The following is a 230,686-nucleotide window of genomic DNA, read 5'->3' on the forward strand; positions in this document are numbered from 1 at the left end:
GCTGCGGTGCGTTGCTAATCAGCCAAGCCGTGACAAGCAACGCACCGCAGCGGCGGACCGCTACAAAACACAGACTACAAACCACAAACTAACAATCCCGCAACGCCGACCTGACCAGGTATGTGGCGGCTACATCGTTGCTGGTGAATAACCGCATGAACCAGTCTTCGCGCAGGCCTACCCGGCGTACAATGGCTGCTTCGGATAAACCTTGTGCGGCCCCGGCCAACGATTGGTCGACGAGGCGCTGGAGATGATCGATCTTTCGCTGAACAGCGGCTTTACCACCTTTCAGTACGGGTTTATGACCGCAGAAAAGCGTATCGAAATCAAGGGTCATTACGTGTCGGGCGGTTTCGATCTGTTGGTAGATGTTTTCGCCCCGCCTGAAAATGCGCAGGTTGCCCACGTAAAAATCACCCGCAAACAGCCAGCCCTCGTTGGGTTCGAGCAAGACGTGATGATCGGCTGAATGGCCTAATGTTGGTATAGGAATAAACCGGTGACGATCGGTCTCAAACGGTTCGGGGAACGTACCCAGCACGGTAACGCCCACCGCCGCTGAGCAGGGGGCAATGGGGCCAAACCAGTAGTGTTCGTAAGGAAGTAATCGGTATGGTTCCTGAATCAGTTGGGCCGTAAGCGGGCCGCAACGCACCGGGCATTGATGCGCACGGGCCAGCGGAGCCGCATTGGCAGCATGATCTTCGTGGAAATGCGTCAGCGCAATTTGCCGGATTGGGTACGTTTCGTAAGTCTGGATTACCTCCCGCTGTGTGTGCCGCGATCCGGTATCGATTAGCAGTCCATCTACATAATAGGTCCAGACCGGAACGGGCCTTGGCCACGGCAACCGCGCATAGCCAAACTGATGCCCGTCAACGGGGCCATGACGGAGGGTATTGGTAACGAGAGTAGCCAGCTGGAGACTAATTTAGGATCTGAATAACCGCGTATCAAACGTGTAAGGTCGATTATCGGTGATTTGAACTTCCGACATTCGGGGATGCATGGGATTTATCAGAAGATTAAAATCACCCTCTACAACGGCTGATGGTACTTTCAAGACTAGAAATTGATTATCGTAGATCCACTTATCGATCAGTTGCTTCACCATCAGAGGGGGATTCAAGCCATTCCATCCCTTGGGAAGCCTGTCGAGGGGAAGCGTTTGTATTGAATCTTCGGGCAAACTAAGCGTAAGCATCCGGTAGTTATCGGGCACAAAGGCCAACGGCGTATGCACCAATACTTCCAGCGTTGCCAGCGCTCTGGAACTAGCTGTGTAGACAACCGCTGTTCCTATGCTATTCCAACGCCCACCCACTCGGCGGGCACCTTCACCAGATAAGTCATTAGCCCGCCGGGCGCTTGCTAATCGATAAACGTTCATCAGGCCAACACACCATAATCTATCCGAACTAACTCGTCTTCAATAGCCCGAAAGCCATACAGACTATCCAGGAGATCGATCGGTTTTTTACCGTCGAAAACAGGATTGGGATACTGCATCCAGTTTCTGAATTTTTCAGCTTGTCCAAATACCTCTTCACCCTTTTGATAGAGTGACGTCAGTTGCAAAGCTCGTTCGGTCACATCTTGCGGCAAGAGCTTGGTAGCCGTGTATCGTTGCCAGGTACGTTCCGATATATGCAGCGCAGCAAGCATTACCGGATTACTTATCGACAAAGCTTCTGATAGCTGTATAACCACCTGTTTGGGAATCCCTTGCCTGCTTAAATCGACCAATTCGAGCATGGAATACGCTGCTAGATTAGTTTTCTGGTCGAAATGACTATTGATCAATGGCGTGCTCATAAACGTATAACCGGCAGTTGTCGTAAATATAACGACAACTGTCGTAAAAAAGTTGATGCTATGCCTTCCAGCCGTTTACAGCGTCTTCTCCAGTATAATGGTCAGTCCGCGTTTGCCGGGTTGAGTACCCACGATCTGGAAATCGTGACGGAGATTTAGTATCAGCATATCGCGCCACTGATTGTAGGTATGCGTTCTGACAGTATGGTAGCCTCGAGCCCGGCATACCTCGTGTTGCAGTCGCATCAGTTCGCCGGCCACACCCTGCCCCCGATATGCCGGATCGACTCCGCCCAGCCAACTGTAGAATGTGGTGGTTGGTTGCCCATCCGGTTGCCAGGCATACCCAAGCTTACAACCTATTACCTGGTTATCATCGATGGCCAGCAAGGTCTGAAAATCAAGGTACGTTGCCGTTTTCTGCATTAGGTCAGCCCGCCACTCTTCCCGCGATTGATTGACGAAGATTCGGGTGAGCAGGTCAAGTAGTTGATGCAGAATGAGCTCTGGTAATACGCCAGCAAAGGTGTGATAGGTAATGGCCATTGTGAACTAGAGATACGTTTATAGTTCAGCCAGCAAATAAGTAGCGATGCTGAAGTAAACGCCGATGCCGATGAGGTCGTTGGCGGTGGTGATGAACGGGCCGGAGGCAACAGCCGGGTTAATGCCAATACGGTCGAGCAGGAGGGGAGTAATGGTGCCCATGAACGAGGCCAGCATCACCACGCTCAGCAGCGACAGACTCACCACCGGAAACAGGCGTGGTTCACCGATTAATAACGTATAGCAACCAGCCATGAGGCCTACCACCGCGCCGTTGACCAGGGCCAGCACCAGCGTGCGCAGTAGCCGTTGCCCCAGCGAATAAGTGAGCCCGGACGTATCGGAAAGGCTCTGTACAATCAGCGAGGCAGTCTGAATGCCCACGTTACCGCCCGTTGACCCGATAATAGGAATGAACGCGGCCAGCGCGGCCACTTTGCCCAGTTCACTCTGAAACCCGTTAATTACTGTAGCCGCCATCAGGCTACCCGCCGCACCGGCTACCAGCCAGGGTAACTGCGCTTTGGCACGTACCCAGAGCGTATCATCTTCTTCAACCTCGCCCGATAAACCCGAAATGGCCTGAATGTCGTCTTCGGCCTGTTCGGTGATCACGTCGACTACGTCATCGATGGTGATGAGTCCTAATAACCGGCCCTGCACATTGACAACGGGAATAGCGTCGAGGTCATATTTCTGCATGATCTCGGCTACTTCGTCAACAGGCCGGTAGGTTTCAACCGATACTACATCCTGCTCGTATAGATCGGCGATTTTGGTGTATTTCCGGGCCAGTACCAGCTTTTTCAGCGATACAAAACCAAGCAGAATACCCGCATCGTCGACTACATAAACGGAGTACACTTTCTCCACGTCTTCGGCCTGCTGCCGAATCTCTTCGATGCACTGGTTGACGTTGGTGTTGACATTGACCTTGATTAACTCTTTCTGCATCAGGCCGCCCGCTACGTCTTCGTCGTAGTGGAGCAGGTCGATAATGAATCGGGCCTGTTCACGGTCTTCAAGCAGACCAATTACCTCTTCACGTACCTGAATAGATTGCTCGTTAAGCAAATCCACGGCATCATCGGAATCCATTTCTTCAACGAACGGGGCCAGGTCAACCGCCGTAAACGACCCGATAAACTTGTCGCGGATCGAATCGTCGAGGTTAGCGATGATTTCGGCACCAACACCCCGGTCGAGCAGATTCAGCAGGTAACGGGCCGATTCGGTGTCGAGTTCGTAGAGAATACCCGAAATATCGGCCGGATATAACTCTTCCATCTCAGCGCGAAGCATGTCATCGTCGCTGGTCTCAATGGCCGTCTGAATCCGGTCGAGATAGTCTTTGGTTAGTTCAAAAGTCACGGCGTAGTGTTGTAACACCGAAGCTCCAGCTTCGGTAATGGTAAACCAGCCAATGACTACCGAAGCTGGAGCTTCGGTGCTACTACGCCACCCGCTCAGCGGTTTAAGTAAACAAACGGCCTATTTATTGTAAAGCTTCCTGCCAACGGGTTAACCCGCGTTTCCGGTTACCTGTTCCGATAGGTAGAGTAATAGAATGGCGGGAGTCACAAAAAAGCCCGTCAGCAACTACGCTAACGGGCTTTCACAAAAAGTCAGGTACGTTATGCCTTCTTTTTCTTGCCTTTCATGGCAGGAACGGCAACCGGCATTTTCGACTGGTATTCGGTTACGCCTTTGGCAATAGCGTCTTTGAAAAACGAGAACGAGGCATCGCCCGACGTTTCGCCCATAGTCAGGGCTTTCTGAGCTAGTGGCATAGCATCGGCATATTTGCCCATTTTGGCCAGAATCTGTGATTTCAACCACAGGTTGCGGTACGTTTCCTTGGCAGCAATGGCTTTGTCGACGTATGATAGTGACTGTTCCAGATTACGGCCTTTGGTGAGGTTGTAGCTGGCGGCAGCGGTCAGCGTGTTCACGTCATCGGGCTTTTCGGCAACGGCTTTGTCGACCGAGGCGGCGGCGTTAGCCGAAGTGTTCACCATCAGGTTCGTCGACGCTTTCATATCGGCCCACATAATGTCCATGTTAGCGCTGCTGTCGGTAACACTGCTGAAACCAATGGTGAACGTCTCTGCTTTGTCGCCAGTTTTGGTCGCCGTCATGGGTACGCGCAACACATCAGCATCCTGCTTGTAACTCTGCTCGGTTACGGCCATATCTTTCGTGAAAATCAGGGTCCATTCTGCCGCCGTGGTTGGAATAGACAGAATCGCGTATGAGCCGGCGGGCAGCGTTTTGCCATTCACCATCACATCGGTAGTGGTGGTAAAGGCGGTGGCTCCGTTGGCTCCGGTACGCCATACCTTGCCGGCTGGTACAAATTCACCGGTAAACGGGGTACGTCCTTTCAGGCTGGGGCGCGAATATTTCACGGTCACGTCGGTAACGCCGATCGTTTGCATCACCGTAGCGGCGGGACTTGGCGACGGCGTTCTGATCTGAGCAGTAGCTAGTTGGGCTACCAGCACAAGGCCAATGGCCGAAAGCATCATTTTTTTCATGGTACAGAGTGTGTTTGGTCTGTTAGTTTCGCCACGAAATTAGCTGGAAAAAATGGAAGTCGGTGGTAACACCGCCGATGATGCAACCCATGACTGACTTATTGACCCTGCTTCGGCAACATAAACCGGCTGATGCCAACGAAGCCGACATGACGGCCCGAACCATTGCTTTTGTGGAAGCGAACCCCAATCACCTGGAACGGTCATTGCTGATCGGCCACATCACCGGTTCGGCCTGGATTACCTCGCCCGACGAATCGCAGGTGGTCTTGATCCATCACCGTAAACTCGACCGGTGGTTCCAGCCTGGTGGTCATGCCGACGGTAACCCGGATATTGTTGAGGTGTCGCGGCAGGAGGCGGGAGAAGAAACTGAACTACCCGATCTGACGCTGGCAAGCCCGTCTATTTTCGACGTGGATATACACACCATACCCGCCCGTGGCGAGGTACCGGAGCATTTGCACTACGACATTAGATTCCAATGGAATTCTAATAAGGAAATAAAATTTGGTGAAAACCGCGAAGTGAAAGAAATACGATGGGTAACAATGGCCGAAGCCGAACGTTTGTGTGACTCTGAATCAATCAGCAGAATGGTCAGAAAGGCTAAAATTGGGGGCTGAAACAGAGGGGTTTATCGTCTTGTTCTATAGTTAATCAAGTGCAGTAAGTTTGTAACAACAAAACCACAGAACAACATGAAAACGCTAACCACACTCCTGATGGGCTTTGGCCTGTTAGCCTATAGCTTGCCTGCCGATGCGCAGGTGAACGAGAAAACCCGGAAAGATCACACCTATTCGACCCACAACTACAAGCATCCGAACAAAGCGGCGGCGGCACGTACCTGGGAAGAGAAAGAAGGTGTATCGGTGCAGGCTCCGTTGCCGCAGGATACCCGGTTGTCGAACTATAAAAATCAGCGCCCCGGCCAACCACCCGTTGGCGGCGTAACCGTTCCGCACACGCCCGATGAGAATTTGGCCAACCGGAATTATAAAATGCAGAAGCCATCGATCAGTGCAGACGAGAACGGATCTGTTGCCCGGAAACGCGCCCGGAAAGGTGCTGACACCACCGGTACATCGACTGGTAATTAACCGGAACTTCGCAGAAGGAGCCACCACAGGGTGGCTTTTTTTGTTTATACCCTAACTAGTTTAAAATCAAAAGGTATGAATCGCTTACAAGCAAAACGGGTCGTCATTACAGGCGGCTCAGGAGGTATTGGATCGGCGGCAGCCCAAACGTTTTTGAACGAAGGAGCCAGCGTATTGCTCGTCGATTTAGACGAGGCTACCCTGAAAGAAACGGCCGAGCGGCTGGTTGGCCGGGTTTTCTATTGCCAGGCCGATGTGTCGAAAGCCGACGACGTGCAACGGTATGTCGAGGTAGCGAAAGAGAAGCTGGGCGGTATCGATGTGTTTTTCAACAACGCGGGCATTGAAGGGAAAGTGATGCCTCTGACCGAGTACCCGGAAGACCTGTTCCGTAAAGTGATGGACGTAAACGTGCTGGGCGTTTGGCTGGGCATGAAATACGTAATGCCGGTTATGCAGGAGCATGGCGGCGGTAGCATTATTATCACCTCGTCGGTAGCTGGTTTGGGTGGTACGCCCAATGTGGTGGCCTACGTGACGAGCAAACACGCTACGGTTGGCCTCATGAAAGTGGCCGCGCTGGAAGGAGCCGCCCACAACATCCGCGTGAATACTGTGCACCCCTCACCGGTGGATAACCGGATGATGCGGTCGCTGGAAGAAGGTTTTGCCCCAGGACAGGGAACCGCCGCACACAAGCAATTTGCCGACGCTATTCCGCTGAAACGCTACGCCAAAGAAGAAGACGTAGTGAATCTGGTGTTGTTCCTGGCCTCCGACGAAGCCACGTTCATCACCGGTGCCCAGTATACCGTCGACGGCGGCATGGCGGCGATGTAAAGGGATTTTGGACTGGGGATATCGGATTTCGGATATTAGATCGGTCCACCGATGCGGTTGAATTTTTGCTGACGCCGCTGGCTGGCGCGAGCATTTGCTCGTGTCTTTCATGTCGCAAGCATTCGCTTGCACAGCGCGAAAGCGCAATTTGGTAGAGCAAAAAATGTATCCAGCTACCGTATTGCGCTTTCGCGCTGTACAAGCGAATGCTTGCGACATGATAGGCACGAGCAAATGCTCGCGCCAGCCAGCGGCGTCAGCGGGCGTCAGCAAAAATCCGAAATCCGATACCCCCAATCCGACATCCCAAAACGCTGTACTTTTACGGGCAAATCAACGTGCTCTTCCTTTGCCTGCTACCCTGCTTATTATCGATGACGAAGCCCGGCTTCGTGGTTTGCTGGCCCGGATTTTAAGCCTTGAAGGCTACACCGTGCTGGAAGCCGAAAATGCCCGCGCCGGCTTGAAAACGCTGGAGCGGGAAGAGGTGCATCTGGTGCTAAGCGACGTGAAACTGCCCGATAAGAACGGTATTGAACTCACGGCGCAGATCAAACAACTGTACCCCGCCACCGAAGTCATTGTGCTCACCGCCTACGGCACCATTGCCGATGGGGTGACGGCCATTAAAAACGGCGCGTTCGACTACATCACCAAAGGCGACGACAACGACCGGATCATTCCGCTGGTGAGCCGGGCGGTGGAGAAAGCGCAGTTGCAGTTCCGGGTACGAAAGCTGGAGGCGCAAATTAACGAACGCACCGATTTTGCGAAGATCGTAGGTACGTCCAGCGCCATTAAGCAAGCTATTTCGCTGGCGCAACGCGTGGCCGTGACCGACACTACCGTGTTGCTAACGGGTGAGACCGGCACGGGTAAAGAGGTTTTTGCACAGGCTATTCACGGGGCTAGTCCGCGCCGTTCAGGTACGTTCGTGGCGATTAACTGCGGGGCGCTGGGCAAGGATATTCTGGAAAGTGAGCTGTTTGGCCACCGCGCGGGGGCGTTTACCGGGGCCAGCCGCGATCAGAAAGGGTTGTTTGCCGAAGCCCACAAAGGCACGATTTTTCTGGACGAAATTGGCGAAATGCCGCTCGACCTACAGGCCAAACTCCTGCGCGTACTCGAAACCCACGAGTTTCTGCGCGTGGGCGATACCAAACCCACGAAAACCGATGTGCGGGTGATTGCTGCCACCAACCGGAGTCTGGAACAGGAAGCCAGCGCCGGTCATTTTCGCCTCGATCTCTACTACCGCCTCTCGGTGTTCACCATTGAGTTGCCGCCTCTCCGCGACCGTCCGCAGGACATTGCCGAACTCGCCGCTCAATTTGCGCGGCAGGTAGGCACCAAGATTGGCAAGCGCGAGGTACGGCTTAGCCCCTCCTTTGTGCAGAAACTTCAGCAACACACCTGGAAGGGCAATATCCGCGAGTTAAAAAACGTGATTGAGCGCGCCGTGATCCTCTCAGACACCGCTGAACTAACACCCGACACCTTGCCTTTCGACCTGCAAACGGGCGGGGCATCGGCCAACGCAGGTACGTTCGATCTGGCTACTGTTGAGAAACAACATATCAGGTACGTTCTACGCCACACCAACGGCCAGAAACCCGAAGCCGCCCGCCTCCTCGGCATCGGCCTGACAACCCTGTACCGGAAGATACAGGAGTACGGACTTGATGGGTAGCTTGCATCTGAATAGTCCTTAAAACAACGAACTGAAAAACAACGATGTCAATAACAAGAGAGGCCGAGTTAATTGGCATGCAGAAGGCAAGTGAAGCCGTTGCGCTCACGCTGAAAGAGATGCGGAACTACGCCCAGCCGGGCATGACCACTAAAGAATTAGACGACTACGGCGGGAAACTCCTGAATGAGCTGGGCGCTAAATCAGCTCCCTACGTGACGTATGGTTTTCCGGGATGGACGTGCATCAGCGTAAACAACGAATTTTGCCACGGTATACCTTCCGACAAACGCGTATTGAACGAAGGCGATCTGATCAACATCGACGTGTCGGCAGAGCTGGACGGTTTTTGGTCAGATAATGGTGGGTCGTTTGTAGTAGGCAACGATATAAATCAGCACCAGAAGCTCATCGAGGCGTCGAAGCAGATTTTGTATAGAGCCATTCATTCGATAAAAGGCGGCGTGCGTATTGCGGATATCGGCGCGTTGATTGAAACCGAAGCGAAGAAACGAGGCTACCGGGTCATTAAAAACCTGACCGGCCACGGCGTAGGCAGAAGCCTGCACGAAGAACCCAACGAAATAGCCAATTTCAGAGATCGGTCGAATTTGGGCAGGTTCCGGAAAAACTCGGTCGTGGCTGTTGAGACGTTCATTTCCACGACCTCTACCTATGCCGAAACGTTGAAAGACGGATGGACAATGGTCGGTAACAAAGGTGGTTTCATGGCCCAACACGAGCATACCATTGTGGTCACCGACGGTAAACCGATTATACTGACGGCTATGAATGACATTTGGAATTAAAGTAACCAAACGCTTACAAGATAAACCGAGCACTTTAGGCCCATGTCTACCACGAAGTCATTGTCAACCGCATTGCTTGGCGAACTGCTCAGTACCCTACAAGCCCGTTTCGAGAAAAACGCTAGCCGCCATGAGGGGCTGGAATGGGCACCAATACAGGCGAAGCTGACGGCAAACCCCGACAAACTGTGGTCGCTTTACGAAATGGAGCGCACCGGCGGCGAACCGGACGTGATTGGCTATGACAAGCAGACGGGCGAATACCTGTTTTGCGATTGCTCAGCCGAAAGCCCTCTAGGCCGCCGAAGCACGTGTTACGACCTCGCTGGACTGGAATCAAGAAAAGACAACCGACCCGAACACAACGCAATTGACATGGCCGCGAACATGGGCATCGACCTGTTGGATGAAGACCAATACCGTGCCCTGCAACGCCTGGGTACGTTCGATGCCAAAACGTCTAGTTGGCTAAGCACCCCGGCCGCCATCAGAAAGCTGGGCGGTGCCCTCTTCGCCGATTTCCGTTACGGTCAAGTCTTCGTATACCACAACGGTGCCCAGTCGTACTACGCCGCCCGAGGGTTCCGGGGTTTACTGAAGGTCTGACCGATTGTATAAAGCAGTAACTGTGTATATTTAGGAATCGATGTTGATTGTCGAGCGAGTGAGAAGTGTAAAAATATTTGTGAGTAAGCCGTTAGTGATTAATGACAACGAAAGAAAATATATTATCGATCTTGAAAAATAGTAAGCCCGTTTTGTCGGCATATGGCGTGTCTACAATTGGTCTTTTTGGCTCGTATATCAGAAATGAGCAAACCCCTAAAAGTGATATAGACTTATTGATTGATTTTGATCCTGAGCAAGAGAATTTCGATAATTTTATGGCTGTTTATGATGTTTTCGAAAAGCTATTCAAAAATGAAAAAATTGAGGTAGTCACAAAGAAAGGGTTAAGCAAATACATCGGGCCAAAGATTCTAAACGACGTCATCTATGTATAAGGAGCCTATTGAGTTTCTAAAACATATTGCTGACGAATGCGAGTATCTACTTTCCGTAAGCGCTGATTTATCCAAGGATACGTTTTTGGAAGATGAAACGTTAAAACGCGCTGTTGTCAGAAGTCTGGAAATTATTGGTGAGGCCACAAAAAAGATACCCGTTGATTTTAAATTAAAGTGGAGCTTCATTCAGTGGAAAAATATGGCCGGTATGCGAGATAGGCTCATTCACGACTATATTGGTGTAAACTATTCGATTGTCTGGGATGTGCTGAAAAATAAAATACCAGAACTGTCCTCCCAAATTCATGAAGTACTTAATAAAGAACAAGCGTAACCGTGGTTGCTGAAGTAGTTGTTATCCATCCACTTCACCCTTCCCTTTCACGCGTCGTAAACGGATGGAATTGACGGGGTTGACGACAAGGGGGACTTGCTCGGTGGCTACGTTTTGGGTGTCTAGGCCGTAGGCGCGTTCGTCGGCTAGGCTTAGGCGTTTCAGGCCGAAATAGCCGTTCATCACGAAGGTATCGAGGCTGTCGAGGTCGTTCTCGTAGGAGAGGAAGCGATTGATGACCACAAACCGGAAATCGCCGATCGAATCGGGGTGGGTTTTCAGGGTTCGGTATTTTGGTTTCAGGTTAATCTCGTGGCAACGTACCAATTCTTCCACTACTTTCCGGAACAACAGGTTGATGCGTGGTTGCACCCGGAAACCTAGTCTGAAGGTGATGCGCACCACGTCTTCCGGCTCCAGAATGTCAACCGTGTACTCGGTTGTAAACGGTTCGTCGACCAACTCCACGTGGATGAGCCAATACACGTCGGCGCGCTTGGGCATACCGCCGAGAATAGAGTCGAGAATCTGTTCTTCAATTTGTTGGGGTTGGGGCGAAGCCGTCAGGTATACCAGATTGGTGGCGTATTTGGGTACGTTGGTGTCGCTGCTCAGTTGCCGTAACAGGGGCAGGTGATCGCGCAGGCTGATGAACTGGGTAAGGCGGCGTTTGATGCGGCTGCCGTTGTGCCAAACTAGCATGATTGTTAGCATGATTGCCCCCAGCAACAGCGATACCCAGCCGCCATGCGTGAATTTCCGCAGGTTGGCAATCAGGAAGCCGCCTTCGATGAAGAAGTAAATCAGTAGCAGTCCCACCACAATCAGGCCGTTGACCCGCTTTTTGGCGTAGAGGTACATGCCCAGCAACACGGTCGTGGTCAGCATGGTCAGGTTCACCGATAGCCCGAACGCCGCCTCCATGTTTTTCGACTCGCGGAAGTAGAGCACCACCACGAAACAGCCCGTCATCAGCAGCCAGTTAAACGCCGGGATGTAGACCTGTCCGCGCGCGTTGGAGGGGAAAACGATCCGCATTTTGGGCAGCAACGTCAGTCGGAACGCCTCGGATACGAGCGTAAATGTGCCACTGATGAGCGCCTGCGAGGCAATGATAGTGGCCAGCGTGGCAATGCCGATGCTGGGCAGCATGAACCAGTCGGGCACTAGGCCGAAGAACGAGTTCAACGTACCCAGCGGTTTTCCCATATGGTCGAGCAGCCACGCCGCCTGACCCAGGTAGCAGAGAATAAGGCAGATTTTGACGTAGAACCACGACACCTGCACGTTCCGCCGTCCCACGTGACCCATGTCAGAATAGAGTGCTTCGGCCCCGGTAGAGCACAGGAAAACGCCACCCAACAGCCAGAATCCGTCGGGGTAATTCACGATCATGTCGTAGGCATAGGCGGGGTTGAGCGCCCGAAGCACAGCCGGATTTTTGGCTAGTTGCACCGCGCCCATCAGGCCAATCATGGTGAACCAGATGGTCATGATGGGACCAAAAGCTTTGCCCAGCTTGTCGGTGCCTATCTGTTGTGCGGCAAACAGCAGGAAGATGATGGCTAGCACAATAGGCACCGTGGGTAGGTCGGGATAAAGCGGTAATAGTCCTTCGATGGCCGACGATACCGAGATGGGGGGCGTAATGATGCTGTCGGCGATCAGGAAGCTACCGCCCGCAATGGCTGGAAACAGCAGCCATTTTCCGTACCGCCGGATGAGCGTATAGAGCGAAAAAATGCCGCCTTCCCCGTTGTTGTCAGCCCTGAGGGTGAGCAGTACGTATTTGAGCGTAGTCTGGAAGGTGAGTGTCCAGAAAATGGCCGATACGCCGCCCAGCGCCAGGGTTTCATCAACGACCCGGTCTTCAATAATAGCGCGGTAGGTATACAGCGGCGACGTGCCGATATCGCCGAAAACGATACCAACGGCTACCAGCAGGCCGGCCGCCGTCATTTTGTCAATGGTGTGGTTGGAGTGTGAGCTCAAGAGGGGTATTTATTTGGGGTTGGGTACGTTGGAGTTTTTGCTGGATTTGCTTTGCGAGCTAGGTTGCTTTCGCGCGTCCCTTCGACGGGCTCAGGGTGACAATCCCACTCAAGATCGTCATTCACTGGCTGGATGTGTATTGTCACCCTGAGCCTGTCGAAGGGCCTAGCTCGCGAAGCATCTACACATTCCGCTTACCCGAATATCGTGCCAATGCGGAAATAACCGCAATTAATGGTTTTAGGCACCGATTTTTTTCCAAAATGGTAAACCTGCCTTTCCAAAATGAAAAAACAGGGCGTGTAGAATTGAGCTTCTGATAATTTTATGTTAAAATAAATTATTGATAATGAGTTAGTTATCGCTGTGAAGCGATTGTGTTGGCAAGACTGGGCCTCTTTTTGGCATACCCTGACCGTAATCAAACAAATCAACCGTCCTCATGGGCACAACCTTGCTTCTGCTTCTCTCGGCGTTCCTCTGTTTCGCCATTTTCTACAAAGCCATCGAATGGTTTGAAAAAGTCTAGCCATGCTCACCATCCTGTTCATCATCTCACTTCTGGTCTTCGCCTACATGCTGTATGTGCTGATCCGACCGGAGAAATTTTAAGAAATGTCATTACGCTGCGCTGTCATTAAGTGGTCATTGGTGGTCATTTATTGTTTTTCAACGAATGACCATTACTGACAACAAATGACTACTTAATGACGGCGTAACCTAATGACAATTAATGACAATCAATCTATATGAATACTGAATTACTTGGCGTTCTGGCAACGTACCTGATTACTCTGCTGCTGGCTATTCCGCTTGGAAAGGTCGTCGGCAAGATTTTCAGGGGCGAACCCAACGCCCTTGATTTCATGGCTCCGATCGAACGCTTCATCTTCCGAATTGGGGGTGTCGACGCTAAACGGGACATGACCTGGAAAGAGAACCTGGTGGCCCTGTTGACCATCAACGCCGTCTGGTTCGTCTATGCCTTTATGATGCTCCTGTCGCAGGCGGGGCTGCCGCTGAACCCCGATGGTAACCCGTCGATGACTCCGGATCTGGCCTTTAATACGGCCATCAGCTTCATGGTTAACTGCGATTTGCAGCACTACTCGGGCGAATCCGGGCTAACGTACCTGACTCAGCTTGGGGTAATTAACTTCCTGATGTTTGTATCGGCGGCGACGGGTATTGCCGCGCTGGTGCTGGTGGTGCGGGCGTTCCTGCCCGAAAAAACCAATCTGTCGGGCAACTTCTACGTGTATTTTACGAAAGCGATTACCCGATTACTGTTGCCTGCGTCGTTCATTGTGGCGCTGATTCTGGCGTTCAACGGAACGCCTGCCAGCTTCGACGGCAAAGACCAGTTCATCTCGATGGAGGGCGATACCGTCAACGTGTCGCGCGGACCGGCGGCGGGGCTGATTGGTATCAAACACCTGGGCACCAACGGCGGTGGGTATTTTGGCGTTAACTCGGCTCACCCGCTCGAAAATCCGAACTACCTGACCAACATGGCCGAGCTGATTGCGCAGGTAATGCTGCCAATCATTATGCTCTTCGCGCTGGGCTACATGATCAACCGCAAACGGTTTTCGTGGATCGTATTCGGCGTGATGACCAGCGGTTTTCTGCTGCTCGTGATCCCGACGTTGATTACCGAATTTCACGGCAACCCGGCCATTGCGCAACTCGGCGTGATGCAGCCAACAGGGGCCATGGAAGGCAAAGAAGTCCGGTTTGGGCCGCTTTCCTCGGCGTACTGGAGCATCGTCACCACGATCATATCGACGGGGTCGGTCAACTCCATGCACGATTCGTCGATGGCCTTATCGGGTACTATGCAACTGCTGGGTATGATGACCAACGCCTTCTACGGCGGTTGCGGTGTCGGCTTCCTGAACTACTACTACTACCTGATCATCGCTGTCTTTATCTCGGGGCTGATGGTAGGCCGTACGCCGGAGTTGTTCGGCCGTAAAGTAGAAGCGCGGGAGATCAAGATTGCCTCGATGGTGGCCCTGCTCAGTACGTTGCTAGTGAAAGGCGGTGTAGCCATTGCGGCCTGGATCACGGTCAACTACCCTAATGCGGATTGGGCGGTGAAACCGTCGGCCTGGCTGAACAACCCCGGTTATCATGGTTTCACGGAGATGCTGTACGAGTTCACCTCGGCCAACGCCAACAACGGTTCGGGCTTCGAAGGGCTGGGCGACAATAACGTTTTCTGGAACGTCAGCACGGGCATTGTCCTGATCTTCGGGCGGTTCATTCCGATCATTGGTCCGGTAACCATTGCCGGTCTGCTGGCCGACAAGAAGTTCGTACCCCAAAGCGCAGGTACGTTGCCTACTGATACACCAACGTTTGGTCTGATGACCTTCGCCGTTATCATCATCATCACGGCTCTGTCGTTCTTCCCCGCCCTGGCGCTGGGACCGCTGGCGGAGTATTTCAGCTTGAAGTAAGTTGAGTGGAAATGAAGGTGAGGACTTTCTGTAGCGTCATCGGCTCTGAAGCGACTACGTTTTCTTCCGAACCCTGGTGCTGGTGATGTGGTGACGTGGGAAGAGAAACCGGATGTGCGTTGTCCCAGCGGTGAATGAGTTGATGGTCGGCCGTTTGCCATTGATAAGCGTAGTCGATCCGATCTAACAGAATGACATAATTCTCCCGAATGTGCAAAACGGATTGGTCAACAAATGTAATCCGACCACGTACCTGAGTAAGGTCTGGCCGTTCAATGGGATCAAGCGCTGTAGAAGCTAGTATAATGTGGCTAAATGGGTACAGGTTGTGGGTCATACAGTGAGGCGCATAAGTCGCTTTTCAACGCCCCGTAGTACAGCAAGCTCAGCACGCCAATCCATGATGTCGTCTTCTCGTTCGAAAAGACCGAACTGTGTGAGTTCATTGAAGCGTCTAAAGAAATCGTCGTAACCCATACTGTACTTCGTTTCAAACACTTCAATCCGTTCCAGACACACTTTGAGCTCACGCAATAGCTCTTCCCGTGCCTTTTTAATGGCATAGTCAGTACTGGACGTGTACCCCATCTCATGGAAAATCTGCTCTATGGAAACCTGCTCAACCGTCATAACAAAACCTTTTTTTAAAGATAACAAAAATGGCAACCCAAAATTCGTCAACTAGCCGCAACACCTCTCTGTTCCAATCCGACTTGGTGGGGGCGGCCATAAAACAATCATTCACGAAACTGAATCCGGCTGATCTGATCAAGAATCCGGTGATGTTTACGGTCGAAATCGGCACGCTGATCATGCTGGCCGTGACGATCTATATCGCCATCTCGGGCGATACAACCCAGGGCACATTGGTCTACAACAGCGTGATTACAATCATTCTGCTGCTCACGGTACTGTTTGCCAACTTCGCCGAGGCGATCGCCGAAGCACGGGGTAAAGCCCAGGCTGAATCGCTGCGGAAAACCCGGCAGGAAACGCCCGCGAAGAAAATAAGCGGTGGGCAAAGAGCAGGGGGCAGGGAAGAAATAACGGTTATTTCGTCGGCTCAACTTCAAAAAGGCGATGTGTTTCTTTGCGAACCCGGCGATATTATCCCCTCTGATGGCGAGATCATCGAAGGGCTTGCCACCATCGACGAATCGGCCATCACGGGCGAATCAGCCCCGGTGATTCGGGAAGCGGGCGGTGATAAATCGTCGGTTACGGGTGGGACTAAGGTGCTGTCTGATAAGATCAAAGTGCGGGTGACTACCCAGCCCGGTGAGTCGTTTCTTGATAAGATGATTGCGCTGGTTGAAGGGGCTTCGCGGCAGAAAACACCCAACGAAATCGCCTTGACAATTTTGCTGGCGGGCTTCACGCTCATCTTCATCATCGTTTGTGTGGCCCTAAAACCTTTCGCCGATTACGCCAACACGCCCATCACCGTAGCCGCGTTGATTTCGCTGTTTGTCTGCCTTATTCCAACAACCATTGGTGGGCTACTATCGGCCATCGGTATTGCGGGGATGGACCGCGCCCTGCGGGCCAACGTTATTGCCAAGTCGGGCCGGGCGGTCGAAACGGCGGGTGACATCGACGTGCTGTTGCTCGACAAAACGGGTACGATCACAATCGGTAACCGGAAAGCCACCCACTTCTACGCGGCACCAGGCATCGATCAGGCTGAGATGATTCGGGCGTCGGCACTGAGTTCGCTGGCCGATGAAACGCCCGAAGGGAAGTCGATTGTGGAACTGGCCGGGAGCGATGTAACGCGGAACCTGAGCACGACCGGGTCAACGATGATCAAGTTCACGGCCGAAACGCGCTCGTCGGGGATCGATATGCCCGATGCCGCACGGGATGGTGGCTCGCTACGCATTCGTAAAGGTGCCGTTGATTCGATTCGGAACATCGTGACGAAGGCGGGTAATCAGTTTCCGAACGAAACGGACGCGAAGGCCAAAGAGATTGCTGGCAATGGCGGTACGCCGCTGGTAGTAACCGAAAATGAGCGGGTAATGGGTGTCGTGGAATTGCAGGACATCATCAAACCTGGTATTGCCGAACGCTTTGACCGGCTGCGTAAAATGGGCGTGAAAACGGTGATGGTCACCGGCGATAACCCACTGACAGCCCGATTTATTGCCGGGAAAGCAGGCGTTGATGATTTCATTGCCGAAGCCAAGCCGGAAGATAAGATGCAGTACATCCGCAACGAGCAAACCGGTGGTAAACTGGTGGCAATGATGGGCGACGGGACCAACGATGCGCCCGCGCTGGCGCAAGCCGACGTAGGGGTGGCAATGAACTCGGGTACGCAGGCCGCCAAAGAAGCCGGTAATATGGTCGATCTGGATAATGACCCGACCAAGCTGATCGAAGTGGTTGAGATCGGAAAGCAACTCCTTATTACGCGGGGTACGTTGACGACCTTCTCCATTGCCAACGACGTCGCCAAATATTTCGCCATTGTGCCTGCACTGTTTGTCGGCAGCATTCCGGCCCTGCAGGCCATCAACGTCATGAAACTGCACAGTCCCGAATCGGCGATTTTGTCGGCCGTGATCTTCAACGCGATCATCATTCCGATGCTGATTCCGCTGGCCCTTCGCGGGGTTGAATACAAGCCCATCGGTGCGTCGGCGCTGCTTCGCCGCAACCTGTTTATCTACGGCTTCGGCGGTCTGGTAGCGCCCTTCATCGGGATTAAGCTACTCGATTTAGTCGTGGGGCTATTTGTTTAAACTGTCATTAATCGTCATCCGCTTTACGTCATTTATTGTCATTAATAGCCATTGATTGCCTGCGATAAATGACAAAGAATGACTATTCAATGACGCGAAGCGAATGACATTTCTCTTATGAAAAATCACATATCTCCAGCCATCCGGTTAACGGTGGCTATGCTTATTCTGCTCTCCGTTATTTATCCACTTGTGGTGGCAGGCATCGCTAAACTGGCTCCGGGCGGCGGGGCTGGCGAAACCGTCACGGTGAACGGTAAAGTAGTTGGCTACGCCCGAATTGGGCAGCAGTTTACCGAAGACCGGTATTTCAACTCGCGCCCGTCGGCGGTCGATTATAACGCGGCTGGTTCGGCTGGCTCGAACAAAGGACCGTCGAACCCCGACTACCTGAAAACGGTTCAGGCCCGAATTGATACGTTTCTGGTGCATAATCCGGGCGTACAGAAGTCGGATATTCCGGCTGAACTTGTTACGGCTTCCGGTTCGGGGCTTGATCCGGACCTGTCGCCAGCCGCTGCTAAAATCCAGGTACGTCGCATTGCTAACGTGCGCGGTCTGGCTGCTGACCGTCTGAATCAACTGGTTGATGAACATACCAAAGGCCCGCTACTGGGCTTGTTTGGGCCTTCGACGGTTAATGTACTGGCACTGAATGTGGCGCTGGATGAATTAGAATGAAAGTTGGGTTAAGGTTGCTTTCGCCTGGCCCTTCGACAAGCTCAGGGTGACAACTCACTCAAGCAAGTGCATGACAACCTTGGGTGAGAGTGTCACCCTGAGCCTGTCGAAGGGCCTAGAGCGCGAAGCCATTCACCATTGCCACTCTTAGAATCAGTAAAATTTCAGTTCGAGTACAACAAAACAACGGCCTTATAAACAGGCCACTATCATGAAAAAAAAGACACTTTTCTCAACAACAATTGCTGTGGCGCTGGCAGCAACGTACCTGGATAGCTACGCCCAAACCACCGACACTACGGCCACATCAGCTCCCACACAAGCCCAAACGCAAGCCTCACCTAATTCAGGACTAACCGTTTCCGGGTACGTTGAAGCCTATTACTCGCACGATTTTACGGCTCTAAAAACGGCGCAGGAGCGTCCCGGATTCTTGTATAATCACAAGCGTAACCGGGAAGTGAACATCAATCTGGCGTTTTTGAAAGCGGCTTACACCAGTGACCGGATTCGGGGTAATCTGGCCTTGCAGGTAGGTAACTACGCGCAGTACAACTACGCCGCTGAACAGACCCTGGTGCAGAACATCTTTGAAGCCAATGCCGGGGTGAAGCTGTCGAAAAACCGCGACCTGTGGCTCGATGCGGGTGTTTTTTCGTCGCACATAGGCTTTGAAAGCGCCATCTCGAAAGACTGCTGGACGCTGACCCGTAGCCTGCTGGCCGAAAACTCGCCCTACTATCTGTCGGGCGCTAAAGTGACCTACAACACGCCAAACGGAAAATGGACCGTGCTGGGGTCGGTGCTCAACGGCTGGCAGCGCGTGAAAAAACTCGATGGCTACAGCGGTCCATCGATCAGCACACAGGTGCAGTACCGCCCATCCTCGAATCTGACGCTCAACTGGAGCAGTTTCGTTGGCGCCGACCGGCCCGACTCGCTGAAGCAGGGGCGATTCTTTAACAACTTCTACGCCGTTATTAACCCCGCTGGGCGATTTGGCGTGATCCTGGGCTTTGATATCGGGGCCGATCGGAAACCAGTTGTGCGCACCGGATCGGATACGCGGGTCGATGGTGGAGGCAGCTACGTCTGGTATTCGCCCGTGGTAATTGCCCGGTACAAAACGTCGGATAAAAGCTACGTAAATGGCCGCGTGGAATATTACAATGACCCCAATGGGGTCATCATCAGCACAGGTACGTTGAATGGCTTCAAAACCGTCGGGTATTCGCTGGGGTATGATTACGCTATGTTGCCGAATGCACTGTTTCGTGTCGAAGGGAAAGTGTATGACAGTAAGGACCCAATTTTTGAAGGCAAAACCAATGCAAGCCGGATGAATAGCTCATTGACAACAAGTTTGGCTGTTAGTTTTTAGGCTCGGTTTCGCCGGATTTTATCCGGTGCAATGGATGCGCTGCCAATGAGAATATCTCTTGTGAGAGCTGTGCCTTTTATCCCCTGCGGAGTATCCATTGCACCGAATGAAATCCGGTGTAACAGAAACAAACCCCCTCATGAATCCAAACGACCAAAACGCTAATCGTTTTTTGACCCTCATTCGCCAATCAAGGCGGGGTAAGTTCAAGGTGTATATCGGCATGAGCGCGGGCGTGGGTAAGTCGTACCGGATGTTGCAGGAGGCGCACAGCCTGTTGCGAAGTGGCGTCGACGTGAAGATTGGCTTTGTCGAAACGCATCGACGGGCCGAAACAGAGGCGCTGGTAGCTGGTCTTCCGGCCATTCCCCGGCGTACGCTGTTTTACAAAGGCCGCCAACTCGAAGAGATGGACGTGCAGGCCATTATCAACGCGCATCCCGAACTGGTGATCGTGGATGAACTGGCGCACACGAACATTCCTGGCTCGAAAAACGAAAAACGCTGGCAGGACGTCATCGACATTCTCGACGCGGGCATCAACGTGATTTCGGCGGTCAATATCCAGCATATCGAAAGCCTGTTCGACGAGGTACACGCCATAACGGGCATCGACGTAAAGGAACGTGTTCCTGACCGGGTATTGCAAATTGCCGATGAAGTAGTGAACATCGACCTGACCGCCGACGAGCTAATTGCCCGACTGAAAGAAGGGAAAATCTACGATCCGGCTAAGGTGCAAATGGCACTGGCCAACTTCTTTCAACCCGACAAAATACTGCAACTGCGTGAATTGGCCCTGAAAGAAGTAGCAGGGCAGGTAGAGCGGAAAGTAGACATGAGCATGCCATTGTCGGGAAACGCGCGGCATGAACGGTTCATGGCGTCGATCAGCAGCAACCCGGACATTGCCCGTCGCGTGATCCGCAAAACAGCCCGGCTGGCGAGTTACTACAATTCGCGCTGGTACGTGCTCTATGTACAAACCCCCGCTGAAAGCCCGGACCGAATTAATCTGGCTGTGCAGCGGCACCTGATCAATAACCTGAAATTGGCCACCGAACTGGGTGCCGAAGTGATTCAGTCGAAGGGAAAGAACATCGTAGATTGCATCATGGAAGAAGTGGAAACCAGAAAAGTAACGACGGTTTGTATTGGTAAACCGCACCTGAACCTGATCCAGATTATTCTTAGAACCAACGCTTTCAACCGCCTCCTAAACAAACTATCCGACTCCGACGTCGATCTGATCATCTTATCTTAAATGGTACCGCAGCGGCGGACCGTACGGATTCTTTTAATTGAGTACGCGGATTGAAGGGATTTAAAACGATAAACCGCGGCGGCGGACCGTGCAGATTCTTGGATTTAAATGGATTTGCTCTGCTTCAATCTAAAGATCCGCTTACATCCAAAATCCGTGTAGATTCTTTTAAATCCGCGAACCAACTTAAAAGAATCCGCGCCAATCGTTTTTAATCCCTTTAATCCGCGTACTATTCCCCATGAACCTCCAATCCAAAATATCCCTCGCGCTGGCTTTTATGTTCGCTATTATTCTGCTGATGGGCGGGTTGGGAGCCTATTACCTGAATCAACTGGCCAACGATTCGCAAGCGATTTTGCAGGACAACTATGTGTCATTTGAGTATTCGAGTCGAATGCAACGCGCCTTGTCCCGGCTGCCTGCGCCCGATGCCATGGGTGATTTTGACCGAAACTTGAAAAAGCAGGAGGCCAACATCACCGAAGTTGGTGAGGCCGAAGCGACAACTACGCTACGCCGCGAGTTTGACCAGTTAAAAAAGGGAAATGCTGATTCGGCGGCGAAGCAACGGATGCAACAAACGCTGTTTCAACTGGACGATATCAACGGGCAGGCCATGGTGCGTAAAAACAACGTAGCAAAACAAACCGCCGACGATGCACTGGTCTGGCTGGCCGTAGTGGGTACGGCCTGCTTCCTGATCGTGCTATCGTTCACCATCAATTTCCCCGCCTACATTGCCCGCCCCCTCCGCGAATTGACGCAGGGCATTAAACAGGTAACGAATCGAAATTTCGAAGAACGATTGCATGTACAGTCGAGCGACGAGTTTGGCGAACTGGCCCGGTCGTTTAACCGCATGGCTGAGAAACTCGACGAGTACGAACACTCGAATCTGGCCCGAATCCTGTTCGAGAAAAAACGCATCGATACACTGATTCAGGTCATGTCTGACGGCATTGTCGGTCTCGACCAAAACCGGTATATCCTCTTTGTGAATCAGGTAGCCAGCCGGTTACTAGGGCTGAGCGAATCGGAATTGCTGGGGAAATACGCGCCCGATATAGCAGCGACTAATGATCTGATGCGGACGCTCATTCAGGATGTAATGCCGCCGCAACAACGTACCCAGGAAATGGGCGAGGCTAGTTTGCTGAAAATCTACGATGGCGACAAGGAGAACTATTTCTCCCGCCAGACCCAACCGGTCGATATTACCCGAACTGGCGACGAACAAGCCGTGCGGGCTGGGCACGTGATTGTGCTGCGAAACGTGACTTCGTACAAAGAGCTCGATCTGGCGAAGACGAACTTCATTGCCACAGTATCGCACGAGCTGAAAACGCCTATTTCGAGCATAAAAATGAGTCTGAAACTGCTAGATGATCAACGGATTGGTGCGTTGAATGACGAGCAGAAAGAGCTGGTGACGAACGTACGCGATGACGCCGACCGCTTGCTGGCCATTACGGGCGAGTTACTGAACATGGCGCAGGTGGAGTCGGGGCAGATTCAATTGAATCTACAGCCGGTAGCCCCCGCTGATATCATTAGCTATGCCGTGAATGCGCTGCGGGTATCGGCAACTCAGCGACAGATCGAGCTACATATTGATTTGCCAGCCGCGTTGCCATCCGTACGAACCGATCCTGATAAAGCGTCGTGGGTGCTGGTCAATTTCTTGTCGAATGCCGTTCGTCACTCGCCCGACGAAAGCCGGATCGAGGTGTCGGCGCGGGTACTTAAACAGGGCGTTGAATTCCGGGTACGTGATCACGGAGCAGGCATCCGGCCCGAGCACCGCGACCGGGTGTTCGACCGATATTTTAAAGCGCCGGGATCGAATGGGCAGGCCAGCGGTACGGGATTAGGTCTGGCTATTTCGAGCGAATTCATCCACAGTATGAATGGTCAGATTGGGCTGGACACGACCGTTACCGATGGGGCCGCGTTCTGGTTTACGTTGCCGACCGATTAAGAGCCACGAATGTAAAATGTACAAGTCAGCCTACGGCCTCTGAGGCTGGGCGGGCGTTTTGTAGACGTAATACGCTCCACTGTGCGACGGCTGATCGAACGAGGCTACTTTGGTGTATGGGAGCTGTTCGTGCGTGATCAGATACGTGTAGCGGCCAGTCGCAAAATCGGCAAACGACGTTTTCTGGTCTACGAAGTAGTTGACGAAGCCCGCGTTGGGCGAAAAATAAGACAGATCGACGTAGGTGTTTGGCGGTGTGTATTGCGCCTGAACCTGCCGCTGTAGTACGGCTAGCCGGTCGTCTTCGGCCAGCGACGTGTGCAACGCTATCGGAATCGTTGTGCTGATTTTGCCACCAAATTGCCGGTCGTATTTCACCTGAGTCAACGTCTGATCTTCGATAGCCCGTAACTCACGTAATAACGCTTTCTGACTTCGGGGCGTTACATTATCGAAATCGGCTTCAATCAAAACAGGTGTGTTAGCGGGAAGTTTTTTCAGGAAATCGGCCACCTGCCAGAAGGTAGATGGGCGCAACAGATCCGCTTCGAGCAGTATGCTTTCAGCAATTTGAGAAACCGCTAACAGCGTTGCCAATCCGTAAAGTGTCCAGCGCTGTTTTGTTACCTGATACAACCCATAGCCGGCATAGGCCAGTAGAAAAAGGCCCATTGTGCGCAATGGAAGGGTGTGGGTGATGTAGATGGTCGACGAGTGGAAAATTGAAATCGTTAAGAGTAGCAGATTGCCAATCAGGAGGGCGGCAACACCTTTGTGGGGGTACCACCGCCAGAAGGCCAACGCCCCGATGGGTAATAGCACCAGTTGCCAAACTGTGGGGGCGGGCAATACCATGCTGATTATGTAGTCCCAGTTGAAAAACGAGGTTTGCGTACCGCTCACTTTCATCAGCATGCCTCCTGCAAAAGCTTTAAGCAACACAAAGGTGTCGGTCCATAGAAAGGGCATGGTCAACAGCATGAAGACCAGCAACGTACCCACCAAACTCAGCGCCCGTTGCCAGCTCCAGCCCATCCGCAGCAGCAGGCCACCCAACAGAAACGGGAAGGTGAACACAAACAGGAGCCGATGACTGATCAGCAGGGCAATTAACAGAAGCACGGTAGCCGGTAGCCGCCACGACCGAGCCGGAAATTCACCGAACAGAATCAACAAACTGGCTACGGCAAATAGGGCGTAGGCCAATCCTTCGGGACGAATAACCGGGGTGCTGGTCAGAATGTCGTAGTGCAAACAAAGAACAACGATAAGCGGAAGCTGCAACACCGGCGGCAATAACGAAGAGTTCGCCCTGTGAATGATGCGCACGCACCAGACCAGTAGACCGCCAACCAATAGAATTTGCACCAGCCTTCCTGCCACAATCAGCGGAACCCGGTCGAGCAGATAGACATATGCTGTTTTGTCAACGACCTCGAACACACCTACTGCCGATAAACCACCCGACGCAGCTGCGCCAACCAGGTTGATTGCGCATTGCCCCAGCGCCAGTAGGTAAAACACGAGTACCATTGGAATGCCGGGCCAGTCGAGGCAACGGGGCGTGGCTCCGTAGAGCATAAACACGCCCGAATCGGCAATAAATTGTTCGTCGGTAGTGAAGTAACCCCGGTCGGGTGGTTGAACAAAGCTAATCCAGAGGGTAAAGCCAATGGCCAGACCAACAACAAGGTAGCTCCACCAACTAGAAGGCAGTGAATCTGTTGATACCGACAAACGGGAAGAAGGAGGCGAAGAGAGCATTGCGGCGGTTAATGACTAAAATCACCGCAAACTTACCGCTTCTAGCGTCTCAACAGGCGCAATGTTCGCGTGTGGTTTGGTATTGAAACCGATAATAGATATATACCGGATTCTAAATCAGGCGATTGTAATGCTATTATCCCGCTGTTGCCGTTCGCATAGGTGCGCTGAAAAACAGTGCGACCGGCCAGATCGGTCAGCCGGATCGTAATGGGATGGGCTAACTCGTCATCGGCCAGTGTGATGGTAAGCTGATCGGTATCGGTGAATGGGTTCGGAAAAACAGATAGCGTTTCCTGGGCGTTAGCCAGCACAGAAGCCCGCTCGAAATTGGGAATGCCGTAACCATACTGCACATCGGGACGAGTTACCTGCGAGCCCGACTGCCGAAGCAGGTTACGTACCTGCGTAGCCGATAAATCGGGATGCGCCTGCCAGAAGCCCGTAGCCAGTGCCGCCACCAGTGGCCCCGAAAATGACGTGCCGTTCCCGCCAGAGATGCTGCCGACCGACGTACCCAGCGTGGTACCCTGCCCCAGCGCCACCAGATCCGGTTTCAGCCGGCCATCGGGCGTGGGGCCTACCGAACTGAACCGAGCCAATACGCTATTGCGGTCAATGGCGCCAATGCTCAGCACACCGGGCGAATCGGCGGGGGCGCCAACGTATCGCCACGCGCTGTTGCCCTCGTTGCCAGCTGAATTGACCACGACCATACCGGCTTCGGCTGCCCAGGTAGCCGCCCGGCTTACCAGTGTCTTGTTACCCGTGAGGTCGGCGTAGGTGTGGTTGTCGGCGGGATTGTCGAAGGTAGTGTAGCCCAATGACGAGTTGATAACATCGACCCCAATGCTATCGGCATATTCGGCACCGAACAGCCAGTAGGCTTCTTCAACGGGGTTTTCGGTAGCGGCCACCTCTGTTCTGAGCAGTACATAACTGGCTTTAAAGGCCGGGCCATACAGTTGATTAGGAGCCTCGGCTGCCATGACCGACAGCACATTCAAACCGTGCTCATCATCGTCGTACACGTCGGTTTCCCGATCGGGAAAATCGTAGGTGGCCAGCACGCGGTTCTCGGCGAAAAGGGAATTCAGAAAAGGGACCTGATTGGCCCGCCGGAAGCCCGCATCGAGTACCGCCACCAGTTTATTTTCGCCACGAAAGCCTTGGTCGTGCATTTTATCGACGCCCATTTGCCGCAACTGAAAGTCGGCGAGTCCGTAGGCGGGCACTTCCATTTGGCCAAATTTCTGCTCGCGTTGAGTGGTAGCAAGCTGTGAATCGCTGGAGGCCAGTCGGGCGTTGTTTAGTACTCGTCCGGTTTCCAGACCCTGCACGAATGAAAGCGCCAACAAGGCCGTTAGTTGCGAAGCCGTAGCCTCAACCAGTGCCGCATTCAGCCAGCGCGACGTATACAGCACCTTCGCACCCGCCTGTCGAAGTCCCTGCACGTAGGTTGCCGACACAGGCAGATCCCGCTCTGTGATGGCAATACGCTGTTTAAGACGCCTTTCTACTGATCGGGGCGAAAGAAACTGCTGAGGCTGATCGGTACGGAACGACGTACCTGCTTTGTCGCGGAATAGTAGTAGGTACTGACCAATGCGCTGTGCCTGAGCTGTACTGACAGCGCCAAACGAAGCAAAGCAAAAAAGCAAAAAAGCCACAACACGCAGTTGGGCCGTAGTATTATTCTGTACCATAGCTCGCCACCCGAACGTACCTGCGAACGCCAAAGTCGATCTGTGCTTTTCCTACGCAGGACGGGCTCGATGAGCAAAACTGGAGTTGCACGGTTTCTTTATATACAAGCCCAACCTGACGGGCATACACTTCTGTTCGCTTGTCTTGAGAAACGAGTGTTGAATCGTTTTGTTGCACCACCGTTACCGTTTCGGCAAATGTCTGTGAGCCAACCGAATAAGACTGGTTGGTCTGCTTTAATTCATAGGTGTCTTCGGCCAGTTGATTAAACTCGTTACCATTCCAGCGCATACGGTCGACGGGGGGAAAAACGAGTTTCACAAAGTCGGCCCCGTTTTCGGTACGAATGGCGCGGCGAGTATCGATCCGTGCCGTCCAGACCGAGTCGGGCTGCCAGGTGGCCTGTGCGTTGGCACGGCGAAAGCGATGCAGCCGAAAAGCGGGTTGCCCCGTTACGTCGGTGTAGCTGTTCCCCACCGTTTCTTTGAGTTGATAGGTGCTGATAACGGGGGCGGTGGTGAGCGAAAAACGTTGCTCGGTAACGTCATAAATGACAAAGTGCCCCGTTGTCAGTGGTATATAATCGAGGCTGGATTTGACAGGCGAGGTCTCCGGTGACGCACAGGAAAGCAACAACAGCCAGCAACAGAAAACAGTCAGGGTAGAAAGACAAGGCATGAATGGTGGGGCAAAAGGTCAAGCACAAAGTTCACCCATCGCGTTTCAATTAGCAACCCATGTAAGCTTCAACCGCTGGTGAACTTACCTTGTCACTTTACAAGTCCGTTACATTTGTCTTAGTTTTACCAAATAGAAAATCACAAGGATCAATAAGTCAGTAAGTATGCAAAGAGCAGTCAAATTAGAAGAGATAGATGCGGCAGTTAACCGATTTGAACCGGTTACGCCTGATCATCCTTTCTACGTCAATTTTGATAACCTGCGCGGAGACTTCCAGGAGCGAGATGTGGTGCGTATATTGAATGTAACGAAGGTCGACCAATCATATAAATTCAACTACCGAACTAATCAAGCTAACAAAACACTGCTGTTCCTGGCCGGTATGCGCGGATCAGGCAAGACGTCGGAGTTGGCCAAGTATGCAAAGGAGCTTCACTCGCCGGATTGCTTTTTTGTTGTTACCTGCAACGTGGATGCTGAATTGGACTTGGATAAAGTTCAGTATATGGATATCCTCGTTTTTCAGTTGGAAAAACTCCTCAAAGAAGCTCAAAAGATAAATTTGAGTATTAGTGATAGTATTCTCGAAAGCATGAATGTATGGTTTCAGGAACGGGTGATTGAAATTAACCGGAGTCTGAAAGCTGATGGCAGCGCCGAACTGGAAGTTGGTGGCAGTGATGAGACGCCATTTTCAGTAAGCGGTCTGCTAGGTAAGCTGTTAGGGGTCACGGCTAAGCTGAAAGTAGGCTTGTCGGGCAGTAGTGAACGGGCTACAGCGATTCGTACTACGTTGAAAGATCGTTTCTCTGATTTTGCCGTGAAATTCAATACGTTCATTGAGCAGGTCAATGAGCAACTGCGCCGCGAGGGCCAGGGGCAGGAGATACTCTTTATCGTGGATGGGCTGGAAAAGACGATGACCGCCGAAACCCGACGTGCTATCATTATGGACGAGTCGAACCGGATTCGACAAATCAGGGCCAATACGATTTTTACGTTGCCGATTGAATTGATGAAAGAAGCCCAGCGGATTCAGCAATTCACCGAGATCATAACGTTCCCTTTCGTGAAAATCATAGACCGGGATGGGCAACCGGTAAAGGCGGCTATCAAACGGTTTGAAGAGTTTGTGTGCAAACGGATTGACGAGACGCTTTTCGATTCGATGGAGACAATCCATCTGGCGATTGCTTATAGTGGCGGGTCACCCCGGCAATTACTGCGAATCATTGAACAGGCTGCCTGGCGGGCCGACACAGAAGCCGGGAAAATCACGCTGACTGATATGACTCAGGCGATCGATAAATTAAGCAACGCTACTGCCCGCTACATAGAACCAGAGGAATATGTACAATTGAAAGAACTCAACGCCAGCTTACAAGTAGGACGTGCGATTGGATTCAACAGCCTGATTCAAAACCTGCTGGAAAAAGAAATCATTTTCGAGTATAATGATGGCTCCTACAAGCGGGTAAACCCATTAGTGGAGCGGTCAATCTTTTATCGCCAGTACGTACTTGATGGGCCTGATGGAAGATGAGTTTGCTTCAGATTTACGCGTATTGACCAATGCGCTCCGGCACGACGGCTTCCGCTTTATTCTGATCGGGCATAATCGGAAAAGCATCTACACCGATATTGCCACGTACCTGCGCAACGCTTTCCCTGACCGGTCAGTTAACGAACTCGCCTTACGCGGCAAAAGCTATCGCGCCATTATCGACAGCATTCAGGCTGTGCAACGGGGCATCCTGCTGATTCCTGACTTCGATTGGCTGTTTCGGGAAGAAAATAACGAGCTACGTGTTGCGTTCAACCAACGCCGCGATTCGCTGGCCCGGTTGCCCATTGCCTTGATCTGCTTTATTGAGCCCGGTAGCTATATAAACGTACCCAACAAAATTCCCGATTGGTGGTCGCTACGATCAATGGAACTGGATTTCTACCGTGAATCCTCCGATACCACACTGGAACCTCTCGAATCTGCTCAGGAATCATCATCGTTGGGTGGACAAACGAAAGGCGAAAAAGAAGATGAAATTGAGCGTCTGCTGCAACAGGTAGCCAATACTGATCCAGAAAACCAACAGCTTTTAGGGGTGTTGTATAACCAGATAGGTAAGTTGTATTATGAACTGGCCATATACGAAACAGCCTTAACGTACTTGGAGCAGAGTCTTGCAATCCAGCAGGCTATTGGGGATCGAAGTGGGGAAGGCACTACGCTCAATAACATTAGCCAGATTTTTAGTGTGCGTGGGGACTTTGAGAAAGCGCTAACGTACCTAGAGCAGAGTCTGGCCATCCGGCAAGCCGTTGGCGATCGTAGTGGGGAAGGCACTACGCTCAACAACATCAGCCAGATCTATAATGCGCGGGGGGACTTTGAGAAAGCGCTGACGTACCTAGAGCAGAGTCTGGCTATCCGGCAGGCCGTTGGCGATCGTAGTGGGGAAGGTGTTACGCTCAACAACATCAGCCTAATCTATATGGCACGTGGAGGCTATGAGAAAGCGTTGCCGTACCTAGAGCAGAGTCTGGCCATCCGGCAAGCTATTGGGGATCGCAGGGGGGAAGGTGTTACGCTCAACAATATCAGCCAGATCTATAATGCGCGGGGGGACTTTGAGAAAGCGCTGACGTACCTAGAGCAGAGTCTGGCTATCCGGCAAGCTATTGGGGATCGTAGTGGGGAGGGTGCTACGCTCAACAACATGGGAGTGATTTATTTCCGGCACTTGCCTGATATAAACAAAGCAGTTTATTGTTTTACAAAGGCTCACCAACTTTTTATTGAACTTAATTCACCTAATGTTAAAATAACACTTGGATACCTACATGAGATAATCGAAGAGATTGGCGATGTCCGGTATAGAGAAATTTTGCAGCAGATAGGCAACGTACCTACACCAGATCGTTCTTGAATGCGTATGCGACCATACCGGCGGTGTTTTTGGTGCCGGTTTTCTCCAGAATCCTGAGGGGATGCCAAAATCCAGCAATTTTCTTGCTTCCTGTATCACGTACCCATCGGCCCCGTTCTCAAACCCGGTTACGTCAGCTTTGATGTCCACAATACGTCAACAGTCTTTTCACCAAGGCTGGCAAGTCCGAAGGTTGTTACTACAAACGCCTGCAACATCAATATTTATCCCTTTTTCTCCCTGCCATTCGTCACAAAAAGTTGTCTGTAGACCGTGTAGGCCGTAGATTGTGCTGCTTTTTGGTGCGTTTGCCCAACAAATCATTACAATACGCTCTATATGAATAGAAGAGACTTCATCAATTTATCTGGACTGGGCGTGGGGGGGCTGATGGTCGGTAGTGTACCCGTTTTCGGGAATACCGTATCCATCGACCGGCTGCTGGAACCCGGTATCGACGTAGCGGCCAAGAAACGGCTGGCCGACGTGGCCCTTAACACGGCCAAAAGTCGGGGAGCGTCGTATACCGATGTTCGCATTGGCCGCTACCTGCAACAGTATGTGTTCACCCGCGAAAAGCAGGTGCAGAACATCAGCAACGCTGAATCATTCGGGGTGGGTATTCGGGTTATTGCCAACGGTACCTGGGGCTTCTCCGCTACCAGCGATGTAACGCCCGAAGGCATTGCCAAATGTGCCGAAACAGCGGTAGCGATAGCCAAAGCCAACTCGAAAATTCAGACCGAGCCGGTGGTGCTGGCACCGCAGAAAGGAGTAGGGGAGGTGTCGTGGAAAACGCCGCTGACCAAAAACGCCTTCGAGATTCCGGTCAAGGAAAAGATTGATCTGCTGATGAAGACAAACAACGCCGCGCTCGATAACGGAGCTGGTTTTGTGACGTCGAACCTGTTCATGATCAACGAGCAAAAGTATTTCGCCTCTACCGACGGATCATACATCGATCAGGACATTCACCGAATCTGGCCCACTTTCACGGTAACTGCCGTAGACCGCGCCGCCGGTAAGTTCAAAACCCGCGATGCGTTCAGCTCGCCCATGGGCATGGGCTACGAATACCTCGACGGACTGGCGTCGGAAAAAATTGCTGGCCCCAACGGGTTGGTCGGCTATCGTAACTCCTACGATATGGTGGAAGACGTGACGCTGGCGGCCAAACAGGCGAAGCAAAAAATGACCGCCAAAAGCGTATCGGCTGGTAAATACGATCTGGTGCTCGATCCAAATCACCTCGGCCTCACCATTCATGAATCGGTGGGTCACCCGCTGGAGCTTGACCGTGTACTGGGCTACGAAGCTAATTACGCAGGTACGTCCTTCGCCACGCTCGATAAGTGGAAAACCAAGTCGTTCAAATACGGCAGTGATCTGGTCAATATAGTCGCTGACAAACAGCAGCCGCATACCCTGGGTACGGTAGGCTACGATGATGAAGGTGTACCCGCCAAAGAATGGGATCTGATCAAAAACGGAGTGCTGGTAAATTACCAGGCTATTCGCGATCAGGTGGCTATTCTGGGCGGTACGGAATCGAACGGTTGCTGCTACGCCGACAACTGGGATTCTGTGCAGTTTCAGCGGATGCCGAACGTATCACTGAAGGCTGGTACCGAAAAACGCTCGGTGCTCGATATGATCAAAGGCGTCGATAAAGGCATTTACATCATCGGTCGTGGTTCATATTCTATTGACCAGCAACGGTATAACTTCCAGTTTGGTGGTCAGTTGTTCTACGAAATCAAGAACGGCGAAATCGTGGGGATGCTCGACGATGTGGCTTATCAGGCCAATACGCAGGAGTTCTGGAACTCCTGCGCGCAGCTTTGCGACAAAGACGATTATCGCACGTTCGGCTCGTTTTTCGACGGAAAAGGGCAGCCCTCGCAGGTCAGCGCCGTTTCGCACGGCAGCCCTACTACCCGTTTCAATGGCGTAAACGTGATCAATACCGGACGGAAAATTTAAACGTACCCCACCCCAACCCCTCCCCGTTAGGGAGGGGCTCTATGCTCGGCTATTAAGCGAAGCAGTAGCCCCTCCCTAACGGGGAGGGGTTGGGGTGGGGTTGCTACTAATCACTCAGTTTCAATCAACAACGCATGGCTATTTTAAGCAAAGAAGAAGCAAAGAAGATCATCGACAAGGTGTTGAGCTACGCCAAGGCCGACGAAACGGCGGTGACCATTTCGGGTGGCCGCACAGGCAACATCCGGTATGCCCGTAACTCGGTGTCGACCAGTGGAGAGAGTAACAACCTGTCGCTGGCGGTAACGTCGGTGTTTGGCAAACGGTCGGGCACGGCTACCATCAACGAATTTGATGACGCCTCGCTCGAAAAAACAGTCCGTCGCGCCGAAGAGATTGCCCGGCTGGCGCCTGAAAACCCAGAGTATATGCCTATGCTGGGGCCGCAGACGTACCTGACCACGAATCCCTATTCGGAAAACACGGCCAAAATCGACCCTGAATTCCGCGCCAAAGCCGCATTCGACAGCCTTGACCCCTGCCGCAAAAAGAACCTGACAGCCGCTGGTTATCTGGAAGATTCAACCGGTTTTTCGGCTATTGGCAACAGCAAAGGACTGGTAGCGTATAACCGATCGACGTCGGTCGATTTCACCATCACCGTTCGTACGGCCGATGGTCTGGGTTCTGGCTACGCCATTCGTGACGTAACCGACGTGTCGAAACTTAGTACCAAAGACGCCACTGAAATTGCGATGCAGAAAGCCCTGGCTTCGGTAACGGCCAAAGCCCTGGAACCGGGTAAATACACCGTCATTCTGGAGCCCGCCGCCGCCGTTGATCTGTTGCAAAACATGATGGGCAGCATGGATGCCCGGAATGCCGACGAAGGCCGTAGTTTCCTGAGCAAAAAAGGAGGCGGCACCCGGTTGGGCGAAAAACTATTCGACGAGCGCGTAACGATTTACTCGGATCCTACCAACCCCGAAATTCCAACATCGGCTTTTGGCGGTGGTGGCGGTGGCCGTTTCGGTGGTGGTGCCGATGGTCGTCCGCAGGAGAAAATAACCTGGATTGACAAGGGAGTGGTCAAGAATATGTACTACTCTCGTTTCTGGGCTGATAAAAAGGGCGTCAAGGCCGTGCCCTCGCCGGGTGCGTTTATCATGGCGGGCGGTACGCAATCGCTGGCCGAGTTGATTCGGGGTACCGAAAAAGGTATTCTGGTGACGCGCCTGTGGTACATCCGCGCGGTTGATCCACAAACGTTGCTCTACACGGGCCTCACCCGCGACGGGACGTTCTACATCGAGAATGGTCAGATCAAATTCCCGGTGAAAAATTTCCGCTTCAACGAAAGTCCGGTTATCATGCTGAACAACCTCGAAGCGATGGGCAAGCCGGTCCGCATCAGTGGTAACCTGGTGCCACCGCTCAAAATCCGTGACTTCACGTTTAGCAGTCTGTCAGACGCGGTATAGTTGCTGACGCATAGGTAGAGACGCAAAATCTTGCGTCTCTACGCCGGTTCAAACTGATGTCTATACCGCTGAGCATATGCACTGTCAGAACCGATCTCAACTTACACTGTCAACTATCAAACCAATGAACCGCCGCGATTTTAACCAATTACTAGGCATGAGCGCCGCTGGCATACTGATGCCAACGCTGCCTGCTTTTTCGCACTCCGTATCTCCGGAGGAACTGGTCGACAATTATATCGACGTAAGTACTAAAAAACGGCTGGCCGATGCTGGGCTGAATGCGGCTAAAGCCATGGGCGCCACCTATTCTGATGTGCGCATTGGCCGGTACCTGAATCAGTTTGTGCTCACCCGGGAAGATAAGGTGCAGGGCATCGTCAACACGGTGTCGTATGGCGTAGGTATTCGGGTGATCGTTAACGGATGCTGGGGCTTTGCGGCTGTGGCTAATCCAAAAGACGAAGAAACCGTTGCCAAATGTGCTGCCACGGCCGTATCGATCGCCAAAGCAAATTCCCGCCTGCTGACCGAGCCGGTACAATTGGCTCCGCAGAAAGGCTACGGCGAGGTAAGCTGGAAAGCGCCCATCAAGCAAAATGCCTTTGAAGTGCCCATCAAAGACAAAGTCGATCTGCTACTGTCGGCCAATGCGGCAGCCATGAAAAACGGAGCCAACTTCGTCAACTCGGTGCTGTTTATGGTGAACGAGCAGAAGTATTTTGCCTCGACCGACGGCACCTATTCCGATCAGGATATTCACCGGATCGGGCCGAGTTTTACGGTGACTGCCGTTGATTCGCAAAGCGGCAAATTTGCTACCCGCAACTCGCTGAGTTCGCCCATGGGCATGGGTTACGACTACCTGCAAACCAACCCGAGCGACAAAGTTGGTGGCGTAACAACCCGTTACAACAAGGGCTACGACATGATGGAAGATATCACGTCGGCGGCTAAACAGGCCAAAGAAAAGCTGAACGCCAAGTCGGTGGAAGCGGGTAAGTACGACCTTGTGCTCGACCCATCTCACCTTTGGCTGACTATCCACGAATCGGTAGGTCACCCGCTGGAACTGGACCGTGTATTGGGCTACGAAGCCAACTACGCAGGTACGTCCTTTGCCACGCTGGAAAAACTGCAATCGAAGAATTTTGCCTATGGTAGCAAGGAGGTAAACCTGGTAGCCGACAAAATGCAGGTTGGTTCGCTGGGTGCCGTGGGCTATGATGATGAGGGTGTTGGTACCAAGAAGTGGGATCTGGTGCGCGATGGCATTTTGGTGAATTACCAGGCTATTCGCGATCAGGCGCACATCATTGGCGAGAAAGAATCGCACGGTTGCTGCTACGCCGATAACTGGAGTTCAGTGCAATTCCAGCGAATGCCGAACGTATCGCTCGAGGCGGGTAAAACACCGCTGTCGGTGCAGAACATGATCAAAGACGTGAAGAAGGGCGTATACATCATTGGTGACGGTTCATTCTCGATCGATCAGCAGCGATACAACTTCCAGTTTGGCGGTCAGCTGTTCTACGAAATCAAGAACGGCGAAATTGCCGGTATGCTGAAAGACGTGGCGTATCAGGCCAATACCCGCGAATTCTGGAACTCCTGCTCGGCCGTTTGCGATCAAAGCGATTACCGCCTGGGTGGCGCTTTCAACGATGGGAAAGGACAACCGTCGCAATCAAGTGCCGTTTCGCATGGTAGCGCCACCGCCCGTTTCAACGGTGTCAACGTGATCAACACGGCGAGAAAAATCTAAAAATCAGTTTACCGTTTGCCGTTTGCTGTTTACCGTTGCTCCGCTATTGAGTAGCAAAACAGTAAACGGCAAACTCTAAACTCTAAACTGATTTCATGGAATCACTTTTCGATTTTGATTCGCCCAAGGGTGGGGCATCGGCTGTTGTGTCGCTATGTGGCGGAGCACTGACGCCGATTGAATCGATGAGCGTTGACGAATTCAAGTTGGCGGCCGACGAGGTATATCGTCAGGTACGTCGGCAGGCATTTAGCGTTGACTTGCCCGTTATTGTCAAGGTAGATGGCCACATTGTACCGGAATTTGCAGATGGACGTTTAGAAATCGTAGCCTGATGCAACCCTTCTTCTATCTCATTGCCGGGCCGCCTGGTGTTGGTAAATCGACGGTTTCGGTTCACTACGTACCCAGAGGAATTGAACTGATCAATGCCGATCAAATTGCCCAACAGCTTTTGCTGGAACAGATTCCGGTTGAAGCAGCTCAGCAAATGGCCCACGACGAAGCGCAACGACGCATTCAACGGCATCTGCGACATCGAACATCGTTTGCGGTAGAAACAACGCTGCACGATATAGAAACCTGGCAGTTTTATCTGGCTGTTCAACAGGCTGGTTATCAGTTCCGGTTACTGTTTTTAGGGGTCGATGACTTGCCAATGCTCTACCTGCGCGTGCGTAATCGACAGCTGCAAGGCGGTCTTTCCATCGGAGAAGATGCTATTCGCGGCCGGTATGTGGCTGGTTTTTCGGTCCTTGACCACTTCTTCAATGAACCCGATTCGATCACGCTTATAGACACGGCAAACCGGCCGGAAATCGTGTATCAGCGAGTGGATGGCATACGTGTTCGTCAATGGCCACTACTACCTGCCTGGGTTTCTACACACCTGACCGTTCATGTGAAAAGTGATGCAACGGTAGGATTTTAAGTCGCATCTTTCGACGGGGAAAGTGTACAACACTCATTCACTACGTACCCAGTTCTATTTCTACTAAAAAACCAATGAACCGCCGACACTTCAATCAACTTTTAGGCCTGTCAGCCGCTGGCATTCTGTTGCCCAATGTATCCTCATTCGGTCGATCGGTCGATCCGAGTGTGCTCCTTGAAAGCGGCCTCGATGTGGCCGTTAAAAAACGCCTTGCCGATGCCGCGCTGAATGCTGCCAAATCGAAAGGAGCCTCGTATACCGATGTGCGTATTGGTCGCTATTTGCGGCAGTTTGTTGTTACGCGCGAAGACAAAGTGCAGAATATCGTCAATACCGAAAGCTACGGCGTAGGCGTCCGCGTTATCGCCGATGGCTGTTGGGGTTTCTCGGCGCTAGTCGATGCCCGTAACGAAACCGACGTAGCCCGCGCTGCCGAAGAGGCCGTTGCCATTGCCAAAGCCAATGCCCGCCTGATGAAAAAGCCGGTAGAACTGGCTCCTCAAAAAGGATACGGCGAGGTAGAGTGGAAGGCGCCGATCAAGAAAAATGCGTTCGAGGTGCCTATTCAGGAAAAAGTGGATCTGCTGTTGGGAGTAAACGCGGCGGCCATGAAAAATGGGGCCAACTACGTGAACTCGGTGCTGTTCATGGTGAACGAGCAGAAGTATTTTGCCTCGACCGATGGCACCTACGCCGATCAGGATGTGCACCGCATCTGGCCTATTTTCAACGTAACCTGCATCGACCCCAAATCAGGCAAATTCGAGACACGCGATGCCTTGAGTTCACCCATGGGAATGGGCTACGAATACCTGCAGGTTAACCCGTCGGACAAAGTAACGGGCATTACCACGCGCTACAACAAGGGCTACGATATGCTCGAAGATGTGACGGCGGCGGCGCAGCAGGCAAAGCAAAAACTATCGGCCAAGTCGGTAGAAGCGGGCAAATATGACCTTGTGCTCGATCCTTCTCACCTGTGGCTAACGATTCACGAATCGGTGGGTCATCCGCTTGAACTGGACCGCGTGTTGGGCTACGAAGCCAATTTTGCAGGTACGTCCTTCGCTACGCTCGACAAATGGCAGTCGAAAAACTTCCAGTACGGCAGCAAACAGGTTAATTTCTTCGCCGACAAGCAACAGCCCGGTTCACTGGGCGCGGTGGGTTACGATGACGAAGGCGTGGCTACTAAGAAGTGGGATCTGGTGAAGGATGGTGTGCTGGTGAATTACCAGGCCATTCGTGATCAGGCGGCGATTATTGGCGAAAAAGAATCGCACGGTTGCTGCTACGCCGACTCGTGGGGAACGGTGCAGTTTCAGCGGATGCCCAACGTATCGCTGGCTGCGGGCAAGACACCGTTGTCAGTAGAGGACATGATCAAAGACGTGAAGAAAGGCATCTACATCGTGGGCGACGGCTCATTCTCGATCGATCAGCAACGGTACAACTTCCAGTTTGGCGGTCAGCTGTATTACGAAATCAAAGACGGTCAGATTGCCGGGATGCTGAAAGATGTGGCCTACCAGTCGAACACGCAGGAATTCTGGAACTCATGCACGGCCATCTGCGACGAACGCGACTACCGCCTCGGCGGGTCTTTCTTCGACGGCAAAGGGCAGCCTTCGCAGGTCAGCGCCGTCTCGCACGGCAGCGCCACTACCCGCTTCAACGGCGTCAATGTGATCAATACAGCAAGGAAAATATAAGAAACGTCATTAGCTGCGCGTCATTGATTGTCATTAGGTAGTCATTCTTAGTAAATAATTAGGGGTGACTACCTAATGACAATCAATGACGCGCAGCTAATGACCACTTAATGACATTTATAAATGGCAACAATCTTAACTGAAGCGGAGGCTAAGGCCCTGCTGACCAAAGTGCTGAGCTACTCGAAAGCCGACGAGTGCGAAGTGAACCTGTCGGGCGAGAAGCGGGGAAACATCCGCTACGCCCGTAACGAAGTATCGACGAGTGGGGCCAAAGCCAACCAGAATCTGGTGGTGCAATCGTCGTTTGGCAAGAAAGTTGGTACGGCTTCGATCGATACCTTCGATGACGCCTCGCTCGAGAAGGTGGTTCGTCGGGCCGAAGAACTGGCTAAACTGGCCCCCGAAAATCCGGAGCATGTAGGTGTTTTGGGGCCGCAGACGTACCTGAAAAGCAGCGGTTTCTTTGCCAGTACTGCCAACCTGTCGCCCGATGCCCGGGCCGAGGCCGTGGCTAAAAGTTTGGAACTTACCCGCGCCGCCAAACTGACCGCCGCCGGATTCATGGAGGATTATCACGGGTATCAGGCCATGATGAACTCAAAAGGCCTGTTTGCCTACTATCCCGACACGAATGTCAATTTCTCGCTGACCGTGCGGACCGATGATGGTAAAGGGTCTGGGTACGTTATCCGGGGTTTCAGCGACGTGAATAAGCTCGACACGGCCGCCGCCACCCGCATTGCCATGCAGAAAGCCACAGCCTCGGCGTCGGCCAAAGCGCTGGAACCGGGCAAGTATACCGTTATTCTGGAACCTACTGCGGCTGCTGTTCTGCTGGAAAACGTTTTCTTCGCCATGGACGCCCGCTCAGCCGATGAAGGACGCAGTTTTCTGAGCAAGCCCGGTGGCAAGACCAAACTAGGTGAAAAAATCGTTGACCCGCGCGTTACCATCTATTCTGATCCGACCAACGCTGAACTTCCCGCTTCTCCCTGGGCAGGCGATGGGCAGGCGCAGCAAAAGCTGAACTGGATCGAGAAAGGCGTAGTGAAAAACATGGCCTATTCGCGGTTCTGGGCACAGAAGAAAGGGAAAGCGCCTGTGCCATTCCCGAATAACATAATCATGGCGGGTGGTACTGCTTCGCTCGAAGACATGATAAAGAGCACGCAACGCGGTATTCTGGTGACGAAGCTGTGGTACATTCGCCCGGTAGATCCGCAAACGCTGCTGCTCACCGGCCTCACCCGCGACGGGACATTTTACATCGAGAATGGTAAGATCAAGCATGCCGTGAAGAACTTCCGCTTCAACGAAAGTCCAATCATCATGCTGAATAATCTCGAGACACTGGGTAAGCCCGAGCGTGTTGTCAGCACCGAATCAGATTCAAACTACCTGATTCCACCGATGAAAATCCGCGAGTTCACCTTCAGCAGTTTATCCGACGCGGTGTAGAGGAAGATACGCGGAGATGTGTCGTGTCGCTTCGCGCTATAGGCCCTTCGACTCCGGCGGCGGACCGTTCCGCTCAGGGTGACGTCAATCATCTCTATGTTCAGGCTAACATCTGGATGTGTCTTGTCACCCTGAGCGGAACGGTCCGCCGCCGCGGTCGAAGGGCCTACAGCGCGAAGCATTTTTTGACTATTTGTGAGACACTCAGGTGTTATAACAAACTGTTAATTTAGTGCCATGATCACTAACCGCGTTGCTGATTTACTGGAAGCGCCTGATGCCCGACTAGTTATTGAGCGTGTTCTGGCTATTCTGGATGATGAGACACAACGTCGCCGTGCGTTTCGCGAATGGCTGACAGATGATGTAAAGGCTGAGTTTATCAACGGCGAGGTAATTATGCACTCGCCGGTACGTCGCCGCCATTTAGATGCGTCGAAGTTTCTTGAGAATCTACTTCAGAACTACGTTTTACTGAACGATCTGGGGGCTGTTGATTCTGAAAAGGCGCTGGTTAGTCTGACGCGGAATGACTATGAACCGGATATCTGCTTTTGGAATAAGGAAATAGCCAGCACGTTCGACGACGAAACAATGATGCACCCGGCACCCGACCTGATCGTTGAAATCTTGTCGAGAAGCACAACTAGTCGGGATCGGGGCATAAAATTCGAAGACTATGCGGCGCATGGCGTTCGTGAATATTGGATTATAGACCCGGTGCGTAAATCGCTGGAACAGTACCAACTCGATGAGGCTACGATGGCATTCGCTTCGGCGGCGACGCTGTTTGTGGGCGATACACTTGAGGCGCTGACGATCCCCGGATTTCGTATTCCGATAAAAGCCATTTTTGATCAGCAAGCTAACCTGGAAACGTTACAGCAACTGATGAAAACAGATCACCTGTAAGGATAAAGACTAGATCAGTATAGTGAAAAGGGCAAACTTCGGTTTGCCTTTTTTGTGCTACTGTTCTGATAAAACAGGCAAAACCGGTGCATTTGGCCGCTTTACGGCTCAAACTATAATCTGAGCCGTCTCAAATTAATGATGAGGCGAGCGGGGGAGGGGCACCGGCCACCTTTGACCCATCAATCAGCGCACCGATTGTTCAACGCCGAACACTGTGCCGCCGATGATCCGACCAATGGCTCGCTTACTCTACGTCGCTCTCCTTTTCTGCGCTGTACTGGCTTCCGCTACAGCCCAATCCATTACGGGTTCTGTTCAGAATGCCGGTAATACCCCCGCCTCATTTGCCGCCCTGAAATTGCTTCGCGCTGCTGACTCTGTCTTCGTAAAGGGTACGGTAGCCGATGAAGCGGGCCGTTTCACGTTTAGCAACGTACCTGAAGGAAGCTACCGGGTGCAGGCTTCGTTTGTGGGCATGGTCAACGCTAATAGCAAAACGGTGGTGGTTCAGGCCAACCAGACAACGTACCTGGAACCCATGACACTACAGGCATCGGCGCAAACGCTGAGTGCGGTGACGGTTCGGGCCAGTAAACCATACGTAGAGCAACAGGCCGATAAGACCGTGTTGAACGTGGCGGCCAACGCTACGGCGCAGGGCAAAACGGCTTATGAACTCCTGCAGCAGGCCCCCGGCGTAGTTATTGACCCAAACGACAACTTACGCATGGCGGGCAAGCAGGGCGTAAACGTGTTCATCGACGGAAAACCAACGAATCTGTCATCGGCTGATCTGGCCAATCTGCTTCAGGCTACGCCTGCCGCCAACATCGCCACGGTTGAACTGATCTCGAACCCCTCGGCGCGGTACGATGCGCAGGGCGGCGCGGGTATCATCAACATCAAATTCCGGCGCGATAAAAGTCTGGGCTTAAACGGAAACGCCTCGGCGGGTTATAGCCAAAGTGATCATTACCGGGCCAATGCCGCCGTTGATCTGAACTTCCGCGCCAAACAACTGAACCTCTACGGTAACCTGTCGGGCAGCGATAATTTTCAGAACACCAACGTAAGCATTAACCGGTATTTGAGTGGCGCGCGATTCATTCAGCGCGGGTTCGATTCAGACGGAACACAGGCGCTGATCTACAAAGCCGGAGCCGACTATACCATCGGGACGCGCCACACCCTTGGCCTGATTGTATCTGGAAACACGGCTAATAACCAGTTTGGTACCTACACCACGACCAACATCTTCGGTCAGCGCGCCACACCCGACTCGAGCCTGACCAACCGGGTCGACAGTCCGAGTCAGAATAACCGGATCAATACGGCGATCAATTATCAGTATACCGACACGCTGGGCCTGAATCTGTACGTAGATGCTGACTATACCCAATTTGGCAACAACGCGCCAAGCCGCATCAGCAGCGACTACACCAACGCCGCTGGTCAGCCCCTGTTCAGCCGCCAAAACCGATTCGACGCTACCACCGATATCACAATCCTGACTTTCAGGGCTGATTTGACGAAAGAGTGGAAAAACAACCGCCGGCCCGACGCGTCGGTAACACTGGAAACAGGATTCAAACATACCGACGTAGATACCGACAATGATCTGCTGGCCTTTACCGGTTTTGAAAACCCCGGAGTGCCGGCCCAACCCGACGTGAACCGGACCAACCGCTTCACCTACCGCGAAATCGTGACGGCGGCCTATGCCTCTCTGAATCGGAAAACGGGTAAACTGACGATGGAGGCTGGGCTTCGGGCCGAAAACTCGACGGTGCAGGGCCGGTCTACCGACTTGCTCAATCGCAGTATCGACCGACCCGACACAACGTACCTGAATCTGTTTCCTACGGCGTATGTGCAGTATCAGGTAGCGAAAAACGGACAGCTTTCGGTGAATTACGGTCGGCGCATTGGTCGGCCAAATTATCAGGACATGAACCCGTTTGTGTACCAGATCGATCCATACACGAGTCAGCGCGGTAATCCGTTTCTTCGGCCATCCTACACGCACAACGCCGAACTGAGCTACACCTACAAATGGGCGATGACGCTGAAAATAGCGTACAGTGCAACAAGCGATTTTTCGACCGACGTCATTCGGCAGGAAGGGCTGACGGGCTATCAGACCGTGGCCAATGTAGGTAAGGCCAATGTATTGAACGTGTCGCTGAATACGCCCCTGCCCATCACCAAATGGTGGAACGGCTATCTGTATGCCGGAGCAACCTGGAACCGGTATCAGGGCGAAATTACCCCTGGACAATCGTTTGACCAGCGCGCCTTTGCTTTCGAGGGCTACATGCAGCACTCGTTTACGCTCTCGAAAGTATGGGAAGCGCAGGTGTCGGGCTTCTGGAATGCACCGAATCGGCAAACGATCTACCAGATTGGCGGCCTGGGGGCACTGAATCTGAGTGTTCAGAAAAAAGTGATGCAGAGCCGTGGTCGGCTTACGCTTGGCGTCGATGATCTGCTAAATACGATGCGGTGGAAACAGTCGGGCGAATTTGGCGGAGGCGCTCAGTTCGACATCTACCGCAAGTGGGAAAGTCGCCGAGCCACGATCCGGTTCAGCTACCGATTTGGCAACAACGAGGTAAAAGGGGCCCGCGGGCGGAAAGACAACACCGGTGCCGAACGCATCAAAACGAAGGGTAATCTGTAATCGGGATTTACTTGATTGTTGATATCTGATTGACTATTAGAACGTTAAAATTGATTCTAACTATGAAAATGCTTCGATCACTTACCTGCCTTGGCCTGCTGCTGGCTACAGCCACCTTTGCCCAAACTACCGAAAAGGTGACGCTTAAACTGAAAAATAACGGGCTGCTTCCCCGCGAATTCAAATTTCTGGAACGCCATCCCGACACAAAAGAGCCCAACGTCTTTACGGCCTATATCCTGCCCGGTCAGTCGTATACGGTTAAGTTAAAAGTAGGTACGTCGCTGGCGCAGGTAAGCCAGAAAGAGATCAACGCCACCATGCAGGGACAGAACGTACCTGGCAAACCGCTGCTGGTGGTGAAGTCAGACAATGACGGAAAGACCATCCAGTTGATCGATAAATAGTAGCCGATACACGGGTCTGTAAAGCTCAGGTTATAATCTGAGCCGTCTCATATTCTTTTTGAGGCGAACCGAAGGCCACCAATCTATCACCTTTGATCCAGTCAAACGCACAAACACAATCACCGTGAAATTATTCATTGCTTTCGCATTCACCACCTGCCTCGTAGCGGGTACCACCAATACCACGATTGCCCAAACGCCTAACGTACCCACGTTGGCAACTGCCGCAACTGTAGTGAGCAACGTCGCCACCGACCGTGTTACGTTTATGCTGAAAAACACGCTCGGCTATCACCGTATGTTCCGGGTCGAAGGGCCGGGTATTGCGTATGGCTTTACTATGAACAAGCGCGAAACCGTTCCCTGCAACTGGCCGGTTGGGTCGAAACTTTATTTTAGCAACGATGGCGAAACCACCAAAGGACTGATTCTGACCGTATCGGCCGCCGACGCTGGAACAACCCTGACAACGGGTAATGAGACAACCGACAAAACGCGGGATGACAAACCAGCCTTAGAGGCAACCGTAGATAAGATCACGTTTGTGTTACACAGCACAAGCCTGATTCCCCGGAAAGTGACGCTGATTAGTTATGAACCTGGTGCAACGGGTAATGGCACAACTGGCTTTATGATCGGCCCCAAAGGCAACAAGCGGTTCTCGTTTCCCGCTGGCACCAAACTCTACATTGCCAACAGCGATCAGGTCGACGTGGTGATGAGCGGCAAACGTATCGACGCAGGTAAGCCGTTTATGGTCGTGAAGAGAGAGGATAGTGGAAAGGTGATTGATTTGCAGTAATTATGCCGACAGTACATTCTCATTCATTCATACACGATACATCCTATCATGCGACTTTTTCACGTGATTGCCTTTTTATTGATTATACAGGTCCTTTCGGCCCAAAAACGATTCACCGCCCAGCAACTTCAGTCTGATTTTATTATCCTCGAAAAAGCCTATAAATCTCTGCATCCAGGCCTCTATAAATACGCGGATTCAGCCACCGTTAACCGCTATTTTGCCGACTGCCGAAATACGCTGAGCAACGATCAGACACTGCCGGCCACGTACCTGGCCATCATGAAACTGACTGCTCAGCTACAATGCGGCCATTCGTACCCCAACTTCTACAATCAGGAAGGTGATGTGAAGGCGATGTTCGAGCAGAAAAACTGTCTGCCATTTCAGTTCAGGTTAGTGGATAACCGGCTGATCGTGACCCGAAGTGCGGCTGACAACGTACCCGTCGGCTCCGACATTCGTACGATCAATGGCGTGCCCGTTAAAACCATCATTCAGACAATGTTGCCGCTGGTTCGGGCTGATGGGAACAACGACGGAAAACGACTGAAACTGCTGGAAATCAGTGGCCAGCGATACGAGTATTTCGACGTACTTCTCCCGTTGCTATTCCCCGGCAACGTACCTGACTTTACGCTGACCATGACTAATCCGGGCAGTAAGAAGAACGTTACCACTCGGGTCGATGCGCTGAAACACACAGACCGGGATGCACTGATTACCGCCAAATACACACTGCCAAAACGGGTGCCGGGGCGTTTCAATTGGCTCGATACTGAAACCGCCGTTTTGCAGATCAATACGTTTGCCAATTGGGACAACACATTTGATTTCAGCACATTCTACGACGCGGCGGTTAAGGACTTTAACCAGAAAAACGGGCAGAACCTCATCATCGATATTCGCCAGAACGAAGGCGGCGATTCCAAAATGGGGCATCAACTCATTCGGCACCTGATCACAAGCCCCATCGAGATCAACGAGCAGCAGGACTGTTGGGCTTATGTCAGCATCGACTCAACCCTAAGTCCGTATATTGATAATCAGTGGGCTTACTCGTATCGGTACCGTAACACCGCCGATTTCGATCGGTTACCGAGTGGGCAATATCGGGCAAAAAAGGGGAGTGGTGCCCGCCGGATAGAGCCGCATCCGAATCACCTCACGGGCCGGGTTTTTCTGCTGACGAGTGCTACCAACAGTTCGGCAGCCTGGCAATTTGTCACGGCGATGAAGGAACACAAACTGGCAACGTTGGTGGGGCAGACAACGGGTGGCAACCAGAAAGGAATCACGGCGGGAGCGTTATTTTTTATGAAGTTGCCTAATACCGGCATTGAGGTAGACGTGCCGTTGATTGGTATGAATTATGCCGAAGCGGCCAAACGACCCAACGCCGGTTTAGCCCCCGATGTGTACGTTAGGCCAACGGTAGACGCCCTGATGCAGGGAACGGACCAGGAAATTGATCAGGTAAAAACGCTGATAGCCCGCAAAAAATAAGTCTAATACGCTAACCGTAACTGTCTGGTAAATCTCCCTGGATATTCATTATGACGTTCTATTTTTCGGTGTATTCAACGCCGCTGCTGTTTGGCTTCATACAGGGTTGGCTATATGCTATTCTGCTGTTGGTCAGGGGGTACCGCGAAGAGCGGCTATCGGATAAACTATTGGCGGGGGTACTTGTGGCCCTGTGCTTCGAGATTTGGGTGTATATGCTCGGCTTTGGCGGCATCGAGATCCTGTGGCGGCAAATGGAGTTTTTTCCCCGCGATTTGGGCTATCTGCTGGGGCCGCTGATTTATTTCTACCTGAAGAGTCAGTTCGATTCTACCTTTCGATTTCGGCTCCGTGATGGCTGGCATGCGTTGCCGTTTGTTATTCACTGGGTGTATCATGTCACAGTGTTTGCCCAGGGGGCGGCTTTTGTACAGCAGTGGGAAACCAACGTACATAACCCGCTTCAGATTGGTAACATCGAATTTATCGTGCTACTCGCACAGCAATACCTCTATCTGTACCTGTCTTTTCAACTGTACCGGGGCTATCGACAATGGATCAAGCACCAATTTTCGGAAACCGATACCATCAGCTTTCGCTGGTATCGTAATTTCCTGATAGCCCTGGTTGTTACCGCCTCATTTAGCCTGATCGTCACGCTCGTTGATATATGGCTCGATCTTTCTTTCTGGCAGGATTGGTGGGGAAATTTGGCCGGCGTCGTGCTGATTTATTACGTGGGCATCGAAGGCTATGCGCAGGCACAGTTGTCTAAGAAATTGACATTCAGGCCTGAAAAGGTGGCGAATGAACTGGTTGACAACGTACCCCGAGTGGATGCTCCTGCACTAGCCCCACTAGTTGTTGAATCGGGGAACGTACCTGATCGTGAACAGATAGCTGAAGTGGGCCGAACAGATGAAGCGGTCAAACCAACGCTCACACTGACCGATTTGCCCGAACGGATATCGGCGTTGTTAGCCTACATGGCAGATGAGAAACCGTATCTCGAACCCGACTTAGCCCTTCCCGATCTGGCCCGCCGGATGCACACCAACCCCGTCATACTTTCGCAGGTGATCAACGTAGGGGCGGGCAAGAACTTTAACGATTTTGTGAATGCATATCGCGTCGATGAGTTCAAGCGGCAAGTACGTGACCCAGCCAATGCGCACCTGAGTTTTCTGGGCCTCGCACTCGATTGTGGTTTCAACTCAAAAGCCACGTTCAACCGCGCCTTCAAGAAGTTTACGGGTACGTCGCCCAAAGAGTATACCGAGGCATAGGCTAAAAACGAAGAAAGCCCGTCGGCATGATGCTGACGGGCTTTCTGTGATAGTTATGGGTAAAACCATGAAAGGGGGCTAAAAGTTTCAGCCTTTGAACATAGTCTGATAATTTTTCGGAAAATTTTCGATGCTGCATCAAGTCGGCCAAACAGCTGCTTTGTTTTGGTCACCGGTCTAAAAAAAGGGGGGGAGCTTGAAAGCGCATTTACGCGATTGGTTGACCAAACCAAGCAGCAACTTCAATGAGTAAATAGTGCTCTCTGATGCGGCTAAGACAAAACGAAAAAAGCCCGTCGGCGTGATGCTGACGGGCTTTCTGTGATAGTTATGGGTAAAACCACAGCAGAAGGCAAAAGGTTTCACGGCTTGAAAATAGTCCGATAATTTTTCGAAATAGTTTTCTATTTCTGCGCTTTCACCCAGGCTTGCTTCTGGCAGTTGGGGCAGGTAATGTCCTGATCGGGTTGCATGGGTTGCGTATGACCACATTCCGTACAGGCATAGTTGGCGGCCGTCAGGATGTGTTTTGTGTAGTCGGCAAGGGCTTTAGGTAAAATGGGTAAGCCCGGTTTAATCTGATCGTCGGGTTGCTTGTACAGGCTTAGCTGACCGTTGGGCTCCAAGATGGCAATCCGAACTTCCCCCAATTGCTCGATACCTGCCTGCCGAAGATCAACAAAAAGCTCGTCTTTACCCAGGTCTTCATCGTTGAAATTATGGGTCAGAATACGTCCATCTTCGATGACATAGACAGGTACGCCTTCCAGTTTATTGCGAACAAGTTTGTTACGATCGCTGAGGCGGGTGATGAACTTGTAACAAATCATGACCACTACGAAGACGGTAATCGCCGCTGCAAGAGGTACGTCATCGTAAAACATGGGGTCGCCCGCAGCCGAGCCGAGGCCAATCAGCAAGACCAGTTCGTAGACAGACAATTGGCGTACCTCCCGTTTGCCCGAAACAGTCAGCGCCGTGAGAATAACCACAAACATGACTACGGTACGCAGAGCCACTTCGCCCAGGTACGTTGGCGGGTAATCGTGCAGCCACATTCGTTGCCAATCGAAGGGCGAGACAGGTTCTTTCATGAAAAACGTTGAGCTAGTTCCCCGATCAGATTAGCCGAGCCGGGACATAAACAAAAAAGCCTGTCGGCGTATGCTGACAGGCTTTATGCGATAGTTAAGGGTAAAACGATGTTAGTACCCGAAAAGTTGCACTATTTGAAAATAGTCTGATAATTTTTCAGAAAACTTTCGTTTAGCAAAATGATTCCGGCACTAACTTGTTCCTGGTGGTTGCTTATGCGGTAATAAATCCCTCAACATCCGGTAATTGCTTTAGTGATAAGTACTTGTTCAGACTTGCCCGGTTCGTATTTTTCCGGCCAATTCTGTTTTTATGACCCACTCGCTACCCGTTGGCAGCCGTTTCAGACAGTCTTTCTCTGTGTTCGGTCTGCTGTTTCTGTTTTTTGTCTCTGGCTTCGCGGCCCTGTTGTATCAAATTATCTGGCAACGGCTACTGGTGTTCTACACTGGTTCAGACACGGTTAGCGTCAGCCTGATTGTAACCGCTTTCATGACCGGGCTCGGTATTGGTTATCTGGCGGGCGGACGGTTGGCCGATCGGTCATCGGCATTGGCCAACCTGCGTTATTTTGTAGGGGCCGAACTGGGCATTATGTTGTTTGCCCTCTGCAGTAAGTACATTCTCTACGACCTGCTCTACGCTTCGGTACCGTCGCTGGGCAACGTACCTCTGCTACTTTACGCGGTCATTTTTGGCGTGCTGGTGGTGCCTACTTTTCTGATGGGTATGTCGCTACCGGTGTTGTCGCGGGCATTCCGGTTTGGCGACATGGGCGAACAGGCCCGGTACATCAGCCTGCTTTACTTCGTGAATACGCTGGGTGCGGCCTTCGGAGCACTGGTGACGGGCTTTGTGCTGGTTCGACAAATGGGCTACGACCATGCTCTTTGGGTGGGCGCTGCCTGTAACGGGCTTTGTGTAGTGTCGGCCTTACTGCTGGCGCGTTGGCAAACACATTCCGTTGCCGATACTGTGCAAACGGAGGAAGTTGCCGCCAGTCCGTTGTCATTTACGCCCGCATTAACCGCCTGGTCGGTACAATATGCGTTGTCGGGTTTCGCGGCGCTATCGCTTGAACTGATCTGGTTTCGCATTCTGGAAACGCTCATCAAATCGGTGTCGGTTACGTTTGCCGTGTTACTGGCCATTTACCTGGGGTCTATGGCTATTGGAACAGCCGTTGGCACGTACCTGTGCAGACCGGCGGCTGGCCGAACACAGGCCTGGCGCGAGCGGGCTTTTCTGATAGCGCAGGTGGTACTCTACGGATATACGGCGGTATCGATGGCGTTGTTTATTAGCTTCATCAATCGGGTGCCCGCCCTGAATTTTCTGTGGGATTATTTTGGCAGCTACGAGCCGACGATTGGCTGGCAGATCAGCCTCTACATCTACGGCGCTGTTCCATTGTTTTTGTTGTTCGTGCCTACGTTTCTGATGGGCCTCAGCTTTTCTCTGTCGCAATCGCTTATTCAAACGGCTTATAGCGAGGTGGGGCGCAAAGTGGGCTGGTTACAGTTTATCAACATTGTGGGATCGGCGTTGGGGGCCTGGGCTACCACCTGGATCGGCTTCCCCACGCTGGGAACGGCTGTTTTGCTTAAAGGCATTGCCGTGTTCAGCCTAATTTACCTGACGCTATTGTTCATGCGGCGATACTGGGCGCTTATGCCCACGCTACTAGCCGCCGGTGTGGTGGGGGGCGCGTTGGCATTTATTCCGACCAACGACCGGTTCTGGCAAGTTATTAATGGTGTGCCATCAGCGAGTCAGTTTCTGTTTCACGAAAATGAATCGGCGGTATCGGTCATTAAGCTCAGCCCAGATCTGAAAACGGGTAGGGTGTTTGTGAATGGGTTGGGACAGAGTGAGATGCCATTTAACCACGACGAAGTGCATACCCTGTTGGGGGCCTTGCCCGTCATGATTCATCCCAACCCCCGGCAGGTAGCTGTAATCGGGCTGGGCTCGGCCGGTACCGTAAACGGCATGGCCGGACGGGCTGAAACCAAGCGAATCGATTGCTTCGAGATTGCCAGTAATCAGGGGCTGGTGCTGGCCGATTATGCCGCCAAAACGGGTGACACAGCCATTAGTGCCGTATTGAACGATCCACGGTTACGACTCATTTTTCGGGATGGTCGCTATGCCATTCGCAATCAGGTGACGCGCTACGATGTGATTGAGGCGGATGCCCTGCGCCCGTCGTCGGCCTTTTCCGGGAACATCTATTCGAGAGAATATTTCGAGCTGATCCGGTCGCGGTTAGCTACAAATGGACTGGCCGTGACCTGGTGCCCAACCGTTCGGGTACTGAATACCTTTCGACTGGTTTTTCCATACGTGGCCTACTGCGATAAGCTGGTTTTAATTGGTAGTAACCAGCCGATTATGCTCGATTGGACAAGTATCGACAAGCGTGCGGCGAGTGTCTTTAGTCAGCGACACTACCGGCGGTCGGGCATCGATATTCAGGCTATACTGGCGCACTACAAACCAAACCTGGCCCTGCTATCTGCCCTAAAGACAACGCCTCAGGAAATCAACACCGATCTGTTTCCCAAAGATGAGTACACCGTGCGGGGAAAAGATAAGTTAGCCTTTGATTAACTGTATTTTATCGCGAATCGTCGGTTTAAATGCCCAATCGATACCTTTTTGTGTATATTGGCTGAGTGAAACCCTTCATCTTCACCCGCATCCAATATACCTCCGGCGACTGGGATACCGACCAGCGGATGCCCGCCAACATCTTGCACTCGCTCATTGAGTACACGACCATTCCGGTTGATGAAAAAGAGCGCGTGGTACAACTCAATAGCAATGACCTGTTTCGAAGCCCGTTTTGCTACCTCAGTGGGCATAAACTAGTCGAGTTTTCGGCCGCCGAGCGCGACCACTTCAAGCGCTACGTCCAGAACGGTGGCTTCGTCTTCGTCGACGACTGTAACCACGACATCGACGGGCTGTTTGCCAAGTCATTTGAGCAGGAAATGGCCCGTACGTTTGGGCCGAAAGCATTGCAGAAGATTCCAAACAATCACCCCCTATACAAAGCGTTTTTCTGGTTCCCCGATGGTCCACCCACTACCTCATTTGAGTTGAATGGCTGGGGCGACGACCTGGTGCACGACTACCTGAAAGCCATCATGGTCAACGGCCGTATTGGGGTGCTGTACAGTAATAAAGACTACGGTTGCGAATGGGATTACGATTTCCGCAACAAACGCTTTCTGGCCGAAGACAACACCAAGTTCGGGGTCAATATTGTGGTTCACGCGCTGACGGGCGCTTAAAAAGGAGGAAAGGGAAGAAAGGGAGGAAGGAGGAAAGGGAGCTTCGCTCAATTAAGTATGTCTGTTGATTGAGCGAAGCTCCCTTTCCTCCTTCCTCCCTTTCTTCCTTCCTCCCTCATCTATGAATACAACACACTACAAATCACTGGTTGCCAGGCTGCCCCTGCTGAAGGCGGAGATTGGTAAAGTCATCATCGGTCAGGAAGAGGCCATCGACGAGGTATTGATCACCCTGCTGGCTGGTGGGCACTGCCTGTTGGAAGGTGTGCCGGGTTTGGCCAAAACGCTGCTGGTCAGTACCCTGGCCAAGACGCTGAGCATGTCGTTTAAGCGGATTCAGTTCACGCCCGATCTGATGCCCGGCGACATTGTGGGCACCGAAGTGCTGGAAGAAGACCATAACACGGGCAAGAAGTTCTTCCAATTCAACAAAGGTCCCATCTTCGCTAACGTAGTACTGGCCGATGAGATCAACCGAACACCGCCTAAAACGCAGGCGGCCCTGCTGGAAGCCATGCAGGAGTATAAAGTCACCTATGCCGGGGCCGATTATCCGCTGCCGAAACCGTTCCTGATCATTGCCACCCAAAACCCGATCGAGCAGGCCGGAACGTACCCACTTCCCGAGGCCCAACTCGACCGCTTTCTGCTCTACATCCGCCTGGGTTACCCGTCGGAACAGGAAGAGCTGGCTGTACTCCGCGCCACTACCGGCACCGAACGCCCTACGCTCTCGACAATCCTGAGCGACGCCGACGTAGCCGACCTGCAAACGCTGACCCGGCAAGTATTTATCTCCGACGAACTGCTCGCCTACGTCAACAAGATCGTCCGTTCGTCGCGCCCGGCCGACAGCCCGGTGCCGTTCGTCAAACAATGGTGCGACTGGGGGGCTGGACCCCGCGCCGGACAGGCCCTGATTCTCTGCGCCAAAGCCCGCGCGGTGCTGAACGAACGCTTTTCGGTCATTCCCGAAGACATCGAGACGCTGGCTTATCCCGTTCTCCGCCACCGCATCGCCCTTAACTTCCGCGCTGATTCAGAAGGAGTTACTACCGATAACGTGATTGGTGAGATTGTGAAGCAGATGAAGGGGTGAGGGGTGAAGGGCGATTGGTGAGTAGTGCATTTCTAGTGATCCCGACGTCTTTTTTGTCATCCTGACAGCACCGGCGGACCGGTCGGGATGACAAAAAAGACGTCGGGATGCCTTCAACTGGCCGGGCGACCCAAAAATAGTGGCGTTGCGACTGACCTATCAGGCCTATCACCTATTAACGGAAGATTACCCACTTACCCGCCCCAATACGAGCCCTAACCCCGGCGATGCTGACTTTCCGTATCGGTACCACGGTCAGGTACGTAGCTGGGTTGGCCTCGGCCGGTTCGTGCTCGGCCTACCCGGTCAGGTACGTATCGACAGCCCCGACGAGTTCAGGGATTATTTGACTGGAAGATTGAAAGACTATGAATTATGAAGAGTCGAAACTCGGCCTGTGACAATCTGTTGGCGTGTTACGAAGCAGGGACAACTTTCACTGTCAGCTTTTTAAGTAGCGCAACGAGTGGCGCATTTTTAACCGTAGCGGCTTCGTCAGCAGTAGCGTACCGACCCGTTTTTTTCGGGCTAGGCTTTTCTTTAATACTAGTATTTGGCGTCATGGCTACTATGCGATTACTGAACAATGTTAACACTTTTCAACGAAATCAGAAAGCCTTCATAGGCCTTGTTAGGGGTAAATGGCTCAACAGCTTCCTGAGTAAGTCCCCAAATATTGAAACGGCTCGTAGCCTCCTCTAGTTCGCGGGCAATTGCTATGCGATATAGACGGGTGCGCGCCATACTGCTACCTGAAAAAGCGATAATTGCCTCTGGGTTTTGGTCAAGGAACGTATTCATGCATTGCAGAACAGTAGCCAGAATCGTTTCCATGTCCCCGTTGTCGTTGATTGTCATATCATCTAACGAACCGTCTGGAAGCAGGTTTGCCAACGTAAGCGAATAGATGCCAGGCAACTCTGTCATAGTGAAGATGACTACTTTAGGAATACTCTGCTTACCAACACTGATAAACTCGTATCGAAGTGCTTCGACTGATGAGGTGAATTGATAAAAAGGGTGGGTCATAAACGAATCGCAATGAGTGGCGGGTGTATGCTTCCGGTTAGGTTATAGAAGACGAATCAAGGAATCATTAGTAACCAAAATCATTTGTGACAGCCCGTGTCACTTTTCAAGAATTACTTTGCTGACAAGAAAATAAGAAGAGGTATGATAAAATCCTTTTACGAAGCCGCTCCGAGAGGCTAATCCGATCGAAGAAGACAACACCTTCGTGATACTACGTACCTGTATTTGACGTACTCGATACTAGCCTAAGGATACGGAAAGGCTTGTTTGGCCCGTTTAAAAAGTGGGTGTATAGGTGATTTTCGTGACCTTTGCCTGTATTTATGGATTAAGGTATATAGATCATATGGGTAATGATGGAGATATGACATTCTCCTTGTTGGTTGGCTTAAAAAATAATCTGGCTTATTCGCAGTACTTCTATAGTCAGACGCGCTCGCTGTATCCAACCATCGAGATTGTCTTTGTTAGTTTCAACAGTACCGACGGAACACACCAATGGCTTGCCTCCCTTCACGACAGCCACGTTAGGTATTATGTCGAAGACCGGGAGCGCACCTTGTCTGACACCTATAACAAGTGTATCGAACTGGCCACCTCCGACTATGTCATCTTTGCCCATAATGACATGGTGCTGGCACCTGGTTTTATAGAGGAACTAACAGCGGTACAAACGCCACAACGGGTGATTTTTTACACTACCGTTGAGCCCCCTATCTTCAAAGATGATCCAAGACCGGGGAAAATTGTTCAAGATTTTGGGAGTGATGTCGACACCTTTCAGCTGTCGGCCTTTTTTCAGTTTGCCGCCGCCGAATGTCAGCGCAATAACCGGTCGGGGCAAACGGCAATCGCTACCGACAAAGGCGTTTTCTTTCTGTCTGCATCACGGAGTTTGCTGCACGAGCTGGGAGGATTAGACCCCTTGTTTAACCCCATGTTCTGCGAAGATGATGATTTGCTCTTGCGGCTTGGCCTGAAAGGGGTAGCGATGTACGTGGCGCCCAATGCGTTGTGCTACCATTTCGTGAGCAAAACATCCCGGTTTTCAGACGAATACGCAAACCGAACCGCACAAATCGAGCATCAATCGCGGCGAAATTTCGTGCGTAAGTGGGGTTTTGCCAACAACGCGACTATCCGGCATACCTATGATATTGGCCTGATTTTAACGAACGGTGATGTAGATACGTTGCGCGAACTGGAACCCTGGGTGTCGACCGTCTATACCGATATGGATGCCAGGTCGTATGTTAAGCAGGAGCAACCGCATACCCGTATCGACCTGTCTGAAAAAATAAAACCATTGACCACAAAGCCAACCAATGGCATTCTGGTTGCGCTGAATGCCGGTAAAGCCAACTCAGAACAGCGTCAACAGATTGCGTTTCTGTCGGCGATAATCCATCACCGGATCAACAAACGGCAGTCGTTCTGGAAACGACAATGGCGACGTCTGTTCCCGGTAGTTACGTGGCAGGGATACCGCATCCGGATCATTGACCCAACCACCTTTGAGACGAAACTGATCCACAAGAAGCTGACCTATGTTTGACTCGTTATTTCCCCGGCGAATTCGATTATCATATGGAATTACTGTCTGCAACGAAGTCGCGGAGTTGGAGCGGCTGCTTCTTTTTTTACTACTCCACAAAGATCCGTACGACCAGATTGTGGTCTTGCAAGACAGTACCCGGCCCCACGAATGGGTTACCGATGTACTGAATCGGTATCGACATAAAATTGAATACAGATCGGCAGCGCTGAACGGTGATTTTGCTACGTTCAAAAATAACCTGCTGCACATGGCGTCGGGCGATTACCTCTTCCAACTCGATGCCGACGAAATGCCGACTGAAACGTTACTGGGTTCGCTGAAAGAGATACTGCGAAAAAACGCACAAGCCGATTGCCTGGCTGTACCCCGGATCAACCTGGTCAGGGGGCTAACGCCGGCGTGGATAGCCGCGTGGCAATGGCAGGTAGACGAGCGGGGTAGGATTAATTATCCTGATTATCAGGTACGTGTCTTTAAGTTAAATCAACAGATACGCTGGAAAAACAAAGTTCACGAAGAATTGGAAGGGTATCAACACTGTCATTTTATACCCGCCGACACCGATGATCTGTGTTTGCTACACCTAAAGGAAATTGACCGGCAGAAAGAGCAGAATGACTTTTACCGAACACTGGAATGAACCAGATTCAGGCCGGTTTGAAAAACGGAAAGCCGACCATTATTGACCAACTCTAACGTATGAAAAAAATTGCTTTTGTTGTGCAACGCTACGGCGTAGAGGTCAACGGAGGGGCCGAGTACTACTGTCGGCTCATGGCCGAACGGCTGTCTGCCACCTACGAGGTTGACGTACTAACCAGTTGTGCACTGGAATACATTACCTGGGCCAACTGGTATGAGCCCGAAACTGTAGTGATCAATGGCGTTCGGGTGCATCGGTTTGCCACCAAACACGAACGGCTGGTCAAAGAAGCGTCGCGGGCTGAACACAAACTCAAAAAATGGTCGCGGCCGGAAGAATGGAAGGGATTGGGGCGGCTCAGGATGTGGGCTCGGGCACTGGTTGGTAAAAGTGTTCGACGATACAGCCAATTATGGGCCCGGTATCAGGGGCCTTACACACCTGACCTCATCGATTACCTGAAACAAAACCACCAGCAGTATGATGCCCTGATCTTCATCACGTACCTGTACTTTCCCACTATAGCGGGCCTGAACGTAGCGCCTCACAAGTCGATTTTCATCCCGACGGCCCACGATGAGGTGCCGATTTATCTGCCTGTTTTTCCGCCGCTCTTTCAGAAACCCCGCGCCATTCTGTTTCTAACCCCGGCCGAACGAACCTTTGTTCACCAGCTTTTCCGGAATGAATCGATCCGTAATGATGTGGTGGGAGTGGGAATCGAACGGGCCAACGTCTTGTCTGACCAATCGGCCGGTGAGCTATTGGCGGCCAGCGTTTCAGGTACGTTACGCGCAGGTACAGCCGAATCGGTAGCCGGGCAGGAAGTTAACTACCTTGTGTATATCGGACGGATCGATACGGCGAAGGGCTGCGACACGATGTTCGATTTTTTCATTCGCTATAAAGCCGCCCATCCGTCATCGCTGAAACTGGTGCTGATCGGGCAGGCATTCATGCCCATTCCGGAACATCCCGATCTGCTTCCGGTTGGATTTGTAGACGAACCGGTAAAAGCGACGCTGCTCAAAGGGGCGAAAGCACTCGTTATGCCATCGCCCTACGAAAGTCTGTCGATGGTGACGCTGGAAAGTTTCGCGATGGGTATTCCCGTCATTGCCACCGATGAATGTGCCGTTTTGCACGACCATATCGTCGGTAGTCAGGCAGGACTCCTGTTTCGAAGCTACGAGGATTTTGAGACAGCCGTTGAGCAGCTTCTGACACAGGATTCGTCGGAAATGGCTGCCAGGGGGCGCGCCTACGTTGACCAGTATTATACCTGGGAAACCGTGTTGGCCAAATTCGACGCGGCCGTCAGGTACGTTGCCGGGTGAGTTGGCTAATGAAAAACCTCCTGCATGTTATTCAGTCGTTTGTAAACGCTGTTGTCGCGGTTTAACAGCTCGTAGTGATTGCCCCGTTCCACAATCTCGCCGCCTTCCATGATCAGAATTTCGTCGGCTTCCTTGATGGTACTTAGCCGGTGGGCAATCACAAGCGTGGTACGGCCTTCCATGAGGTTGTTGAGTGCCTCCTGAACCGACTTTTCTGACTCGACGTCCAACGCTGACGTGGCTTCGTCGAGGATCAGAATCGAGGGTTGCTTGAATACGGCACGGGCAATACTCAGCCGCTGCCGTTGCCCGCCACTCAGCCGTACGCCCCGATCGCCAATGTTGGTGTTGTACCCGTCTTCGGTTTCTATGATGAATGAGTGGGCATTGGCCACTTTGGCGGCCGCAATAACATCTTCCAGACGGGCATTGGGCTGACCCAGCGCAATGTTGTTGAAGATGGTGTCATTGAACAAAATGATCTCCTGCGTAACGAAGCTCATCTGCCGACGCAGCGATTCCATGGTATAGTCGCTGACGTCGATACCATCAATGGTGACGCGGCCCTGCGTGGGTTCATAAAAGCGGGGAATCAAATCGGCAATGGTTGATTTACCAACGCCCGACGGACCAACGAGCGCAATTTTCCGCCCTTTCTCCATCTCGAAGCTGACATGTCTAAGCACGGGTTTGTCGCCGTACTGGAAGCTAACGTTCTCAAAAACAACGCGCTGCTGAAACTGTTTCAGCTCAATGGCATCCGGCTTGTCTTCAATGTCGACTGGTTTGTCGAGCAGTTCCAGAATACGCTCACCGGCCGCTTGTCCCTGCTGGATATTGGTCATAGCGACCACAATCGCTTTGGCGGGCCGAATCACCTGCGAGAAGATGGCGATGAACGCAATGAATGAACTGGCCTGTAAGTTGCTTTCGCTGTTGAGTACCAGGCTACCTCCGTAGACCAGAATACAGGCCACCACGAAAACCCCCGATGCCTCGGAAAAAGCAGGAGCCAACTCCCGCCGTTTGAATCCTTCCAGACTCGCCTTACGGTGAAAATCATTTTCGAGGCTAAATCGGTGAAGCACAAAGGGCGTAGCGTTGAAAGAGCGAATGATCCGCATACCCATCAGCGTTTCGTCCATCAGCGTGAGCATGCGCCCCATAGACGACTGAACGTCTTTGGCCTCCTTTTTCAGTCGCTTGGTAACGGCCGCAATGCCAACCGCCGACACGGGAATAATGACCAGCGTAAACAGCATCAGCTTAGACGAAATCAGGAAGAGCGCCACAAAATAGCCGATCAGCATATAAGGCTCTTTGAAGATAACTTCAATTGAACTGGCCGCTACGCTTTCAATGGCATACACATCGCCGTTGAGCCGGGAGAGCAGATCACCTTTATGTTCTTTGGTAAAATAACCCAGGTGTAGGTTGTTGATCTTGGCAAAGAGCGCCTCCCGCAGCCGTTTCACCAGTAGCGTGCGAGCGCCCAACAGACACTGCTGAGCCAGAAACCGGAACAGGTTGGTCATCACCACCGCTACCACGATCATGCCTGCCAGAAAATACAGGGCGTGAACAGGGTTGGTCGTTTTGAAGTGGTAAATCAGGTGGTAGAAGATATCCTTGAAGTAAGTCCCGGATAGTGTCAACTCCGGCATCGATGCATACTTGGCCGTATCGGCGGTGTTGATCGGGTCGAACAGGAAATTGAGCAGCGGAATGATCAACGCGAACTGAAAGACGTTGAAAAACACGCTGACAAGGGTAAACAGAAAGAAGGGGATAATAAATTTTCCATAAGGCTTGGCAAACGCCATTAGCCGTTTATATACGTTCATTCGTTGAGTATCATGTGAATAAGTCCATCTGTTCACGTCTGAGCCAGATGGGTAACCTGCATTCTCACTGGTGGTCTACCCGAGCATAGACCGGTAAACGTTCATGTATTTTCGGGCTGCTTCTTCCCAGTTGAACGTCGCACTGTAGGCTTTCATTGCTTCCTTGATCCGGTTACCGGCCTGGTTGTAGTGCGACATACCGGCCTGAAAATCGGTATCCATGTTGTTGAAATCCTGAAAGTAAAAGGCCAGGTCTTTACCGATCTCTGTCATCGCCGTATGTTTCGACAAGAATACGGGTTTACCCACCGACATGGCTTCGGTAATGGGTAGGCCAAACCCCTCGGCCATCGACGGCATCACAAAGGCCTGGCAGTTGTGGTAATACCAGGATTTTTCGCCTTCCGTCACTTCATTGATCAGGTGAGTCCGCTGGTCTACGTTCAGCTCAAGTGCCTGCTGCCGAATGTAATTGGCGTATGATTTGTCTTCGTGCCGACCCGCCAGAATCAACTCCATACGGGGGTTACTTTGCAGGAGGGGCAAGATCTGGTGCTGATTCTTTTTGGGCGCAATCACCCCGATGTTGAACAGAAAAGGCACCTCCGGACGGTACGAATTCTCTTTTAGGGTAGGTTTCGTCAATCCATTCGTGCCGTTATAAATCACGTGAACGGGCCGGCTGCCAACCTTACAGTAGGTGAGCACATCGTTGCGGGTGAACTCAGAGATGCAAACAATCGCGTCGCTACGGTCGATGTTCTTTTGTAGATGAGTCAGGTACTTGGCTTTTTTGCAGTCCGATTTGTTCTCGTACAGGAAATTCAGGTCGTGGATGGTCAACAACACCTTGATTTTCCTGTTTCGACGGGGTAAATAGTTGGAGTTCTGATACGTGCTATGCCATAACTGATACTTGCTCAAAGAGGGCATGAAGAACTTCTGCAACGATTGCTGAGGCAACACAGGTACCGACGGCCCAAAGATAGCTGGCAAGTGGCTGGGCAGATAAACCGACAGATTCTCCTGTTTACTCTGCTGCGCAAGGGCGCTTCCCAAATTGAGGCAGAAGTAGTACAGACCCGTATTGGCGTACTTCATCCGCTCGCAGTCGAAGATGATTTGGTTCATGATTAAAATAACGTTGATACATGGACAAGCGTAATTGAAAAGATGGAAACGAGTGTAGCGAAAAAATAAATGGGCGCCTCCCGGAGTTCAATAAGTATAGTTTGTCTCTGGAGATGAGTCTAGAAAGCGGTATAAAGGTTGGAAGAGGCCGCCGTTAATTTATTTTTCTAAAATAGAATACAGGTTAGTGCCTGATATTGTTGCGTTTATTGCCAGTAAATCTGGATTTGTAGTCGACAAATCTGCTATCTCAACGTATGTCTCGTATTATATTGGATTGCAACCTGATGAAGTATCCACATTCCGGGTTGTATCATTATTGCCAGCAACTCGGCGATCATGTCAATCGGTTACTGGAGGCCGAATCCCAGCCATCGATGCAGATGTATCTGCCACGCCAACCCAAACTATCCCTGTCTGTAGAGCCGTATCACGTAGTAGAAAAACGTTGGCATAAACTAGTGCGGCCGTTCCTGAACGATTGCCAGGTGTGGCATGCTCCCTTTCAATCGGGGCGTATTCTGCCAGAAAAGAAACGCTATCCCGGCATTAAAGTTGTGTTAACCGTTCATGATTTGAACGTACTGCACGAAGGCAAACCAGCGGCCGAACAGGCAAAAAGCCTAGCGCATACCCAATCGCTGATTGATCGGAGCGATGCGGTTGTCTGTATTTCCGAATCGACCAGAAACGATGTACTGGCTCATTGCGCTGTTGGCACTACGCCGATCCACGTCATCTATAATGGCCTGAACAAGGCACCGGAACAGGTAACCAACCTGAGTACTTACAGGCCTGCCCGCCCGTTTTTACTCGGTATCGGCTACCTGAACAAGAAAAAGAATTTTCATGTCCTGCTGCCGCTCCTTCAGTCAAACCCCGATCTGGAGTTGGTGCTTGTGGGGCATCAAGATGATCGGACGTATGTTGAGCAGATGCGGCAGGCAGCACAGAGCATGGGGGTAAGTGAGCGCTTTCACATGCCGGGAACCGTGTCGGAATCAGATAAAGCGTGGTATCTGACCCATTGCAAGGCGTTCCTGCATCCCTCGCTGGCCGAAGGTTTCGGGCTGACCGTTCTTGAAGCCATGCAGTTTGGGAAGCCCGTTTTTTTATCAACGGCAACCTCGCTGCCCGAGATTGGGGGAGACGCCGCTTTTTACTTTCCGAGTTTCGAAGCTGAGCATATGCAACAGGTGTACCAGCAGGGGATGACCATATATGCGCAAACCTCCAGAGCCGAAGCCATCAAGCAGCACGCTGCCCGCTTCACCTGGGAAGAAAGTGCCAGACAGTACGTCGCCGTTTACAAATCACTGATGAGCTAGTAGTCTGTTACTGACTTAGGCCCTCTTCCAACTTTTCCCTCACTTTCTTAGAGTCGCCTTCCTGAGGCTGGGGTACGTTGGGCGTGTGGTAGTCTTTGGGCTCAAAACTGAGGTCTACTAGGATCGGAAAGTGATCGGAGCCTATGTCGGGCAACCGTTTCAGTTGCACCAGCCCAAAATCATTGGAGTAAAACATATGGTCCAGCGGGTAGCGGAACAACGGAATGTGGGTGCTGTAGGTATTGTACAGTCCCCGGCCCCGGCGCGGATCAACTAGCCCGCTGTAGCGCTGAAAAAGTCGTGAGGTGCGCGACCAGCCCACATCGTTTAGGTCGCCGGTTACCAGTGCCGGGCGTCCCTGCTGGCGAATATGCCGGCCAACCAGCAGCAATTCAGCGTCACGTTCATACGAGCGTGTTCCCGGCTTGGGCGGTGGCGGATGCAAACAGTATAGATCGAAGGTATGCCCGGAAGGTAAGCGGACGGCCGTCCAGATGGAGGGAATATCCTGTTCGACCAGGAAACGTACCTGAGACTCAACCAGCGGTAGCTTCGAATACAGCATCATGCCGTAGGTGTTGCCCAACGGACGTCCCACCCGGTGAGGGAAATCCTTGTGTAAGGGCTTAAGTTGTTCGGCCCACCAATCGTCGGTTTCGTTGACCAGCAGTAAATCGGGCTTCGTCTGACGCACTAAGTCTAAAAACGCCCCCTCCCGGCGATTTTCCTGGCGGATGTTATAAACCAGTATTCTGAACTGGCCTACAGACTGACCCAGGTTGGCAGCATGAGCCTGAACGGGCGTCAATGGCGTGTAGTCGATGACGAAACTGGCTTGATAGACAAAGGCGATCAGCAGTAAACCGGCGAGGATCCAGTTGTGGCGCGGCCTGAAAAAGAGCGTGAGCCCTATGGCTACCAGACACAAAATGCTCACCTGAAGCCGCGTGAAATCGAAGATACGAACCCACCAGTAGCCGGAGGGTATAGCGGTAAGTAAAGTCGCCAACAGGCAGAGGGCCGTCAGGAAAAACGTAAAAGTGCGCATGGAGGGGATAGAATCGTCTGGTAAATAAAAAGGTGTGTAAAATGCTGATATGGTCAGATGCAAAGCCACGTCCTTCTGGGAGATAGCTGGTAAGGAAATAACTGCATACCTTCTGTTAAGGGAGAAGAATCTTTTAAAGTGGGCGGCATTCGTTTATCGTTCGTAGGACATAACCGCGTATCTATATAAATTTTACCGGCTACGGCAAAACCGATGCCTGGTAAGTGTAGCTGCTTTGTAGCTTTAGCTATGTATTATGCCTTATAGGCTTCATCAGCAAAATGACGGCGCTCGAACTCGTTAAGCTCAATAATCTTCCGTTGGTGGGGCAACTCGTCAGCGATGAAATGACGCTTGGGCTACACCGGAGCCGCCGGAACGGGGTAGGCGTAGAATTCGCCCAATACCGCGACTACCGGCCCGGTGACGACCCGAAACGGATTGACTGGAAACGGTTTGCCCAGACAGACAAACACCTGGTGCGCGAGTCGGAAACCGAGAGTAGCCATCAGGTACGTTTGCTGCTTGATCTGTCGGGATCGATGAACTACGCCGAAGGGGCTGTCAGTCGCCTCGACTATGCCAAAGTCTTGCTGGCCTCACTCGCCTACATTGCCAATCGACAGGGCGATCAGCTCAGTTTGTACGGGTTGCAAAACGGAGCTATAGAGCCCCTGGTACCGCCGGGCAAACAGGCGTTTCAGAAAGTGCTGGGTACGTTGGCAAGCGTAAAAGCAGGTGGCGGCTGGGGCGATTCGGTGCCTACACTACCGGGGCAACGGCGCAACCAGACCGAAGTGCTGGTGCTGGTGTCTGACCTGCTTCAACTCAATAACGAATGGCTCACCCTGCTCCGGGCCGCCGCTACGCCCCGCCGACAAGTGTTACTGGTTCAGGTACTTGGGCAACAGGAAGTAACGTTTGATCTGAAGGGGTTCTATCAGTTTCAGGATCTTGAATCGGGGCAAACGGTTGATGTGCAGGCCGAGGCCGTGAAGGCACAGGTACGTACGGCAGCAACGGCTTACTTTCAGACGCTGGAGAACCAATTGCATTTGCCTTATCTGAGCCGGGTACGTGCTTTGCTCACCGATCCGCCGGCCTTGGTGATGCAGGAATTGTTAATGAAATAATAGCTATGCTCTTTCAATATCCATCGCTTCTCTGGGGTATGCTGGCGGTTGCCGTGCCAATTGCACTGCACTTCTGGCATCAGCAACAGGCACAGCCTATGCCCTGGGTCATGTTGCGGTGGCTCGAAACACCCAATCAGCCGCCTAAACGTGGCTTCCGATTCGATAACTTGTTGCTGCTGCTGTTGCGCTGTCTCTTGCTGATTGCGTTGGCCCTGTTATTGGCCCGACCTTTCCTGAAGCCCGATAATCAGGTGCTGGTTGGTCCCAAAATACACCTGGTCGAGCCTAGTCAGGCGGTGGTTGAGGCGCATCGATTTGAACTGGAGCAGGCGCTTACGAAGCAGGAACGGCTGATGTGGGCCACCACGCCGCTGACGCCGCTAACCACCCTGACCGACTTGCCCAACCAGCCGCCCATTAACTCGCTACAATGGCAAACGGCCATCAATGAACTGGCCGAACCTACCGTTCAACTGCATACGTACCTGACCAACAGCCCCGCCTGGGCAATGGCTCCACGCCTTCACGTACCTGCGGGTTTCGTGTTGCATGCCATTGAACGCCCCCTGCAAAAAACACCCCGCCGGGCTATTGCCCTTCCCGCGAACAAACGATTGACGATCGGCCCCGATAACCGATTGGCCGTGGTGGCGGCGGGCTCTGCTTCCAACGAAACAGCGGCGACGGCTCCGCTGCGGGTGCTGCTTGCGTTCCGAAATGCCGACGAACGCACCACGGTTCGGGCGGCCCTGAATGCACTGACTACGGTGTATGGGCTTGATTTTACCGTAGATAATGAACCCGTTGCAGGCGTTACCTACGCCTGGGAATTGACCGACCGCCCTGTGTCTGATCCGAAGCCAGGTACGTTATACACGCTGACAGGGCAATCGGGTAACTCAGACAGGGCTAACGTTGGGTACGTTCCTGAATCGTTGCGGCCCGAAACGAGCGAACTGGTGACGAGCGGGCAACTGCCCGAATGGCTGGCTACGCAATTGCTTACGTATCTGGGTGTGGCCGACGAAGCCGTTTCGTTGCCTCAAAGGCAATTAGCCTCGCTGTTCGTGACCGACCAGACCGCCGAGGCCAACAATGCCGCCACCCATCCGGTACACTGGCTGCAAACCGGTCTGCTGCTTGTATTTTTAATGCTGTTACTTACTGAGCGTTGGCTGGCTAGTCAACGGCAGGCGTGAATAAAGAGTAGAACTGAGCTTCCTGAATAATGCAGTCACTTCATCAACTTATTGGTTCAGTCTCCACCCAGCTTTACACTAACGACTGGCTGAAAAGCCTGTTGGTGGGCGTGTCGGTGGCGTTGTTTGTGGCCTTGTTTCCGGTCAGTATTGGCCTGGTGCTGGGTACGTTGGTAGCGGTAACGTTACTGGCAGGCTGGCAGGTAGGTGCTTTTGCTCCCAAACGTGAAGCTGCCATCGGGTTGTTGCACAAAACCTTGGGGCAGACCGAATACAGTTTGCCGCTATTGACCAAAGAGTCGTTGAATCTGGCCGAACAGCTTCAACTCGAACGTCTGGCCGAGCGGGCTGCCCAAACGCCGCGCCCTGTGGTAGCGTTTCAAAACCTGCGTCCTTATCTGCTGGTGGCACTCGCCTCAGGCCTGGCTTTTGCCCTGGTTCAGTATTGGCCCGAGACCGTTGACAAAGCAGGAAAGGCTGCGCAAATGGCCGATGTGAACCGCCGCGCAACGGGTGCTGTTCCGGTGCTTCCTCCCAAATTTGGGTCAGCGCAACTTACGGTGCAACCACCTGCCTACACGGGGTTGCCCACCCGAACCGGCGCTGACCTGAACGTGACGGCCTACGTTGGGTCCGGCTTGACGTGGCAGGTGACGATGAGCGAGATGAACCGGGTGGTGGTGAAACTGGTGAATAGCCGGGGCGAAGAAATTCCGTTTACCCGTCAGCAAGCCCGGTTTCAGCATCAGGATCGGCTGTTAAGTTCAGGTCTGTACGCGCTGCGAGCCTATTGGAAAACACCTGCCAACCGGGATTCGCTCATCTATCAGTCTGATTTTTACCGGCTCGATGCCCGTCCCGATGTGCCGCCGGTGATTAAACCCACGGCAAAGGAATTGTATCGATTTCATCGGATGGGTGAACCCATGCAAGTGCGCGTCACGGCTCAGATTTCTGACGATTTTCGGGTGCAGCAGGCCTTTATCGTGGCCACACTGGCGCGGGGTTCAGGCGAGAATGTGAAGTTTCGGGAAAGCCGCTTTCCGGTGTCGAACGGTCCGTTTAAAACGGCACAGGCCGGGCATACGCTCGATTTGGCGAAACTGGGTTTTGCCCCCGGCGACGAGCTGTACTACTATTGGGCCGCCATTGATAACCGCCAGCCTGAGCCGCAACTAACCAAATCAGACACTTATTTCGTGGTGTTTAAAGATACTGCCCGCAACGAAGAAGCCGAACTGGCGACGATGGCGGTGAATATTATGCCCGAGTATTTTCGGAGTCAGCGGCAGATCATCATCGACACGGATAAACTGATTGCCAGGCGCAAAAAGATGACTCCCAAAGCCTTTAACGCCGAATCGAACGAAATTGGGTTCGATCAGAAAGTGCTTCGGCTCCGCTACGGACAATATATGGGTGAAGAGTTTGAGAATCAGATTGGTGGCAGCAAACCCCTGGCCGATAACGACGCCAATATGCTCGATGGGTACATGCACAAGCACGACACCGAGCAGGACAAAAGTGGCGAGGCCGCTCCCAAATCATTTGCGTTCAAACTGGCCGAGAAGGCCGAGCAACAGGCGGCGAACAAAGTCGAAGCCGGTCACGATCATGGCGATCATGGACCCAAAGGAGGCGGCGAACAGGATCCGTTGGCTGCCTTGATGGAGCAGTATGTGCACAATCACGACAATGGCGAGGTAAACACCTTCTATGAACAATCGACGCGTAGTTTGCTGAAAATGGCGCTCGAACAGATGTGGCAGTCGGAACTACAGCTTCGGCTGTATGAACCCGAAAAAGCCCGTCCGTATGAAGTGAAGGCCCTCGAATACTTGAAAATTGCGCAACAGAAAGCCCGCGCGTATGCCAAAAAGAGTGGGTATGACCCGCCTCCGTTGAAAGAAAAAGAGACGCGCCTAACCGGTGAACTGGGCGATGCTCCCGAGAAACATCAGTTTGTTCGGAATTATGCCGACGTACCGGTGGCAACGCTTGTGGCCGAGGTGCTGGGGCTGATCGATTTACCTAAGCTGTCGATGGCCCAACGGCAAACCATTACCCGGTTGAGTGCCGCGCTGAGTGGCCCGTTACTCCGAAGTGGTATGCCCAACTGGTCGGTACTAACCGATTTGCAACGGCTGGCATCGGGGCAGCGCTTATCACCGTCGGCCATTGTGCAATTACAAACAAAACTAGCCTTGTTTGCCCCTGCTGCCACTGCGGCGAGCCGCCCCACCCACCTGGCCGACAAACGGCTGGAAGAGGCGTTTCGGCGTAGCCTGAAGTGACGCCAGACAGAATAACATCCCCATCAATGACTATTTCTCCCCTCGACTGGAACGCACCCGACACCTGGTTACTGGCCCTGCTTTTACTCGCCTTGCTTGTTATGCCGTTCTGGCTCATTAGCCGGAAGGCGGGTGTTAGTACAGGTCGAAAAACGGTGCGTCTGGTGTTGCATAGCCTGTTATGGCTGTCGGTGGTGGGGCTGTGGCTTCAACCGCGCTGGCTGCAAACGCTTCCATCTGGTAAACTGTTACTGGCCGCCGACAACGTACCTGCCGATTACGTGCGGTCAACGGCGGCTAGTCTGGGTATTGAAACGGTACTGACGGCGAGTGCTTTTCGGGCAATGAAAACAACCCCGCCGGTTGATCATGTGTGGTTGCTGGGGCAGGATTTTTCGGGTACCGAGCTAGCCCGGTTATCGCGGCAGGTGATAAACTGGAGTCCCTATAACGTACCTGGCCAGTTGCAGCAACTGCGCTGGAAAGGCTTTGTTGGGCAGGGTGAGCAACAAACGGTGACGGGCAAAATAAACACGCCGGAAGGGGGAATGCTTCGCCTCCGATTTGGCCAAAAAACGGTAGATAGCACCCAACTGACGGCCGACAGCCAATCGTTCAACCTGTCGTACTTCGCCTTTGCGCAGGGACGTACCCAACTTACGTTATGGCTCGATAAAACGGTGCTCGACACCATACGCTTCGTGGCTCGCCCCGCCAGTAAGCTGCGCGTCCGGTTTGTGCTCGATGCGCCCGATTTTGAAACCCGCGCTCTGGCCGATTGGCTGGGTCAACAGAGAAACACGGTGGAACTGACCAACCGACTGTCGACGGGCATTGGTAGCGAACTGACCATCAACAAACCAACTTCCGGTGCCTTGCCCGATCTGATAGTGACTGACCCGGCCAACGTAGGGAATGCCCTGGTGAACAAGGCGCTTCTGTCTGGTAAGAGCGTACTCGTGCTGAACCTGAGCCGGCCCGATGTGGAAGTCCCCGCCATAAACCGCGCGTTACGGACGAGTTTTCAGGTACGTCGGATTCCCGGAAAAGACACCATTCGGCTTAGTTCCGACCTGACCGCGTTGCCCTTCCGGTTTCAGCCCCTGTCGGGTACAGTGCCCGTGGCGGGTTACCCGGTGTTGGTACAGCCTGTCAATGGCCGGGTAGCGGTGAGCCTATTAGCTGAAACGTTTCCGATGCGCCTCAGCGGCGATACAACTGCCTACGCCCGGCTCTGGCTTTCGGTGCTGGCGCCGTTGCGGTTGGTGGCTCAGAACAATGTGCAGGTCGACGCTCCCGTGCTGGTAAATCAACCGGCGCATTTTACAATCAACAATCCGACTGCCACACCGACCCGGCTTCGTGTCGGCAGCGATACATTGATGGTGCAGCCCGCCCCCGTGAATACGCGGTCGTATAATGCGCTGGGCCGTTTTGCTACGTCGGGCTGGTTGCCGGTGCAGGACACGCTGGCTGTTTATGCGTACGGTAACCCTGCTGAAGCGTGGCGGGCTGTACCGGCCGATTCGCCTAATAGTGCCGGTATAGCCGCCGTCATGCAGCGTGAAGAGCTAGCCCGCTGGGTACGTGCCCACCGCCGTTTCGATTCGGTACCAAACCAGACCGTTGCTGCCACGGCCCGCACCATCGAAAAAGCCATCCCTGGCTGGGGATGGCTGATTATAGTGGCGTTGCTTTTAACGGCGGTTTGGGTCGAGCCGAAACTGGGCTAGACTCTTCCAATTTAACTTCCAGATCTTGATTGGCAGGGCTTTTGTTTTTGTCCCCAAATAGTATTTAGACATAGACTTAGATATATTTTTCATTGCCTTTTTTCTGGTCATTGGCAACTGATCTTCACGTAGTTTAACCAAAACAGGTTTGTTCGGTGTCGAAAGGCTGGCAACGTACAGTCTCCGTTCGCTATATATCTGCCATCTTTGTAAGATACGTCCGCCGTACAGGTTTATTTTTTCGGCGTATTATCCTACTTTCGGATTAGACCACTTTGTAGTGCAACGTATAAATGATACCGTTCATGCTTGAAAAGTCGCTAGATTACTACATAGAACTATTCCAGAATTTTAAAGTAGATACGGCGGGCCTAGCGAAAAATGGCTTTGTAGCACCACATCAGCCAATCTTAGCACTAAGCTTGATACAAGCGTTTGAACGTCGTTTGTGTACCGATGAGAAAATATACTTGACGCCAGAGCTTGTAGACATTTTTACTACAAACTGGTCATTATTGGTTAATTACGGCAGTTATCATCCATTAATTGCACAGCCATTTTACCATATTAAAAGTAAGATAAATAAGAAGGAAGTAAGGTGGTGGCGTCTGATACCCAACCCTGGTTGTGAAATATGGATTGAGAATGCTGGTTCCATGCATTCATTTCGCAACTTGTCGAATGCTGTCGATTACGCTGAAATTGACTTAGAACTAGCTGTAATTCTGACTATAAAAGAGAACAGAGAAAGCCTGCGAAAAGCTATTCTACAAAAGTATTTTCCTGATGGAGCTGGAGTTGATTTAAAAACTGCTGGAGAATATTTTGATCAAATCAGTAACGAAATCGTAAACGAAGATCCTGCCGCTTACATCGCTAACATTCGTCAGTTAAAAGAACGTATGTCTGCTGATAATAAGCAGCGAGAGTTATTTCAACAAGAGATCTATATTCGGAGTGGTGCTTTTAAACGAGATGTGCCAAAATATTATAATTATACGTGCTGTTTATCAGGGCTAAAAGTTGACGCTACGATCAATGTGTCAATGATTGATGCCTGCCACATCGTTCCATTTAGCAAGAGTTACAACGATACAATCACAAACGGCATCGCGCTGTGTCCAAATTTACACCGTGCGTTTGATCGTGGTTTGATCGCAGTAGATGATAATCTACAAGTAATTGTTAGTGATCGATTTGTGGAGAGTACTAACACAATTTATTCTATAAAACGACTGGCTGGTGTATCTATTTTTCTGCCTAATGAGTCACGTTTTCAACCATCGGTTGAAAATTTTGCTTGGCATAGAAAGCATACGTTTAAGCCCTAAATCTACTTCAAAACGACTTCCGAGATTCGTTTGAAAGATTCCGTTTGCCATTGCCGGTTCACGAATGCTGAAAGTGATGCAGCAGATTGATGATGAGGCCTTACTTTGTGACAAGATCGCTGTTATGGAATCGTCACGTGTGTTGCGCTGTGATAACGATTTACTCAGCGCCGTTTAACAATAAAGAATGTTTGATTAACTTTAATTCTTGGTTCTACCTTGATAGCAATTTTTAAAGACGTTGTTACTCTAATCCTTCTACGTTGTACGCTATCAAGTTGCAGTTCTAAAATCTTTCTTTTGAAATACCGATTTTCGGATGTTTTTACAATGATAGTATCATTAATATTTATTGTGTAATTCTCTAATTCCAGTGCGAGTATAGACTTATCAAAAACGTTTACCACTTTCTCCGCAGCGACTTCATCATAACGAGTAGTAGACTCAATTTTTATTATTTCTTCGTCAAGGCTTCTAAAAATAGCATTACAGTATTCTGAAACAAAGTCTATATAATCTATTAGTATTGAAAGGCTCAGAATATCATTTACAACTTCTGACCCATGTGCAATTTTGTTTCGCTTGTCAACTAAGTCATTAATGACTGCATATAAAGTTTCTGGCCCCAAGTCAGACAAATTTGCTACTTGCAAATAAGCTTTCAAATATGTTGTTAACTCTATATCTTTAATTAGTTTATCGTTTATATTAATGTTGATTCCCTTAATAAGCTCGACAACCTTTACATGTTTTAGATTACCCGACGATAATATAAACGCATCGCTGTTAAAGCTGAAATTTTTCTTATTCTGCAAACACTGATTCAAATTTTTTAATACTGTTTCTTTGTCTAAATGTTGAAATTTGGCAAAGTCACGTGAAGTTATTGAAGATATTAACTTAATTGATAGATCAAAGTGGTTCGCTCTTATTACGTCGCTTATTTCATCGTAACTTAATACTACCGTAGATAAATAAGTCAGAAAGTCTTTTACCCAAATCTCAATATACTTTTCAAGAATCCCATACAAAGAAATGACGATGGCTTTATACTCAAAAATTCGCCTATCTGTTTTAAAGCTGTTATCGTGATCTATCAAAATTTGCAGGCTTTGAAATACGTTCACGGCCTGACTGCTACTTATAGCATCTCCAATCACAGCGTTAGTGTACTCAACATGTTTTAGATATTCGCGTATCTGATTTATTTCAACTCTGAAATCTTCTATAGAAGTACTATACATGTGCAGACAGTACTAAATAAATTGCGAAAGAAATTTATTATAGAAGTTAATTCTTGCTTGAACATCTCTTCGATCGCTATATCTACCATCGAATATGTGTTTTTCGCTGTTTCCCTCGACACTTAGCGCGTCTTTATCAGTGTATATTAACTCTCTTATATCATTTGCTCGTTGAATTATTTTGTCTCCATGTACCAAATTCATGGCGAATGCCTGCATGATAGGGTCGTAAGTTGTTTTACTAGGAGATTTATATCTTAATTTTTTTGTAGGCAGTAAAAATGCGCGCTCTTTAAACACAGAGTAAAGAAGGTCAACTGTATCATTAAAAAGCTTCTCTAAACCTTTTAGTGTTGTATCTGAATATAAATTAGCTTGCTTCAAAAATTCATCAAGAAACTTCTCAACTGTGTATTCTTTCAGCCCTTCAAGATGTCTATATGCAAAAAAGCGTAGGACGAGTTCAACATCTTCCATCTTTCTATATGAAACGTTCTGAAGCAATATTTCCTCTCCTTGCTTTTCCAAAGGCATTTTCCACATTTTCCTGAATAGGTCATTTTTAGATAAGCGAATACATAGTTGGTTAAATTTGCCATTATATAAGGCATTCCTTGTCTCTTGCGGAGTCAACAACTCTCCTCCACTATTTAATCTCTCAAAGACTATCTGCTTTAAAAATTCAGCCTCTTGCTTACTCTTGGCTGTCTCTTGAAGTAGAATAATTGATGATAGATACCTCCTGTCAATACCAGCTCTGACTTGGTTTGGTAACTCACTATACAATCGACCGTTCAATTCATCCCAGTACTGTAAGCCATCTAATCTGAATTTATTTTTATAAAAATCATAAATGGACGTAAGCCTCTGTAAACCATCCATCACTTCATATGAACCAAATTCAGCTTCGTATAAAAAAATTGGTGGTATTGGTACATTCATTATAAATGACTCTATTAACCTTGATTTTTTTATAGTATCCCAACGTTTTCTACGCTGATATTCAGGGTTTCTGTCATATTTTCCGCTATCAAGTAAGCCCTCAATACTAACTAGCGGATAGCGTGCTTGCTCAGTTACAATTCTTATTTCACCTCTTTTGTATTTATCGTTAATTTCATCATCAGAAATTCTCTGTATATTTTTATTAATATCACTCGTTATTTGAAAGGTTTCACCTTCAATATGTTTTGCTTTAATGATTTCTGTAGTCATAATGGTCTCTCTAAATGATCTGAGTATTTTATTCTATTCTGCAGGGTGCTATTGAGTGAATTGGGAAGGATTCAATTTTGGGGGAAGGGTAGGTGGCTTCCAAAATACCGTAACCATGCTTGTATCAACCTTTTGCCGCGATTGCGCAAGATCATAATTCTCCTGCACCGTTAGCCAAAATTCGGGCGACGTATTAGCAAACGCAGTGCCTAAGCGAATAGCCATTTCAGGCGAAACGCTCTGCTTGCCATTAAGTATGGCAGACAATGTTTTGCGCGTTGTACCGATACCCGCTGCAACTTCGGCAACAGTTAGCTTTTTGCTGGTTTCCTCAAAGATGCCTTCAAGGGTTTCGCGGATCAACTCGCCGGGGCAGGCTGGGTCAAATAAAGCCATGATCTGTTTTGCGTACTCAATACTAGGGGAAATAATTCACATTAAAATCGTTTGTGGATACAAAATGTAAATTTTGTTTGAACGGTCGTGGGCAATCTCATACTCAAAAGACGTAACCCCGCACTGACCCATTGCCCCATCGGGACAAAACAGCATCAGCGTCAGTAGAAATGGGGATTGGTTGTGGCGTTTCCCGGCGTGCCGTAGGTACGCAACCTCCGGGTCATTGTCGCGTACCTACGGCACGCCAGAGATGGACGGGGTGATGCTGGTTGCTACCGACGCTGTGCTGTGGCGTACCTGACGGCACGCTGTGGGTGGGGCGTGGGTAATGCCTTTGCTACCGACGCTACGCTGTTGTGTCCCGATGCGACAGCAAGTCGCGTCAGGTACGTTGCACAAAGTAGGTACGGTTTTCGATATCTTGCTGACAGCTAACCGAACAGCGCAATGAACACAGCCCCCAATTTTGAGCAACTGATTGTGGAGGGTATCAAAGGATTGCCTCAACAGTATCTTAGCGAGGTGGCTGATTTTGTCTTGTTTCTCCGTCGTCGGGTGGTCGAGCATCAACCCTACGACGTACATAGCATTCAGCAGGAATTAAGTGGTTTGGATGCTCGCCAGCAGCAACACCTAGAAAACGAGTTTACGGACTTTTACCGGCGATTTCCGAGCGTTTAACTCAATAAACCGCCGGTGCTACGTACCCCTGATACAGTTGTGAAACGGGGAAGATCAAATCCCAATCCTGGCCCCAAACGACATTGCCGTGTTCAATGCGGAAGGGTTTGAAATTGGCTAGCTGATGGTATTTCCCCGTCTGTCTGGTAACGTACCTACGGCACGTTGGCGGCTGTGGTGATTGGGCTTTGCTACCGCCGCTACGCTGTTGTGTCCCGATGGGACACAGAGCTAGGTCAGGTACGTTGCACAAAGTAGGTGCGATTTTCGTTATCTTGCTGTCAGTAAGCACACAGCAACATGGAAGCGACATTTGTCTTGAAACCGGAGGAGTTAACGCCCGAATGGCTGGAACAGTTGAAGAGCCGTTTTGCCAATGACGGTACCATCACGATACAGGCTAGTGGACCTGAAAAAGTAGTATCCGTTGACGAGCAACGTGCTGTTAACCAACGCGCCATACTCAATCGCTTGCGGGAGTCTCAAAAAAAGTACCCACCCAAAACTATAGCCGCCGAGATTGACATCAACAGACTTATTGATGACATGTACTGGCAAGGTAATCATTGATGATTTACATAGACACCGATGTGTTGGTCAACTTCTTTATCGTTCAGAAGAAAGCACCGCACCTTCACCCGATAGCGCAGGAAGTAATGGAACAGGTCACCGATAGGGGCCTGTTTTTTATTTCTACATTGTCGCTAAACGAACTTGGTTTTGCGCTTGCCAAATGTGGTGAAGACCGCGATACAATCACAGAACATCTGTCAGGTTTATATGCCTTTGATCCGGTAAGTGTTGCTATAGATCACCTGAAACGAGCCGTACAAATCGCCTATAAAGTAAGCTTCCACCATACCAGCGACTGTTTACACACCGCAATTGCCGAACAATACTGTGATGAACTAATTACGTTCAACGGGTCAGAATTTAATCTTATACGGCACCATACTAAGTTAAAAATTACTGTGTTACCGGGGAAATAACTAACCCACCAAAGCCCGTAGCTCTTCCACAACACCCTTCACCGCCGCAACTGTGGCGGTAACGTCGGCTTCGGTGTTGAAGCGGCCGAGGCTGAGGCGCAGGCAAGAGAACGCTTCCTGTTCATCGAGGCCCATTGCCAGTAACACATGCGAGGGGTCAATGCTGGCGGCAGTGCAGGCCGAACCGTTGGAGACAGCGATGCCTTCCAGCCCCATAATGAGCGCGTCGGAATCGCAGTTTTCGAACCGGATATTGGTTGTGTTGTAAAGGCGATGTTCCCGGTTGCCGTTGACCGACGTACCTGGAATGGTCAGCAAAGCGGCTTCCAGTTGGTCACGTAACTGGCCAATGCGGTGCGATTCGGATTGGGCGGGGTGTTGCTGACGCGAGGGAGCCGCAAGATTTTGCGGCTCTACAACGATACGGGCTAATTCGGCGGCTTTGCCCATGCCTACAATGCCGGGTACGTTCAGGGTGCCGCTACGCAGGCCGCGCTCGTGACCGCCGCCGTGTAGCAGGGCTTCCAGTTTTACCTTGCGGGGTTGCGATGTACCTACGCTATGCTGACGCACGTATAGGCCGCCAACGCCTTTGGGGCCGTAGAATTTATGAGCTGAGAAAGTTAGTAAATCAATGGCCGCGCCGGGTTGGCCGGTCATATTCACGTCGATGGGTAGTTTACCAACGGCCTGTGTAGCATCGGTCATGAACAGGGCACCAGCTTCGTGGGCTAATCGGGCAATATCGGCGATGGGTTGAATGACGCCCGTTTCGTTGTTTACCCACATCACGGCCACCAGCAGTGTATCGGGCCGAAGTGCCGCTTTCAGGTCGGCTAAGTCCAGTAGCCCCGCGCCGGCGTTCCGGGCTGGTTGAACGGGCAGGTACGTTATGTCATACCCACGTGTTTCCAGGTATTGGCATACGTCGAGAACAGCCTTGTGCTCGGTCTGGACGGTGATAATGTGTCGTTTACTGTCGCCCTGAATCTCGGCTACGCCTTTAATGGCCAGATTAATGGCCTCGGTGGCACCAGACGTAAAGACGAGTTCGTGCGGGTCGCATTGTAACAGATCGGCCACTTGTTGCCGGGCCTTTTTCACCGCTTCGCTGGCGCTTACGCCAAACGGGTGCGTGCTGGCCGCGTTGGCAAAGTTATCGGTCAGGAACGGCATCATCGTTTCCAGAACGCGCGGGTCGAGGCGGGTGGTGGCGTTGTTATCCAGGTAAATCATACTCTAATTTAAACACATTGCCGGGTACGTTGTCATAGCGGGACAAACTAACACGGAAAAGCGAACCATCATCATGGATACCAAAACGGGCCGTTTCCTTCTCGAACGCCCTAACATGGGTTTACCAACCTGGGAGCCGCTTGATTTTGAGCAGTTGCATCAGCGTAAATAGGCTGGTTCACCTACAACACGCGGCTAATGGCTTCGCCAAGCTGCATCAGAGCGGCTACTTCGTCGTCGGTAAAATCGTAGGGGACGGGTTTGGCAATACCCAGGGTGCCGTGCAATTCGCCATCGAGTAGCAGGGGTACGGCAATAGACCCCTCTACTTTCGTATCGCGGGCGGCGGGGCGGGCCACACCCGATTCGTCGGTTTGCAGGTTACAGAGTTGAACGGCTTCGCGGCGTTCGGCGGCAATACCGGCCATGCCTTTACCAATCGGAATCAGGCTGATTTTAGGCAACAGAAAGGCCGGCATACCGGCGTAGGCCACCAGAGTCAGCAACCCCGTTGTGGGATCAAGGCGATGAAGTGTGCCGGCGGTGCAGTCGAAGGTGGCAAGGGTTTGAGTTAGTAGTTCATTCCAGTCTGGTTTAGACGAAGAACTAGCTGGGCTAACCAGGTCAAGCAGGGGTTTTATATCGGTCGTTGTCATTGGTAAGGGCTTTTTTTGCCGTGTGTTGGATAGTCCAGGTACGTTCGGGCCATCAAAGGTAAAACAGGATCATTTGGCTTGATTCGTTTTAAACCATAACCAGGTACGTTGTGTCTCTAATGCGAACCAAACCAACGCATGATTATGAAACCACTCACGTTTTCTATTGATCTCAAATCCGTTATCCTAGGTGGCCTGCTGGCCGGTGGGGTGCTTATGCTGGCCAATTTCAAGCCGTCTGACAAGCAAGAACAGGAGCCGCTGAGCCAGAACTACCGGTATCAGGCCGTAACCGGTGTGCAGGGAACAATTATCCTTGATACCAAAACCGGAAAATTTCTGACTTCTCCCAATAGTCTTTTCAGAGTTAAGTGGGATAAGTGGGACTTTAATGCCATCCAGGCAACCGAAGAGAAAAAGTAGTGGCGGGCAGTGCAATGTGCAGATAGTACCCGTTGATAACAACCCAAACAACAGGGCAGACTGGGCGGTTACGAAAGTGCCTTTTAGTCAATCCAATCGACCTGTGTTATCCGACATAACAATCTCTCCCCCCGCAACGCCTAATAAATGGCTGGTGTTGGCTACGCTCGCTTTCGGTACCTTCATGGCCACGCTCGACAGCAGCATTGTCAACATTGCCCTGCCCACCATCCGGCGTGAACTCAATGCGGGCGACAGCGTGGAATGGGTGGTGCTCAGCTATCTGCTTACCACCACCAGTACGTTGCTCATCATGGGCAAACTGTCTGACTGGCTGGGGCGTCGACCGATGTACATTACGGGCTTTGCCATCTTCGTGCTGGGTTCGCTGTTGTGTGGCTTATCCTGGAGCGTACTATCACTGGTGGGTTTTCGGATTGTTCAAGGCCTGGGCGCATCCATGATTTTCGCCATTGCCCCCGCCATCATTTCCGACACGTTTACGCCCAAAGAGCGTGGGCAGGCGTTGGGCCTGATGGGGGCTGTGGTGGCGGCAGGTGCCAGTACGGGCCCCGTAGTAGGCGGATTGCTGTTGGGGTCGTACGGCTGGTCGAGCATCTTCTTTGTGAACGTACCTATCGGCCTCATCGCCATTTGGCGGGCGTCGGTGGTGTTGCCCCGGAGCCCGAAACTGCCGCGCCAACCCTTTGATCTGGTTGGGGCGGGGCTGTTTCTGGTGGGCGTTACTACCTTGCTGACTGGCCTCGATTTTGGCCCCGAAGCCGAATACGGCTGGCGGCATCCGCTGGTGCTGGGGTTACTGGGTACCGGTTTTGTGTTGCTGGGCCTGTTTTTTTATTGGGAAGGCCGCACGCCGTCGCCGATGTTGAATCTGGGTTTGTTCAAGATTCGGCCCTACACAACGGCTATCGTAGCGGCCTGGCTCGGCTTTATAGCGTCGGGCGGGAACCTGTTTATCATTCCCTTCTTCCTGCAACAACTGCTGGGCTTCACACCCCAAACCGCCGGTCTGGTCTTGCTGGCTGGTCCGCTCACGCTGAGCATTGTGGCCCCGATTGGCGGGTATCTGTCGAGTCGGGTCAGTACGCGCTGGCTGGCCAGTACGGGACTGGTGCTGGCGGCGGCGGGCTACTTTTCGTTCTCATTTCTGGATACTGCCTGGAGTTGGCAGAATGTGGTTTGGCGGAGTGCGCTGGTCAGCATGGGGTTTGCCTTGTTCCAGTCGCCCAACAGTAGCAGCGCCCTCAACGCGTCGCCGGTAGCTCTGCGCGGGGTGGCCAGTAGCGTTATTGCGTTTATGCGCAACATGGGTCTGGTGGTTGGCATCGCCTTGTCGGCGGCGGTCTGGTATAGCGTTCGGAACTACTACGCCCAAACATACAGTGTTGATCCGTCGAGCCCGATGGCGCAACTGACCGGAATGCGGTTCGTGTATTGGGTCATGACCGGCCTTATGCTGACGGCCGCAGCCATTTCCTTTTCGCGTGGAAAAGCCGTCTGTACCCCCGAAGCGACCGACGTACCCGGCGAAGGCGTATCGACACTAGCGGCGTAGTTGGCTCGGGTTTACCACCAACCCCCTGAAGGGGGCTAAAGCTCCGCGTTGGCAAAAAGCAGCGCATTAGCCCCCTTCAGGGGGTTGGTGGTAAACCCGCAAAGAAATCCTGTAAATCATGTAAATCCTGTCGAAACGTTTCTAATCTTGTCGATGCTATTTCTATCGACATGAAACGACTTGCTACCATCGACACCGTTCGAGGGCTGGTCATGGTCATTATGGCGCTGGATCACGTTCGTGACCTGCTTCATAGCCCGGCCCTGACGCAGAACCCCACCGACCTCGCTACTACCACCGCGCCCATTTTCCTGACGCGCCTGATTACGCATCTGTGCGCCCCAACGTTTGTCTTTCTGGCAGGTACGTCGGTGTATTTATCACTTCGAAAAGACGGCGAACTGCATGGCGATGCGCTGAAAAGCAAGAGTCGCTTCCTGCTGAAACGCGGGCTGGTGCTGATTCTGCTGGAAATAACCCTGATCAATTTCGCCTTCTGGACCGATATTCAATTTCGGACTATGATGTTGCAGGTAATCTTCGTGATTGGTATGGGGTTGGTGCTGCTGTCGGGACTAGTCCGGTTTCAGGCGTCTCCACGCGGGGTACGTTCCCTGTTGATTGCCGGGTTGGCCATCGTTTGCCTGCACGACTTGCTGCTGCTCGTACCAACGTTTACCAATCCAGCGGCACGATTGGGCTGGGCGCTGTTGTTCCGAACCGATTTTCTGCCTGTTAGTCCCCGTTTTGCGTTGCTCGTGGCCTATTCTATTGTACCGTGGTTTGGCATTATGCTGGTTGGTTACGGCTGTGGGCCAATGTTCACTAAATCGTTGGCCGATCGAAAATCGAAGCTTCTTAAGGTTGGATTGGGTGCCCTGCTGCTGTTCGTCGCTCTCCGGTTCATCAACGTGTATGGCGATGCGGTCCCGTGGTCGGTACAGAAGAGCGATCTGTTTACTGTTTTATCCTTCCTGAATGTCAGCAAGTACCCGCCATCACTGCTCTACACGGCTTTTACCCTGGGCGTCATGTTTTTGTTGCTGGCAATGGCTGAAGGAGCCACAAATCGGCTAGCCCGAATACTGGCGGTATACGGAAAGGTGCCGCTGTTTTACTACCTCATTCACTGGTATCTGGTGAAAGGGGCCATGACTGTAATGGTATTGTTACAAGGCTATTCGATCAGCGATATGCCGATTGGTACACTAAGTTTTGGTCGGCCAGCCGCGGCGGGGGTTTCGTTGCCAATCGTGTACGTCGTTTGGCTGGCATTGGTCGTCGCTCTCTACCCATTGTGTGCCTGGTACGGCCGCTACAAAGCCGAACACCCGGAGGTGGCGTGGACGAGGTATGTATAGAACGAAGTGGCTGTCAGTTTCTCTGATTGGCTAGCCGTTTGCGCAATAAATCGGGGTGATCGAGCAGATTGATTTCGCCCGTGAGTTGTTCGGGCACCAAACCTACTAAAGAACAGAGCAGGTTGATTGTCTGAAGCGTTTCTACCCTGTGCTGATCATGTTGGGTTCTAAGCACATCGTAGCTTGCCAGCAAACCGGTATGAGCTTCGATCAACCCATCGTACCGGAACAGGATGTCGGCCAATCGGGCCTCTAACTCACTGATTCGTTCTTCTACTGACATGGGAAAAGAAGGTTCGTCAGGTTTAATGCGAACCTGACGAACAAGATAGTAAAAACCACTATCAATCGCCTCCAAAATGAATAGGTGTAAGATGTGCCAGTTCATCCTCGTCAAATAATCGTGAGCGAATCAGAAAGCGGATGCCCATCGGAATTTCGAGGGAAAAACTGGCGCCACGGCCCGGCGTTACGTCTATGGTGAGGTGCGTGTGTTGCCAATACTCAAATTGACTTTCTGCCATCCAGAAGTCGCAGCCCTCTATTTCGCCCAGCCACACGTCTGACTGGCCAACGATGAAATCACCTTTCTCGAAGCACATCGGCGATGATCCATCGCAGCAACCGCCGCTTTGGTGAAACATCAGCTCGCCGTGCCGTGCCTTTAATTTGGCAATCACATCGGAAGCGGCCGGGGTAATATCAATGCGGGAAATGGTCTGGGTTGTCATAACGGGAGGGGTAATGTAACACAGGCTTCAGCCTGTTTATCGACGCGAAAGCAACTGGTTTACTGGCCTGAGCTACCGCGTTGACAAACAGGCTGAAGCCTGTGTTACATTACTTTTTATTCATTAAAAGAAGCCTAACTTCTGCTTACTGTACGAGATCAGCAGATTTTTTACCTGCCGGTAGTGGTTCAACATCATCAGGTGATTTTCGCGGCCAAAACCTGATTTTTTGTAGCCACCGAACGGTGCGTGCGCCGGGTAATCGTGATAGCAGTTCACCCACACACGACCTGCCTGAATCTGCCGGGGAATCGTATACAGCTCGTGCGCATCGCGTGACCAGAAGCCCGCGCCAAGACCGTAAAGCGTGTCATTGGCGATGGCAACCGCTTCGTCGGCGTCTTTGAAGGTCGTTACCGACAACACCGGACCGAAGATCTCTTCCTGGAAAATCCGCATTTTGTTGTGGCCTTTGAAGATCGTTGGCTGAATGTAGAAACCACCCTCAACGCTGTCGGCTGGTCCGCCGCCGGTCAACACTTCGGCACCTTCCTGCTTGCCAATGTCGATATACGACAGAATTTTCTCGTACTGATCGTTGCTCGCCTGTGCGCCCATCATGGTGTCGGCATCCAGTGGGTGACCGAGTTTGATGGCTTTGGTACGGGCAATAACACGTTCGATGAACTTGTCGTAGATGTCTTCATGCACCAGCAACCGCGATGGGCAGGTACAGATTTCACCCTGATTCAGGGCAAACATCACGGCCCCTTCCACACACTTGTCGAAGAAATCATCGTCGGCATCGCCTACCGATTTCATGAAAATGTTGGGCGATTTGCCACCCAGCTCCATCGTTACTGGAATCAGGTTCTCCGACGCGTACTGCATAATCAGGCGACCCGTGGTGGTTTCACCGGTGAAAGCCACTTTGTTGATCCGCTTGTGTTGCGCCAGTGGTTTACCCGCTTCCGGACCAAATCCCTGAATGATGTTGACCACCCCGGCCGGAACGATATCTTCCAGCAATTCAAACAAAATAGTCAGCGACGTAGGCGTTTGCTCGGCGGGTTTAATAACCACGCAGCAGCCAGCGGCCAAAGCAGGAGCCAGTTTCCAGGTCGCCATCAACAGCGGGAAGTTCCAGGGAATGATCTGGCCCACTACGCCAACCGGCTCTTTAATGATCAATGATAAGGTATCGGCATTGAGTTCGGTGGCTGACCCTTCTTCAGCGCGAATGACTCCCGCGAAATACCGGAAGTGATCAACACAAAGGGGTAAGTCAGCGGCCATGGTTTCGCGCAGGGCTTTGCCATTTTCTACGGTTTCAACGCGGGCCAGAAACTCCAGATTTTTTTCGATCACATCGGCAATCTGAAGCAGTACTTTGCTGCGTTCCGTAGCCGAGGTTTTACCCCATGTTTCAAAGGCTTTATGGGCAGCATCAACAGCCAGATCAACGTCGGCGGCTTTTGAGCGGGGCATCTTAGCGATCAGGCTTCCATCAACCGGTGAGGTGTTCTCGAAATATTCACCATCAACGGGTGGTACCCACTTGCCGCCGATAAAATTGTCGTAGTGTGACCGGAATTTGGGCCGATTAACGTGAGTTTCTACTTGTTCTAGGGTTTCCATTGTAAACGATATTAGTAGGTCATAATTGAATCGTCACAAAGTTTGTCTGAATTGTGCAAGAATAGTTGAGCGATTGTATCGACTGCATGCACAATCCTATCAATGTTTGCCCGTCGGTCAGGAAGCAGTCAGCGTATCGATGGATAAGGCCAGATTTGGCGACTGTTGTAGAGTCTGATAGATGACCGAATAGCGCTTTGTGAGCAAAATCAGCTTGTCGATCTGCTGAGGGCTGGCATCGGTATCGAGTTCAACCAGGAGCCGAATGGCCCGAAAGCCAACTAGTGCGTCATTATGAACCCCCAACGTACCCCGAAAATCCAGATCACCTTCGGCCCGGATAACGCCATAGTCGACCGTGATGCCTATCGTTGTTGCCACGGATTTAAGGGTCACTCCCGCGCAGGCTACCAGTGCTTCGAGAAGCATATCGCCCGCGCAGGCCAACTGACCGGTGCCGCCGGTAGCCGGATGTAGCCCGGCTTCAATGCTAGCGCGGCCATTGGCTACACTACAGGCTACTTTATCGCCCAGTGTGCCTTCGGCCAGCAAGGTTACCATAGCTGCTTCGGGTTGCTGCTGATAGTGTTGTTTAAGGGGTGCCTGGGCGGCTTGCAGGTTGCTGGCGGTCATGGGTTGGGCGAGGTTAAACCACCGTAAGTAGAAAGTGCTACTACATTACTGATAAAAAATATAATAATAATGCTAAGGTGAAACACGCAAACCCCTATATTTCAAGTTGTCTATAGAGGAGTGCTCAGTCTTAGCTGAGTTAGTAAACGAATATCTATGAAAAGCGCATTAATAGCCCCGTTCGATATTAACCGTCACTTGCACGCCCGTCGTCTTGAGCAGGAAGTAGAGAACCGGACCGCTTACACTATAGATACCGCCGAATTAAATATTTACGAAACACATCACGTCGCCGAGAAAATCGAACTAACGTTCAATACGCCGGTACTGGCCAGTATGATTCGTGGCAAAAAGGTGATGCACCTGGATGGAACCCCATCGTTCGATTTTTTGCCCGGCGAATCGGTCATTGTTCCCGGTCAGGAAACGATGCGGATTGATTTTCCTGAAGCGCGGCAAAACAACCCGACACAATGTTTGGCCCTGGCTATTGCCCCCGATAAAGTAAAGGAGGTAACAGATATGCTGAATGACCGGACTCCCCTTATCGACAATGCGCAGGGCTGGCAGTTTGGGCAGCGCAATTTCTTTCTGACCAATGATGAGCCTATCCATCAGCTCATTGCCCGCCTGATCTACATTTTCACGGAAGACAATAAGGCCAAAGAGGTGTTTGCCAATTTTGTGTTGCAGGAACTGGTGGTCAGGCTGATGCAAACGCAGGCGCGTACGCTACTGCTTGGGCCAGATACCACGTCGGCCAGCGTGAACCGGCTGTCGTACGTGGCGCAGTACATCAATAAACACCTGAACCGGGTGCTGCACATCAAGGAACTGGCCGATCAGGCCTGCATGAGCGAGCCGAACTTCTACCGGATCTTTAAGCAGACCTTCGGCATGACCCCGGTCGATTACATCAATCAACAACGGATTGCGATGGCTTCCAAGTTGTTGCGCACCACAAACCGCTGCCTTGCCGACATCAGTCTGGAGTGTGGTTTCAATAACCTGACCTATTTCATGAAACTGTTCCGGCGCGAAATAGGTACGTCGCCTTCACAATACCGCAAACAGATACCGCTGGCGTAACGCTCTTATAACACAGTCACTTTTCTGACAACCTCTTGCTGACCCATTTGGCAACGAATCAGGTACGTACCTGCGGCCAATTGCTCTACGGGCAGTTGCACCCGGTTTTCGCCCGCAACACTAACGTATCGAACCTGATTGATTGACCGGCCCAATAGATCGGTTATGATAAAGACACAGGCGGCTGGCTGGTCGGCAGTAAACAGCACAGTCAGGTTGCTGTTGGTTGGGTTTGGAAACAGGGAAAACAGTCCGTTATCAGGCTCAGCGGCCGTAATCACTACCACCGGATTGGTTGGCAGTACGTAATTCGACGGGGAATCTACCAGTCGGGAAAGTGCTTTGACGTAGGCTGACTGGTAGTAAATCGCAGGCTCGGTGACTGACCAACTGGCATCGGGCCAAACGGTGTTCCAGTCGCGGTAGCTTTTTTGGGCGGGCTGGTTGCAGGGCGGTATCAGTACGCAGTTTCCCTGTCCGGGCTGGTAGCTTTTGTTTGGCCCACCAGGTACGTAGCCTGGCGGTGGGCCACCTTTGGCCGAGGTTCCTGCTTCGGCCCAGTCTGTTTTATCGGCGAACCACGAGTGGTAAATCCGCTTCACTGAGTTTTCGGCCCCAAATTGGCGCATGTTGCTCAGGTACACCAGATTAAGTGGGTTCACACCATGCAATGCATGAATCAGATCTTCGCTTCGCTGCCGGTAATGGTCGTTCCCAGCCGGGTCAAGTTTATATTGAACCAAATCAAAATTAATGTTGGCAAAGTCGGCTCTGATTTGGCAACTGCCCCAGTGATATTGTGATTCAGGCATGTAAGCGCGGTAGGGATCGGCCTGACCGGTTGGTCGGTACAGATCGAGCCGTTGCCCGTCGCTCAGTTTACGGCTTGTAATAGCCTGCGCCACAGAGGCGGTTGCTCCGGGTAGTTGGGTATAGTACAGCAGGGCGTCGCCGTGGATGGTTTCGTAAGGCCCCCACCAGCCCATGACGCCGATAAGCCGGTAGTTATCATCGACAATCTGCCGATAACGTACCTCACCAGTGAGCCCGTACAGATAAACAGCGGCCGTTACGCGGGCTTTTTTCTGCTCGCTTTCATCCCAGTCGGCATCACCCGCTTCGATGACGCCATCATCGATATTCGTGTTCTTTACGGGCGTATTTTCGTACCAGTCGAAACCCAGAACGGCCAGTCGGCGCAGTTCGGTGGCGTACACTTTCTGGCTAGGAATTTTGTCGTAAACCAGGGCCGCATGGGCAAACATACCCGCAATGGCAATGGCCGCGGCGGTCGATTTTTCGGGGTAATAGTAGCGGGGGCGTGTATCGGTGCTGGGCGGCAGACTCGACCCCGGCGCGTTGGCAATCAGGCCCATTTTAATGATGGCTGATCCATCGGCGTTTTGCATTTTCCGAAGCCAGTCGAGTTCCCATTTTAACTCGTCGAGCAAATCGGGCAGGCCGTTTCCGCTTTCGGGCAGGTTCAGATCGTCGGTCCAGATGGCGGGTTTTTGGTCATAGGCATCGAGCAACTGATGTACGGGTTTGGCCGCGAAGGTGGTGTACTTGTTGTAATCACCCGCATCCCACCACCCGCCCGACAGGTCGCGGGCCGTTGCGGCGTTACCGCGATCGCGAACAGACCGGGCACCGGGGTCTTGTGTAGGGCCGACAAACGAAGCGCCATCTGCCCAGTTAGTACCGGCAAACTGGGCTTTCTTCTCGAAGTTGCAGCGGTTATAATAGAACATTCTGACTGCCGTGCGGAGCAGGTTATTGTACACATCGGCGTGAATCTCGAACCGGTACGAGCCCACTTGCTGCCCCAGATCGTAGACATAATAACTGCCGGGCGTTTGCACCGATGAGAAATCGAACCACCACGCTTTATCGCCCGACGTAGCGTCGGTGTTGCCATTGTTCCAGGCCGACAACGTACCCCGAAGCACCACGGCGTCATCGTCCCAGCGCCGCAGTTCATACTGATTTGCGCCGGTTGAGGGAGAAAACGACTGGCTGATGTTGAACCCCTGCACCGGATTGCTGATCACCGCTACCTTGCCCGAAGTTGGTTTATAGCCAAACTGATCGATGTGAATGTTATCGGAGGTACGTATCGGAGCCGCCCATGCCGATAAGGAGCAGCACAGAAGGAAGGTAAGGAGAAATCGAGCCATAGTGATGAGCGTATCAGCGGTATTGCCATGTGAAGAAAACAGGCACGTAGCAGCACTACATGCCTGTTTGGTTGTAAACCTATGAAGCAATGAGTTAAGAGGAGTTTTTAGATTCTTCCGGTACTTAACGAAGGTAAAATTGCTTTTTATTCAGATATGATGCACTCGTCTAAACCCTAGCTGCTCATAAACTAGGGTTTACACTAAGGTGAAGGGGTATAGGGCTTGACGCTGGCGCGAGCATGTGCTCGTGCCATTCATGTCGCAAGCATTCGCTTGCAGCGCGAATGCGCAATATAGTAGTGCAAGAATGAGTAGCCAGTTGCAATTGCGCATTCGCGCTGTGCAAGCGAATGCTTGCGACATAAGGTGCACGAGCACATGCTCGCGCCAGCGTCAGAAAATGCGCTGTCACCCCTCACCAATTCGGAAATAGCGAACATCGCTTTGCACAGAGGCCAGTAAATGTTCGGTGCGTTCGGGACGGGCGTCGGTGACAAACAATTGCCCAAACGCCCCCTCGTCGACCCGCTGAATGAGTTTAGCGATCCGGCCGTCGTCGAGTTTATCGAAAATATCATCGAGCAACAGAATAGGAAGGGTCTGTTTTTCCTGCTGTAACTGGTCAAATTGGCCCAGCTTGAGGGCGATGACAAACGTTTTCTGCTGCCCCTGCGAGCCAAAGCGCTTCAACGAAATACCATCGATCAGGAAATCGAAATCGTCGCGGTGAACACCCATCGTAGTGCGTTGCATGGCTATGTCACGGCTTCGATTCTGTACAAAAAGGTCATCGAAACCCATCTTGTCGAGGTCCGAATCATACAGGATTGTCACGGCTTCGCGGCCATCACTCAGGTACGTATAGTGTGCCTGTACGCTGGGTAGCAGGTCGGCAATGAATCGTTTTCGCCGGTCATAAATCCGTTGGCCAATGTAGAGTAGTGGTTCGTCGTAGGTGTCGAGCAGTTCGTGGTCAACGTTGCGGCGATCGGCAAACAGTTTCAGTAGGCTGTTGCGTTGCTTTAGCACGTGCTGGTATTGCAGGTAATCCTGAAGGTATTCGGGGTCGAGTTGGGCTAGTACGCCGTCTACAAACTGGCGTCGGTCTTCGCTGTGCTCACGCACCAGATCGGTATCGTTGGGGGCCATCAGCACCACCGGAAAGCGGCCAATATGCTCGCTGACGCGTTCGTAGGGCTTTTTGTCGGCCAAAATAGCTTTGCGTTGCCCGCGTTGCAGGCTGATGGTAATCTGCGTGGGCCGATCGTGCTTGACAAACGTACCGTCGAGAATGAAGTAGTCTTCGTTGTGTGTCACACTCAGGGCATCGAGCGACTGAAACGCACTTTTCGACAAGGCCAGAAAGTAAATGGCGTCGAGCAAATTGGTTTTGCCACTGCCGTTTGGCCCCACAATGACATTGACCTGCCTGCTAAACGTGAAGAGCGCATCTTCGTAGTTCTTGAAATTGGTCAGGCTAAGTTTATCGAGATACATAAATTGGGGGAGGAAAGGAGGAAAGGGAGGAAAGGAGGAAGAAAAAAGGGGTCCTGCTGGTTTAATCCGGCAGCGAAGCTCCTTTCCTCCCTTCTCCCTTTCCTCCTTCCTCCTTTGTTCGTACTTTTGCAAGCGTTTTGCCCGGAAATAGCAACAAAGATACGTTCCCTTTGTTCGACACATAACCGGTCGATATACCCTCTACTCAGGATACACATGGCAACCGTCAAAGACAAGGCTCCCGCCGCCAAAAGCAACGGAAAGGCAACTCCGACCAAAACACAGCACCCCAAAGAGCGGTACATGTATTGGTACGAGTCAATGCAACTACAGCGCAAGTTTGAAGAAAAAGCCGGGCAGCTCTACGGGCAACAAAAAATCAAAGGTTTCTGCCACCTATACATTGGTCAGGAAGCCTGTTCGTCGGGTTCTTACTCAGCCCTGACTCCCGATGATAAGTGGATCACCGCTTACCGCGACCACGGTATCCCACTGGCACTTGGCTCAGATCCGAAAGCTGTTATGGCCGAGTTGTACGCCAAACAAACGGGTTCATCGAAAGGAAAAGGTGGGTCAATGCACATCTTCGACAAGTCGGTCAATTTCGTAGGCGGACATGGTATCGTAGGAGCTCAGATTCCAATGGGTGCCGGTATCGCTTTCTCGGAGAAATACAACAAAACGGGTAACCTCTGTATTTGCTTCTTCGGTGATGGAGCCGTTCGTCAGGGTGCCCTTCACGAAGCGTTCAACATGGCAATGTTGTGGAAACTGCCCGTGATTTTTGTCGTTGAAAACAACGGCTACGCCATGGGTACGTCGGTAGCCCGGACGTCGAATGTGACAGAACTGTACACGATCGGCGAATCATACGATATGCCGTCGGAGCCTGTTGATGCCATGGAAGTGGAAGCCGTTCACGAAGCTGTTAGCCGCGCCGCCGAGCGTGCCCGTGCTGGTGAAGGACCTACTTTCCTGGAGTTTCGTACCTATCGCTACCGGGGTCACTCAATGTCTGACCCACAGAAATATCGGAGCAAAGACGAGGTTGAGCAGTACAAGCAGCGCGACCCAATCGAAAACGTCCGTCAGCATATTCTGACAAACGGTTTGGCCACGGAAGAGGATCTGGCGGCGATTGATCAGAAGATCAAGGCAACGGTAGACGAATCGGTGAAATTTGCCGAAGAATCGCCCTACCCACCAACCGAAGAGGCGTTCAAAGATGTGTACGTGCAAAAGGACTATCCATTTTTAATGGAATAGTTATTGTAGTCCAATGTTCAATGTCTAAAGGTTTAAAGTTTACGCTGTTGAGGTTCGTTTCAGATTGGGCTGGGCAACGCAAACTTTAAACACTTAGATATTGAACCTTGGACTATTTTTTTTACTTTTGCCCCTCAAATTGCAACTTGTATGAGCAAGAAAAACGCGGGATTGGAATTTATCGAAGATCCTGACGCACTGGCCGGTCGCTTAGAAAAGGCCGAAGATTTTTTTGAAATGAACCGCAACCTCATTTTTGGAGTAGTGGGCGGTCTTGTTCTGGCAGTAGCTGGCTACTTCGCGTACCAGTATTTTCAGGGTGAGAAAAACCTTGAAGGGCAGGACAAACTCTTTAACGCGGTTTATAAATTCGAGCAGGATTCGCTGCAACTTGCCTTGAACGGTAAAGGCGCAACGCCTGGCCTGCTGGCCGTTGCCGATGACTATAGCGGCACGAAAGCCGGTAATCTGGCTCATTTCTACGCGGGTACGGCTTTATTGAAAGAAGGCAAGTACGATCAGGCTATCGAGCAGTTGAAAGATTTCAGCTCATCAGACCTGCTGGTTCAGGCGCGGGCCTATTCACTGATTGGCGATGCCTATTCGGAGAAGAAAAGCTACACTGAAGCGGCTGAGTATTACGAAAAAGCGGCTGAATACAAGCCAAATAAGTTTTTCACGCCCGGCTACCTGCTGAAACTGGCGATTGCTCAGGAAAACGCGAAAGCCAACGACAAAGCGATTGAGGCCTACCAACAGATTCTGGACAAGTATCCGGAAACTGCCGAAGCGGTTAGTGCCAAGAAATATAAATCCGTACTCGAAGCGCAAAGCGGCGAGTAGTCAACCGGGTACGTATTATTACGAATACACAAAGGGACGAAGCCGTAACAAGGTTCGTCCCTTTTTTTAGTTTGGGGTTTGTTGTTTGAGGTTCGTCGTTGCGCTGCTTATCAGCCAACTCACAGGCGAGCAGCGCAACGACGAACTTCAAACAACAAACCCCAAACTTATTTTTATGTCTTCTGCCGATAAAAATCTGAGCGTCTTCGCCGTCGATAATTTGCCTGATATCAGCGCGCGACGGTTTGCCCTTGTTGTGGCCGAGTGGAATGCCGAGGTGACCGAAGCCCTGTTTCAGGGAGCCTACGACACGTTGCTCAAGTATGGTGCTACCGCCGATAATGTATTGCGGGGTAACGTACCTGGTAGTTATGAACTGACCCTGGCCGCACAGTGGTTCGCCGAACGCGCCGACATCGACGCGGTGATCTGCATTGGCTGTGTTATTCAGGGCGAAACCAAGCACAACGATTATATCAACCACGCCGTAGCGCAGGGCTTCACAACCGTCAGTCTGAAAACCGGTAAGCCCGTCATTTTCGGCGTATTAACCCCCAACACCCAACAACAGGCCCTCGACCGGGCGGGTGGTATTCACGGCAACAAAGGCGACGAAGCCGCCATGACCGCTATCAAAATGCTGGGATTGAAAGAGTCAATTAACAAATAAGCCTTCAATCCTCTGTCTTCAGTCTTCTGTTGCGTTGCTAATTCCAGAATCATTGTGATTAGCAACCTAACAGAAGACTGAAGACAGAGGATTGAAGACATAAATTTTACCTCCATGCACGTTTGGAAATTTGGCGGAACCTCGGTGGGAAGACCGGAGCGGATGCACTCAATTCGGAATTTGATTACAGCCGATTCGACCCGGAAAGTGGTTGTACTGTCGGCCTTATCGGGCACAACCAATGCGTTATTATCGATCGGTGAATCGCTGAAAAGCAACGCCGAAGATGAGGCGTTCGAGAAAATTGAACACCTGAAAGCGCACTACGATAGTTTTGTGCGCGACTTGTTCAAAACGTCGGAAGGCCTGGCGGCGGGTCAGCGGATCATCTCGAACGAGTTCTCGTTTTTGCGCTCGTTGACACGTATTAAGCCGTTCACATTGAAGCAGGAAAAAGAGCTTGTTGCGGAAGGTGAATTGCTGAGTACCCAGATTTTCTCGGCCTATCTGACAGAAGAAGGTGTATCGTCGGTGTTGTTGCCCGCGCTGGAGTTCATGCGGATCGATGCTGATAATGAGCCTGAACTGGCCGTCATTGATCAGAATCTTCGCGAGATGCTGCCCCCACACGCTGATAAACAGATCATTGTAACGCAAGGATTCATTTGCCGGAATCCACGTGGGGAGGTTGATAACCTGAAGCGGGGTGGATCCGATTATACCGCGTCACTAATCGGTGGTGCTATTCGGGCCGAAGAGATTCAGATCTGGACCGACATCGACGGAATGCATAACAACGACCCACGTATCGTGAAAAAGACGTTCCCAATTCGGGAGCTGACGTTTGATGAAGCGGCCGAGCTGGCTTATTTCGGCGCAAAAATTCTGCACCCGTCAACCATTACGCCGGCTAAAATGCGGGGTGTTCCGGTTCGGTTGAAAAATACGATGGCCCCCGAAGCGCCAGGTACGTTGATCACCGATAAGGTGAGTGGAGACACGCAGAACGGGCAGGTATTCAAAGCCATTGCAGCCAAGGATAACATCACGGCGCTTTACATCCATTCAACCCGAATGCTGAATGCGTATGGTTTTCTGCGTCGGATTTTCGAAATTTTCGAGCGCTTCAAGACGCCGATCGACCTTATCGCTACGTCGGAAGTGTCGGTATCGGTCACGATCGATAATGTAGATAATCTGGCGGCTATTCAGGCGGAGCTGAGTCAGTTCTGTGAAATGGAGGAGCCCGACTATGACCAGACCATTATCTGCATCGTGGGTAACTTCAGCTCTGATCATCCGGGTATTGCGCTACGGGTGTTGAAAGCCATGGAAGGTATTCCAATTCGGATGATTTCGTACGGAGGCACCGAGCATAACATTTCTCTACTGGTGCATGGTCAGTACAAAGCCGAAGCACTGAATGCGCTGAACGATAGTCTGTTTGTAAATGCTTAACTTGAGCTAGTCATCCAGCGCAGGTACCCTTGCGTTGGGTGCATTAGCGCTATAGCCATGACCGACAAGTATGTCGTATGGGATCAACTTAACGAGTTAGAACTTTCTGCTGAGCGGGTTATCAGTACAAGGGTTTGGAACAGGCTTCATTGGAAAGATATGGTTGTAACCGATTTGTATCAAAATGTTCAGGAAGATGGTAAGCGGCTATGAACAAGAGCAAAGAAGAAACTATCCGATTCAGGCTTGACAAATCTAACGAGGTGATGCGTGAAGCAAAAGCACTGGTTGCTATCAAGAGTTGGTCAGGCACAGTAAGCAGACTATACTACAGCGCCTTTCATGTCGTATCTGCCTTAATGTTAGATCGGGACATTCGAATTAAAGCGCATTCTGGTGCTAAGGCGATGTCTGAACTGCACTTCATAAAGACAGGCGAAGTAGAAAGTAAATGGTCTAAGTTTTATACAAGGCTTTTTGAAAACCGCAACGATAGTGACTACGAAGACTTCGCTGTCTTCACTGCCGACGACGTGCTGCCGCTAGTACCGCAAACTGAAGAATTCATTGACGTGATTAAACGTCTGATTACCAAAAGCTAATGCTACAAATTCCATTCATCCGCGAGAATAAAGACCTGGTTTTGGCCGGTCTGCGGAAACGCCATTTCACGGGTGCTGAGTCAACTGTTGAGCAATTGCTGGATCTTGATCAGCAGCGCCGAGATACGCAGAAAGAGCTTGATGATACGCTGGCCCGTCAGAATGCCATTGCCAAAGAAATTGGGCAGTTGATGAAGACTGGTCAGAAAGAGGCGGCCGAAGCAGCCAAGGCGGAGACTGCCACTCTAAAGGAAACGTCGAAGGTGCTGAACGAGCACCTGACGGGTTTCGAACAGCAGGTGCAGGCTATTCTTGTAACGGTGCCCAACATCCCGCATAGCAGCGTACCTGAAGGCCGCTCGGCCGACGATAACGAGGTAGTTCTGGAGTGGGGCGATAAGCCAAACCTGCCCGCAAGTGCCGAACCGCACTGGGACCTGATCAAACGCTTTGGCCCTGGTGGTGGTCCTATGATTGACTTTGAACTGGGTATCAAAATTGCCGGTGCCGGTTTTCCGGTGTACAAAGGTCGTGCTGCCCGTTTGCAACGTGCGTTGATCAACTTCTTCCTCGATCAGGCGCTGGCCGCTGGGTACGTTGAGGTGCAGCCGCCCATTGTGATCAATGAAGAGTCCGGGTTTGGTACCGGTCAATTGCCTGACAAAGAAGGGCAGATGTATTACGCCGATGCCGATAAGCTGTACCTGATTCCAACGGCCGAAGTACCGGTTACGAACCTGTACCGCGATGTGATGGTGGCCGAGTCTGACCTGCCTATCAAAAACGTAGCCTATACGCCTTGCTTTCGGCGCGAGGCGGGTTCTTGGGGCGCTCATGTGCGTGGCCTAAACCGCCTGCATCAATTTGATAAAGTGGAGATTGTCCGAATCGAGAAGCCGGAGAACTCGTACGCAGTGCTCGAGGAGATGAGTCAGCATGTGCAGAAATTGTTGCAGATGCTGGAGCTGCCGTATCGTGTATTGCGGCTTTGCGGCGGCGATATGGGCTTTACGTCGGCCTTGACCTACGATATGGAAGTATGGTCGGCCGGGCAGGGTCGTTGGCTTGAGGTCAGTTCGGTCAGTAATTTCGAGACGTACCAGTCAAACCGGCTGAAACTCCGGGCCAAGCTCGACGGCGGCAAACCAACATTGCTGCACACGCTGAACGGCTCGGCATTGGCATTACCCCGTATTCTGGCGTCTATCCTGGAAAATAACCAAACTGCCGAAGGTACCATTCGTATACCGGCTGTGCTGGTACCGTATTGTGGTTTTGAGGTGATTGACTAGTAACGCGGACTTTAGTCCGCATTTTTTTCGTGTTAAAAAAATAGTATGTAAGAAAAATGCGGGCTGAAGCCCGCGTTACTAACAGTCGCACGAGTAGTTGGCGTAGCCGGGGTAGTATGGCGAAAGCCGACCGGCAACGCTGATGACACGGTCGAGGGGAATATGCTGCCCGTCGGCGAGATCGAGCGTTTCGAAGTCGTTTTCGTGGCTGACACCCAATACCATCGCATCGGTCTTGATGAACTCGTTGAGATCGGTGAGGTATTCGATGCGAACAAATTTCCGGGGCTCAATGGCCGCACGAAAGTCCGTAATATCGGAGGTTTTCATAGGGGAAACGTCAGTAGTGGTCATTGTAGTCATTCATTGTCATTTTTCGTAAACCGGACAATGAGCGTTCACATGTAAAACAAATAGAGCCGGTCAGATAGTTGCGTAAACTACCTGACCGGCTCTTATCATGACCGGTAACGTACCCAGCCTATTCGGCTGCGGCGAGGGCCCGGTGGAAATCGCGGAGGATTACCTCTTTCATGGCAATCTTACGTTTCTGCGTATTGATTTTATTCAGAATCTGCTTGTCTTCGGGGTTTTCCGGGTCGAGGGTGTCAATATCCTGCATCGAAAACTGCAGGTCACTTTTCTCCCGTTTCACCAGATACTCCAGTTCCCGGATCTTAGTGCGTAACTGTTCAGCCTGACTTTTCAGGCTGAAAGCGGGGTATTTACGATCGAGTACACGACCGAGGTAGCTAAGCTCAAAAATCTTGTCGCAGGCGGCCCGGAACTTCTCATTCACGGCTTTATCCTGCATTTTGAACGGCACCTTTATCTCTTTCCAGGCATTAAGTAACTCTTTGGCCCGGTTGGCGGAGGTGAATATTTCTGAATCAGGCACTTTAGAAAGCAATTCCGCTTCGTCGGCCATCTTCATTTGCTGCTCAATACGTGGGTCGATCCGTTTCTGGATAACAATGCCTTTGGCGTTGTTGTACTTTTCGAATACATATTGCACGGTGCGTTTGAATCGCTTGTGCAGTTTGCCGCCTTTCTTGATCGGTACTTCGCCGATATTTTTCCAGGCGTTGTTCAACCGACGAACCTCTTGATAAACAATGTCCAGGTCGGGGTTCCGAACGGCGCGTTCAACCAGTTTAATCATCTCTTCGTACTGGTCGAGACGTTCCTGAATGACTTTGTTTTGTTCGTTGAAGAATTCACGACGACGCTGGAAAAAACCGTCGAGCAAATTTTGGAATTGTTCTTCTACTTCTGCTTCAACACTCTTATCAACCGGCCCCGTTTTTATCCACTTCGTCTTGATGTCCTGAAGGGCTTCGGCGGTTGGTTTCCAGTCATCACTTCCGGCAATTACCTCAGCCTCACCAATTAAGGCTCGTTTTATTTCGAGATTCTTTAGCTGGTTGGTGTGTATTAAACCAGATAAAATATCTTCGAGTTGATCGAGGCGATCGAGTAGGGGTGGGAAGTCGCCGATGGCATCAAAACTGATTAATTTGCGCCGTAATTGTAGCAATTTAGTCAGATATGACCCTTTGTTTTGGGCCTCTGTTACCTCCTCTTCCAGTTGCGCAACCTTGCTCTGAGCAATGACAAAGCGGTTTTTAAAGTAATCGAGCGCTTCCTGCTCGGTGCGTTTAACTTCGCCGATCTGGCGGTCTGGATAGTCGAGGTAGCCCTTTAAAAATACCTTTCCGTCTTCGACGTAACCGTATTCGTCTACCAATGAAGCATTTTCCATTTTTCCTTACTGAAGGGTTCTTGCGAGGGTTAATTACCGATATTTGCCCAACCACAAACATAGGCAAAAAATGAGCCAGGAAACCATTATCTTTTCTATGGCGGGGGTAAGTAAAATTATTCCCCCCAACCGACAAATCCTAAAGAACATCTACCTTTCGTTCTTTTACGGTGCCAAAATAGGGGTGCTGGGACTCAATGGGTCCGGTAAATCTACACTCCTGCGAATCATCGCCGGGATCGACAAAAGTTACAACGGAGAGGTTGTTTTCTCGCCCGGTTACTCAGTCGGAATGCTCGAACAGGAACCGCAACTCGACCCGGCCAAGACGGTGCGCGAAGTGGTTGAAGAAGGTGTGCAGGAAATTGTTGACCTCCTGAAAGAGTTCGACCAGATCAACGAAGCCTTTGGTGATCCCGACGCTGACTACGAAAAACTGGGCGCCCGGCAAGCCGACGTTCAGGAAAAACTGGATCATTTCAACGCCTGGGAACTCGACACCCGCCTCGAACGGGCCATGGATGCCCTGCGTACGCCCCCGTCCGATGCACTGATTGCAACGCTATCGGGAGGTGAAAAACGGCGCGTAGCCCTGTGTCGTTTATTGCTTCAGGAACCCGACGTTTTGCTGCTCGACGAACCAACCAACCACCTCGACGCTGAGTCGGTGCTGTGGCTGGAGGAACACCTGCGTCAGTACAAAGGCACCGTAATTGCCGTAACCCACGATCGTTACTTCCTCGACAACGTAGCGGGCTGGATTCTGGAACTCGACCGGGGCGAAGGTATTCCCTGGAAAGGCAACTACAGCTCGTGGCTCGACCAGAAACAGCAACGGCTGGCGAAGGAAGAGAAGACCGAATCGAAGCGGCAGAAGACGCTGCAACGCGAACTGGAATGGGTACGCATGGCCCCTAAAGCGCGGCAGGCGAAGTCGAAAGCGCGGCTTGGTGCCTACGAGAAGATGCTTGATGAAGATTCGCAACAGCGCGAGAGTAAGCTGGAGATCTTCATTCCACCCGGACCACGGCTTGGTAACAAAGTGATTGAAGCGCAGGACGTAGCCAAAGCGTTTGGCGATCGACTGCTCTTTGAGAACCTTGACTTCAAACTGCCACAGGCGGGCATTGTTGGTATTATTGGCCCCAACGGCGCGGGTAAAACAACCTTGTTTAAGCTGATTACCGACAAGTATAAGCCCGACGCAGGTACGTTCGAGGTGGGCGAAACGGTGAAGGTGGCCTACGTTGATCAGGAACATGATGGCCTCGATCCCGATAAGACGGTGTACCAGACCATTGCCGATGGCAACGACTGGATTATGCTGGGTGGCAAACAGGCCAACGCCCGTGCGTATTGCAGTCGCTTCAACTTCGCCGGGGCCGATCAGGAAAAGAAAGTAGGTACGTTGTCGGGTGGTGAGCGTAACCGTGTTCATCTGGCCATGACCCTGAAAGAAGGCGCTAATCTGCTGTTGATGGATGAGCCAACCAACGACCTGGACGTGAATACGTTACGAGCGCTGGAAGAAGGGCTGGAAAACTTTGCCGGTTGTGCCGTCATCATCAGCCACGACCGTTGGTTTCTCGACCGGGTAGCGACGCACATTCTGGCTTTTGAAGGCGATTCGCAGGTGTACTGGTTTGAAGGAAACTTCTCGGAATACGAAGAAAATCGTCGCAAACGCCTGGGCAACGACGCCACACCGAAACGTATTCGGTACAAGAAACTGGCGTAGAGCGTATGGCGGCGTAAACAGCTTGGTTACGCCGCCATACCAATCGTCTTGTTTTATCTCACGCGTACACTTACAGATGCTTCGTCATCTTCACCTACACCATACTGGTTGCTATGAGGTGAGTTATGGTCAGGTTGGTCGCAGGCAGCTATGACTGCCTGAATCAATTGTTCGTTTTCTCCCTGTACCCGGACGGTTAAGTGAGTTAAGTTAGGTTCTCCAACAACTAGACTTCCGATTGGCACAGTTACTACTTGTCCCTGCACGAATAGTCCCGCTGGGTTGAGCACTTGCCACCCGTTGGGTAAGGTAACTTGAACCGCAATGTTTGTAGCTGTTAGTGAGCCCCGGTTCATAACCTTAACAGCCAGATTTATAGTCGTCCCTGCCAATGCTACTCGATTGCTCACTTGTAAGGCCAAACTGAGGTCTGCTTCGGTAGGGTCAGGTGCAGGCTGATTAGTAATCACTTCGGGTAATGTTCGTTGAGTTGGATTAGGCGAAATGGACATAGCATCGCCTGGCTCACTGGTACGCAAATCAATCGTTGTTGCATCATCTTCCCCATCAGCAGTACCCGAGTCAACGTAGCTGTCAGTATCTTCGGGGCTGCCCGCGATAAGTTGGCTGGCAACCTGGTAGCTCCCCGGTTGGGTTACTTTCGCCTGAAAGCTAAACGGTATCTGTGATCCTGAAGCAACAGTGCCTATCGCAATCGACACACTGCTGCCACTGCTGACTACGTTTGCCAGGCCGCTGCTTACAAAAACCATATTGGGTGGTAGGCGGCAAAGCGCAAGTACGCCTGTAGCCGTCTGCTGGCTTTCATTCAAAAGTTGCCCCGTGAACGTAATGACCTCGTTAATCACAGGAACCCGTTTGTTTACAGTTAGTTTCATCGACAAATCGGTAGTTTCGAGTGTTGTGAAGCCATATTGGTAATTGAATCCTGAATTTACGTCAGCACTACAGAGTGTCCGTACCCGGTAGGTGTAGTACGTGTTTTCGGTCAAGCCAGAAATAATAGCTGCTACGATCTGCCCATCATCCGTGACGCCGTTTAATCCGGGTGTACAAGTCAATGAGCTCCAGCTTGTTTCAGGATACGACCGCCATTGTACTTCATACGAAGCATCTGGAACAGATCGCCAGGTAAGTGTTGCGCTGCGTGCCCGGGGTGTATCCCATATTACTACTGGTTCTCCACATTGAGCAACAACCCGAACAGGTGAGGACCAATCGGTAGTTGAATTGTTACAAACCATACGTACCTGCACATCATATTGATTGCTGGAAGCTAAGCCAGCTATAGTATACTGAGTTCCGGACACTATCGGACCTTCAACCCAATCGCTACCTGGCGGATACTTGGGGACGATCCGCCAGCGAACTTTGTAATCAGCCGCGCTCAGGCCGGACCAGACGATCTTGATCGAATTGAACAAGCTTAAGGCGGTTGTAATGCCCGTTGGCTCACTGCAACGAGTTGTAAACTGAAGCGGATTCGTATAGCTGCCTAATCCACCAGTTGAGCATTGTGAAGCCAGACGCCATTCATACGTCTGATTGGCCTGCAGGCCAGTCAGTTCGTAATGACTCGCTGTCAATGAACTTACTGTTGTCCAGTTCGGCTCGCCAGATTGCCGCCATTGCAACGACACAGGAAGCCATATAGTACCATCGTGTTGGGTTTCCCATCGAAAAGATGTACTGTTTTGGCTTGTACTAACTGCACCGGGTATGGGCGGTGCACAAACCATAGAAAACTCTCGTCTATCGGAATACTGACCGGATACCCCATTTTCACAAGTTGCTTTTACCTGCCACTCAAAAACTTTTCCAGAAGGGTGACTGGTGAAGATGTAATCTAACGATTGATTAAAGTACCCGACCCAATGCTCGGTCCAGGCTGTAGTGCCTACCTCCCGGATGCGGACCGTACACGAAGCAGCATGGTAGGCTTTATTCCAGCCTAATGTTATGATATGATAAAACTTATTGCTTTCGTAGAGACCCGTTATTGGGTCAGTGTTGCAAAGAGCTGGTACAACCGTGAGTGACGCTGCACCGCTGGCCTGTCCAATACCGCATATATTGGCTGCCCGGCTTGCCACAAACGCATATTTTCCGATTGAAGATGGTAACGCCGTAAAGGAGTAGGTAGGCGTAGATAACCCATCAATAACCAAGTCGTTTGTCAAAGTTAGGGAAGCGGGTAACGTACCTGTGATGGTTGCTGTAAACGTACCTGATTGCCCGTAGACAAGTGATTGTGATCCCGACAAAGTAATCGATGCCGATATGCAGGGGGTAGCCGATACGTTAACAAGGTAATCTTCTGTTTCCCCGAAGTCTAACCGCACACAGGGGTCAATGTCATCGACGAGATGAACGACCCTCGCACGAATCACAAGTGGGCCAGGCTGAGTTGAGGCTGGAATAACAATCGAACCTGATGCACTACCCGATGTGAGTTGCTTTGTTGTATATAGCCGTTCGTTTGGTTCAAAGCTACCGTTGCGGTCCACATCAGCCCAAATAGCCAATCCTTCCTGAAAAGTTGGACTGATATACTTGGTGGTAAACGAGTAGCTACCTCCAGGTGTTAGGGTAGCATTGGTGGCAGGGAAATACTGGTATGCGTTTATAGAACAACCAGATCCGCTACTCATCACAAAGCCACCCAACACAAACCCATCCAGCCCATCATAATAGCTACATCCTTTGCTAGTGATGGGTTGGCAATAGCGTAGTTCAGACGTAGTCGTAAAGGGCATGGGCGACGTGAATGCTGACATCAACGAAGGACAGACATGAGCCACCCTCCATTGATAGTCCGTAGCAAAAGACAAGGCGCTAAGACTGTTAACTTTAGTCGGAATCATACCGGTAGTCGACCAGTTAGGTGAACCAGTCGGCTGCCATTGTAGCACATAGGCTTGCCCCAGACCATCTGTCCAGCTAACCTGCGCCGAGTTGCCATAAACTGCAACAGTTTGCAGACCCGACGGAACAGCACAAACTGTAGTAAATGAGCTTGTTGCTGCTACGGATAACCCTGCGTCATTGCAATTGCTGAACACCTGCCAGTCATAGGCTTGCCCTTCAATAAGGCCAGTGAGCGATACCGAATTGCTTGATACAGCAAGGCTAGGTGACCAACTATCAGAACCGGCTGTCCGGTATCGAACCACATAGCCGCTGGGCGAATTGGCAACCCAGGCCAGGCGAACGCTCGTGCCCGTGAGGTCAGTAGTAGTTAAACTAGAGGCCGCCATACAAGCAGACGCTGTGATCACTGTTACCCGATAATCTTCTACCTCGCCACTATCGGGATTACCACATACCCCTTCACTAAATGTAGTACGAGTCTGAATCCGAATGGTTAGATTACCCACGGATAAACTCAGTGGCATAGTCATACTCAGCGACGCTGGCGCTGCCTCGTAGCTACTTCGGGCCAATAGTTCATCGACATCAAAGCGATTATTGCGATTTAAGTCTATCCAGACTTCTGTAAACTGACTGTTTACCAGATTCAGTGGTGTAGTCTTTATAAATAGATTTTGCCCTGCAGTGATAGTCGCATTCGTGGCATAACTACTGTAGCCTGACGGTATGCAGCCGGAACCTGCGCTCAACACAGTTCCATTTAGGGATACACCAGATAAGCCATTTGAGTATAAGGAGTTACAATCAAATTTGAAAGAGAGACGGCAGGCAGGTAAGGTGACAGGCACGACAGGACTAAGACTGCCAGTAGATGTGTTCGAGGGACGAATACGGTAGTAATAAGTTGCGCTGGTTGGTGGGTAATCAGAAAACCCTACTTGGTTTGGCCCAACGCCACCAATTGGCACAAAGCCCTCGTTAGGGCGAGTAGAACGTTCGATGAAATAGCCCAGTTCATTGGTTGCATTATCAACCCAGGTTAGCATCACCTTTTTCCCATCTGCAGCCAATTCGGCTAAGAAATTGCCTGGTGCAGCCACCAATGAAGAGGGGTAATCAAGTGTGTATGCCGTATGACTCTGTCGAAGTGACAAGCCCATTAGGGCACGTTCAAGTTGCCCAGAAGTAAACTCATGTTCGCAGTGGTTGTAATACGACATGATATTTGACAGTGATGGGTCATATACTTCACCTACCGGATCGGTAACACTACCCGTATAACGGAGACAACCACCACTGTTTGTCGTTGTCCCTTCAAGGCGGGGATAGGGGTCGGCGGGGGTATCACAAACAAAATCTCCTGCTGAGGAACAGTTAGCGCCGGGCCCACGACGTACCAATTCGGGACTACTGCCAATGCTGCCCTGAAAGGTATGGTACAGATTGAAGGTGTGTCCTAGCTCATGCGTCAGGTTGAGTGCGAAAGAGTTCTCTGACGTAAAGAAATCGCCCTGTCGGACAAAAAGTCTGGTTGATGTCAGATCATCAGACGGATAATTAGCGTATCCAGCCAAAGTTGGATCATCAAAATTATTAACAATGTATAGATTCAACGCATCAGGTGCATCACGTCCTGCCAGCCACAAGTTTTCATTGGCTACTTCAAACTTGGCGTAGTAAGCATCATTATCTATGTAGTCGGGCGTTGTTCCGGCAAAATAAAATAAGATACCGTACCCGTTTTGTAAGAAATAGCTGTTGGCGGCAGCCATAACCCGATTCAGTTTAGGGAGATCAATACCGCCTTGCCCCACCGCGTTTCTGAAGATGTGGACGCGAATGGGAACATAGCTAACGCTGTTGGCGACTATTCGCGCAGCGCCTCGTGCAGACAGTATTTTTCTCGTTGCTAACTCAAGCTCCTGTTGTTGATTGTCGGTCAACTCAGGCATACCACACCGAAACTGCTCTAATGGCGTGAATTTATCTTGTGAAAAGCCAGATAAAGAGAACAACAGAAAAGAAGTACTCAGTAAGAAAATGTAGAATTTATGCATGAAGGCAGGCTAGCTAATAATTCAATACTCAAATATGCTACTTTTTTTTACTTATGATTTTATTTATCTAATATGAATGATCAAATGTTGATATGTTTATGAAATAACAAATGTTTACACCATCTAACCTGTTCAGCACTGGGATTGTGCCAGGTATCATTAGGTACTTTCATGATAAAAGAGCCGGGTTTTCGTCCGGCTCTTTTATCATGAAAGTATAACCAAAATAATGTGTCGCTTAACCCCGCATGCCGCGCAGCAGTGTCTGGCATTTCATCTCGGTTTCGAGCCACTCTTTTTGCGGGTCCGAATCCTCGGTAAGGCCCGCACCAGCATAAAGCGTAGCCGTTTTTCCTTCCAGCGACAGGCAGCGAATGTGAACGAACAACTGACTGGCTCCGTCGATGTTGACCGGGCCGACAAACCCGGCGAAGAAACCCCGGTCGTGGCGTTCATGGGTCTGAATAAAGTGTAGCGCTTCGGGGCGGGGCATGCCACACACCGCCGAGGTGGGATGCAGCAAGCGTAGCATCACTGTACCCAGTTGAGGAAAATTCACCGCCTTTGTGTCTACGGTATACTGCGTACAGAGATGCATCAGGTTACCCGCCTGTGCCGTTTTGGGGCCTTCTTCCAGGTATTCGCGCAACCGGATTTTCTTGAAACAGCCAATGATATAGCGGCTCACCAGGGCCTGCTCTTCAATCTCTTTCTGCGACCAAAGGGCATCGGCGGTACGCTTCATAACTCCTTCCGATGTATAGGCCGATTGGGTACCGGCCAGTGCTACGGTCTTAAAAATCCCCTCACCATCGATGGTTACCAGACGTTCGGGAGTAGCCGAGAGCCATACCTGTGCGGGCCTGCCACCGGTGCCTTCGGGAAGCCAAACGGCCGAAATGAAGGCGGTAGGGTAAGCTGCGCAGAGGCGATCAAAGAGCGTAATCACGTCGGGCTCCTGATTGAATTCCAGCGTTTTCGTGCGTGACAACACCACTTTCCAGAACCGGCCTTCCCGCATGGCGTCAACGGCCTGAGCGACTGTTTCCTCAAAAAAAGCTTGTGCGTCGGGGTTGGGCTGTTCGACAAACGAAATCGGGGAAGTTATGCTAGTCGACTGCCGGGCAGTCAGATACGTTGCCTCGTCGAAAGCACGAGTGGCGTCTGTATCGGGCGTGTGGCGGTGGGTTAGCCGATTACTGGCATCGAGCACAACATGACGATCGGCCTGGAGGTAGAACGCTTTGGCAAAATCATCAGCTGGCGCATCAAATAAGCCAATGGCAAAACCGGGGGGACGCTCGTCGAGGTCGATGGGTTCCTGTTCGGTAAGTGTATCGCCGAGGTGAACAATCAGGTGCTTCTCTGACTGACTGGGTAGCCGCCAAAGAGCGGCAGGGTGGTCATGCGCCCGGGCAGTTTGCCAGAGATGATCAAGAGTAATAGCTAAATGAACCGTAATGGCGGAGTCGGCAGCTGAAGCAGTCATGAGCGCAATAAGGTGCAAAAGGACCTTGTATGCCTTATAAACAGTTTGTACGCGAATTTGGTGCTGTCAATTCGGCTTCAGCTGCCAGCGCACTACTCGGTTACTACTTCGCCGTTGAACGTCAGTGTAACAGGCCCGCCGTCAGCGTTCGACTCTACGTAAACTGACTTGCTAAAGGCACCCAGACTTGCGGCGTTGAAAGTGGCTTTGATCTGACCTGTTGCACCGGGCATAACGGCTTCTTTGGGCCAGTCGACACCGGTGCAGCCACACGATCCTTTGGCAGATGTTACCAGTAGCGGAGCTTCGCCTTTGTTGGTAAACGTGTATGAAACGGTTACCGGCTTACCCTGCTTTACTTTACCAAAGTTGTAGGTTGTATTGGCCCAGCCAAAGGCAGCAGCCAACGTGTGGGCAATTACCGTTCCGGTAACTAAAAGTGCGGAGAAGAGGAGTGTTAATGTTTTCATGAATAAACTGATTAAGAGATGTTTATGTGCCCGTCAGACCCTCCGGCGGGTTACTGAATCAAAAGTAGACCAATGCACCTTCGAGTCTTGTTAATGGCTGGTTATCAGTTGTTAATGAAATGTTAAAGGTGAATTTGAAGCGCGAAGGAATGAATGAGTGAAAGTGCAAAAGCGTACTTTAGTTGGACAAAGGGTGAACCGAGACGCCGAATCGGAGTGAATGAGTGGCTATGGATTGGTGAGCACTGGATAATGACCAGACTCCTGACTCATCTACTTTTTCCGTCTGTGGCTTAGTCACCCTTTCGCCATTCACCCTTTCACTTTTTATCCCCGTGTCTCGTTCTCTTATCAGGCTTCTTGTTGTGCTCTCGGTGATTGCTATTGTGGGTATTCTCACGGTGCAGGCCGTCTGGTTGCGGCGAGCCTATGCCCTGAGCGAACGGCAGTTTCGGCAAACGGCCTTCGTAGCGCTGCAGGAAGTGGCCGATGAGGTGGCCCGCCTGAATAAGATTCGCCAGTCGCGCTCGGCAGTAAGCCAGCTTTCTACCGATTATTTTGTAGTTAGAACAGATGCACCAATTGACCCGATTTTGCTGGAATATTACCTGCAAAATGCCTTCCGGCGGCATCGCCTCATCACCGATTTTGAGTACGGTATCTACAATTGTGAAAGCGAACGGATGGTTTACGGCGCCTATGTTAGTTCGCCGAAAGCCCCTGTTAGGCAGTCAGTCAGGCGAATTGGTCAGCAACGAACACTCCCCAAAATTCAGGGCTATACCTATTATTTCGAGATTCGTTTTCCGGGTCAGGCGGGGGTAGTCGCTGGCCAACTCGACGGCTGGATTGCCTCGTCAATAGCGGTCGGTTTGGTGGTAATCCTATTTGGGTATACACTTTGGGTTGTATTGCGCCAACGGCGGCTCACCGAAATTCAGCGCGATTTCATCAACAACATTACCCACGAACTGCAAACGCCCGTGTCGACACTGCGCATTGCGGCGGGCGTATTGCAACAGCCCGGTATTGGTCAACAACCCGACCGCCTGCGCCAGTACGCCCGCATTGTGAACGAAGAGAGCCAACGGCTACAACAGCAGGTCCAGAGCGTGTTGCAACTTGCCCGGCGGCAGCGCAACGGCTTTGCATTACAACGTACCCAGATTGACTTGAACGAAGTGATGACCACACTGGCCAGACAGTATTCGCCACCCCTTCAACTCGACTTGCAACCCGAACCGGCTCTGGTGATGGCCGATCGCTATGCCCTGGAAACACTCTTGACAAACCTGATCGACAATGCCCGAAAATACGGCAACGGTGTACCCTGCATTATACTGCGTACACGTACCCACGAAAAACGACTTGTCTGGTCGGTTGCCGATAGAGGAATTGGTATTGCCAAAGCGCATCATCGGGCCATTTTTCGGCAATTTTACCGCGTTCCTACCGGCGATGTACATAATATAAAAGGCTTTGGTCTGGGTCTTTATTATGTTCGGCAGGTTGCCCTTGCGCATGGTTGGCGTATTCGGTTAGAAAGTATCGTAGGCCAGGGTAGTCGTTTTATAATCAGTAGTTCGCTTTAATCCCGTTTAGCCTTGGTAACCCGCGCCCGCATTCTATACGTCGAAGATGACGTTAATCTCAGCTTTGTCACTCGCGATAACCTGGAAGCTGCTCAGTTGGCGGTGCAACACTGCGTTACGGGAAGTGAAGGATGGGCTGCTTTTCAGGCTGAATCATTCGATTTGTGTCTGCTCGATGTGATGTTGCCGCAAACCGATGGTTTTACGCTGGCAAGGCAGATTCGTGCGGTTGACCCCGAGGTACCTATTCTGTTTTTGAGTGCCCGCGCTGATCGGGATGACCGGCTGACCGGCTTGCGTTTAGGAGCCGATGATTACCTGACAAAGCCTTTCAGTGTTGATGAGTTGATTCTGAAAATCGACGTGTTTCTGAAACGGAGCCGGGCTACTTCCGCGGCCCGCCCGGTTCAGGTACGTTCGGCACCGTTGGCGGTAGGTACGTTCCTCTTCGATCCGGGTAATCTGACGCTCTGCCGGGCCGGGCACTGCGAGGCGCTCACCCAGCGAGAAGCCGATGTGCTGGCCTTCCTGCTAGCTCGTTCTAATACCATCGTTCGCCGGGATGATTTGTTACGGGCCATCTGGGGCGATGATGACTACTTTATGGGTCGTAGCCTGGATGTATTTATTTCCCGATTACGCAAGCGGCTGGCCACCGACCCGATGGTAAAAATAGAAAGTGTGCATGGTGTTGGGTTTCGGCTTGCTATTCCGGTTTTCGGAGGCCTAAATGAGCGGTAAAATTTTAGGTAATCTGGCGCTGACGGGTATCTTTGTTATTCACCTAAACAGCACTTATTACCCAATTACACATGAAAAAAGTCACTTTTCTTGCTGCCTGGCTCATGCTGGCTGGTATGACGGCAGGCACCGCTTTTGCACAGTCTCCTATTCAGTTCAACGCCCGGGCGTTGGTGGCCATTTCCGATGCTGATCTGTCGGCCTCAGCGCTGATTGATGGCAATCGGTATACCTCGCCCGGTACCCGTGACCAGCTAACGTACATCGGTTTCCCCCTGAACCGTAATGGACAAAGTATAGGTACGTCGAACACACTGTCTAACTCAATGGCTCTCAGCGACAAAGTGCTGGCTGTAGCGCCAAACGGACGGCTCGGTTTTGTGATCGAGGGCCGTGGCCCGTTGAGCGATAGTTTGGCTACGATTAAAGGTATTACCGATTTCCCAGCCACTAATTACCTGTTTGCCGTTGACCTCAGCACTCCCCAAAAGCCTGCCGTAAAGTACCGCCTTCCAGTTGGTTCGGGAGGGGCGCTCAATGCCATTGCCATGTCGCCCAACGGTATGAGTCTGATTTTAGCGTCGACCGAGGCGGGTAAGGAAATAAAATTGATTGACCTGGATGCCAGTTCAAAGCCAAAGTATGTGTTGACTGCCGCGTCTCCGGTGCCGGGAGTGGCTATCACCGATGTCACGTTCCATCCGGGCGGGCAGTATGTAGCCTATACAACGGCGGCGGGCGAAGTGGGTCTGGTGAAATATGCCATTGACGAAAAAACGAAGAAGCCTTACATCACGCCGCATGGCAAACCCGTAAAAGTGGGCACTATGCTGGGTGGTGGTAAATTCACGGCCAAGGGCGATTACTACGTAATTACCGATGCCAAACAGGCCCCCGGCGCAAGCGGTGCGGGCGCGGGTGAGGTGTTTGTGGTGCAGTTCAGTACCGAAGATACACCCGCCGATGCCAAAATTGTGTCGCAGATAGCCGCTGGTGAAAGTCCCGAAGCGGTGTCTGTAAGTGCCGATGGATCGATGGTAGCCGTGGTCAGTTCAGGGCAGTCGTATCAGCCATTCGCCAACGCGGCCGCTGGCAAAAGCGAAGTGGCCTTGTTTAGTATGAAAGAAGGAAAACTGGCTGCAGCGGGTAAGGTGGCCATTGATGGCATTATGCCACAAGCCGTTGAGTTCGACAAAACGGGCGATAATCTGGCCGTAGCTGTTGCCGAATACCTGGATTACGGAATGCGCAACGGAGGGATCGAGTTCTTTAAAATCACGAAAGGCGATCAGCCCAGTATCACAAAGCAACCAGGCCGGATCAGCGTTACGCGTGGTGTACACACCATGCGGGTCGTGAACTGAATTCTTTGAGTAACGTACCTAAAAAAAGCGGCGCAGATGATCTGCGCCGCTTTTTTATTGCTTGACCTAAACGACTGTTCGCTACTGCTTCATGATTTTTCGAACTATCCGGTGTTCGCCCACTTGAACGGTGAGCAGATAGAGACCGGCCGGTTGCTGGCTGAGGTCGAGCACCGTTTGACGTGTATCGGTCTGGCGGGTCAATACAGGCGTTCCGGTCAGGTCGCGCAGGAGTAGCTGAGCGGGTTGCTGCGGAGTCAGCGGCAGATCGATGGCAACCGTTAGTAGGTTCTGCGTCGGTACGGGATACAGCGAAATCGTGTTCAGCAACGGGTTTTCAACGGCCAACAGGGGCAGCACCGTGATAGAGGCCGTACCCGATACCGGACCTGTGCCGCAATTGTTGCTCACCGCCGTCAGGAAATAATTGGCCGTTTTGGGAGGCTGAACCGATAACAAATGGGGACTGGCATTGGTCTGGAACGTACTGGTCGCCGATGTGCTTTCGCCTTCCGTGGTGAAACTGTAGCTAATGGTCCACGGGCCGTCACCACCCAACGCGATGCTCAGGCTGGCGGGACTGCCTTCGTAAATATCCTGCGTACCTGTCAATAAGGCTGAAGGTAACCCACGAACGGTCAGTACAGATGGGCTTCGTAGTCCCGGTACCTCGGCACCCGGATTGGTGGCTACCACCCGTACAAAATACACACCGCCTTTCAGCGTGGCGGGCAGGTTGCCGGTAAGGGTGCTGCCCAGACCAGGCTGTGATACGTCGACGTAACTTTTCGATGTTGTGTCAGCCACTTGTATTTTGAAGGCATTGCCTGCGTTGAACACACCTGTTGTGGTATACGCAACGGCGAAGCTGGTGCCAGCACAGAGGGTTCCGGCTGTCAGCGCCTGGGTGGTAATCGTGGGTACGTTCACGAAAACAGTGGCGGTGGCAGGGTTACCCGGCAATCCGTTTCCGCACACATTCGACACACTGGCAACCCGATACGTCGTTGTTTCCAGAGGCTTTACCATTACCGACGATATGGTATCATTGGCAACCCCCGATGTGCCGTCGGTGAGGGTATACGTGTAGGGCGGTGAACTGGTAAACAAGAGTCTCAGCGTAGTTGATTGGCCGTAGTTAACCGTGGTGGAGCCTAGCAAGCCGAGCGTTGGATTGGTATTGACAACCAGTCGAACGGTATTGCGTGGACTAACGCAGCCATTGGTGCCAATCGAATAAACCTGGTACGCTTCGCCTCCTTTCGTGGCATTGGTGGTTGGCGGTGTCGGTGTCTGACTGGTTACTACACCATTTGGGTCAATCCAGCGCAGGTTGGTGCCCGTTGCTTCAAGCGGGCGGGCTACTTCGTTGCGGCAGTAGGTTACCAGTGATGTCGACACCACAGGCGCTGGCGTGGTCTGAATGGATACGCGAAGCAGCGCCTGATCGCTCACGCAACTATTCACGGTTTGTGTCACCCGGAAATCGAAGACGTTTGTGCTGTTTACCGCCGGCGTAGGGGCAAATCCAGCCGGGAACGGATTGCCGTCGACAAAATACCATTGCAGATTCTGCCCCTGCGCCGTCAGTGGCTGTATGCTTTGCTTCGGCTGATCGGGAATGTTCGTGCTTTCGAGGCAGTAGTTTAATGCTTGTGTAACCGGCGGGGCAGGTTTGGGCTGCACAACCACTGCGTAGTCGGCTTTTGGTCCTTCGCAACCATTTGTCGATTGCGATACTCTGTAGGTAACCGTACGGGCTGTTTCAGTACTGACTACGGGTGCTGTTGAGCCAAGCAGGCTGTTGTTGACGTCGTAATACTTCAGATCGGTACCGCTTGCCTGAAGTGCCCGTCCGGGGCTAAGCTGGCAAAGCTGAAAGGGCGTAATACCCGGTAGGCCGGGCGTTGGTTTCACGCGAACCGACACGGTGGCCGCGTTACTGCGGCAACCGTTGAGCTCCTGAACGACCTGATAGGTATAGGTTGTAGCTACGGTATTTTGAGGAGTTGGCGCCGTAGCACTCTCGCTTCCATCGACCAGCCAGATAATGGATGCGCCGGTCTCTGGAGTAGCCGTCAGCGTGGGAGCCGTGTACGTCTGGCAAAACTCGGGGTTACTGGTGGTGGGTAAGCCCGGTTTACGCTTCACCGTAATGGCAATTGGTTGCCGTAGGCTTTCACAGCCCAGTACCGTTTGAGTCACATAAAAGGTTTGGCCTGAACCAACGTTGGTAGCAGCGGTGCTTGGTGTTGGTGCCTGGTTATTCCCTGGCCCGCCGGTGGCACCCGTGTACCAAAGCAATGTTTGGCCTGAGGCAACCAGCGGTACGGCTGCTTCTTCAGCGCAATACTCTTTAGGTGGTGTGAAACCGGGGTTTGCCGGAATCGGGTACACCGGTACGTTATACGTTGCCTTTGGCCCTTCGCATCCCGCCAGCGACTGAGATACTTTGTACACAACCGTGGTCGATTGAGTGGTTGATGGCGATGGGGCGGTTTGCCCCAGCAACTGATCGTTGGCGGTGTAGTATTTTAGATCAGTACCCGTTGCCTGAAGCGGACGCGATTCGCGGCCAACGCAAAGCGAATAGGGGGTAAGACTGGGTGCATCGGGGGTTGGTTTTACCTGCGCTCTTACCGTAGCGGGCGTACTCCGACAGCCATTGAGCTGCTGAACAACCTGATAGGTGTAGACTCTGACGGCGTCGTTGGGCGGCGTAGGGGCCGTGGCGCTCTCGCGCCCGTCGACCAGCCAGATGATCGATGCGCCGGTTTCACCTGTAGCGGTCAGTGCAGGAGCACTGTACGTGCGGCAGAATTCAACGCTGGTTTGCGTAGCGGGTGCATCTGGCGAGCGTTTTACCGTTACCGACACTTGCTGACGCTGTATACTTTCGCAATTGCCAACCGTTTGGCTCAGGAAGAATAACTGTGGCTGCGCTACATTGGTGGCAGCGGTGCCCGGCGTTGGCGCTTGTGTACTGCCCGTTCCGCCCGTAGCATCGGTATACCAGCGTACGCCCGGTTCTGTAGCGGTTAGGGGAGTTGCCGTTTCTCCACTACAATACGTACGAGACTGAGCCGATGTTGGCGCACCGGGGGTAATGTTAACCCGGGCTGTAATGGTACGCTGACTACTCTGGCACCCGTCAGCATTGGTCTGGGTGACAAAATAGGGGGTGTCGCCCTGATTGGTGGTGGCTGGCGAAGGAGCCTGGGTTACCCCCACACCGTTGGCGGCGGTGTACCACAGCAAGTTATTGCCCGTTGCTTCCAGACTGCGTGAGGCCTGGTTCTGACAGAAACTGGCGATGTTGTTGAGATACGGCGTGGTGGGCGCGTCAGGGGTATCTTTCACCTGTACGGGCACGCTCAGCGGGCTGCTCTGGCAACCATTACCGTCGGTTTGGGTAACCTGATAGGTGTAGTTGCCCGCCGTGCTGGGAGCCGTCAGGGTGTTGCTGGCCAGGAACGTACCCAGATTACTGCCGCCGTTGGTATACCAGCGCAGGTTGTTGCCGTTGGCCGTGAGCGAAGCCGGAGCCTGAGCTTCGCAGTATATGAAGCTGCCAGTGGTGGGGATGGCCGGTGGGGTACGTACGAAGAAGGTCAGACCCACACTTTTAGGGCTGACGCAACCGTTGCCGTTGGTCTGGGTGACTTCGTAGATGGTCTGGCTGTTGGGCTGTGAAGTGCTGGGTCGTGGTGCGCCGGGCAGGGGCGTGTTATTGCCCTGCACGTACCAGGTCAGGTTGTTGCCTGAAGCCGTAAGCGTCTGTTGAGGCGCGTTCTGGCAGACCGACACGTTACTGACGTTGGGAGCCGTCGGGGGCGTAAGTACCCGGGCTATAATGGCACGCTGACTACTCTGGCACCCATCGGCATTGGTCTGGGTGACAAAATATTGGGTGTCGCCCTGATTGGTGGTGGCTGGCGAAGGAGCCTGGGTTACCCCCACACCGTTGGCGGCGGTGTACCACAGCAAGTTATTGCCCGTTGCTTCCAGACTGCGCGAGGCCTGATTCTGACAGAAACTGGCGATGTTGTTGAGATACGGCGTGGCGGGAGCATCAGGGGTGTCTTTGACCTGTACAGGGACACTCAGCGGGCTGCTCTGGCAGCCGTTGCCGTCGGTTTGGGTAACCAGATAGGTGTAGTTGCCCGCCGTGCTGGGGCGTGGTGCGCCGGGTAGGGGCGTGTTGTTGCCCTGCACGTACCAGGTCAGGTTATTTCCTGATGCGGTGAGTGAGGCAGGAGCCTGGGCTTCGCAATAGACAAAAGTACCAGCGGTGGGGCTGGCCGGTGGGGTACGAACGAAGAAGGTCAGACCCGCACTTTTTGGGCTGACACAACCGTTGCCATCGGTCTGGGTGACTTCGTAAATGGTCTGACTGTTGGGCTGTGAAGTGCTGGGTCGTGGCGCGCCGGTCAGGGGCGTATTGTTGCCTTGCACGTACCAGGTCAGGTTATTCCCTGATGCGGTGAGTGTTTGCTGAGGCGCGTTCTGGCAGACCGATACGTTACTGACGTTGGGAGCGGCCGGGGGTGAGGTCAGGGTTACGTTGATGGCTGCTTTGGCACTCTTACAGTTGTTTACCGTTCTCGTTACGTAGTAGGTCACCGGCGTACTGGTGGTTGGCACGTTGTAAGTCGAACCCGGAAACACAACCGGAGCCGCTGCTGCCGAACCGTTGTACCACTCAATGATGCCGGTACTAGTAGTTGAAATGGGTTGAGTCCCCGAATTCAAACAGAACGATCTGTTGCTGACAGCAGGTACGTCTGTTCCAATCGTAACATCAGTAGTGGTTGGGTTGCTGGTGCGCTGGGGGGAACTCGATACAACCCGAAATCGATAGCCGGTACCGTAGGCTACCGTGCCCAGGTTTCCCGAAACCGTTTGGGTCGAAGCAATAACCGGTGCCGAAGCTCTGAAGGCCACTTCGACTGGGCTGGCCTGGAAAATACCGTTCGCATCCGACATCTGTAGCGTGAAGATGTTGCCGGCGGTAAATACACCCGTGGTCGAAAATGTAAGCGATATGGTAGAACCTGAGCAAAGATTAGTGGCTGGTGACACGGCGGTGACGCTGATCGATTGGCTCCATGACCTACTAACGGTCGCCAAACTGATCATAATGGTCATCCATACAGCCAGATACCGGCGAGTAAAGAACCAATTCATACTAGACTATTTATGAGTTAGAAGTAGTAACAGACCCTAAAGGTAGCTGATTTAAACGGAGCCAAAGTTGACATTTTGGCTAAAATGGGCCTTTAAATCGTAGTTTAATCCAATTAATGGGCTGAAACAGAGTAGAGTCAAAAATCAGACCACATATGGTCTAAGGCTGATTTATGTAAGCCGTTAGCGAAGAAATAGATTCTATACCGAGTGAGCGGGCATCCGTGCGGCGCATCATGAGGCAATAGGCATTATTAAACCCAAGCGGCTTACCCCAACGAAGAGCATGCCGACGGATAAACTCCTGACTCACATAGCTGTATACGGCATCGGGTTGTCCGTTCAGTGAATCGAGGATAGCCGGTTTCGGCTGTAGGATAACCAGCAGACCCGTGCCGCTGTATTCCGGGTAAAAATCGATTGCCCCTGTACGCAGAGCATCGAAGCAAAGTTGGGTGCCGCCAAAACCGGTTTTCGATACCACGCTCAGCGAGGTGTAGCCCTCTATCAGTTGCCGGTAAATTTCGGCCAGAATATACTGTTCGGTAAACACCTTCGAGCCCATCACGACCTGTCCCTGCCGCGCACCGGTAGGCGTACGGAGTAGTCCTGTCCGGCTTAGAAATTCACGCGCCACCTGCTCGGGTGACTGATGCAGGTAGTCGGCGCGGTAGTTCAAATCGGTCATGATCGCGTTGGTCAGTTTTCCCGCTAACCGGTCCATTACTGGACCCAGTTCCGGGTATCTGGCCAGTGTAGCTTCGCGCACAACCGGGGCCGCTGCGTAGGGTGGAAAAGCGTGCTTGTCGTCGTCGAGTACCAGCAAGTCAAAGGCTTTGATGCGCCCGTCGGTCGAGTAGCCGCTGATCACGTCGACTTTCCGGGTACGTATGGCTTCGTACATCAGGTTCTGATCGAGCAGGCGGTTCGAGATGGCGAGGCCGTAGGTTTTTTGTAGACCCGGATATCCGTCGGCTCGTCCGCCAAACTCATGCGCAAAGCCTGCCAGTAGCTTCGTCTGTCCTGATTTGGGGAGCAGGTACGCCGACGAGAGTAGCGGAAGCAGGACTAGCCACAGCCACGCCCGGTTTCGTAACTGCCCCCATTTTACCACCTGTAGCCGCGCCAGTGCCCAGTCGAACAACACCGCCAAAAGAGCCGCCGGAATGGCTCCGGCCAGCATCATGTTGGTGTTGTTCAGTGCAATGCCGCCAAAAATGAATTCGCCTAGTCCACCTGCCGCCACGTAGGCTGCTAGTGTTGCCACCCCTACGTTGATGACCGTAGCGGTGCGAATTCCCGCAAAGATGACGGGTAGGGCCAGCGGCAGTTCAACCCGACGTAGTACCTGTCCGTTGGTCATACCCATACCTCGTGCCGCTTCTGTCAGGGTAGGGTTTACTTCGGTAATGCCCACGTAAGTGTTGCGAATGATAGGCAGCAGGGCATACAGAAACAGGGCCATCAGGGCCGGTCCCGCACCAATGCCTAGCAGCGGAATCAAAACGCCAAGCAAGGCAATGCTTGGCACCGTTTGCAGAACACCTGCTACGCCCAGCACTACCGTGGCCGCCCGCCGTTGTTTGGCAATGGCAATACCGAGCGGTAAGCCAATCAGCAGGGCCAAAAGCAACGAGCCAAACGTCAACCCAATATGGGTCATGGTCTGCTCCAGTAGCTTAGCCGAGTTATCGCGTAAAAATGTAAACATAGGGTCAGGTATTAACAGTTATCAGTTATCAGTAAACAGTTATCAGCGCTGCAAGAGTATCGCTAAGGCGGTTCATTGATAACTGATAACTCATAAATGTTTACTGATAACTGATAACTGTTCACTGTTAGCTGTCCATGTATTCGCGTACGAACTTGGTGGCGGGTTGGTGTTGTAGCTCATCGGGTGGACCGAGTTGAATAATTTGCCCGGCATCCATCAGGGCAATTCGGTCGCCGAGGTGTACGGCTTCGCGCACATCGTGCGTCACCAGCACAATCGTTTTCTGTTGCAGCGCTTCCAGTTCCCGAAACTCACGACGGATTGCCGCGCGGGTGATGGGGTCGAGTGCGCCGAAGGGTTCATCCATCAAAATAATGGGCGGGTCGGCGGCCAGAGCGCGGGCCAAACCGATGCGTTGCCGTTGCCCGCCGCTGAGTTGATCGGGGAAGCGGGTAAGTATGGTTTCGGGCAACCGTAGCATGGTCAGTAATTCGTAGGTACGTAGCCTGATTCGGTCTGCGTCCCACTCAAGCAGGCGGGGTACCACGGCGATGTTGTCGGCCACGGTGTAATGTGGAAACAGCCCGGCATCCTGAATGACGTACCCAATGCTGCGCCGGAGTATGGGTGGCTCTTGCTCCTGAATGGCCACCCCGTTTATGTTGATCGTTCCCTCGTCGGCGTCGATCAGCCGATTCAGCATCTTCAGTGTGGTGGTTTTACCGCAGCCCGACGTACCCAGCAATACCAATGTTTCTCCCGTTGGAATCGTCAGCGACAGGTTATCAACTACGGCCCGGTTGTGATACCGTTTCGTGACGTTGGTCAGGCTGATGGCGGCAGATTCGGGAAGTGGCTCGGACAGGGGCATAGTGACAGAACAGAAAAGAGGGTACGTTGTTGGTGTATTCAGTAAAAATAGGGGTTCTACAAAAAATAGTAGACACAACGTAAATAGGCTACGTGCAGGTGGGTGTACCTTGCCTCAGGTACGTTGCCCTACGCACTGGTTTCATTCTGGAAACCCCTTGGAAAAGACGTAAAAAAAGCTTAATTTTATAGAGATAAACAACCCCGTAAACATGGCAAAATCCGATTCTGCTACGGCCACAGCAACTGCTAATGACAACAAGCTGAAAGCCCTTCAGACCACTATTGAGAAACTAGATAAAGCATTCGGCAAAGGAACCGTTATGCGGCTGAGCGAGAGCAAAGTCGTTGACGTACCCGTGATCTCGACAGGTTCACTGGGTCTTGATCTAGCCTTGGGTATTGGCGGTCTACCACGCGGCCGGGTCGTTGAAATATACGGTCCTGAATCGTCGGGTAAAACTACGCTGACACTCCACGCTATTGCTGAAGCTCAAAAAGCCGGTGGCCTCGCCGCCTTTATCGATGCCGAACACGCCTTCGACCGCACTTATGCCGAGAAGCTGGGTATCGATGTAAATAACCTTCTGATTGCGCAGCCCGATAACGGCGAACAGGCGCTCGAAATCACCGAGCACCTCATCAGCTCAGGTGCTATCGACATTATCGTTATTGACTCGGTGGCGGCCCTGGTGCCAAAAGCAGAGATCGAAGGCGAAATGGGCGAAAGCAAAATGGGCCTACAGGCCCGTCTGATGTCGCAAGCCCTGCGGAAACTGACCGGTACGATCAACAAAACGCAATGCTGCTGCATTTTCATTAACCAGCTCCGCGAAAAAATCGGTGTGATGTTCGGTAATCCCGAAACAACAACTGGTGGTAACGCCCTGAAATTCTACGCCTCGGTTCGCCTCGATATCCGTCGTATCGGACAGATTAAAGAAGGTGCCGATAACGTGGTGGGTAACCGGACTAAAGTGAAGGTGGTGAAGAACAAATTGGCGGCTCCGTTCAAAGTCGTTGAGTTCGACATCATGTACGGTCAGGGTATTTCAAAAGTAGGCGAAATTCTTGACCTTGCTGTAGAGATGGAGATCGTGAAAAAATCAGGCTCATGGTTCTCGTACGGCACTAGCCGTTTGGCGCAGGGCCGCGATGCCGTGAAAGAACTGATCCTCGACAACCCCGAGTTGATGGCCGAACTGGAAGGCAAGATCCGCGCGAAAATTTCCGAAGATCAAAATGCGCTTCTCGACCCACTAGGTGCTGTTGAGGAAGAGGATGAAGTAGCTGAAGTATAGTTTTTTTAAACCCATAGGGTCTTGTTTCAGACCTTATAGGTTTAGTATAGAAAGGGTCGTTTCCACGCAGGAAACGGCCCTTTTTTGTTATCAGCGTTGCTGGCGCGAGTATGTACTCGTGCCTTTTATGCCGCAAGCATTCGCTTGCACAGCGCGAAAGCGCAATTGTAGCTGGATACTCCTTTTTGCTCTCTGCATTCTTTAGCGTATTGCGCTTTCGCGCTATGCAAGCGAATGCTTGCGACATAAAAGGCACGAGTAAACACTCGCGCCAGCAACGGTAACGTACCTGAACCTATTTCAGCGCTAATTTCTTGAAGGCATCTTCAGCGGCCGACTGCTCTGCTTTTTTCTTGCTATAGCCACTGCCAGTGGTGAGCGGCTGATCATCGACAATGACCTGCGCAATGAATTCACGGAATTGGCTACTGCCTTGTTCTGAAATGATTTCGAAGCGAAGTTCTTTGCCCTCGCGCTGTGCCCATTCGATGAGGCGGCTTTTGAAGTTGCCGTTGTTGTTCACTACGGCGTCGAGATCGTAGTGGGTCAGCAATTTTTTGAGGATAAAGCTTCGGGTGAAATTAAAGCCTTTATCGAGGTAAACGGCACCAACGAGGGCTTCGAGTGCATCACCGTACATAGAAGTACGGGCGGGCATCAGCCGTCCGCGCTGACCGTCGTATTCAATCAGATTATCGAGGCCGATCTTGCGCGAAATGACGTTCAGCATTTCGCGGTTTACGATGCGTGAGCGAATCTCGGTCAGAAAACCTTCGTCTTTGAAGGGGTACTTTTTGAAGAGGTACTCAGCAATGACCATACCCAACACGGCATCACCCAGGTATTCGAGTCGTTCATTCGATTCCCGAAATCCGGTCACTGTCGACTCTTTTGAGGCTGACGTGTGGAGAACGGCTAACTGATAAACGCCTATGCGTGAGGGTGTTTCGCCGATGATGTGGGCAATAGCCTGACGCAGTTGCCGACGTCGGTTTTTCTCTGCTGATGAGCTAAACCAATGGGCAAACGGTTGCTTGAAGAAGCGGGGCAATGCGAGATCCACAAAAAAAGCGGCGAAGTGTTGAAAAGGGCTGGCTGCAGAGCGGGTGCCTGAACAGGCTGGGTAAATGCGCCGGTTGGCACATTAGAAATAGAAGAAATGACCGGGATCAGATTTGTACTGATGCCCGGCCATGACTTGATGCGTTGAGCTTACTTGCCCGTGTTCTCGTCCAGGTATTTGATCGCCTGACCTACCGTGGTGATGCTCTCAGCCTGATCGTCGGGGATTTGTACGTTGAACTCTTTTTCAAATTCCATAATCAGTTCGACCGTGTCGAGGGAATCGGCACCAAGGTCGTTTGTAAAGCTTGCTTCCGGCGTAACTTCCGACGGATCAACACCTAATTTATCAACGATGATTTGCTTTACTTTTTCAGAAGTCTGAGACATTTCGGTAGTCCTTTTGTGTTAAAAAACTTCGCAAAGAAAACACTTTACCAACGTAAAGCCAAACAATTTTTGCAGGCCGAGAACGTTCGGTAAAGTGCCTCATTTAGGGCTAATTAGCTTACTATTAATTTATTAGCGACAAATAGCCACAGAGGCCGGGTAATTTATATTGAAAACTCTACTAAGTGAGTAGTGTATATTTTGCCCGGCTTACCGCCATTCGCCGCTTACCTTTACAAAGTAATTCTGTCTTAAACTGACCGTTATGCAGCTCCCGAAACTCAAACATACTGATAGTGACCGTTTCTTTCTGATGGCTGGCCCCTGTGCCATTGAAGGGCGTGATATGGCCTTGCGCATTGCTGAACGCATTGTCACCATCACTGATAAACTGCAGATTCCGTACATTTTCAAAGGATCGTACCGCAAGGCAAACCGTACTAAACTAAACTCCTTCACCGGAATCGGCGACGAATTGGCTCTCTCCATTCTGGAAGAAGTTGGCCGCACATTCGATATTCCGACGGTGACCGACATTCATGAGTCGCACGAAGCGGCGATGGCGGCGCCCTATGTAGATGTGTTACAGATTCCGGCGTTTCTGTGTCGGCAAACCGAATTGATCGAAGCCGCCGCCAAAACGGGTCGCGCTGTGAACGTGAAGAAAGGGCAGTTCCTGTCGGGCGAAAGCATGGGTTTTGCCGTTGAAAAAGTGAAAGCCACCAACCCGGATGCCGTTGTGTTCCTGACCGATCGGGGTAATTCGTTCGGCTACGGCGATCTGGTTGTCGACTACCGCAACCTGCCCGCTATGCAGGCCCACGGCGTTCCGGTGGTAATGGATTGCACGCATTCACTGCAACAACCCAATCAGGCGTCGGGCGTGACGGGTGGCAAACCCGCCCTGATTGCCACGATTGCCAAAGCCGCCATTGCCGTTGGAGCCGATGGCCTGTTCATCGAAACGCACATGAATCCTGCCGAAGCTAAATCAGACGGAGCCAATATGTTGCCGTTAGACCAACTGGAAGCCCTTCTGGAGCGGCTTGTACGCGTAAGAGAGGCTATTTTATAGGTTTCTCGGGTTGATTGGTTTTAAGTAGTGCTGCCGTCAGATTTGATAACAGAAGGGTACTCGCAAACAGGGGTGCCCTTCTTTTTTGTCTTTTAATTTTAATGCAACAACGTTGCAAATATGAATTGGACTTTATATTTGCAACGTTGTTGCATTAAAATAACCTCAGTTTATGAAGAAGTCTGTTTACCCCTACGCCCTTGTTGTGGCGATTGCTTTGTTTACTACTGCCTGTTCGCGCGATGAGGGAGGCAGTGTTACGCCAACTGACGCGCTGGAGCACAAGCATCTACGTTTGTTGGTCAGCGATGAGAACCAGAAGTCGATCTCAGTGGTAACTCCCCGCACAGGCGACGTACTTACCCAGGAGGCTGCGTTTGCCAAGTCGGCGGTGTACACGACTGCTTCGGGGCGATTTGGTGTCTTGATTCACCGGGAAAATAACCTGGTACAAAAATTCGATACGGGTCTGGAAGCGCACGGTGATCATGTGGATGTGAAAGGGACACCGAAATGGGCCGCTATTACAGGCACCGGTAAGGCACCTACGCACTTCAAAACAAGCGCCAACGAGGTGATTATCTTCAATGATGGCGACGGTACGCTGGATGTGGCTCAGGAGGGTGATTTCCACAAAACGGGCGTCGGCATGACACGTATCAATGCCGGGAACGTGGCGCATCACGGAGCCATGACCAAGTTTAGCAATGGCTTGTACGCCATTACGCACAAAGACGGCTCTATTGCAGGTACGTTGCCCGAGCGCGTAAAGGTGATCGATGGCACCGGCAAGGTGGTGTACAACTCAACGGTGCAAACCAAAGGCATTCACGGCAACGCCAGCAACGGTGAGGTAGCCCTGTTCGGTTCGGCCAGTGGTGTGCTTTTGGTCGATAAGGTGGGTAAGCAGTCACTGATTGCGCATCCGGCTTCATTCAGCGCAGCGTCGGCCTGGTTCGGTACGATTCTCGAAAGCGGTAATTCGTTTATTGGCTTCACGGCCGCGATGGGTGCCTATAAGATCGATGTGGCCAGCGGTCAGATTACGCCGGTGCTGGAAAGCAACGACATCATGCAGTGCAAGGTTGACTACGCCGGTAATCGGTTGCTGATCTTGCTCCACAGCGGCGAAGTACAGATTTTCGATACCAATGCTAATCGCCTGCTGACGAAAGGGACTATTCTGCCCGCCACCGACCGCACCGACACGCAGAAGCCCCAACTCGAAGGCTCGACGCGCTATCTCTACGTAACGCAGCCTAGAACGGGCGAACTGCTACAGATTGAAACGGCCAATCTGGCGAATGTAAAACGCATCAAGGTATCGGCTACGCCCTATCGCCTCACAATCATGGGCGTAGAATCGAGCGAAGATCATTGATTTACTTGTTTCGACTACTGGGATTGGTTTTTACTAATAAAAGCAGTAGCCCTGTCTTGAATTTCGTAAATAGAGCGGAGCTTTTGGCCTCGTCAGAGGCTTAACAGCGCAGCGTCGGTAGAAAACAGAGACACGTTCCGATTCTCAGCGTGCCGTAGGTACGCGACATCCGGGCGAGTTGCGTACCTACGGCACGCTGAGAATCGGAACGTGTCTCTGTTTTCTACCGACGCTGCGCTGTTAAATCCCTACGGGATTGCTCGCTTTAGTAGTAAAAATCAGTGAGAATAGCTCACATCGGAAAGCCGGGCAGCGTAGGCGAAACAGGCTCGTATGTCTGCTTCTTCCATAGCTGGGTAGTCGGCCAAAATTTCCTCCGTAGTCATGCCGGCAGACTATAAGTCGAGAACCATCGTTACTGGGTAACGCATATTCCTTATTGTCGGCTTGCCATGACAAATGTCTGGGTTTAGCGTGATTCGTTGTAGCAGGTTCTCGCTCATGATTCGTTGCGCTGATTAATACGAAGATAACGGAATCCTACCCCAAATAACTCCCGATGCTGACCATGTCGGCGAAGACACCGGAGGCGGTCACTTCAGCACCGGCGCCGGGGCCTTTGATCACCAAAGGACGCTCTTTGTAACGCTCAGTCGTAAACGAAATGATATTGTCGGCACCGGTGAGCTGGTAAAACGGGTGCTCGGGACCAACGCCACGCAGGCCGATCACGGCTTTGCCATTCTCGAAGGTGGCAATCATGCGTAACTTCTCACCTCGCGCGTCAGCGGCATTGAGCATGCCTTCAAAATAGTCGTTCTCCGCTTTCAGCGCGTCGAAAAACGTTGGGATCGTAGGCGCGTCGAGGCAAGAAGGGGGAAGGATGTTCTCCACCGTAACGTCTTCCGGTTCGAGCGGAAAACCCGCTTCGCGGGCCAGAATCAGGATTTTCCGGGCTACGTCCTGGCCGCTCAGATCATCGCGTGGGTCGGGTTCGGTGTAGCCTTTTTCCTTGGCTTCGCGCACCACATCAACGAACGACGTACCTGGCTTGAACGTGTTGAAAATGTACGACAACGTACCTGACAAAATCGCTTCGATCTTCAGGAACCTGTCGCCCGACGTGAGTAGACCCTGTAGCGTGTTAATAATCGGCAGACCAGCCCCCACGTTGGTTTCGTACAGGAATTTTACGCCCCGATTCAGGGCCGTGCGTTGTAAGCGGCGGTACTCGGCGTAGGAGCCGGAATTAGCCACTTTGTTGGGCGTTACTACCGAAATGTTGGCGTCGAGCAGCGACTCGTAATACTGCACAATGTCTTTGTCGGACGTGCAGTCGATGAAGACCGAGTTGGGCAGGTTGTATGACTTTATTTTGTCGAAAAAGGCGGGTAGCGACGTGGTTACACCGTCGGTTTGCTGCAATTCCTGCCAGGCATCCAGATTTAGCCCGTTGGGGTTGAGTACCATTTTTTTGGTGTTCGTCAGGCCCACCACGCAAATTTTCAGCAGCTTTTCCTGCCGCAGATACTCGGCCTGCGCGTGAATCTGGCGAAGCAGCGTTTGCCCAATCAGGCCGGTGCCCACCAGGAACACATTCAGGACACGGGCTTCTGACTGGAAAAACACGTTGTGCAGCGCGTTGAGGGCTTTCGACAGGTTGTTTTTCGTGATGACCACCGAGATATTGATCTCCGATGACCCCTGCGCCACGGCCACGATATTGACCCCGTTTTTACCGAGTACCGAGAACAGCTTACCGGCAATACCCGACGATTTACGCATGCCTTCGCCCACCGTAGCAATAATGCTTAGATCCCGTTCAATGCTGATGTTGTCGACGTGACCGCTGGCAATATCGGCGGCAAACGCTTCGTCCAGAATCAACTTCACGCGGTCGGCTCCTTTCGGGTCGATGGCAAAACAGATCGAGTGTTCTGACGAAGCCTGTGAGATTAGAATCACGCTGATTTTGTGTTGCGCCAGGATACCGAACAGCTTGGCAGAAACCCCCGCCACGCCTATCATGCCCGATCCCTGCACGTTCACCAATGCCACATCGTCGATGCTCGAAATACCCGTAATCGTATATTGTCGGCGGTCGGCGGTGCGGCTCACCAACGTACCTGCGTGCTCGGCATTGAACGTGTTGAGCACACGGATAGGAATGTTGCGGGCAAAGGCGGGTTGCAGGCTGGGCGGGTAAATCACCTTCGCGCCAAAATGGCTCAACTCCATCGCTTCCGCGTAGGTAATCGTTGGAATGTTGAAGGCGTTGGGCACCTTGCGCGGGTCGGCGGTCATCATACCGTCGACGTCGGTCCAGATGTCGATCACTTCGGCGTTGAGGGCCGCGCCCAAGATGCTGGCGGTATAGTCGGAGCCACCCCGACCCAGTGTGGTTGTTTCGCCTTTTTCGGTCGAGCCAATAAAACCAGTAACGAACTGAACCGGCGACGATGTGCCTGACTGTTTCTCGAAAAAGCCCTGAATTAGGGGATTGGTCAGGGTGTAATTGACTTCGGCATGACCAAACTGGGCGTCGGTCTTGATCAGGTCGCGGGCATCGCAGAAAGCCGCCGGAATGCCACTCGATTTTGTGCACTCAGCCACAACCAGATTCGATAGCCGTTCACCAAAGCTCATGATCAGGTCCATCGTGCGTGGCGTCAGTTCACGGATGAGCGACACGCCCCGGAGCAAATCTTCCAGTTCGTTGATCGTTCCGCGCACGGCGGCAAACACCCGACCCTGTTCTTTAACGGGGATAATCGCCTTTACGACGTTGAAATGCCGGTCTTCGATGCGCCGCACCAATTCCATATAGTCGATCTGACCATTGGTGGCCATGCGTCCGATCTCGATGAGTTGATTGGTGACGCCACCCATTGCCGATAAAACAACAATGATGGGGGTTTCCTGACTGCGGTGGGAAGCAACGATGCGGATAACCTGCCGGATGCTCTCGACCGAGCCAACCGATGTACCGCCGAATTTAAGGATATGCATGGGATTCGTGGAATGACGTGGGTTATGTGGCTGTAGAGACGCAACATCTTGCGTCTCCCTCGCGTCAGCAATGCATATGCGTCAGCAACATTTCCCCCTAAACTTCATTCACAAATATAGGGCCGCAACGCAGGTACGTTACGAAAACCAATGGTTTATGCTGAATAGCATTCCGAAAACAGCCCCGTCATTCGTCTTTCTTGATGCCCAGCACCTTAATGATGGCTGAAGGCGATAAAGCAATACCCAGAAAAAAACGCCTGTTGTAACCGCGTCCTTTATTGTTGCGCAGATAGCCAACGATGTTTGAGGGCGTATTGATGGGTTCAATGTTGGTTAGCTCATCGGAATGCCAGGCAATGCCGCTACTTAGGTTGATATCTTTTGTGATAGCATAGTTGATGCCGCCGTAGATTGACTCGAATGGGTCTTTGCCAATTTTTAAGCCGGTCGCTAAACTCAGCCTCGAGGGCACATTTTCCCACACGCGGAATGGCCGGAGGTAATCGATGTGGCGGGGCCAGAGAGAAAAATCGAGCATCAGGGTCAGGTTGGCTTTAATATCCTGTTTGCGCAATGAGTCAGGTCCAAACACCAGTTGCTGATTTTGCAATTTGAAATAATTGACATCTTGCCTGCCCGCCGCGAACCCCAGTTTCAGCCGAAAAAAGACGGGCTCGTGAATCTTGTACGTAAACCGCCCGCCGCGCATAGCGGCCGTTAGGCTATACACAGGGCTGGTTTGCGCACTGTCGATGAAGAACAACCGTACGGCGATGGTTTGTTGCACGGTAGACAATTCTGGTGCTGTCTCCGGTGACTTGTTGGATTCCCTTAGTATCTCCTCATCCGTAATTGTTTTATAGATCAGCGGTACGTCGGCTGCTTCGGATTTGATTAGCCGTTCGCCTTTTTTAACAAACAGGCTCAGGTTACGTAGCGAATCGCTGTTGCCTACCACGACCACCAGGCCCTCACGTACCTGACTCAGATAATCCAGATCGCGCTTTTTGCCAAATACCAAGCTTTGCGGTTTGCCCGATTCTACGTAGCGGGGCTTCAGGTAAAATAGAGCATTCCACGCCTGTAGGCTGTCAGATACGGCTTTTTTTAGGTTTTCCGTGTTGAATTCGCTGGTACGTTTGCGTTCCGTTGCCAGCAAATTAGCCTGCTCAGAGAGTGCCTTTAAAGCCGTTGTTTCGCCGTTTTGAACCGCCGTTACAATAGCTTGCCTTGTTCGTTCGATTTGCTCGACGAACACATTGTCCTCTGATTTTATGATCCTCCTCACCGATTCAGGTTTGTCTTCTGCGGCTAGGTATTTTTTACGAAGCGCAGTGCTATCATTCGGGAGATTGACTTTCTTCAACTTCGTTGCATCAGCAGGTACGTAGATGAACACAACCTTCCGGTTCAGGCTATCCCAGTGTTTGTGTTTCTGATCCAGAAACTTTTTTAGTCTGGTACGCCAAAGAGTATCCTTCTTCGTAGTTCCGGTCAGTCCGGTTGCCACCTTACGCATAATTGTCAGCGCCATCTCCCGGTTCATCTCGCCGCCTTTGTAGCCTATCGCAATTAAATCGCTTAAATCCAGGGTCTGAAGCAGGCTGTCGGGTTTTACCTGTTTCACGTCTTTGCCGGCATCCGGGGCGGTGGTAGAAGCAGTGGCCGCTACCTGTTGGGCTACTGATACGGTGCTACAGGCCAGCAGGTACGTTGCTAATAATACCCCAATTGCGTAGTGTTTCTTCATGTTCATTTACAATTTGCGTGAATGATGACGAAGAAAATTAGTAGTTGAAGAAACAGGGTGATAGCCAATTTACTAAGTGGTAGCAGAACCAAGCAGATTAGATTCTGCTCAGTCACTCAATAGCACAATTACTCATTAATAGGCTGTGGTAAATAATAAGGCCAAATGCTAGTTCCCGGCCTGCTGGTTTCTTAGTACTGTTGCAATTGGTCGGATTCGAAGGTGTGCTTGCCTGAGTGTTGCTGCTGCATGGTCGTCAGCATGGCGTTGGCTACTTTTTCGGCGTCGATGGCCTTGTATTTGGCGGGAATCAGTGGGGCGAAAAGGCGCATAACACCACTGCCGATGCGTTCGCCCAGCCGTTTTTCGCTGCGGTTACCCAATAACAACGACGGGCGGAAAATGAGTAGAGTAGGGTAGTTGAGGGCCGTCAGGTCGCGCTCTGTTTCGCCTTTGACTTTGTTGTAGAAGATCGATGAAGAGGCATCGGCACCCATCGACGTTACAATGGCAAATTGCGTAGCTCCATTTTCGAGCCCAAGCCGGGCAATGTCGAGCGGGTATTGATAATCTACTTTCTTGAACGCGTCTTTTGATCCCGCTTTTTTGATGGTAGTGCCCAGGCAACAGAAAATATCGTCGGCCCTGACAAGCAGCCCATTGGGATGGTCGAAATCGAACGGAACCTCCTGAAGCCGCGGATGTTGCCAACCCAACGGTTTGCGCGTCAGCACCTGTACACGGTTGTAGTCGGCCGATTCAACGAGACGATGCGTTAGGATGTCGCCGATCAGGCCGGTTGCGCCTATTACTAATGCTGTTTTTAACCCGGAGTTAATCATTTGCTTTAGGAAAATCAATAATGAAATCAGGCGGTATTTTGCTAATTTACCCCTTCCGGCTTACATAAGCGCCGGAAGATCCGGAAACATAGATTACACCATGTCTCAACAACCTATACATAAAGTTGCCCTTTTTGTTCTGCTACTGTCGGTTGCCGCCTCACTGGCTGCATTACGCGGCACTCTCGATGATCCGGTTCAGCAGGTATTGGCCAGAATTAGCGCCTATGGACAACAATATCCCTACGAAAAAGTCTACGTTCACACCGATCGTACAACGTACCTGTCTGGCGAAACGGTATGGATGAAAAGCTATCTCTTTTACGGTACCAGTCGCGGAGCCGATTCGAGCAGTGGGGCAGTGCTGGTGGATCTGGTGAGCCCCAACGGACGGAAAATCCTGCTCGATGCGCGCTTTCAGGCTAAAAAAGGAAGTAGTGAAGGCTATCTGGTCTTGCCCGATTCATTACCAACCGGACGCTATACGCTGCGGGCCTACACGGGCTGGATGCGCAATTTTTCGGAAGAGTGGTACTTTACAAAACCCATCGATATCGTACGTACCGGGCAAGTAGGCCCTACCGCCGGTCAGACAACTGCGTTGGGTGTGGTGGCCCGGCCCGATGTGCAGTTTTTGCCCGAAGGCGGGCAGTTGGTGGCCGGTGTAGCCAGCCGGATTGCTTTTAAAGCACTAAGTCCAGTCGGCGTGGGTGTAGATATTGCGGGCTTTGTGCTCGACAATAAAAAAGATACCGTGGTTGGTTTTCAAAGTCAACACCTGGGAATGGGTACGTTTCCGTTTATTCCCGAAGCCGGGCAAACGTACCTGGCTTTTGTACAGATTCCCGGCACCACCGGCTATTCATCGTACACATTGCCTGCCCCGGTTACAAACGGTTATTCGTTACAGGTCGATAACATGACCAATAAAGACAATATCCGCGTGTTTGTGAGCAATACCATGCCAGTGACCACGGCAACCGAGTCTGCATCGGCATCGGCGGGTATGCTGACGGTGCTCGCTCAGGTGAACGGACAGCCTGTTCACGCCGCGCGCGGCCCGGCAAACCGAAAACAGTTTATGGTGCCTGTTCCCCGCGATAAGTGCCCCGAAGGCATTGTGCAGATCACCCTGCTCGACCCCGCCGGAAAACCCGTTTGCGAACGCCTGATTTATTCGGAACGACAGGAAACGCTGACCCTGACGGTAACGCCCACAACGCCCGCTACCGGACCCCGTCAGCGCGTAGACCTCGCCATTACGGCGACCAATGCAGCAGGGAAACCGGTAGAGGCTGATCTGTCGCTGGCCGTGACCGATGTTGCTCAGCAGGCTAAAAGTCGGCCTTACGGGACTACCTTACCGGCTTACCTCCTGCTTACGTCCGATCTGACCGGGTACGTTGAACAACCGGGTTATTACTTCGACCCGAAGAATATCGACCGGCTCAGTAAACTCGATTTGCTCTTGATGACACAGGGCTGGCGGCGTATTACCTGGGATAAAGTGCTGGTCGACTCGTTGCCACCGACTCAATACCTGTTCGACCCCAGCCTGACCGTGTCGGGAACCGTTTACCGGGGTTCGTCGCGTCAGCCGGCCCCCGCCATTCCGTTGACGGTGCTGATCACCCGGAAAGATTCGACCCAGGACCTGTATGCCTTAAATTCAGACGCAACCGGGCGTTTTTTTCTGGGTAATGCCAACCTGATCGACACCACAACAGTGTTTGTGCAGGCCGCTAAAACAAACGGAAAACGAAATTTCAGCATCACGCTCGATAAGCTATTTACACCACAGATTCGGGTGGTACGTCCGCCGCTGGTACCGGTCGATTTTGCGTACGATGAACTGGCTGAATTTCTGAAACGGCAGAATGAATATGCCGCTATAGAGGCCCAGATCAGGCGAAATCGGGAAATTCAGTTGCAGACAGTAGTGGTTAAAGCACAACGGACAGACCCTTACGCCGGTCAGCGATCAATGTACGGCACGCCCGATGTTAGTCTCAAGGTCGATCCTATGAACTCGGCGGGTGCGGCCACCATTTTCGATGTTATTCGGGGTCGAATTGCGGGCGTGCAGGTAACGGGTAGTGGCATGGAACCCACCGTACAGATTCGGGGGGCGGCTAATTTTTCCGGTGTCACTGAACCACTGTTTCTGGTTGATGGGGCTCCGCTCGACAAATCGGCGGTGGCCAGTATTCCGCCCTTCGACGTGGCCGTGATCGACGTGCTGAAGGGAGCCAGTACGGCTATTTTTGGCGTGCGGGGTGCCGGGGGAGTCATCTCGATCATCACCAAAAGGGGCGGCTCAGATAGCAACTATGTGAATGAAAACGTGCCGGGTGTACGGATTGAAAAGCTAGTTGGCTTTGCTTCGAAACGCGAGTTCTACGCCCCCCATTATGACAAGCCTACCCCCGAAGAAAAAATCCGTCCCGATTACCGGGCCACCCTGTTATGGGCACCTGCCATCCGAACCGATGCGGCTGGAAAAGCTACGGTTTCGTTTTATACGTCCGACGCCAAAACGGCCCTGCAACTGGTGCTGGAAGGAGCGACGATAACAGGGCAGCCAGGCCATACCGAATCCGTGATGAAAATAGAGTAGCGACGGAACACGAATTTCAGTCGGGGACGCCTAGTCCGTTAATTACCCTATTTTTGTCTACCATTGACCCTGCTACAACCCATTCACCGTATGCGTTATGCCCCCCGCCGAATTATCCGTCTTAGCTATCTGATTGTGGTAGCTATGGTGGCCCTCGCTGCCTTTCGATTCTCGGCCGATGATCCGCTGACCCGCGTGCTCGACAATTTTCGGCGCTATGTGGAGCAGTATCCCTACGAAAAAGCATACATCCACACCGACCGGACAACGTACCTGCCCGGTGAAACCATCTGGATGAAAAGTTACCTCTTCTACGGCGAAAACCGGGGTGCCGACTCCACCAGCGGCTCGGTCTGGGTTGACCTTGTGAGTGCCACCGGCCGTAAAATCGTGCTCGATACGCGGGTACGTTCCAAAGGCGGATTTGGCGAAGGCTACATGGTTTTGCCCGACACCTTATCGACGGGCCGCTATACGCTGAGGGCTTACACGAGCTGGATGCGTAACTTCTCGGAAGAATGGTATTTCAATCTGCCGATCGACGTAGTGAAACCCGATAAGCCACCCGCGCCGCAACTGGGTAGTGCCTCTATGGTGCCCGATGTGCAGTTTTTGCCTGAAAGTGGGCAGTGGGTGGTGGGGCTGCCCGGTCGGATGGCCTACAAAGCCATCAACACGTCGGGCATTGGTATCGACGTGGCGGGGTTTGTGCTGAACACGAAAAAAGATACCGTGGCCGGATTCACCAGTCAGCATCTGGGCATGGGTATGTTTCAGATAACACCTGAGGCGGGGCAGACCTATACGGCCTACGTGCGCATGAAAGACGACGACACTTACAAAGCCTTTCCGTTGCCTGCCCCTAAGTTTACCGGCTACATTTTGCAGGTAGATAACCTGACTAACAAAGACAATATTCGCGTTTTTGTGACCCACAATATGCCCGTCGCAACGGCGCAGACAACTGCGCCCGGATCGGCCACCGAAGCCGCCGCTCAGCCCATGCTGTCGATGGTAGCGCAGGTAAACGGCGCGGTGGTTTATGCCGTGAAAGCCCCTGCCAGCCGCTCCCGCTTTATGGTGGCCATTCCACGTAACCAGTGTCCGCAAGGCATCGTACACATCACGCTATTCGACGAACGCGGAAAACCGGTTAGTGAGCGTTTGGCGTATTCGGACCGGAATGAGACCATTAACCTGTCGGTAAAATCTAATAAAGTCAGTGTAGGCAATCGGCAGCGCGTTGACCTCACTGTGACGGCCACCAACGCGGAAGGCGCTCCCGTAGCCGCCAACCTGTCGTTGGCCGTAACCGACACGCGTCAGCAGCCTGCGGTGCGCCCTAACGCCCGGTCGCTGGTGTCGTACCTGTTGCTGACCTCCGATCTGGCGGGGCACATCGAGCAGCCCGGTTATTATTTCGATACGAAGAATACAGACCGGCTCAACAAGCTCGATCTGTTGATGATGACGCAGGGCTGGCGGCGGTTCACCTGGGATAAAGTCATGGCGAGTACCTTTCCGCCCACCCGCTTTTTCGTCGATACCAGTCTCACGCTCAGCGGTACGGTCTATCAGGGAACATCGCGCATACCGGTGCCTGGCGCGTCGCTAACGGTGATGAAAAGCCGCAAAGACAGCAGCCGCGAAATGGGGGCCGTTACCGCCGATGAGCAAGGCCGATTCTACCTGCCTGACCTCGATCTGGTTGATACTAATACCATCTTTATCAGCGCCATGCGCGGGTCGAGCCGGAACGTGAACGTGGTGCTCGATAAGCTGTATTCGCCGCAGGTACGGTTGATTCGCCCGCCTTTTGCTCCCAACGAGCTCGACTATGAGCAACTGGCCGAATTGCTGAAACGGCAGCAGGCGTACCTGGCCATTGAACGGCAGCTCATGTTGAATAGCGCCATTCAACTGCAAACCGTTACTGTAAAAGGCAAGCGGGTCGACCCCTACGAAAGTCAGCGATCGATGTACGGTACCCCCGACAACACGCTCGTTGTCGATGACCTGATAGCATCTGGTGCCACGTCCATTTTCGACCTTATCCGGCGTATTGCGGGTGTGCAGGTGTCGGGTGGTGGCGCTACGCCAACGGTGACCATTCGGGGTGGGACGCCCATGTTCATGCTCGACGGCATGCGGATGGATATACAGGCTATTTCCGGTATTCCGCCCCAAACGGTGGCTAACATCGATGTGGTAAAAGGAGCGGGCGCGTCGATTATGGGCGCGAGCAGTGTCATCAACGTAATAACCAAGCGGGGTGGGGCTTCTAAACAGGATTTCTCACAGGTAGCCGCCCCCGGCGTTTTGATCGAAAAAGTAGTTGGTTACCCGGCCAAACGCCAGTTCTACGCCCCTCGCTTCGATGCCGCCACGCCCGACGAACGCGTTCGCCCCGATTTCCGGGCTACGTTGCACTGGGCTCCGATCCTCCGCACCGACGCCACCGGAAAAGCCACCACGTCTTTCTTCACCTCCGATGCCAAAACCACCCTCCGCTTCGTCGTCGAAGGAACTACCAAGTCCGGCTATCCGGGGTACGGTGAAGGAACGATGAAGGTGGAATAGGTCGGGTCCAATGGTCAAGGTCTAACGTCCAAACAGTCTATTGCCGCGGTTGCTCTGCTGATGACATTCGCCGACTTATTTCCGAATCTGCACCGTTGGGTTGAACTTGGCGGGAGAGTAGAGATTGGCTATGATGTGATGGGATACTCAGCCTCATTAGTCATGTGCCACGACGAAGGCGGCACTATCTATATGTCGCCTCCTGATATTCGTGACGTTCAAAAAGCCCTTGAACTAGCTGAAGCTGCCATCGGCGAATGTCTGAAGGAAAATGGGGACAGCTATATCTAAACTAGCCAGTAACTGTTGAAAGATGCGGCCCAATGTAACCTACGTACACTTTCCGCTCCCGGTCATCTGTGTAAAAGTGGAAACGTAGGTCTCCGGTTTTAACGTGCTTTTCAAACACCTCTCGTCGTCCATCTGGTAATTTGAAGCGTCGTTCAGCGCCAAAACGGCTCATGGTTGAATCGCTCTCTCCAGACGCACGAAGATTAGTTTCAGCATTCAGTTGGTCTACATTGAATGAGCCCGTTTGCCACCCCGAAGCAAACGTATCTAACGCTCTTAATCGATCAATAATCTGTGCCAGATGGCTCGATATTCCTACTTTCTTCAACTGTTTTTGCACATCACCGCATAGGACCAAATGTGGAAAAAACTCAGCCCGCTTCTCCCAAACTTCCCCACTTCGCTGCAATCCCTCTTCCTGTTGCTGTTGAATCCAGCCGATATGTTGCTCAAGATGATTTGTAGTAGCAAAATGCCTGACGTTCACTTGCGCGGTCTGCTCCTGACCGGTCTCATCTAAATACCAATACCAAGCCTGAACTTGTTGTGTGTTCCATTGGCTGTGCGTGAGTAGGCTTAATAGCAGATTGTTACGTAAGTAAGCCGCGCCAAACCCTTTTGCTTCTGGAGTACCTGCCGGTTTAACTAAACAAAACACCGACTGCTCGAACAGGGTTAATGCCTCAACTTCTTCGTGAGTCAACAAAGGTGGATTTGCTACAATGAGCCGAAAACGATCTTTCAGGTCACGGTTAACCCGTTCGTCGTTCAGCCACGCGCCTACTGCATAGTCTGGGGCAAGGGGTAACGAGAATAAGTTATGGCCTATCTCTTCAGGAATACGTACCTGGCGTAGACCAAACTGCTGAACCGCGCCTACCGACCGAACAAAGTGCGTCATCACTTCGTAGGCTTCTGCAACTGTACTGACTGGGTTTGCCGATAGTTCATTGAAAATACATTCCATCGCTAGTGCAGCAGGCGGTCTAACTGATTAGAGTATTCATCGAAGAAACCACGGGGTTGCTGGCTAAGCCGTCCGTTAATGTCGATGGTTGGCTGTACAATTTCGGTAACATGCTCTTCGGCGTTGGGGTCGCGCTCGAAATAATAGACTGATACCTGTTCGGGTTTAATCTGCTTTTCTTTCACCGCAACCCGAATGCCATTGAGCAGGTGATCGCTGTGCGTTTCAACGATGATCTGAACGCCATCGGCGGCGGCACAGGCGAGCAACGTACCTAGTTGCGCCTGCCCCTGTGGGTGAAGGTGCGATTCGGGGTTTTCGATGAGCAGCAAATCGCCGGGACGAGCGGCTAGTACGGCCACAATGATGGGCAACACGTAGGTGAAGCCAAACCCAACGTTGACAGGCGTGAAATCGGGCGTTACGTTCTCGCCTGTTATGAAACGGTAGGTCAGCGTTGCTAGGTTTAGGTCAGAGCGGTTAATGGCAGTTAAGCGCGTACCTGCCGAAATACGACCGAACCAAGCATCTACCTGAGTGATTAAAGTGTTTGTTTCTACGATTTGTGCTGATGGAAGTTTGACTTTCTCGAATTGGTAATGAGCCAGGAAATGTACGGCGTACTCGCCGTACTTACCTACCGACCGAAGCTGTTGTACCTGATAATTCGAGGCAGGAAAAATGACGCTTGGTGATTTTCGTTCGGCGTTTAAGTATTGGAAATTGCCTTCTCGAAATAAAGGTTTGGATAGTGCGCCTGGTAGGTGATTTTTCAAACGCACTGGTAAAAAGTCAGCGTCTTGAATATAGTCATATCTACGTTCAATTAAGGAGCCGTCATCGAACAAGAGATTGAAATAAAGGGTTGTTTCGGAAGCCTGTGCATGTAAGGCATCACGGCCTAAACCGATATTAATTAAATCTCCATTCAGTGACAGGCCATCCATGATTTTTGACTGCCGCAACAGTAACAAGGCCTGGATAACGCTCGACTTTCCTACGCCATTTACGCCAGTTAGCAGGTTCAGTTCGGTGAGATTTAATTCAGCGTATTCAAACGCCTTAAAGTTTTCGATGGTCAGGCGGGTGATCATTGGCTGTATTTTTTTAGCAGGCTTTCAATGGCTCCAAACCGCGCCTGTACAGCATTGTAATCAGAGGTAGCACGGGTCACAGCATTGTCAAATGTCTCAGATGCGAACAGGTTTTCGTAGTCAGTTTGAAAAAAGTCAAGTTGTTGGCTGACTTTGGCTATCTGTGCGTCGGTAAGTTGAGCAATCTGCGATGTCCAGACCTCGAATAATGCCCCGTTAAGCAACAATCGGGTATGTTTGTGGCCAAAAGATCTGCTAAACTGGTGCTTTCCAAACCAAGAGCGGCTAGTCTTTAGTGCCTTTGTCAGCCCATCTGATAACTTTTCACGGTCCTCATCAGTCATCTTACCGAGTTTTTCCATGTTCTTGTCTAAAAACGAGCTCATCGGTTTTTCGAACAGAGAGTAGGGCGTTAGCCGAAAAGCAACGTACCTGAGCACTAACTCCCGGTCAGCCATCCGTTTATCAGAGGCACTAATAAACTCGTTGAAGATGTCACTTTCCGACACAGACTTCACAAACTCTGCGGCTGGCCCTTGGTTTAACGCATGGCGAATTTCCATAGGGTTCAGCATCAGGCCACCCGTGTTAATGCGCCGGAACACATTGTATTTTACAGGGCGGGGCGTACCTGGTTTGATGATGTAGGCTGTCACTTGCGTTTCCATGATTCGGCGTTGCATAGGCCGGGGTAACTCATCAAAAGTCATACCGTCGTACTGCTTCAAAATTTCTAGACCGCGAAGTCGTAGACGTTTCTCGCTTTTGTCAACCACAAAATTCTTCAGTGTCCAAAGCCGTTGCAGTCCGTCAACGACCAGCCAATTATCTTCACTTTCAGCGTCGAAGTAGAAAGCTGGTAACGGAAAACGTAGCATAAGCGACTCGATCAGGCGGCTTTGCACATCCGTTGACCATAAATTTCCTTTGCGTTGAAAATCAGGATCTAGGTCAATTTCTTTGTGTTTCAACCTCTGAATAAGGTTGTCCATCGTTTTGGGTTCAACCGTAATGTTTATGTCCTTAGGGTCGAACGGCTCTTTTATATCGTCCTCTACGGTCGATTCGTCCGTAGGTTCAACGTGTTCGGGATCTTCTGTATAGAGCGGTTGCATCGTCGGAGTAACAGATTATGTGAAATAGCTATCTCTGTTCCTGAAATTTGTAGAACTAAATAGAGCAGGCGAAACAATAAGAAAAGACTCGCTCGATCTTGCTTAGGAGCGTATTCTCGTCCTGATTGGTGAAAAACTTAGTGTTGGCAGCAGCAATAGTCATGGAAGCGCGTAATCAATGGCTAAACCATAAAGGTAGTTTACTGAGTAATGTTGAGAGCATGCTTATATTTATTAGTACCATGCTAATAAATATAAGCATGCTCTCAAACCCTACCTTTGCCAGTCAATTAACGTACCTGCGCTTTGCTGCTCGCTCTACCTATCTGCCTTCTGCTTGCTACCGGTTTTGTGGTGGTGGGCGTGTATTCCGAACGGAAAGTGTCGGCCTTTATCCAGGACCGGCTTGGGCCGATGGAAGTGGGCAAATGGGGCTTGCTCCAACTTTTTGCCGATTTGCTGAAACTACTTCAGAAAGAGGATATTGTGCCCCGTGCGGCCGACCGGCGGCTGTTTCTGTTGGCTCCTGCTATCATCTTCGCGTCGGTGTTTGCGGCCTATGCCGTGTTGCCCCTCACACCCGATTTGCAGGGCTCCGGCGCGGCGGTGGGCGTATTTTACCTCATGGCGGTGTTGTCGTTTGAGGTGGTCGGTATTCTAATGGCGGGCTGGGCATCGAACAACAAATACGCGCTGTTTGGCGCGATTCGGTCAGTGGCGCAGATCGTTTCGTACGAAATTCCGCTAGGACTCACCATCCTCTGCGCCGTTATGATCGGGCAGACGCTGAACTTGCAGGAGCTTAGCTTTCAGCAGGGTATCTACACCGTCCAGACCAATTACTTATTTGGAATTCGGGCGCTGGGTATCGACGTGACCGACTGGGGAGGCATTTTTTCGTGGAATATCCTGCGCAACCCGTTCCTGCTGGTCGCCTACGTTATTTTCTTTATCTGCACCCTAGCCGAGTCGAACCGCGCGCCGTTCGACTTGCCCGAAGGGGAGTCGGAAATCGTGTCGGGTTTCCAAACCGAATACTCGGGCATGCGCTGGGCGTTGCTGTTCCTGTCCGAATACGCCATGATGCTGCTGGTGTCGTTTCTTGGGGCTATTCTCTTTCTCGGCAGTTGGAACACACCCCTGCCAAACGTCGGTCCCGTTCGCCTTGCCGATTGGACAAGCGGCGAACCCGGCACCGCCTGGGGCAACATCACCGGCGCGTTCTGGCTCATCAGTAAAGCCCTGCTAGCCGTGCTGCTTCAGATGTGGGTACGTTGGACCTTGCCCCGTATCCGTATCGACCAGATGATGTACCTCTGTTGGAAAGTGCTGACCCCCATCAGCCTAGCCTTGTTCCTGATCTCAGCCATCTGGCGGCTATTGATGGTTTAAATGGTGTTTAAGTGTTCAATGTCTAAGGTCTAACGTTCAATTGTAGCCATAAGACTGGCGGTCGCTTTGTCACACCTGAATATCCAATGTCTAAAGTCTAACAGCAAAGCACTTCAAACATTGGACATTAAACGTTGAACTCAAAAAGCCCCCGTCCACATCTGGACGATGCTTGTCCGATACCGGACAGGAATGGGGAGTAAAAACGTCTGAATGGGTTGACTATCAGTGTTTCATGTACTTTGGCACGTCAATTGGCTTAGGATAGCCAATTGATAGTTTGACGGTTGCCGGACCGTCGCCAAGTACTTAACCGAATTGACTCATGGATCGCGCCTTACCTAAACGCTTCTGGACCCAACAACGCCTCATTCTGTCGGCTGGGGGGATTCTGATCGTTGGCCTTATCGCCTACGTTTCCTTCTTCGCCGACAAACGCTCGAAACTGAATGTCGAACGGGAAAAGATCACCGTTTCGCCCGTATCGGTTGGGCCATTCGAAGAATTTATCGTGGTCACGGGCGTTGTTCAGCCTCTGAAAACGATCCGTCTCGACGCCATTGAAGGCGGGTACGTGACTCAAAAACTAGTTGAGGGTGGTGGACAGGTAGAAAAGGGGCAGGTACTGCTGAAACTGGAAAACCAGAGCCTGAAACTGAGCTTTCTGCAATCAGAGACAGAAGCGAACCGGCTGGTAAACGACCTGCAAAACACCCGCCAACGGCTGCGCGTAGAACGGTTCGCCCTCCGTAAAAACCTGGCCGACCTCGATGCGCAACTCGATCAGGCGAAAGACACCTACGACCGGCAGGCCAAACTGTTTAAAGACAAGGTTGTGTCGGAAGAAGACTATCTGAAAGCGAAACGCGCCTATGACCGGCTGGCGAAACAGCGCGAGATTGAAGCCGAATCGCAGAAATACCAGGAAGAGAACTCAAAACTACAGATTAAGCAATTGGAAGGTACGCTGGCACGTACCCAGCGTAACGTGGCGCTCTGGCAGGAAACGTTGAGCAATCTGGTGGTGAAAGCCCCGGTGTCAGGCCAACTGTCGAGCATCGATGTGGAGGTAGGTAGCAACATTAACCGGGGGCAGAACATTGGTCAGATCGATGACCTGAACGGGTTCAAGATGCGGGTTGGTGTAGATGAACATTACATCAGCCGGGTATTTGCGGGCCTCAATGGCTCATTCGAGTTCAACGGTCAGGAGTTTCCGCTGAGCATCAGCCGGGTGTATCCAGAAGTGCGGAATGGCCGGTTCGAGGTCGATATGATTTTTCCGAAGGGCGCGCCGACAGGCATTAAACGCGGTCAGTCGTCGCCAATCCGGTTGGAACTGGGCAAAGCGGCGAAGGCTACGCTACTGCCAGTGGGCGGGTTCTTCTCCGATACAGGCGGTAACTGGGTGTATGTGCTGGATAACTCGGGCAAGCGCGCTACGAAACGCAACATCACGCTGGGCCGTAAAAACCCTGAGTTCTACGAAGTGCTCGAAGGCCTGCAACCCGGCGAGCAGGTAATTACGTCGAGTTACGAGAATTTCGGCGACAATGAAGTTTTAGAATTTTGATTAGAGGGAGGAAAGGGAGGAGGGGGAGTAGAGGGACGAAAGGCAGGAGAGGGAAGAGGGGGGATAAAATCAAGGCTTGTGATCAGATACTCATGCGTAAGTTCCCTTTCGTCCCCTTCCTCCCTCTACTGCCCCTGTTCCCTCCCTCAAGTAAACTTTTCTTCACGAGTTTTGATGAGATTTTGAAGCATAGACGATATGATGCGACTTTTGGAAAGAAGTTCATCTCCCATTTCTTGCTCTAAAATACCGACTCCAACAGCAATGTGAATCTGAGTTCTTAACTCACCGTTCGACCCTTTTGCAATGCGTAGATACCGGATAAATTCTTTATTCGTATGTCGTTCAAAGCCTTCCGCCACGTTTGACGGCACAGAAACCGCCGAACGACGCATCTGGTCACGAAGGCCAAAATCAGTCGAGTTTGCTAATAATTTATATAAATCAATTGCCTGACATAAGCCTTTTTGCCACACAAGCAAGTCTTCAAACTTTTCAACTTTTGCCATAGATTTCAGGAGTTCAGGTGGGTAGGGCTAAAACTACCAAAAATCCCTTTCGTCCCCCTCGTCCCTTTACTCCTTTTCTCCCCTTATTTATGATCCAAACCATCAATCTACAAAAACTCTTCGCTACGGAAGAGGTCGAAACCACCGCCCTGAACGGGATCAATATGGAGGTGAAAGACGGTGAGTTCGTAGCCATCATGGGACCGTCGGGTTGCGGTAAATCCACGCTGCTCAACATCCTCGGCCTGCTGGATAATCCTAGCGACGGCGAGTATAATTTCTACGGAACCGAAGTGGCCCGGATGACCGAACGGCAGCGTGCCCAGCTACGCAAAGGCAGTATCGGCTTCGTGTTCCAGAGCTTCAACCTGATCGACGAGCTGACGGTATACGAAAACGTGGAACTGCCTCTGCTGTACTTGAAAACACCGCCTGACGAGCGTAAAACCCGCGTAGAGGAAGCCCTGAACCGCATGAACATCATGCACCGGCGCAACCACTTCCCACAGCAACTATCGGGTGGTCAGCAGCAACGTACCGCCATTGCCCGCGCGGTAGTGGCCAAACCCAAGCTGATTCTGGCCGATGAACCGACGGGTAACCTCGACTCGAAAAACGGCGAAGAAGTGATGAAACTGCTGGGTGAACTGAACGACGAAGGCACCACGATTATCATGGTAACTCACTCACCCTACGACGCCGGTTTTGCCCACCGCACCGTAAACCTGTTCGACGGAAAAGTAGTGACCGAGAACATCCGCGTCTGAAGTTAGAAAACGGAGGAAAGGGAGGAGGGGGAAGAAGGGGAGAAAGGGGTCTTCGCCTGATCGCTCCGGTTCTCCCTTTTCTCCCCTTCTTCCCCCTCCTCCCTTTCTTCCCCCTTCCCATATGTTCTCCAACACACTCACGCTGGCCTGGCGAAATCTGAAAGCAGGGGGCTGGTATTCAGTACTTAACGTAGGCGGGCTGGCCGTGGTGCTGGCCGTGAGTGTCCTCCTGCTCTGGTGGGTGAACGACGAACTACGCTACGATAAATTTCACCCCGAGGCCAACCGGATTTACCGGGTCAACTCGCGGCATGGCACCGGGGCTGATGAGCAGTTCTGGCGGTCGGCACCGGCTCCCATCGGTGTGGCGGCCCGCACCGACGTACCTGGCATTGAAGCCGCCACCCGTGTAGCGGGCCTCTACGATTTCAAGATGTTTCTGGTCGACGGAAAGACCTTTTCCGAGAAGTCGGAAGATCTGGTTTATGCCGACGAGAATTTCCTGGATGTGCTGGGCGGTTTTCAGGTACGTTATGGTCAGGCGAAGCAGCCGTTTCCAACGCCTAACTCGGTGGTGCTGACGGAAGAAATTGCCGAGAAATATTTTGGAACCACAAACGCCGTAGGTAAAACCCTTACCGTGATCGACTCGAACCGGGTGTTTACGGTGGGTGCGGTGCTGGCTAATCTGCCCGATCATAGCACATTCCAGAAGAAACTGATCTTTCCGATGTCGTTGCGGAAACGGCTGTTTGGCGGCAACGGCCAATGGAAACGCATGGACGATGACTGGGGCAATTTCTCGTTCTCGACCTACGTAAAACTGGCTCCCGGCGTCGATCCCGCCACGATTGCCAAAACGCTGACCACTATTCAGTCGGTAGCCCGCAAACGGGATGGCGTTGGCGAACTGGGCGATTACCGGTTGCAGCCGCTGCCAACCATTCACCTCTACGAACCCGACGGCACCAATCCGGGTATGCAGCAGGTGAAAATGATGGGCCTGATTGCGCTCTTTTTGCTGAGCATCGGCTGTATCAACTACGTGAACCTGACTACAGCGCGGGCCACTCGCCGGGCGCGGGAGGTGGGCGTTCGTAAAGTAGTCGGTGCCGAAACGGGCCAACTGATGGGGCAGTTACTCACCGAATCATTACTCACACTGGGGTTGTCGCTATTGCTTGCCATTGTGCTAATTCAAGTACTGATTCCGTTCTATCGCGACATAACGGGTAAGGTCAACGGGCTGTCGCTGCTGGATCCGCAGGTGTGGGTTCTCATGCTGGGTACGTTGCTGGTGACGCTGTTGCTGGCGGGCGTGTATCCCGCGCTGGTCATTGCCCGGTTCGACCCGCTGAAATCATTGCGCGGCCGGGGGGCTGCGGGTGGTCAGGCGAGGTTACGGCAGGTGCTGGTGGTCACGCAGTTTGCCCTGGCAACGGGCCTTATCATCAGTACGCTGGTGATTGGTAGCCAGCTCCGGTTCATGCGCGAGCGCGATCTGGGTTTCAATAAAGACCACATCTTTACCTTCTATGCTGATGCCAAAAGCGCGCAGTTCAAGCGCGAACTGGCGGGCGAAAGCAGCATCAAAAGCATTGCCACGGCCACCGTTGAACTGACCACCGGGATGGGCTCGACCAGCGATACCGAATGGGATGGTAAAACGCCGGGCCGCACCTTCATGGTGAACCAGATGAGTGTGAGCGCCAATTTTATTTCCGACATGGGTATGAAACTGGTTGAAGGCCAAAACTTTACCGGCACCCCCGCAGATTCGACCAATCTGGTTCTCAACGAAACCGCTATTCGGGAGGCGGGAATCACCAATCCAATTGGCAAACGGTTCAACTTCCACGGCACCGACTGCCGGATTATTGGTGTGGTGAAAGACTTCGTGTTCGAGTCGGCGCGCAATAAGGTAGCGCCCACCGTGCTGATGAGTATGCCCAACTGGAACGGCACCGTGTATGTACGCACCAGTGGCCAGAACACAACGCAGGCCATCGCCGCCGCAGAACGTCTCTGGAAAAAACTGTACCCGCAATACCCCTTTGAATATGCGTTTCTCGACGAAAATTATAACCGATTATACCGTGACGAGCAGCGCACGGGCAACCTGTTCATCTTCTTCGCTGGTGTGGCTATCGTCATCTGCTGCCTCGGCCTGTTCGGTTTGGCCGCTTATACTGCCGAACAGCGCACCAAGGAAATAGGTGTGCGCAAAGTGCTGGGAGCCAGTGTGCCCAGCCTGATTGGGTTGCTGAGTAAAGACTTCCTGGCGCTGGTGGCCGTAGGTATTTTGCTGGCCGCTCCCATTGCCTGGTGGGCGATGAGCAGTTGGCTACAGGGCTTCATTTACCGCATCGATCTCCAATGGTGGATGGTCGCGTTGGCGGGTCTGCTGGCCGTTGGTATTGCCCTGCTGACGGTGAGCTTCCAAAGCATCAAAGCCGCCCTGATGAATCCCGTAGAAAGCCTCCGAAGCGAGTAACGGCTAACGCTTTACATGCCGAAAGCTGGCGTGAGCAGATGCTTGTGTCTTTTATATCGCAAGCCGGAACGCCGGACCGATCCGCTTGCAGCCCGACAGGGCAATACCGAAGAGCGAGCAATGTTTTCTCACTACCGTATTGCGCTTTCGCGCTGTGCAAGCGGATCGGTCCGGCGTTCCGGCTTGCGTCATGAAAGGCACGAGCACATGCTCGCGCCAGCCTGGGAGTAAACCGACTACCAAACCTATAAGGTATTCGAGACCCGCAACGGCGGACCGCCTATAGGTTTATTTTCAGTACAGTTGCGCGTTTGATTTTTTATTCTACATTTGTAGAGTCAAAACTACAGATATAGAATGAAGCTATCACCTGCCGAGGAAACGCTGATGCAACACTTGTGGAGCCGTGGTCAGGCCTACATGAAGGATCTTATCGACGCCTACGATGATCCTAAACCCGCTTCGACTACCGTGGCTACGTTGCTCAAACGCATGACCGACAAAGGATTCGTTGGCTACCGGGAGCGTGGCAACTCGCGCGAGTATTACCCACTGGTGAGCAGTCAGATTTATTTCGCCAAGCACGTCAACGGCCTGATCAAGAACTTCTTCAACAACTCGGCCGCGCAATTCGCCTCGTTTTTTACAACCGAAACTAACCTCTCAGCTGATGAATTAGCGGAACTCAGGAAGATCATCGACGATCAGATAGACCGGAAGAAGTCATGACAACGTACCCACTCGAATGGTTAGTCGAATCAAGTTTGAGCTTGCTGGTGCTGCTCGGCGTGTACAGGTTCTGTCTGGAAAATGAGCCGATGCACCGGCTCAAGCGCATCTATTTGCTGGGTACGTTGCTGCTTTCATTGGTAGGGCCGTTGGTCTCTGTTCCACTGTCCGCTACTTGGTTGTCGTTTTTTACGTCGGAACAACTCATTGATAAACAGTTATCTGGTATCAAAGAGGCATCTTACAGAAGCGACGCGGCCCGATTAGGGACAGTGCTAGACAAAATAGCTCCAGCGGTGAACGTACCTGAACCGAACGTACCTGTGCCATATTGGCTATTGGTGTACGGTGCGGTGACTGCCCTGATGCTGGCGCGCTTCGCCCGGAATCTGTTCGTGTTGTTTCGCAAAACATGGGTCAATCCGACCGAGTCCTACTACGGGGCCACGCTGGTGAAGTTACCCGTTAACGCGCTACCCTATACGTTTCTGCATTACCTCTTCGTCTCGGCTGACGCCTACGACCGGGGCGAGATCGAGGCTGAGTTGTTCGAGCATGAACTGGCTCACATACGGCAGCGGCATTCGCTGGATGTGCTGTTGGTGGAAATCGTGCTGTGTTTTAGTTGGTTCAACCCGCTGTTGTTCTGGCTGAAAGGAGCCATGCAGTGCAACCACGAATGCCTGGCCGACGAAGCAGTGAACCACACGTACCTGAACGTACCCGCCTACCAACAACTGCTGCTGAACAAGCTAACAACCGCCTCGCCTTCGCTCTCGCTGACGAGTGCCCTGACTTTTAACACAACCAAACAACGCCTGCTCATGATGACCAAACAAACCTCAACCGCACGCACCTGGCTTACTGCTTCCAGCACGGCCTTACTCTTTCTTGTTCTGACCGTTGCATTAACGGGAACCGCTCCCGCTCAGCAAAAGCCCGGCGCACCTGCTCTTGAGAAGGCGTCTGATCAGCTGCCATTAACTGAAAAACAGCTCCTTGAAGAAAACCTTACTGTTGCTGAAATGGAAAAGCGATTCGGCAATAAACCAGTTACGATGGGATGGAGTGATAAGCGTACGAAACGGAAGGAGATGCTGTTTAAAGACCTTACGCAAGAAGAGAAAGCTCAGGTGGTTTACATCGCCCCCGATTCGAGGAAGACGCCAACTGAAGCACAATGGGCCGCTTTTAAGAACCCAAAGCAGTATGGTGTATGGATTGACTCGAAACGCCGTCGGGATAATCCATTCTCGAAGTATAAGCGCACAGATATTGTCACGTACTGGCACAGTTTCGTACATAAAAATGCCCGGCAGCCGGAGGGGTATCTGTACCAACTGGAATTGTATACGGAAGCGGGTTATCAACAAACGCTACAAGAACGGAGGGAGCATCCTTTGCTAGTGTTGACGACTAAGGAGATGCGGGAAAGGCGGCAGGCCAGGATGGGTAAGTAAACTACAACTGAGCATGATAACGTACCTACTCGAATCGAGCCTGAGCTTACTAGTGCTACTTGGTGTGTATCGGCTTTGTCTGGAAAATGAGCCGATGCACCAACTCAAGCGGGCGTATCTGCTGGGTACGTTGCTGCTCTCATTGGCAGGCCCATTGGTTTCTATTTCACTGCCCGCTGGCTGGCTGGTGTTTCAGCCTTCGGTACAGCTTATCGACAAACGGCTATCCAGCGATAACGTTGACTATAAGACGGCTGACATCGTGCCATTGGTGGTACGCGGTAACGTGCCTGCCAGCAACGTACCTGAGCCGGACGTACCTGCGCCGTATTGGCTATGGGTGTACGGTGCGGTGACTGCCCTGATGCTGGCGCGATTTGCCCGGAATCTGTTCGTGTTGTTTCGCAAAACATGGGTCAATCCGACCGAGTCCTACTACGGGGCCACGCTGGTGAAGTTACCCGTTAACGCGCTACCCTATACGTTTCTGCATTACCTCTTCGTCTCGGCTGACGCTTACGACCGGGGCGAGATCGAGGCTGAGTTGTTCGAGCATGAACTGGCTCACATACGGCAGCGGCATTCGCTGGATGTGCTGCTGGTGGAAATCGTGCTGTGTTTTAGTTGGTTCAACCCGCTGTTGTTCTGGCTGAAAGGAGCCATGCAGTGCAACCACGAATGCCTGGCCGACGAAGCCGTGAACCACACGTACCTGAACGTACCCGCCTACCAGCAACTGCTACTGAGTAAGCTGACGACCTCATTGCTAACTCCTTCACTGGCAAGTTCTTTAACCTTTAACACGACCAAACAGCGCCTGCTCATGATGACCAAGCACACCTCAACCGCACGTACCTGGCTTACCGCTTCCAGCACGGCCTTGTTCTTTCTTGTACTAACCGTTGCACTAACGGGAGCCGCTCCTGCTCAGCCACCAATCTTCCCTCTGAAATCGGAAACCACGCCTCCTTCGCCGCGTCCATTGCTTAGCGCAGCAGAAATCGAAAGCCGGTTTGGCGAAGTGGTGGTGAATCGTACTGCCACTGGCGAAACAGACATTGAGCGGAAAATAATGTTTAAAGACCTTACGCCCGAACAAAAAACACGTGTGATTTATCTGGAAGGCAGATTACCGTCTGTATTCAGCGAAGAGGAGTTCGAAGCGCTAAAAAATGCCAGACAATACAGTGTTTGGGTCGATGGGAAACGGGTACGTCATTTCGATCACACAACCCTGCAAGCCAGCGATATTGTGACGTACAACATCAGACGCCTTTACAGGAATGACCACCAGCCCGATCTTTTTCATTATCAGGTAGACTTGCTCACTGACAGTGCAGCAAAGGCCCATGCGATGGAATTGCAAGCCAAGCCAACGCTGCTTTTATTAACACAGGAACAAATGGAAAGGCGGCAGGCCAGAATGGGTAAGTAGTGTATTGGTCGCGCCGGCAAGCAACGACGAAACCTATAAGGTCTCCGAAGACCTTATAGGTTTCGTCGTTGCCCTACGCAATCGTTGTCTTCTCCGAAAGGAACGCTGTTTTGTCGCGGAGGAACGTGGCGATCCAGATGAGGACGATGGGGGTTACCGCATTTAACGGCATCCCGTGCGACATCTCTGTTGCGATGGCCCCGGCGAAATAGCACGACAGTAAAATGAAGCCTAGTTTCATTGTTTTGGGATAAATGAAGAGCAGCGCAAAGCCAACTTCCATGGCTCCCAGAAACAACACCTGCTTCTCAACGCCTACTTTGCCAAGCGTTTCCATAACTTCGGGCGACTGGGTAAATTTGAAAATACCACTCATAATGGCCATGCCAGCAGCCAGCACGGTGAAGATGATGGTGACGATACGATACACTTTCGGACTCATGATTAGTTAGGTTTTGTGCAGCCTTGAGCTACAGTGATTGAACAGGACAAACGTACCTAAACCTGCTATCCTTTTGTTAGCAGTATACCAAAGGATACCAGTATCTTTCAGGATACCGCATGGTCAACTCCATCCTGAAAAGTACCTTTAATCGATGAGCACAGTTAGTCAAGGCCCCATTTCCCTTACCGGCGATAAGTTTGTCCACTCAGCGACCGAATGCAACCAGAACCTGCAAGGCGTTCAGGATGCCCTGTACGTGCTGAACGGAAAATGGAAACTACCCATCATCATTGCGTTAACCGGAAGTCCGAAGCGATTCCGGGAGTTGCAACGGGTTGTGACCGGCATCACGGCGAAAGTGCTCAGCAAAGAGTTGAAAGAGCTCGAACTGAATGAGTTCGTAACGCGACATGTGTATACCACTACGCCTGTCGCCATCGAATACGAACTGACCGAGTATAGTCAGACGCTAAACCCGGTTATCCAGGCCCTGCGCAACTGGGGCATCCAACACCGCGAGCGAATCATTGGTCAGCATAAGACGGTGTAATACGCTGCGCTGTCATTAAGTGGTCATTTGCTTCGCGTCATTAGGCTGCGCCGTCATTAGGTTGTCATTGGTAGTCATTGATGGTCATTAGGCTGCGCCGTCATTGATGGTCATTGATGGTCATTGATAGTCACTCGTCACAGGCAAGTGACTATCAATGACCATCAATGACAACCTAATGACGGCGCAGCCTAATGACGCGAGGCAAATGACCACTTAATGACGGCGCAGCCTAATGACCACTAACGCGGCTTAACAATTATTAACGGGCTGTCGGTTAGATCGATACGTACCTTGGAGGCTCAACTCAGGTACGTACCCAATGCTTCAGAATTACATTACCATTGCCTGGCGAAACCTGCTTCGCCGTACCTTCTATTCACTACTCAACATGGTCGGGCTGGCCGTAGGCATCACGTTTGCCTTGCTTATCGGCGCGTATTGCTGGGGTGAGTACCAGGTGAACAGATCCCTCCGTAATGCCAATCAGCAGTGCCTGGTACAGAGCCAGTGGACGGAAGAAAACCGGGGCATGGACATCACCTCGTTCGCTCCGGTTGGCCCGGCCCTGAAAACAGAATATCCTACGCTGGTGGCCAACTATTACCGGTTCTACGGCGTCAGCGCCACCATCTCGAAGGGCGAAAATCACTTCCGGGAGTCGATCCAGATTGGCGATTCGACCATGCTGACCATGTTTGACTTTCCGATGCTTCACGGCGATCCACGCACCGCGCTGACCGGCCCCAATTCGGTTGTAATTACCGCCGACAAAGCCCAAAAGCTCTTCGGAAAAACCGACGTACTCAACCAATCGCTGATCATTGAAACACCACTTGGCGGCAAGCAGCCGTTTCTGGTAACGGGGGTGCTAAAACCTTTGCTCGACAACTCTGTCTCACATTTGCTGAGCGAAAACAACGAGGTGTTTATGTCGATGAGTGGCGTCAATTTCTTTGGGAACGGTGTATTCTCCTGGCAAAATCCGTACATCGTTACCTATGTGGAATTGCAACCGGGCGTGACCCCACAGGCACTGGAAAAGCCACTGAAACAGCTACTTGCGAAAAATACGCCGCCCGATGTGCAGAAAAGCCTGACCGCCTACGTCACGCCATTGCCCGACTATTACCTGCAAAGCAACAACGGTCTGATCCGCAAACTGATGACTACGCTGGCTGCCGTGGGGCTGTTTATTCTGCTCATGGCCGTGGTCAACTTCGTGAACCTATCATTAGGTACGTCGGCCACGCGACTGCGCGAGATTGGTGTTCGGAAAGTGTTGGGTGGCCTCCGTCGGCAGTTGACAGCTCAATTTCTAATCGAAGCCATCACGCTCACCGCATTGGCAACGGGGCTCTCGATTGGCTTGTACGCCCTGTTTCAACCGGTGTTTAGCGATGTTGTCGGGAAACCGCTCCCGTCATTGGGCCAACTGTTGATAACCTACGGCTGGGTGTTGCTCGTGCTGATTCTGGTTGTGGGTGGATTGGCGGGAACGTACCCGGCGCTGTATTTGTCGGCTTATTCGTCCGTCGATTCGTTGAAAGGAAAAGCCCGTTCGGTGCGGGAGGGGCAGTGGTTCAGGCGTGGTCTGGTCACAGTGCAGTTCGCCATTGCCGTATCGGTGTTTGTGGGTGCGGTACTCGTTTCGCGACAGATCGCCTGGTTCTTCAGTAGTGATCTGGGCTTTAAAAAAGAAGCGGTGCTAACCGTTTCGTCGTTGCCACGTACCTGGTCGCCCGAGGGGGTGAACCGGATGGAAGCCGCCCGCGATCGGTTTGCCCGGCTGCCGGGTGTGCAGTCGGCTAGTTTGTCGTACGAGATACCCAACGGTAATGTTGGCAATGCTGCACAGGTTTATCGGCAGGGCCAGGACTCAACGCAGGCGGTGAATATGAGTGTGATGACTACCGACGAACAGTTTGCCCAGACCTACCAGATCGGGGTGCAAAGTGGCCGATTTTTTCATGCCGAACAGGGGAGTTATGATTCAACGAGTCTGATCATCAACGAGTCAGCCTGCAAAGCGCTGGGGTACAAAACGCCCGAAGAGGCCATAGAGAAACTGATTCGTTTTCAGGGTATTCCACGTACCTACCGCATTCGGGGCGTGGTGCGCGATTTCCATGTGGGTACGATGCACAAGGCCATTCAGCCAATGGCGATTGGGCAGGTACGCGTTGCCAGCATTTACCGGTTCTTCTCGTTCCGGCTGGCCCCCGGTAATCCACGTCAAGCCATTGCCGGTCTGGAACAGACCTGGCGTGACCTGTTTCCTGATGCACCGTTCAACTACGCCTTCATGGACGAAACGCTTCAGAATCTGTACAAGACCGAATTGCAACTGGAAAAAGCCGCCTACGTGGCCACCGGATTAGCCTTGCTGATCGTGCTGTTGGGCGTGGTAGGGCTGGTGTCACTGAGTGTGGCGCGCCGCACCAAAGAGGTGGGTATCCGGAAAGTGCTGGGGGCGTCGGTACCCGGTATTATTGGCCTGTTTCTGCGCGAATACGCCTGGACAATGGTACTGGCCAACCTCATTGCCTGGCCGCTGACCTATTGGCTGGTCTCAAACTGGCTGGCCGATTATGCCTATCATATGCCGGTCACCTTGTCGCCGTTTGTGCTGGTAGGGGCGGGGCTGGCCCTCGTAACGGCCATCATAATCAGCCTGCAAGTGGTGAAAGCCGCCCTGATGAATCCCGTAACGAGCTTACGGAGCGAGTAACACGATTTTGGGTTGGGGATTTCGGATGTTGGATTTGCCGATGGCGCTTTTGTCATCCCGACGGCAGGAGGGATCTTGGCGTTCCAGTTAAAGGTGCCAAGCGCTATCAGAAGGAACGCCACGATCCCTCCTGTCGTCGGGATGACAAAAGCGCAGCCTAGTGCACATCACTTACGTTAAATATAACCGAAACAAAGTCAACATGCTTCGCGAAAATCTTAAAATGGCGCTGCGCCAGCTACGTACACAACGTACTTATACGGCGCTGACAATCATTGGTTTGTCGGTTGGTCTGGCGGGTGGACTGTTACTGTTCCTGTTCGTTGAACACCACCTCAGCACCGACCGGCACCACGCCAAATTCGACCGTATTTTCCGGGTCATGACCGACCTGTATCTTGAAGACGGCACGGTTGAATACAACGCCGAATCGGCCTTGCCTATGGCGCAAACGCTACGCCGTGACTATCCGCAGGTAGAACAGGCGGCGTTTCTGATGATGAATCGCGAACTGACCGTCAGCATCAATCGGAAGGGGCAGACCATGCCGCTACGTTTTCAGGAACATACAGGCACCGGGCTGGCTGAACCCGAATGGTTTGATATACTGGACTACACCTGGTTGCAGGGAAACCCGAAAACAGCCCTCCGCGAACCGAACACGGTGGTGCTGACCGAGTCGTGGGCGAAGCGCTATTTCGGCGACGAGAACCCGGTTGGCCAAACGCTGACACTGAATAACAAAACGGAAGCCACGGTAACCGGTTTGCTGGCCGAGCCACCCAAAACAACCGATACCAACCTGGGGCTGTTTATCTCGCTATCGACCCTGAAAACGCTCTATCCCGGTTATGATCTAACCAACTGGTACCAGCTGAACAGCACCAACCGGCTTTACGTCACGCTTCGCGACCCGAACGCGGCGGCTGGTCTGGCCGCCAGTTTTCCGGCCCTATCGAAGAAACAGTACGGCGAGATGAGTACAATATTCCGGTTTGCAATTCAACCCCTGCGTGATGTGCATTTCGACGTGGCGCGGGGGGGCGAAACCATCCGTAAATCGCTGGTTTGGTCGCTGGGGGCGGTGGGTCTGCTGCTGGTCGTGGCGGCGTGCATCAACTTCGTGAATCTGGCCACAGCACAGGCCCTCCGCCGCAGTAAAGAGGTCGGCATCCGAAAATCGCTGGGCAGTTCGCGCGGTCAGTTAGTGGGACAGTTCCTGCTCGAAACCGCGTTTATTGTGTTTGCCGCCACCTCGCTGGCCCTGCTAATCGTGGTCACAACGCTCCCGCTATTCAACAACTGGACACAGTTGAATCTGTTACTTCGATTCGACTGGCAAACCATCGGGTTTGTTGCTTTGCTGTTGCTGGTGGTGATACTGGCGGCGGGTGGTTATCCGGCGGTGGTGTTGTCGGGCTTTTCGCCGCTGGCGGTGTTGCGGGGAAAATTGAGCAGCCTACCCACGAAGCGAGGGTTTACGGTGAGACAGGGGCTGGTGGTGACGCAGTTTGTGATCTGTCAGGCGCTGATCATCGGCGCGCTGGTGGTGGCTCGTCAGGTACGTTATGTGCAGCAGGCCGATCTCGGTTTCCAAAAAGACAATGTGCTGATGGTGAGCCTGCCCGATAACAACACATCGACGCTAACGGCTTTTCGACAGAACTTAGCTCAATACCCGGATATTCAGTCGATTAGTTTCAACCACCGGTCGCCCGCGAATGATCAATTGTTTGGCGGTTCGTTCAAATTCAACAACCGCCCCGATTGGGAACCGTACCCCGTCCGCGAACGGCTAGCTGACTCGGAGTATCTACGTACCTACGGCCTGACGCTCGTGGCCGGTCGAAACATCGCCGTCAGCGATACTATTCGCGAATACCTCATCAATGAAACGTTACTGCATCAGCTCGGTTTTCGTGATCCGAAGCAGGTGCTGGGCAAATCGTTACAGTATCATCTTTCGGACGTACCACTGCCGATCGTTGGCGTGGTGAAGGATTTTCATCTGAAATCACTCCGGGAAAAAATTGATCCGTGCATCATTGTCAGTAAAGCCGATCGGTATGCCCAGGCCAGTATTCGGATCGGTGGACAGGACCCGACAAAAACGCTCGAGCGAATCCGGCAAACGTGGCAACAGCTTTACCCCAATGAAGTATTCGAGCACACGTACCTGAATGAACAACTGGCCGGCTTCTACCAGACCGAAACGCTGGTGGGTCGCCTGATCAACGTCTTTACCGGCATTGCCATTCTGATTTGTTGCCTGGGGCTTTACGGGCTGGTCTCGTTCGTTGTTGTGCAACGAACCAAAGAGATCGGCGTGCGTAAGGTGCTGGGCGCCAGCGTACCCAGTATTGTAGGGTTACTCTCGTCTGACTTCCTGAAACTAGTGTTGATTGCGCTGTTGATCGCCTCGCCCATTGCCGGGTACGTGATGAATGGCTGGCTGCAGGATTTTGCGTACCGAATCAGCATCGGCTGGTGGGTGTTCGCCCTCGCAGGTATATTAGCCGTTGCCATTGCGCTGCTGACGGTTAGTTACCAGAGCGTCAAAGCCGCGATGGTTAATCCCGTGAAGAGCTTGCAGAGTGAGTAAAACCCAAAACATACTCTTATTTAAACTTGACTACTCCGATGAAAAACCTGCTTACGCTGACCCTGCTAAGCTTTTTCGGCACAACAACATTGGCGCAGACGTTGCCTGGCATGGCGGCGTATGAATACCTACAAAATGAACGGCATCGGGCCGATAAAATCGTGGGAGAAACTGACAAACCACCCCTCGATAGTCTGAAAAAGGCCGATAAAATTCTGGCCGATGCCTTAACCTACTATGACCGGCCCGACATACAGGCGCTGGCAAAAGCCAACAAATACCTGTTTGCCCGTAAGGGAGATATTCTTTTCGACCGGTCGGTGGTGCAATTAAAAACGGGTCAGACTGAGGCAGCAGTGCAATCGCTGTTGTACGATCTACAGGGTGACGGCGCGGCGTTCTACGCTTCGTTCATCGATGAGCAGGAGGTCTTCGAGCCCATCCGAAAGCATGCACAACTGGCACCGTTGCTGTCGAAACTACTGGCTGATAGTCGGGTGTTTGGCTCCAGTGCGCTGAAAACAGCATACAAGGTCAATATAAGCGAGGACGAAAAGGTGGCGGGCCTCTCGAAATTATGGTCGGAGGCCAAGTACAACTTCGTCTATTTCAATCATGTTCCCGACCTGGACTGGGACAAACTGTATCTGCAATACCTGCCCAAGGTGAAGGCTACAACCTCAACGGCGGCCTATTACCGGGTATTGCAGTCATTTTATGCCAATCTGCACGATGGCCACACCAACGTCAGCCCCAGCAGCACGGCCCTTGCCGATTCGGTGGCGCGTCGACCACCTATACGGGCGATACTGGTAGAGGATAAGGTGCTGGTGCAGGACGTACAGCACGACAGTCTGATACGCAGCGGTATCAGGCCCATGCTCGAGATCGTCAGTATCGATGGCTTGCCCGTAAGAGACTACGCCGACCGGTTTGTGCGCCCCTACGTGGCGGCCTCGTCAGAGCAGAATCGCGATGTGAATACGTACGCCTACGACCTGTTGAAAGGCCCCAAAGATCGGCCCGTCACCCTTGTTTTTCGCGATGCTGGCGGGGCTACCTTCAGCCGAACACTACCGCGAACGGGCTATGGTGCGTTAAAGCAGCTGCCGACGTTTCAGTTCAAAATTCTACCCGGCAACATCGCCTACGTGCAGGTAACCGAGTTTGAGTCAGATAAGGGCTTACAGGGTTTCAAAGCCAAGTTCGATTCTATTGCCGCTACCAACGCCCTCATCATCGATGTGCGGCTGAACGGTGGCGGCAACAGCGCCAACGGCTGGAACATTCTGGGGTATCTGACCGATAAGCCCATGAAAACGGGCTCGTATGCATCGCGACTCTACAGTCCGTTGCGACGGGCACGCGGCGAAGGGGTCGTGTTTGAAGATGTAGAGGGCGGTAACACCTGGAAGCCCAATGGTAAATTTCTCTACACAAAGCCTGTAGTGGTGCTGACGAGTGGCCGCACGTTCTCGGCCGCCGAGGATTTTGCCGTGGTGTTCGATGACATGAAACGCGGCAAAATAATTGGCGAGCCCACCGGAGGCAGTACCGGCCAGCCGCTTTCCTTCGACCTGCCCGGTGGCATTTCGGCTCGCGTGTGCGCCAAGCGCGACATGTATCCCGACGGTACCGAATGGAATGGCAAAGGTATCCAACCTACAATCCTGGTTCGCCCTAAAATCGCCGACCTGCAGGCAGGCCGCGACACGGTGCTGGAAGCTGCGTTGTCACAGCTAAGGAAATAAGGTTGGATACCAGAGTATTGAAGCCGCTCTAATTGCCAATCAGTAGTGGATTATGCAGGGAGTGATCTTGAAACCGCCGTCAGGCTGTTGATTTTACCGTCTGTCAAACATCAGCTATCAACTTTATGGGAGATACTTGATTTTTGGTCTGTGCTTGGTGAATCAATGTGCCAACCGCATCAAGGTATACAATCAACGTTAGTCGACGATGAAGGGAGGAGTCATATGGTGTTATGCGTTGCTGTGGCTAGTTACGGGGCGGCTTATGGCGCAGCAGGGGCTAAAGGGCGAGTATTACAACGGCACCAACTTTGAGCGGAAGGTGCTGACCCGCATTGACCCGCAGTTGAATTTTACCTGGAAAGTCAGAAGTCCGGCCAACGGTGTCGATCAGTCGTATTATTCGGTGCGGTGGACGGGTAAGTTGCTGGCTCCGGTATCTGGCAAGTACACCTTCAACGCCAAAGTAGATGATGGCATTCGTATCTGGGTAGGCAACCGCAAGGTGATGGATGTCTGGAAACTGAACGACTCGGGCAAGTTCACCGGCAGTATCGAGCTGGTGGCGGGTCAGGTGTATGATCTTCGGGTCGAGTATTTCAACGATCTGCTGGGCGGGGTCATTGAGTTATACTGGGTACGTCCCGATGCCGAAAAGCCGTTCCTGAAATTCGGCGAACCCATCGGCGAGTTGATTTCGGCCCGGTATTTTCAGCAGGCAACGTCGCCCGTGAGTAAACCGCCAAAACCAGCCGTAACTGCCCCGGTTGTCGTAGCGGCCACCCCTGCAAAACCCGCTCCCAAACCGGCTGTAGTAGCGGCTGCCAGGCCCGCTAAACCGATCAGCAATTCGTCGGCTTCGGTGCGGGAGCTTAAACCGATCAGGCTTTCCCGGTTACCGGAGGCAGCTACGCCACAACGGCCAGTAGCTAACGTAAATGCCGAACCGGTGCCCGAACCCTCACCGGTTATGACTGCTTCGGCCGAGGCTAAACCAACCATCCTGCAGCATGTGCAGTTTGAGCAGAGCAGCTACGTCCTGTTGCCCGAATCGGTGCCGGAGTTGAGTAAACTGGTTCAGGCTCTACAGGACAATCCAACGTGGCGCATCGAACTGATTGGCCATACCGATAACGTGGGTGATCCGCGTATTAATCAGACGTTGTCGGAATATAGGGCGCGGGTGGTGATGACGTACCTGACCAGCCACGGTATTGCCGACGATCGCATTGATACCAAGGGGTACGGTGGGTCACGACCGATAGCCGACAATGCTACAGAAGGCGGACGAGCTACGAACCGCCGGGTTGAGTTTGTGGTGAAGTAATGGCGTAGAGCTTAGGGCCGGGGTAAAGGGTGAAGGCTTCGCTTAAAGAAATTTATTCAGGTCCAGATCAAGAATTGCGGAATGGGACGAAGAGGTCGTTAGACCACCATCGCCGAACTGGTAACGCAACCACTCACCGGTTCGGTAGTCGTAGATAAACCCTTCGCTAATGCCGTACAGATCATCGTCGATCAACTGAATGACTTTCCGTAAATCGCCCCGCAACCCGTTGGTGTGGCATACCTCAATGATGATCGGCGTGAGCGACTTTTCGTTGTCACGAAGGGAGATGTCTGGAACTAGCGGTCCGACGTCTCGGCTGGCCTTTCCTTCATCGAGCATGGTTTCGGGTAGTGGTTCAAGCCCTATAGACTTTTCCCGATAGTAAAGTACACCTAACCCAACCGTTAGTTTCGAGATAACCCGTCGATGATCAACAGGTGCCCAGACACCTTGGTCTTCATTGACAAGTGATGGACTAGTTGACGGGAAGTACATAGTAATGTGTTGGTTATAACCAAAGTTACGGCGAAAAAAGCGTCGGAATGAAAAAAACCACGCCCCAAGCGCAATGCTATTTAGGCCGGACGGTGTATTGCTCGAACCGGAATACTTCCTGCCGAACGACCTCGAAGGTGCGGGTAAACTGCTTTTGCATCGTGGCCAGTTTTGGGTCGGCAGGTTCGGCCAGTACATTCAGGTTTGAGACGGGGCGGGTCATGGCGTAGCCGTAGCCTTTCTCGGTACCATTCGGGACCATCAGCGTCGAGAAGCTCCAGGCACCCAGTTTCTTGTCGCCGATCTGCATGGCACGGGCCTGCTTCACCGATGCCAACGTACCTGACCAGTCGGCCATTGGGTCGCGGAGTTTCAGGAAATCGACGATGACGGTGTTGGTTTTGCCGGGTCCGAAGTCAGCACCGAATAGCGCGTCGGTATTCTCCCAGATTTCGATCTTCACCACGGGGGCAGTCAGGCGGTCACGGCGGTTAAGGTCGGCCATACGTACCTGAACGCTATCACCGTAGATTTTGGCCATGGCTGCCGGTGAGGCCCCACCAATGCCCATGTTGGGCGACACGATGCAGGTCACGTAATCGTATTCGCTGGTGTTGGGGTTCGAACTGAACTGCTTTACCATCATGTGCCAGCCAATGAGTTTACCTTCATCAACCGCCGCCTGGTTCACCGTTTTCCACTCGCGTTCAACGGGCAGCGCATCCTGAATGGTCTTGCCGGGAGCCAGCTTGTGGAAGATTAGGTACGTGTATGTTTTGGGCGTTGTCTGCGCAAACAGGGAAGCAGTGACGATCAGGCAAAGCAGAAAGGAGAGGGTACGTAGCAGGTGTTTCATCGTTAGGAAGGTTTGATTACTAAACCTTATTTGCGCCGCGTTTCTACTTGTTTGGCATAGTGCTTTCTGCTGGGAGTTGATTCACCCCATTTTTCGCCGGGTTCAACCCATTTTCCACCTGCACCTGCTTGAGCTGCCTAGTTTTGGTCAACAAGTAAACGGAAACTATGCGTACTACTACACTTTTCAATCGGCTCGAGGCGTGGTTCATTGTCGGCGCGGCCACGATTTATGTGATCAGGCGGCTGGTCGAAGAGATTTACCGCTATAACGACATGATCGAGAGCGTACAGCGTACCCGGATTCCGATGGCCACGCTCTGGCGCCAACTTGATAACTACAGCCATACGCTGAACAACAATGTGCCGTTGATTGCCGGCGTTTGCCTGTTTCTGGTGGCCTGGTACGTGTTTCATAATCTGGCGTTTCCCCGGCTTCAGGACCAGATCGACGATCGACAAGGCTGGTTGTATGGCGGTGCCGCGGTGTTGTTGTTGCTCACAAGCACGTTGGTGTACCATTATCTGAAGCTTCACCTACGTTTTATGGAAAATAGCTCCGGCGAAATCATCGGGATGAAAGCCTATTCGCTATATCGGAAACGCACGGTGCTGGCCGACGCCATTGGGCTGGGTATTGTGTTGTGTACGTATGAACTGGCGTATCAGTATTACCAGTTTCTCTACCGCCGGATTGCCCGGGAAGCAACCATTCACTTTCAACTTGTGAGCTACCTGCTATTGGGTGGGGTGAGTATGATGGTGCTTACATTTGCCCTGAGCGGCCATGTGCCGCAAACGCTATGGCGTGGCCTCGGCGACGTTCTGCTTCTGTTGGGATTACTCGTTCAGGTTCTGTTTTTCCAGTCATACGTCTACACCTACATTTTACCCATCCTGACAAAGTCGCGCCATTCGGATGTGGTACTGGCTAACAGCATCGGCGTTTACCTGTTGGCGATTTTAACGGCGAACGTGTTGCTGTGGGGAGCCAGAACGAATTTTTACTACAACAACAGCGAAGAAGCGATCGCAGTATTTTCTGGTGTTGCGCTGGTTGCATCGGTAGCGTTTGCCTATCTGCGGCGGGTGCTGACAAAAGAGAAAACGGTGCTGCAAACGCAGGTATCGGTAGGGGCGGCAGAGTTGGCGAGCCTGCGGGCGCAGATCAATCCGCACTTTCTGTTCAACGCGCTGAATAGCCTCTATGCCACGGCCCTGAAAGAGAAGAGCGAAAAAACCGCCGACGGTATTCAGAAATTGGGCGATATGATGCGGTTTATGCTACAGGAAAATAACCGCGACCGCATTCCGCTCGACAAGGAAATCGAGTACCTCCATAATTACATCGACCTACAGCGTATGCGCATCGACGAGTCGCACGACATCGAGATTCGGGTAAATATTCAGGAGCCGGGCCGTGCTATATACCTCGCGCCCATGCTACTGACGCCCTTCGTTGAAAACGCGTTCAAACACGGCATCAGCTTCCGCCATAAATCGTGGATCTACATCACACTGACGCTGGATGATACACGGCTATATTTTAAAGTGCATAACTCCCGCCACGCTAAAACCAGTGAAACGACAGACCAGCACGACCCCGAAGAAGCCAACTCGGGTGTGGGGCTCGATAATGTGCGCAAGCGGCTCGACCTGATTTATCCCGGTCGCCACCAACTCGATATTCAACAGTCAGAACAGGATTATTTCGCCTCGCTAACGCTGGTGTACTGGTGAGTTTTTAAATAGAAGTTCCTCTCACGCAACGGTAGAGCGGCAGATGCATTAATACTGGCTTTTTAGGACTCGATTGTTCGTACAGCTTGTACGCTGCTATCATTCGTTCTTCGCTTTGCAACGGACGGTAGGCCATTTTATAACTAACACGCCTACTGATCGTCAATTCGTCAAGAACATCGACTATATTTTTGACGGTAGACTGAGCCGTAGGAACAATGTATACGACGGGGTGTTTTGCCGAAGCTGTAATTAACAACTGTTTTCGCAGGCCGTTTATCGAATAATCAGTTTCAAGGTAATCGGCGCTAGCTTTATCAGGGTTATAGGAAAGATACCCGATCCGGTTGTCTTCCAATAGAAAGATAGACGCCAGAGGAAACATGTACTCTCCGTCTATCTTTCCATGGTTGGGTAATTCCAGTTGTGAAGTGACCGGCCGCTGCGACTGCTTTACCCACACAAAAAACACGATGAGTAACAGCGCAATGTTGACCAATGGCGTCATATCGGCGCGGGGGAGTTGGCGGGTATGGTTGGTTCTTCTCATCTTGTCAGCCTGTTTCTTTCAGGATGCCGTTAACCCCCAAAATCCACACGATGCCGCTGACCGCCATTGCCATTGATGATGAACCCCAAGCACTGGAGGTGATCAGTATGCACGCCGCCAAAGTGCCGTTCTTAGACCTGAAAGCCACGTTCACCGACGCTTTCGAGGCCATCACCTGGCTACAAACCAACCGCGTCGACCTGCTATTTCTCGACATAAAAATGCCCGACATTTCGGGGGTCGATGTGGTGAAGTGCCTTCCGAAAGCGCCGATGGTCATCTTCACCACGGCTTATTCCGACTATGCCGTGCAGGGCTTTGAACTCGACGCCGTTGACTACCTGCTGAAACCGTTTTCGCTGGCCCGCTTCCTGAAAGCCTGTACCAAGGCCCTCGACGTACATACGCTACGGACGGGCAACAACGTACCTGACGCTATTTTCGTGAAGACGGGCTACGAAGACGAAAAAGTCATGCTCGACGACTTGCTGTACGTCGAAGCCGAGGGTAATTACCTCTCGCTGGTGTTGCCCACGCGGAAACTGCTCACCCGCCAAACCATGACCGACCTGCTTCAGCAATTACCGCCCGACCAGTTCGTGCGCGTGCATCGATCGTATTGCGTAGCGGTAAACAAGATCACCAAGCTATCCCGGCAAGACATCACCGTGGCTGGGTACGTTATCCCCATCGGTGCCTCGTACGAAGAGGCGGTGGCTACGATCAGGACGAGATTGGTGTTGTAACGAAGCCCTTACGACGTAATCCCCTTACGTCATAAGGGCTTTGCGGACCAGCTATGCAGCAGCTAATCTGGCGTTACTCATTCCGTAAGCTCTTGATCGGGTTGGTCAGGGCGGTGGTGATCGACTGGAAGCTGACGGTCAGGAAGGCGACCAGGATGGCGAGTGTTGAGGCCGCTACGAAGATCCAGATGCTGATGTCGATGCGGTAGGGGTAGTTTTGCAGCCACTCGCGCATGGCGTACCAGGCCGCCGGGAAAGCCACGATAAACGAGAGCGCCACCAACGTCAGGAAATCGGCCGATAACAACTGAATAATGCTTGACACCGACGCACCCAACACCTTACGAATCCCGATTTCTTTCGTGCGCCGCTCAGCCGATAGCGTAGCTAATCCGAACAGGCCGATGCAGGAAACGAAGACGGTCAGGATGGCGCCAAACAGCATGATCTGCTTCCATTTTTCTTCCGATTCGTAGCGTTTCTGGTTCTCTTCGTCCATAAACTGGTAGGCGTAGGGCGTTAACGGGAACAGCCGTTTAAAGACCCGTTCAATGTGGCGCAGGCTGGCCGTTTCGGTGTTGGGCTTGATCTTGATGAACACCCGGCCGTATATATTGCCCGGCTTCATGGTGAATAGCTGCGGAGCGATCTTCTGGTTCAGGTCGTTGAAATGATAGTCTTTCACCACGCCCACCACCGTGTATTTTTCGTCGGTGTTGTACCAGAAATCAACGAGTTGACCGATGGGATTTTTCCAGCCCGCTTCCTTCACGAACGATTCATTGACCAGAATAGACCGGGTCGAATCAGTAGGGAGATTGACCGAGAAATTACGCCCCTGAACCACCGGGATTTTAAACATCGGCAGGTAGGCTGGGTTGACCGTTTCGTAGGTGAAACTGATCTCGGTTCCGCCATTTACCTTCGCAATAGTACCCCACTGTCCACCGTTTTTTGGGGCCACACCAACAATATTCGGGCTTTTGAGCAGCTCGTTTGTCAACAGGTTCGCTTCGGCATGCGTCAGCTTAGACTTGTCAACCGAAACCAGCCCCTTATCGTCGTAGCCCAGATTTTTGGTGGTGAGGTAGTTGAACTGCGAATAGCTAATAAGCGTGGCGATGATCAGGAACGACGCCAGGGCGAACTGAAATACCACCAGCGACTTTTGCAGGTAGTTTTTCCCGGATAGGTTGAACCGGCTGTAGAGCGTCTGCACAGGACTGTAATTCGAAAGGACCAGCGCCGGGTAAAAGCCAGCCAGAAAGCCCGTTGCCAGGAACAGGGCAACGTACCCAAGCACCAGCTTGGCATCGACCAGATAGGAGAGGGCCAGTTGCTTGTTGGCCAGTTGGTTAAACGTGGGCAGCGTTAGCCAGACCAGCAACAGAGCCAGCACAAACGCGCCGAAACACAGCAGAAACGACTCGCCCAGAAACTGGATGATCAGCTGGGTACGTCCCCCGCCCACCACTTTCCGAACGCCGATCTCTTTGGCCCGTTTCAGTGAACGGGCCACGGTCAGGTTCACGAAGTTGATGCAGGCAATCAGCAAAATGAACAGCGCAATGCCCGTCAGGATGTATGAGAAATTCGGGTTGCTCGTGTCGACCAGCCCGTTGGTGGCCGGCAGATCGGTGCTCAGGTGCATGTCCGTGAAAGGCTGCAGGGCATACTCCGTTTTAGTTTTAATCCCGAATTTATCGGCCATCATCTTAATGGATGATTTGGCATCGGAGAGGTAGATCCGGTTCATGTTGGCCTCCACCGTCCGCAGGTTGGCGTTGGGGTTAAGCACCACAAACGTGTTCTGGAATATGTTGAACCAGTTCTCCAGACTGGCCATCTCCTCCCGACTTACAACCATCGGAATCAGCATGTCGAATTTGATAGAAGAGTTCTGCGGGCTGTTTTGGGCCACGCCGGTTACGGTGTAAGGCTCAAATACCTCTTTGTCATCAACCGTACTCTTAACGGAAATCGTTTTTCCCAGCGCCTCGGTCGTACCAAACTGTTTCTCGGCCATATCTGCCGAAAGCACGACCGAATGGGGTTGCTGGAGGGCCGTTTTGGGGTTGCCGCTGAGCAGCGGAAACGAGAACACCGAAAAGAAACTGGTGTCGGCCGCGTGCATGGTCTGGCTAATCACCTCCGCGCCGCGCTTAATGTCCTGCCGATCTGCCCGGTAGCGCACAAACGATCGGATCTCGGGAACACCGGCGCTGAATTTCGGCCCCTGCAAATTGCCCGTGTTACCTTCAACGCTCTCCTGCTTTCCGGCGGGCGAGAGCTGCCGACTGGTGATGCGGTAGAGGTTGGGCGTGTTGGCATGGAAGCGGTCGTAGCTGACCTCATCTTTGGTGTACAGCATGATCAGCATGGCCACGGCGAGGCCAATGCTCAGGCCAGCCACATTGATGACCGAATAGGCTTTGTTGTGGGCCAGCGTTCGGAAGGCGATAGTCAGGTAGTTGCGGAACATACTGATCGATAGGAGTGAGGGAGCGGGGTACTCGTCGGGGCGAGCTTCCTGCGGTTTACGGTTGAGAAAAAACGGCGTGATGTAATGAAAAACGGCGAGCGTGAACTCGCGGCGGGCTTTAACCGGGCCAGCCTGCGCCAGTCGTTTGTAATACACTTCGTACAAATCGCCCTGCACGTCTTCGAGCAGGTGGGGCGCGCAGCACCATTCAAGCAGGCGGTCGGCCCAGCGGGGCGGACGGGGTTGGTTCGTTTCGGTTGTCATTGGGTACGTGGCCGGGTCAGCCGACAATGAGTTGAAACTTGTCTTGTGGAATAGCCTGCCAAAGCCGGTTCCGTACTTCCTGAATGTCCTGCAGGGCCCGAACACTCAGGGGCGTCAGGGCGAAGAAGCGTTTCCGGCGACCACCCCGCTCGGCGGTAGCACCACCCATCCGCGACGATAGAAAGCCTTTTTCTTCCAGCCGATACAACGTCGTATGCACGGCGCTCATGGTGATCGACCGGCCGGTTTGCTGCTGCACCTCTTCCCAGATGGTAACCCCGTAAGCGTCGGTTGGGGAGGCGGCCACCACCAGCAGTACGATCTCTTCAAACTCTCCCAAAAAAGCCCTTCGCATAGTATGATCGGTCAGGAATGATTAGTTATAGTTTTGCTAAACAAATCAAATGCCAATGCCCGAAAACGTCATTTCTACCTTGTTAAGACCGTTTTCGTCGAACGTACCTGTACGATTTCGGACAAGTACCGTCCAGAAATGGGCGGGGTTGGCACGGCGGCGGGGAGATACAAGCAGATCCCGCTTTTTCAACATGAAGTGTGGTCGCACGATGATAGTGCTTCGCCCCCGCGCAAAAAATTTTCATTTCCTCTGTAACCTTCCCCAACTGTCGCGGTTTCCACGTCAAATTCCTAAAAACCACCCTGTACACGCTTGAATTCGCTGACGGACAATGCACTGATGCTCAAGGTTAAATCGGGCGATCTGAACAGGATGGGCTTGCTCTTCGAGCGGTACCATCGCGAACTGTTTGGCTTCCTGTACCACATGAGCAGTCACGCCGACGCCAGTGAAGACATGGTACAAACGGTGTTTTACCGGATGCTGAAATACCGCCACACCTTCACCGGCGACGGCGAGTTCAGAACCTGGATGTACCACCTGGCCCGCAACGTCCTGATCGATTCGGCGAAGCAGAACAAACGGTCGGCGCAGCAGTACGATGTGCAGGCTTATGCCGAACGGATCGGCGGCGGACCATTGGCCGACGAGTCGTTGCAGAAGGAGCAGGAGGTGGCGTTGTTGCAGGAGGCCCTGGGTCGGTTGAGTGCCGATCATCGGGAGGTGCTGGTGATGAGCCGGTATCAGGAGTTGACGTATAATGAAATTGCCCGGATTCTGGACACCACGGAAGGGGCCATCAAGGTTCGTGTGCATCGGGCCATGAACGAATTAAAGAAGATCTATCTGAACAGTGAATACGAACAATAAACCCATTTCCTGTGACGTGCTGATCAGCCACCTGCCGGGCTGGCTGACCGACGACCTGTCGACAGCCGAGCGGGCAACTATTGAAGTACATCTGGCCGGTTGCCCTGCCTGTCAGCAGGAACTGGCCACCAGTCGGCAGCTCTGGCAGCAGATGAGCTACGTGTCCACGCCTCAGCCTGGACCCCAGGTACGTACCCAGTTCTACGCCATGCTCGACCAGTTTGAGGCCGACGAAAAAGAGGTTCGCTCAGGTACGTTGACGAGCAAGTGGTCAGGTACGTTAGGGTGGATTCAGGAACAGTTTTCGCCGAAAGTAATTATGCGGTTGGCGTACAGTGTACTCTTGCTCGGCATCGGAATAGGGGTTGGTTACTGGGCACAGCGCCAGCGAACGCCGGAAGTTGCCTACCAGCAGCGGGTCGACACGCTGACGGCGCAGGTGCAGGAAATGCGCCAGATGATGATGCTTTCGTTGCTCGAAAATCCGTCGGCCACGGAGCGCTTGCGGGCGGTTAGCTACACGAAAGATATTGACGATGCAGACGCGCATGTGATCGATGCGCTGCTGATGACGCTGAATAACGACCCAAACGTGAACGTACGCTTGGTGACGCTCGAAGCCCTGGCTGATATGGCCACTGATGCCCGGGTTAGAGAAGGACTGGTCCAATCGCTCACCCGGCAGGAGTCGCCGCTGGTGCAGGTTGCCCTGGCCGACGTGATGGTGAAGTTGCAGGAAAAACGCTCGCTTAAACCGCTTCGGCAATTGCTAAAGCAACCTGGTACGAACGAACTGGTGAAGACCAAACTGGAGAAAACGATCCGGGAGTTGTCATGAAGTAGGGGGCTTGGGGTTGCTTCGCGAGCTAGGTTGCTGTCACCCTGAGCCTGTCGGGGACGCCTAGTCGAAGGGCCACGCTACAGCAACCTAGCTCGCGAAGCAACCCCAAGCCCCCAACCCCAAAAAATTCATTCTTTCACTCTTTACATCTTTCTCATGAAACACCTACTATTCCCCATCCTGATGGGGCTCGTGATTTCCTGTGCCCAATCGGTGGCGCAATCGACTGAAGACAAGGAGCATATCAGCAAGGAATTTTCCCTGCCGAACAGCGCCAACGCCAGCGTACTGGCCATTTACAATATCAACGGCTTTATCAAAGTCGAGGGGACATCGGGCAGTAAGGTGGCGGTTGAGGTCGATAAGCGAATGACGGCCAAAACGGCTGATGTGCTCCAGGCGGGCAAGAAGGAATTCAAACTTCAGTTCGAGCAGAAAGGCGATACCGTATTTGCCTACATCATCGAACCGTTCGATTCACGGCCAAACCACGGCAATTGGAAAGACAAAAATGACCGGAAGATCGAGTACGATTATACCCTCGATTTCACGGTGAAAGTCCCGAAGGAGATGAACATCATAGCCTCGACCATCAACCGGGGCGACGTAACAGTGACCGATGTGGCGGGGGCGCTAAAGGTCAGCAACATCAACGGCGCCATTAAGATGACCAACGCCCGCGGCAAGACCGAAGCGCGGACGATCAACGGAAACGTGGATGCCAACTACCCCGCTACCGCGCCCGACCAATCGTCGTACTACACGCTGAACGGGAACATCAACGTAACGTACCCAGCGAATTTGTCGGCCGATCTGCGGTTCAAAACCTTCCAGGGCGAGTTCTACACGGATTATCCTGAAACGACCATGCTGCCCGTTGAGGTGACGAAAAACAAGGAGCAGAAAGGCGATAAAACCGTGTATAAACTCGATAAATCAACGGCCATCCGCGTCGGCAATGGCGGCAAAACGCTTCGATTCGAGACGTTTAATGGGAATGTATACATCAAAAAACAATCATGATCTCAATGAATAATCTACTAATAACCATAGTCTTGATGCTGGCTGCAGCCTCAACGCCTTTACTTGCCCAGACCGACGTAAAAGAGCAGTTGGTCATTCCGCTAACTGATGCAGGCAAACCAGCTTTTCTGGAAGTAGGCTTGTTCAAAGGCTTCATCCATGTAAGCACCCATGCCGGAAAGGATGTGATCATAGACGCAACTTCGCCAGCTAAACAACCAGCCAGGGGTGAAGAAAAACCAAACGCCAGCGGTATGAAACGTATTCAGCCCAGCAACCCCTTTGACCTGTCGGCAGAAGAAAAAAATAACCGGGTAAAGGTCAGCACTTCCCTGATTCATGGCCCGGTCAACCTGACAATTAAAGTACCCCGGCAGTGTTCGCTTAAACTCAATACGGTCGATGAAGGTGATATTTCGGTGGAGAATGTGGTCGGCGAACTGGAGATTAACAACGTCAACGGGCCAATTGAACTAACTAATGTTAGTGGCTCGGTCGTTGCCAATACCATCAACGGTGATTTGAAAGCAACCTTTCGGGAGGTAAACGCCAACACACCAATGGCTTTCTCGACCCTGAACGGCAAAGTGGACGTAACGTTTCCAGCGTCGGTAAAGGCCAACGTGAAGCTGAAATCGGATATGGGCGACATTTTCAGCGATTTTGACATTGCCGTCGACAAAAGCCAGCCTAAAGCCACAAGATCGAGTCAGACGGGTATGTACCGGGTCAAGATCGACGATTGGGTGAATGGGAAAATCAACAGCGGCGGCCCCGAAGTAATGATGAAAACTATGCAGGGCAGTATCTACGTCCGAAAGGCGAAGTGATGTTGGCTTGGGGATTGGGGTATGGGGCTTAGGGTTGCTTCGCGAACGGCGTAGCCCCACCCCCACGCAACGCCCGCCCGAATTCCCGCATCCTTGTGATGAATTGACTGCTCAATCGTTTGCCGCCCGAATCCCCTCCCCCTTATGCTCCAGAACTATGTAAAAATTGCGTGGCGGAACTTGCTGCGTCACAAAGTGTTTTCGGCCATCAACCTCGTTGGGCTGGCTATTGGTATGGCGGCTTGCCTGCTCATTCTGCAATACGTTGCCTTTGAGCTGAGCTACGATAACTTTCACGAGAAAGGCGATCGTATCTACCGCGTTCGGCAGGATCGGTATGATGCCGGGAAGCTGAGTACCGAGTGGGTATCGGGTGCTTATGCGGTGGGCAATTCGTTCAAAGATGCCTTCAACGAAATCGAAGAGTATGTAAAGGTGGTCGGAAGCGGGTCGGTGGTGGCCGAGGTGCAGGGCGGCGAGCAGGTGAAAATCGAGAAAGTGTATTTCGCTAGCAAGGCGTTCTTTACCGTATTTTCATACCCGCTGCTTGTCGGTGATGCGCGCACCGCCCTGACCGAGCCGAACACCGTTGTGTTGTCAGAAACGATGGCCAACAAGTTGTTTGGTAGTGCGTCGCCACTGGGGAGAACCATTCAGGTAAATGGCCAGCAAGCCGTGAAAGTGACCGGCGTGTACGCGGATTTTCCCGTCAATTCGCACATGAAGCCCGATCTGCTGCGTTCATACGCCACGTACCTAAAAGAGATGGGCCCCGACAACAACCCCGAAACGGCCTGGACCTGGGACGGTTGTCTGACGTACCTGTTGCTGCGCCCGGGCACCGATCCGCAGGCGCTGTCGGCCAAGTTTCCGAGGGTGGTCGATAAGTTGGTTGGGGCCGAGCTAAAGAAGTACAACGCGGCGGCGATCTACACCCTGCAACCTCTGCGCGATATTCACCTGTACTCGCATTACATTGGCGAGACCGAACCAAATGGCGATGGCAAAACGGCCTACCTGCTGCTGGGCATCGCCTTTTTCATCGTCATCATTGCCTGGGTCAATTACGTGAACATCGCCACGGCGCGGGCCATCAACCGGGCCAAAGAAGTGGGCGTTCGTAAGGCCGTGGGTTCGCAGCGGAGTCAGCTGGTGAAACAGTTCATGGTCGAGTCGTTTCTGCTCAATGGGCTGGCCGTGGTGCTGGCATTTATCCTGGTGCTGATCACCATGCCGGCGTTCAACAGTCTGTCGGGTCAGCACCTGACGTTTTCGTTGCTGGCCAGTGGCCGCTTCTGGCTGGCGTTGTTGGGTCTGTTCGTAGTGGGTACGTTTCTGTCGGGGATGTACCCCGCTTTCGTGCTGTCAGGGTTCCGTCCGGTGGTGGTGCTCAAAGGGCGGATGGTGAACACGCGGCAGGGCATTTTACTGCGGAAAGGGCTGGTCGTTTTCCAGTTTGGGGCATCGCTCTTTTTGCTGGTGGGCACCATGGCCGTTTTCCGACAGATCCAGTTCATGCGCGAGCAGAAGCTGGGCCTCAACATCGATCAGACGCTGGTGATCCGGCCGCCGATTATCCGTAACGACTCGACCTATATGAGCCAGATGAAATCGTTTAAAGACGAGTTGCTGCGGCAGTCGGCCATAAAAAGCATTACGGCTTCCACGTCGATTCCCGGTGAGCCGGTGGGCTGGAACGCGGGTGGTATTCGCCTGAAAGGACAAGACGAAAGCAAGGCCAAGCAATACCGCGTCATTGGCGTCGACTATGACTACATGAACGCCTACGGTCTGAAACTGGTGGCTGGTCGCAACTTCGCCAAAAGCTTCGGTACTGATCCATCGGCAGTGATCTTCAACAAAATGGCCATTGCCCAGCTTGGTTTTCAGAACCCCGCCGACGCCATTGGCAAAGAGATTGAGTTTTGGGGGAAGACCTACACCGTCGTGGGCGTGGTCGATAATTTCCACCAGCAGTCATTGCGTGAAGCGTTCGAGCCGCTCATCCTTCGCCTGATTCCCGATGTGCAGGGCTTTTTCTCCGTGAAAATGGCCCCCGCCGAATCGGCCAAAACCATCGCCACGCTGCAATCGGCCTGGAACCAGTTTTTTCCCGGCAACCCGTTCGAGTATTTCTTCCTGGATGACCATTTCGCCGATCAGTACCGCGCCGATCAGCGCTTTGGACAGGTGTTTGGCTTCTTCACCGGTCTGGCCATTCTGGTGGCCTGTCTGGGTCTGTTCGGGCTGGCCTCGTTCACGACCGTACAGCGCACCAAGGAAATCGGTATCCGCAAAGCATTGGGCGCGTCGGTGGGGGAGATCCTGCAATTGCTCTACCAGGAATTTGCCGTGCTGGTCGCCATATCCTTTGTCGTGGCCGCGCCGTTAGCCTGGTTTGCCATCACCAGTTGGCGATCAAGCTACGCTTTCCGGGCCGACCTGAATGGCTGGCTGTTCATTTTGCCGTTCGTAGGTGTGCTGACCATCGCCCTGCTAACCGTCAGTTTCCAAACCATCAAAGCCGCCCTGATGAACCCCGTAAAATCATTGCAGAGTGAGTAAGGACTGGCCATTTCAGATGTGTTGGTAGCCATTCCCTTCTGTCCATCAGCGTACGAACGCCTGTCCGATTCTGGACAATCCTTTTTCAACTAAACAGAACAAAACGGCCTATCCTGCGCAGGGTGGGCCGTTTTGGTTCCTGGCAATGCATTTGTTATACAAGTACGCAGCTACTCAATAGGCATGCAAGGAACGTACCTGAACGAGTATGATGAAGTGCCCAAACTCATACGGCAATGATCCGCAACTATCTGAAAATCGCTTTTCGCACTCTGGTCAAGAACAAGGGCTATTCCGCTATCAACATCGGCGGTTTGGCCGTGGGCATGACCGTGGCCATGCTGATTGGTTTGTGGCTCTACGATGAACTATCAGTCAACAAATCATTCCAGCACTACGACCGAATCGCGCAGGTTGTGCGTAACCGGACGGTCAATGGCGAAACCGACACGAAAATGGGGTTGCCCATTCCGTTGGCGCAAAGCCTGAAAACGACCTACGGTGATCGATTCAAACACGTTGAACTGGCCTGGTGGACAAGCTGGCATACGGTTACGCTGGCTGATCAGGTGTTCTCGAAAAGCGGCAAGTTTATCACGCCCGGCGCGCCCGACATGCTCTCGCTGACCATGCTCAGAGGCAGTCGGGATGGGTTGAAAGAGCCCGCGTCGATCCTGCTGTCGGCATCACTGGCCAAGGCGCTGTTCGGCGACACCGATCCGTTGAACAAAACCCTGATGCTCGACAATACCATGACGGTCAACGTGACGGGCGTATATGCTGATATTCCGACCGGCGACACCTTCGACGACGTGCAGTTCCTGGCACCCTGGGACCTGTACGCCGCGTCGACGGATTGGGTAAAAGAGGCCAAAGACGACTGGACCAACACCTCGTTCGAAATCTACGTCGAGCTGGCTCCGTCGGTCAGTTTAGCCGATGCCTCGGCGCCGGTCAGGAACCTGCTTGTGGGTAAAACGAATGGCAATATCGCCCAGAAGCCCGAGGTGTTGCTGTATCCGATGTCGCGCTGGCACTTGTATTCCGACTGGAAAAACGGCGTCAATGAAGGGGGGCGAATTCAGTTTGTCTGGCTGTTTGGCCTAATCGGGTTGTTTGTCTTGTTGCTGGCCTGTATCAATTTCATGAACCTCAGCACCGCCCGCTCTGTCAATCGGGCGAAAGAGGTGGGCATCCGGAAAGCCGTTGGCTCCGGGCGGCAGGAGTTGGTCGCACAGTTCTTCGGCGAGTCGCTGCTGGTGGTTACACTGGCCTATTGCGTGGCCATTGGGCTGGTTTTTCTGGCGATACCGTTCTTCAATCAGGTAGCCGACAAGCACATGGTTGTTCCGTTCACGAATCCCTGGTTCTGGGCCATGGGCGTAGGCTTCATCGTGCTGACGGGGCTCATTGCCGGAAGTTATCCAGCCCTGTATCTGTCGTCGTTCCGGCCCGTTGCCGTGCTGAAAGGGACCATACAAACTGGCAAAAGCATTGCCACACCCCGACGGGTGCTGGTGGTGGTGCAGTTTACGGTGTCGATCACGCTGATTATCGGTACGCTGGTGGTGTACCGGCAGATTCAGTTCGCCAAAAACCGCCCCATCGGCTACAGCCGCAACGGGCTGGTATCGCTGCTCCTGAACGTACCTGACTACGGAAAACACCGCGAAACCGTACGGAATGAACTGATCCGGTCGGGCGCGGTGCTTGAGATTGGCGAATCGGCCAGTCCGCTCACCGAAGTCCGGTCAACCAACGGCGGTTTCGACTGGGCGGGCAAAGACCCGACGTTGCAGGTCAATTTCGGGACCATCAACGTCTCGCATGAGTTTGGCAAAACGGTGGGCTGGGAGTTCACGCAGGGGCGCGATTTCTCCCGAAAACTGGCCTCCGACTCGCTGGGCATCGTGCTGAACGAATCGGCGGTGGCGTTTATGGGCCTGAACGATGTGCTCGGCAAAACCGTCACCTGGAACGGGAGCGGGTTCAACGTCAGCTTCCACGTCATCGGCGTGATTCGGGATATGGTGATGGATTCGCCCTACGAACCGGCTAAACCGTCGGTCTTTTTCATCGGCCCCACACCCGGCAAATTCCTGACCATGCGCCTCAACCCGGCTCGCAGTTCGCAGGCGGCGCTGACCACCATTGGCGAGGTGTTGAAAGAGCACCTGCCCGATGCGCCGTTCAACTACACCTTTGTGGATGAGGAGTACGACCAGAAGTTCCGTAGCGAAGAGCGCATCGGTACGCTGTCGTCTGTCTTTGCCGCGCTGGCCATTTTCATTTCCTGCCTCGGCATTTTCGGGCTGGCCTCGTTCATGGCTGAACAGCGCACCAAAGAGATCGGCGTGCGGAAAGTGCTGGGCGCGTCGGTGCTGAATCTCTGGGCTTTACTCTCGAAAGACTTCGTTGTACTGGTGCTGATTGCCCTGGCCTTGGCGGTGCCCATTGCCTATTACGCCCTCGACAACTGGCTTCAGGCCTACACCTACCACACCACCATTGCCTGGTGGGTCTTCGCCCTAACCGGCGCAGGTACGTTGCTCATTACCCTGCTGACAGTCAGTTTCCAGAGTGTTAAGACGGCGTTGATTAATCCGGTGAAGAGTTTACGAAGCGAGTAGCGGCCTAGTTAGTCAGTTAATTGGGATAGATCGCGACAAGTATGTGCGCTCATAGAAGCGACAGGGAGTTTTTGCCCCTTGCTTCGAACAGCTTAAATAAATGTGTTACACCTACCCTCGTCAAACAGGCCAGTCGATAGGGCATGACATAAAAAGTCCATTGTGGTTAGGTACATTATCTTATGCCTCTCACAATAGCTTTTTATGTCTTTGAGGTTGCTACTGGCGAGTATGTCCTTCGTGTGGCGTGCAACGGCCATACAGGCACTTTCGCCCATTCCTTTATCCAGCATTTTTCGTATCCAGAAAAATTCCTTCACAATTTCTGGATTGTCATCAGGGAAGGGTAGGACTTCAAGGAGCTTAAAATTTATCAGATTGTCTACTTCCCGCTTTCGGTCGTGCCAGCGTTCCAACTCAGCATAGACCTTGTCGAGCAGTTTGACTGGATAAGGAAAGATGCTGGGGAGCATGAGGATTTCACCGGCGCTTACAAAATGTGATACCACATCAGCATCCACCAATATAATTTTAGGCATGATCTGTTGTTAACTCATCGAGACTAATGCCTAAGTCGAGCAGAAGTTCTGTGTAATGACTTTCTGAAATTTGTTCGGAATCAAAGAGTTCGCGGGCCATTGTTCCATAATTGCCAATGGTCAGATTATGATTACCGGGCTCGTATAACTCAGTCGACTTGCCGAATTGAATGGCCGAGCGTTTGACGTTTGCTTTGAATTGCTCACTGTATGCCCGATCAATGAGTCCAATTTCTTCCAGACGGATGAGCAGTGCTTGCCGGGAACAAGAGAAAAACTGTTCCAGATGAATGATGGTGGCCAGGCTGATCTGATTTTTGTCTAGCTCATCCCAATCAGCAATCTGCATCAAAACACCATCGCGCGGAATAAGCAGGTAAGCGGCAAACCAATCGGCGTTTAATTCTTCGGGGTCGCGGTAATCAAACTGGCCCGGGTTACAGATTCGAGATGTGAACTCTTTCTGGATGAACAGATGGTACAGCTCGTGGCAAATGGTAAAATGCTGCCTGGCCAGTGTCTGCTTGCTGTTTATGAGCATGAAACGATCTGAATCGGTTTTGATCGCCATGCCCGCAAAGGTGTCGCTCAGCGGTTTAAACACGGTTTGGACGTTCAATTCCTGCAATAAACTACGCAGCCGAATAGGTTGACGGTCGTTTAAGCCGTGTGTTTGCCTGAATTCACTGGCTGTTTTTTCCAGCGACAACTTCATGCCTTTCAGTTTAGTCGACATGGTTCAGCCGTTTCTTCATTTTAAGGTAATTGTTGACAATCCGCCGGAACGATGCCATGCTGGCTAAATCTTCCGGCGTCAGCTCGTCGGCCCGGAAGGCAAAGGCTGTATTGGCTTGCTGCTGGACACTATCGGCTTCAAGCAGGTCGTAGGCGTCGATGCCAAACAAGTCGGCTAAACGCTGGAGGTGGTCGGTCGGGACGGGGCGGGCACCGGTTTCGTAGTAGCTGATTTGCTCCCGGTTGATGCCGAGATACTCAGCTACGCTAGCCTGATTAAAGCCAAGCCGATCGCGAAACTGGCGGATATTCTGGCCGACCGTTTCGTTTATGGTGTTCATAAGTAGGTTTGGAAACTGCTGTTTGCTGTTACAAAGATATGGAGTTATTGTATTTTTTATATTAGTGATAAGAAATGTTTTTTGAGTAAATCACTGTGTATCAGCAAAATTTGCAATAATTTAGATTATTTACTTGTTACAAAAAGTTCAGAAGAAGAATAAAATCTATTTTTTGTAACAAATAAATATACCTTCAAAATCAGCCGTTGACACGTCTAATTCGCCTCAGCCAATCCCCCTATTATGGTTGATCTCGTAGGGCTTGGGTCGTCTAATGTAAGCAGCCTATACCTTTCCCCAACCACTCTCAGCACAACGTACCCAGCTAACCGATCATTACCTTCTTGCCAGTATCAGCGGCGCGGTAGATGGCTTCGATGATGCGCATGTCTTTGCGGCCTTCTTCACCCGAAATATGCGATGGTAGCGGTTTGTTACTCAGGATGTGGCTGGCGATATCGTCGAGTTGGGCGGCTTGCTGGTTGATGACCGGGAAATTGAACGCCTTCTGACTGGTTTTTCCTGCAAACGGGCCGTAACTCAGGGCCGGGCTTAGCTCAAACGTACCCTCGTCGGCGCTGGCAAAGAATCGGTCGATGTTGCTGTTTGCGGTGGTGGCTGAGGTGCAGACGGCACCACTCGGAAAATACAGTTGCCATATGATGTTCTCCTCTACTTCGATAAACCGGTCGGGCATGGTCACCGGGCCGTATTGCGCGGTTACGGCTATGGGCTCCTCGCCCAGTACGTACCGGCTGCTCTGTACGCAGTAGACGCCCAGGTTCATCAGGGGGCCGCCGCCCGCCATGGCTTTACTGAGGTGCCAGTCGTCGGCGGGGATGCCCGCCAGCCGGTAGCCCAGGGACGCTTCAATCCAACGTACCTGACCAAATACCTTTTCCTGCCCCAGCCGTTTAAGCTCCATGTGGTGCGGCTCGTAATGCAGCCGGTAGCCAACCGCCAGTTGTACCCCCGCTTTCTGGCACGCGTCAATCATCTCCTGGCAGTCGCGTTCCGTAAATGCCATTGGTTTCTCCACAATCACGTGCTTGCCGGCCTTCGCCAGCCGAAGCGTGTATTCCTTGTGCATCCCGTTGGGCAGAGTAATGTAGACCAGATCAATATCAGGGTTGTTGGCCAGTTGGTCCAACTGCCGATACGAGTAAATGTTCTTGTCTTTCAGGCCAAATTCTGCTTTCCATTGCGCCGCTTTGGCCGGTGTACCCGTTATGACGCCGCTGAGTTGGCAATAGCGCGAGTCGGCCAGACCGCTTTTCAATACGTTGGCGTACCGGCCCAGGCCGCAGACTGCGATGTTCAGCTTTTTGGCCTGATCAGGCTGGTCGAAGGCCGACGCTATAAGGGTAGGGGAGAACGTCGAAGCGCCGATGCCGAGACCAAGGCTGCCGATGAATGAACGTCTGGAGTAAGTAGCCATATTGCCGAGTTTGAAGCCCCAAAGTAGGCTAGACCGGCTGCGTCATCCAATCGATAAAAGGCTCAAAGGTGATTATGACCAGTGAATGGCTATCGTATTAGCGGGTATGGGTACGTTTAGCAACTTTTACGTTTCGTTTACATTCTTTTACCGGCCCCTCAACACACCCCAGCAAAAAGGCGTGTAGGTTTGTCGACATCCTTACAAAAAGAGAAATGGCCAAACTCATGCACGTATATTTTTTGTTGTTGCTATTTGTTTTTTGCACGTCCTGTGGACAAAATCAAACAAATGGACCAACAGATGCTATCAAGACCGAAATTAAAAATATAGGGCCTAATATAATGGCTCGTACTATAAAAAAAGGCAGGAATGGTACCATGTTGATTGCTGGCCCGAATAACGCATCTTTTGGTGATGTTTTTCGATACGACGGAAAATCGTTTACTAATCTTACCAGTAAACTAGGTCAGCACAAATTCGTGGATGTTCTGGAAGATCGACAAGGAAATACTTGGTTCGCTTCTCTTAATTCAGGCGTTTTTTATGACAATGGAAAATCTGTTGAACATTTCACTACCACGGAGGGTCTTATCGATAATCGGGTCACGTCTGTTTATGAAGATAAAGCCGGTATTATTTGGTTCGGCACTGGCAGTGGACTGAGCCGTTACGATGGAAAATCGTTTCGTACGTTTACTTCGCCGAACGCTCCGCTTTTTTTTAAAGAAGCGAAGTTGAACAATGATATTAACGCAATTATTGAGGATAAAATAGGGAGATTATGGGTTGGCACAAGGGGCGACGCCTTTGTATATGACGGTAAAAAATTCACCACGTTAACCAATAATGGCGAACCCTTTCTTCAGGTTTCTGCTATACTGGAAGATAGCAAAGGCACTATTTGGCTCAGCGGTGCCAATGGCTACAAAGTAGGCCGGACCGCTGGTCTCTGGCGATACGACGGCACTACCTTTACGCAGGTATCGTATAGAGGTGCTAATGCGATCATCCAGGATAAAAAAGGAAATATCTGGACTACTGGTCCGGTAAATCCGGCTAATTCGACGGTCCAGGCGGTGTCTCGTTATGCGGCAACGTCCTTGTCTAGTGATACGCCCACCGTAACCGAAATCAGGTCAGGAAGGGCTTTTTTCGGAATTTCGGAGGCGAGCGATGGCAGTATTTGGTTTGGCGATGCGACCGGCGTGTATCGGTATGATGGCAAGACCCTCACAGACTTTTATAATAAAGCGGGTCAGAAAAAATATAGCGTAGATACGAAGCAAAGTGTTGTTGTATGGAAAGGATCTATGCTACTGGGTGGATGGGACGGTACGAAGTTTCTTGGTGATGGGACCAATACAGGGGACGTCGATCTGGTAAAAGGATACTTGTTGATCGAATCGGATCGCCGAAGCGACCGTCAGCTGGTGGGCGGTGCCGTTGACGTCGATATGACTACAATTGAAAACTTTGTTGATCAACGTTCACTCAATAAATTACCTCCCTTTTTTAACGTCAAAAAATTTCCTGTTTCTACGTTCGTAATTACGAAGGTAGAAACAGGAAATGATGAAAATGCAAAATTTCCTAATGACGGAAGTATACGGGTTAATGAAGGAAATATAAAAGTTACAGGAAATCTAACCATTGAAGGTATCACGAAGGCCGTTACTTTTCCAGCCCGAATACATTTTATGGACGGAATGGACGGAACTGTCGAACTGAATGGTGCACTGAAAATTGATCGAACAGACTGGGGTATCGATTATGGATCAGAAAAGAACTTTTATAAGTCTGGCAATCCAATTTCGGACGATGTTAAACTCTTTATAAAAATCGTAGCAAAAAAATAACAGTGGCTTGATCGACTACTTATTGCCAAAAGTTGCTTCGCGAGCTAGGTTGCTGTCGCGTGGCCCTTCGACTAGGCGTCCCCGACAGGCTCAGGGTGACACTCCCACTCAAGTTCGTTATGAACATCTGGATGTGAGTTGTCACCCTGAGCCTGTCGGGGACGCCTAGTCGAAGGGCACGTAGCGCGAAGCATTTTTTGGCATAACTAATTTTTACAAGAAAGCCCTGCCATCGGGACGACCCATATAGGGCGATAGGTTAAATGGACCGAGCCGATGGTTCCTGGCGTGCGATTACCCGATTACCGTTGGTAACGCCCACTTTTCACCGATTAGAAAAAATAGGAAAAATTTTGTGAAACCGATTGGTTGCGCGTATATTTGCAACCGATCGGTTTCATTAATCGCGCATCATACTATGAGGAGAGACATTTTTCAGGCAATCGCCGACCCGACGAGGCGGGCCATTATCGCCTTGATCGCCTTACAGGCAATGACACCAAACGACATTGCCGACAACTTCAACACAACCCGGCAGGCGGTGTCGAAACACCTGCGCATTCTCACGGAATGTGAACTGGTCAAACAGGAGCCTCAGGGGCGGGAGATTTATTACTCGCTGGAAATTGACAAACTCAAAGAAATAGACAACTGGATAGCCCAATACCGAACCATTTGGGAAACCCGGTTCAATCAACTTGACGACGTATTAACCATTATTAAACAACAGCAACATGAACAGTAATCTACTCTTTGACTTCACCGTCGACAAATCACAAAAGGCGGCATTCATCACGCGGGAATTTGCCGCCGAGCTTCCACTAGTCTGGGATGCGTTTACCAAACCGGAAATTCTGGACCGATGGGTAGCGCCTAAACCCTGGTCAGCCAGAACAAAGTACATGGATTTTAAGGTCGGTGGCCGACGGTTTTACGCCATGGTAAGTCCGGAAGGACAGGAACGTTGGGCGCTTCAGGAGTACACGTCGATTACGCCGAAGACCAATTATAAAATGTACAATTCGTTTGCCGATGAGAACGAGAATGCTGAACGGCCCGGTTCAGAATGGGATACGACGTTCAGTGAGCAAAACGGCATCACCACCGTGCGCATTGTCATTAAAAATGAATCACTTGCCCGGATGGAACAAATGATTGCCATGGGCTTCGAAGCAGGGTTCAAAATGTCTATCGATAACCTGGAACAGGTATTGGCCGAGATGGTTTCCGCGTAAGTAGCGCATAAGAAAACCTATAATTCATAGCGGACAGCGATTGTCCAGAATCGGACAGCCAGACCCGTCTGAATTTTGTAGAAAAAGCCTTCAGGACGTACCTGTGGGCTTTTTTTATAGCTGGCACCGCATTTGATCGACATTATAGGATAAAATAGATCAGGCCATGAAACGAGCCTTTCTGGGAGAATTTGAAGAAGTGGTGCTACTGACCGTGGCCATCCTCGGCGAGGGCGCGTACGGCGTCACGATCACGCAGGAGATTGAGCAGCAAACTGGCCGGGCGGTGGGCTTCAGCACCGTGCATACCACGCTGCAACGACTGGAAGAGAAAGGCTTTTTATCGTCGGAGATGGGTGGCGCCACGGCCGAGCGGGGCGGACGTCGGAAGCGCTTCTTTACCGTGACCGCCCTGGGTCGAAAAGCGCTGGCCGAAGTGAAACAGGTACGTACCCAGCTGTGGGATGCCCTGCCGCCCCAAACGCTGCAACTCATGGGAATCTGACATGCGTACAAACAAGCAACCCAATCCGCCGCGCTGGGCGCAGACGCTGCTCAGTTGGTGGGCGCATCCCGATACCGCTGAAGAAGTGCAGGGCGACCTGCTCGAATTCTACGACCACTGGGTACGTACCCAAGGCGAGCGAAAAGCCGATTGGCGCTACAGCCTGAGTGCGCTCAAATTACTGCGTCCGCTCGCCAAATCCAGCCGTAACGCTGCCGAATACCGATCACCCTTATTTCTAAGCCCTGCTATGCTTCGCAACTACATCAAAATCGCTTTTCGCAACCTGACCCGCAACAAGGTTTTTTCAGGGATCAATCTGCTGGGCCTGTCTACGGGCATCACGGTCTGCCTGCTGATCTTCCTGTTCATCATGAACGAGTTCAGCGTCGATAATTTCCATAAAAATGGGAAGAGCATCTACCGCGTCATGCGGGGCATTGAGAACGAAGGCAAAGAGACGGCGGTGGCCTACCTGTCGGGCCCGTATGCTCCTGCCTTACTGAATGACTTTAAGGGCCAGATCACCCAGGCGGTGCGCGTAAACCCGACCGATGCGCTGGTCACGTCTGACAACCAATCGTTTCACGAGCGGAAAATCATTGATGCTGATCCTAACTTCTTCACCTTCTTTACGTTTCCCCTGCTCAAAGGTGATCCCGCCACCGTATTGGCCGATCCGGCGAGTGTGGTGCTGACCGAATCGACCGCGAAAAAGTATTTCGGCAGTATCGACAACGCCCTGGGTAAGATCGTCAAGATCGACAAAGATCTGCCGGTGAAAGTTACGGGTATCGCGCAGGACGTACCCGCGAACTCCCACCTGGATTTTGACCTGGTTGTGCCGCTGGAAAACTACAAAGACCGAAGCTGGATGACCGTCTGGATCAACAACGGCCTATACACCTACGTGCAACTGGCCCCAACGGTCAGCGAGGCGCAGATTGAGCGCAGTTTCCCGCGTTTCATGGATAAATACATGGGAGCGATTCTGAAAGAGGCGGGCTTCAATTTCAAGCTGTCACTTACGCCATTGCCCGACATTTACTTTGAAAACGCGGCCTTCGACAGCGCGAAGCATGGCGACAAAAAAGTGGTCTATATCTTCCTGTCAATTGCCATCCTGATTCTGCTGGTGGCCTGCATCAATTTCATGAACCTCTCCACCGTTCGGGCCGTAGAGCGATCGAAGGAGATTGGCGTTCGGAAGGTGTTGGGCGCCATTAAAGGGCATCTGGTGTGGCAGTTTATCGGCGAGTCGCTGCTGCTGGCAACCTTCGCGTGCGTGCTGTCGATCGGGATGCTGACGCTGGTGCTGCCATTCTACAAACAACTGTTGGGTTACCCGCTGAATCTGGCCGTTTACACGCTGCCAATTATTCTATTCCTCATCGCTATCATCGTGGTAGTAGGTTTTCTATCAGGAAGCTACCCGGCTTTTGTGCTGGCGGCTTTTTCGCCCATTCAGTCGCTGAAAGGGAAACTACGGATTGGTAAGGGGGGGACGTCGCTGCGGCAGATACTGGTGGTAGTACAGTTTAGCATTTCGATCCTGCTCATGCTCGGAACAGCCATTGGCACGCAGCAGATGCGCTACCTCAAAAACAAACAACTGGGCTACAACAAAGAGCAAACCCTGGTGATCCCGATCGACAATGACGACATCTATAGTTTCATGCTGAATCATAAAGCTGAGCTACTGTCGCAGAGTCAGGTAGAGGCCGTTTCGATGATGTCGGGTGTGCCCGGTGGTTTTTTCGATGGCCTTATGTTCGACGTGGAGGCGCACCCTAACCGCTGGAAAGCCCGAACAGAGTTTGCCGATTTCGACTTAGTGAAAACGCTGGGCCTCAAAATCATTGCAGGGCGCGACTTTTCGTCCCAATTCCCTACCGATACGGCCCGCGCCGCCCTGATTAACCGAACGGCGGCGAACCGGCTTGGCTGGACGCCCGATCAGGCCGTTGGCAAGTGGCTTAAAAGCACCCTGCGCGACAGCACGAACCGCATTATCATTGGCGTGGTCGAGGACTTCAACTTCCTGTCGCTGAAAGAAAATATAGAGCCGCTGGTGATTGCCCCGAACGACGACCGCCGCGCCGCGCTGATCAGGCTGCGACCCGGTAACCTGACAGCTACCGTGGCCGCCATTCAGCAGTTGTACGCCAACACCCGACCGGCGTATCCGTTTGAATACCGTTTTTTAGACCAGCAGTTCGACCAACTGTATCAGACAGACCTGCGCCAGCAGACGATTCTGGGCGTTTTTGCCGGTCTGGCCATTTTCATTGCCTGTCTGGGTCTGTTCGGTCTGGCCACGTTTACGGCCCAACAACGTACCAAAGAAATCGGCGTTCGTAAGGTGCTTGGTGCTTCCGTTGGCAGTATTGTCACGCTCCTGTCCGGCGATTTTCTGAAGCCGGTCGGTATCGCCATGCTGATCGCCAGCCCGATAGCCTGGTGGGCCATGAGTAACTGGTTGCAAGGCTTCGCGTACCGCATCGACATCGAGTGGTGGCTCTTTGCGCTTACGGGCCTGCTGGCCGTAGGCATCGCCCTGCTGACGGTCAGTTTCCAAAGCATCAAAGCGGCGCTGGTGAACCCGGTGAAGAGCTTACGGAGCGAGTAAGGTCTGATTGAGCTATGCAACCGCGCAGAGCCTTTTGCCCCCAGCCACACGTCAGGTACGTTGCCAAAGTACTGGTTATCCGTATAGTCCGTCAGCGTACGGCTCGTGTCCGTTACTGGACAAAGGGAGAGTGGTGGTTTGGTCGAAAACTACCCTTTCGGTGCTTAGAAGGCACTTTCGGGAGTCTGGCAAGGCGTTTGACTGGTGGTAACGGTAAACTCGTTCGTCGTAGAGTTAATCTATCGAAACGGTCACGCGCTTCTACGTCGGCCCTGAATCCGGTACCACTATGCTCACAAATTATTTGAAAACGGCTGTTCGTAGCCTCCGCAAACAGGGGGGCTATTCCGTCATCAACCTGTTCGGATTGGCCCTGGGGCTGGCCTGCTGCCTGCTGATCATGCTGTATGTGGTGGATGAATGGAGTTTCGACCGCTACCACACCAAAGCCGACCGTACCTACCGCCTCAATGCCGATATCAAGTTCGGGGGTAACAACATGAACATGGCCGTCACGCCCGACCCGATCGGGCCTACGCTCAGGGAGGAGTACCCGCAGGTGGAACAGTATGTGCGGCTCCATCAGCGGGGTACGTTCCCGGTCAAACGCGCTGGCACGACCAACACACTGCGCGAAGACAACATCACCTTTGCTGATTCTACCCTGTTCGACGTGTTCACGCTGCCCCTTGTCAGCGGTAGCCCTAAACAGGCGCTGATGCAGCCCTACACGGTGGTTATCAGTGAGTCGGCGGCCCGGCGGCATTTTGGTGAGCAGAACCCGATGGGGCAAACGCTGCTGTTCGATCAGCAGGGCTATAAAGTGACGGGCCTCATGCGCGACATGCCCGCCAACACGCACTTCCACGCCGATTTCTTCCTGTCGATGACATCTGACGATTATCCGTGGGGGCAGTGGCTGAGTAATAATCACCATACGTATATCGTGCTGAAACCCGGTACCGACGCGGAGGTCTTCGCCAAAAACCTGGATGTGGTGATGGAGAAATACGCCGGACCCCAGTTTCAGGCATCCATCGGCTCCAGCTATACCCAGTTCAAGCAGGCGGGCAACCGGTATCATGTCTGGATGACACCGCTGACAGACATTCACCTGCGCTCGAACCTGCAAGTGGAACTGGCCCCCAACGGCAACATTCAGTACGTGTATATCTTCTCGGCGGTAGCGCTGTTGATCCTGCTGATTGCGGTCATCAACTTCATGAACCTGGCCACGGCGCGGTCGGCGGGTCGTGCTAAAGAAGTAGGCGTCCGGAAGGTGCTGGGGTCGGAGCGGAGCCAGCTGATGAACCAGTTCATGACCGAATCGATCCTGATGACCGGGATGGCCATGTTGCTGGGGTTAGGTATCGTGACCCTGCTGATGCCCCTGTTCAACGATGTGGCGGCGAAGACGCTCAGTCTTCAGGCACTACTTTCGCCGTACTGGCTGCTGGTGTTGATCCTGTTGCCCGTTCTGGTTGGGCTGCTGGCGGGTAGTTATCCCGCGCTGTTTCTGTCGTCGTTCAAACCTATTGCGGTGCTGAAAGGCAATCCCGCCACCAATACCAACCGGCGGGGCGTGAGTCTACGTAGTGGGCTGGTGGTCTTCCAGTTTATGATGTCGGTGGTACTCATCATCGGCACGCTGATCGTGTACCGGCAAATCACGTACATCCAGAACAAGAACCTGGGCTTCCAGCGCGGCCATGTGTTGAGTGTTAACGGGGTAAACGTGTTGGGTAAACGGGCTGAAACCTTCAAGCAGGAGGTGTTGCAACTGCCGGGCGTCGTTACCGGTTCGGTGTCGGGTTATCTGCCAACGCCCAGCAATCGGAGCAACACGTCGTTTTTCCCGGAGGGGCAGATAGAGCAGACGAAGGCCGTTAATATGCAAAGCTGGGGTATCGACCACGATTACATCAAAACGTTTGGCATGCAGCTCGTGCAGGGGCGTGATTTTTCCCGCTCGTTCGGCTCCGATTCAACAGCCATTATCCTGAATGAAGCGGCGGCAAAGCTGTTTGGCGGCAACTCGGTGCTGGGCAAACGCGTAGCGACCTTCGCCAGTAGTGACCTTAAAACGTTCAAATCGTATACGGTCATCGGTATCGTTAAGAACTTCCATTACGAATCGCTCCGGCAAAATATCGGCGGACTGAGCATGGTGCTCAATCCAAATTCGGGCGGTGCGGCCTTCCGCCTGAACAGTGCTGACCTGCCAACGCTGGTTCGTCAGATCGAGGCGAAATGGAAAGCGCTGGTACCGGGACAGCCCTTTAGCTACGAGTTTATGGACGATGGATTCGACAAGATGTACCGCGCCGAACAACGGATTGGTACCCTGGCGTTGACGTTTGCGGCGTTGGCCGTACTCATTGCCTGTCTGGGTCTGTTTGGCCTGGCCGCTTTTACCGCTGAGCAACGTACCAAAGAGATTGGTGTGCGGAAAGTGCTGGGGGCCAGCGTGCCCAGTCTGGTGGCGTTACTCTCGAAAGATTTTCTAAAACTGGTCGCCATTGCTATTCTGATTGCTTCGCCACTTGCCTGGTGGGCCATGCGGCAGTGGTTACAGGATTTTGCCTATCGAATAGATATGGAGTGGTGGGTGTTTGCGCTGGCAGGAACGTTGGCCGTAGCCATTGCGCTGCTGACGGTGAGTTTCCAAAGCATTAAAGCGGCCCTGATGAATCCGGTCAAGAGTTTGCGGTCTGAGTAGGACGTATTAGCTAAAAAATTGCTGACGCGTGGCCCTTCGACAGGCTCAGGGTGACAATCCCACTCAAGTTGGTCATCAACATTTGGATGTGTCGTGTCACCCTGAGCCTGTCGAAGGGCCACGCGTCAGCAACCTTACTCAGGCCTTCTCCATAATTCACCACCCACCCTTTTTTCCGGCAACTGGTATTTCCACCTTTACCCGACTTCGTTATGTTTCGCAACTACATCAGAACCGCCTGGCGGAACCTGTTTAAGAACAAATTCTATTCGCTGATCAACATCACAGGCCTGACGGTTGGGCTGTCGGTGGGAATTTTGATCTTGTTATGGGTGCGGGATGAACTGAGCTTCGACCGCTTCCATAAACAGGCTACTTCCATTTATCGCCTCGAAAACTGGGCGGGAACCGGAAGCAGTCGACAAATCTGGACAACGACGGTGGCACCAATTGCCGGATTCGCCACACGCGAGGTGCCCGAAGTGAAAGACGCCGTACGGCTGACGCGCAACTATGCCTATACGTTGTTGAAACACCAGGATAAGGTCTTTAACGAAGAGCACTCGTTCTTTACCGACCCGACCTTTTTCTCGGTCTTCGACTTCAACCTGATTCAGGGCAATCCGGCGAAACCGTTCCCTGATAACAATTCGGTGGTGCTGACGGAGACAAGCGCCAGACGATATTTTGGCAATGCGAATCCGATAGGGAAGGTGCTGACCGGTAATGGTAAAGTGTCGTTCACGGTCAGCGGTGTTATTCGCGATCTGCCCAAAAACTCGTCGATCACCGGTGATCTGTTTTTGCCCATATCGCTTCTCTTCACAGATATGTATGCTGCTAAGCCGGGCGGTAAAACTGCGGATTCTGATTTCTCGCAGTTCATGTACGACACGTACCTGCTCATAGCACCGGGTGCGTCGATTGCCAGTGTAGCCGATAAGCTGCGGACGATTCACCTCCGCAACAAACCCGACGATACCGACCTGACGTACCTGTTGCAGCCGCTTCCCAGTATGCACCTGTACCGGGCCGACGGCACCGAAGGCGGCATTGAAACGATCAGGATGTTCGCCATCGTAGCCTTGCTGATTCTGGTCATTGCCTGCATCAATTACGTGAATCTGTCTACGGCCCGTTCGTTGTTGCGGTCGAAAGAGGTGAGTATGCGTAAGATTGTGGGGGCCGCCCGGTTGCAGTTATTCACTCAGTTTCTGGTCGAGACCACGTTGCTGTTTGCACTGGCTACTGTACTGGCCCTGGGGTTGATGGCGGGCCTGTTACCACTGTATAATCAACTGTCGGGCAAGGCGCTGGTACTTGACGTGACCAGTTCCCAGATCTGGCTGGTCATTGGCCTGACCATCGTGGGTACGTTGGTGGCGTCGAGCATTTATCCGGCGGTGTTGCTGTCTTCGTTTGAGCCATTGAAAGCGCTGAAAGGGAAAGTATCGAACCGGCTGAGCGAGGCGTCGTTCCGGAAAGTGCTGGTCGTGGTTCAGTTTGCCGTGTCGGTCATGCTGATCGCGGGTACGTTCATCATCAGCAACCAACTGCAATACATCCGATCGAAAGAGCTGGGCTACGACAAAACGCACGTGTTCGCGTTCTCCATGCGCGACATGATGAAGCAGTACGATGCCTTGAAAGCTGATTTACTCAGTCAGCCGGGTGTAGCGGGCGTTACGCGGTCGAACGCCAACATTGTTGACCTGGGTAATCAAACCGGCGATAATGCCTGGGATGGAAAACAAGCGGGCGAAACCATGATGATGCGGCCGATGGCAGTAGACAAGGATTTTATTCCATTCTTCAACATGAAGCTGGTACAAGGGGCCAATTTCACGGGTGCCGTAGCCGATTCGCTGCACTTTATTCTGAACGAAACGGCCGTAAAAGCTGCCCGAATCAAGAACCCGATCGGTAAGCGGTTCCGGCTCTGGAAACACGACGGTACCATCATTGGCGTAGTGAAAGACTTCCATTTTGCGTCGATGCGGCAAACGATAGAGCCTGCAATCTTCTATTACGATCCAAAGCAACTGGGCTCGATGTACGTTAAAACCACCGGTAAAGACGCCGCGCAAGCCATTGCTACGGTTGAACGTACCTGGAAACAATATAACGGCGCTTACACGTTCGAGTATTCGTTTCTGGACGAGGTGTTCAACAATCTCTATCAGTCGGAGCAACGTACCGGGCTGCTATTCACCATCTTCGCGTCCATTGCTATTCTGATCTCATGCCTCGGCCTGTTTGGTCTGGCCGCCTTCACGGCGCAGGTACGTACCCGCGAAATCGGCGTCAGGAAAGTGCTGGGTGCCAGTGTGGGGAGCGTGATTCAGTTGCTGGCCAAAGACTTCATTCAACTGGTGATCGTGGCCATTGTCATTGCGGTGCCGGTAGCGTGGTGGGCCATGAACCAATGGCTCCAGGATTTCGCCTACCGCATCGAGATCAAATGGTGGATGTTTGCTCTCGCCGGTATACTGTCGCTCGCTATTGCCTTGCTGACGATCAGCTTTCAAAGCATCAAAGCGGCGCTGATGAACCCCGTAAAGAGCTTACGCAGCGAGTAACGACTACACTAACTTTTTAGCCCAGGCCGGAATGACGTAAGAAGATTACGTTGTTCCGGCTTTATCATTGCACTGATTTCCCGAAACAACCCTTGCAGGTTAATTAAGCCGAATAACCCATGAACGCCGCCATCAATCAAGTCTGGCCTTATCAGCAGAGCCAGATGAACCTACCCGTTGCCGACCTCGACGCGGCCCTGCCTTTTTACCTGACCGTCATGGGCTTTCGGCTGGTATCGCGGAGCGACACGCCCTACGCCGGGGCAATCATTGCCCGGGATACCATTGAGTTGGGCCTGGTTGAAAATGGTGGCGATCCCACGCAGGACGGTTGTTTCTTCGCCGTCGATAACCTGGATACTGCCTTTGCCGAGCTAAAAGCCAATGGCCTGCCAACAGACCACCCAACATTCGACTACCAGAAATACGGTGAAACGCTCTGGAAAGTGTTTTTCGTAGTAGCGCCCGATGGACTCTGCTACTGCTACGGCGAGCGGCAGTAAACAGCACGTTGATGGTAACCGCCAATGTGGTTACCATGCCCTCTAAATCTCCCGGCTGCGCAAACATTTCCACTGAACAATTCTTTTTAATTGAAAATTAAGAAGAAGATGATCAAGATTGGGTACCATTCGTCGCATGAACAGTTTAAGCCCAGTGAGCTATTAACCCGTATTCAACAGGCTGAGAAGGCGGGATTTACGGCCGGTACCTGTTCCGATCATTTCCACCCGTGGAGCGACAAACAGGGCGAAAGTGGGTTTGCCTGGAGTTGGCTGGGTGCTGCGCTGCAAGCCACATCGCTCAGTTTCGGTGTAGTTAACGCCCCCGGTCAGCGATACCATCCGGCCATTATTGCACAGGCCGCCGCCACGCTGGCCGATATGTTTCCCGAACGTTTCTGGATTGCAGTAGGCACTGGTCAGTACCTCAACGAACACATCAACGGCGAACGGTGGCCATCGAAAGCCGACCGCAATGCCCGCCTAAAAGAGTGCGTCGACATCATGCGGGCGCTCTGGAACGGAGAAACCGTTACGCACCGGGGACTTGTCACCGTAGACGAGGCCCGTTTATATACCCGACCCGCCATAAAACCCCTTATTGTAGGCGCTGCCGTGACCAGCAAAACTGCCGAGTGGGTAGGAAGCTGGGCCGACGCACTGATCACGACGTCACGGCCGCACGACGAACTGAAAGAGGTGGTCGATGCTTTCCGGCAGGGCGGTGGTGCCGGTAAACCGATGTTTTTGAAAGTCCAGCTTTCATACGATGCAGACATCAAAAAAGCGGAGTCGAGTGCTTTCGAGCAGTGGCGCGGGAACATATTTCCAAACAGCGTCATGACCGAACTGCGTATGCCCGGCTTCTTCGATGATGCGGGCGATCTGGTCGACGCCGCCTCTTTCCATAAACTGGTCCGTATTTCGGCCGACCTCAACCAGCATACCGACTGGCTGCTGGAAGACCTGTCGCTGGGCTTCGATCAGGTGTCGCTGCACAACGTCAATCGGCAGCAGGAAGCGTTTATCGATGCGTTTGGCTCACACGTACTTCCTGAGCTGAAAAAGGCAATCAATTAACGTGTATTCAATACCAGGTCAGGACAACTCGTTTGTTTCGGCCTGATTCAACCTATGATCAACGATGAAAAACAACACTACTACTGAACAAAAACGACTGGACCAACAGTGGAACAAGAAAGAGAACTGGTATAAGTGGGGGCCTTATCTGAGTGAACGTCAGTGGGGTACAGTGCGGGAAGATTACTCGGCCGACGGCGAATCGTGGGCGGCTTTTCCGCACGAACACGCCCGGATGCGCACTTACCGATGGGGAGAAGACGGGCTGGGTGGCATTTCTGACGAGACGCAGACACTCTGTTTTGCGCTGGCACTCTGGAATGGGCAGGATGATTTCCTGAAGGAACGGCTGTTTGGCCTTTCCAACGAACAGGGTAACCACGGAGAAGACGTAAAGGAACTCTACTACTACCTCGACAATACGCCTACGCATAGTTTCATGCGGATGCTCTACAAGTACCCTCAGGCCGCGTTTCCCTACGACAAACTGGTCGCTAAAAACAAGCGCCGCAAACTGACCGACGACGAATTTGAGTTGCTCGACACCGGCTTGTTCGACAAGAACCGCTATTTCGATGTGCAGGTCGAATACGCCAAAAAAGACGTGGATGATATCCTGATTCGGTTAACCATCACCAATCGGTCGAGCAAGGCGGCTCCCTTGCATGTGCTTCCTACGCTCTGGTTTCGCAACCGGTGGTCGTTCCGGGAAGAAGACGCCCGGCCTCATATTGAGCGCGTTAAAAAATCGCGGGATGGGGTAAGTCAGGTACGTGCCGTTCACGAGCGTTTGGGTCAGTATACGCTCAGTTTTCAGTCGCCCGATGCGGTGCTGATGACCGAAAACGAGACAAATAAGGAACGGGTATTTGGCCTGGAAAACGAGTCTCCTTTTGTGAAAGATGCCTTTCACGATGCCATCACGTCGGGCCATCTGGAGCCATTCAGTGAACAGCCAACTGGTACCAAATGTGCCCCCGTTTATAGCCTGACGGTGAAAGCGGGCGAGTCGACGGTGATTCAGCTCCGGCTCCACAAAGATGACGTATCAGACCCGCTGGGCGATGAGTTTACGGCCACTTTTGCCACCCGGCAACTCGAAGCCGACGCATTTTATGAGCCACTGACGGCGGGTAATTCGGCCGATGATGCGCTGGTGAAAAGACAGGCTTGGGCGGGGCTGATGTGGTCGAAACAATATTACCACTACAATGTTCGGCGCTGGTTGGAAGGTGATCCGGGGGCGCCCATTCCGCCCAGCGAACGGTGGCGCGGCCGCAATTCTGACTGGCAACACCTCGACGCGGAGCACATCATGATTATGCCCGATAAGTGGGAATATCCGTGGTTCGCCGCCTGGGATCAGGCTTTTCAGGCTATTGCCGTAGCGCCCATCGATCTTGAGTTTGCTAAGCATCAGCTGTACCTGCACGCCGACCCGCGGTATCAGTCGCCCGATGGTCGTTTGCCGGCCTACGAATGGGATTTTTCGGCCAATAATCCACCCCTCCGGGCCGCCATCAGTTGGCTATTCTACGCCCAGGAATGTGACATGACCGGTACAAAAGACTACGACTTCCTGTGTACCATGTACGATCGGCTTCGCCCCAACTACGAGTGGTGGAACAGCCAGGTTGGCGGGAAATACGACGGGTTGTTTCAGGGTGGTTTTCTGGGGCTCGACAACATCAGCCTCTTCGACAGAAACGACGATATCCCGGCAGGAGGAACGCTGGATCAGGCCGATACCACCGCCTGGATGGCAACTTACACGCTGTATATGATGCGGATTTGTGTGGAACTAGCTCAGCAGGATCCCGTTAAATTCGAGCCGCTCTGCTGTTACTATTTCGACTATTACATCCGAATCAACAACGCGTTGCAGGAAATTGCCAAACTTTGGATCGACGAGCGTGATCCCGACAGTGATACGGGTTTCAACTACGATGTGTTGCACCTGCCGAACGGAAAAGAAATTCCCATTAAGTTGAGATCGATGGTGGGTCTCTCCACGCTGTTTGCCGTGATGTCACTTGATCAGGAAACAGCGCGCTCGTTACCCACATTTTACCAGAAAATACAGGACTACAAGGCCCAACCGCTATCAGATAATCCCTGTTACTGTGTGCTGGAAGAAAAAGAGGAGAATGGGACGATATTCTTCAGCCTGCTCTCATCCGATCAGCTCGAAAAGCTGTCGACCTATCTTTTTTCGGAAGACGAATTGTTGGCACCCGGCGGCATCCGGTCACTGTCGAAGATCTACGAGAAGCCATATACGTTAACCATCGAGGGCAAAAAACATGAAATTCATTACACGCCCGGCGAGTCGGACTCCAACATGTATGGAGGTAATTCTAACTGGCGCGGGCCCGTTTGGTGGCCAATGAACTACTTCATCATCAAAGCGCTGGAGGCGTTTGGCAGCTACCACGGCGACAGCATTCAGGTGGCATTACCGGTGGGCAGCGACCGGCGGGGTACGCTGACCGATGCGGCGGCATTCCTGTCCGAGCGTTTATGGCAGATCTTCCGGCCCGACGAAAACGGGCACAGGCCACTCAACGGCACCGATCTGATTTACGCTAATGACCCGAATTTCAAGGACTTGATTCTGTTCTACGAACATTTTGACGGCGATACCTCGCGCGGCCTCGGAGCCAGTCACCAAACAGGGTGGACAGCCCTGGTGGCTACTATTTAATCTAAACAACACGCTTAAGGCTGGTCTGGCTACGTGGTCAGGCCCTGAAAACCCCTGTTGAGCAGGAGAAGTATATGTGTGAACGAGTTTTCGCTAACGATTCACGGCTCAGGATTGATGCTCTTCAGAATGAGCGTCCGCAAACGCCCCTCGTGCTGATCGCCCCACTGCCCGATGGCGTCAATAACGGGGATGAGTGATTGTCCGAAATCGGTGAGATAATACTCCACTTTGGGCGGAACAACCGGATAAATCACTTTGCCAATCAATTCGTGGCTTTCCAGTTCCTTTAACTGTACGTTCAGCACGCGCCGGGAAGCACCCGGAATTTTTCGCTGTAGCTCGCTGGGGCGTTGAAAGCCTTCGTGGATAAACCACAAAAGCCGCATCTTCCATTTCCCGTAAAGTACTTCGCCGATAAGGTCGAGCCCGCAATGCAACTCGGGCAATGTCTTTCTCTCGTACATACGACAAATATAACCAGGTGCACCGGGCAGCTCAATAGGGATAAATTTATCCCTATCTGATTCGTAAATCCGTACTTGTCAGCGCCTGTCGTATGCGCCAAATTTGTCCTAAACAAATCAAGAGCGTTATGGAGTTTACGATTGACAACGAACTGACGGGCAAATTAGCCTTAGTTACCGGAGGTAGTAAAGGGGCTGGCAAGGCCATCGCCGATCGCCTATTGAAAGCGGGGGCCACGGTGATCATTACCGCCAGAAATAAGCCGGAGGACGGTACGGATGGCATTCATTTCATCGCTGCCGATTTAAGCAAACCGGACGGTACCCGTAAAGTAATCGACGAAATACTAGATACGTTCGGTTATATAGACATTCTGGTTAACAATATGGGTGGCTCAGAAACGCCGGGGGGCGGGTTTGCCGCGCTGTCTGATGATGATTGGGAGTCGTCTTTTCAGACGAATCTGCTGGCCCCCGTGAGACTGGACCGCGGGTTATTGCCAGGCATGATCGAGCGCGGGGAAGGGGTCATTATCCACATCGCATCTATTCAAGCAAGATTGCCGCTCTATGACTCCACACTGCCTTATGCCGCGGCGAAAGCGGCTCTGGTCAATTATAGCAAGAGCCTGTCCAACGAAGTAGCCTCCAAAGGGGTGCGCGTACTCACTGTATCACCGGGTTGGATCATGACCGCGGCATCGAGCCGAATGATGGAGCGCATTGCTGAAAGCTCAGAAGGCACTGTAGAACAGGCTGCCAAAGGGGTAATGGATGCCCTGGGCGGCATTCCCTTCGGCAGGCCCGCCTGGCCACAGGAGGTGGCGGAGCTGGTAGGCTTCCTGGTTTCGCCCCGGGCGGCCTACCTGACCGGCACCGACTTTGTCATTGACGGTGGCACCATACCCACCATATAAGCTGGTATTTTCCAAACAGGTAGTACCCGGAAACTCCTTTAATCAACTATAAACAATACATCGATGAAACTCCCCGACAACATAGAAGGACTCATTAGGGCACAAAACAAGGCGGACAGTACAGCCTTTGCCGCTTATTTTACAAACCTGGCCACCGTTTTCGATGTAGGATCGTCCTATTCGGGCCAAGTCGAAATTCAGCAGTGGATACAGCACGCGTCCGAAAAGTACCAGATGCAGCTAAAGCCAGTCGATTTCAATCAGACCGGCTCCACGGCCGAGCTGACCGTCGCCGTAAGCGGCACGTTTCCCGGAAGCCCGGCTGTGATGCAATATCACCTTGAACTGGATGGTGCATTCATCCGCTCCTTACGGATTTCAGGGTAAACGCTTCCCGCAGAACTTTACCCAAATTGCGCCGGGAAGCTGTTTGCCTTAGACGGAGCATCCGGCAATACTCTATAAGCTAAACGAATGACGACACTATGATTGGAAAATCGGTTTTTCTATGGGCGGCTTCAGCGTTGATAACGCTATTATCTTCAGAGCTTACATTGGCGCAAAAGGTGGACGCCACAGGCGACAATGACCTGGCTCAACTTATTCGAGTGGCCCCACAATCTATTTTCAACAGGTTCCGCGAGGCTGGCATGAAGCCCGTTAACCACGTGCTGACGCCCGCTCAAAAAGCAAAGGTGAGCCATGCGTTTGCCCTGTTGCCGCCCGTACATCAGCAAATTCTAAAAGAGCACTTGTACAGCATCAGCTTTATGGACGGCATGCCGAACACAGCATTGACTTCACCTATTGATTCAAGCGGTCTGCCCAAGCGGTTTACGATTACCTTTCGGGCAGGCTTGCTAGATGAGACCATTTCAGAATGGGCAACGGCGAAAGAGAATACGTGCTTCAGTCAGGTAGATAAGGCCCAGTATACTGTTCGCGTTGAAGGGGGTAATATGGATGCAATCATTTATGTGCTCATGCACGAGGCCACGCACATTGTCGACGCAGTGAAGGAGATTACCCCACACCCCGCCGAAGCAAATTCAGTGGTTGACCCGACCCGGTTTACCAAAGACATCTGGCACCTGATGAACGTACCTGCCGATACGTACCTGGATTCGCTGCTGGAACAAACCCGTTTTCGAAGCGGAAAGACGGTGCCTATTAACCTAGCGCCGGACGTGTATGAAAATCTCTCAAAGACGCCGTTTCCTTCCTTGTATGCTATGGCCGCGTGGTTTGAGGATCTCGCTGAGCTGGCAACCATTTATCACCTCACTACCCGGTTGAATCAACCGTTTCATGTGGTTGTCATGAAAGATAACACTGAGGTGGCTAGATTCGAACCCATGAAAAACCTGCTGATTAAACAGCGATTAGACCAGCTAGCGATCTTCTATGCACACTAATGCCACCCATATCATACAACTTAGATTATTTAGGCAACAGCGTTTTAACCACTTTGGCCGGTATTTCGGCCACTATCGTGCTGGGCGGCACATTACGACTCACCACCGCCCCGGCGGCCACAATGGCATTTTCACCAATGGTCACGCCGGGTAAAATGGTAGCTCCGGCTCCAATCCAGGCGTTGCGTTTGATCAGGATGGGCCGCGGAATTAGTGTGGTTCGGTCGGCCGGCTCGAGCGGGTGATTTTCGGAGGTGAGGTTGACGCGTGGGCCAATTTGCACATCGTCTTCAATGGTGATGCCTCCAATGTCCAGAAAGGAACAGGCGTGATTGATGAAGATATTTTTACCTAGCTGAATCGACCGGCCGAAATTGGTGTGAAACGGCGGGAAAATCGTCGTCGAATCGTCGATCTCAGAACCAATGATGTCGCTTAACTGACTACGTACCTGATCAACGCTCGTTGCCGTAGCGTTCATGGTCACACACAGCCGGATGGTGCGGGAAACGACCTCGCCAAATTTGTGGTACTCCGGGTCATCCTTGCGCAGGAACTCACCAGCCTGTAGCCGTTCGAAAATATCGGGCATAGGGGGGATTTTGGATTGGGGATTTTGATTGATGGTAGGTTGCTTTCGCGCTTTAAGTTGCTGACGCACAGCCCTTCGACAGGCTCAGGGTGACAATACACATCTAGTAGTTAAGCTAACGTACCTGAGTATCCTGTCACCCTGAGCCTGTCGAAGGGCTGTGCGTCAGCAACTTAAAGCGCAAAAAGCAGTAGGATACGAATAGCAATACGTTACACCGCCCTACGCCAGCTTTTTCATCACTTTATCCGGCGTGATGGGCAGGTCGCGGACGCGCTGACCGGTAGCGTTGAACACGGCGTTGGCAACGGCAGCGGCGAACCCGATCAGGGCAATTTCACCCATGCCCTTCGCACCCATCGGGTTAATGATTGGGTCGGGCTTATCGATCGTGATCGTTTCGATGGCGGGTACGTCGGCATGCACCGAGACGTGGTAATCGCCCAGGCTGTTGTTCACGAACCGACCGAAGCGGTGGTCAATGAGGGCTTCTTCCGTCAGGGCCATACCAATGCCCCCGGCCACGCCCCCAATCATTTGACTGGCCGCCGTTTTAGGGCTCACGATCCGGCCTGAATCCGCCACGCTAACGGCTTTGGCAACGCGCACAACGCCCGTCAATGGGTTGACACGTACCTGAACAAAATGCACCGAGAACGAGTACATCGAATACTTTGCCTGTTCCGGCCCGCCTTTCGAGTCTTTCGTTTTGTCGATGACCGTCAGGTTGTTGGCCTTCATCAAGTCGCCGACAGCTACTTTTTTGCCCGGCTCTGTGGATACCGAAAGCACGCCGTCTGCCAGTGCTAGTTCACTAGCCTGTCGGCCTGCCAATGGACCACCTGCTTTCAGGGCCAGTTCCATCAGCTCATTTTTGATGCTGGTACAGGCATCGTACACCGCCGACCCCACTGCTGAGATGATGGCCGACCCACCCTGCGTAGGCGCTTTGGGCAGGTTCGTATCGCCGTATTCAACCTTTATCCGGTTCATGGGTACGCCCAGCACGTTGTGCGCAATCATGGTCAGGGCGGTGCCGGTGCCGGGTCCGATGTCGGTTACGGCGCTCTGGATGGTCAGCGATCCGTCGGCTTTTAGCATAGCTCGGGCACTGGCTTCCCAGCGGAAAGCGTTGAACGTACCTGTGCTCATGCCGTAGCCAACCAGCCAGTCACCCTCTCGCGACGTACCTGGTTCGTTCTTGCGCTTGTTCCAGCCAATGGCTTCGGCTCCGCGCTGATAGGCCTCCCGAAGGTGTTTGCTCGAATAAGGCCGGTTCTTTTCCGGGTCGGTTTCCGAATAGTTGATCAGGCGAAATTCGAGGGGGTCGAGGTTGAGCTTGTGGGCCATCTCGTCCATGGCCGATTCGAGGGCAAAAGCACCCGTTGCTTCGCCCGGTCCGCGCATCCAGATGGGTACACTCCGGTCGAGCCGCACGAGGCGGTAGCGGGTGCTCACGTTGGGGCAGGCGTACAGAAACTTGGTCATGTTGACGGTTGCTTCGGTAAAGTCTTCGTAGCTGGCCGTCTCGGCGGTGGCCGCGTGCGCAATCCCGATCAGTCTGCCGGTCTGGTCGGCACCCATGTTGATTGTCTGCGCCGTGTAGGGGCGGTGACCCACCAGCGTAAACATCTGACTCCGGTTCACGACCAGTTTCAGGGGGCGCCCAATTTTGCGGGCAATGGCCACCACGGCTGTTTCCTGCGGCCAGGTACGTAGGGCCATGCCGAAACCACCGCCCATAAACTCGGTATGCACGTGGATCTTCTTTGGGTCCAGTTTGAACGCTTTCGCCATGGCGTCCTGCGTAGCGTTTACGCCCTGTGTTTTGGCATAGATCATCAGCGAATCAGCACTCGTCCAGTGGGCCAGAATACCGTGCAATTCCATGGGGTTGTGCACCTCAATGGGTATCGTGTAGTTGGCTTCAAGCGTAACCGGCGCGGTTTTGTAGCCATCGGCAATTCCGCGCGAATAGTTACCGCCATCCGCACTCTTGGGCGCAACACCGTCCGCGATATGCTTATGCAGGTCGGTGCGGGCGGTTTGTTTGGTGTAGGTTGCCTTGACGAGAGAAGCCGCGTAAGTTGCCCGCTCGAACGTGTCGGCCACGACGATGGCGATGGGCTGTCCGTCGAACAAAATTTTGGGACTGCTCAGTATCCGGTATCGCTCGCCTGTTGGGCGGGGTGCTGGTCCGTCGGCTTCACCGCCTACGGCGGCATCCCAACCCGGAATGGGCGGCATGTTCAGGTGCGTAAACACGCCCAGCACGCCCGGTGCACCCTGCGCTTTTTTGGTGTCGAGGCTATTGATGCTCCCTTTGGCAATTTCACTGCCAACGATGACGCAATAAGCCGTATTAGGCAATTCAAAATCAGCGAAGTACTTAGCTCCGCCGGTCACTTTCATCCGCCCGTCTATCCGATCGATTGGGGGATTTTTGGTGGTATTCGTCATGATCAGGCGGTTTTAGTGGCGGTTTTCAACGCGTCGATAATTGAGTTAGGGGCCAGCGTGAGCTTGAAATCATTCTCGCCGTAGCCTTTGGCACCCTGCATAGCCAGTTCGGCCGCTTGCTTGAAATTGGCTTCGGTGGCGGCTTTTCCTTTGAGGAAGTTTTCGGCCGCCGTCAGTCGCCAGGGTTTGTGCGCTACGCCACCCATTGCCAGCCGAACATCCTGGATCGTGTCGCGCTTCATATCAATCGCCACACCGACCGAAATCAGGGCGAAAGCGTAGGAAGCGCGATCCCGTACTTTCAGGTAATGCGAATTGTCGGCAAACCGGTTCGTCGGCAAATCCACCGACATGATCAGTTCACCGGGTAGCAGTGTGTTGTCTTTTTGAGGAGCGTCGCCGGGAAGCCGGTGGAACTCGCTGAACGGAATTGTACGGTCGCCCTTCGGTCCCGACACGTTCACCGTTGCGTCCAGGGCCACCAGCGCAATGCACATATCGCTGGGGTGAACGGCGATGCATTTCTCAGACGTACCGAAAATGGCATGCATCCGGTTAATTCCGCCGATGGCTCCGCAACCGGTTGGTCCGTTAGCCTGTCCTTTGTCGGGACCAGCTTGTACGGGGCTTCGTTTGTTGCAGGGCATTGAATTATCGTAGAAATACGAGCAGCGGGTACGTTGCATCATGTTGCCGCCCACTGTGGCCATGTTGCGCAGTTGCGCCGAGGCTCCCGCGTTGAGTGCTTGCGATAATAGCGGAAAGTGTTTTTTCACCAATTCGTTATCGGCCACCGTCGAGTTCTTCGCCATAGCTCCGATTCGTAGACCGGTGGGTGTTTTCTCAATTGTGGCCAGGGGCAGCTTATTGACATCGATCAGGCGTTCGGGGATGATCACCTCGCGCTTCATCAGATCGATGAGGTTGGTGCCGCCCGCCAGAAAGTAGGTGCCACTTTCTTTTGTACTGGCCGCAATGGCGGCTTTGGGGGTCGTAACCCGCGTAAACTGAAACGGATTCATACCTTGGCTCCTCCCTTTTTTACGTCCATAATCGCTTCCACAATATTGGCGTAGGCCCCGCACCGGCAGATGTTGCCGCTCATATATTCGCGAACCTCGTCGGGACTATTGGCATGTCCTTCGCGGATGCAGGCCACCGCCGACATGATCTGGCCGGGGGTGCAGTAGCCGCACTGGAAACCGTCGTGTTTGATAAAGGCTTCCTGCATGGGGTGCAGCGCTCCCGTGGTCCCGCCTTCGGCCAGGCCTTCAATGGTTGTTACGGTTGCGCCTTCGGTGGTCATCGCCAGTGTTAGGCAAGCGTTCACCCGCGTACCATCGACGTGGACCGTGCAGGCACCGCACTGACCGTGATCACAGCCTTTTTTGGTGCCAGTCAGGTGCAGTTGTTCGCGTAGCAGGTCGAGCAGGGTAACCCGCGGCTCGATGGATAGCTGCTGCATGGTGCCGTTGATGTTGACCTTTAGCGGCATTTGTTCAACGGCAACGGCCAACTTCTCGTGAAGCCCGTTATCGACCGCGCTTATTGCGGTTGCCGGCGTCATCACCAGCGCCGCCAGGGCCGACGACTGCTTTAAAAAGTTACGTCGGGATGAATCAGACGATTCTGACTCACCGCCGACTTGTTCGTGTTGGTTCATGAAGTAAGTTTTGCTAACGTTTAGATACGGTTATGGATGGTAACCAAGTAACCTCACTTCAGTTCAAAAGTGACGGTTACGTTTCCTGAGCCCAGGGCAGCAGCTAGTCCCGCCGGATTGTCGATGCGTCCCAGTTTTGTATAACTGTACGGCGTGGAAAACGATTTATAGAAAATCACCAGGGTGTTCGACCCGTACAGCATTAAATCGCCTGATTGGATCGTTCCGGGGTTCGAGGCATTGGTTGGGAGTGGGTCTTTGGGTACGTTATGATACTTCTCATTCCCGTTCAGCTCGACCATCGAAATAGTCATTGGCAACCGAGCTTTGAACGCCGTTACCGTCGGATTGTCGAGGAGGGTAGCCCCAAACGTGCTGGAACCAACCTTGATCCGTATTGGACCGCCGAGCCGCCTGTTCCCAGTAGTGTCTGAATTGGTATCCTTGTTTTCCATGCTAACTGGGGTAGCCGTTTGCGTGTCGTCCATGTTGCAGGCCATCAAGCCTATCATCAGCAGAAGGAGTGAAAGCGGGATGATCGTTGAGTTTTTCATGGATGGATGATGTTGGATATCTATTGTCGCTTGCCTGTGGCGAGTGATCTCCCCCTGTAGCGCCGAAGCTCCAGCTTCGGTAGTGACTGATAAACTCTGACTACCGAAGCTGGAGCTTCGGTGCTACAGGGAACTCGATCTACGATTCCTGATTTGCAACGAATACTACCTATTACCTATCAATCCTTCATACTGTATTCTTCGTCGGTGACTGCCTGTAACCAATTGACGGCTCCACCCTTGCTCACGTTTGGATTGATGGCGATGTGGGTAAACGAACCGCCCGGGCCAGCGCCGTGCCAGTGCTCCACCATGGGCGCAATGGTAACCGACTCGCCTTCCTTGAAAACCCGAAGCGGCTGGCCTTTCTCCTGATAATAGCCGGTTCCTTTCGTTGCCACCAGAATCTGACCGTTAGGATGCGTATGCCAGACCGTTCTAGCTTTTGGGCCAAAGCTGACCTGGCTGACGATGCAATCGGTTTGGGGGTTGGGTCCGGCCAGGGTTGTTACCCATACCGTACCGGTGAAATTGGATGCAGGCCCCTGAGTTGGTTTCGTCGGGCTGGTTGGTTTTGCTGTTTGTGCCATAACGTGATTCATAGATAATGATAGGAACGTACCCAGGAGACCATACATGACTAATCGGCCTGCTGTTCTGATTTTCGTTTTCATCCGGTTGCGTTTTAAGGCAAAGCTACCGCTGTCGATTGGGTGATTTTATAGCAAAATCGAAGCACTTTTTATGAAAACCGCATTGTTAGACGAAGAAGCGTATTTGTCTGTTTTGCTGAGGTAAATAGCCTTATTTTAGCGTCTAAGCCTATTATCTGGTTCGCCTGGTTCAGCCTAGATGCCCGTTCTAAGTAGCCTTGAGCCTGTTACTATTATGAAAACACGACCGAACCGCAGCGCCGACCCCCAGGCTAGCGAGCGGCGGACTGGCAACCATCAGCCCATCACGATGGTCTACGATAGTCCGTCCGAGCTTTTACCTGGTACAACACCGGTGAGCAGACTGTATTACGAAGACTGGACTATCAAGATCGTGGATCGGGAGAAAAGTGGTTGCGACAACTACCTGTCGCCCAATCGGCGCGATTTCTATAAGATCATGCTGATGACGAGCGGAACGGGCCTGAAGACGATGGGCAAAAACCAGTACTTCATCGATGAACGGACCATTCTTTTTTTGCACCCCAACGAAATCGTGTGCTGGCGAAATGCGAATCATACGGTGGGGGGCGGCGTTTTCTGTATGTTTAAGAAGCGCTTTCTCGATCAGCACCCCTCCCTGAAATTGATCATCGATCGCTATCGTTTTTTCACCGAGAAGAAAATCTTGCGCCTATCCGACCAATCGACCCGGACAATTCACGGTCTGTTGACGCAGATGAAGGCAGAAGCAGCTAGGGGCGGTGAACTGGCCGAAGAAGCCATGCAGGCTTACGTTCAGCTCATTCTGGTCGAAAGCCTCAAAGGCACGGACTATGAACCAACTGGTGAAATCACCAGCGATTACCACCACGTGCATGCGTTCTTCGAGCTGCTCGAAAAAGAAACGAACCTGGCTAACCTGGACAATCCGATCCGAATGCGTACGGCTAAAGAGTATGCCGGGAAATTGAATCTGAACCCAAGTTACCTGAACGGGCTGGTGAAAAAACATACTGGTCACCCCATCAGTATGCTCATTAAGAACCGGTTACTGGAAGAAAGTAAAGCCCTGCTTGTTCAGACCGACTGGCCGTTACAGGAAATAAGCCGGATTATTGGTTTTGCCGATCAGCCGAATTTTAGTCAGTTCTTCAAAAAATATGTAGGGATCACGCCGAACGAGTTCAGGCGTTCGCCCATCTCACCAGATTATGAGGGGTAACCCACGTTTATAGCGTGGAGCTACGCCAAATCAATTTATACAGAAGATATAGTAGTTTTAATCATTTATAAAATATAATTATTTTTAGTAAATCATCGATTCGTGTCACAGTGTAGGGCGTGCATTTAGACTATTCTAATTTCCTTTTCACGCCATTATAATATCGGGGGTGCTGTTTTGTATCAATTAACATGATACACACTATGAAGCACCGCCATTCACCCTTGGTTTTACGCTATACTCTCTGGTTGGCACTAACCTTTTCACTCGTCTGCAATGGATTGCTGCTACATGAACGAAATCTGTATCGTAGTAGCCTCGAATACGGTGTAAGCGATGCGTCGCCGCCCGTTGGTTACGTTGCCCGGCAACATCAATCTACAGAATGCCAACAGGTCAGTCAGCAGAAAGACAGCCTCATGCGGTAGTTAGCGCACGCATCCGCCGCGTCGCCTGAAAAGACTACGTCCCTACTACAGCGCATTCATCCCCATTAAACTCATTACCAAAACCATTGTATGAAACGAATTCACGTGCTCATCAGCATGGGTGCCTTACTCTGCCTTGCAAGCTGTGCAAAAGAAGAAGAAAAGAAAGAAGAAGCGGTTCAGTATCGGGTGACCAGTCCGTTGGTGAAAGACACAACGATCACTAAAGATTATGTGTCGCAAATCCGCTCCATCCGCCACATCGAGTTGCGGGCTCAGCAACGGGGCTATATCCAGAATATATACGTCGATGAAGGACAGTCGGTCAGGCAGGGGCAGATGATGTTTCAGATCATGCCCAAGCTGTATGAAGCCGAGTTGCAAAAGGCCGAAGCCGAAGCCAGTTTCGCCAACATCGAGTACCAGAATACCAAGAAACTGGCCGATAACAAGATTGTGGCTCCCAACGAACTGGCCATGGCCAACGCCAAGCTGGACAAAGCCAAAGCAGAGGTCTCACTGGCACAAACGCACCTGGGTTTTACCAAAATCCGGGCTCCTTTCTCAGGCATTATGGACCACTTCCAGGTACGTTTAGGTAGCATGGTCGACGAGGGTGATCTGCTGACGACGCTCTCGGACAACAGTAAAATGTGGGTTTACTTCAACGTACCTGAAGCCGAGTATCTGGATCTGAAAAGTCAGGCTGCTTCGGGCAACCTGTCCAGCGTACACCTGCGGCTTGCCAACAATCAGATGTTCCCGTATATGGGCAAGGTGGAAACCATTGAGGCCGACTTCAACAATGAGACGGGAAATATTGCCTTTCGGGCCACGTTCCCGAACCCGAAAGGGATGTTGCGGCATGGCGAAACGGGTAATGTGCAGATGACTTTACCGTTCAGAAACGCCGTAATAATTCCGCAAAAAGCCACCTTCGAAGTGCTGGAGAAAAAATATGTATACGTGGTGGATAAAAACAGCAAAATTCAATCGCGGGAAATCACCGTAGCCGCCGAATTGCCACACATTTTTATTGTTCGATCGGGTCTGAAAAAAGATGACAAAATCCTGCTGGAAGGCTTACGTCAGGTAAAGGAAAATGAGAAAATACAGTACAAATTCGAGCAACCTAACAAGGTCGTCTCCAATTTGAATCTGTATGCCGAGTAATCAATAAGTCTAAAATAAGCAGAAAAATATGTTCAGTACATTCATACGCCGACCCGTATTTGCGATTGTCATTTCGGTGATGATTGTCTTTGTAGGAGTGCTGGCGATTAAGAAATTACCGATTTCACAGTTCCCGGATATTGCGCCAACTACCGTCAATATTTTTATTGCCTACCCTGGAGCCAGTGCCGACGTGCTGGTGAAATCGACGTTGATTACGCTCGAACAGGCCATCAACGGGGTGCAGGATATGCGGTATATCGCCACTGACGCCACCAGTGCGGGTGAGGCTACGCTCCGCATTATTTTCGAACCCGGTACCGACCCCAACGACGCCGTTATCCGGGTGAAAACGCGGGTTGACCAGGTGATGCCGTTGCTGCCCGAACTGGTACAGCGCGAAGGGGTGGTGATCACGCCCATTCAGCCCAGTATGCTGATGTACGTCAACCTCTATTCCAAAGAAAAGAGCATCGACGAAAAATTCCTGTTCAACTATGCTACCGTGAAAATGATCCCTGAAATTCAGCGGACCAAAGGGGTAGCGCGGGCGCAGATTCTAGGTAGCCGCCGGTATGCCATGCGCGTTTGGCTGAACCCCGAGCGCATGCGGGCCTACAACGTGTCGACGGAAGAGGTGATGAAAGCCATTGGCGAACAGAGCATCATTGGTCGCCCCGGCCGGATCGGGCAAAGCTCGGGTATTGCGGCACAGTCGCTGGAATACGTGCTGACCTACAAAGGCCGGTACAACAAGCCGGAAGAGTACGAAAGTATCATCGTACGGGCTAACTCGGAAGGGGAGAGCATTCACCTGCGCGACATTGCCAAAGTGGAACTGGGCAGCGAGTTTTTCGATATCTACTCCAACCTGGATGGACACCCGTCGGCGGCTATTGTGTTGCGGCAAAACTACGGCAGTAATGCCAGTGATGTCATTGCCGAAGTAAAGGAAAAACTCGAGGTGATGAAGGCCTCTTTCCCACCGGGAGTCGATTATAAAATCAGCTATGACGTCTCGAATTTTCTGGATGCGTCGATTGAGCAAGTAATTGATACCCTGCGCGATGCGTTTATTCTGGTGGCGCTGGTCGTGTTTATCTTCCTGGGCGACTGGCGGTCAACGCTGATTCCCATTCTGGCGGTTCCGGTATCGCTGGTCGGGGCGTTCTTTGTCATCCAGGCATTTGGGCTATCGATCAACCTGATCACGCTGTTTGCCTTGGTGCTAGCCATTGGTATTGTGGTCGATGATGCCATTGTGGTGGTGGAAGCGGTGCATGCCAAGATGGAGGAGAAGCCGTATCTGACGCCGTTTGGGGCGGTCAAGCAGGTGCTGGGTGAGATCAGCGGTGCCATCATTGCCATCACCGCCGTTATGGTATCGGTGTTCCTGCCCATCTCGTTTATGACGGGTCCGGTGGGTACGTTCTATCGGCAGTTCTCAATCACCATGGCGAGTTCCATTGTGATCTCGGCCGTGATCGCCCTGACGCTGACGCCGGTACTGTGCGCCATGCTGCTGAAAAAACACAACGGCCATGAGCAGAAGAAAAACCTGCTGACCCGCGCACTCGACAGCTTCAACCGGGGCTTCGACAAACTGACCGGGCGCTACGTGAGCCTGCTGAAAGCGATCGTTAGCCGCCGGGTGGTTACGTTCGTTATTCTGGCCGTTTTCTGTCTGGGCATTGCCTACGAAAACAAGATTCTGCCCGCCGGTTTTATTCCCAACGAAGACCAGAGCACGATCTACGCCATCATTCAAACGCCACCGGGTTCAACGCTCGAAAAAACCAACGAAGTATCGCGGCGGCTACAGAAAATTGGTGAAGAAGTGCCGGGCATCGAATCGATCTCTTCCTTGGCGGGCTATGAAATCATGACCGAAGGCCGGGGCTCCAACGCAGGTACGTGTCTGATCAACCTGAAACCCTGGTCGGAGCGCGACAAGAATGTGAAAGAGATCATGGAAGAGTTGGAAGAGAAATCAAGAAATCTTGGCGCCACTGTCGAGTTTTTTGAACCGCCAGCTATTCCCGGATTTGGTACATCAGGCGGTTTTTCGATGCGGTTACTGGATAAAAATACGGATACCGATTACAGCGAATTCGATAAAATCAATAAGCAGTTCATGGAGGATTTGGGCAAGCGGAAAGAACTCAGCGGCCTGTTCACCTTCTTCGCGGCTAATTACCCACAGTACGAACTGGAGATAGATAATAATCTGGCCATGCAGAAAGGTGTGTCGATCGGAAAAGCGATGGATAACCTGAACATTATGATTGGCAGTACTTACGAACAGGGCTTTATTAAATACAACCAGTTTTTCAAAGTGTACGTACAGTCTGATCCGAGTTTCAGACGATTGCCGTCTGATTTGCTGAATCTGTTCGTGAAAAATGATGCGGGTGAAATGGTACCTTATTCGGCGTTTATGAAGCTGAAAAAAGGACAGGGTCCCAACGAGATTACACGTTTCAACCTGTACAATTCGGCGGCTATTCAGGGACAGCCTGCCAAGGGCTTCACAACGGCCGATGCCATTCAGGCCATTCGGGAAGTGTCGGCCAAAACGCTGCCAAGAGGATACGATATTGCGTTTGAAGGGCTGTCATACGATGAGTCGATCCGGGGCAATGAATCGCTGTATGTGTTTCTGATCGTGTTGGCGTTTGTGTATATGGTGTTAGCTGCTCAGTACGAAAGCTTCATTATTCCGTTGGCGGTGGTGCTCTCATTGCCGGTCGGTATTTTCGGTTCGTTCCTGTTGCTGAAGCTGATGGGGCTGGAAAACAATATCTACGCCCAAATCGGTCTCATCATGCTGGTGGGTCTGTTAGGCAAAAACGCCGTCTTGATCGTCGAGTTTGCCGTTCAGAAACGACAGCAGGGCGAAACTATTCTGAACGCCGCTATTGAAGGGGCCCGGGTACGTTTCCGACCTATTCTGATGACTTCGTTCGCGTTCGTGGCCGGTCTTATTCCCCTAATTACCGCATCGGGCGCGGGGGCTATCGGTAACCGTACTATTGGCGCATCGGCGCTGGGTGGTATGCTGTTCGGGACCATTTTTGGGGTCATTATTATACCGGGTCTGTACTACATTTTTGCCCATCTGGCCGATGGTCGGCAGATGATTCGGGACGAAGAAAGTGAGCCATTAACCGAAAATCTGGTCCATCAATTGGATGGTTTTCCTGAAACAGAAGAAACTCCTAATCATGTTTAAAAAACTCATAACCAGGTGCTTGGGGGTTGCCTGCCTGTCAGTAGCGTTTACGGCCTGCAAAACGCCCGCCCTCATTACCCGCACCGAAAACCGGAACGTACCTGTCAGCTTTGGCAACGCAATCGACTCGACCAATACTGCTGGCATTCGGTGGCGAACGTTTTTCACCGACCCGAATCTGGTGGCTTTGATCGACACGGCTTTGCAGAATAATCAGGAGCTGAACATTACGGCTCAGGAGATTCAGATTACGCAAAACGAAATTCGGGCCCGACAAGGCGAGTACATGCCGTTTGTGGGCTTACGCGGCGGCGCAGGTGTCGACAAGGTGGGCCGTTACACGCTGCTGGGTGCTGCCGAGAAAAATGCTGAAATCAGACCGGGCAGAGAGGTGCCGGAGCCGCTACCCAATTACATGATTGGCGCTTTTGCCACCTGGGAAGCCGATATCTGGCACAAGCTGCGCAATGCCAAAAAAGCAGCGATAAACCGGTTTCTGGCGAGTGTGGAAGGCCGGAACTTCACGACCACGAACCTGATTTCTGAAATTGCCACGTCGTATTACGAACTGATGGCGCTGGATAATCAGCTGGCCATTGTGCAGCAGAACATCGAGATTCAGTCCAATGCGCTGCGAATCGTGCGGGTGCAGAAAGAAGCAACCCGCGTTACCGAACTGGCCGTTCGTCGGTTTGAAGCGCAGGTGCTGAACACGCAGAATCTGCAATATGGTCTTCAGCAACGGATTGTGGAAACCGAGAACCGGATCAACTTTCTGGTGGGTCGCTATCCACAGCCTGTTGTCCGCAATTCGGCGGGGTTCAACAGCCTAGTGCCCGACAGCATTCGGGTGGGCATTCCGTCGCAATTGCTGGCTAATCGCCCCGATATTCGGCGGGCCGAGCAGGAACTAGTCGCTGCCAAACTGGACGTACAGGTAGCTAGGGCCCGTTTTTATCCGTCGGTGGGCATTTCGGCGGGTATCGGTTTCCAGGCGTTCAATCCGGTTTATCTGTTGAAAACGCCGGAGTCGCTGATTATGTCGCTGGCGGGTGATCTGGCAGCTCCGCTGGTGAACAAGAACGCGATCATTGCCACCTACAATAGTGCCAATGCGCGGCAGATTCAGGCGGTATTCAACTACGAACGGACGATTCTGAACGCCTATATCGAGGTGGCCAATCAGCTCTCGAATATCAGTAATCTGGAAAAGAGTTACGGTGTAAAAACGCGGGAGGTGCAGGCCTTAACGCAGTCGATCGACATTTCGACAACGCTCTTTAACTCCGCCCGGGCCGAATACACGGAAGTGCTGTTCACCCAACGCGACGCACTGGACGCCCGATTTGATCTGGTTGAAACCAAAATGCGGCAACTAACCGCCACGGTCAATATCTACCGCGCCCTGGGCGGCGGCTGGCGGTAAAACTGGTAAAGGGAGAAAGGAGCAGCTTACTCCAGCAAACACGGTATTGACTAAGCCATATTTTAGTTAATATCGTGTTTGCTGGAGTAAGCTGATTTATGATACGGTGTAGACGTTGCCTACTGTTACTCTGCCAGGATACTATACAATTCCCGATTCAGGTAGTAGTGATTGCCACCTATAGTTGTTCGTTCCAGGATTGACAAATCGACCAGTCGATTTAAATAATCACGGGCTGTGTTCTCTGCATACGTTCGATCACTGGTCAGATGGCGAACTCGGGTAACCGGCTGTGTGAAGATTTTTTGCGTTAACTGGTCAGGGCGACGAATTGCCGTTTGGCTGGCAATAACATCCAGAATGGCGTCGCGCGCGCCGACGATCCGGTTAATCTTTTCGTACGTTAACTGAGCTGTTTGAGCTACCGCCTTAAGCATGTAGCATAACCAACCGGGCCAGTCGCCCCGTTGTGAAACTCCCGCCAATGCGCTGTAATAAGCCTCTTTATGTTCCACGATATAGCGACTCAGATACAGGATCGGGTAATCCAATAAACCCTTCTGGGTCAAAATATGAATATTAGCCACTCTGCCGGTCCGACCATTTCCATCTCGGAACGGATGAATGGCCTCAAACTGAAAGTGACTAATAGCCATCTTTAGCAATGGGTCAATTGGATAAGTCCGATCATCATTAAGAAAATTGGCTAGATTATTCAGCTTTGCTTCGAGGATTCCGTGACCTCGGGGCGGGGTATAAATTGGTTTGCCCGCATTGGGTCCGCTGCCTCCCTGCCGAATATAAACTTGTGAGAAAGAAGGCCGTATTCCTTCGGTTGTTTGTTTAATCTCTTCGAAGACCTGTACAAAATATGCTACGCTAAAATCGGCGTTTTGTAAATAGTGAAAACCTTTCCATAGTGCTTCCCTGTAGCGAAGCACCTCTTTGGCTGGTTCGGAAATCAGGTCATTTTGCTGCTCGCTATATGCTCGATACAACTCGTCGTCTGTAGTGAAAATATTCTCAATGGCTGAAGATGCCTTAGCTTCCTGTAAGCTAATGGAGTTAATCAGTAGCGCCTGATTAGGAATCGCAATACTCCGCCCCTGTAAACGTCCGAGCGCTTCCTTAGCATGAGCTAACTGTTCATAAACATCTACCGTTCGGTACAGATCTGAATGAATAGGCAAGTCTGGTAGGTCATTCCAAGGTTTGTTCCTGTCAGAATTTACCAGATATAGCGGAGAGGTAGGCATTAATTGTATCGTTATTTGAGGTTAGCTCAAGTGGCTAACCTCAAATATACGGTTCTGGTTGACGCTAACATCAAAAATGAATCATTTTAAAGTTAGCACATGTGGGCTTCCTTAAAACGTGTAATAAAAGAGCTATTGTGATAGTAGAGGCTCCTAACTCAATTCAACCAGCCACCGGTAAAGCCAGCTTTTTGCAACCCGCGCTTAATATGCGGGTTCTTTTTCATCAGATTCCAGACAAAGCCCGTTCGCAGGTTTTCGGCCATAATCAGAATGGGCCCCTGATCGATGCCGAGATAATCGACGTCGAACCAGCCATTTTGCGTTGAGCCATTAGCGGAAGAAGAGGCGTAACGATAGGTTGGATTAAATGCGTCGCGGAAACCGTATTGACCGTATAACTTAGCGCCGTAGCGGTTTTTCATAGCCCGCAACGCCGGTACGCAGATTTCGGGCGCAAAGGCCATGGACCCACCTGCGGCCGTGGGCGCAATGGTGCCATCGTCGACAATGCCGGTAGAAGCAGCCCCGCGTGCCCGGTATGAGAAGAATTTGCGGCCGTCGGCGGTTGTTGTGTCTTTCGGGCCATCGCAGGCGGTTAACCCCCAGATGGTGGCGCTATAATCAGTCCATTTGCCGGGGTTTGCCAGGCAGTAAGCCCGGTTGGCGTAGGTGGCCCGGCGTGAGTTTTCGAAGTAGTCGATACCTTTGGCCCGCATGTAGTCGTCGTTGATGCCTTTAAAGTCGATCCAGCAGTGTGAGTACTGATGCCCGAACATCGGGTCGAAGTTGACGTGTTCCTGCCCGTAAAAGTCGGCCCAGGGATACGACTTGGTCCAGGCGGGCCAAACGTTGGTGCCAACTGGGTGCGTGGGTGAGGCCAGGGCCAGCACGTACAGCAACATGCCTTCGTTGTAGCCTGTCCAGTCGTTTTTGATAAAGCCTTTTTCAGGGTGCCAGCCCATAGATATAAACGGTTTTTCCGTAGAAGCACGCCCTGCCTGAAACCACGCCCAGTCGGCACGACCGTAGATCTGATCGGCCAATTGCCGGATTTCGGCTTCGACGGGCGTCTTACGGTCGAAGTAGGTCTGCGCACTCAGAATACCGCCCAGCAACAGCGCCGTGTCTATAGTCGACAGTTCGACCTGCTTGAACCGCTCGCCCGTTTTCATGTCGAGAAAATGGTAAAAGAAACCCTTGTACCCCGCCACGCCCGTAGCGGCGTCTGATTGGGGCGCTTTAGCGAAAAAACGCAGTGTCCGTAACGTCCGGTCGGCGGCTTGTTGTCGGGTAACGTACCCACGCTCAGCCCCGATCAGGTATGATGTAAGGCCAAAACCCACGGCTGCAATGCTGGAAAACGAACGGCTCGGTGCCCGGTCGGGCAGGAGGCCGTTATCGGGATTGGCAGTTTCCCAGAAGAATCGGAAGGTGTCACGCTGGAGACTATCCAGAAAAGCTTCATCCGCTTTCGACAGGCGGGTAGTCGGCTGTTTTGTCTGGGCAAGAGCGGGTAATGCTGCGAGGAAGAGGAAGAGGAGGAGTTTTTTCATGGTTGAAGAGGATTGTCGTTGGCTTTACCCCACCCCCAGCCCCTCCCCTGAAAACAGGGGAGGGGAGTCGCTTTAGCGTAGCTACGCCATCTCGCGAAGCCACTGTAATGCTACTCCCCTCCCCTGGTTTCAGGGGAGGGGTCGGGGGTGGGGTAAACTCTAATACCCAGGATTCTGCGTTAGCACACCTCCGCTTAGCTGAATCTGGTTTTGCGGGATGGGGAACACTTCGTTTTTGCCTTTTACAAAGGTTTTGCCGTGGGCGGTGAACGCCTGTGTGGCACGGCCCGGTTGAAGTTCTTCCTGACGGATAATGTCGAAGAAACGGTCGTGCTCCATCGCCAGCTCGACACGGCGTTCGTGCCAGATACTTGCCTGCGTAACGGTCGTTGCAGCAGCTAAACCAGCCCGGGTACGTAGTCGGTTAATGTCGACCAGCGCATCGGCGGGGCGACCCAGTGCCAGCGCGGCTTCGGCATGAATCAGGAGCACCTCACCCAGTCGCATAATGCGGAGGTTTTTAGGGAGCCGGTCGTTATTGCCGCAGTTTCGCTCGGCCGTGCGGCTGTGGTACGACTTGTAGTTGTACCGGTCGTTTTCCACCGAGTCGCGGCTTGGCACGCGGAACCCGTCCCAAAGCACCGTCCCACGGGGAGCGGGGTTGATAAAAATAATGGTGGCTGCCCGACGTAGATCATTGGGTTCGTATTCGTTCGCTAAACTCTCCGAAGGCGTACCAAAGCCGAAGCCTAGGTCGGGCCAGCCCCGGCGGCCACCGGCTCGCGGTCCCTGACAAACGCTGTAAATGTCAATAGCAGCGTTACAGGCCAGATTGATGCCTGTCTGCACTTCAAAAATCGACTCCACACTGTTGTTACCTACCTCACGCCAGATGTTGGCATAGTTGGGTAATAAGTCATACGCACCCGCCTGATTTTTGATGATCGAATCGGTCAGATTATATGCAGCCTGCCAGTTGCGTTGGTACATATACACCTTGGCCAGCATGCCCATCGCCGCTGCTTTGGTAGCTTTCCCGGTTTGCGTCTGGGCTTTTACGGGCAGGTTAGTGGCGGCAAAGCGCAGATCACTCACGATCAGCGCGTAGACCGCTTCCCGAGTGGCTCGTGTTTGCAACGCTGTGTTGTTGATCTGATCAACCGGCGGCACCTGATCGATCAGGGGTACGCCGCCAAAGAACCGAACCAGATTGAAATAGAAGTAGGCCCGCAGGAACCGGACTTCACCCTCCAGCCGGTTGCGCGTTGGCTGATCGGCGGCGCTCAATGGAATGAGGGCCAACGCCTGATTGGCGCGGGCAATAGCCCGGAAATAGGTCGCCCATACGTTATTGAGGTTACCCACCCCCGGCGTCGGGTTCAGGTTGTCGAGCGTGCCGAAGGTGTTGGCTCCATCGGCGGGTGAACTGCCTTTATCAGCATCGTCCGACGCGATATTGGTCATGCCCACATAGTCGAAACCGTGCAGGCCACCTTCCCACATGCTGTTGTAAATGCCCGTCACCAGGCTTTGCGCGGCGGCCGGGTCGTTGCGCACGGCCGCTTCACCGAGCAGACCCTGCGGCGGCGTATTCAGAAAATCGGTACAGGCTACCATGCCTGTGCCAAGCAGCAGGACAGACAGCGGTAAACGGAAGCGTTTTAGAATAGAATTCATGTTCGTAAGGTCGAGTAGTTAGAAGCCCAGATTTAGTCCGGCAGAAAACGTGCGGACAGTGGGGTATGAGTTGAGTTCAATGCCGGAATCGAGCGGGCCGCCGGGGAGTTCGGGGCTAAATCCACTGAATTGCTGGAACGTAATCAGGTTTTGGGCGGTCACGAAAAGCCTGGCCGTACGAAACTTGATCTTGTCTTTCAGGGCCGTTGGAAGGGTGTAGCCCAACGTCAGGTTGTTGAGCCGGACGAACGAGCCTGATTCCACGAAATAGGTCGAGGCAGGCGTGGCGGAGGTGATCAGCCGTGGGTCGGTTTGCGAGGGGCGATTGGGTAACCACCGGGCATCGGCATAAGCGGCTTCGATATTGTCGGTATTCTCGAAGCGGAATGCCTTTTTACCATTATACACCTGATTGCCCGCGTTCCCGTAGATATCAGCCGCCAGATCGAAACCACTAAACGTCAGGCCCAGATTTATGCCGTAATACAGTTTAGGCTGGTACGAACCGGCATAAATCCGGTCGTCATTATTGATGACGCCATTGCCGTCTACATCCCGGTAGCGAAGATCACCGGGCCGCACGTTGGCCCGGTTGCCAAACACGGGTGAGCCATCGATTTCGGCCTGATTTTGGTATACACCAATGGCGTCGAGCACGTAGAAACTGCCTACAGGTTGCCCGTTGTCGCTGCGGGTGGTAAAGCCCTGTTGACCCACGCCGCCAGCCAGTAAGGCCTGTCCGCCGTTGAGGCCCACGATCTGGTTGCGGTTGAGAGTTAGGTTACCGCCAATGGTATAGCCCAATCCACTTTCCGTCGTTTCGCGCCAGTTGAGGATGAACTCAAAACCCCGGTTTCGGAACGACGCGATGTTGGTCAGGAACTGGTTGTCGGGGTCACCGAAAATGGCCGGAATGATCTGGAAGGCGAGGGCGTCGCGGGTGGTTTTGCTGTAATAGTCAACTTCACCCGTGAGTCGGCTGCCGAAGAAGGCAAACTCCAGACCGGCGTCGACTTGCTGGGTACGTTCCCATTTCAACTGCTGATTCTTGATGTCCTGAATGGCTGAACCAAGCGTAAGACCGTTGTTGTAGAAATACGGAATGTTGACCGCCGCCGTTAGGATGTAAGCGTTGCTGGCAATGTTGTCGTTGCCGAGGATGCCCCAACTGGCTCGGAATTTAAGGAAATCGAACAGTTTCTGCCCTTTCATGAACGACTCGTCGGAGATTACCCAGCCTACACCCGCCGTTGGGAAATAACCCCACCGCTCGCTAAACTTCGAGCTACCGTCGGCCCGCAATGAGGCATTGAACAGGTACCGGTCGTTTAGGCTGTATGTAACCCGCGTGACAAACGATTGCCGGGTCTGAAGGTCGCCCCCGCTATTGTTCGAGAGTTGCTGATCGGGGTTCCCCAGACCCAGATACCATAGGTTGGGGTCGTTGGGGATGTTGATGCGGGCACCTTCGATGAAATCGGAAGTAAATTGCTCGGTTACCGCTCCCAGGAGGAGAGAAACATTGCTTTGACCAAACGCCTTTTCGAGTGTTGCGGTATTGTCGATAATGTACCGCACTGATTTGCCTTCGTTGAGGCTAAGCTGGCTGTTTTGTTGACGCTGATTACCCCCCGCCGAAATAAAGGTGGCGGCATCATTCTGGAACTGCTGTAGGTACGTCCGGTTTCGATTAAAAATCAAATCGGTGTTAAACGCCGAGCGCAGTGTAAGCCACTCCAGAGGTTTGTAATTAAGGGCTAGATTACCCTGCAAACGGTTATTGATGATTTGGTTGTTGCGGGCGTCCAGGCTCAGAATGGGGTTTCCCACATTACCGAACGCCGACAGGTTACCGTATTTACCATCCTGAAAAGCCGGTACAATGGGAGCAGCCCGGTAAAGGCCCTGATACACACCGTCAAGATTGACACCCCGTTCGTTACCCCGCGAAAACGAAAGCTGATTACTGAACGTCAAGTTATCGGTGATCTTAATTTCGTTGTTCGACCGGATGGTGAGGCGTTTGAAATCGTTGGTGTTCACCACGCCCATATCGGTGAAGTAACCGGCGCTGAAGAAGAACGTATTGCGTTCGCCTCCTCCCGAGATCGACACGTTATGGTTCGATTGGGCACCGGTACGCAGCGCTTCGTTGAACCAGTCGGTGGTGCCGCCGTAGGTCAGTGGCGGGTTGTTAACGTTCTGGTTTGGCGCGGCGTCGGTCAGGTAGCTAATGTACTGATCCCGGTTGGCCATTCTGACCAGATTGGCCGGCTGACGGATGCTGATGTTACCGTCGTATTGCACCTGCGTAGCCCCCGATTTACCCCGTTTGGTGGTCACGATAACAACCCCATTGGCGGCACGTACCCCGTAAATAGCGGCTGAGGCATCTTTCAGGACTTCGATACTCTGAATGTCGTTGTTGCTGATGTTGCGAATATCGTCGGTGAGTACGCCATCTACTACGTAGAGCGGACTAACCCCGGCCAGTGCCGAACCCACACCCCGCACCCGAATCTGCGGTTGTTCGTTGGGCCGTCCCGAAGCAATGATCTGTACCCCAGCCATTTTGCTTTGCAGGGCCTGCGTAGGCGTTTGAACCGGGTATTTCGTGATTTCTTCCCCTTTCAACTGCGACACTGCCCCCGTCAGGTCACGTTTCCGCTGGGTGCCGTAGCCTACCACCACCACTTCGTTGAGGGTTTGGGTGTCTTCGCCCAGTTTTACGTTGATCGTACTCTGGTTGCCCACCACCACTTCCTGCGGCGCAAAGCCCGTAAAACTGAAGACCAGCACGGTCTGCCTGTTGGGTACACTGAGTTGGAAAGTCCCATCTACGTTGGTGGTAGTGCCGCGGGCCACGCCTTTAAGCTGCACAGTAACGCCCGGCAACGGTTCCGACTGAGCATCGGTAACCACGCCCGAGATGGTGACGCCTGTCTGACTACTTGTTGCCGTAGCGGTTGGCTGAGCGGTAGGAGCGACAGTGTCGGCGGGTGTTGTTGTTGTTGGCGGAGCGGTTTGTGTTGTCGGCGGGAAAGCAGGCAACGTAGTGGATTGGGGCGGAGTAGGCGTTTGAGCCTGAGTGGTATAGCCGCAAACCACGCTCAGCAAGAGCAGGTAGCCTATGTGTTTCATAAAACGTTGAAGTTAAATCTACTTAATTACTGTGCTAAAACAACGGCAAACCATGCTGTTTGTTCTTGGTATAATCGCAATTTGGCGTTAGGTCACTTACTAATTTTTCAGCTATAACTATTGCTCTGCTGACGGGGAAAACAAAGGGTGAGTAGGATATCAAAACTTAAAAAGCGGAGTTGAGTTAGTCGTAGAAAGCATTGAAACAGCGATAGACACTACGATGATGAACGAACGAAGCGTAAAAAAAATAGCACGCATTGCCCTGGGTAGTACGCTGTTGTTTGCAGGTATCAGCCATTTGACCTTCTCCAGGAAGGCATTTAAAGCTCAGGTGCCCGATTGGGTTCCTTTGGAGAAAGACGATACTGTCCTTTATTCCGGGCTCGTCGAAATGGCGTTGGGTAGTGGGTTGGTGCTGACCAACGAAAAGCATCAGGAGGCCGTAGGAAGAGTAGCCGCCGCGTTTTTTACGGCGATTTTTCCCGGCAACATTTCACAGTTCGTCAATAAACGAAGTGCATTCGGGCTCGATACCGATACTAAGCGGTTTGTTCGGTTACTCTTTCAACCAGCCCTTGTGTATTGGGCCCTGAAAAGCACTGAAACAAAATAACACGTCTGGCAAAGAGAGGGACTTTCTCGTTGTCAGGCTCCCTTTTTGGGCAAAGGCTTTGTCGGGTTGCTATGTGTTTTTTTTGCATGCGTTTAGAAACGCTTGCCAATGTTGGTATATCTACGAATTTAGAGGCTATTTTCCTGAAGGAGAACCCGGGAAAACCCCCTTATTCGTTAAGTATAGTATGAACACACGAAAAACAGGCCTTGCATACGTATTACTTTGTGCGATTAGTCTCGCATTTGCTGGCTACAACAACGCAGTAGCACAAGAAAAAAAGCAAATGGTACGCCTGGCAAAACTTGTCATCGATCCGACACAACTGGAGCCTTACAAAGCCGCTTTGAAAGAAGAAATAGAAGCTTCAGTGCGTCTGGAGCCCGGTGTGCTGACCTTGTATGCGGTTGTGGAGAAAGAGAACCCCACCCATATTACCATTCTGGAAATCTATGCCGATACCGCTGCGTACAAAGCGCATGTTCAAACGCCTCACTTCCTCAAATACAAGACCAGCACTCAAGCGATGGTAAAGGCTCTGGAACTGGTCGAAACCAGCCCACTGATACCTGGAATGAAAATAAAATGATGAATTAACTGCTGGTCCAACTAGTATCAACGACCAACTCCGAGCCGATAGACCGGGTAGCGGTTAAAGGTTTTCTCGAAATAGGGCGTTTTCTGGTAGATGAATTCCAGTTGCGCGTTTCCGTTTTCAGCAAAGGCTTTGTCAGCGACGCGCTTGTCGGCGAGTTGCTGGCGGAGGGAGGGGTCATTGCGCAGCAGTTCGGCGGCGGTGTCTTCAAAGATGTAGTTCGAGAAATACTCTTTCTGGTCGAGCACACTGTCGAAGAAATTCCAGCTAAAAAACGAGTCCTGCGCTTGTGGTTCCAGCGTTTCGATCAGGTACCGGTTGGCGGGCTGGTTGGTTGGAATGAGGTAATCGCCTTTGTAAAACTGAATCGCCTGCTTCTCGCTACGGAGCTTTACGCCCGTGTGCAGGTAATGCCCTTCGTAGGGGCGCTGACTGGTTTTGTACTCGTCCAGGTAGTAGGCCGACACAGTCATCAGCGTGTCTTTGGGGAGCGCTTGCATCCTGACGCCGTTGCGTTTCAGCAGAGTAATAACTTCGGCCCACGCCTGCGGAATAACGTACCCGGTTGGTAAGGTCAGTTGCAGATCGGGTACAAACGTATTCATGTACGGCACGCGTTTCGTGAAAGGCTTTGTGCGGTCATAATAAAGCCGTCTCAGACCTGATACTTCGCTGGGTTTGTAGCTGGCTTCGTAGCCCAGGAATGTGATTGAATCTACTTTGCTACGGTCGAGGCGGTAGTTGAGGGCGAAGGTTTTTTGCTGGCTCACGGCCGCATCGGCCTTCTGTTTATTGGCCAGAATCGTGTTAGCGTCGCGTTCACACAGGCGCAGCACGGCTTCATCGAACGCGTAACTGCCTTTCACCCGTGCCGGATAATCTTTCCACATATGCGTTTCGAGCGTGAAGCCGAAGCAGTTGAACATGGCGGCGTAGCCTGTGGTGTAACGCGGCGAGTCATTGTAGCCTAGCAGTCCGCTTTCGGGCGTGTCTTTCGGATGATTCACATAGGGAGCCGTGGGAAACCCTTTTTCAGCAACCAGCTTATCCAAAGCGGGCTGAAAGGTTTGCGTCATATAGCCCGACACGGCCGGATGCAGCTTGTCTTTCTGCGTGGCAAAATACGTGACCACGTGCTGATAATCAGCCCCATCACTGGTGTGGTTGTCGATAAATACCTGCGGTTTCAGTTGCTGGTACATCGCCTGAAATGCCCGTGTATTCTCGGCGTCGGCCTTGATGAAATCGCGGTTGAGGTTCAGGTTGCGGGCATTTCCCCGAAAACCATACGATACGGGGCCGTTCTGATTGGCCCGCGATACGCCGCGGTTCAAACTGCCCCCCACGTTGAACACCGGCACAATGGCCAGTAGCACGTTTTTGGGCAGCTTGTTACTTTGCAGCAGGTCGCGCGCCATCATCATGCAGGCGTCGATGCCTTCGGGCTCGCCGGGGTGAATGCCGTTGTTGATCAGCAGCGTAACGCGGTCGGGTCGGGCGGTGAAGTTCTTATCGGCGGCCAGCAGAAACAGGTGCAGCGGCTTGCCCACATCCGTTTTGCCCACTTCGATCAGTTTAGCCTGGTCGAACTGCTTATCGAGCCGCTGGTAGTAGTCAATTATTTCCGGGTACGTTGCCGTTTCCTTGCCCTGACTGCGTTCGTAGGGTGTAACAAGCGAGGGTTTGGTTTGGGCAAGACCAGTGGTAGCTAACAGGAAAAGAAGCCAGTAAACAGATATTTTCATGATGAAGGTTGTATGACGCCCCAAGTTACCGGTAAACGGTAAAGAAGAGGAAGGCTGCCTGAAAAAGCCCGGCTTGCGACATAAAAGGCACGAGGAAATCCTCGCGCCAGCTACGAATCTTCGCGCCAGTAGCGGCTTGCCTACTTCTCCGATCCAGCCATTAATCGAACGGGTCCAAGCAAGCCGGAGGGTTGTAATTTCCAGTCGGGGCGAACGGTGACGTTGGTGTTGGTGAGTCGTTGTTCTCTCGGTTTGGTGCGGTCGCCGATGAGCCGGTTACGCCATGAGTTCACTACTTCGATTTCCAGCTGATTATCCGTTGGCTTCAGTGCTTTGCTGACCGGAACCCGAAACGGTGGTGCCCAGACAATACCCAAGTCTTGCCCGTTGAGACGTACCCGCGCCACGCCTACATCCTGCACATCGCCCAGGTCCAGGAACAGGTTGCCTGTAGCTGATGGCGCGTCGAACGTTTTGCGGTAAGTAGCGGTGCCGGAATAAAAATGAATGCCGTCTTCCGGGCGTTTCGTCCAGTCAACAAGCTCGTCGAAGGTGACGGATGATGGGCCGCTTGAGATCCATTTCGGGTCGAACGACACTTGCCAGGGGCCGGCAAGCGTTGACACCGGGTTGTAAGCTAAGGCGTTCCGTTCTGTAGTCATGCCTTGCTGAGTAGCGGGAATGGCTTTACGGAACACGACAAACACCGATCCGTAGGGCGTCAGGTCGAGCGGGAGGCTAATGCGGCCGTCTTTTTGCTGAAATGCGGTGGCCGGTTTGATGCTGCCCGTAACCGGATCCCATAGTTCGGGCTGACGGCCACTTACGCGGAACGTAGCGTTGAGTTGCGCCGCCGTGGCGTTCTGGTTGCTGACGAAGTAGTAATCGACGTTGCTCAGCGTCTTGTGGAAGTAATCGAACACTTGCCCGGTTGCGGTACCCGTTAGTTCGGCATCCGGTTTAAGACCGTCGCTGAGCAGTAATTCGCGGGCCGTTTTGCCCCACACCACGCGACCAGCACCGGTTTTGCGCTCACCGACGGCCGATTCGCCCGCGCCCCACAGCCGATCGGCCAGGGTCTTTAGCTCGGTTTCGCTGGCCGGATACCCCACCAGACTCGCCGTCGATTTAGGCTTTGGTCCAATGACCGTTGCTCCCATCTGCACCAGTTGCGCTACTTTTTGCAAGGCTACCAGCGACAGTATCTGATGATCGGGCAACACCAGCACCCGGTACGACAGGCCGTGCGGCAGTATGATCCGGCCGTTTTTCACGCTCAGCACCCGCAACCGATCTTCGTTGATCACATCGTAATCGAATTCGGGAAGAGCGTGGCCTGGATCGTCGGCTTTCTGACGGGCAATGTTGGGTACGTGGTCACCATAGTAATACAGCACGTCGGCCACCGATTGCCCCTGTTGCAGGATGTACTGGCACCGAGTGAGGTATTGCACGAATCCCGTCGAATAGTCCCACCAGGTTACGTTTGGGTTGAAGTGCGTACCCGCGAAATATTCCTGACCTGGCAAGCCCATCTCTTTCGGCGAGCAGGTGAAGGTGTGCAGATACACCAGGTTCAATCCGGCGCAAAACTCATGGTCGGCGCTCGATTTCATGGCCGACCAGATTACGTCATTCCAGTGTGGACCAATTGTGGTGAACGATTCGGCACCCACCAGTGGCTTGTTGTAGATATGGGCGGCGCTGGCGGCTTGCTTCACGAAAAACCGGTTGACGGGCGTAGGCCGGTGCGGCGATGGCGACCAGAATTCGCTCATCATGATGTCGCTGTAGCCGTAATTCTTCAGGCCATCGAACGGCCCGGCATGTGGCCCTGCCGATTCAGGTTGCAGACCAATACCGTATTTGGCTGAGCGTTGGGCAAAAATGGCATAATGATTCTCGGCCACGCAGTCGCTGATGGTTTTGCGGAGATCGGCCAAAAAGCGGTTACTCTCCTCGCGGCTACCCACAATTTTACCGGCCACAACGGGCAGATAAGGCATGATGTCGTAGCCCCGCCGCTTTCTGAATTCCTGCGCGAAGGTTTCGGTCCAGTTACAGCCGCCTGCTTCCCAACTATCGGTTTGCAGGTATTTCAGCGTTTTGCCGGCCATGGGCCCAATCAGTTTGAGCAGCGGCTCTACGTGGGTATCCCAGTAGCGATTAAACGTTTTCGGGTTCAGCGGATCGAGCACGCGCCCCTGCCATTTTCCGCTCGATGTCGACACCTCGGCACCCGTTAGTGTGTAGCCAAAACGCATGATGGTCCACTCGCCCGCCGGTACCTGCCACGTCAGCACGCCTTGTGCGTTCATGCGGGCCGATAGGTTCTGAACGGCTTTAGGCGACGCATCGGTTTCGCCGGGTTGGGCAGGTACGTCGGTGAGTAAGAAACGTGTGTCGGGGGCTGAGCCGCCTAATTCGATGGTTCCTGCCTTGGCCTGTAAATCGCGGATCGGTGCGCGTTTTGTCGTGTTTTTCGGAAATGCCAGCACCGTAATATCGTTGTACAGCCCGTCTTTCATGGTTGGTAACGGCAGGGCTTGCTGGTAGGTCATCGGCCCTTTCACCGTCACCTCCGACCAGGTCAGTTGCTTGGCGGCTTCAGCGGGGGTGATGTCTGGTCCGCCCAGGTTCCAGCCACTTTGAATACTCATACTCAGCACCAGTCCGAGCCGGTCAGCTTCCCGAACGGCGTGCAGGTATAGGTCGCGCCAGGCAGGCGAGCCAAACATTGGCCCTTCCGGTACCTGGGCGTTACCGCGCTGTTCGGCCCCGCCCGCATCGAAAATACAGGCCCCGCTGAACCCTTTCGCTTTCATAGCCTCCAGATCGCGGGTTATCACTTCCTTATTGACGTTGCCGTTGAGCCACCACCACCAGCACCGAATGCCGTAGGTAGATGGCGGAGTGGCAAAGGCAATATCAGAAACGCCCGACCGGGGCGGCGTGGTTTTCTGGGCAACTGTGGTGGAAAAGAGGGCGAAGTTGAGCAGGCAGAAAAGATAGAGGCGCATTGATAAAGAAGCAGCAGGTTGTTGGAGTCGTTACTTTACTGATAACGTATCTGGTAAAGTAACGACCGCCGCATCATTACCCGCCACTGCAATTTTTAGCGCGAAGCAAAGCCGTGTCTATATTTTGATCAGCGCGCCGCCTCCAGCCAGAGGAAGTGAGTAGGCTATCTGATCGAAATCCAGCACATCGGCATTGTTAAAAACCGGATAGTCGTTGTCCAGCAGGGTGCCACGCTGTTCGGCAGAGATCAGCAATTGTTCGCCAGCCGCCTGTCCGTTTACCGTTAAAATTTCTGCATACCCCCGCACCGCCAGATTCTCGGCGCTCAGCACAAACGGATTGCCCACGTTGGGAAACAATGCTACCGAAATGGTTTGGCCTGGTTGTATGGTAAAGGGGTTGCTATCGAATTGTTGCGAGCTGGGTAAAACGGCCAGGGCGGTCAGTAGACTAGTCGTTTGCGCACCGGCATTGTCGACCACAAGCGAATGGTTTGAGTTGGCGAGTGTACTGCCAATTAACCCGCGATAAAACCGGTTGTTGGGGTCCAGTACATCTTGATTCACGATGTTTGTCGTGAATCGCATCTTCAGGGGCAGCGCTGCCGAATTGTTATCGGGAATGTGTGAAATGGTCAGGAAGTACCCCTGAACAATACGCCGGAATGGTGCATTAGACGGATTGGCGGGACCGCCCGGAGTAGGTGCTATGCGCTTGACGAGTAATTCAAATGTGGTAAGCAGAGCCATAATGGTAGTGGTTTATGTGCTGTCCGGGAGTGAACAGCCAGACAAATGTCGATGGCGGCTACTGCTTTTTTTAGCGTATAATTCGCCAAAAAATACGCGTAAAAACACGGTTTAATAAATCGAGTTAATCTACTTGTCTTCAGTGGGTTATATTGCCGCAGGTCCTTCGCCCTCCACCCCTCAGTCCCCAAATTTTCTAACTTTTACATTTCGTTTACAATGTTTTACCGTCGTTTGACAACTCCCTGCGCTTTCGGTCTCTACTTTGTATACACATCAGAGATGAGATGCCAGATACAAGACGCTGGATAGGGAATAGGTCTGACGTCTAATATCTAAAGTTCAACGTCTAAAGTCCAAAGTCCAAATACACTATGAACAAGCTACTTTCTTCCGCTCTCTTGCTCACCAGTCTTGGTATTGGGCTGAGCACGTCCTGCCGGGCACAGGATTCATTCAACAATTGTTCGGCGGCATTTGTCGGCGAAAAAATGGTGGTTACAGCCTATACTCCAACCGGTACATGCCAGCTTCCGGCCAATGCCACGGGTACGTTGACGGTGCAAACCGTTTCGTTGTCGGCTACGGAAAGTAAGGCTATTGATAAGATCGATTTCAGGGTAGCTATCCGGGATAAGTCGACGGGTACGTTGCACCAGTATTCTAACGAAACCTACCGGGAGGTGCCCGTACAACGTGTGCTGGCTCGCTGTAAAAAAGGCGATCAGATTGTCTTGCTCACGGTCGACGATCGCTATGCACTGCCACACAATGAGATTTTAGTGAAGTGACGAAGTGCTGATAGAACCATCACAGTTAAACCTACTTTCCAATGAAAACGAAACTACTGTTATCCCTTTTGCTGCTTTTTCCGCTGTGTTTGCTCATTGGGCGGAGCATCTCAAAAACCACGGTCAACACATCGCTGACCGTTAATGGTCGGCCGATCAATTACGAGATTTTTACGCTGAATCACCCCGGCGTATTGACTGTGATTGAGGGCGATCTGAAAGTGCTGGAAGACCGGGCGATGCCTTATCAGTCGTTGCTGCTACAAGGTGGGTCAGCCCCACAAGATGCATCTGGTAGTGCTAATTCTGCCTTTCAGGCGGCCGAAGTGTGGCCGTCTGCCTGGATCAGGGGTGAAGTAGCTGACGATCAGGCCACGAAGCGGGAAGTAGTGCCGTTTCGGGTATCTTTACGGCGTAGCGGGGCAGTTGTGCAACAGTGGCCAGCCAATGCCAGTGAAACCGTTGAGGCTATCCAGCTAAAAGAGATTTGGCTTTCAGCGCAACTCGGCGACGAACTGATTGTTGAGCCGGTGGGCCGTTCGGGGGCACAATTGGTTGATAAGACTGACAAACAGGTAATTAAACTGAAAAAAGTGGACCCTATTTTGCTTAAGGCTCTACAGGAAGGTTGTTAAGGATTGGTGCCTTTACCCCAATACATCATATACCATGAAAAACTCAATCAAACTCAGTCTGCTGCTTTGCACGCTCTTACTGCTGGCAGGGCAAAGTCAGGCGCACGATACGCCCAAATACACCGCGATGGAGTTAACCCTGAACGGGCATCACGTGTATGATTACAACACCATCTGGCTCACCAAACAGGGCGTTTTGGCTTTTGTGGAGGGTAATCCGCAATCGAAAAATCACAAGCCGGTCCTGTTTCGGGTAGCGTTGCGGCGGGCTGGAAAGGTGGTCAAGCAATGGCCGGCCAACGAAACAGAAGGCTTGTACTCCGTTCAACTCGAAGAACTCTGGCCCTCAGCCCGGCTTGGTGACGAATTGATTGTGGAAACCTTTGATCCCGCTACCCCGCAACCGATTGATCATCCCGGACGGCGGGTCGTTCCACTGCGGGGTTTCAACTGGCTATCACACTGCCTTCCGGTCGATAAGTGCTAATCATATGTTGAGGCCATTAATTTCCCGATCGCCATTAGTAACCCGTTTGTTAGCTGGGAGTGGTTTACTGCTGCTGCTTTGCTTGCTGTTTGTGCGATTCGTGGCCGACGTACCTGGCCAGTTAGCCACGGCAGGAAACCGGTCTGACAAGATCAACCTGGCTCTTCGCCGCACGGCCGATCGGTTGCTTCGGGCGGCGGGCGACTCAATATCGCGTATTCCGGCGGTGCAGCAGCCCGGCCCGAATACCTTCCGTATTGCCTTGGGGCACGCCTTCGATTACGATAAATTGCCCGGTCTACTGCGGGAATCGTTGAACGTACACCAGATTGCCGGTACGTATGACGTGGCTGTGCTCGACTGTGAAACAGGCTCATTGCAGTTGGGTTATTCAGCCAGCGATCTGTTCGGCAAAGAAAATCAGGGCGTGGCGTGTGGCGGGCGATCAATGGTGGCCGGTTGCTATATGCTCCAGGTTACATTTGTGGCCGGGGCGTCGGCCGAAAAGAAAACGCCGGTTTGGCCTTTTCTGGCCATTGGTGGTGTGCTTGTAGGCGTGCTGGTCATGGGCTTGCGGCGGTCGGGGCAGGTACGCTCAGTGGATGTCCTTCCGGTAGCAGACATCCCGCAGGCGACAGTACCCACCAACCGGCTTCAGTTTGGTCAGTCCTGTTTCGATGTTGATAACCAAACCCTAACTGTTGGTGGCGATCTGCATAACCTGACCTACCGCGAAGCCAAATTGCTCCGTTTGCTGGTGAACCGCCCTAATCAGGTGCTGGAGCGCGATCTGATTCTGAAACTGGTTTGGGAAGATGAAGGGGTTACCGTTGGCCGCAGTCTGGACGTGTTTATATCCCGTTTACGAAAACTGCTGACCAACGACCCAACCATTAAAATAGCCGCCGTGCACGGAGTTGGCTACCGGCTCGAGGTACATGAGATTGCTAATTGATAGCAGATGTCGGGCTATGAAATGTGCACCATAACCGCACAGATTAGTTGCCATTTCCCCTCTCTTGCTTCCAGAAAAACTACGTACCCCGCGCCATTTTCGTAGTCCCGCGCCTCCGAGTAGTAGCATGTCGCTTTCGTGAGGTCAGCTGAGTAAGCCACTTTCGAGAATTGGATGATGCCGTAGAATTCTGGATAATCGGTTTGCAAACCGAAATATCCCCTGCCCCCTTGCCTGTTAAAATAACGGGCACTCTTCTCGGGAGTCCACCACGATGCCTGTCTGCATGCAAGTATGGGCAAGCGCGTTAATGCGTAGATCAGCCTTAGCATACCTGCTTTAATTTAGTGAACAAACTCAACGGACGCATAGATAGCGGCTGTTGCCTCGCGCCCAGAACCGCAAAATCCGGCTGTTCGGTTCACCCCCTGCCTGCGTCTATTCCTTTTTTACCTTGATCCCACACCGCTCACAGCAATAGGCCGTGAGGGATATACCAACGTATGTAACGCAGTTTTGAAATATGATTATAGTTTGAAAAAATATTATTTTTAGTGTGGGGTGAAACAGAAAAACGGTGTCTTTATCTGAAATGAACGCTGCATTCTTGCTTTATCAACTCCTTCACCTACCACACAAGAAAGACTATACTCAGAAAAATGATACGGGAAGAGCAAGCAAAGGATGTCGATTCTGTTGGCAGAACAATTTTTGGGTATTCCGGCGAGGTTAACGAGACCAAAATTTTCTCTGATGAATACTTTATAAAAAACTGCTTTGTCTCGTCTCCCCGAGAAGGCTTTGAACTCCTCTTTCGTAAATACTACGGCAACTTATGTAATCATGCTATTCGCTTTGTGTATTCCAGAGAAATGGCTGAAGATATTGTAGCCGAAGTATTCGCTAATTTTTGGAATAATGAAGCACATAGGCATATAACCGGCTCATTTAGATCGTATCTGTACATCGCCGTCAGAAATCGAGCCTATACGTGCATAAAGCAGGAACTAAGCAGAAATACGAACTTAGATAGTACTGCTGAGGATGCTCATCAATACACCATGTCGACGGTTTTACAGCCCGATGAAATCACGCACTTTCACGAGTTAAGTCACAAACTGGATATTGCCATTCAGCACCTTCCTCAACAGTCCAGAAAAGCGTTTCAGCTAAATAGGCTCGATGGTAAGAAGTACAGTGAAGTAGCCTCTGAAATGGGCTTGACAGTGAGTGCCGTTGAACGATTAATCAGTAGGGCCTTGGCTAAAATAAGAGCAGAAATCAGAATAGAATATTTTGTTTTCATTTTCTCACTCAGGTATTGGTTGTAATGCAGCTAAATTATTGTTACAAAATTAACTGACAGAACATGCAACCAGCTATAACCAAAAAAGTAATTATAGATTATTTTGATGGAAACTACACGTCAATTCAACAAAAATTGATCGAAGAATGGTTAACAGACCCAATTAATAATGAATTATTTTATCAATATCTGGATGAATGGGAGTCTACTAATCCGCAGTACAGATTTGACATTGAAAAAGGGTTGAAAAAGACAAACGATTACGCAGCTATTCCTATAGATGAGGCAACTTTGCCTGTTTATAAATTTCGGCAGTCTGTTTTCTTTTTCAGTGCAAAATGGCTATCTGTTGCTTGTGTAATTTTGGCTGGTATGTGGCTGGGGTGGAAACAGATGACGGCTGCTTCACCGGTTTCGTACAAGCAACTTTCAGAAAAGACAAAAAATAATACGGGCGAGATTTATGAAAAGGTAAATGTTACGAATAAGCCAATAGTCGTTAACCTCCCCGATAATAGTTCAGTTATTCTGCAACCTGGAAGTAAGATTTGCTATTCACCCAATCAATATAATAGGTCTAAAAGGGATGTTATTTTATCGGGAGAAGCTTTTTTTGAAGTGCAAAAAGATGCCAAACGTCCTTTCTTTGTCTATGCTAATGAGTTAATCATGAAGGTTTTAGGTACTAGTTTTTCGGTAAAGACGAAACCTTCGTTGTCTGAGATAGAACTAGTGGTTAAAACGGGAAAAGTAGCCGTTTTTCTGCAAAATGATAAAAATAAAAGCTACAAATTAGCGGGCAATGCGCTGGAAGGTTTGGTGGTAAATGCAAACGAAAAAGTATTGGTCAATCGGGATGCCTATACTATTGATACGCCAACGCCGGTAGCTGTGGCTCAATTGAGCAGACCCATTCAAAAGCTTGCGTTCAATTTCGACGATGCCCCTGTTCACGATGTGATACGTGATCTCGAAAATGCTTACGGTATTCGTATTGTGTATGATCAGGACAAATTGGCTGATTGTAAACTAACCGCTCATCTGTCTGACGAGCCGCTACTGGAGAAGCTGAAATTAATATGTATTGCCCTGGAAGCCAGTTACGAAGAAATCGATAATGTGATTATTCTACGTGCAAAAGGGTGCATGTAGATGCTTTGTTACACTACTATTTTTTATTGCTTCTGACCTTAACGTATCTGAACCTAGTCCCAACCGAACAAAATGAAAATCCATGAGAAACCATTTACGATTAGTTCACACTACGAATAGGATGTTGCGAATACTATTTTCGCAACTTATTCTATCGCTTACGTTTTTCGGTATTTCCGTAGCGCATGAAGGGTATGCCCAAGAATTACTAAATAAACGAATCAGCCTGAAAGTAGATAATCAATCTATAAAGAAGGTACTGAATGAGATAGAAAAATCGGCTGATATTCGATTTGTATATAGTTCCAGTCTGATTAGATCAGAACGGAAAATAACACTCAATGTCTCCAATTCTACGTTGGGCGATGTGCTGGTGAATGTGCTCAAACCCCTACAGTTGGATTATAAGGTTGTTGGTAAACAGATTGTATTGAATAGAACAGAACTGAAAACGGGTTTTGTGCAGCCGCAGTTAACAGCCCCAATCGTGGCGACCTCGGCTGATATACCGGTAAAGGGAACGGTTAAAGATGAAAAAGGGGACCCTGTTATTGGTGCCAGTGTGATTATTAAAGGACTCAATAAAGGAACTGTAACAGATGTTGATGGTAACTTTTCGCTTCAGGTGGCGGCGCAGAACACCGAGTTGGTGATCAGTTTTATTGGCTACGAAACACAGAGTTTTACCGTTGGCACAAGAACGGCATTTGATATTGTATTAAAAACCGATCTGAAAATGCTGGAAGAAACGGTGGTGGTCGGGTATGGCGAAATAAAAAAGGCAGACCTGACCGGCGCTGTTGCCCAAATTCAAACGAAAGATATTACCAGGGCCAACCCGGTGGTGGCAGCCAGAGCCATTCAGGGTCAGGTGGCGGGGGCTACCGTTACCAAATCGAGTAATAAACCGGGGGCGGGCTACAGCATTACCATTCGGGGAGAAAATACGATCAACAATTCAACGGAGCCACTGATTGTCATCGATGGCCTGATTGGCGGGGATCTCAATAACCTCAACCCGAATGATATACAGACGATGGACGTGTTGAAAGACGCCTCATCGACAGCTATTTATGGGGCTCGGGGAGCCAACGGAGTGGTTATTGTGACGACAAAGAAAGGCTTGTCGGGGAAACCGCGCGTGAGTTACGACAGCTATGCGGGCGTGAAAATGCCCGCGCACATTCCGCAGTTGATGAATACCGAACAGTTTTACAAGGCGGTTTATACCGATAGAGTACTGGAAGGATCAACGGGGGCTACGTTTACCGCCGCTGAGAAAGCTAATATCGACAACGGCCGAACAACAGATTGGGTTGATCTGATTACCGATCCGGCGCTTCAGATGAGCCATAACCTCAGCGTGTCGGGAGGAAATGATAAAACGACTTATCGTTTTTCGGGCGGTTACCTACACGAGAACGGGAATGTACTCTACACCGGATTCAAACGCTACAACCTGAACGCGGGCCTCGATAGTAAACTGGGCGAACGGTTCCGGGTTGGCTTCACGTCGTACCTGACCTATAGCAATCAGGATGTAGGCTCGCAGGAATCGTTGCGTAATGCGTACCGGGCACGACCAACGGGTACGGTCTATTACTCAGATCTGACTAATCCTTCAGAAAACGGCGACCTTAATGTTGATGGCTACGCCTTCTGGATGGGGATCAACGACAAGCAGGTGGGTAATCCGCTGACGGACATTGAGCCCAAAACGTCGAAATTTCAAACAACGGTGATGACGGCGATGGGCAATGCCTACGCCGAAGTGGCCCTGGTGAAGGGATTGACGTTCCGTACGTCGCTCTCGGCGTCGTATAGCGCCACCAAAATCGGTGATTTCAGGGGGCAGTGGTCCAAGTCGCAGATCGGTGCCAAGCCACGGGCGCAGTATGATAACCGGACGTTGGGCAATTACACGATCGATAACATCCTGAACTATAGCCTGGGTTTCGGCAAGCATAAAATTACCGCGACGGCCCTGCAGAGTGCTTTTTACCAACGCAATGAAGCCTACACGATCGCCGTCAGAGATTTGCCTTATGCCTCTGACTGGTATGCCCTTAACACGGCAGCCACCATTTCCAGTATCGGAAGTTCGCTGATCGAACGGTCGCTGCTCTCGTTTATGGGCCGGATCAACTATGCGTATAATGACAAATATCTGCTCACGCTGACGGGCCGTTCAGATGGCGCTTCGCAATTGGCCGAAGGGAATAAATGGGCTTTCTTCCCTTCTGTGGCCTTTGCCTGGCGGTTGGGCGACGAACCATTCATCAGTAATCTGAATGTGTTTTCTAACCTGAAACTTCGCCTGAGTTATGGCGAAGTAGGCAACTCGACGGTCAATCCATACAGCACGCAGGCGGGTCTGGTCAACACCGGCTATGACTTCGACGGAACGGCCGCTTACGGATTTGCACCAGCTAACCTGGGCAACAAAGATTTGCGCTGGGAACGGAGTAACGAGCGGAATATCGGTATTGACTTTGGCTTTTTCAAAAACCGAATTTCAGCCTCTCTCGAACTGTATAATCGTAAAACGGTCGACCTGATTCTGAACCAGAAAATTCCGACCGTTACGGGATTTTCGCAGGTTATTGCCAACGTGGGACAGATCGAAAATAAAGGCATAGAACTAACGCTGAATACCGTCAATCTGGCCGGTAAGAATTTTGGCTGGAACAGCACATTCGCGTTTACAAAAAATAAGAATCAACTGCTGCAATTATATGGTAATGGACAACTGGTTGATAAAGGAAATCGGCTTTTTGTCGGTTACCCGATCAGGGCCAACTTTGATTATAAGTTCGATGGAATCTGGCAGACTGCTGATAAAGAACTGGCTGCCAAATACAAACAGGTGCCCGGTTCGGTGCGGGTAGTCGACCAGAATAATGATGGCATTATTTCGTCGACAGAAGGAATCGATGACCGGACGTACCTGGGAACGCAACTGCCAAACTGGATTTTGGGAGTTACTAACCGGTTTACATTCAGACAGTTCGATTTCTCGTTTTTTACGTATTACCGCGATGGTGTACAGTATAGCAACAGCACCCTGTCAGGTACATTTGGCGAAATATCGGGCACCCGGTACAACAAATTGGCCTCACTGGATTACTGGCGGAGCGATAATCCATCGAACACGTATTTTGGGGTAGTGGCTGCTAATCCGTACCGAAGTGCCATTAATTATCAGGATGCCAGCTTTTTGCGAATTTCTGACATCACGTTAGGCTTTACGGTGCCCAGAACGCTGATGGACAAATGGAAAATGTCGAGCGCCCGTATTTATTCGCAGGTGCTGAATCCGTTTGTGTTTTCAAAATTCACCGGATTTGATCCTGAGTTCAATTCGGCAATTTTCCAGGATGATGTGCCCTCGGCGGTTTATAATCTTGGCGTAAACATCAGTTTCTGAACCCGCCTTTAAACAGACAATCGAATGAAATCTTTAGTACCTATACGTGTCTCTTCACTCGCCCTTGTACTGATGTGTTTGGTGACCTCAGCCTGCAAAGACGATTTTCTGGTTGAAAAGCCAGTGACTACCCTGACCACCGATGTTTATTACGCCACCGAAGCCGGCTTTGAAGACCTGGTTCGTTCGTGTTATCCGATACTGCGGAATATTTATCAGGCGCGGAGCCTGGTGCTGAACGGGACCGATATCTTTTTCGGAGGCGGATACGGAGACCCCAAGTTTGCCAACACCGTGGGTAGTGCCCTGGATCAGTATGATGTTCGCTTGAACGGATCGCTGCCCGAAATACAGACACTTTGGACATTACTCTACGCCGAAGTGGCCCGGACGAATACTGCCATTGAGCGTTCGGCCAAGATCACAACGATGGCGGCGGCCCTGAAAGATACTCGGGTGTCGGAAGCCAAATTTCTGCGGGCACTGTCTTATTTCTACCTGGTGCAGCAATGGGGCGATGTGCCCATGCCGCTGAGCGAAACCGTGAGCCCGAGTAAAGAGGCCACCCGCGTGCCGGCGGCGGAGGTGTATAAGCAAATCATCGCCGATTTGCTGGATGCAGAAGCTAAACTGCCGGTAACGGCGTCGAACTACGGTCGCATTACCAAAGGGGCTGCGCAGTTTTTGCTGGCCCGCGTGTATTTAACGCGTGGCTGGAATTTTAAAAATTCGCTCGGTGGTTCTTCCGCAGATTTTGATTTGGCCTTGCAATACGCCGACAAAATCATCGACACGTACCCATTGGCGGCCAATTACAATGCCTTGTTCCCAACCCGGAATGAAAACCCGCTGAAGCAGTATACGGGCGCACAGAATGATAAAAATCCGGAAATTATTTTCTCCGTTCAGTATAGTTCAGATGTGCTGACCAACAAAACGGACGCTGCTTTTCCGCCCATCGACGCGGCTGGCGGTAATAACCTGCATTCTGTTTTCAACGGCAGTGGCGAAGGTTTTCCGGGCTCGAAAGGCCGCACCTCCGATTATAACCGCGCTCTGGGTATTTATCCGCTTGGGTCAACGATCTACCGCATGTACGACCCCGAGAACGATTCGCGCTACGACCACAATTTCCTGGAAGTCG

The 230,686-nt window shown here is 52.1% G+C and carries 187 protein-coding genes and 2 pseudogenes (1 of these 189 cut by a window edge); 114 read left to right on the plus strand and 75 right to left on the minus strand.

Translation table 11 applies throughout. The features are described from left to right. Nucleotides 1-88 precede the first annotated feature (88 nt). From ACAW87_RS07890 to ACAW87_RS07915, 6 genes are all read right to left on the minus strand, one after another. The gene (locus ACAW87_RS07890) at nt 89-853 is read right to left on the minus strand and encodes an MBL fold metallo-hydrolase (protein WP_370722830.1); all 765 of its coding nucleotides are present in this window, start codon (nt 851-853) and stop codon (nt 89-91) included. A gap of 81 nt (nt 854-934) precedes the next feature. After that, nucleotides 935-1,393 carry an RES family NAD+ phosphorylase gene (locus tag ACAW87_RS07895; protein ID WP_370722831.1) on the minus strand — a complete coding sequence of 153 codons (459 nt, stop codon included), beginning with the start codon at nt 1,391-1,393 and terminating at the stop codon, nt 935-937. Then, nucleotides 1,393-1,818 carry an Xre family toxin-antitoxin system antitoxin gene (locus tag ACAW87_RS07900; protein ID WP_370722832.1) on the minus strand — a complete coding sequence of 142 codons (426 nt, stop codon included), beginning with the start codon at nt 1,816-1,818 and terminating at the stop codon, nt 1,393-1,395. Before ACAW87_RS07900 ends, ACAW87_RS07895 begins: the two co-directional genes overlap by 1 nt. A gap of 75 nt (nt 1,819-1,893) precedes the next feature. Then, a complete protein-coding gene (locus ACAW87_RS07905) occupies nt 1,894-2,364 on the minus strand; it encodes a GNAT family N-acetyltransferase (RefSeq protein ID WP_370722833.1) in 471 nt (156 codons plus the stop codon). Between the two features lie 18 nt (nt 2,365-2,382). Then, nucleotides 2,383-3,735: a magnesium transporter gene (gene mgtE, locus ACAW87_RS07910; RefSeq protein ID WP_370722834.1), complete on the minus strand. Its 1,353-nt coding sequence runs from the start codon at nt 3,733-3,735 to the stop codon at nt 2,383-2,385. A 263-nt stretch (nt 3,736-3,998) separates the two neighbouring features. Continuing rightward, entirely contained in the window at nt 3,999-4,901 is a 903-nt protein-coding gene (locus ACAW87_RS07915; protein ID WP_370722835.1) for a DUF2911 domain-containing protein, read from the minus strand. A gap of 89 nt (nt 4,902-4,990) precedes the next feature. Between ACAW87_RS07915 and ACAW87_RS07920 the strand changes: the two genes are divergently transcribed. The 8 genes from ACAW87_RS07920 to ACAW87_RS07955 all read left to right on the plus strand — a co-directional run bounded on the left by ACAW87_RS07920 (nt 4,991) and on the right by ACAW87_RS07955 (nt 10,684). Further along, nucleotides 4,991-5,527, plus strand: coding sequence for an NUDIX hydrolase (locus ACAW87_RS07920; protein ID WP_370722836.1), 537 nt, complete (start codon nt 4,991-4,993; stop codon nt 5,525-5,527). A 75-nt stretch (nt 5,528-5,602) separates the two neighbouring features. After that, the gene (locus ACAW87_RS07925) at nt 5,603-6,004 is read left to right on the plus strand and encodes a hypothetical protein (protein WP_370722837.1); all 402 of its coding nucleotides are present in this window, start codon (nt 5,603-5,605) and stop codon (nt 6,002-6,004) included. 75 nt (nt 6,005-6,079) lie between these two features. Then, nucleotides 6,080-6,844: an SDR family NAD(P)-dependent oxidoreductase gene (locus ACAW87_RS07930; RefSeq protein WP_370722838.1), complete on the plus strand. Its 765-nt coding sequence runs from the start codon at nt 6,080-6,082 to the stop codon at nt 6,842-6,844. A gap of 349 nt (nt 6,845-7,193) precedes the next feature. Continuing rightward, nucleotides 7,194-8,534, plus strand: a complete 1,341-nt coding sequence (locus tag ACAW87_RS07935) for a sigma-54-dependent transcriptional regulator (RefSeq protein ID WP_370722839.1) — start codon at nt 7,194-7,196, stop codon at nt 8,532-8,534. Between the two features lie 44 nt (nt 8,535-8,578). Continuing rightward, on the plus strand, nt 8,579-9,343 hold the full coding sequence (map, locus tag ACAW87_RS07940) for a type I methionyl aminopeptidase (RefSeq protein WP_370722840.1): 765 nt from the start codon (nt 8,579-8,581) through the stop codon (nt 9,341-9,343). A 42-nt stretch (nt 9,344-9,385) separates the two neighbouring features. Next, on the plus strand, nt 9,386-9,949 hold the full coding sequence (locus ACAW87_RS07945; RefSeq protein WP_370722841.1) for a DUF4256 domain-containing protein: 564 nt from the start codon (nt 9,386-9,388) through the stop codon (nt 9,947-9,949). A gap of 101 nt (nt 9,950-10,050) precedes the next feature. After that, the gene (locus ACAW87_RS07950) at nt 10,051-10,347 is read left to right on the plus strand and encodes a nucleotidyltransferase family protein (protein ID WP_370722842.1); all 297 of its coding nucleotides are present in this window, start codon (nt 10,051-10,053) and stop codon (nt 10,345-10,347) included. After that, on the plus strand, nt 10,340-10,684 hold the full coding sequence (locus tag ACAW87_RS07955; RefSeq protein WP_370722843.1) for a HepT-like ribonuclease domain-containing protein: 345 nt from the start codon (nt 10,340-10,342) through the stop codon (nt 10,682-10,684). Before ACAW87_RS07950 ends, ACAW87_RS07955 begins: the two co-directional genes overlap by 8 nt. Nucleotides 10,685-10,705: 21 nt before the next feature. On the opposite strand, the gene ACAW87_RS07960 is transcribed toward ACAW87_RS07955, so the two are convergent. Beyond that, a complete protein-coding gene (locus tag ACAW87_RS07960; RefSeq protein WP_370723408.1) occupies nt 10,706-12,643 on the minus strand; it encodes a KUP/HAK/KT family potassium transporter in 1,938 nt (645 codons plus the stop codon). Nucleotides 12,644-13,207: 564 nt separating this feature from the next. Between ACAW87_RS07960 and ACAW87_RS07965 the strand changes: the two genes are divergently transcribed. Further along, nucleotides 13,208-13,288, plus strand: a complete 81-nt coding sequence (locus ACAW87_RS07965) for a potassium-transporting ATPase subunit F (protein WP_207329144.1) — start codon at nt 13,208-13,210, stop codon at nt 13,286-13,288. Between the two features lie 137 nt (nt 13,289-13,425). Beyond that, complete coding sequence (kdpA, locus tag ACAW87_RS07970) at nt 13,426-15,141, plus strand: potassium-transporting ATPase subunit KdpA (protein ID WP_370722844.1); 1,716 nt, start codon at nt 13,426-13,428, stop codon at nt 15,139-15,141. Here kdpA and ACAW87_RS07975 read toward each other — a convergent pair. Both ACAW87_RS07975 and ACAW87_RS07980 read right to left on the minus strand, forming a co-directional pair. Continuing rightward, nucleotides 15,128-15,478: a toxin-antitoxin system TumE family protein gene (locus ACAW87_RS07975; protein WP_370722845.1), complete on the minus strand. Its 351-nt coding sequence runs from the start codon at nt 15,476-15,478 to the stop codon at nt 15,128-15,130. The two genes, kdpA and ACAW87_RS07975, sit on opposite strands and share 14 nt — an antisense overlap. Further along, a complete protein-coding gene (locus tag ACAW87_RS07980) occupies nt 15,475-15,798 on the minus strand; it encodes a hypothetical protein (RefSeq protein ID WP_370722846.1) in 324 nt (107 codons plus the stop codon). The genes ACAW87_RS07975 and ACAW87_RS07980 overlap by 4 nt, the downstream gene beginning before the upstream one ends. A 2-nt stretch (nt 15,799-15,800) precedes the next feature. On the opposite strand from ACAW87_RS07980, the gene kdpB reads away from it, so the two are divergent. The 5 genes from kdpB to ACAW87_RS08005 all read left to right on the plus strand — a co-directional run bounded on the left by kdpB (nt 15,801) and on the right by ACAW87_RS08005 (nt 23,195). Then, nucleotides 15,801-17,888, plus strand: a complete 2,088-nt coding sequence (kdpB, locus tag ACAW87_RS07985; RefSeq protein ID WP_370722847.1) for a potassium-transporting ATPase subunit KdpB — start codon at nt 15,801-15,803, stop codon at nt 17,886-17,888. 117 nt (nt 17,889-18,005) lie between these two features. Continuing rightward, nucleotides 18,006-18,569, plus strand: coding sequence for a K(+)-transporting ATPase subunit C (locus ACAW87_RS07990; RefSeq protein WP_370722848.1), 564 nt, complete (start codon nt 18,006-18,008; stop codon nt 18,567-18,569). A 211-nt stretch (nt 18,570-18,780) separates the two neighbouring features. Further along, nucleotides 18,781-19,950 (plus strand): porin, encoded by a 1,170-nt coding sequence (locus tag ACAW87_RS07995; protein ID WP_370722849.1) that lies wholly within the window; start codon nt 18,781-18,783, stop codon nt 19,948-19,950. A 139-nt stretch (nt 19,951-20,089) separates the two neighbouring features. Further along, nucleotides 20,090-21,214: a sensor protein KdpD gene (locus ACAW87_RS08000; RefSeq protein ID WP_370722850.1), complete on the plus strand. Its 1,125-nt coding sequence runs from the start codon at nt 20,090-20,092 to the stop codon at nt 21,212-21,214. Nucleotides 21,215-21,455: 241 nt separating this feature from the next. Continuing rightward, nucleotides 21,456-23,195 carry a HAMP domain-containing sensor histidine kinase gene (locus tag ACAW87_RS08005; RefSeq protein ID WP_370722851.1) on the plus strand — a complete coding sequence of 580 codons (1,740 nt, stop codon included), beginning with the start codon at nt 21,456-21,458 and terminating at the stop codon, nt 23,193-23,195. Nucleotides 23,196-23,225: 30 nt separating this feature from the next. Here the strand turns inward: ACAW87_RS08005 and ACAW87_RS08010 are convergent, their stop codons facing one another. The 3 genes from ACAW87_RS08010 to ACAW87_RS08020 are packed head-to-tail and all read right to left on the minus strand — an operon-like array spanning nt 23,226 to nt 27,344. Further along, on the minus strand, nt 23,226-24,959 hold the full coding sequence (locus tag ACAW87_RS08010; RefSeq protein ID WP_370722852.1) for a hypothetical protein: 1,734 nt from the start codon (nt 24,957-24,959) through the stop codon (nt 23,226-23,228). Nucleotides 24,960-25,000: 41 nt separating this feature from the next. Beyond that, on the minus strand, nt 25,001-26,665 hold the full coding sequence (locus ACAW87_RS08015) for a S8 family serine peptidase (protein WP_370722853.1): 1,665 nt from the start codon (nt 26,663-26,665) through the stop codon (nt 25,001-25,003). Further along, complete coding sequence (locus ACAW87_RS08020; RefSeq protein ID WP_370722854.1) at nt 26,652-27,344, minus strand: hypothetical protein; 693 nt, start codon at nt 27,342-27,344, stop codon at nt 26,652-26,654. Before ACAW87_RS08020 ends, ACAW87_RS08015 begins: the two co-directional genes overlap by 14 nt. Before the next feature lie 166 nt (nt 27,345-27,510). Between ACAW87_RS08020 and ACAW87_RS08025 the strand changes: the two genes are divergently transcribed. Both ACAW87_RS08025 and ACAW87_RS08030 read left to right on the plus strand, forming a co-directional pair. After that, nucleotides 27,511-28,890 (plus strand): hypothetical protein, encoded by a 1,380-nt coding sequence (locus ACAW87_RS08025; RefSeq protein ID WP_370722855.1) that lies wholly within the window; start codon nt 27,511-27,513, stop codon nt 28,888-28,890. Continuing rightward, nucleotides 28,871-30,274, plus strand: a complete 1,404-nt coding sequence (locus tag ACAW87_RS08030; RefSeq protein WP_370722856.1) for a tetratricopeptide repeat protein — start codon at nt 28,871-28,873, stop codon at nt 30,272-30,274. Before ACAW87_RS08025 ends, ACAW87_RS08030 begins: the two co-directional genes overlap by 20 nt. Here ACAW87_RS08030 and ACAW87_RS08035 read toward each other — a convergent pair. After that, nucleotides 30,255-30,338 (minus strand): annotated as a pseudogene (locus tag ACAW87_RS08035) (DNA-binding response regulator); the annotation flags it as partial. The gene ACAW87_RS08030 and the pseudogene ACAW87_RS08035 sit on opposite strands and share 20 nt — an antisense overlap. A 275-nt stretch (nt 30,339-30,613) precedes the next feature. Here ACAW87_RS08035 and ACAW87_RS08040 point away from each other — a divergent pair. The 13 genes from ACAW87_RS08040 to ACAW87_RS08100 all read left to right on the plus strand — a co-directional run bounded on the left by ACAW87_RS08040 (nt 30,614) and on the right by ACAW87_RS08100 (nt 47,206). Further along, entirely contained in the window at nt 30,614-32,257 is a 1,644-nt protein-coding gene (locus ACAW87_RS08040) for a TldD/PmbA family protein (RefSeq protein ID WP_370722857.1), read from the plus strand. A 134-nt stretch (nt 32,258-32,391) separates the two neighbouring features. Further along, nucleotides 32,392-33,738, plus strand: coding sequence for a TldD/PmbA family protein (locus ACAW87_RS08045; protein WP_370722858.1), 1,347 nt, complete (start codon nt 32,392-32,394; stop codon nt 33,736-33,738). 124 nt (nt 33,739-33,862) lie between these two features. Next, on the plus strand, nt 33,863-35,503 hold the full coding sequence (locus ACAW87_RS08050; protein ID WP_370722859.1) for a TldD/PmbA family protein: 1,641 nt from the start codon (nt 33,863-33,865) through the stop codon (nt 35,501-35,503). A 95-nt stretch (nt 35,504-35,598) separates the two neighbouring features. Next, the gene (locus ACAW87_RS08055) at nt 35,599-35,838 is read left to right on the plus strand and encodes a hypothetical protein (RefSeq protein ID WP_370722860.1); all 240 of its coding nucleotides are present in this window, start codon (nt 35,599-35,601) and stop codon (nt 35,836-35,838) included. Further along, nucleotides 35,838-36,434, plus strand: coding sequence for an ATPase (locus ACAW87_RS08060; RefSeq protein ID WP_370722861.1), 597 nt, complete (start codon nt 35,838-35,840; stop codon nt 36,432-36,434). Before ACAW87_RS08055 ends, ACAW87_RS08060 begins: the two co-directional genes overlap by 1 nt. A gap of 74 nt (nt 36,435-36,508) precedes the next feature. Then, nucleotides 36,509-38,149, plus strand: coding sequence for a TldD/PmbA family protein (locus ACAW87_RS08065; RefSeq protein WP_370722862.1), 1,641 nt, complete (start codon nt 36,509-36,511; stop codon nt 38,147-38,149). A 123-nt stretch (nt 38,150-38,272) separates the two neighbouring features. Next, nucleotides 38,273-39,610 carry a TldD/PmbA family protein gene (locus ACAW87_RS08070; protein ID WP_370722863.1) on the plus strand — a complete coding sequence of 446 codons (1,338 nt, stop codon included), beginning with the start codon at nt 38,273-38,275 and terminating at the stop codon, nt 39,608-39,610. Between the two features lie 237 nt (nt 39,611-39,847). After that, nucleotides 39,848-40,522, plus strand: a complete 675-nt coding sequence (locus tag ACAW87_RS08075; protein WP_370722864.1) for a Uma2 family endonuclease — start codon at nt 39,848-39,850, stop codon at nt 40,520-40,522. 238 nt (nt 40,523-40,760) lie between these two features. Further along, nucleotides 40,761-43,205: a TonB-dependent receptor domain-containing protein gene (locus tag ACAW87_RS08080; protein ID WP_370722865.1), complete on the plus strand. Its 2,445-nt coding sequence runs from the start codon at nt 40,761-40,763 to the stop codon at nt 43,203-43,205. Nucleotides 43,206-43,273: 68 nt separating this feature from the next. Further along, nucleotides 43,274-43,612, plus strand: a complete 339-nt coding sequence (locus tag ACAW87_RS08085; protein WP_370722866.1) for a hypothetical protein — start codon at nt 43,274-43,276, stop codon at nt 43,610-43,612. A gap of 124 nt (nt 43,613-43,736) precedes the next feature. Then, nucleotides 43,737-44,414, plus strand: a complete 678-nt coding sequence (locus ACAW87_RS08090) for a hypothetical protein (RefSeq protein WP_370722867.1) — start codon at nt 43,737-43,739, stop codon at nt 44,412-44,414. Between the two features lie 48 nt (nt 44,415-44,462). Next, entirely contained in the window at nt 44,463-45,920 is a 1,458-nt protein-coding gene (locus tag ACAW87_RS08095; protein WP_370722868.1) for a S41 family peptidase, read from the plus strand. A 50-nt stretch (nt 45,921-45,970) separates the two neighbouring features. After that, nucleotides 45,971-47,206, plus strand: a complete 1,236-nt coding sequence (locus ACAW87_RS08100) for a helix-turn-helix domain-containing protein (protein ID WP_370722869.1) — start codon at nt 45,971-45,973, stop codon at nt 47,204-47,206. Nucleotides 47,207-47,610: 404 nt separating this feature from the next. Here the strand turns inward: ACAW87_RS08100 and ACAW87_RS08105 are convergent, their stop codons facing one another. After that, a complete protein-coding gene (locus ACAW87_RS08105) occupies nt 47,611-48,300 on the minus strand; it encodes a YetF domain-containing protein (RefSeq protein ID WP_370722870.1) in 690 nt (229 codons plus the stop codon). 313 nt (nt 48,301-48,613) lie between these two features. Here ACAW87_RS08105 and ACAW87_RS08110 point away from each other — a divergent pair, with 313 nt between their 5' ends. From ACAW87_RS08110 to ACAW87_RS08125, 4 genes are all read left to right on the plus strand, one after another. Continuing rightward, nucleotides 48,614-50,914 (plus strand): fused MFS/spermidine synthase, encoded by a 2,301-nt coding sequence (locus ACAW87_RS08110; protein WP_370722871.1) that lies wholly within the window; start codon nt 48,614-48,616, stop codon nt 50,912-50,914. A 65-nt stretch (nt 50,915-50,979) separates the two neighbouring features. Continuing rightward, nucleotides 50,980-51,600, plus strand: coding sequence for a DUF4159 domain-containing protein (locus tag ACAW87_RS08115; protein WP_370722872.1), 621 nt, complete (start codon nt 50,980-50,982; stop codon nt 51,598-51,600). 121 nt (nt 51,601-51,721) lie between these two features. After that, entirely contained in the window at nt 51,722-52,699 is a 978-nt protein-coding gene (locus tag ACAW87_RS08120; protein ID WP_370722873.1) for an AAA family ATPase, read from the plus strand. Between the two features lie 139 nt (nt 52,700-52,838). Continuing rightward, the gene (locus ACAW87_RS08125) at nt 52,839-53,078 is read left to right on the plus strand and encodes a hypothetical protein (RefSeq protein WP_370722874.1); all 240 of its coding nucleotides are present in this window, start codon (nt 52,839-52,841) and stop codon (nt 53,076-53,078) included. 37 nt (nt 53,079-53,115) lie between these two features. Here the strand turns inward: ACAW87_RS08125 and ACAW87_RS08130 are convergent, their stop codons facing one another. Then, complete coding sequence (locus ACAW87_RS08130; RefSeq protein ID WP_370722875.1) at nt 53,116-53,262, minus strand: hypothetical protein; 147 nt, start codon at nt 53,260-53,262, stop codon at nt 53,116-53,118. 13 nt (nt 53,263-53,275) lie between these two features. Beyond that, complete coding sequence (locus tag ACAW87_RS08135) at nt 53,276-53,728, minus strand: DUF6934 family protein (protein WP_370722876.1); 453 nt, start codon at nt 53,726-53,728, stop codon at nt 53,276-53,278. 367 nt (nt 53,729-54,095) lie between these two features. Between ACAW87_RS08135 and ACAW87_RS08140 the strand changes: the two genes are divergently transcribed. Genes ACAW87_RS08140 through ACAW87_RS08150 form a run of 3 tightly spaced genes read left to right on the plus strand, consistent with a single transcriptional unit; the run spans nt 54,096 to nt 57,269 of the window. Continuing rightward, nucleotides 54,096-55,286: a glycosyltransferase family 2 protein gene (locus ACAW87_RS08140; protein ID WP_370722877.1), complete on the plus strand. Its 1,191-nt coding sequence runs from the start codon at nt 54,096-54,098 to the stop codon at nt 55,284-55,286. Then, entirely contained in the window at nt 55,279-55,929 is a 651-nt protein-coding gene (locus ACAW87_RS08145; RefSeq protein WP_370722878.1) for a glycosyltransferase, read from the plus strand. Before ACAW87_RS08140 ends, ACAW87_RS08145 begins: the two co-directional genes overlap by 8 nt. Before the next feature lie 59 nt (nt 55,930-55,988). Further along, nucleotides 55,989-57,269 (plus strand): glycosyltransferase family 4 protein, encoded by a 1,281-nt coding sequence (locus tag ACAW87_RS08150; protein WP_370722879.1) that lies wholly within the window; start codon nt 55,989-55,991, stop codon nt 57,267-57,269. Between the two features lie 5 nt (nt 57,270-57,274). Here ACAW87_RS08150 and ACAW87_RS08155 read toward each other — a convergent pair whose 3' ends face one another. Both ACAW87_RS08155 and ACAW87_RS08160 read right to left on the minus strand, forming a co-directional pair. After that, nucleotides 57,275-59,113, minus strand: coding sequence for an ABC transporter ATP-binding protein (locus ACAW87_RS08155; RefSeq protein WP_370722880.1), 1,839 nt, complete (start codon nt 59,111-59,113; stop codon nt 57,275-57,277). A 75-nt stretch (nt 59,114-59,188) separates the two neighbouring features. Beyond that, nucleotides 59,189-60,244: a glycosyltransferase family 4 protein gene (locus ACAW87_RS08160; protein WP_370722881.1), complete on the minus strand. Its 1,056-nt coding sequence runs from the start codon at nt 60,242-60,244 to the stop codon at nt 59,189-59,191. A 257-nt stretch (nt 60,245-60,501) separates the two neighbouring features. Here ACAW87_RS08160 and ACAW87_RS08165 point away from each other — a divergent pair, with 257 nt between their 5' ends. Then, complete coding sequence (locus ACAW87_RS08165; protein WP_370722882.1) at nt 60,502-61,572, plus strand: glycosyltransferase family 4 protein; 1,071 nt, start codon at nt 60,502-60,504, stop codon at nt 61,570-61,572. A 7-nt stretch (nt 61,573-61,579) separates the two neighbouring features. On the opposite strand, the gene ACAW87_RS08170 is transcribed toward ACAW87_RS08165, so the two are convergent. Further along, complete coding sequence (locus ACAW87_RS08170; RefSeq protein WP_370722883.1) at nt 61,580-62,620, minus strand: endonuclease/exonuclease/phosphatase family protein; 1,041 nt, start codon at nt 62,618-62,620, stop codon at nt 61,580-61,582. Between the two features lie 281 nt (nt 62,621-62,901). Here ACAW87_RS08170 and ACAW87_RS08175 point away from each other — a divergent pair, with 281 nt between their 5' ends. From ACAW87_RS08175 to ACAW87_RS08195, 5 genes are all read left to right on the plus strand, one after another. After that, nucleotides 62,902-63,753 carry a DUF58 domain-containing protein gene (locus ACAW87_RS08175; RefSeq protein WP_370722884.1) on the plus strand — a complete coding sequence of 284 codons (852 nt, stop codon included), beginning with the start codon at nt 62,902-62,904 and terminating at the stop codon, nt 63,751-63,753. A gap of 5 nt (nt 63,754-63,758) precedes the next feature. Next, nucleotides 63,759-64,955, plus strand: coding sequence for a BatA domain-containing protein (locus tag ACAW87_RS08180; RefSeq protein ID WP_370722885.1), 1,197 nt, complete (start codon nt 63,759-63,761; stop codon nt 64,953-64,955). 29 nt (nt 64,956-64,984) lie between these two features. Next, nucleotides 64,985-67,249: a hypothetical protein gene (locus tag ACAW87_RS08185; protein ID WP_370722886.1), complete on the plus strand. Its 2,265-nt coding sequence runs from the start codon at nt 64,985-64,987 to the stop codon at nt 67,247-67,249. A gap of 26 nt (nt 67,250-67,275) precedes the next feature. Then, nucleotides 67,276-68,982, plus strand: a complete 1,707-nt coding sequence (locus tag ACAW87_RS08190; RefSeq protein WP_370722887.1) for a hypothetical protein — start codon at nt 67,276-67,278, stop codon at nt 68,980-68,982. A gap of 305 nt (nt 68,983-69,287) precedes the next feature. Further along, nucleotides 69,288-70,313 (plus strand): HNH endonuclease, encoded by a 1,026-nt coding sequence (locus tag ACAW87_RS08195; protein ID WP_370722888.1) that lies wholly within the window; start codon nt 69,288-69,290, stop codon nt 70,311-70,313. Nucleotides 70,314-70,477: 164 nt separating this feature from the next. Here the strand turns inward: ACAW87_RS08195 and ACAW87_RS08200 are convergent, their stop codons facing one another. From ACAW87_RS08200 to ACAW87_RS08210, 3 genes are read right to left on the minus strand one after another with little or no spacing between them, the layout of a single operon-like run. Further along, nucleotides 70,478-71,557, minus strand: coding sequence for an MAE_28990/MAE_18760 family HEPN-like nuclease (locus ACAW87_RS08200; RefSeq protein ID WP_370722889.1), 1,080 nt, complete (start codon nt 71,555-71,557; stop codon nt 70,478-70,480). A 12-nt stretch (nt 71,558-71,569) separates the two neighbouring features. Beyond that, a complete protein-coding gene (locus tag ACAW87_RS08205) occupies nt 71,570-72,772 on the minus strand; it encodes a GmrSD restriction endonuclease domain-containing protein (protein ID WP_370722890.1) in 1,203 nt (400 codons plus the stop codon). Between the two features lie 48 nt (nt 72,773-72,820). Then, nucleotides 72,821-73,168, minus strand: coding sequence for a HigA family addiction module antitoxin (locus ACAW87_RS08210; RefSeq protein WP_370722891.1), 348 nt, complete (start codon nt 73,166-73,168; stop codon nt 72,821-72,823). 450 nt (nt 73,169-73,618) lie between these two features. On the opposite strand from ACAW87_RS08210, the gene ACAW87_RS08215 reads away from it, so the two are divergent. From ACAW87_RS08215 to ACAW87_RS08225, 3 genes are all read left to right on the plus strand, one after another. Next, nucleotides 73,619-73,852, plus strand: coding sequence for a hypothetical protein (locus ACAW87_RS08215; RefSeq protein ID WP_370722892.1), 234 nt, complete (start codon nt 73,619-73,621; stop codon nt 73,850-73,852). 300 nt (nt 73,853-74,152) lie between these two features. Next, a complete protein-coding gene (locus tag ACAW87_RS08220) occupies nt 74,153-74,422 on the plus strand; it encodes a hypothetical protein (RefSeq protein ID WP_370722893.1) in 270 nt (89 codons plus the stop codon). Then, entirely contained in the window at nt 74,422-74,841 is a 420-nt protein-coding gene (locus ACAW87_RS08225; protein ID WP_370722894.1) for a PIN domain-containing protein, read from the plus strand. The genes ACAW87_RS08220 and ACAW87_RS08225 overlap by 1 nt, the downstream gene beginning before the upstream one ends. Here the strand turns inward: ACAW87_RS08225 and ACAW87_RS08230 are convergent, their stop codons facing one another. Then, nucleotides 74,842-76,077: a cysteine desulfurase family protein gene (locus ACAW87_RS08230; protein ID WP_370722895.1), complete on the minus strand. Its 1,236-nt coding sequence runs from the start codon at nt 76,075-76,077 to the stop codon at nt 74,842-74,844. A 182-nt stretch (nt 76,078-76,259) separates the two neighbouring features. Continuing rightward, entirely contained in the window at nt 76,260-76,733 is a 474-nt protein-coding gene (locus ACAW87_RS08235; RefSeq protein ID WP_370722896.1) for a GAF domain-containing protein, read from the minus strand. A gap of 144 nt (nt 76,734-76,877) precedes the next feature. On the opposite strand from ACAW87_RS08235, the gene ACAW87_RS08240 reads away from it, so the two are divergent. From ACAW87_RS08240 to ACAW87_RS08250, 3 genes are all read left to right on the plus strand, one after another. After that, on the plus strand, nt 76,878-77,156 hold the full coding sequence (locus ACAW87_RS08240) for a hypothetical protein (RefSeq protein WP_370722897.1): 279 nt from the start codon (nt 76,878-76,880) through the stop codon (nt 77,154-77,156). Nucleotides 77,157-77,259: 103 nt separating this feature from the next. Then, nucleotides 77,260-78,732, plus strand: coding sequence for an MFS transporter (locus tag ACAW87_RS08245; RefSeq protein ID WP_370722898.1), 1,473 nt, complete (start codon nt 77,260-77,262; stop codon nt 78,730-78,732). 170 nt (nt 78,733-78,902) lie between these two features. Next, on the plus strand, nt 78,903-80,093 hold the full coding sequence (locus tag ACAW87_RS08250; RefSeq protein WP_370722899.1) for an acetyltransferase domain-containing protein: 1,191 nt from the start codon (nt 78,903-78,905) through the stop codon (nt 80,091-80,093). Nucleotides 80,094-80,106: 13 nt separating this feature from the next. Here ACAW87_RS08250 and ACAW87_RS08255 read toward each other — a convergent pair whose 3' ends face one another. From ACAW87_RS08255 to ACAW87_RS08270, 4 genes are all read right to left on the minus strand, one after another. Beyond that, the gene (locus tag ACAW87_RS08255) at nt 80,107-80,376 is read right to left on the minus strand and encodes a hypothetical protein (protein WP_370722900.1); all 270 of its coding nucleotides are present in this window, start codon (nt 80,374-80,376) and stop codon (nt 80,107-80,109) included. 61 nt (nt 80,377-80,437) lie between these two features. Further along, nucleotides 80,438-80,824: a DUF779 domain-containing protein gene (locus ACAW87_RS08260; protein WP_370722901.1), complete on the minus strand. Its 387-nt coding sequence runs from the start codon at nt 80,822-80,824 to the stop codon at nt 80,438-80,440. 123 nt (nt 80,825-80,947) lie between these two features. Continuing rightward, nucleotides 80,948-82,462, minus strand: a complete 1,515-nt coding sequence (locus tag ACAW87_RS08265) for an aldehyde dehydrogenase family protein (protein ID WP_370722902.1) — start codon at nt 82,460-82,462, stop codon at nt 80,948-80,950. 117 nt (nt 82,463-82,579) lie between these two features. Further along, nucleotides 82,580-83,095 carry an OsmC family protein gene (locus tag ACAW87_RS08270; RefSeq protein ID WP_370722903.1) on the minus strand — a complete coding sequence of 172 codons (516 nt, stop codon included), beginning with the start codon at nt 83,093-83,095 and terminating at the stop codon, nt 82,580-82,582. Between the two features lie 156 nt (nt 83,096-83,251). Here ACAW87_RS08270 and ACAW87_RS08275 point away from each other — a divergent pair, with 156 nt between their 5' ends. Then, entirely contained in the window at nt 83,252-84,184 is a 933-nt protein-coding gene (locus ACAW87_RS08275; protein ID WP_370722904.1) for an AraC family transcriptional regulator, read from the plus strand. Between the two features lie 5 nt (nt 84,185-84,189). Here ACAW87_RS08275 and ACAW87_RS08280 read toward each other — a convergent pair whose 3' ends face one another. Continuing rightward, entirely contained in the window at nt 84,190-86,361 is a 2,172-nt protein-coding gene (locus tag ACAW87_RS08280; RefSeq protein ID WP_370722905.1) for a glycoside hydrolase family 9 protein, read from the minus strand. Nucleotides 86,362-86,772: 411 nt separating this feature from the next. Then, a complete protein-coding gene (recF, locus tag ACAW87_RS08285) occupies nt 86,773-87,861 on the minus strand; it encodes a DNA replication/repair protein RecF (RefSeq protein WP_370722906.1) in 1,089 nt (362 codons plus the stop codon). 216 nt (nt 87,862-88,077) lie between these two features. Here recF and pdhA point away from each other — a divergent pair, with 216 nt between their 5' ends. From pdhA to serS, 6 genes are all read left to right on the plus strand, one after another. Then, on the plus strand, nt 88,078-89,127 hold the full coding sequence (pdhA, locus tag ACAW87_RS08290; RefSeq protein WP_370722907.1) for a pyruvate dehydrogenase (acetyl-transferring) E1 component subunit alpha: 1,050 nt from the start codon (nt 88,078-88,080) through the stop codon (nt 89,125-89,127). A 150-nt stretch (nt 89,128-89,277) separates the two neighbouring features. Continuing rightward, entirely contained in the window at nt 89,278-89,970 is a 693-nt protein-coding gene (locus ACAW87_RS08295) for a tetratricopeptide repeat protein (RefSeq protein WP_370722908.1), read from the plus strand. A 175-nt stretch (nt 89,971-90,145) separates the two neighbouring features. After that, nucleotides 90,146-90,640 carry a 6,7-dimethyl-8-ribityllumazine synthase gene (gene ribH, locus ACAW87_RS08300; protein WP_370722909.1) on the plus strand — a complete coding sequence of 165 codons (495 nt, stop codon included), beginning with the start codon at nt 90,146-90,148 and terminating at the stop codon, nt 90,638-90,640. 114 nt (nt 90,641-90,754) lie between these two features. After that, nucleotides 90,755-92,098, plus strand: coding sequence for an aspartate kinase (locus ACAW87_RS08305; RefSeq protein ID WP_370722910.1), 1,344 nt, complete (start codon nt 90,755-90,757; stop codon nt 92,096-92,098). A 209-nt stretch (nt 92,099-92,307) separates the two neighbouring features. Next, nucleotides 92,308-92,700, plus strand: coding sequence for a HEPN domain-containing protein (locus ACAW87_RS08310; RefSeq protein WP_370722911.1), 393 nt, complete (start codon nt 92,308-92,310; stop codon nt 92,698-92,700). Next, nucleotides 92,700-93,992 carry a serine--tRNA ligase gene (gene serS, locus ACAW87_RS08315; protein WP_370722912.1) on the plus strand — a complete coding sequence of 431 codons (1,293 nt, stop codon included), beginning with the start codon at nt 92,700-92,702 and terminating at the stop codon, nt 93,990-93,992. Before ACAW87_RS08310 ends, serS begins: the two co-directional genes overlap by 1 nt. A 78-nt stretch (nt 93,993-94,070) precedes the next feature. On the opposite strand, the gene ACAW87_RS08320 is transcribed toward serS, so the two are convergent. Both ACAW87_RS08320 and ACAW87_RS08325 read right to left on the minus strand, forming a co-directional pair. Further along, nucleotides 94,071-94,322 carry a hypothetical protein gene (locus tag ACAW87_RS08320; protein WP_370722913.1) on the minus strand — a complete coding sequence of 84 codons (252 nt, stop codon included), beginning with the start codon at nt 94,320-94,322 and terminating at the stop codon, nt 94,071-94,073. 151 nt (nt 94,323-94,473) lie between these two features. Beyond that, entirely contained in the window at nt 94,474-95,754 is a 1,281-nt protein-coding gene (locus tag ACAW87_RS08325; protein WP_370722914.1) for a DUF349 domain-containing protein, read from the minus strand. Between the two features lie 70 nt (nt 95,755-95,824). On the opposite strand from ACAW87_RS08325, the gene ettA reads away from it, so the two are divergent. Then, nucleotides 95,825-97,492, plus strand: a complete 1,668-nt coding sequence (gene ettA, locus ACAW87_RS08330; protein ID WP_370722915.1) for an energy-dependent translational throttle protein EttA — start codon at nt 95,825-95,827, stop codon at nt 97,490-97,492. 53 nt (nt 97,493-97,545) lie between these two features. Here ettA and ACAW87_RS08335 read toward each other — a convergent pair whose 3' ends face one another. From ACAW87_RS08335 to ACAW87_RS08345, 3 genes are all read right to left on the minus strand, one after another. Then, nucleotides 97,546-102,441: a GEVED domain-containing protein gene (locus ACAW87_RS08335; RefSeq protein WP_370722916.1), complete on the minus strand. Its 4,896-nt coding sequence runs from the start codon at nt 102,439-102,441 to the stop codon at nt 97,546-97,548. Nucleotides 102,442-102,679: 238 nt separating this feature from the next. Then, nucleotides 102,680-103,930 carry a chorismate-binding protein gene (locus tag ACAW87_RS08340; protein ID WP_370722917.1) on the minus strand — a complete coding sequence of 417 codons (1,251 nt, stop codon included), beginning with the start codon at nt 103,928-103,930 and terminating at the stop codon, nt 102,680-102,682. A 92-nt stretch (nt 103,931-104,022) separates the two neighbouring features. Beyond that, nucleotides 104,023-104,400, minus strand: coding sequence for a DUF1573 domain-containing protein (locus tag ACAW87_RS08345; protein ID WP_370722918.1), 378 nt, complete (start codon nt 104,398-104,400; stop codon nt 104,023-104,025). Between the two features lie 335 nt (nt 104,401-104,735). Here ACAW87_RS08345 and ACAW87_RS08350 point away from each other — a divergent pair, with 335 nt between their 5' ends. The 3 genes from ACAW87_RS08350 (at nt 104,736) to ACAW87_RS08360 (ending at nt 108,097) form a co-directional block, all read left to right on the plus strand. Further along, a complete protein-coding gene (locus ACAW87_RS08350; protein WP_370722919.1) occupies nt 104,736-105,992 on the plus strand; it encodes a sensor histidine kinase in 1,257 nt (418 codons plus the stop codon). A 12-nt stretch (nt 105,993-106,004) separates the two neighbouring features. Continuing rightward, nucleotides 106,005-106,733: a response regulator transcription factor gene (locus ACAW87_RS08355; RefSeq protein ID WP_370722920.1), complete on the plus strand. Its 729-nt coding sequence runs from the start codon at nt 106,005-106,007 to the stop codon at nt 106,731-106,733. 71 nt (nt 106,734-106,804) lie between these two features. Continuing rightward, nucleotides 106,805-108,097, plus strand: coding sequence for a WD40 repeat domain-containing protein (locus ACAW87_RS08360; protein WP_370722921.1), 1,293 nt, complete (start codon nt 106,805-106,807; stop codon nt 108,095-108,097). A gap of 81 nt (nt 108,098-108,178) precedes the next feature. Here ACAW87_RS08360 and ACAW87_RS08365 read toward each other — a convergent pair whose 3' ends face one another. The 3 genes from ACAW87_RS08365 to ACAW87_RS08375 form a co-directional block, all read right to left on the minus strand. Further along, complete coding sequence (locus tag ACAW87_RS08365) at nt 108,179-113,284, minus strand: Ig-like domain-containing protein (protein WP_370722922.1); 5,106 nt, start codon at nt 113,282-113,284, stop codon at nt 108,179-108,181. A gap of 160 nt (nt 113,285-113,444) precedes the next feature. Beyond that, nucleotides 113,445-114,995: an ABC transporter permease/substrate-binding protein gene (locus tag ACAW87_RS08370; RefSeq protein ID WP_370722923.1), complete on the minus strand. Its 1,551-nt coding sequence runs from the start codon at nt 114,993-114,995 to the stop codon at nt 113,445-113,447. Nucleotides 114,996-115,122: 127 nt separating this feature from the next. Further along, nucleotides 115,123-115,869, minus strand: coding sequence for an ABC transporter ATP-binding protein (locus ACAW87_RS08375; RefSeq protein WP_370722924.1), 747 nt, complete (start codon nt 115,867-115,869; stop codon nt 115,123-115,125). Between the two features lie 211 nt (nt 115,870-116,080). Here ACAW87_RS08375 and recA point away from each other — a divergent pair, with 211 nt between their 5' ends. Further along, nucleotides 116,081-117,169 (plus strand): recombinase RecA, encoded by a 1,089-nt coding sequence (recA, locus tag ACAW87_RS08380; protein ID WP_370722925.1) that lies wholly within the window; start codon nt 116,081-116,083, stop codon nt 117,167-117,169. A 295-nt stretch (nt 117,170-117,464) separates the two neighbouring features. On the opposite strand, the gene rnc is transcribed toward recA, so the two are convergent. Next, entirely contained in the window at nt 117,465-118,232 is a 768-nt protein-coding gene (gene rnc / locus ACAW87_RS08385; protein WP_370722926.1) for a ribonuclease III, read from the minus strand. Between the two features lie 149 nt (nt 118,233-118,381). After that, nucleotides 118,382-118,621 (minus strand): acyl carrier protein, encoded by a 240-nt coding sequence (locus ACAW87_RS08390; RefSeq protein ID WP_085412421.1) that lies wholly within the window; start codon nt 118,619-118,621, stop codon nt 118,382-118,384. A 265-nt stretch (nt 118,622-118,886) separates the two neighbouring features. Between ACAW87_RS08390 and kdsA the strand changes: the two genes are divergently transcribed. Both kdsA and ACAW87_RS08400 read left to right on the plus strand, forming a co-directional pair. After that, on the plus strand, nt 118,887-119,696 hold the full coding sequence (kdsA, locus tag ACAW87_RS08395; RefSeq protein WP_370722927.1) for a 3-deoxy-8-phosphooctulonate synthase: 810 nt from the start codon (nt 118,887-118,889) through the stop codon (nt 119,694-119,696). Between the two features lie 172 nt (nt 119,697-119,868). Further along, on the plus strand, nt 119,869-121,077 hold the full coding sequence (locus ACAW87_RS08400; protein ID WP_370722928.1) for a hypothetical protein: 1,209 nt from the start codon (nt 119,869-119,871) through the stop codon (nt 121,075-121,077). 278 nt (nt 121,078-121,355) lie between these two features. On the opposite strand, the pseudogene ACAW87_RS08405 reads toward ACAW87_RS08400, so the two are convergent. From ACAW87_RS08405 to ACAW87_RS08420, 4 genes and pseudogenes are all read right to left on the minus strand, one after another. Next, a pseudogene (locus ACAW87_RS08405) lies at nt 121,356-121,580 on the minus strand (DUF433 domain-containing protein). Between the two features lie 37 nt (nt 121,581-121,617). Then, the gene (gene thrA, locus ACAW87_RS08410; RefSeq protein ID WP_370722929.1) at nt 121,618-124,086 is read right to left on the minus strand and encodes a bifunctional aspartate kinase/homoserine dehydrogenase I; all 2,469 of its coding nucleotides are present in this window, start codon (nt 124,084-124,086) and stop codon (nt 121,618-121,620) included. A gap of 187 nt (nt 124,087-124,273) precedes the next feature. Then, on the minus strand, nt 124,274-125,839 hold the full coding sequence (locus tag ACAW87_RS08415; RefSeq protein ID WP_370722930.1) for a hypothetical protein: 1,566 nt from the start codon (nt 125,837-125,839) through the stop codon (nt 124,274-124,276). Nucleotides 125,840-126,030: 191 nt separating this feature from the next. Beyond that, on the minus strand, nt 126,031-126,681 hold the full coding sequence (locus ACAW87_RS08420) for an oxidoreductase (protein ID WP_370722931.1): 651 nt from the start codon (nt 126,679-126,681) through the stop codon (nt 126,031-126,033). 100 nt (nt 126,682-126,781) lie between these two features. Between ACAW87_RS08420 and ACAW87_RS08425 the strand changes: the two genes are divergently transcribed. From ACAW87_RS08425 to ACAW87_RS08435, 3 genes are all read left to right on the plus strand, one after another. Then, nucleotides 126,782-129,298, plus strand: a complete 2,517-nt coding sequence (locus ACAW87_RS08425) for a TonB-dependent receptor plug domain-containing protein (protein ID WP_370722932.1) — start codon at nt 126,782-126,784, stop codon at nt 129,296-129,298. A gap of 90 nt (nt 129,299-129,388) precedes the next feature. After that, nucleotides 129,389-131,878: a TonB-dependent receptor plug domain-containing protein gene (locus ACAW87_RS08430; protein ID WP_370722933.1), complete on the plus strand. Its 2,490-nt coding sequence runs from the start codon at nt 129,389-129,391 to the stop codon at nt 131,876-131,878. Between the two features lie 60 nt (nt 131,879-131,938). Next, complete coding sequence (locus ACAW87_RS08435; protein ID WP_370722934.1) at nt 131,939-132,169, plus strand: hypothetical protein; 231 nt, start codon at nt 131,939-131,941, stop codon at nt 132,167-132,169. A 1-nt stretch (nt 132,170) separates the two neighbouring features. Here the strand turns inward: ACAW87_RS08435 and ACAW87_RS08440 are convergent, their stop codons facing one another. The 3 genes from ACAW87_RS08440 to ACAW87_RS08450 are packed head-to-tail and all read right to left on the minus strand — an operon-like array spanning nt 132,171 to nt 135,345. After that, complete coding sequence (locus tag ACAW87_RS08440; protein ID WP_370722935.1) at nt 132,171-133,136, minus strand: hypothetical protein; 966 nt, start codon at nt 133,134-133,136, stop codon at nt 132,171-132,173. Nucleotides 133,137-133,138: 2 nt separating this feature from the next. Beyond that, nucleotides 133,139-134,230 carry an AAA family ATPase gene (locus ACAW87_RS08445; protein ID WP_370722936.1) on the minus strand — a complete coding sequence of 364 codons (1,092 nt, stop codon included), beginning with the start codon at nt 134,228-134,230 and terminating at the stop codon, nt 133,139-133,141. Next, nucleotides 134,227-135,345 (minus strand): DUF262 domain-containing protein, encoded by a 1,119-nt coding sequence (locus ACAW87_RS08450; protein WP_370722937.1) that lies wholly within the window; start codon nt 135,343-135,345, stop codon nt 134,227-134,229. Before ACAW87_RS08450 ends, ACAW87_RS08445 begins: the two co-directional genes overlap by 4 nt. Nucleotides 135,346-135,654: 309 nt before the next feature. Here ACAW87_RS08450 and ACAW87_RS08455 point away from each other — a divergent pair, with 309 nt between their 5' ends. Both ACAW87_RS08455 and ACAW87_RS08460 read left to right on the plus strand, forming a co-directional pair. Continuing rightward, entirely contained in the window at nt 135,655-136,737 is a 1,083-nt protein-coding gene (locus tag ACAW87_RS08455; protein WP_370723409.1) for a complex I subunit 1/NuoH family protein, read from the plus strand. A 325-nt stretch (nt 136,738-137,062) separates the two neighbouring features. Then, entirely contained in the window at nt 137,063-138,310 is a 1,248-nt protein-coding gene (locus ACAW87_RS08460) for an efflux RND transporter periplasmic adaptor subunit (protein ID WP_370722938.1), read from the plus strand. Between the two features lie 146 nt (nt 138,311-138,456). On the opposite strand, the gene ACAW87_RS08465 is transcribed toward ACAW87_RS08460, so the two are convergent. Further along, on the minus strand, nt 138,457-138,819 hold the full coding sequence (locus ACAW87_RS08465) for a four helix bundle protein (RefSeq protein ID WP_370722939.1): 363 nt from the start codon (nt 138,817-138,819) through the stop codon (nt 138,457-138,459). 89 nt (nt 138,820-138,908) lie between these two features. Between ACAW87_RS08465 and ACAW87_RS08470 the strand changes: the two genes are divergently transcribed. From ACAW87_RS08470 to ACAW87_RS08490, 5 genes are all read left to right on the plus strand, one after another. After that, complete coding sequence (locus tag ACAW87_RS08470; RefSeq protein WP_370722940.1) at nt 138,909-139,586, plus strand: ABC transporter ATP-binding protein; 678 nt, start codon at nt 138,909-138,911, stop codon at nt 139,584-139,586. A gap of 121 nt (nt 139,587-139,707) precedes the next feature. Beyond that, complete coding sequence (locus tag ACAW87_RS08475; RefSeq protein WP_370722941.1) at nt 139,708-142,080, plus strand: ABC transporter permease; 2,373 nt, start codon at nt 139,708-139,710, stop codon at nt 142,078-142,080. Nucleotides 142,081-142,437: 357 nt separating this feature from the next. After that, nucleotides 142,438-142,809 (plus strand): BlaI/MecI/CopY family transcriptional regulator, encoded by a 372-nt coding sequence (locus ACAW87_RS08480; protein ID WP_370722942.1) that lies wholly within the window; start codon nt 142,438-142,440, stop codon nt 142,807-142,809. Next, a complete protein-coding gene (locus ACAW87_RS08485; protein WP_370722943.1) occupies nt 142,806-144,269 on the plus strand; it encodes a M56 family metallopeptidase in 1,464 nt (487 codons plus the stop codon). Before ACAW87_RS08480 ends, ACAW87_RS08485 begins: the two co-directional genes overlap by 4 nt. Nucleotides 144,270-144,282: 13 nt before the next feature. Beyond that, nucleotides 144,283-145,704, plus strand: coding sequence for a M56 family metallopeptidase (locus ACAW87_RS08490; RefSeq protein WP_370722944.1), 1,422 nt, complete (start codon nt 144,283-144,285; stop codon nt 145,702-145,704). Nucleotides 145,705-145,777: 73 nt separating this feature from the next. Here the strand turns inward: ACAW87_RS08490 and ACAW87_RS08495 are convergent, their stop codons facing one another. Continuing rightward, a complete protein-coding gene (locus ACAW87_RS08495) occupies nt 145,778-146,146 on the minus strand; it encodes a DoxX family protein (protein WP_370722945.1) in 369 nt (122 codons plus the stop codon). Nucleotides 146,147-146,300: 154 nt separating this feature from the next. On the opposite strand from ACAW87_RS08495, the gene ACAW87_RS08500 reads away from it, so the two are divergent. The 5 genes from ACAW87_RS08500 to ACAW87_RS08520 all read left to right on the plus strand — a co-directional run bounded on the left by ACAW87_RS08500 (nt 146,301) and on the right by ACAW87_RS08520 (nt 155,110). Next, on the plus strand, nt 146,301-146,699 hold the full coding sequence (locus tag ACAW87_RS08500) for a winged helix-turn-helix transcriptional regulator (RefSeq protein WP_370722946.1): 399 nt from the start codon (nt 146,301-146,303) through the stop codon (nt 146,697-146,699). A 322-nt stretch (nt 146,700-147,021) separates the two neighbouring features. Further along, nucleotides 147,022-149,430, plus strand: a complete 2,409-nt coding sequence (locus ACAW87_RS08505) for an ABC transporter permease (protein WP_370722947.1) — start codon at nt 147,022-147,024, stop codon at nt 149,428-149,430. 202 nt (nt 149,431-149,632) lie between these two features. Beyond that, complete coding sequence (locus ACAW87_RS08510) at nt 149,633-152,032, plus strand: ABC transporter permease (RefSeq protein WP_370722948.1); 2,400 nt, start codon at nt 149,633-149,635, stop codon at nt 152,030-152,032. Nucleotides 152,033-152,070: 38 nt separating this feature from the next. Further along, nucleotides 152,071-153,783, plus strand: a complete 1,713-nt coding sequence (locus tag ACAW87_RS08515) for a S41 family peptidase (protein ID WP_370722949.1) — start codon at nt 152,071-152,073, stop codon at nt 153,781-153,783. A 208-nt stretch (nt 153,784-153,991) separates the two neighbouring features. After that, nucleotides 153,992-155,110 carry a PA14 domain-containing protein gene (locus tag ACAW87_RS08520; RefSeq protein ID WP_370722950.1) on the plus strand — a complete coding sequence of 373 codons (1,119 nt, stop codon included), beginning with the start codon at nt 153,992-153,994 and terminating at the stop codon, nt 155,108-155,110. Nucleotides 155,111-155,152: 42 nt separating this feature from the next. Here the strand turns inward: ACAW87_RS08520 and ACAW87_RS08525 are convergent, their stop codons facing one another. Both ACAW87_RS08525 and ACAW87_RS08530 read right to left on the minus strand, forming a co-directional pair. Continuing rightward, on the minus strand, nt 155,153-155,608 hold the full coding sequence (locus tag ACAW87_RS08525) for a hypothetical protein (RefSeq protein ID WP_370722951.1): 456 nt from the start codon (nt 155,606-155,608) through the stop codon (nt 155,153-155,155). Nucleotides 155,609-155,684: 76 nt separating this feature from the next. Beyond that, nucleotides 155,685-156,464 (minus strand): hypothetical protein, encoded by a 780-nt coding sequence (locus ACAW87_RS08530; RefSeq protein ID WP_370722952.1) that lies wholly within the window; start codon nt 156,462-156,464, stop codon nt 155,685-155,687. A gap of 167 nt (nt 156,465-156,631) precedes the next feature. Between ACAW87_RS08530 and ACAW87_RS08535 the strand changes: the two genes are divergently transcribed. Then, complete coding sequence (locus ACAW87_RS08535; protein WP_370722953.1) at nt 156,632-158,203, plus strand: sensor histidine kinase; 1,572 nt, start codon at nt 156,632-156,634, stop codon at nt 158,201-158,203. A 4-nt stretch (nt 158,204-158,207) separates the two neighbouring features. On the opposite strand, the gene ACAW87_RS08540 is transcribed toward ACAW87_RS08535, so the two are convergent. Further along, a complete protein-coding gene (locus ACAW87_RS08540; RefSeq protein ID WP_370722954.1) occupies nt 158,208-158,753 on the minus strand; it encodes a biopolymer transporter ExbD in 546 nt (181 codons plus the stop codon). A 50-nt stretch (nt 158,754-158,803) separates the two neighbouring features. On the opposite strand from ACAW87_RS08540, the gene ACAW87_RS08545 reads away from it, so the two are divergent. After that, nucleotides 158,804-159,499 carry a LytR/AlgR family response regulator transcription factor gene (locus ACAW87_RS08545; RefSeq protein WP_370723410.1) on the plus strand — a complete coding sequence of 232 codons (696 nt, stop codon included), beginning with the start codon at nt 158,804-158,806 and terminating at the stop codon, nt 159,497-159,499. Between the two features lie 73 nt (nt 159,500-159,572). On the opposite strand, the gene ACAW87_RS08550 is transcribed toward ACAW87_RS08545, so the two are convergent. Genes ACAW87_RS08550 through ACAW87_RS08560 form a run of 3 tightly spaced genes read right to left on the minus strand, consistent with a single transcriptional unit; the run spans nt 159,573 to nt 162,795 of the window. Next, nucleotides 159,573-162,245 carry an ABC transporter permease gene (locus ACAW87_RS08550; RefSeq protein ID WP_370722955.1) on the minus strand — a complete coding sequence of 891 codons (2,673 nt, stop codon included), beginning with the start codon at nt 162,243-162,245 and terminating at the stop codon, nt 159,573-159,575. A gap of 16 nt (nt 162,246-162,261) precedes the next feature. Next, a complete protein-coding gene (locus ACAW87_RS08555) occupies nt 162,262-162,600 on the minus strand; it encodes a PadR family transcriptional regulator (RefSeq protein WP_370722956.1) in 339 nt (112 codons plus the stop codon). A 45-nt stretch (nt 162,601-162,645) separates the two neighbouring features. After that, a complete protein-coding gene (locus ACAW87_RS08560; protein ID WP_370722957.1) occupies nt 162,646-162,795 on the minus strand; it encodes a hypothetical protein in 150 nt (49 codons plus the stop codon). Nucleotides 162,796-162,942: 147 nt separating this feature from the next. Here ACAW87_RS08560 and ACAW87_RS08565 point away from each other — a divergent pair, with 147 nt between their 5' ends. The 6 genes from ACAW87_RS08565 (at nt 162,943) to ACAW87_RS08590 (ending at nt 171,362) form a co-directional block, all read left to right on the plus strand. After that, nucleotides 162,943-163,473 (plus strand): RNA polymerase sigma factor, encoded by a 531-nt coding sequence (locus ACAW87_RS08565; protein WP_370723411.1) that lies wholly within the window; start codon nt 162,943-162,945, stop codon nt 163,471-163,473. After that, the gene (locus tag ACAW87_RS08570) at nt 163,457-164,311 is read left to right on the plus strand and encodes a HEAT repeat domain-containing protein (RefSeq protein WP_370722958.1); all 855 of its coding nucleotides are present in this window, start codon (nt 163,457-163,459) and stop codon (nt 164,309-164,311) included. Before ACAW87_RS08565 ends, ACAW87_RS08570 begins: the two co-directional genes overlap by 17 nt. 159 nt (nt 164,312-164,470) lie before the next feature. Further along, nucleotides 164,471-165,337, plus strand: a complete 867-nt coding sequence (locus ACAW87_RS08575; protein WP_370722959.1) for a DUF4097 family beta strand repeat-containing protein — start codon at nt 164,471-164,473, stop codon at nt 165,335-165,337. Between the two features lie 5 nt (nt 165,338-165,342). Next, on the plus strand, nt 165,343-166,167 hold the full coding sequence (locus ACAW87_RS08580) for a DUF4097 family beta strand repeat-containing protein (protein ID WP_370722960.1): 825 nt from the start codon (nt 165,343-165,345) through the stop codon (nt 166,165-166,167). A gap of 144 nt (nt 166,168-166,311) precedes the next feature. Beyond that, entirely contained in the window at nt 166,312-168,732 is a 2,421-nt protein-coding gene (locus ACAW87_RS08585; RefSeq protein WP_370722961.1) for an ABC transporter permease, read from the plus strand. A 236-nt stretch (nt 168,733-168,968) separates the two neighbouring features. Further along, nucleotides 168,969-171,362, plus strand: a complete 2,394-nt coding sequence (locus ACAW87_RS08590) for an ABC transporter permease (RefSeq protein WP_370722962.1) — start codon at nt 168,969-168,971, stop codon at nt 171,360-171,362. A gap of 92 nt (nt 171,363-171,454) precedes the next feature. Here ACAW87_RS08590 and ACAW87_RS08595 read toward each other — a convergent pair whose 3' ends face one another. From ACAW87_RS08595 to ACAW87_RS08610, 4 genes are all read right to left on the minus strand, one after another. Then, nucleotides 171,455-171,901 (minus strand): hypothetical protein, encoded by a 447-nt coding sequence (locus ACAW87_RS08595; protein ID WP_370722963.1) that lies wholly within the window; start codon nt 171,899-171,901, stop codon nt 171,455-171,457. Next, a complete protein-coding gene (locus ACAW87_RS08600) occupies nt 171,894-172,637 on the minus strand; it encodes an ImmA/IrrE family metallo-endopeptidase (protein ID WP_370722964.1) in 744 nt (247 codons plus the stop codon). The genes ACAW87_RS08595 and ACAW87_RS08600 overlap by 8 nt, the downstream gene beginning before the upstream one ends. Beyond that, nucleotides 172,627-172,977: a helix-turn-helix domain-containing protein gene (locus ACAW87_RS08605; protein ID WP_370722965.1), complete on the minus strand. Its 351-nt coding sequence runs from the start codon at nt 172,975-172,977 to the stop codon at nt 172,627-172,629. The genes ACAW87_RS08600 and ACAW87_RS08605 overlap by 11 nt, the downstream gene beginning before the upstream one ends. A 325-nt stretch (nt 172,978-173,302) precedes the next feature. Continuing rightward, nucleotides 173,303-174,415 (minus strand): Gfo/Idh/MocA family protein, encoded by a 1,113-nt coding sequence (locus tag ACAW87_RS08610; protein WP_370722966.1) that lies wholly within the window; start codon nt 174,413-174,415, stop codon nt 173,303-173,305. Nucleotides 174,416-174,642: 227 nt separating this feature from the next. On the opposite strand from ACAW87_RS08610, the gene ACAW87_RS08615 reads away from it, so the two are divergent. The 3 genes from ACAW87_RS08615 to ACAW87_RS08625 all read left to right on the plus strand — a co-directional run bounded on the left by ACAW87_RS08615 (nt 174,643) and on the right by ACAW87_RS08625 (nt 177,509). Next, nucleotides 174,643-176,274 (plus strand): two-component regulator propeller domain-containing protein, encoded by a 1,632-nt coding sequence (locus tag ACAW87_RS08615; protein ID WP_370722967.1) that lies wholly within the window; start codon nt 174,643-174,645, stop codon nt 176,272-176,274. A 418-nt stretch (nt 176,275-176,692) separates the two neighbouring features. After that, complete coding sequence (locus ACAW87_RS08620; protein ID WP_370722968.1) at nt 176,693-177,019, plus strand: ArsR/SmtB family transcription factor; 327 nt, start codon at nt 176,693-176,695, stop codon at nt 177,017-177,019. Beyond that, nucleotides 177,009-177,509 (plus strand): SRPBCC family protein, encoded by a 501-nt coding sequence (locus tag ACAW87_RS08625; protein WP_370722969.1) that lies wholly within the window; start codon nt 177,009-177,011, stop codon nt 177,507-177,509. Before ACAW87_RS08620 ends, ACAW87_RS08625 begins: the two co-directional genes overlap by 11 nt. A 17-nt stretch (nt 177,510-177,526) precedes the next feature. Here the strand turns inward: ACAW87_RS08625 and ACAW87_RS08630 are convergent, their stop codons facing one another. Then, on the minus strand, nt 177,527-177,652 hold the full coding sequence (locus tag ACAW87_RS08630) for a hypothetical protein (RefSeq protein ID WP_370722970.1): 126 nt from the start codon (nt 177,650-177,652) through the stop codon (nt 177,527-177,529). A 23-nt stretch (nt 177,653-177,675) separates the two neighbouring features. On the opposite strand from ACAW87_RS08630, the gene ACAW87_RS08635 reads away from it, so the two are divergent. The 7 genes from ACAW87_RS08635 (at nt 177,676) to ACAW87_RS08665 (ending at nt 190,228) form a co-directional block, all read left to right on the plus strand. Further along, nucleotides 177,676-178,014 carry a PadR family transcriptional regulator gene (locus tag ACAW87_RS08635; protein ID WP_370722971.1) on the plus strand — a complete coding sequence of 113 codons (339 nt, stop codon included), beginning with the start codon at nt 177,676-177,678 and terminating at the stop codon, nt 178,012-178,014. Nucleotide 178,015: 1 nt separating this feature from the next. Further along, complete coding sequence (locus ACAW87_RS08640; RefSeq protein ID WP_370722972.1) at nt 178,016-180,643, plus strand: ABC transporter permease; 2,628 nt, start codon at nt 178,016-178,018, stop codon at nt 180,641-180,643. 289 nt (nt 180,644-180,932) lie between these two features. After that, nucleotides 180,933-183,362 carry an ABC transporter permease gene (locus ACAW87_RS08645; RefSeq protein ID WP_370722973.1) on the plus strand — a complete coding sequence of 810 codons (2,430 nt, stop codon included), beginning with the start codon at nt 180,933-180,935 and terminating at the stop codon, nt 183,360-183,362. Nucleotides 183,363-183,574: 212 nt separating this feature from the next. Continuing rightward, on the plus strand, nt 183,575-185,941 hold the full coding sequence (locus ACAW87_RS08650) for an ABC transporter permease (RefSeq protein ID WP_370722974.1): 2,367 nt from the start codon (nt 183,575-183,577) through the stop codon (nt 185,939-185,941). 119 nt (nt 185,942-186,060) lie between these two features. Further along, nucleotides 186,061-186,444 (plus strand): VOC family protein, encoded by a 384-nt coding sequence (locus ACAW87_RS08655; RefSeq protein WP_370722975.1) that lies wholly within the window; start codon nt 186,061-186,063, stop codon nt 186,442-186,444. Between the two features lie 108 nt (nt 186,445-186,552). Continuing rightward, nucleotides 186,553-187,524 (plus strand): TIGR03885 family FMN-dependent LLM class oxidoreductase, encoded by a 972-nt coding sequence (locus tag ACAW87_RS08660; RefSeq protein WP_370723412.1) that lies wholly within the window; start codon nt 186,553-186,555, stop codon nt 187,522-187,524. 64 nt (nt 187,525-187,588) lie between these two features. Continuing rightward, nucleotides 187,589-190,228 (plus strand): MGH1-like glycoside hydrolase domain-containing protein, encoded by a 2,640-nt coding sequence (locus ACAW87_RS08665; RefSeq protein ID WP_370722976.1) that lies wholly within the window; start codon nt 187,589-187,591, stop codon nt 190,226-190,228. A 101-nt stretch (nt 190,229-190,329) separates the two neighbouring features. Here the strand turns inward: ACAW87_RS08665 and ACAW87_RS08670 are convergent, their stop codons facing one another. After that, nucleotides 190,330-190,695 carry a winged helix-turn-helix transcriptional regulator gene (locus ACAW87_RS08670; protein ID WP_370722977.1) on the minus strand — a complete coding sequence of 122 codons (366 nt, stop codon included), beginning with the start codon at nt 190,693-190,695 and terminating at the stop codon, nt 190,330-190,332. 128 nt (nt 190,696-190,823) lie between these two features. Here ACAW87_RS08670 and ACAW87_RS08675 point away from each other — a divergent pair, with 128 nt between their 5' ends. From ACAW87_RS08675 to ACAW87_RS08685, 3 genes are all read left to right on the plus strand, one after another. Then, nucleotides 190,824-191,612: an SDR family oxidoreductase gene (locus tag ACAW87_RS08675; protein ID WP_370722978.1), complete on the plus strand. Its 789-nt coding sequence runs from the start codon at nt 190,824-190,826 to the stop codon at nt 191,610-191,612. A gap of 63 nt (nt 191,613-191,675) precedes the next feature. Then, the gene (locus ACAW87_RS08680) at nt 191,676-191,999 is read left to right on the plus strand and encodes a nuclear transport factor 2 family protein (RefSeq protein WP_370722979.1); all 324 of its coding nucleotides are present in this window, start codon (nt 191,676-191,678) and stop codon (nt 191,997-191,999) included. Between the two features lie 98 nt (nt 192,000-192,097). Further along, nucleotides 192,098-193,027, plus strand: a complete 930-nt coding sequence (locus ACAW87_RS08685) for a hypothetical protein (protein WP_370722980.1) — start codon at nt 192,098-192,100, stop codon at nt 193,025-193,027. 25 nt (nt 193,028-193,052) lie between these two features. On the opposite strand, the gene ACAW87_RS08690 is transcribed toward ACAW87_RS08685, so the two are convergent. From ACAW87_RS08690 to ACAW87_RS08715, 6 genes are all read right to left on the minus strand, one after another. After that, a complete protein-coding gene (locus ACAW87_RS08690; protein ID WP_370722981.1) occupies nt 193,053-193,619 on the minus strand; it encodes a DapH/DapD/GlmU-related protein in 567 nt (188 codons plus the stop codon). A 222-nt stretch (nt 193,620-193,841) separates the two neighbouring features. Next, a complete protein-coding gene (locus ACAW87_RS08695) occupies nt 193,842-196,079 on the minus strand; it encodes a xanthine dehydrogenase family protein molybdopterin-binding subunit (RefSeq protein ID WP_370722982.1) in 2,238 nt (745 codons plus the stop codon). A gap of 2 nt (nt 196,080-196,081) precedes the next feature. Further along, entirely contained in the window at nt 196,082-197,101 is a 1,020-nt protein-coding gene (locus tag ACAW87_RS08700) for an FAD binding domain-containing protein (protein WP_370722983.1), read from the minus strand. Continuing rightward, a complete protein-coding gene (locus ACAW87_RS08705; RefSeq protein WP_370722984.1) occupies nt 197,098-197,742 on the minus strand; it encodes a (2Fe-2S)-binding protein in 645 nt (214 codons plus the stop codon). The genes ACAW87_RS08700 and ACAW87_RS08705 overlap by 4 nt, the downstream gene beginning before the upstream one ends. Nucleotides 197,743-197,795: 53 nt before the next feature. Continuing rightward, complete coding sequence (locus ACAW87_RS08710) at nt 197,796-198,296, minus strand: cyclophilin-like fold protein (RefSeq protein ID WP_370722985.1); 501 nt, start codon at nt 198,294-198,296, stop codon at nt 197,796-197,798. Between the two features lie 179 nt (nt 198,297-198,475). Beyond that, on the minus strand, nt 198,476-198,970 hold the full coding sequence (locus ACAW87_RS08715) for a cupin domain-containing protein (protein WP_370722986.1): 495 nt from the start codon (nt 198,968-198,970) through the stop codon (nt 198,476-198,478). A gap of 214 nt (nt 198,971-199,184) precedes the next feature. Between ACAW87_RS08715 and ACAW87_RS08720 the strand changes: the two genes are divergently transcribed. The 5 genes from ACAW87_RS08720 to ACAW87_RS08740 all read left to right on the plus strand — a co-directional run bounded on the left by ACAW87_RS08720 (nt 199,185) and on the right by ACAW87_RS08740 (nt 206,433). Continuing rightward, nucleotides 199,185-200,174 carry an AraC family transcriptional regulator gene (locus ACAW87_RS08720; protein ID WP_370722987.1) on the plus strand — a complete coding sequence of 330 codons (990 nt, stop codon included), beginning with the start codon at nt 199,185-199,187 and terminating at the stop codon, nt 200,172-200,174. Between the two features lie 203 nt (nt 200,175-200,377). Continuing rightward, nucleotides 200,378-200,602, plus strand: coding sequence for a hypothetical protein (locus ACAW87_RS08725; RefSeq protein ID WP_370722988.1), 225 nt, complete (start codon nt 200,378-200,380; stop codon nt 200,600-200,602). 90 nt (nt 200,603-200,692) lie between these two features. Beyond that, nucleotides 200,693-201,775 carry an efflux RND transporter periplasmic adaptor subunit gene (locus ACAW87_RS08730; RefSeq protein WP_370722989.1) on the plus strand — a complete coding sequence of 361 codons (1,083 nt, stop codon included), beginning with the start codon at nt 200,693-200,695 and terminating at the stop codon, nt 201,773-201,775. A gap of 28 nt (nt 201,776-201,803) precedes the next feature. Further along, the gene (locus ACAW87_RS08735; RefSeq protein WP_370722990.1) at nt 201,804-205,007 is read left to right on the plus strand and encodes an efflux RND transporter permease subunit; all 3,204 of its coding nucleotides are present in this window, start codon (nt 201,804-201,806) and stop codon (nt 205,005-205,007) included. Next, nucleotides 205,000-206,433, plus strand: coding sequence for a TolC family protein (locus ACAW87_RS08740; protein ID WP_370722991.1), 1,434 nt, complete (start codon nt 205,000-205,002; stop codon nt 206,431-206,433). Before ACAW87_RS08735 ends, ACAW87_RS08740 begins: the two co-directional genes overlap by 8 nt. Before the next feature lie 125 nt (nt 206,434-206,558). Here the strand turns inward: ACAW87_RS08740 and ACAW87_RS08745 are convergent, their stop codons facing one another. From ACAW87_RS08745 to ACAW87_RS08760, 4 genes are all read right to left on the minus strand, one after another. Beyond that, the gene (locus tag ACAW87_RS08745; RefSeq protein WP_370722992.1) at nt 206,559-207,689 is read right to left on the minus strand and encodes a Fic family protein; all 1,131 of its coding nucleotides are present in this window, start codon (nt 207,687-207,689) and stop codon (nt 206,559-206,561) included. A 158-nt stretch (nt 207,690-207,847) separates the two neighbouring features. After that, the gene (locus tag ACAW87_RS08750; protein ID WP_370722993.1) at nt 207,848-209,245 is read right to left on the minus strand and encodes a glucoamylase family protein; all 1,398 of its coding nucleotides are present in this window, start codon (nt 209,243-209,245) and stop codon (nt 207,848-207,850) included. Between the two features lie 159 nt (nt 209,246-209,404). Then, entirely contained in the window at nt 209,405-210,922 is a 1,518-nt protein-coding gene (locus ACAW87_RS08755; RefSeq protein ID WP_370722994.1) for a RagB/SusD family nutrient uptake outer membrane protein, read from the minus strand. Between the two features lie 18 nt (nt 210,923-210,940). Then, the gene (locus ACAW87_RS08760; RefSeq protein ID WP_370722995.1) at nt 210,941-214,063 is read right to left on the minus strand and encodes a SusC/RagA family TonB-linked outer membrane protein; all 3,123 of its coding nucleotides are present in this window, start codon (nt 214,061-214,063) and stop codon (nt 210,941-210,943) included. A 226-nt stretch (nt 214,064-214,289) separates the two neighbouring features. Here ACAW87_RS08760 and ACAW87_RS08765 point away from each other — a divergent pair, with 226 nt between their 5' ends. Together ACAW87_RS08765 and ACAW87_RS08770 are read left to right on the plus strand one after the other, a co-directional pair. Further along, nucleotides 214,290-214,679: a DoxX family protein gene (locus tag ACAW87_RS08765; RefSeq protein ID WP_370723413.1), complete on the plus strand. Its 390-nt coding sequence runs from the start codon at nt 214,290-214,292 to the stop codon at nt 214,677-214,679. A gap of 187 nt (nt 214,680-214,866) precedes the next feature. Then, entirely contained in the window at nt 214,867-215,268 is a 402-nt protein-coding gene (locus tag ACAW87_RS08770) for a putative quinol monooxygenase (RefSeq protein ID WP_370722996.1), read from the plus strand. 26 nt (nt 215,269-215,294) lie between these two features. Here the strand turns inward: ACAW87_RS08770 and ACAW87_RS08775 are convergent, their stop codons facing one another. The 3 genes from ACAW87_RS08775 to ACAW87_RS08785 form a co-directional block, all read right to left on the minus strand. Further along, on the minus strand, nt 215,295-217,019 hold the full coding sequence (locus ACAW87_RS08775) for a M14 family metallopeptidase (RefSeq protein ID WP_370722997.1): 1,725 nt from the start codon (nt 217,017-217,019) through the stop codon (nt 215,295-215,297). A 140-nt stretch (nt 217,020-217,159) separates the two neighbouring features. Beyond that, entirely contained in the window at nt 217,160-220,039 is a 2,880-nt protein-coding gene (locus ACAW87_RS08780) for a glycosyl hydrolase (RefSeq protein WP_370722998.1), read from the minus strand. A gap of 117 nt (nt 220,040-220,156) precedes the next feature. Continuing rightward, on the minus strand, nt 220,157-220,789 hold the full coding sequence (locus ACAW87_RS08785; RefSeq protein WP_370722999.1) for a hypothetical protein: 633 nt from the start codon (nt 220,787-220,789) through the stop codon (nt 220,157-220,159). A 374-nt stretch (nt 220,790-221,163) separates the two neighbouring features. Between ACAW87_RS08785 and ACAW87_RS08790 the strand changes: the two genes are divergently transcribed. The 4 genes from ACAW87_RS08790 to ACAW87_RS08805 are packed head-to-tail and all read left to right on the plus strand — an operon-like array spanning nt 221,164 to nt 223,657. Further along, a complete protein-coding gene (locus tag ACAW87_RS08790) occupies nt 221,164-221,580 on the plus strand; it encodes a hypothetical protein (protein WP_370723000.1) in 417 nt (138 codons plus the stop codon). A 41-nt stretch (nt 221,581-221,621) separates the two neighbouring features. Next, complete coding sequence (locus tag ACAW87_RS08795; protein ID WP_370723001.1) at nt 221,622-222,215, plus strand: hypothetical protein; 594 nt, start codon at nt 221,622-221,624, stop codon at nt 222,213-222,215. Between the two features lie 34 nt (nt 222,216-222,249). Next, nucleotides 222,250-222,702 (plus strand): hypothetical protein, encoded by a 453-nt coding sequence (locus ACAW87_RS08800; RefSeq protein ID WP_370723002.1) that lies wholly within the window; start codon nt 222,250-222,252, stop codon nt 222,700-222,702. Between the two features lie 4 nt (nt 222,703-222,706). Beyond that, the gene (locus ACAW87_RS08805) at nt 222,707-223,657 is read left to right on the plus strand and encodes a winged helix-turn-helix domain-containing protein (RefSeq protein ID WP_370723003.1); all 951 of its coding nucleotides are present in this window, start codon (nt 222,707-222,709) and stop codon (nt 223,655-223,657) included. Between the two features lie 14 nt (nt 223,658-223,671). Here ACAW87_RS08805 and ACAW87_RS08810 read toward each other — a convergent pair whose 3' ends face one another. Continuing rightward, nucleotides 223,672-223,959, minus strand: coding sequence for a hypothetical protein (locus ACAW87_RS08810; RefSeq protein ID WP_370723004.1), 288 nt, complete (start codon nt 223,957-223,959; stop codon nt 223,672-223,674). A gap of 357 nt (nt 223,960-224,316) precedes the next feature. Here ACAW87_RS08810 and ACAW87_RS08815 point away from each other — a divergent pair, with 357 nt between their 5' ends. The 4 genes from ACAW87_RS08815 to ACAW87_RS08830 all read left to right on the plus strand — a co-directional run. Then, nucleotides 224,317-224,988, plus strand: a complete 672-nt coding sequence (locus ACAW87_RS08815; protein WP_370723005.1) for an RNA polymerase sigma-70 factor — start codon at nt 224,317-224,319, stop codon at nt 224,986-224,988. 38 nt (nt 224,989-225,026) lie between these two features. After that, complete coding sequence (locus ACAW87_RS08820; RefSeq protein WP_370723006.1) at nt 225,027-226,115, plus strand: FecR family protein; 1,089 nt, start codon at nt 225,027-225,029, stop codon at nt 226,113-226,115. Between the two features lie 121 nt (nt 226,116-226,236). Beyond that, nucleotides 226,237-229,542 (plus strand): TonB-dependent receptor, encoded by a 3,306-nt coding sequence (locus ACAW87_RS08825; protein ID WP_370723007.1) that lies wholly within the window; start codon nt 226,237-226,239, stop codon nt 229,540-229,542. A gap of 24 nt (nt 229,543-229,566) precedes the next feature. Beyond that, a protein-coding gene (locus ACAW87_RS08830; RefSeq protein WP_370723008.1) for a RagB/SusD family nutrient uptake outer membrane protein crosses the window boundary here: on the plus strand, nt 229,567-230,686 show its 5' portion. 752 nt of this gene lie beyond the right edge of the window; only the first 1,120 of its 1,872 coding nucleotides appear in the window; its start codon is at nt 229,567-229,569; its stop codon lies off the right edge, out of view.

The organism is Fibrella aquatica (genome assembly GCF_041321135.1).
In the GTDB taxonomy this organism is placed as follows: Bacteria; Bacteroidota; Bacteroidia; order Cytophagales; family Spirosomataceae; genus Fibrella; species Fibrella aquatica.

Excerpts from the sequence above, each read along its gene's own strand:
- ACAW87_RS08745 (WP_370722992.1), bottom strand. The coding sequence starts at position 207,689 with ATGCCTACCTCTCCGCTATATCTGGTAAATTCTGACAGGAACAAACCT.
- ACAW87_RS08450 (WP_370722937.1), bottom strand. The coding sequence starts at position 135,345 with ATGCAACCGCTCTATACAGAAGATCCCGAACACGTTGAACCTACGGAC.
- ACAW87_RS08370 (WP_370722923.1), bottom strand. The coding sequence starts at position 114,995 with ATGTTTACATTTTTACGCGATAACTCGGCTAAGCTACTGGAGCAGACC.
- ACAW87_RS08510 (WP_370722948.1), top strand. The coding sequence starts at position 149,633 with ATGCTTCGCGAAAATCTTAAAATGGCGCTGCGCCAGCTACGTACACAA.
- ACAW87_RS08805 (WP_370723003.1), top strand. The coding sequence starts at position 222,707 with ATGTTGAGGCCATTAATTTCCCGATCGCCATTAGTAACCCGTTTGTTA.
- ACAW87_RS08155 (WP_370722880.1), bottom strand. The coding sequence starts at position 59,113 with ATGAACGTATATAAACGGCTAATGGCGTTTGCCAAGCCTTATGGAAAA.
- ACAW87_RS07905 (WP_370722833.1), bottom strand. The coding sequence starts at position 2,364 with ATGGCCATTACCTATCACACCTTTGCTGGCGTATTACCAGAGCTCATT.
- ACAW87_RS08280 (WP_370722905.1), bottom strand. The coding sequence starts at position 86,361 with ATGGCTCGATTTCTCCTTACCTTCCTTCTGTGCTGCTCCTTATCGGCA.
- ACAW87_RS08630 (WP_370722970.1), bottom strand. The coding sequence starts at position 177,652 with ATGTCGATCAAATGCGGTGCCAGCTATAAAAAAAGCCCACAGGTACGT.
- ACAW87_RS07945 (WP_370722841.1), top strand. The coding sequence starts at position 9,386 with ATGTCTACCACGAAGTCATTGTCAACCGCATTGCTTGGCGAACTGCTC.
- ACAW87_RS08255 (WP_370722900.1), bottom strand. The coding sequence starts at position 80,376 with ATGTCAGTAGAAGAACGAATCAGTGAGTTAGAGGCCCGATTGGCCGAC.
- ACAW87_RS08075 (WP_370722864.1), top strand. The coding sequence starts at position 39,848 with ATGATCACTAACCGCGTTGCTGATTTACTGGAAGCGCCTGATGCCCGA.
- ACAW87_RS08175 (WP_370722884.1), top strand. The coding sequence starts at position 62,902 with ATGACGGCGCTCGAACTCGTTAAGCTCAATAATCTTCCGTTGGTGGGG.
- ACAW87_RS08205 (WP_370722890.1), bottom strand. The coding sequence starts at position 72,772 with ATGACTACAGAAATCATTAAAGCAAAACATATTGAAGGTGAAACCTTT.
- ACAW87_RS08390 (WP_085412421.1), bottom strand. The coding sequence starts at position 118,621 with ATGTCTCAGACTTCTGAAAAAGTAAAGCAAATCATCGTTGATAAATTA.
- ACAW87_RS08480 (WP_370722942.1), top strand. The coding sequence starts at position 142,438 with ATGAAGCTATCACCTGCCGAGGAAACGCTGATGCAACACTTGTGGAGC.
- ACAW87_RS08185 (WP_370722886.1), top strand. The coding sequence starts at position 64,985 with ATGCAGTCACTTCATCAACTTATTGGTTCAGTCTCCACCCAGCTTTAC.
- ACAW87_RS08700 (WP_370722983.1), bottom strand. The coding sequence starts at position 197,101 with ATGAATCCGTTTCAGTTTACGCGGGTTACGACCCCCAAAGCCGCCATT.
- ACAW87_RS08825 (WP_370723007.1), top strand. The coding sequence starts at position 226,237 with ATGTTGCGAATACTATTTTCGCAACTTATTCTATCGCTTACGTTTTTC.
- serS (WP_370722912.1), top strand. The coding sequence starts at position 92,700 with ATGCTACAAATTCCATTCATCCGCGAGAATAAAGACCTGGTTTTGGCC.
- ACAW87_RS08550 (WP_370722955.1), bottom strand. The coding sequence starts at position 162,245 with ATGACAACCGAAACGAACCAACCCCGTCCGCCCCGCTGGGCCGACCGC.
- ACAW87_RS08600 (WP_370722964.1), bottom strand. The coding sequence starts at position 172,637 with ATGTCGACTAAACTGAAAGGCATGAAGTTGTCGCTGGAAAAAACAGCC.
- ACAW87_RS08095 (WP_370722868.1), top strand. The coding sequence starts at position 44,463 with ATGCGACTTTTTCACGTGATTGCCTTTTTATTGATTATACAGGTCCTT.
- ACAW87_RS08585 (WP_370722961.1), top strand. The coding sequence starts at position 166,312 with ATGCTCCAGAACTATGTAAAAATTGCGTGGCGGAACTTGCTGCGTCAC.
- ACAW87_RS08150 (WP_370722879.1), top strand. The coding sequence starts at position 55,989 with ATGAAAAAAATTGCTTTTGTTGTGCAACGCTACGGCGTAGAGGTCAAC.
- ACAW87_RS08530 (WP_370722952.1), bottom strand. The coding sequence starts at position 156,464 with ATGAAACACCTGCTACGTACCCTCTCCTTTCTGCTTTGCCTGATCGTC.
- ACAW87_RS07900 (WP_370722832.1), bottom strand. The coding sequence starts at position 1,818 with ATGAGCACGCCATTGATCAATAGTCATTTCGACCAGAAAACTAATCTA.
- ACAW87_RS08780 (WP_370722998.1), bottom strand. The coding sequence starts at position 220,039 with ATGCGCCTCTATCTTTTCTGCCTGCTCAACTTCGCCCTCTTTTCCACC.
- ACAW87_RS08735 (WP_370722990.1), top strand. The coding sequence starts at position 201,804 with ATGTTCAGTACATTCATACGCCGACCCGTATTTGCGATTGTCATTTCG.
- ACAW87_RS08295 (WP_370722908.1), top strand. The coding sequence starts at position 89,278 with ATGAGCAAGAAAAACGCGGGATTGGAATTTATCGAAGATCCTGACGCA.
- ACAW87_RS08545 (WP_370723410.1), top strand. The coding sequence starts at position 158,804 with ATGCCGCTGACCGCCATTGCCATTGATGATGAACCCCAAGCACTGGAG.
- ACAW87_RS08165 (WP_370722882.1), top strand. The coding sequence starts at position 60,502 with ATGTCTCGTATTATATTGGATTGCAACCTGATGAAGTATCCACATTCC.
- ACAW87_RS07975 (WP_370722845.1), bottom strand. The coding sequence starts at position 15,478 with ATGACCCACAACCTGTACCCATTTAGCCACATTATACTAGCTTCTACA.
- ACAW87_RS08200 (WP_370722889.1), bottom strand. The coding sequence starts at position 71,557 with ATGTATAGTACTTCTATAGAAGATTTCAGAGTTGAAATAAATCAGATA.
- ACAW87_RS08640 (WP_370722972.1), top strand. The coding sequence starts at position 178,016 with ATGCGTACAAACAAGCAACCCAATCCGCCGCGCTGGGCGCAGACGCTG.
- ACAW87_RS08760 (WP_370722995.1), bottom strand. The coding sequence starts at position 214,063 with ATGAAACACATAGGCTACCTGCTCTTGCTGAGCGTGGTTTGCGGCTAT.
- ACAW87_RS08755 (WP_370722994.1), bottom strand. The coding sequence starts at position 210,922 with ATGAATTCTATTCTAAAACGCTTCCGTTTACCGCTGTCTGTCCTGCTG.
- ACAW87_RS08080 (WP_370722865.1), top strand. The coding sequence starts at position 40,761 with ATGGCTCGCTTACTCTACGTCGCTCTCCTTTTCTGCGCTGTACTGGCT.
- ACAW87_RS08145 (WP_370722878.1), top strand. The coding sequence starts at position 55,279 with ATGTTTGACTCGTTATTTCCCCGGCGAATTCGATTATCATATGGAATT.
- ACAW87_RS08535 (WP_370722953.1), top strand. The coding sequence starts at position 156,632 with ATGCGTACTACTACACTTTTCAATCGGCTCGAGGCGTGGTTCATTGTC.
- ACAW87_RS08615 (WP_370722967.1), top strand. The coding sequence starts at position 174,643 with ATGCACGTATATTTTTTGTTGTTGCTATTTGTTTTTTGCACGTCCTGT.
- ACAW87_RS08420 (WP_370722931.1), bottom strand. The coding sequence starts at position 126,681 with ATGATTAACTCCGGGTTAAAAACAGCATTAGTAATAGGCGCAACCGGC.
- ACAW87_RS08790 (WP_370723000.1), top strand. The coding sequence starts at position 221,164 with ATGAACAAGCTACTTTCTTCCGCTCTCTTGCTCACCAGTCTTGGTATT.
- ribH (WP_370722909.1), top strand. The coding sequence starts at position 90,146 with ATGTCTTCTGCCGATAAAAATCTGAGCGTCTTCGCCGTCGATAATTTG.
- ACAW87_RS08475 (WP_370722941.1), top strand. The coding sequence starts at position 139,708 with ATGTTCTCCAACACACTCACGCTGGCCTGGCGAAATCTGAAAGCAGGG.
- ACAW87_RS08440 (WP_370722935.1), bottom strand. The coding sequence starts at position 133,136 with ATGGAATGTATTTTCAATGAACTATCGGCAAACCCAGTCAGTACAGTT.
- ACAW87_RS08180 (WP_370722885.1), top strand. The coding sequence starts at position 63,759 with ATGCTCTTTCAATATCCATCGCTTCTCTGGGGTATGCTGGCGGTTGCC.
- ACAW87_RS08650 (WP_370722974.1), top strand. The coding sequence starts at position 183,575 with ATGTTTCGCAACTACATCAGAACCGCCTGGCGGAACCTGTTTAAGAAC.
- ACAW87_RS08275 (WP_370722904.1), top strand. The coding sequence starts at position 83,252 with ATGAAAAGCGCATTAATAGCCCCGTTCGATATTAACCGTCACTTGCAC.
- ACAW87_RS08030 (WP_370722856.1), top strand. The coding sequence starts at position 28,871 with ATGGGCCTGATGGAAGATGAGTTTGCTTCAGATTTACGCGTATTGACC.
- ACAW87_RS07925 (WP_370722837.1), top strand. The coding sequence starts at position 5,603 with ATGAAAACGCTAACCACACTCCTGATGGGCTTTGGCCTGTTAGCCTAT.
- ACAW87_RS08730 (WP_370722989.1), top strand. The coding sequence starts at position 200,693 with ATGAAACGAATTCACGTGCTCATCAGCATGGGTGCCTTACTCTGCCTT.
- thrA (WP_370722929.1), bottom strand. The coding sequence starts at position 124,086 with ATGCATATCCTTAAATTCGGCGGTACATCGGTTGGCTCGGTCGAGAGC.
- ACAW87_RS07990 (WP_370722848.1), top strand. The coding sequence starts at position 18,006 with ATGAAAAATCACATATCTCCAGCCATCCGGTTAACGGTGGCTATGCTT.
- ACAW87_RS08335 (WP_370722916.1), bottom strand. The coding sequence starts at position 102,441 with ATGCATAAATTCTACATTTTCTTACTGAGTACTTCTTTTCTGTTGTTC.
- ACAW87_RS07995 (WP_370722849.1), top strand. The coding sequence starts at position 18,781 with ATGAAAAAAAAGACACTTTTCTCAACAACAATTGCTGTGGCGCTGGCA.
- ACAW87_RS08605 (WP_370722965.1), bottom strand. The coding sequence starts at position 172,977 with ATGAACACCATAAACGAAACGGTCGGCCAGAATATCCGCCAGTTTCGC.
- ACAW87_RS08005 (WP_370722851.1), top strand. The coding sequence starts at position 21,456 with ATGAACCTCCAATCCAAAATATCCCTCGCGCTGGCTTTTATGTTCGCT.
- ACAW87_RS08645 (WP_370722973.1), top strand. The coding sequence starts at position 180,933 with ATGCTCACAAATTATTTGAAAACGGCTGTTCGTAGCCTCCGCAAACAG.
- ACAW87_RS08765 (WP_370723413.1), top strand. The coding sequence starts at position 214,290 with ATGAACGAACGAAGCGTAAAAAAAATAGCACGCATTGCCCTGGGTAGT.
- ACAW87_RS08495 (WP_370722945.1), bottom strand. The coding sequence starts at position 146,146 with ATGAGTCCGAAAGTGTATCGTATCGTCACCATCATCTTCACCGTGCTG.
- ACAW87_RS08470 (WP_370722940.1), top strand. The coding sequence starts at position 138,909 with ATGATCCAAACCATCAATCTACAAAAACTCTTCGCTACGGAAGAGGTC.
- ACAW87_RS08190 (WP_370722887.1), top strand. The coding sequence starts at position 67,276 with ATGACTATTTCTCCCCTCGACTGGAACGCACCCGACACCTGGTTACTG.
- ACAW87_RS08265 (WP_370722902.1), bottom strand. The coding sequence starts at position 82,462 with ATGGAAACCCTAGAACAAGTAGAAACTCACGTTAATCGGCCCAAATTC.
- ACAW87_RS08135 (WP_370722876.1), bottom strand. The coding sequence starts at position 53,728 with ATGACCCACCCTTTTTATCAATTCACCTCATCAGTCGAAGCACTTCGA.
- ACAW87_RS08720 (WP_370722987.1), top strand. The coding sequence starts at position 199,185 with ATGAAAACACGACCGAACCGCAGCGCCGACCCCCAGGCTAGCGAGCGG.
- ACAW87_RS08590 (WP_370722962.1), top strand. The coding sequence starts at position 168,969 with ATGATCCGCAACTATCTGAAAATCGCTTTTCGCACTCTGGTCAAGAAC.
- ACAW87_RS08375 (WP_370722924.1), bottom strand. The coding sequence starts at position 115,869 with ATGCCCCTGTCCGAGCCACTTCCCGAATCTGCCGCCATCAGCCTGACC.
- ACAW87_RS08655 (WP_370722975.1), top strand. The coding sequence starts at position 186,061 with ATGAACGCCGCCATCAATCAAGTCTGGCCTTATCAGCAGAGCCAGATG.
- ACAW87_RS08725 (WP_370722988.1), top strand. The coding sequence starts at position 200,378 with ATGAAGCACCGCCATTCACCCTTGGTTTTACGCTATACTCTCTGGTTG.
- ACAW87_RS08025 (WP_370722855.1), top strand. The coding sequence starts at position 27,511 with ATGCAAAGAGCAGTCAAATTAGAAGAGATAGATGCGGCAGTTAACCGA.
- ACAW87_RS08675 (WP_370722978.1), top strand. The coding sequence starts at position 190,824 with ATGGAGTTTACGATTGACAACGAACTGACGGGCAAATTAGCCTTAGTT.
- ACAW87_RS08400 (WP_370722928.1), top strand. The coding sequence starts at position 119,869 with ATGAAGAAGTCTGTTTACCCCTACGCCCTTGTTGTGGCGATTGCTTTG.
- ACAW87_RS08770 (WP_370722996.1), top strand. The coding sequence starts at position 214,867 with ATGAACACACGAAAAACAGGCCTTGCATACGTATTACTTTGTGCGATT.
- ACAW87_RS08060 (WP_370722861.1), top strand. The coding sequence starts at position 35,838 with ATGCAACCCTTCTTCTATCTCATTGCCGGGCCGCCTGGTGTTGGTAAA.
- ACAW87_RS08215 (WP_370722892.1), top strand. The coding sequence starts at position 73,619 with ATGAACACAGCCCCCAATTTTGAGCAACTGATTGTGGAGGGTATCAAA.
- kdsA (WP_370722927.1), top strand. The coding sequence starts at position 118,887 with ATGCAGCTCCCGAAACTCAAACATACTGATAGTGACCGTTTCTTTCTG.
- ACAW87_RS08750 (WP_370722993.1), bottom strand. The coding sequence starts at position 209,245 with ATGAAAAAACTCCTCCTCTTCCTCTTCCTCGCAGCATTACCCGCTCTT.
- ACAW87_RS08110 (WP_370722871.1), top strand. The coding sequence starts at position 48,614 with ATGACCCACTCGCTACCCGTTGGCAGCCGTTTCAGACAGTCTTTCTCT.
- ACAW87_RS08010 (WP_370722852.1), bottom strand. The coding sequence starts at position 24,959 with ATGCTCTCTTCGCCTCCTTCTTCCCGTTTGTCGGTATCAACAGATTCA.
- ACAW87_RS08680 (WP_370722979.1), top strand. The coding sequence starts at position 191,676 with ATGAAACTCCCCGACAACATAGAAGGACTCATTAGGGCACAAAACAAG.
- ACAW87_RS08020 (WP_370722854.1), bottom strand. The coding sequence starts at position 27,344 with ATGCCTTGTCTTTCTACCCTGACTGTTTTCTGTTGCTGGCTGTTGTTG.
- kdpB (WP_370722847.1), top strand. The coding sequence starts at position 15,801 with ATGGCAACCCAAAATTCGTCAACTAGCCGCAACACCTCTCTGTTCCAA.
- ACAW87_RS08310 (WP_370722911.1), top strand. The coding sequence starts at position 92,308 with ATGAACAAGAGCAAAGAAGAAACTATCCGATTCAGGCTTGACAAATCT.
- ACAW87_RS08435 (WP_370722934.1), top strand. The coding sequence starts at position 131,939 with ATGACATTCGCCGACTTATTTCCGAATCTGCACCGTTGGGTTGAACTT.
- ACAW87_RS08500 (WP_370722946.1), top strand. The coding sequence starts at position 146,301 with ATGAGCACAGTTAGTCAAGGCCCCATTTCCCTTACCGGCGATAAGTTT.
- ACAW87_RS08560 (WP_370722957.1), bottom strand. The coding sequence starts at position 162,795 with ATGTTGAAAAAGCGGGATCTGCTTGTATCTCCCCGCCGCCGTGCCAAC.
- pdhA (WP_370722907.1), top strand. The coding sequence starts at position 88,078 with ATGGCAACCGTCAAAGACAAGGCTCCCGCCGCCAAAAGCAACGGAAAG.
- ACAW87_RS08575 (WP_370722959.1), top strand. The coding sequence starts at position 164,471 with ATGAAACACCTACTATTCCCCATCCTGATGGGGCTCGTGATTTCCTGT.
- ACAW87_RS08160 (WP_370722881.1), bottom strand. The coding sequence starts at position 60,244 with ATGAACCAAATCATCTTCGACTGCGAGCGGATGAAGTACGCCAATACG.
- ACAW87_RS08815 (WP_370723005.1), top strand. The coding sequence starts at position 224,317 with ATGATACGGGAAGAGCAAGCAAAGGATGTCGATTCTGTTGGCAGAACA.
- ACAW87_RS07895 (WP_370722831.1), bottom strand. The coding sequence starts at position 1,393 with ATGAACGTTTATCGATTAGCAAGCGCCCGGCGGGCTAATGACTTATCT.
- ACAW87_RS08325 (WP_370722914.1), bottom strand. The coding sequence starts at position 95,754 with ATGGAAAATGCTTCATTGGTAGACGAATACGGTTACGTCGAAGACGGA.
- ACAW87_RS08490 (WP_370722944.1), top strand. The coding sequence starts at position 144,283 with ATGATAACGTACCTACTCGAATCGAGCCTGAGCTTACTAGTGCTACTT.
- ACAW87_RS08555 (WP_370722956.1), bottom strand. The coding sequence starts at position 162,600 with ATGCGAAGGGCTTTTTTGGGAGAGTTTGAAGAGATCGTACTGCTGGTG.
- ACAW87_RS08130 (WP_370722875.1), bottom strand. The coding sequence starts at position 53,262 with ATGACGCCAAATACTAGTATTAAAGAAAAGCCTAGCCCGAAAAAAACG.
- ACAW87_RS08465 (WP_370722939.1), bottom strand. The coding sequence starts at position 138,819 with ATGGCAAAAGTTGAAAAGTTTGAAGACTTGCTTGTGTGGCAAAAAGGC.
- ACAW87_RS08520 (WP_370722950.1), top strand. The coding sequence starts at position 153,992 with ATGAAGGGAGGAGTCATATGGTGTTATGCGTTGCTGTGGCTAGTTACG.
- ACAW87_RS08820 (WP_370723006.1), top strand. The coding sequence starts at position 225,027 with ATGCAACCAGCTATAACCAAAAAAGTAATTATAGATTATTTTGATGGA.
- ACAW87_RS08670 (WP_370722977.1), bottom strand. The coding sequence starts at position 190,695 with ATGTACGAGAGAAAGACATTGCCCGAGTTGCATTGCGGGCTCGACCTT.
- ACAW87_RS08040 (WP_370722857.1), top strand. The coding sequence starts at position 30,614 with ATGAATAGAAGAGACTTCATCAATTTATCTGGACTGGGCGTGGGGGGG.
- recF (WP_370722906.1), bottom strand. The coding sequence starts at position 87,861 with ATGTATCTCGATAAACTTAGCCTGACCAATTTCAAGAACTACGAAGAT.
- ACAW87_RS08045 (WP_370722858.1), top strand. The coding sequence starts at position 32,392 with ATGGCTATTTTAAGCAAAGAAGAAGCAAAGAAGATCATCGACAAGGTG.
- recA (WP_370722925.1), top strand. The coding sequence starts at position 116,081 with ATGGCAAAATCCGATTCTGCTACGGCCACAGCAACTGCTAATGACAAC.
- ACAW87_RS07915 (WP_370722835.1), bottom strand. The coding sequence starts at position 4,901 with ATGAAAAAAATGATGCTTTCGGCCATTGGCCTTGTGCTGGTAGCCCAA.
- ACAW87_RS08540 (WP_370722954.1), bottom strand. The coding sequence starts at position 158,753 with ATGAGAAGAACCAACCATACCCGCCAACTCCCCCGCGCCGATATGACG.
- ACAW87_RS08705 (WP_370722984.1), bottom strand. The coding sequence starts at position 197,742 with ATGAACCAACACGAACAAGTCGGCGGTGAGTCAGAATCGTCTGATTCA.
- ACAW87_RS08565 (WP_370723411.1), top strand. The coding sequence starts at position 162,943 with ATGCTCAAGGTTAAATCGGGCGATCTGAACAGGATGGGCTTGCTCTTC.
- ACAW87_RS08595 (WP_370722963.1), bottom strand. The coding sequence starts at position 171,901 with ATGCCTAAAATTATATTGGTGGATGCTGATGTGGTATCACATTTTGTA.
- ACAW87_RS08785 (WP_370722999.1), bottom strand. The coding sequence starts at position 220,789 with ATGGCTCTGCTTACCACATTTGAATTACTCGTCAAGCGCATAGCACCT.
- ACAW87_RS08000 (WP_370722850.1), top strand. The coding sequence starts at position 20,090 with ATGAATCCAAACGACCAAAACGCTAATCGTTTTTTGACCCTCATTCGC.
- ACAW87_RS08140 (WP_370722877.1), top strand. The coding sequence starts at position 54,096 with ATGACATTCTCCTTGTTGGTTGGCTTAAAAAATAATCTGGCTTATTCG.
- ACAW87_RS08085 (WP_370722866.1), top strand. The coding sequence starts at position 43,274 with ATGCTTCGATCACTTACCTGCCTTGGCCTGCTGCTGGCTACAGCCACC.
- ACAW87_RS08795 (WP_370723001.1), top strand. The coding sequence starts at position 221,622 with ATGAAAACGAAACTACTGTTATCCCTTTTGCTGCTTTTTCCGCTGTGT.
- ACAW87_RS08660 (WP_370723412.1), top strand. The coding sequence starts at position 186,553 with ATGATCAAGATTGGGTACCATTCGTCGCATGAACAGTTTAAGCCCAGT.
- ACAW87_RS08105 (WP_370722870.1), bottom strand. The coding sequence starts at position 48,300 with ATGAAAGAACCTGTCTCGCCCTTCGATTGGCAACGAATGTGGCTGCAC.
- ACAW87_RS08170 (WP_370722883.1), bottom strand. The coding sequence starts at position 62,620 with ATGCGCACTTTTACGTTTTTCCTGACGGCCCTCTGCCTGTTGGCGACT.
- ACAW87_RS07930 (WP_370722838.1), top strand. The coding sequence starts at position 6,080 with ATGAATCGCTTACAAGCAAAACGGGTCGTCATTACAGGCGGCTCAGGA.
- ACAW87_RS08070 (WP_370722863.1), top strand. The coding sequence starts at position 38,273 with ATGGCAACAATCTTAACTGAAGCGGAGGCTAAGGCCCTGCTGACCAAA.
- ACAW87_RS08625 (WP_370722969.1), top strand. The coding sequence starts at position 177,009 with ATGAACAGTAATCTACTCTTTGACTTCACCGTCGACAAATCACAAAAG.
- ACAW87_RS08690 (WP_370722981.1), bottom strand. The coding sequence starts at position 193,619 with ATGCCCGATATTTTCGAACGGCTACAGGCTGGTGAGTTCCTGCGCAAG.
- ACAW87_RS08270 (WP_370722903.1), bottom strand. The coding sequence starts at position 83,095 with ATGACCGCCAGCAACCTGCAAGCCGCCCAGGCACCCCTTAAACAACAC.
- ettA (WP_370722915.1), top strand. The coding sequence starts at position 95,825 with ATGAGCCAGGAAACCATTATCTTTTCTATGGCGGGGGTAAGTAAAATT.
- ACAW87_RS08665 (WP_370722976.1), top strand. The coding sequence starts at position 187,589 with ATGAAAAACAACACTACTACTGAACAAAAACGACTGGACCAACAGTGG.
- ACAW87_RS08485 (WP_370722943.1), top strand. The coding sequence starts at position 142,806 with ATGACAACGTACCCACTCGAATGGTTAGTCGAATCAAGTTTGAGCTTG.
- ACAW87_RS08715 (WP_370722986.1), bottom strand. The coding sequence starts at position 198,970 with ATGAAAACGAAAATCAGAACAGCAGGCCGATTAGTCATGTATGGTCTC.
- ACAW87_RS08360 (WP_370722921.1), top strand. The coding sequence starts at position 106,805 with ATGAAAAAAGTCACTTTTCTTGCTGCCTGGCTCATGCTGGCTGGTATG.
- ACAW87_RS08065 (WP_370722862.1), top strand. The coding sequence starts at position 36,509 with ATGAACCGCCGACACTTCAATCAACTTTTAGGCCTGTCAGCCGCTGGC.
- ACAW87_RS08365 (WP_370722922.1), bottom strand. The coding sequence starts at position 113,284 with ATGAATTGGTTCTTTACTCGCCGGTATCTGGCTGTATGGATGACCATT.
- ACAW87_RS08710 (WP_370722985.1), bottom strand. The coding sequence starts at position 198,296 with ATGAAAAACTCAACGATCATCCCGCTTTCACTCCTTCTGCTGATGATA.
- ACAW87_RS08015 (WP_370722853.1), bottom strand. The coding sequence starts at position 26,665 with ATGGTACAGAATAATACTACGGCCCAACTGCGTGTTGTGGCTTTTTTG.
- ACAW87_RS08425 (WP_370722932.1), top strand. The coding sequence starts at position 126,782 with ATGTCTCAACAACCTATACATAAAGTTGCCCTTTTTGTTCTGCTACTG.
- ACAW87_RS08635 (WP_370722971.1), top strand. The coding sequence starts at position 177,676 with ATGAAACGAGCCTTTCTGGGAGAATTTGAAGAAGTGGTGCTACTGACC.
- kdpA (WP_370722844.1), top strand. The coding sequence starts at position 13,426 with ATGAATACTGAATTACTTGGCGTTCTGGCAACGTACCTGATTACTCTG.
- ACAW87_RS08775 (WP_370722997.1), bottom strand. The coding sequence starts at position 217,019 with ATGAAAATATCTGTTTACTGGCTTCTTTTCCTGTTAGCTACCACTGGT.
- ACAW87_RS08210 (WP_370722891.1), bottom strand. The coding sequence starts at position 73,168 with ATGGCTTTATTTGACCCAGCCTGCCCCGGCGAGTTGATCCGCGAAACC.
- ACAW87_RS08445 (WP_370722936.1), bottom strand. The coding sequence starts at position 134,230 with ATGATCACCCGCCTGACCATCGAAAACTTTAAGGCGTTTGAATACGCT.
- ACAW87_RS07955 (WP_370722843.1), top strand. The coding sequence starts at position 10,340 with ATGTATAAGGAGCCTATTGAGTTTCTAAAACATATTGCTGACGAATGC.
- ACAW87_RS08195 (WP_370722888.1), top strand. The coding sequence starts at position 69,288 with ATGCTTGAAAAGTCGCTAGATTACTACATAGAACTATTCCAGAATTTT.
- ACAW87_RS07965 (WP_207329144.1), top strand. The coding sequence starts at position 13,208 with ATGCTCACCATCCTGTTCATCATCTCACTTCTGGTCTTCGCCTACATG.
- ACAW87_RS08345 (WP_370722918.1), bottom strand. The coding sequence starts at position 104,400 with ATGAAAACATTAACACTCCTCTTCTCCGCACTTTTAGTTACCGGAACG.
- ACAW87_RS08235 (WP_370722896.1), bottom strand. The coding sequence starts at position 76,733 with ATGACAACGACCGATATAAAACCCCTGCTTGACCTGGTTAGCCCAGCT.
- ACAW87_RS08260 (WP_370722901.1), bottom strand. The coding sequence starts at position 80,824 with ATGACAACCCAGACCATTTCCCGCATTGATATTACCCCGGCCGCTTCC.
- ACAW87_RS08120 (WP_370722873.1), top strand. The coding sequence starts at position 51,722 with ATGAATACAACACACTACAAATCACTGGTTGCCAGGCTGCCCCTGCTG.
- ACAW87_RS07920 (WP_370722836.1), top strand. The coding sequence starts at position 4,991 with ATGACTGACTTATTGACCCTGCTTCGGCAACATAAACCGGCTGATGCC.
- ACAW87_RS08230 (WP_370722895.1), bottom strand. The coding sequence starts at position 76,077 with ATGATTTACCTGGATAACAACGCCACCACCCGCCTCGACCCGCGCGTT.
- map (WP_370722840.1), top strand. The coding sequence starts at position 8,579 with ATGTCAATAACAAGAGAGGCCGAGTTAATTGGCATGCAGAAGGCAAGT.
- ACAW87_RS08740 (WP_370722991.1), top strand. The coding sequence starts at position 205,000 with ATGTTTAAAAAACTCATAACCAGGTGCTTGGGGGTTGCCTGCCTGTCA.
- ACAW87_RS08800 (WP_370723002.1), top strand. The coding sequence starts at position 222,250 with ATGAAAAACTCAATCAAACTCAGTCTGCTGCTTTGCACGCTCTTACTG.
- ACAW87_RS08580 (WP_370722960.1), top strand. The coding sequence starts at position 165,343 with ATGAATAATCTACTAATAACCATAGTCTTGATGCTGGCTGCAGCCTCA.
- ACAW87_RS08430 (WP_370722933.1), top strand. The coding sequence starts at position 129,389 with ATGCGTTATGCCCCCCGCCGAATTATCCGTCTTAGCTATCTGATTGTG.
- ACAW87_RS08415 (WP_370722930.1), bottom strand. The coding sequence starts at position 125,839 with ATGAAGAAACACTACGCAATTGGGGTATTATTAGCAACGTACCTGCTG.
- ACAW87_RS08305 (WP_370722910.1), top strand. The coding sequence starts at position 90,755 with ATGCACGTTTGGAAATTTGGCGGAACCTCGGTGGGAAGACCGGAGCGG.
- ACAW87_RS08515 (WP_370722949.1), top strand. The coding sequence starts at position 152,071 with ATGAAAAACCTGCTTACGCTGACCCTGCTAAGCTTTTTCGGCACAACA.
- ACAW87_RS08225 (WP_370722894.1), top strand. The coding sequence starts at position 74,422 with ATGATTTACATAGACACCGATGTGTTGGTCAACTTCTTTATCGTTCAG.
- ACAW87_RS08100 (WP_370722869.1), top strand. The coding sequence starts at position 45,971 with ATGACGTTCTATTTTTCGGTGTATTCAACGCCGCTGCTGTTTGGCTTC.
- ACAW87_RS07950 (WP_370722842.1), top strand. The coding sequence starts at position 10,051 with ATGACAACGAAAGAAAATATATTATCGATCTTGAAAAATAGTAAGCCC.
- ACAW87_RS08610 (WP_370722966.1), bottom strand. The coding sequence starts at position 174,415 with ATGGCTACTTACTCCAGACGTTCATTCATCGGCAGCCTTGGTCTCGGC.
- ACAW87_RS08620 (WP_370722968.1), top strand. The coding sequence starts at position 176,693 with ATGAGGAGAGACATTTTTCAGGCAATCGCCGACCCGACGAGGCGGGCC.
- ACAW87_RS08240 (WP_370722897.1), top strand. The coding sequence starts at position 76,878 with ATGAAACCACTCACGTTTTCTATTGATCTCAAATCCGTTATCCTAGGT.
- ACAW87_RS08695 (WP_370722982.1), bottom strand. The coding sequence starts at position 196,079 with ATGACGAATACCACCAAAAATCCCCCAATCGATCGGATAGACGGGCGG.
- ACAW87_RS07960 (WP_370723408.1), bottom strand. The coding sequence starts at position 12,643 with ATGACGGCGGCCGGCCTGCTGGTAGCCGTTGGTATCGTTTTCGGCGAT.
- ACAW87_RS08050 (WP_370722859.1), top strand. The coding sequence starts at position 33,863 with ATGAACCGCCGCGATTTTAACCAATTACTAGGCATGAGCGCCGCTGGC.
- ACAW87_RS08055 (WP_370722860.1), top strand. The coding sequence starts at position 35,599 with ATGGAATCACTTTTCGATTTTGATTCGCCCAAGGGTGGGGCATCGGCT.
- ACAW87_RS08685 (WP_370722980.1), top strand. The coding sequence starts at position 192,098 with ATGATTGGAAAATCGGTTTTTCTATGGGCGGCTTCAGCGTTGATAACG.
- ACAW87_RS08460 (WP_370722938.1), top strand. The coding sequence starts at position 137,063 with ATGGATCGCGCCTTACCTAAACGCTTCTGGACCCAACAACGCCTCATT.
- ACAW87_RS08340 (WP_370722917.1), bottom strand. The coding sequence starts at position 103,930 with ATGACTGCTTCAGCTGCCGACTCCGCCATTACGGTTCATTTAGCTATT.
- ACAW87_RS08220 (WP_370722893.1), top strand. The coding sequence starts at position 74,153 with ATGGAAGCGACATTTGTCTTGAAACCGGAGGAGTTAACGCCCGAATGG.
- ACAW87_RS08320 (WP_370722913.1), bottom strand. The coding sequence starts at position 94,322 with ATGAAAACCTCCGATATTACGGACTTTCGTGCGGCCATTGAGCCCCGG.
- ACAW87_RS08525 (WP_370722951.1), bottom strand. The coding sequence starts at position 155,608 with ATGTACTTCCCGTCAACTAGTCCATCACTTGTCAATGAAGACCAAGGT.
- ACAW87_RS08505 (WP_370722947.1), top strand. The coding sequence starts at position 147,022 with ATGCTTCAGAATTACATTACCATTGCCTGGCGAAACCTGCTTCGCCGT.
- ACAW87_RS08250 (WP_370722899.1), top strand. The coding sequence starts at position 78,903 with ATGAAACGACTTGCTACCATCGACACCGTTCGAGGGCTGGTCATGGTC.